This is a genomic window from Streptomyces sp. NBC_01381, assembly GCF_026340305.1.
Lineage (GTDB): Bacteria > Actinomycetota > Actinomycetes > Streptomycetales > Streptomycetaceae > Streptomyces.
The window spans coordinates 1250135-1480820 of the sequence record NZ_JAPEPI010000002.1 but is presented as its reverse complement, the minus strand read 5'-3'; the positions used below and the strand labels follow the sequence as shown (position 1 = coordinate 1480820).

Sequence of the window (230686 nt, the reverse complement as noted above, 5' to 3'; positions counted from 1 at the left end):
ACTGCACGCCCTTCAGGGCCAGCGGCACAAGGGCGATGATGATTAGCGCGTTGAAGATGACGGCCGACAGGATGGCCGACTCCGGAGAGGACAGGTTCATGATGTTGAGCTTGTCCAGGCCCGGATAGACCACGGCGAACATGGCCGGGATGATCGCGAAGTACTTCGCGACGTCGTTGGCGATCGAGAACGTCGTCAACGCACCCCGGGTGATCAGCAGTTGCTTGCCGATCTCCACGATCTCGATCAGCTTGGTGGGGTTGGAGTCCAGGTCCACCATGTTCCCGGCCTCCTTGGCGGCCGAGGTCCCGGTGTTCATCGCCACACCCACATCGGCCTGCGCGAGCGCGGGCGCGTCATTGGTGCCGTCACCGGTCATCGCGACGAGCTTGCCACCGGCCTGCTCGCGCTTGATCAGCGCCATCTTGTCCTCGGGCGTGGCTTCGGCGAGGAAGTCGTCCACGCCCGCCTCGTCCGCGATCGCCTTGGCGGTCAGCGGGTTGTCACCCGTGATCATGACCGTCTTGATGCCCATGCGCCGCAGCTCGTCGAACCGCTCCCGCATGCCCTCCTTGACGACATCCTTCAGGTGGATGACACCGAGGACCCGCGCCCCCTTCTCGTCCTTGGCGGCGACAAGGAGTGGCGTGCCACCGGCCTGCGAGATCGTGTCGGTCAGCTCCTGGGCGTCGTCGGAGACGGTGCCGCCGTTCTCGGTGACCCAGGCGACGACCGAACCGGTCGCGCCCTTGCGGACCTTGCGCCCGGCCCCGTTCTCGACGAGGTCCACACCGGACATCCGGGTCTGCGCGGTGAAGGCGACCCACTCGGCCCCCTCCAACTCACCCTGGTGCCGCTCGCGAAGCCCGTACTTCTCCTTCGCCAGTACGACGATGGAGCGGCCCTCGGGCGTCTCGTCGGCCAGCGACGAGAGCTGGGCGGCGTCCGCGAGCTCGGCGGCCGTGGTGCCGCGCACCGGCACGAACTCGGACGCCTGCCGGTTGCCCAGCGTGATGGTGCCGGTCTTGTCCAGGAGCAGCGTCGAGACGTCACCGGCGGCCTCGACCGCCCTGCCGGACATGGCAAGGACATTGCGCTGGACCAGACGGTCCATGCCGGCGATGCCGATCGCCGAGAGCAGCGCACCGATTGTCGTCGGAATGAGGCACACCAGGAGCGCGGCCAGCACGATCATGGACTGCTCGGCACCGGCGTACACGGCGAACGGCTGGAGCGTCACGACGGCGAGCAGGAAGACGATCGTGAGGGACGCGAGAAGGATGTTCAGCGCGATCTCGTTGGGCGTCTTCTGCCGGGCGGCGCCCTCGACCAGGTTGATCATGCGGTCGATGAACGTCTCGCCGGGCTTCGTCGTGATCTTGATGACGATGCGGTCCGAGAGCACCTTCGTGCCGCCCGTGACGGCGGACCGGTCACCGCCCGACTCCCGGATGACCGGGGCCGATTCACCGGTGATCGCCGACTCGTCGACGCTCGCGACTCCCTCGACGACGTCACCGTCGCCGGGGATCACATCGCCCGCCTCGCAGACCACCAGATCGCCGATGCGCAGCTCCGTGCCCGGCACCGACTCTTCGGTGCTGCCGTTGAGGCGGCGCGCGACGGTGTCGGTCTTGGCCTTGCGCAAGGTGTCGGCCTGCGCCTTGCCGCGGCCCTCGGCCACCGCCTCCGCCAGGTTGGCGAAGATCGTGGTCAGCCAGAGCCACACCGCGATCGCCCAGCCGAACCAGTCGCCCGGGTCCTTGACCGCGAGCACGGTGGTGATCACCGAGCCGATCAGGACGACGAACATGACGGGCGACTTGACCATCACCCGCGGGTCGAGCTTCTTCATCGCGTCCGGGAAGGACTTCAGCAGCTGCTTGGGGTCGAACAGACCCCCGCCGACCCGGCCGCCACCGTCCTTGTGCCCGCCGGGCAGGTCCTGGTGCGGTGCACGGGTGGGAGTAGCGGTGGACATGGAGCCGGGCTCCTCTTGCTTCTCTATGTCGGTGGTCATGACGCGAGCCCCTCGGCCAATGGCCCAAGGGCCAGTGCGGGGAAGTAGGTCAGACCGGTGATGATCATGATGGTGCCGACCAACAACCCGGTGAACAGCGGCTTTTCGGTACGCAGCGTGCCCGCCGTCTCCGGAACCGGCTTCTGCTCGGCCAGCGAACCCGCAAGCGCGAGCACGAACACCATCGGCAGGAACCGGCCGAGCAGCATCGCAAGCCCGATCGTGGTGTTGAACCAGTTGGTGTCCGCGCTCAGCCCCGCGAAGGCCGAACCGTTGTTGTTCGCCCCGGACGTGAACGCGTACAGAATCTCCGAGAAACCATGCGCCCCGGAATTCAGCATCGAGTCCTTCGGCGTCGGCAGCGCCATCGACACCGCCGTGAACCCGAGCACCAGAGCGGGCGTGATCAGGATGTAGCAGGCCGCCAGCTTGATCTCACGGGTGCCGATCTTCTTGCCCAGGTACTCCGGCGTACGACCGACCATCAGACCCGCGATGAACACCGCGATGATCGCCATGATCAGCATGCCGTAGAGACCAGAACCCGTACCACCGGGCGCGATCTCGCCCAACTGCATGCCCAGCAGATCCAGTCCGCCACCGAAACCTGTGTTCGACGAGTGGAAGGAGTTGACCGCGCCCGTCGAGGTCAGCGTCGTGGCCACCGAGAAGATCGCCGAACCACCGATCCCGAACCGCGTCTCCTTGCCCTCCAGGGCCCCGCCCGCGACATCGAACGCCGGGCCGCCGTGGTGGAATTCGGTCCACATCATCAACGCGGTGAAGCCGATCCAGATTGTCGCCATCGTGGCGAGAATCGCGTATCCCTGCTTCACACTGCCGACCATCTTGCCGAAGGTCCGCGTCAACGCGAAGGGGATCACCAGGATCAAGAACACCTCGAAGAGGTTCGAGAAGGCGTTGGGATTCTCAAAGGGATGGGCCGAGTTGGCGTTGAAGTAACCGCCACCGTTGGTGCCCAGCTCCTTGATGACCTCCTGCGAGGCCACCACCCCGCCGTTCCACTCCTGGCTGCCGCCCGTGAACTGCCCGACCTCATGAATGCCGGAGAAGTTCTGGATCGCGCCACAGGCCACCAGCACGATCGCGCCGATCACCGCGATCGGGATCAGAATGCGTACGACACCACGCACCAGGTCGGCCCAGAAGTTGCCCAACTCCCCCGTACGGGAACGGGCGAAGCCCCGCACCAGCGCGACGGCGACCGCAATGCCCACGGCGGCCGACACGAAGTTCTGCACCGCCAGACCACCGGTCTGCACGACGTGGCCCATGGCCTGTTCGCCTGAGTACGACTGCCAGTTGGTGTTCGCCACGAAAGAGGCGGCGGTGTTGAATGCCTGGTCCGGATCGATCGACTTGAAGCCCAGCGATCCAGGTAGCGAACCTTGCAGCCGCTGCAGCAGATAGAGGAAGAGCACGCCGACCGCGGAGAAGGCGAGCACTCCGCGCAGATACGCCGGCCAGCGCATCTCGGTGTCGGGATTGGCGCCGATGGCCTTGTAGATCCACTTCTCGCCACGAAGATGCTTCTTCGAGCCGTAGACCTTGGCCATGTAATCGCCGAGCGGACGGTATGCAAGGCCCAGCGCCACTATCAGCGCGAGCAGCTGGAGCACACCGGAAAGAACAGGGCTCATATCCGTACTCAGAACCTCTCCGGGAACACAAGAGCGAGAACGAGATAGCCCAGCAGAGCGACGGCCACGACAAGACCGACGATGTTCTCGGCAGTCACAGCTTCGCCACCCCCTTGGCGACAGAGGCCACCAGCGCGAACACCGCGATCGTGGTGACGACGAAGGCCACGTCGGCCATCGTGTGCTCCTAGGAGAGATTCGGGTTTCCTGACCTCTTGAGCAAACCCCCTCCCTGGCCGGATTCGACCGCCGTTGACGCCTCCCTTACGGCCCTTGGCACTCCATTGACGACTCTCTTACGGCTTCCTCCGCCACGCCCCTCCCGCCTGCGAAAACGCCGATGGGCCGCACCCCCGTGAAGGGGTGCGGCCCATCGGCTCGCAACTCATGACCGGCGCATCTCTGCGCCCCTCGGAGCGCCTCAGCGCACCTCGGTGATCTCAGGACCGCGCGCGAGCTGGCCCATGCCGCCCGAGAACCGCGAGCCCTCCTGCTGCTCCTGCTGAACGGTTCCCTCGGCGACCATCTGCGCGTCGTCCGGCAGCTTCAGGACGATCGGGTCACGGGGAGCCATCGGGCCCTCACCGCGCACCACGACCGTGTCCCGGAAGATCTGCTCGAGCAGCCCGGCCGCCTGCGGCTGCACCGCACCCTGGCCGGAGATGACTCCGCGCAGGAACCACCGCGGGCCGTCGACACCGATGAAGCGCACGACCTGCACCCCGCCCGTGCCGTCCGGCAGCTGCACCGGGACCTGCGCGCGCAGCTCCCAGCCGAGGGGGCCCTCGACCTCGTCGATCACGCCGCCCTGCTGGGTGATGCCCGAAGCGATCTCCTCGCGGACCTCGCCCCAGATGCCCTGCTTCTTGGGGGCGGCGAAGCCCTGCAGCTGGATGGCGCTGTCCTGGAGCACGACGGTCGCCGCGACGATCGCGTCACCCGCGACCTCCACCCGCAGCTCCATGCCCTCGACACCCGGTACGAAGAGGCCGCCCAGGTCCACCCTGCCCTCGCCGGGCTCACGGACCTCGGAGGCGTCCCAGGGTCCGTCGGGCCGCGGCTCGGGCTCGAGCCTCACACGCTCGGACTGCGGTTCCGCTGCGTCGCCGCTGTCGACGACCTGCTCGGCCTCGCCCGCCGCGTCCTCGGCGGCACTGTCCTTCTTGCGACGTCCGAACACGTCACTGTCCTTCCCGGTCAGATACGACCGATGCGTATCGATTCCCACCCGTTTTTTCACCCGAGCCGGCGCCCACGGCGGCATGGCCGCCGGTGGACCCGAAGCCCCCCTCGGCCCGCGCCGAGTCGGGAAGCTGTGCCACCTCCCGGAAGCGCACCTTCTCGACCTGCTGGACGACCAGTTGGGCAATCCGGTCGAAGCGCTCGAACCGCACACGCTCGCGCGGGTCGAGATTCACCACGATCACCTTGATCTCTCCACGGTACCCGGCATCCACCGTCCCTGGGGCATTCACCAGAGCGACACCGCAGCGGGCGGCGAGGCCGGAACGCGGGTGCACGAAGGCCGCGTACCCCTCGGGGAGCGCGATGGACACCCCGGTGGGCAGCACCACCCGCTCACCCGGGGCGAGTTCGCACGCCTCGGTGGTCCGTAGATCCGCCCCGGCGTCACCGGGCTGCGCGTACGCGGGCAGCGGCACTTCGGAGTCGACGCGACGGATCAGGACGTCGAGCTCCGGGCGGGGTGCGGGGGTCACGGGTTCACCTCGAAGGCGCGTACGCGGCGGATCTGGTCGGGGTCTTCCATGGCGGCCCGGATCTCCTCCGGGCGGCCGTTCTCGATGAAGTGGTCGACCTTGACCTCGATGAAGAGTGCGTCGGCGCGGACGGCCACGGGCCCGTCGGGGCCGCCGATCCGTCCGGTGGCCGTGGAGTAGATCTTCCGGCCGGCGACGGCGGTCACCTCGGCCTCAAGGAAGAGCACCGTGTCCACCGGAACGGGCCGTACGAAGTCGGTCTCAAGCCGTCCGGTCACCGCGATCACCCGGAGCAGCCAGTTCAGCGAGCCGAGCGTCTCGTCGAGCGCGGTGGCGAGGACGCCGCCGTGGGCGAGGCCCGGCGCGCCCTGGTGTGCCTGCCGGACCGTGAACTCGGCGGTGACGCGGACGCCTTCACCGGCACGTGCCGCCAGGTGCAGCCCGTGGGCCTGCCCTTCGCCGCAGCCGAAACAGTGTTCGTAATGGGCTCCGATGAGCTCACCGGGGGCGGGCGCGTCGGGGTGACGGACGGGCGCTATGGCGTCGGCCGGGGGCGTCAGAGCTGCTGAAGTACCACTCACAGCCGCAGACCTTACCCGCGAGTCCAGTGACTCAGCTCATCGTGCCAAGCTGGGGAACATGCAGCCTTACGAAGAACGCCTGACGGCTCCCCGTTCCTGGTGGCTTGTCTCGCTCCTGGTCGGCATCGCGATGGCCCTGATCATGCTCCCCTTCGGCACCCTGCCGCTGCTCGGCGGCCTGGTTGCAGGGACGGCGGTCGCCGCGGTCGTGACCAGTTCGTACGGCTCTCCCCGCATCCGCGTGATGGCCGACTCCCTGGTCGTCGGCGACGCGAAGATCCCGGTGTCCGCCCTGGGCGAGCCCCAGGTGCTCGACCCGGAAGAGGCGCGCGCCTGGCGCGGCCAGAAGGCCGACCCGCGCGCCTTCATGCTGCTGCGCGCCTACATCCCGACGGCGCTGCGCGTGGAGATCACGGACCCGCAGGACCCGACCCCGTACGTGTACGTGTCGACGAGGGACCCCGAGGGTCTTGCGGCGGCGCTGACGGCCGTACGGACTTCGTAACGGGCTTCGTAGGGGCGGCCTGAGGCCCTCGCGGGGGCCTCACGCGTCAGTACCCCAGCTCCTTGGGCAGCCCGTCCGGGTGCAGGGGGTCCAAAGGCCTCTCCGGCCTCTCCAGGGGCGGCAGCTCGGGCAGGGCGTCCCAGGGCACCTGCGACTTCCGCAGGTCCGCACGGACCCGCTCAGCCAGCTTCTTGGTGTCACGGCGGTTCATGACCGCCCCGACCGCGGCGCCCACCATGAAAGGCATCAGGTTCGGCAGGTTCCGCACCATGCGCTTCATGATCTGCTGGCGCAGTTCGCGCTTCATCTGACCGCCGAGGGCCGCGTTGATCGACGCGGGCTTCGCGACGTCGATGCCACGCTCCTCGGTCCACGCGGTGAGGTAGGCGGTGCTGCGCTGTTTCAGGTTCCCCGGCGGGCGCAAGCCGTAGACCTCGTGGAGTTCGGCGACGAGCTTGAGCTCGATGGCCGCCACGCCGGTGATCTCGGCGGCCAGCTCCGCGGGCATCGCGGGCGGCATGGGCAGCATCGCCGCAGCGCCGACTCCGGCCCCGACCGTGGAGGTCGCGTTGGCCGCGCCGGCGATGAGTTTGTCCGCGAGCTGCTCGGGGCCAAGGCCCGGGAACTGCTTGCGGAGGGTGCCCAGATCGCGGATCGGGATCCGCGGGGCGTTCTCCATGATCCGGTCGGCGAGATAGCCGATGCCGGCCTTGGCGCCGCGCCCGCTCTTGCGCACGCCCGCCATGACTCCGCCGGTGACGGCGGCAACGCGGCGGCCCTTGGACGTATCGGTCCTGGTCCTGGACGCCTTGTCGGCCGCCGCCTCGTCGTGTGCCACCTCGATGGCGTTCGTCGGTTCGAGCGAGGCCGTTCCTGTGGGGGAAGAGCCCCGCTCGTCGTCACGTACGCCGTCGAAGACGGCGATTCCTTCGTCCGCCCCGCGCTTGCGGAAGCGGCGCTTCCTGGGCGGGGTCGAGCCGGTCACGGCCGACCCTGCCCTAGTCGCAGTCGCGGCAGATCGGCTGGCCGTTCTTCTCCCTGGCCAGCTGGCTGCGGTGGTGCACCAGGAAGCAGCTCATGCAGGTGAACTCGTCCTGCTGCTTCGGGAGCACCCGAACGGCGAGCTCCTCGTTGGAAAGGTCCGCGCCGGGCAGCTCAAGGCCCTCTGCGGCCTCGAACTCGTCGACGTCGACCGCCGAGGTCGACTTGTCGTTACGCCGAGCCTTCAGCTCCTCGATGCTGTCCTCATTGACGTCATCGTCGGTCTTACGTGGGGTGTCGTAGTCCGTTGCCATGTCGCTCTCCCCCTCTGGGTGTCTGCGGTGTCTCAGCGCACGTAACGCGTGAGAGGCCGGACTTGTGCCCGACCTGAGGCGGAGATTTTGCCTCACATCAAGGTCTGTTACTCAATCGACACCCAACCGCACCCCTGAAGAGGCGATCGGTTTGGATGGCGATCGGGACCGTACACGGTCCGAATGTTGCACTTCACAGGCGCCACCCCGTGTACTTCCCGTGATCAAGACCCCCGAAAACCCGGATTTTCCCGGCTTTCCAACGACTTTCACGATCACGGAGAGTAGATGGCCGAAAATTCGCCCCTGTGATCGATCACACATGAAATCTCCAGGATCAGGTCCCGAAAATTCAGCGCAAAGCGAACATCGCGGCGCGTCCGCGGCAGCATCTCAGAGGGGCAGGGTGACTCGCATCACGAGCCCACCCCCCTCGCGCGGCTCCGCGATGATACGGCCCCCGTGGGCCCGCGCCACCGACCGGGCGATCGACAGGCCGAGTCCGACGCCCTTGTCGCTGCCCGTGCGCTCCGTCCGCAGCCGCCGGAACGGCTCGAAGAGGTTGTCGATCTCGTACGCCGGGACGACGGGTCCGGTGTTGGACACCACCAGGACCGCCTGACCGTGCTGGGCCTCCGTGGTGACCTCGACCCAGCCGTCCTCCTTCACGTTGTACCTGACGGCGTTCTGTACGAGGTTCAGGGCGATCCGCTCCAGGAGGACGCCGTTGCCCTGCACGATGGCCAGGCCCCGCTCCCCGCGGATCTCCACGCCCTTGGCGTCGGCCTCCGACCGCACCTGGTCGACGGCGCGGTTGGCGACCTCGGCGAGGTCCACCGGCTTGCGCTCCACGATCTGGTTGTCGCTGCGGGCGAGCAGCAGCAGGCCCTCCACGAGCTGCTCGCTGCGCTCGTTGGTGGCGAGCAGCGTCTTGCCGAGCTGATGGAGCTCCGGCGGCGCCGCCGGGTCGGAGAGCTGCACCTCCAGGAGCGTGCGGTTGATCGCCAGCGGTGTGCGCAGCTCGTGCGAGGCGTTGCCGACGAACCGCTGCTGGGCGGTGAAGGCCCGCTCCAGGCGGTCCAGCATCTCGTCGAAGGTGTCCGAGAGCTCCTTCAACTCGTCGTCGGGACCGTCCAGTTCGATGCGCCGGGACAGGTCCGTGCCTGCCACGCGGCGCGCGGTGCGCGTGATGCGGCCGAGCGGCGACAGGACGCGGCCCGCCATCGCGTACCCGAAGGCGAAGGCGATCACGGCGAGGCCGAGCAGGGCGAGCAGTGAACGGCTCAGGAGGTTGTCCAGGGCGCTCTGGCGCATCTGGTTGACGCACTCGTTCAGCGCGGAGTTGAGCTCGTCCGCGGGAATCCGGGACCCGGTCGGCAGGTTGTGGCAGGTCTTGCTGCTCACCGTGGACCCGCCCTCGATGGCGAACGGCAGGTCACTGCCCACGTTGAGCGCCTGCGCGGCGAGCAGATAGATGATCGAAAGCAGCAGGATGCCCGCGATGAGGAACATGCCGCCGTACAGGAGCGTGAGCCTTATGCGGATCGTGGGACGCAGCCACGGGAAGGGCACCTCGACCTTCCTGGGGTCCCAGGCGGGTTTCGGGGGCGCTGCCGGTGGCGCCGGGGTCGCGGCCACCGGGGATCAGATCCGGTAACCGGAGCCGGGCACCGTCACGATGACGGCGGGCTCGCCGAGCTTCCGGCGCAGCGTCATGACGGTCACCCGGACCACGTTCGTGAACGGGTCCGTGTTCTCGTCCCAGGCCTTCTCCAGGAGCTGCTCGGCGGAGACGACCGCTCCCTCGCTGCGCAGCAGCACTTCGAGGACCGCGAACTCCTTGGGCGCAAGCTGGATCTCCTTGCCGTCCCGGAAGATCTCGCGGCGGTTGGGGTCGAGCTTGATGCCGGCGCGCTCCAGGACGGGCGGCAGCGGCACGCTCGTACGCCGGCCGAGGGCACGCACGCGTGCCGTGAGCTCGCTGAACGCGAAGGGCTTGGGGAGATAGTCGTCGGCGCCGATCTCCAGGCCCTCGACACGGTCGCTGACGTCGCCCGACGCGGTGAGCATCAGGACGCGGGTCGGCATGCCGAGCTCGACGATCTTGCGGCAGACGTCGTCGCCGTGCACGAGCGGGAGGTCCCGGTCGAGCACCACGACGTCGTAGTCATTGACCCCGATGCGCTCCAGGGCAGCCGCTCCGTCGTACACGACGTCGACGGCCATGGCCTCCCGGCGCAGTCCGGTGGCCACCGCATCGGCGAGCAGCTGCTCGTCCTCGACGACGAGTACGCGCACGGCGCTGTCCTTCCTCTGTGCCCCTTCGGGCAGGTCTGTTCGTGAGTCTGTTCGTGGGGTGTGGCCTCTATCCTGCCCCTTTCGGTCATAAACCGGCTGTAAGGCGGTCTGTCGGCCCGGGAATGCGGGATTTTCTCCGCCGGTTAGGTTTCCGTGGAAGGGAGCCCGGGGAGGACGACCTCACACCCGCGATCACGCTTTGTATGTGGCACGCCACGAACTGCTGTCCCAGCGCGGCGAGAGACGTGATCGCCCCTTCTGAGGGCACACCCCCGTGCCATCGACCCACGACCCAGCCGAGGGGGCGCAACCATGGACGCATTCACCGCAGGACTCCTGCAGCGCATAAAGGCCACGGAGTCCGACCTCACGAAGGCCCGTGAGACGGGCGACGACTTCCTTGCCGAGGTCGAGCAGGCCGAGCTGGAGGACCTCCACCGGCTGGCCGCCGAGCACGGCGTGGAGGTCGGCGCGTTGCGCGCCTGATCCAGCCACGAACGCGGAAGGGCCCCGGCATCTGTGGACGAGATGCCGGGGCCCTTCCGTCTGTGTCGGTCGCTCCGCGCGTCAGTCGTGCCAGGCGCCGAGCTGCTCCAGGCGGGCCTGGAGGTCCTCGAAGAGGCCGGGCGGGGCGGCGATCGTCAGCTCGCCCGAGGGGACCTCTCCGGGGCGTCCACCGGTCAGCGCGCCTGCTTCCCGGGCGATGAGGTCACCGGCCGCGAGGTCCCAGGGGTTGAGGCCGCGCTCGTAGTACGCGTCCAGGCGGCCCATCGCCACGTCGCACAGGTCGATCGCGGCCGAGCCGCCCCGGCGGATGTCCCTGACCAGCGGGATGAGCTGGCGGGCCACCTCGGCCTGGTGGGCGCGGCGCTCGGCGACGTAGCCGAATCCGGTGCCGACCAGGGCCTGTCCGAACGGAGGTGCCGGGCGGGTGTGTGCGGGCTTGTCGTTGACGAAGGCGCCCTCCCCGAGGACCGCCCGGTAGGTCTCGCCGCGCATCGGCGCGTACACGACGCCGACGAGCGTCTCGCCGTCCTTGCGGGCCGCGATGGACACCGACCAGTCGGGGCGCCCGTACAGGTAGTTGACGGTGCCGTCGATCGGGTCGATCACCCACTGGACGCCGCTGCTGCCCTCGGAGCTCGCGCCCTCCTCGCCGAGCACGCCGTCGTCCGGCCTGCGCTCGGCGAAGAAGTCGGTGATCAGCTTCTCGGATGCGATGTCCATCTCGGTGACGACGTCGACCGCGCTGGACTTGGTGGCGGCGACGCCCAGGTCGTCCGGGCGGCCGTCGCGCAGGAAGGCTCCGGCGCGGTGCGCGGCCTCCAGGGCGACGCCGAGGAGTTCTGTTTTCAGGTCGGTCACGTCAAGGTCCTTACGCGTACGTGCTGTCGGCGCCCGCGGCCGCGGGCTTCGGGGCGCGCGCCGGGCAGCAGCCGACCGGGCAGAGGTTGTGGCTCGCGCCGAGGGATCCCAGCGCGCAGGGGGTGACGGCCTTGCCGCTCTCCGCCGCGGCCCGCTCAAGGACGAGCTCCCTGATCGCCCCGGCGAACCGCGGGTCGGCCCCCACGGTGGCCGAGCGGCGGACCGGCAGGCCCAGCTCGGCGGCCTTCGCGTCGGCCTCGGTGTCGAGGTCGTACAGGACCTCCATGTGGTCCGAGACGAAGCCGATCGGGACCATCACCACGGCGGGCGCCCCGGCGGCGTGCCGCTCCTCCAGGTGGTCGCAGATGTCGGGCTCCAGCCACGGGATGTGCGGGGCGCCGCTGCGCGACTGGTAGACGAGCTGCCAGGGGTGCTCGACGCCCGTCTCGTCGCGCACCGCGTCGGCGATGACCCTGGCCACGTCGAGATGCTCCTTGACGTACGCACCGCCGTCCCCGTGGTCCTCGACGCGCCCCGAGCTGTCGGCGGCCGCGGTCGGGATGGAGTGCGTCGTGAACGCGAGGTGCGCGCCCTCACGGACGTCGTCGGGGAGCTCGGCCAGGGACTTCAGGACGCCGTCGATCATGGGGCGGACGAAGCCGGGGTGGTTGAAGTAGTGCCGCAGCTTGTCGACGCGCGGCAGCTCAAGGCCCTCGGCCTCAAGGACGGCGAGGGACTCCGCCAGGTTCTCGCGGTACTGCCGGCAGCCCGAGTACGAGGCGTACGCGCTGGTCGCCAGGACCAGCACCCGGCGGTGGCCGTCCTGGACCAGCTCGCGCAGGGTGTCGGTCAGGTACGGCGCCCAGTTGCGGTTGCCCCAGTAGACCGGCAGGTCGAGGCCGTGCTCCACGAAGTCCTTGCGCAGGGCGTCGAGCAGGGCGCGGTTCTGGTCGTTGATCGGGCTGACCCCGCCGAACAGGAAGTAGTGCTGCCCCACCTCCTTGAGCCGCTCCTTGGGGATGCCGCGGCCCCGCGTCACGTTCTCCAGGAACGGGACGACGTCGTCCGGGCCTTCGGGGCCGCCGAACGAGAGCAGCAGCAGGGCGTCGTAGGGAGTGGGATCCAGCGCATCGGACATGTCTCCGATCCTGCCACCCGTCACCGACAGCCGGAAAACGGCCTCCGCCGACCGGAAAAACACCGTGCGGCCGGACCCGCCGCAGCCGTAAGCTGTATCGGCCACCTTTACGCCTTACCGGAGCCCTCCCGCACAGGAGCCGCCCCGTCGCCTCAGCGGAGTCCACGTGCCAAGCCCCTACCGCGCCATCTTCGCCGCCCCCGGCACCAAGGGGTTCTCCACGGCGGGCTTCCTCGGGCGGATGCCGCTGTCGATGATGGGCATCGGCATCGTGACGATGGTGTCGCAGCTCACCGGGCGGTACGGCCTCGCGGGCGCACTCTCGGCGACCGTCGCGCTGTCCGCCGCGGCGATCGGCCCGCAGATCTCCCGCCTCGTCGACCGGCACGGTCAGCGCCGGGTGCTTCGGCCCGCGACCCTGGTGTCCCTGGCCGCGGTCGCCGGGCTGCTGCTGGCCGCGAAGTTCGAGTTCCCGGACTGGACGCTCTTCGTCTTCGCCGCCCTCGTCGGCTGCGTGCCGAGCGTGGGCTCGATGATCAGGGCCCGCTGGGCGGCCATCTACCGGGACACCCCGCAGCTGCACACCGCGTACTCCTTCGAGTCCGTGGTGGACGAGGTCTGCTTCATCTTCGGGCCGATCATCTCGATCGGCCTCTCCACGGTGTGGTTCCCCGAGGCCGGGCCGCTGCTCGCCGGGGTCTTCCTCGCCGTCGGCGTCTTCTGGCTGACCGCCCAGCGGGCCACCGAGCCGGTGCCGCATCCGCGGGAGCATCACACCAAGGGCTCGGCGCTGCGCTCCGGAGGGCTGCAGGTCCTGGTCGCGACCTTCGTGGCGACGGGGGCGATCTTCGGGTCGATCGACGTGGTGACCGTCGCGTACGCCGAGGACCAGGGCCACAAGGCGGCGGCCAGCCTCGTGCTTGCGGTCTACGCCCTCGGCTCCTGCGTGGCCGGAGCGGCCTTCGGGCTCATGCACTTCAAGGGGGCTCCCGCCCCGAGGTGGCTGCTGGGTGTCTGCGCGATGGCCGTGAGTATGATCCCGCTTCAACTGGTCGGGAACCTTCCGTTTCTGGCCGTGGCGTTGTTCATCGCGGGCCTGTCCATCGCGCCGACCATGATCACGACGATGGCCCTCGTCGAACAGCACGTACCACGCGCGAAGCTGACCGAGGGCATGACCTGGGTGAGCACCGGACTCGCGGTCGGCATCGCGCTCGGCTCGTCCGCGGCCGGCTGGGTCATCGACGCCGCCGGTTCGGACGCCGGGTACGGGGTTCCCGGGATCTCCGGGGCCGTCGCGGTGGCGGTCGGGTTCCTGGGGTATCGCCGGCTGAAGAAGCCGGTTCCGCAACGGGGAGGGACCCATGAGCACGGGAACGGGCACGGGCAGCGGGAAGAGCACAGCGGCATGGCGTAACTGGGCGGGCAACGTCAGCGCACGGCCGGCCAGGGAGGTCACCCCCGCGTCGGTCGAGGAACTCGCCGCCGAAGTGCGCAGGGCCAAGGCGGACGGCCTCAAGGTGAAGCCGGTGGGCACCGGACACTCCTTCACGGCGGCCGCCGCGACCGACGGCGTCCTCGTACGCCCCGAACTCCTCACCGGCATCCGCAAGATCGACCGCGAGGCCGGCACCGTCACTGTGGAAGCGGGCACTCCGCTCAAGCGCCTGAACGAGGCCCTCGCCCGCGAGGGCCTCTCGCTCACGAACATGGGCGACATCATGTCGCAGACGGTCTCCGGAGCGACCAGCACCGGAACCCACGGCACGGGCCGCGAATCGGCGTCGATCTCCGCCCAGATCACGGCACTTGAGCTGGTCACGGCGGACGGCTCGGTCCTCACCTGCTCCGAGAAGGAGAATCCCGAGGTCTTCGCGGCGGCCAGGATCGGCCTCGGCGCGCTCGGTGTGATCAGCGCGATCACCTTCTCCGTAGAGCCCGTCTTCTTCCTCACCGCCCGTGAGGAGCCGATGACCTTCGACAGGGTCACCAGGGAGTTCGACGCGCTCTTCGCCGAGAACGAGCACTTCGAGTTCTACTGGTTCCCGCACACCGGCAACTGCACCACCAAGCGCAACAACCGCAGCGCGGGCCCGGCGGCGCCACCCGGCAAGGTGAGCGCCTTCATCGAGGACGAAGTCCTCTCCAACGGCCTCTTCCAGGTGGTCAATTCCCTCGGCAGGGCCGTCCCCGCGACCATCCCCGGCATCGCCAAGATCTCCAGCAAGGCGCTCTCCGCCCGTACATACACGGACATTCCCTACAAGGTCTTCACAAGTCCCCGCCGGGTGCGCTTCGTGGAGATGGAGTACGCCGTTCCGCGCGAGGCCCTCGTCGAGACGCTGCGCGAGCTGAAGACGATGGTCGAACGCTCCCGGCTGCGGATCAGCTTCCCCGTGGAGGTCCGCACGGCGCCCGCCGACGACATCGCGCTCTCCACCGCCTCGGGCCGGGAGACCGCGTACATCGCCGTCCACATGTACCGGGGCACGCCCTACCAGGCGTACTTCACCGCGGCCGAGCGCATCTTCACCGCGCATGAGGGCCGCCCGCACTGGGGCAAGATCCACACCCGCGACGCCGATTACTTCGCGCAGGCCTATCCGCGCTTCGGGGAGTTCACGGCCGTGCGCGACCGCCTGGATCCGGACCGTCTGTTCGGCAACGACTACCTGCGTCGCGTCCTGGGCGCCTGAAACCGCCCACTACGGATTGGGCGTCTCCCCCTGCTGCTGTGCGTCGCCTCCGTCCACGCTGCCGCCGGTCTGGGTCGGCGTCGGGGTCGGGGTGGGCGTCGGAGTGGGCGTCGGGTCCGTCTGCGAACCGTCGTCTCCGGAGTCGGTGCCCGAGTCCGTGCCCTTGCCCGGGTCCGGCTTCGATCCTGAGTCCGATCCGCTGTCCTTGCCGGGCGTCTGCGAGGCGCCGCCGTCCGGGTCCCGCGTGGCGCCGTCGCCCTTCTGCGAACCGTCGTCCGAACCCGTGGAAGCGCCGTCCGACGGCTGGTCAGAGGGATCGGTCGAGTGCGTGGAGGGCTTCTTCGGCGAGGTGTTGTTGCCCGTGACGCTGTTGGTGAGCGTGGTGCCGCTCCCCCCGCTGAAGTCCTCGCCGGAGACGAGTTCGTACGTGGTGATCCCCGCCATCGACACGCCGAAGACCAGCGCGGCCGCGACCAACGGCCGCTTCCAGCTCCGGACTTGCGTGCGATGGGTGGTGCCGTCGGTGAACTCGTCCGGCGGAAGCGGAGGTTCGGCCGGCTCGGCGGGTGGTGCCGTCTGACGCAGCACCCGTGTCGCGTCGTCCCGGGGCACCAGCTGCGTCGCGTCGACCGAGCCTAGGAGCTGGGTCCGCTCGGCGTCGGCGTCCGCCACGGGCAGTACCGTCGTGCGGTCGGCGTCCCCGGCGACGGGCAGCACGGTGGTCGCGTCCGCGTCGGCCGCTCTTCCCCACGTCGTGGTGACCGGCCCCGTGGCGGAAGCAACCCCCTTACCGGAAACGGCCCCCGTGAAGGCAGAAGCCCTGAAGGTGTCCGCGACCGGCGCCCCCGCGGCATCGGTCACCGGGACCTGCTGCGCCTTCGGCTTGGCCTGCACCGCGACGTCGCGTATCTGCTCGCCCGTGCGGGAGAAGAAGTGCTGGAAGACCGTGCCCCCACAGGTGGCGACCGCACTCACCACACCGGCGCCGAGGATCGTTCCGTACACACCGAAGCTCGACGCGAGCTTCGCCGCCACGACGGCGGCCACGGCACTTCCCGCGACCTGAGGCACGCTCAGATCGAGGCGCCGCTTCCCCTTCGCATCCTCGTCGGCTTCCGGCTTTTCACCCATCTGTGAACCTTGCCTACCTTTCTCGACTGACTGCACGAGAAAGGGACGTATGGGCGAAGTCGTTAGTTCCGTTTCTGGTGATTCCGTGAAGTGCGCCACTCGCGCGGCACCCCGCCCGGGTATCCAGAGGCGCCAACTCCCGTCCCCCGTGAGAAGTTCGGCGGCGCGGCGGACCACCCGCGTGGCCCGAATGGAGTACTGTTGCGAGCCCTGGGTCCGGTCTCCCACCTGGGTGCCCGGGGCCTTCCAGGACCGCCGGGAGGGGGCTCGCTGCACAGGGTGACCAAATTGGTCACTGAGAGTTGCGAAAAGGTAACCGTGCCATAACGGCGACCCCGGGCCCATGCCCGACACGCCGGGCAACTCGGCAAGGTTGTGGCAGGCTGCACCCGGGCAGGCCACACTCGACTAGCGGAAGCAGCGACGCACGTGACGTCGGCAGGCACCACCCGGGAGGTCCCGATGCCCGAACTGCGTGTCGTGGCCGTCAGCAACGACGGCACACGGCTGGTGCTGAAGGCTGCGGACAGCACGGAGTACACGCTTCCGATCGACGAGCGGCTGCGCGCCGCGGTGCGTGGCGACCGTCCGCGCCTCGGCCAGATCGAGATCGAGGTGGAGAGCCACCTCCGCCCCCGCGACATCCAGGCACGGATACGTGCCGGTGCCAGCGCGGAGGAAGTCGCCTCGCTCGCCGGAATCCCCGTCGATCGCGTCCGCCGCTTCGAAGGCCCCGTGCTCGCGGAGCGCGCCTTCATGGCGGAGCGGGCCCGGAAGACCCCCGTGCGCCGTCCCGGCGAGAACACCGGACCCCAGCTCGGCGAGGCCGTCTCGGAGCGGCTGCTGCTGCGCGGCGCGGACAAGGACACCGTCCAGTGGGACTCCTGGCGCCGCGACGACGGCACCTGGGAGGTCCTGCTCGTCTACCGCGTGGCGACCGAACCGCACTCCGCGAGCTGGACGTACGACCCGCCACGGCGCCTCGTACAGGCCGTCGACGACGAGGCCCGCTCGCTGATCGGCGAGACGGACGACATCGCCGCGCCCGAGCCCAGCTTCCCGTTCGTGCCGCGGATCGCCAGGCTGCCCCGGGACAGGCCGCTCGACCGGCCGATCGACCGCCCCATGGACCGTGCCCTGGACCGGCAGTTGGAGCGCCCGATGGTGCCCGGCCCGTCGCCGGAGCCGCCCGAGGAGAGCACAGCCACCGCCGCGACGGCATCCGTCTCCGAGGCGGAGCGCGACTCGCTCACCAGCCTCCTGGAGGCGGTGCCCAGCTTCCGCGGCGACATGGTCGTGCCGGAGCGCCCCGCACCCTCGACGACGGAGCTCCCGCCGGCGGCGGAGGAGCCCGAGCAGGAGCCGGAGGCCGAGGAGCCCCCGGCTGCGTCGGCGGGCGCCGGTTCGGCGTACGCGGACGTCCTGATGCCCCGCTCGGTGGCCAGCCACCGCGACCGTCTCGTCGGCTCCACGGACCGTCAGGCGGAGGCCGACGGCGTACGGCCCGGCCGTCGCGCGGCGGTGCCGTCCTGGGACGAGATCGTCTTCGGCACGCGCCGCAAGAAGCAGGAGTAGTTCTCGTAGCACGTCTCGTAGTACGTCGCTGGGGCCCCGCACCGTTCAAGTGCGGGGCCCCAGCGGCGTTCCGAGCCGCTACTGCGGGTCCGGGCCCTTGGCCACCGGACGGGACTCGTCCGACGACCACTCCGACCACGAACCGACGTACAGCGAGGCCGGGATGCCCGCCACCGCGAGCGCCAGCACCTCGTGCGCCCCGGAGACGCCCGAGCCGCAGTACACGCCCACCTCGGAAGTGCCGGACGCGCCCAGGGAGTTGAAGCGGTCCGCCAGTTCGGCGGCGGGCCTGAAGGTGCCGTCCGCCGTGACGTTCTCCGTGGTCGGCGCGGAGACGGCGCCCGGGATGTGGCCGCCCACGCGGTCGATCGGCTCGACGTCACCGCGGTAGCGCTCGGCCGCGCGGGCGTCCAGGAGGAGGCCGGAGCGGGCAAGCGCCGCCGCGGCGTCGGCGTCGAGGAGGTCCGTGGTGTTCGTGACGGGGGCGAAGGTTCCCTCGGCCGGGTGCTCATCGCCCGGCTCCAGCGGCCCGGCCCACGCGGCGAGCCCACCGTCAAGGACACGCACCGAGGGGTGACCCGTCCAGCGCAGCAGCCACCAGGCGCGTGCCGCGGCCCAGCCCTGCCCGCCGTCGTACACGACGACGTCGCGGTCCGCCGAGACCCCGGCCGCCCGCATCACCGCTCCGAAGTGCTCCACGTCCGGCAGCGGGTGCCGCCCCGCGGAGCCGGCCTTTCCCGCGAGATCGGCGTCGAGGTCGACGAAGACGGCGCCCGGGATGTGCCCTGCCCGGTACTCGGCCCGTCCGTCGAAGGCGGGGGCGCCCGCCGCCTTGGCCATGCTGAGCTGCCAGCGGATGTCGAGCAGCACTGGCGGGTTCTCGCCCGCCAAGTCGCTCGCGAGTTCGGATGCGGAGATGATGGCATTCATAGGCACCATCCTTGCGTACAGGGTGGCCGCATCGCCCCGGTCCGGCTACCCTGCTCCGCCGGACGACCGCCGAACACGCGGCGTACGGACCCGGGCACGCCGTGTGCAGTCGATCGACACCACCGAGCCATCACGCGTCAACGGAAGAGGGACGGCGAACCGGGCATTCTGCGTGCGGAGCCGCGGCATGACGGCGCGGCCGGGACGCGCGGCGACTCAGGTGGTGCGAGCATCTGCACGGGCGGGCACACGCGCGGCACAGGCACGCGCGGTCGACAGCGGAGCCGAGCGGCCACCACGACGGGCCGAGGAGAGAGTGACGATGACGGAGGCACGGGGGTCGACGGGTCAGCGTGACGGCGCGGGGGCCGTCCGCCGCGCGCCCGGCACACCCTGCTGGGTGAGCCTGATGGCGCACGACCTGGCCACGACCCAGGAGTTCTACGGAGCGTTGTTCGGCTGGGAGTTCCAGCCGGGGCCCGAGCAGCTCGGGCCCTATGTGCGGGCGCTGCTCAACGGCCACGAGGTCGCCGGGATCGGCCAGCTGCCGCCCGACCACCATCTGCCGATCGCCTGGACGCCGTATCTGGCGTCGGACGACGTGGACGCCACCGCCGAGTCGGTGCGGCACTGTTGCGGCACCATCGGCGTCGGCCCGCTGGACGCGGGCCCGGCCGGACGGCTCGCCATCGCCGTCGACCCGGCCGGTGCGGTGTTCGGGATCTGGCAGGCGGCCGAGCATCTGGGCGCCGCGATCGTCGGGGAGCCCGGCGCGCCCGCCTGGAACGAGCTGGTGACACCGGAGACGGCGGGTGTCGTCAAGTTCTACCAAGCCGTGTTCGGCCACGAGGAGGAGGCGGTCGTCTCGGCCGACTTCGACTATGTGACGCTCAAGGTCGACGACCAGGCCGTCGCCTCCGTGCACGGCGTGGGCCAGGCGTTGCCGCAGGACCGGGGCGCGCACTGGATGACGTACTTCGAAGTCGCCGATGTGGACGAGTCGGTGGACCGGGTCATCGAACTCGGCGGCCATGTCATCAACCCCGCACGGGTCGGCACCCATGGCCGGGTGGCGACGGTCGCCGACCCGGAGGGCGCGGTCTTCACCCTCGTACGTTCGGACCTGCGCCCGGAGTCCTGACTCAGCCGCCGGCTGCCGTGTCGACCGGAAGCACGTCCGGCGACAGGGCACCGGCGCGCGAGGTCGCCGCCGTCATCCGGCGCCTGTGGTGACGGCGGCAGAGCACCTCGTAACCCACCTCGTCCTCCGCCTGGTTGACGTCGCCGACGACGACCTGCGCGCCTTCGACGACCATCGCGCCGCCTATGGTGCGGGCGTTGTGCGTGGCACGCGCGCCGCACCAGCACAGCGCCTCGACCTGCAACACCTCGACACGGTCGGCGAGTTCGACCAGGCGCTGCGAGCCGGGGAAGAGCTTGGAGCGGAAGTCCGTGGTGATCCCGAAGGCGAAGACGTCGAGGCCCAGGTCGTCGACGACCCGGGCGAGCTGGTCGATCTGCTCGGGGGCGAGGAACTGCGCCTCGTCGGCGATCACATAGTCCGCGCGGCCGCCCTGCGAGAGATGGTCGACCAGATGGGCGTAGAAGTCGAAGTCGTCGGCGGCCTCGACCGCGTCCGTGACGAGCCCGAGCCGCGAGGAGAGCTTGCCCTCGCCCGCGCGGTCGTCACGAGTGAAGATCATCCCCTGCAGGCCGCGTGCCGAGCGGTTGTGCTCGATCTGCAGAGCCAGGGTGCTCTTTCCGCAGTCCATCGTTCCGGAGAAGAACACCAGCTCGGGCATGGGGAGTTGAGGCCTTTCGAGGCGTACGAAGTGTTGGGGCGGGGCGGGTCGTTCAGGAGCGTACTTCGAGCAGCGGGACGAGCTGCTCGACGGGGGTCATGGAGCCGTGCATGCCCACCAGGGCGGACTCCTTCGGCTCCCTCTCGGTGGCGATGATCGCCACGTCGTCGTGGGCCGCCGCGATGACGTCGCCGATGCGCCCGTACACCCGCTCGTCACAGACGCCGGGCGCGCCGAACCAGCCCGCCGCGATCGCCTCGTCGCGGCTCGCCACCCAGAACTGCTCGCCGAGCACCTCGCGCCAGACGGTCAGTACGTCGTTCTCGGCGCCCGGCACCGCGTACACATGGCGGGCTCGGCCCTCGCCGCCGAGGAGGGCCACGCCCGCGCGCAGCTCCCAGTCCTCGTCGAAGTCGATGCGGGACTGCTCGTCGAAGGGGATGTCGACCATGCCGTGGTCGGCGGTGACGTACAGGGCGCTGCGCGGCGGGAGTTGCTCGGCCAGGCGCTGGACCAGGCGGTCGACGTACATGAGCTGGCCGCGCCAGGCGTCGGAGTCGACACCGAAGCGGTGGCCCTTGCCGTCCACCTCCGCGTAGTACGTGTAGACCAAGGAGCGGTCACCGGCGGCCAGTTGCTCGGCGGCGAGGTCCATGCGGTCCTCTCCGGAGAGCCTGCCGCGGAAGCTGCCGCCGCTCAGGGCGATCTTGGTGAGCGGGGTGTTCTCGAAGGTGGGCGACGAGACCTGGGCGGTGTGCACGCCCGCCGCGTGGGCCTGCTGGAACACCGTGGGGTACGGCTGCCACTTGCGCGGGTCCGTCCAGGGGTACCAGCGAAGCTGGTTCATCAGCTCGCCGGTGGCGGGGTTGCGGGCGGTGTAGCCGGGCAGGCCGTGCGCGGCGGGCGGCAGGCCCGTGCCGACCGAGGCCAGGGACGTGGCGGTGGTCGCGGGGAACCCGGCGGTGATCGGGCGTCCCGTGCCACCACGGGAGGAGCTGATGAGCGAGGCCATGAAGGGGGCCTCTTCGGGGTGGGCGATGAGCTGCTGCCAGCCGAGGCCGTCGATCAGGAAGACGCAGTTCCGGTCGGCCGGGGCGAGCTCGCCGATGACGGGTGCGAAGCCCTCCACTCCCTGGTGGGCGACCAGTGTGGGCAGCAGATCGGCGAGCGAGCCCGCGCCGTACTCGGGCAGGGGCGCGGTGTCGAGGGCGAGCGGCTCTACGTCGTCCCAGGCGGGCAGGGACATCAGCGCGTGGTGTCCGCGGTCGCCTCGGACAGGGCCTGGGCGAAGGCCAGGGTCTGGCGCACGGCGTCCGGGCCGTCACCGGCCTCGCTGACCCGCAGGCTCAGGTCGTCGGCGGTCGAGCTGCCCGTGTAGCCGTGGTCCGCCTCGCAGTTGGGGTCGCCGCACGCGGCGGGCTCAAGATCGAGGCGCGAGACGGCGCCCCAGCCGATGGTGAGAACGACCTCACGGGGCAGCGACCCCGGCACGTACTTCTCCGGGTTGGCGACGACTCGGCTGACGACGACCGACGAGATCCGGCCGATTTTCACGGACTCCGTGGAGGTCGTCGCGTACGGCGTCGGGGACGTGCTGTCCGCCGCCTGCTCGTCCGTGTGGCTGACGATGAAGCGCGTACCGGTCAGGACGAGGACGGTCACATGCCGGCGCACTTCGTTCGCGTCGAACGTGGTCTCCTGGTGGACCAGGTACGACCCGATGGGCTCGCCGCCGATCGCGGCCTCCACCGCCTCGGCCACGAGGGCCGGGTAGTAGCCGCTGCGCTCGATCGCCGCGCGCAGCCCCTGGGTCGTCGTACCGGTCTTTGCCATGCCGTCCATCCTACGACCCGCCGGAGGGCGCACGGTGCCCCAGTGGCCGCGTCAGTACCCGGGAAGCGTGCGCGGGCCGAGGTCGCTGCGCACGGGTGGCGGTGCGAGCCGGACGGACGCGCCGAGCACGGAGAGGCCTCGCTGGGCGACGACCACGGGCTCCAGGGAGACGGCGACCACTTCGGGGTGATCGTCCACGAGCCGGGACACCCGCTGCAGGAGCTCCTCCAGGGCCGGTGTGTCCACGGGCGCCGAGCCGCGCCAGCCGAACAGGAGCGGGGCGGTCCGGATGGATCTGACCAGGGAGCCCGCGTCGCGGTCGGTGACCGGGATCAGGCGGTGCGCGGTGTCGCCGAGCAGCTCGGACGCGGCGCCGGCGAGTCCGAACGAGAGCACCGCTCCGGCCGCCGGGTCGATGACCGCGCGGACGACGGTGTCCACTCCGCGCGGCACCATGCCCTGGACGACCGGCCGCAGCTCGGCGGGCCTGCCGAAGGCGTCGGTCAATTCGCGGTACGCCCGGCGCAGTTGCTCCTCGTCCGCGAGGTCGAGCCGCACACCGCCGAGGTCGGCGCGGTGCCGCAGGTGCGGGGCTGTGGTCTTCAGGGCCACGGGGTAGCCGAGCGTGCGGGCGGCGGCCACGGCCGCGTCCGGATCCGGCGCGGGCAGCGCCTCGCGTACGGCGATGCCGTACCGCCCGAGCAGTTCATGGGCGTCGGCCGGGGCGAGGGTGGCACCGCGCGGGTCCTCGTCCTTGGCGAGCAGCTCGGCGATGCGGCCGGCGGCCCCACTCTCGTCGATGTCGTCGTACTCGTGCACTTTCCCCGGCTCGGCGGCCTCGCGCCGCCACTGCGCGTACTTGACGGCTTCGGCGAGGGCACGGACTGCGCGCTCGGCGGCGGGGTAGGCGGGGATGCGGTACTGCTCCGCGGGGGGCGCTTCGGTTGCCCCGCTTGTCCTGGTTGTCTCGGTTGTGGGCAGACGTTCCGCAGGGCGGAACGGGTGGGCACAACCGCCGCTGCCGGGTGCCGAAACAGCGGCGTCAGGGCGAGTCCTCGTAGCAGCGGCCAACGCCTCGGCGAGCCCGCCCAGCTCTACGTGGACCACGGCTACCGGCTTCGCGGGGCAACCGACAGTCGCAGCGCGCAGCGCAGTGGCCAGCTCCTCGCCCTCGGGCGACCCCGTGACCCCGTCCTCCCCCACCCAGGGAATCGCGGTGACGATCACGGCATCGCAGGACTCGTCCGACAAAGCCTCGGCAAGCGCGGCGCGGAAGTCCGCCGGGGTCGCCCCCGTGGTGAGATCCCGCGGAGGGAGCGGCCGCAGCCCGTCGGCGACACACGCGTCGTACGTAAGAAGTCCGAGGGATTCGGAGTTGCCGAGGATGGCGACCCGCGGCCCGGAGGGCAACGGCTGCCCCGCGAGCAGCAGCCCCGCGTCGACCATCTCCGTGACGGTGTCGACCCGGATCACGCCCGCCTGCCGCAGCAGCGCCGACACCGTGGCGTGCGGAAGCCGCGTCGCCTGCACCGCGTGCCCCGTGGGCGCGATCCCGCTGTGCCGGGCCCCCTGCACCACGACCAGCGGCTTCGCGGTCGCGGCGCGGCGCGCGAGGCGGGTGAACTTGCGCGGGTTGCCGATGGATTCGAGGTACATCAGGGCGACATCGGTGTCGGGGTCCTCGTACCAGTACTGAAGGACGTCGTTCCCGGACACGTCCGCGCGGTTCCCGGATCCGACGAACGTCGCGAGGCCGGCGCCTCGCCGGTGCAGCCCGGACAGCAGGGCGATGCCGATCGCGCCGGACTGGGTGAACAGGCCGATCCGGCCGCGCTCGGGGGGATGCGGAGCCAGCGAGGCGTTGAGCCGCACCTCCGGGGACGTGTTGATGACCCCGAAGGCGTTCGGGCCGAGGATGCGCATGCCGTACGACCGCGCCTGCCGCACCAGCCCCCGCTGCCGCTCACGCCCCTCGGCGCCGCTCTCCGCGTACCCGGCGGAGATCACGACGAGGCCGAGCACCCCGCGCTCACCGCAGTCGGCGACGGCCTGCGGCACCCGCTCGGCGGGCACGGTGACGACGGCGAGCTCGACGGGCTCGTCGATGTCAAGGACGGAGCGGTACGCGGGCACCCCGTCGACCTCGGTGCCCTCCTCGAAGGCGGTGTTCACCGCGTACAGGCGCCCCGTGAAGCCCGCGTCGCGCAGATTGCGCAGCACGCTGCGCCCCACGCCGCCGGGTGTGCGGCCGACGCCGATCACGGCGACCGAGCCCGGTGTCAGCAGCCGCTGCACGGACCGCGCCTCGGCGCGCTGCTCACGGGCGCGCTGCACGGCGAGCGAGCGGTCGGTCGGCTCCAGGTCGAATTCGAGGCGTACGACACCGTCCTCGAAGCTGCGCTTCTGCTGGTAGCCCGCATCCGTGAACACCTTGATCATCTTGGTGTTGGCGGGCAGCACCTCGGCGGCGAAGCGACGGATGCCGCGCTCCCTGGCGACGGCCGCGATGTGTTCGAGGAGAGTCGAGGCCACGCCCCGGCCCTGGTGGGCGTCCTGCACGAGGAAGGCGACCTCCGCCTCGTCGGCGGGCGCGCTCGCGGACATGCCGCGCTCGTCGATGCGGTCGAAGCGCACGGTGGCGATGAACTCGCCGCCCACCGTGGCCGCGAGGCCCACCCGGTCCACCTGGTCGTGATGGGTGAAGCGGTGCACGTCCTTGGCGGACAGCCGGGGGTAGGGGGCGAAGAAGCGGTAGTACTTCGACTCGTCCGAGACCTGTTCGTAGAAGCTGACCAGGCGGTCCGCGTCCTCGGCCGTGATGGGCCTGATCCGGGCGGTTCCCCCGTCACGGAGCACGACGTCGGCTTCCCAGTGGGAGGGGTATGCGTGCCGGTCCGACGGGGTCTGCATGGGGCCAGGGTACGACGTACGGTCGTTGGAGCACGGTCCCTCGGTCGGCGGAGCACTCACGACGGCATGAGAGACTGGTCTAGACAACTGTGAGACACCTGGAAGGGCAGCAACACATGGCTGAGCGCCGCGTCAACGTCGGCTGGGCCGAGGGCCTTCACGCCCGACCCGCCTCCATCTTCGTCCGCGCGGCCACGGCCGCCGGCGTCCCCGTGACGATCGCCAAGGTCGGCGGCAACCCGGTCAACGCCGCCTCCATGCTCGCGGTGCTCGGCCTGGGCGCGCAGGGCAACGAGGAGATCGTGCTCGCCTCCGACGCCGAGGGTGCGGACGCCGCCCTCGACCGTCTGGCGAAGCTGGTCGCCGACGGCCTCGAGGAACTCCCCGAGACCGTCTGACAGCGACTGTCGCACGCATACGCCGAAGGGCCCGCCCGGAACAGGGGGCGGGTCCTTCGGCATATTTGCGTCCGCTTCCCGAGCACCGCCGAACGCAACCGAATAAAGGCAGGGGATATCGCCGAATGCGGGCAGCAGAAATAGCCGCCTCGCAATCCCCCGTCGAATAGCACTTCTTTGTATACGGCGCCCCTGTTAATTCTGCAGGCTCACCGTGTTTACGACATGTTGCGAACCCCTCACGCGATCGCGTTCCCGCTCGCGCTCGCCCCGCGGCACGAACCGCAGCCGGTGCGCGGCCGTCGCCCGCTCCGTGTGCTGCGCGGTGAGCGCACGGGCCCGCTCCGCGTCGCCGCGCGCCACCGCGTCGACGATCGCCGCGTGCTCCGCCCAGGACTCCGCGGGGGCGGCCGGCGTCTCGACGACATACATCCAGGCGATCTTGTGCCGCAGCTGGGTGAGCAGCGCGGTGAGGCCGGGGCTGCCGGACGACTGGGCGAGCGTCTCGTGGAACCAGCCGCCCAGCGAGCGCAGATCCTCGCTCTGACCGCGCCTCGAACGCTCCTGGCCGAGCCTGACGAGGCCGCGCAGGACCTTCAGATGGGCCTCGGTGCGGCGCTGCGCGGCACGGGCCGCGGCGAGCGGTTCGAGGAGCATGCGGATCTCCAGGAGGTCGGCCGCCTCCTGCTCGGTCGGCTCGGCGACGCACGCGCCCGCGTGCCTGCGCGTGACGACGAACCCCTCGGCCTCCAGGGTGCGCAGCGCTTCGCGCACCGGGACGCGGGAGACTCCGTAGCGGCGCGCGAGCAGTTCCTCGGTGAGCCGGCCACCCCGTTCGTAGACACCGGAGACGATGTCGTCCCGGATGGCCGTGCATACCGAGTGCGCAGGAATGCGCATGACCTGACCTCCGCCTTAATCCCCGCGAAACGCGGTCGATTGACGCTCATTCAGTGACTCTATTGCAGAGCGTGTGAATTTCCGACGGCGGGTCGGAATCCATGGATATTTTTTGGCCAAAGGCGAGCCTGGAACGACGAAAGCCCCGGCTCTCTATGAGCCGGGGCTTTCGATGAATCAGATCAGACGTTGACGCCGTGCGACCGGAGGTAGGCGACCGGGTCGATGTCCGAGCCGTAGTCCGGACCGGTGCGGGCCTCGAAGTGGAGGTGCGGGCCGGTCGAGTTGCCGGTGGAGCCGGAGAGGCCTATCTGCTGGCCCGGGGTGACCGCCTGGCCGACGGTGACGCTGAGGGACGACATGTGGCCGTACTGCGTGTACGTGCCGTCGTTCATCTGGATGACCACGTTGTTGCCGTAGGCACCGCCCCAGCCGGCCTCGACGACGGTGCCGGAGCCGACCGCGTGGACCGTGGTGCCGGACGCGGCGTGGAAGTCGACGCCGGAGTGGCTGCCGGAGGACCACATGGCGCCGCCGGTCTGGTAGCCCGTGGAGATGGACGAGCCGGTGATCGGGGAGACGTAGCTGTTGAGGCGCTTGCGCTCGGCCTCGCGGGCGGCGCGCTCCTTGGCCTCGCGCTCCTTCTTGGCCTTCGCCTTCGCCTCGGCCTCGGCCTTGCGCTTGGCCTCGGCGGCCTTCTTCTTGGCGGCCTCTTCGGCCTTCTTGGCGGCAGCGGCGTCGTCGGCGGCCTGCTGCTGGGCGGCAGCCTGGGCGTCGATGCTGGCGGCGAGCGAGTCGCCGACGGAGATCGCCTGGGTCAGGCCCGTCTTCTCGACGGCGGCCTCATCGGCGGCGAGCGCCGGAGCGGCGAGGCCTCCGATGACACCGGTGGTGGTGAGGGCGGCGACGCCCGCCACGTTCGCGGTGGTACGCGTGAGGCGGCTCGGGCGACGGTGCTTCCCGGTGGCACGGGTGAACGCCATGAAGCGGCTGATCCTTTCCTTCCTTCTCGCCTACCGGGTTAGCTGACGGGTTCGGAGCAGGAAGGTCTCCTACGGGTTCCTCGCCTCGCGGCAAGGTGCCCGATTCACCCCAGGGGACATGTGGGTCCCCGGCTCCCCTGGCTCGCGCCGTACGGGGACTCGGCGATGACTGTCCGGTGCCGCGGACGCGGCGTACTGCATGACGAACAGCCGGACCAGACGCTAAGCGGGGCGTCTTTCCATCGCCAAACGGATCAGAGGTTTTGTAGCGCACGCCACAGGTCAGACACGTAACCTCCATAGCAATTCGGACATATGAGGACCCCAGCAGCCAATTCCCGCCACTGGGGTCCCGATATGTCCTGACTGTCCCTCAGCCCGTGACCGTCATTCAGCCCGTGACCACACTCACTTCACCGATGCCGAGGGCCTTGACGGGCTCCTCGATCTGCGCCGCGTCGCCGACGAGGATCGTCACGAGCCGGTCGCCCGGGAAGGCGTTCACGACGGCGGCGGTGGCCTCCACGGTGCCGGTCGCGGCCAACTGCCGGTACAGCTGCGCCTGGAAGTCGTCCGGCAGGTGCTGCTCGACCTGGTCGGCGAGGGTCGCCGCGACGGACGCCGCCATCTCGAACTTGAGCGGGGCCACACCCACCAGGTTCTGTACGGCGACATCGCGCTCGGCGTCCGTGAGGCCTTCGGCGGCCAGGGTGCGCAGCACCTTCCACAGGTCGTCGAGAGCCGGGCCCGTCGACTCCGTGTCCACGGAGCCGCTGATGGCGAGCATCGCGGCGCCCGTGCCGTCCGGTGCGGAGCGCAGGACCTGGGCGAACGCCCGTACGCCGTAGGTGTATCCCTTCTCCTCGCGCAGGACGCGGTCGAGGCGCGAGGTGAGGGTGCCGCCCAGGCAGTACGTGCCGAGCACCTGGGCGGGCCAGACGCGGTCGTGCCGGTCCGCGCCGATGCGGCCGATCAGAAGCTGCGTCTGGACGGCTCCGGGGCGGTCCACGATGACCACACGGCCGGTGTCGTCGGCGGTCACCGGGGGCACCGGACGCGGCTCGGCCGTGCCGCCCGTCCAGGCGCCGAGGGTGTCGGCGAGTACGGCGTCAAGGTCCGTGCCGGTCAGGTCGCCCACGACGACGGCGGTGGCCGTGGCGGGACGGACATGCTTCTCGTAGAAGGCGCGCACGGCCGCCGAGTCGATGGCCGCGACCGTCTCCTCGGTGCCCTGGCGGGGGCGCGACATCCGCGAGGTCGCCGGGAAGAGCTGCTTGGAGAGCTCCTTGGCAGCGCGGCGCGCCGGGTTGGCGCTCTCGTGCGGGATCTCGTCCAGGCGGTTGCTCACGAGGCGCTCGACCTCGCTGTCCGCGAAGGCGGGGGCCCGCAGGGCGTCGGCGACCAGGCCGAGCGCCTTCGGGAGCCGGGAGACCGGGACTTCGAGGGACACCCGCACACCGGGGTGGTCGGCGTGCGCGTCCAACGAGGCGCCGCAGCGGTCGAGTTCGGCGGCGAACTCCTCGGCGGAGTGCTTGTCGGTGCCTTCGTTGAAGGCCCTCGCCATGATCGTGGCGACACCGTCGAGGCCCGCGGGCTCGGCGTCGAGCGGCGCCTCCAGGTGGATCTCCACGGCGACGACCTGCTGGCCGGGGCGGTGGCAGCGCAGCACCGTGAGGCCGTTGTCCAGGGCCGAGCGCTCGGGCGCGGGGAAGGCCCACGGCCGTGCGGTGCCCGCCTGGGGCTGCGGGTGGAACTGCATCGTCGCGGCCTCGGTCACTGCGCCGCCTCCTCTTCGTCCTCGTCGGTGGCTTCGGCGGCTTCAGGTGCCGCGATGGGCTCGTACACGAGCACCGCGCGGTTGTCCGGGCGCAGGCGGGCCGCGGCGGCCGCCTGGACCTCCTCAGCGGTCACGTCGAGGACCCGCTGCACGGCGGTCAGGGCGAGCTGCGGGTCGCCGAACAGGACGGCGTACCGGCACAGTTCGTCCGCGCGTCCCGCGACCGTGCCGAGCCGGTCGAGCCACTCGCGCTCCAGCTGCGCCTGGGCGCGCTCCATCTCCTCGGCGGTGGGGCCCTCCTCCGCGAAGCGGGCGAGCTCCTCGTCGACGGCCGCCTCGATGACGGGGACCTCGACATCGCCGGACGTCTTCACGTCCAGCCAGCCCAGCGAGGGGGCACCGGCGAGGCGCAGCAGGCCGAACCCGGCTGCCACGGCCGTGCGGTCGCGGCGTACGAGCCGGTTGTAGAGCCGGGACGACTCGCCGCTGCCGAGGACCGTGAGCGCCAGGTCGGCCGCGTCGCACGCGCGCGTGCCGTCCTCCGGGAGGCGGTAGGCGGCCATCAGGGCGCGGGCCGGGACCTCTTCCTCGACGACCTCGCGCAGCTCCTTGCCGATGGTGTCGGGCAGCGCGCCGTCGCGGGGCGGCTGCTTGCCGTCGTGCGAGGGGATGGACCCGAAGTACTTCTCGACCCAGGCGAGCGTCTGCTCCGGGTCGATGTCGCCGACCACGGAGAGGACCGCGTTGTTGGGCGCGTAGTACGTACGGAAGAAGTTCCGCGCGTCCTCCAGCGTCGCCGCGTCCAGGTCGGCCATGGAGCCGATCGGGGTGTGGTGGTACGGGTGGCCCTCGGGGTACGAGAGAGCGGTCAGCTTCTCGAAGGCCGTGCCGTACGGGACGTTGTCGTAGCGCTGGCGGCGCTCGTTCTTGACGACGTCCCGCTGATTCTCCATCGACTCGTCGTCGAGCGTGGTGAGCAGGGAGCCCATCCGGTCGGCTTCCAGCCACAGGGCCAGCTCGAGCTGGTGCGTGGGCATCGTCTCGAAGTAGTTGGTGCGCTCGAAGCTGGTGGTGCCGTTCAGCGAACCGCCGGCTCCCTGCACCAGCTCGAAGTGACCGTTGCCGGGCACCTGCTTCGAGCCTTGGAACATGAGGTGCTCGAAGAGGTGCGCGAGGCCCGTACGGCCCTTGACCTCGTGGCGCGAGCCGACGTCGTACCAGAGGCAGACCGCGGCGACCGGGGTCAGGTGGTCCTCGGAGAGCACCACGCGCAGGCCGTTGGCCAGCCGGTGCTCGGTCGCTGTCAGGCCGCCTGAGCCGGCCTCGGCCGTGGCCGTGTGACCCATGGGCATGTACGTCCCTTCGATCGCGGAAAAGCTGGATGTTCAGCCAGTCCTGCCACTGTATGCAAGCGTGCCGACAACCTGTGAAGTTCCCGCTCCGCGCTCGGCGTAGTCGGGTCCGAAGTCCGGGTCGTGGTCGGCGTTGTCAGTGGGACAGTCCACAATGGTCGGCGTCAGATCCCGTTGATGCCCTGGCAGACACCGTGAAGGAGCCGCAGCAGCGATGGCCCGCCGCAGCACGAAGACCCCGCAGCCCGACGACTCGTTCGAGGAGAAGATCCTCGACATCGACGTCGTCGACGAGATGCAGGGCTCCTTCCTCGAGTACGCGTATTCGGTCATCTACTCGCGCGCCCTGCCGGACGCCCGCGACGGCATGAAGCCGGTGCACCGCCGGATCGTGTACCAGATGAACGAGATGGGCCTGCGCCCCGACCGCGGCTATGTGAAGTGTGCCCGTGTCGTCGGCGAGGTCATGGGTAAGTTGCACCCGCACGGCGACGCGTCGATCTACGACGCCCTGGTGCGCATGGCCCAGCCCTTCTCCATGCGGCTTCCGCTGGTGGACGGGCACGGCAACTTCGGTTCGCTGGGCAACGACGACCCGCCGGCCGCCATGCGGTACACCGAGTGCCGGATGGCCGACGCGACGTCCCTGATGACGGAGTCGATCGACGAGAACACGGTCGACTTCGAGCCAAACTACGACGGCCAGGAGATGGAGCCCGTCGCCCTCCCGGCGGCGTACCCGAACCTCCTGGTCAACGGCGCGTCAGGCATCGCGGTCGGCATGGCGACGAACATGCCGCCGCACAACCTGGGCGAGGTGATCGCGGCCGCCCGCCACCTGATCAGGCACCCGGGGGCCGACCTCGAGACGCTGATGAAGTTCGTGCCGGGCCCCGACCTGCCCACGGGCGGCCGGATCGTCGGACTTGGCGGCATCAAGGACGCGTACGCGTCGGGCCGTGGCACCTTCAAGATCCGCGCGACGGTCGCCGTGGAGAACGTGACAGCGCGCCGCAAGGGCCTGGTCGTCACCGAACTGCCCTTCACGGTGGGCCCCGAGAAGGTCATCTCCAAGATCAAGGACCTGGTCGGCTCGAAGAAGCTGCAGGGCATCGCGGACGTCAAGGACCTCACCGACCGCGCGCACGGTCTGCGTCTGGTCATCGAGATCAAGAACGGCTTCGTCCCCGAGGCCGTCCTGGAGCAGCTCTACAAGCTCACGCCGATGGAGGAGTCCTTCGGCATCAACAACGTGGCACTGGTCGACGGCCAGCCCCTCACGCTCGGCCTCAAGGAGCTCCTCGAGGTCTATCTCGACCACCGGTTCAACGTGGTGCGCCGCCGCAGCGAGTTCCGCCGCAGCAAGAAGCAGGCCCGACTGCACCTGGTGGAGGGGCTGCTCGTCGCCCTCCTGGACATCGACGAGGTCATCCGCCTCATCCGCTCCAGTGAGAACTCCGCGCAGGCCAAGGAGCGCCTGATGGAGCGCTTCTCGCTGAGCGACGTCCAGACGCAGTACATCCTGGACACGCCGCTGCGCCGCCTCACCAAGTTCGACCGCATCGAGCTGGAGTCCGAGCGCGACAAGCTCAAGGCCGAGATCGAGGAGCTGACCCGCATCCTGGAGTCGGACGCCGAGCTGCGCAAGCTGGTCTCCTCCGAACTGGCCGCCGTGGCCAAGAAGTTCGGCACGGACCGGCGCACGGTCCTCCTGGAGTCGGCGGGCACCCCCGCCCCCACGGTCTCGCTGCAGGTCGCGGACGACCCGTGCCGCGTGCTGCTCTCCTCGACCGGCCTGCTCGCCCGTACGGCCAATGGGGAGCCCTTCTCCGACGGCGACACCAAGCGCGTCAAGCACGACGTGATCGTCTCGGCCGTGCCGGCGACCGCGCGCGGCGAGGTGGGCGCGGTGACGTCCGGGGGACGGCTGCTGCGCCTCGCCGTGGTGGACCTCCCGCAGCTTCCCGAGACGGCTGCGGCACCCAACCTCTCCGGGGGCGCGCCGGTTTCGGAGCTGCTCTCCCTGGAGGCGGACGAGAAGCTGATCTGTCTGATGACCCTGGACGAGTCCTCGCCCGGCCTCGCACTCGGCACCGAACAGGGCGTGGTCAAGCGAGTGGTCCCGGACTATCCGTCCAACAAGGACGAGCTGGAGGTCATCACCCTCAAGGACGGTGACCGGATCGTCGGCGCGGCCGAGCTGCGCACGGGCGAGGAGGACCTCGTCTTCATCACGGACGACGCCCAACTGCTGCGCTACCAGGCCTCGCAGGTCCGTCCGCAGGGCCGCCCGGCGGGCGGCATGACGGGCATCAAGCTCGCGGAGGGCGTCAAGGTCATCTCCTTCGTGGCGGTGGATCCCGCCGTGGACGCCGTGGTCTTCACGGTGGCGGGCTCGCGCGGCACGCTCGACGACTCGGTGCAGACGACGGCCAAGGTGACGCCGTTCGACCAGTACCCCCGCAAGGGCCGGGCCACGGGTGGCGTACGCGTCCAGCGCTTCCTGAAGGGCGAGGACTGCCTGAGCTTCGCGTGGGCGGGCCCGACTCCGCCGCTCGCGGCCCAGCGCACCGGCCTGCCGGCCGAGCTGCCGGAGATCGACCCGCGCCGAGACGGCTCCGGGGTGTCGCTGGCGAAGCCGGTGGCGGCGGTGGCGGGCCCGGTGTAGTCAGGTCTGGTCTCTGGTCAGGTCAGTCGCCCTGCGGTTCCTGCACGTACCGCAGTACGCCCCACATGCTGTGCTCATCGGCACCGGCCTGTGGGGCGTACTCACGACACGCCTCAAGCTCCTTCTCCAGAGCGGGTACGTCGATGCCGGACCCGATGAGCACGAGCTGACTGAGCCGGACCTCACCCGCGGCCCACGGCTCGGGGTAGAAGCGCAGAAACCGCCCCACGGCGTGCACGGCGTACTTGTTGCGCGGGTCGGCGGCGCCGAAATCGACGTACCCCTTGATGCGGTAGAGCCCCTCCGGCCTGCTGTCCAGGAGAGCCATCAAGGGGCGGGGGGCCAGAGGCACTTCGGAGGTGAAGGCGAGGCTTTCGTAGCCCGCATGCAGGTGGTCATGGTGATCGTGGTGGCCGTCATCCTGCTGATGACTGTGCAGATCATCGAAGGACAGCTGCCCGACCCGCTCCCCCACGGGCCTGCGATCGAGGAGCAGCTCCACATCGACGCGCCCGTACGAGGCGGGGACCACGGCGGCGCGATCGGTGAAGCCCCGGACGACACCGAGAATCCGCTCCCGCTCCGCCTCGGGCACCCGGTCGGCCTTGTTGACCACGACAAGATCGGCGATCCCCAGATGCCGGTCGACTTCGGGATGCCGCTCCCTGGTGGAGTCGAACTCGGCGGCATCGACGACCTCGACGAGCCCCCCGTACACGATGTGCGGATTCTCGCTGGCGAGCACCATCTTCACCAGCTCCTGCGGCTCGGCGAGCCCGCTTGCCTCGATGACGATGACGTCGATTCGGGCGGACGGCTGAGCAAGCTTCTCCAGATAGACGTCAAGCTCACTGGCATCCACGGCACAGCAAAGACACCCGTTGCCGAGCGAGACGGTCGAGTCACCGAGCTGCCCGGCGACCGCCATGGCGTCGATCTCGATGGACCCGAAGTCGTTGACGATGGCCCCGATACGGCTCCCTCCGCTGCGGTGCAGCAGATGATTGAGCAGGGTCGTCTTGCCGGAGCCCAGGAAGCCGGTGAGGACGATGACCGGGATCTGCTGCTTGCTCACGTGCGACCTCTCGCATCCGTACGTTCATGTCGGCGTCCCGCACTCATCGGCGCCGGGCTCGGCAGCCAGGCCGCGCCGACAGCCGCGCCCGGCGCACATCGGCGCCCGCACCCGGCGCTCGGCGTCCGTACCGGCGCTCGCCGGCGTCCGCGCCCAGCGCCCGAATTCCGCACTCCGAATCGGTGCTCCGGATCCCGTACGACGAATGAAGACGGCCCCAGGATATGTGCGCGTAGAAGCGCCGCGAAGTGAACGATTGTTAGCGGCGCTCGCGGGGCACACATTGGGCACGGCGTCGGGACGCGCGGCCACCGCATCCTCCTGTGCGCCTCCTCTCCGCCTCCCTGCCGATCAGCGCCGCTCGGCACCCTGGGAGACGGCAAGCGCGCCGCCCACCGCTCGCCGGTCCGCTCCCTGTCGACCCGCACCCGACGACCGGCGGACGGTCGCCTGATTCGGGGGTTGACATGGCCACACAGATTTTTGGCATACGGGGACTGAGTTCCGCCACCGGGGCGGGACTCGCGTTCGCGGCGGGGGCCTTCGCCCTGCTCGCCGCGCAGCAGCGACGCTATGCGGAACTCCGCATACAGGTCGACCGCGCGGAGCGGGCCGACTGGCGCCGCACCATGATGGCGGAACAGCAGGAACTCCAGCTCTACCTGCTGCGCAAGGCGATCGACGATCCCGATCTGGCCGCCGTCTTCAGCATCGCGGAGGCGGATTCGCCCGCTCAGCAGCGGCAGTTCCTGTTCGCCAACGCGCTCTACACGAACGCCCTGCTGGCGTACCGCATCGGTGTCGTCAACTGGGAGGAACTGCACGGCCACCTTCGCGTGATGTGCGCCAATCCCATTTTCCGACAGTACTGGCACGCCACCCGTCACCAGCGGGCCAGCCTGAAGGACTCGTCCGACGAGGCCAAGGTGGGGCACATGACGGACGCCATCATCCATGACCTGGAGGAGTCCGAATCCGACGAGTGGTGGGTCATCGGGGAACCGCCATCCGAGGGTCAACCACCCGTTCCATAGGGCCAGTTGGATGAGGCGGGCGAGGATCCCGGGTATCAGGAGGCTACCCTTACCCCGCCCTTACCCTATTCAAACCTAAGGACCGGGATCCCCCTTGAAGATCGTGCGCCGCATCGGTGCGTCTCCACGCGAACGCGGAAGTCTCACCGGCGACACCTGCCCCGACATCTTCGAGCTCAGCGACGGCAACTTCGCCGTGATCGGGACAGAGGCCACAGCGGCGCTCGAGAACGAGCTGCCCGCGGACGCCGCACGTGCCGATCACGAACGCATTGTCATCGTCAGCAGGGAGACACTCGTCCGCGCAAAAGCGGACATCCCCAGCAAGTGAGACTGGGGCGAGGTGCCGAGATCGGCATTCGCCCCGGCCTCTCCGTCGAGGTCGGCACTCCGGTCACCCCGTTGAGACCCACCTCCGGAAAGCTCTCCACCTGCGAGGACGGGGGCCTCACCCTTCCCCCCCATTCACCAAAGTTGGGGTCCGGCGCGCGATCGCCGCCGGACCTCATATGTGCGTCAGGCCACCGGCACTACCGGCACCGGCTCCGGCGGAACAGGCCCCACATACCGCGCCGCAGGCCGAATGATCTTCGAGTCCTCCGCTTGCTCCAGGATGTTGGCCCCCCAGCCCACCACCCGCGCCGCCGCGAACGTCGGCGTGAACATCTCGCGAGGCAGGCCGCACAGCTCCATGACGACGCCCGCGTAGAACTCCACGTTCGTGTGCAGCTCACGTCCCGGCTTCAGCTCGGCGAGGATCGCCTCGACCTGGCGCTCGACCTCGACCGCGAACTCCACCATCGGCCCGCCGAATTGCCGCGCGATGCCCCGCAGCATGCGCGAGCGCGGGTCCTCGGTGCGGTAGACGGGGTGCCCGAAGCCCATGATGCGGTCCCCCGCGAGGACCCGCTCGCGGATCCAGCCGTCGATGCGGTCGGGGGTGCCGATCGCATCGAGGGTGTCGAGGGCCCGGCTCGGCGCCCCGCCGTGCAGCGGCCCGGACAGCGCGCCGACGGCTCCCACCAGGCAGGCCGCCACATCCGCGCCGGTCGATGTGATGACCCGGGCCGTGAAGGTTGACGCGTTGAAGCCGTGGTCAATGGTTGAGATCAAGTACTGCTCGATCGCCCGCGCGCGGTCCGGCTCCGGCTCCGAACCAGTCAGCATGTAGAGGTAGTTGGCGGCATAGGAGAGGTCTTCGCGCGGCTCGACGGGGTCGAGGCCCTGGCCAAGGCGGTACAGCGCGGTGAGCAGGGTCGGCACCACGGCGGACGCGGCCATGGCGTCCGCACGGCGCCGGTCACCGTCGATGTCGTACACCGGGCGGAAGCCCCGCGCCGCCCCGAAGAGCGAGAGCGCGGTGCGCAGCCCGGAGAGCGGCCCCGACAGGGCACTGGCGCTGGCTATGGCGGGCAGCGCGGCGCGCACCTCGTCGGGCAGGTGCCGCAGGGAAGCGGTCCGCGCGGCGAAGGCCGTCCGGTGCGCCGCGTCCGGCAGCTCGCCGTGGAACATCAGGTGCCATACGTCCTCGAAGCCGCGGGTCTGCGCGAGTTCGACGGCCGAGTACTGGCGGTAGTGGTAGAAGCCCTCGGATCCCCTGACGTCTCCGAGCCGGGTCTCGGTCACGACGACGCCGGCGAGTCCGCGGGGGACCTCCACGGGACCGGTGGGGGTGGTGGTGGAGCCATTGATCGGCATGTTCTTCCTCGACTTCCTCCCTGGACTTGATTCGACTGTCCATGCTTGACTTAGTAGCTGTCAATATTGATTGACTCAATGTCTGCTCGATGTGGATACGGTGTCGCCCATGACGGATCAGGAAGCCGCCCGCGAAGGCCGCCGGCTGAACACCCGGGAAGCCGCGGAGCTGCTCGGCGTGAAGCCAGAGACGGTGTACGCGTACGTGAGCCGCGGCCAGCTCAGCAGCCGTCGTGGCCCCGGCTCCCGGGGCAGCACCTTCGACGCCAAGGAGGTCGAGTCGCTGGCCCGCAAGAACCGCAGGGAGCCCGCCGCGGCCTCCGCGAGCAGCGAACTCTCCGTACGGACCCGCATCACGCTCATCGACAAGGACCGCTACTACTTCCGCGGCGTCGACGCGGTGGAGCTCGCCCTGGCGTACTCCTACGAAGAGGTCGCCGAGTGGCTCTGGACCGGCACCCTGCGCCCCGGGATCCGTTTCACGGCCCCCGAGGAGACCGCTCTCGCGGCGCGCCGAGCCGTCGACGCGCTGCCCGAGCACAGCGGCCCGACCGACCGCCTGCGGGTCGCCGCCATCTCGGCCGCGGCCGCGGACCCCCTCCGCTTCGACCTCTCCGAAGAAGCCGTCATCGGCACCGCGCGCACCCTCATCCCCACCCTCGTGACCGCGCTCCCACCGATCCCACGCACGTACCAGGACGAGGGCCCCCTGGCCCGCCGCCTCTGGGCACGCCTGACCGGCCGGAAGCCCGACGAAGCCACCCTGCGCGTCCTGGACACCGCACTCGCGCTCCTCGTCGACCACGACCTCGCCGCGTCGACGCTCGCCGTCCGCGTCGCCGCCTCCGCGCGCGCCCACCCGTACGCGGCCGTCTCGGCCGGCCTCGGCGTCCTGGAGGGCCCGCTGCACGGCGCCGCCAGCGGCCTCGCCCACCGCATGCTCCTCGACGTGCTCGACCGCGGCAGCGCGGCCCCTGTAGTGGCGGACGAACTCCGCGCCGGACGCCGCGTACCGGGGCTCGGCCACCGCCTCTATCCGGGCGACGACCCGCGCGCGGTGGCCCTGTTCGCCCTCCTGGAGGAGATCCCCAAGGCCGGTCCCGCCCTGGCGGCGGCCCGTGACGTGGTGGCCACCACCGCGCGCCACACGGACCTGCACGCCAATGTCGACCTCGCCCTCGCCGTCCTGACCGCGTCCTCCGGGATGCCCGCCGAGGCCGGCGAGACGATCTTCGCGGTGGCGCGCACGGCCGGCTGGATCGCCCATGCCCTGGAGGAGTACGGCGAGCGGCCGCTGCGCATGCGCCCCAGCGGGCAGTACGTCGGACTGCGGCCGCCCCAGCCGGTGCCCACGCCCCAGGACGGCTGAATCGCACTCGAGCAGCGCGGGTTAGGCTCCCCTCTGTGAGTACGTGCGCCACCGCTTCGCGGGATCTGGACGAGCCTCTCGCGGGTACCGCGGCCACCGCCAGGACCTGGCTGCTGCTTGAACAGCCGGGCCCCTGGGGCGCCAAAGCGCTCACATCCAGCCATCTGGACCCGGAGGTCGGCCGCGCCCTCGAGGCGGCCGCCGAGGGGACCGGCGTACGGGTCGCCCTCATCCGGCGCCCGGGGCGCCACGCCGACTGCCACGAGCCCGCCCGGCGCCGGGTGTACGTGGCCCACACCACGCCGGGCAACGCCTGGCTGCGCGGCCACGTCACCGACGAACCGGCACGATTGCTCGACCTCGACTTCACCGCACTGGGCGCGGGCGACCACGGCGGGTTCGGCACCCCGCACACGGGCGCCCCGCTGGCCCTGGTCTGCACGAACGGCAAACGCGACCGCTGCTGCGCGCTCCTCGGCAGGCCCCTCGCCGCCCAGCTCGCCGCCGCCGGTGAACAGGGCGTCTGGGAAGTCACTCATCTGGGTGGTCACCGCTTCTCCCCCACGCTGCTCGTCCTGCCGCACGGGTACGCGTACGGCCGGTCCGAGACGCACTCCGTCAAGGAGATCCTCGAAGCGGTGCGTACGGGACGCGTCGTCACCGAGGGATGCCGGGGCAGGTCCGCCTGGGACCGCCCCGGACAGGCCGCCGAGCTCGCGGTGCGCACCTCGACCGGCGAGGACGCCGTGGGCGCGCTGAGCGTGGCCAGGACGGACGGCTCGGCCCCGCGCTGGGAGGTGACCGTCGCCCACACCGACGGCCGTCGCTGGCGAGTGACCGTCGCCCAGGGCGCCTCGCTGCCGCCACGCCCCGAGAGCTGCGGCGCGGCGCCGGCGGCCCCGGCCCGGATGGACGTGGTGGCGGTGCGCGAGGTCGCGATGCACGGGGCCTGGGGCGAGATCCCCACCACAGTGACTTCGGAGTAGCCCACCCGTCGCCGTACCGTTCGTACACATGAGCCCGACCTCCCCTGCCCGACGACTCCGCCTAGGCCTGCCCCGGCGCGTCTTCTCGCAGGTCCTGCTGATGCAGTTGGCGATCGCCGCCGGGGTCGCCGTGCTGGCCACCGGGCTCTTCCTCGCACCGCTCAGCGATCAGCTGGACGACCAGGCGATGCGCCGCGCGCTCGCCATCGCGCAGACGACGGCGGCCCAGCCGCAGATCGCCGACGACCTGAGCTCCTCCAGGCCCACGGCCGACGGGCCCGTGCAGACGGAAGCGGAACGGATCCGGCGCGCAAGCGGCGCCGAGTACGTCGTGATCATGAACAAGGACGGGGTGCGCTGGTCCCACACCGACCGCGACGAGATCGGCAGGGTCGTCTCGACCGACCCCAGCGAAGCGCTCGCAGGCGACGAGGTCATGGAGATCGACAACGGCACCCTGGGCCGCTCGGCCCGCGGCAAGGTGCCGCTGCGGGACATCGACGGGAACATCGTGGGCGCCGTCTCCGTAGGCATCGAGTACGACAGTGTCCGCGCCCGGCTCATCCATGCGATCCCCGGCCTCTTCGCCTACGCGGGCGGCGCGCTCGCCGTGGGGGCGCTCGCCGCCTACCTGATCTCACGCCGAGTGCAGCGACAGACCCGTGACCTGGCCTTCTCCGATATTTCAGCGCTCCTCGCGGAACGCGAGGCCATGCTGCACAGCATCCGTGAGGGCGTGGTCGCCCTGGACCGCGCCGGCCGGATCCGCCTCCTGAACGACGAGGCCCAGCGCCTCCTCGGCCTCGGTCCCGAGGCCATCGGACAGCCCCTGGACACCGCGCTCGGCCCAGGGCGTACGACCGATGTGCTCGCCGGACGGGTCAGCGGCACCGACCTGCTGACCGTCCGCGGTCAGCGCGTACTGGTCGCCAACCGCATGCCCACGGACGACGGCGGCGCCGTGGCCACCCTGCGTGACCGCACCGAACTGGAGCAGCTGGGCCGTGAACTGGACTCCACCCGCGGCCTCATCGACGCGCTGCGCGCCCAGGACCACGAGCATGCCAACCGCATGCACACGCTGCTCGGCCTCCTGGAGCTCGAGATGTACGAGGAGGCGGCGGAGTTCGTCGGCGAGGTGGCCGGCGCGCACCGGGTGACCGCCGAGCAGATCACGGAGAAGATCGGCGATCCGCTGCTCGCCGCCCTCCTGGTGGGCAAGGCCACCGTCGCCGCCGAGCGCGGCGTCGTGCTCGCCGTCCCGCGCGACACCGCACTGCCCGACCGGCTGATCGACCCGGGCGGCCTCGTCACCACCGTCGGCAACCTCGTGGACAACGCGCTCGACGCCGCGGCGGGCACCCCGCACGCGCGCGTGGAGGTCGATGTCCGTTCCGAGGGACGTGCCGTCGTCCTCCAGGTGCGCGACACGGGCCCTGGCGTGCCCGCCGACCGACGCGAGACGATCTTCACTGAGGGGTGGTCCACCAAGGAGCCTCCGGCGCACGGCAAGCGCGGCATCGGGCTCGCTCTGGTGCGCAGGCTCGCCGAGCGCCAGGGCGGCAGCGTGCGGGCCGGCGCCTCGCCCGACGGGGGCGCCGAGTTCACCGTCGTCCTGCCCGAAGCGCTCGCCCAGGCCGAGCTGGCCCCCACGGAGGAGGCACGATGATCGAGGTGCTCGTCGTGGACGACGACGTCCGCGTCGCGGATGTCAACGCCGCCTACGTGGCGAAGGTCCCCGGCTTCCGTGTGGCCGCGAAGGCCCACAGTGCCGCCGAGGCGCTGCGGATCGTCGAGGAGCTCCCCATCGACCTGGTGCTGCTCGACCACTATCTGCCGGACGAGACGGGGCTCTCGGTCGTCCGTACGTTGCGCGAGCGCGGCCACCAGACCGACGTGATCATGGTGACGGCCGCACGCGATGTCGCCACGGTCCAGGCCGCGATGCGGCACGGTGCCCTGCAGTACCTGGTCAAGCCGTTCTCCTACGCGGGGCTTCGCGCCAAGCTCGAGGCGTACGCGACGCTGCGGCGCACCCTGGACGGCGGCGGCGAGGCCGAACAGGCCGAGGTCGACCGGATCTTCGGCGCCCTGTCGGCGACTCCCGCTCCGGAGCTGCCCAAAGGGCACTCCCCTACGACGGCCGAGCTGGTCCGCAGGGCGCTGATGGGCGCCGAAGGGCCGCTCTCCGCACAGGAGTTGGCCAACCGCACCCGGCTGAGCCGGCAGACGGCGCAGCGCTATCTGAAGCTCCTGGAGCGCTCGGGCCGCGTGCGGCTGAGTCTCAAGTACGGCGACACGGGCCGCCCGGAGCACCGCTATGAGTGGACGTCCAGCCACTCCTAGACGCACCGGGCCGCTACATGACTGCTACACCGCTCCCGCCCCGGTGAGCGACCGTACTTCCGTCTCCGCGTGCTTGGCCTCGTCCGCGGGCTCCGACGAGGTGACGGTGCCCAGCCATCCGGCGAGGAAGCCCAGCGGGATGGAGGCGAGCCCCGGGTTCTCCAGGGGGAAGTACTGGAAGTCCACCCCAGGGAAGAGCGAGTTCGGGCCGCCGGAGACGACGGGTGACAGCAGAACCAGCACCAGGGAGGGCAGCAGGCCCCCGTACACCGACCAGACGGCGCCCCGTGTGGTGAAGTTCCGCCAGAACAGCGAGTAGAGCAGCACAGGCAGATTGGCGGACGCGGCGACGGCGAAGGCCAGGCCAACCAGGAACGCCACATTGAGGTCACGCGCGAGCAGCCCCAGGCCGATCGCGACCACGCCGATCCCGGCCGCGGCGACCCGCGCCACCGCCACCTCGCTGCGCGGCTTGGCGTGCTTGCGCCGCAGCGACGCGTACAGATCGTGGGCCACGGACGCCGAGGAGGCGAGCGTGATCCCGGCGACCACGGCGAGGATCGTGGCGAAGGCGATGGCGGCGACCATCGCGAAGAGAACCGTTCCGCCTGTGGAATCCGCACCACCTCCCAGATCGAGCGCGAGCAGCGGAACCGCCGTGTTGCCCGCGGCGTTCGACCCGCGGACGGCATCGGAGCCCACGATCGCGGCGGCACCGAAGCCGAGCACGATCGTCATCAGGTAGAAGCTGCCGATGAGCCCGATGGACCAGACGACCGAGCGGCGCGCGGCCCGCGCGGTCGGCACCGTGTAGAAGCGGGACAGGATGTGTGGCAGCCCGGCCGTGCCGAGGACGAGCGCGAGGCCGAGGCTGATGAAGTCGAGGCGCGCGGTCCAGTCGCCGCCGTACTTCAGCCCGGGCGCGAGGAACTGGCTGCCGTGCCCGCTGCGATCGGCCGCCGTCCGCAGCAACTGGTCGAAGTCGCCGTGGAACCTCACAAGCACGAGCACGGTCAGTGCGATCGCGCCACACATCAGCAGGACCGCCTTGACGATCTGGATCCAGGTGGTGGCCCGCATCCCTCCCAACGACACATAGATGACCATGAGCGCGCCGACGCCGATCACCGTCCAGGCCTGCGCCGCCCCGCTCGTCCCGCCCAGCAGCAGCGCCACCAGTGAGCCGGCCCCCACCATCTGCGCCACCAGATAGAGAACGGACACGGTCACCGAGGAAGTTCCCGCGGCGATGCGCACGGGCCGCTCCCTCATCCGGGCGGCGACGACGTCGGCGAGCGTGAACCGACCGCAGTTGCGCACCAGTTCGGCCACGAGGAAGAGCACGACGAGCCACGCGACGAGGAACCCCACCGAGTACAGCAGCCCGTCGTAGCCGAACAGCGCGATCAGCCCGGAGATGCCGAGGAAGGAGGCGGCCGACATGTAGTCGCCCGCGATGGCGAAACCATTCTCCATGGGCGAGAAGAGCCGCCCGCCGGCATAGAACTCTTCCGCCGAGCCATGCCGGTTGCGGCTCACCCACGTCGTGATCGCGAGCGTGACGGACACGAACACGCCGAACAGCAGCAGCGCGAGTGTCTGATGATCGCCGGTCATCGCTCGCTCCCCCGGGCCCGCTCCTGTTCTCTTCGCTGGTCCTGCTCCCGCTTCTGCTCGAACACGGCCCAGCGCAGGTCCAGCGCCGGGCGATCCCTGCGCAGCCGGGCGTGCCGGGCATACGCCCAGGTCAGCAGGAAGGTCGTGAGGAACTGTCCGAGGCCCGCGAGCATCGCGACATTCACGGACCCCGTGACGGGCCGCGCCATGAGACCAGGAGCCGTCGTGGCCGTCACGACGTAGGCGACGTACCAGGTGAAGAAGACCGCCACGGCCGGGACGACGAACCGCCGGTACCGGCCCCGCACCTCCTGGAAGGCCGCGCTGTGCTGGACCTCCAGATAGATGTCGGCCGCGCTCGCGCTCCGGTCCGGCGCGGCCTGGGGCGGCACCACGGGGGCCGGCGCGCCCGTGCCGTCCAACTCGCCCCAGCCTGAGGCAAGCGCGTCGTACCAGGGATCTTTGAGATCACCGGTCCGTGCCTGCCCGGCGTCGCGCCCGTCGTGCTTCTCCACCGAACTCTCCTTGTCCGCAGCCTTGTTCGGCCGCGTGCCCAAGGATGGACAGATCGGGAAGATCCCTGACTCTTCTCTCCCTTCTCTTCACCCCATCAGGTGAAGGCTCATCAGCTCCGGAGGTGTCGTTCGCCGACCGGCCGAAGCCCCTACTCACGCGAGAGCGGCTCCCGGCGGCTTCGCCAGACCGTGCCGGTAGGCGTAACGCACGGCCTGCGCACGGTCCTTGATGCCTGTCTTGGCGAAGAGGTTGTTGATGTGCGTCTTCACCGTCGCCGTCGAGACGTGCATCTCACGGGCGATCTCCTGGTTCGTCATCCCCTCGGCGATCAGGACGAGCACTTCGGTCTCGCGCGTGGTGAGGCCGTCGGGCGGCTCCGGCGCGGCCGGGGGCTGCTCGGACTCGGCCAGCCGCTCGAGCAGCCGCCGCTGAATCTGCGGCGAGAGCCCCGCGTCCCCCGAGAGCACGTCCTCGACGGCCCGCACGATCTCGTCCCCGCCCGCGTCCTTGGTGAGATAGCCGCGCGCGCCCGCCCTCAGTGCGGGGAAGAGTGAATCGTCGTCGGCGTATGTGGTGAGCACGACCACCTGCGTTCCCGGGTACTCGGCACGGATGCGGCGGGTGGCCTCCGCACCGTCGACCCGGGGCATGCGCAGGTCCATCAGGACGACGTCCGGGGCCAGTTCGGCGACCAGCCGCACGGCCTCCTCGCCGTCGCCCCCGGAGCCCACGACCTCGATACCGGGCAGCAGCCCGAGCAGCATCACGATCCCCTCGCGCACCACGGTCTGATCGTCGACCACCACGACGCGCGCCGGCGCCTTGGCGCCGCTCTCCGCGGTCATGTGGGCACCTTCAGCGTCACGACGAAGCCCTCCTCGCCCGGCCCTGCCATCAGGGAGCCGCCCAGCAACTCGGCCCGCTCCCGCATCCCGAGCAGACCGTACCCGGCCCCGGAGGTGGCCAGTTCACCCGGCGGCGCGCCCGAATCGCGTATGTCCAGGGTCACTTCGCCCTCGCCGTAATCGAGCAGGACGGTCACCTTGGCGCCCGGCGCGTGCTTGCGCACATTCGTCACGGCCTCCTGCGCGACTCTGCGCACCGCCTGCGACGCCTCGGCGGGCAGGGCACGCCGCGCCCCCGTGACAGCCACCGATGCGCCGTCCGACGCGACCAGCTCGCGCAGGAAGTCCTCGACCGGCGTCAGCTCGCCCCGCAGCGCCGAGAGCGCCTGCCGGGTCTCCGCGAGCCCTTCGCGAGCCATGGACCGTGCCGCCACGACGCGGTCCAGTATCTGCTCGCGCGTCGCCTCCCCCTCGATCAGCAGACGTGCCGCCTCGAGGTGGACGAGTTGCGCCGAGAGGCTGTGCGCAAGGACGTCATGGATCTCCCGTGCGATGCGGGCCCGCTCGGCGAGCGCCGCCGTCTCGGCCTCCGCGACACGGGCGGCCCGCTCCTGGGCGAGCATCCGCTGCGTGCTCCCGCGCGCCTCGGCGTCGAGCCGCAGCGTGTACCCGGCGAGCGCGAGCCCGACGACGATCAGGCCGGTGACCAGCCAGTTGTCCGTGTTGTACACGGCGAAGGCACTCAGCGAGACAACGACACAGGCCACGCCCGCCGCCAGTGGCAACCGCTCCAGGGCCGCGACCGCCGTCCCGCACCACAGGACGAGCGCAAGGGCCCGCCAGTCGCCCAGCGCCGCCGCATACGCCGCCGCGATCAGCAGCACGAGCAGGACCAGCGACGGCCAGAGCCGGTGGTCGAACGACGTACGGAAGAAGGCCCAGCCGAGCCCGCCGCAGAGCACGACCAGCGCGACCCCGGCGACCAGACGCCAGCCTCTGTCCTGGTGGAACGCCTCCCACAGCAGAACGGCGAGGATCAGCACCCGCAGGACCCTGACGAACCACAGCCGGGCAAAGCTCAGCCCTTCCCGGGCGAGAGCTTCCCGGGACGGCCATTCCATCCACCGGTCCGAGTTCACACGGGGTCCTTCCGCATCGGCTCGTACGCCGCGTCCGCCACACCGTACGCGGGGCGGAGCAGGCCGGCCCGCTGCGCCAGGACGCCGCTGCGGACGAGGAGGGTGGCCGCGAGGGCGAGCATCAGCGCGGCAGTCCCCTGCCGCACCCCGAGCATCGCGCCGATGCCGAACAGACCGAGCCGCAGCGCGATCCCGACCCCCCAAACGACGGCGGTGGCCTTGGTCCCCTTGCTCCACACGACACCGTCCGCCGCTGTCCACACGTGTGTGGTGCGCGCCCAGCCGAAGCCCATGGCCAGGCCGACGAGCAGTTCCACGCCGAGCAGGGCGACGGACACCTCGCTGTGGTGCGGATCCAGCAGACCGGGCTCGCGCACGGCCAGGAAGACCAGCACGGCCGGTATCGCCCACCAGCGCCGGTCCGCGGTGACCGGCTGCGCCTTGAACTGACGCGCGATCACCAGGACGACGACGGCGCAGATCACCAGAGCGTTGGTGAGCCCGGACATGACGGCCTCCGTGGGTGCGAGGAAGAGCGGAGCCGATCCGGTGAGGATCGACGCCTTCGACGCTACGGAAAGGGCCTGGTCGAGGGATCGGAGCAGGGGTGGAACGTGGGTGGAGCCTGAGGCTCCACCCACGGGTGGAGTGCGCACCGCCGAGCGGAACGCGCGCACGTTCCGCGCCCGGTGCGATCGCCGCGAGCGCTACGCGTCGATGCGCGAGCGGTCCAGCGTCGCCGCGGAGCTCGTGATGAATTCCTTGCGGGGCGCCACGTCGTTGCCCATCAGCAGATCGAAGACCTGCTCCGAGGACTCCAGGTCGGAGATGTTGATGCGGCGCAGGGTGCGGTAGCGCGGGTCCATCGTGGTCTCGGCCAGCTGGTCGGCGTCCATCTCGCCCAGACCCTTGTACCGCTGGATGGAGTCCTTGTACCGGACGTTCTTGCGCTGCAGCTCCAGCAGCGTGTCCCGCAGCTCACGGTCCGAATACGTGTAGATGTACTTGTCCTGGCCCTTCTTGGGCTGGCTGAGCTCGATGCGGTGCAGCGGCGGCACCGCGGCGAACACCCGGCCCGCCTCGACCATGGGCCGCATATAGCGCTGGAACAGCGTCAGCAGCAGGATGCGGATGTGCGCGCCGTCGACATCGGCGTCGACGAGGAGAATGATCTTTCCGTAGCGCGCCGCGTCGATGTCGAAGGTCCGGCCGGACCCGGCTCCTATGACCTGGATGATCGCGCCGCACTCGGCGTTCTTCAGCATGTCCGTCACGGACGCCTTCTGAACGTTGAGGATCTTGCCGCGGATCGGCAGGAGCGCCTGGAACTCGGAGTTCCGCGCCAGCTTGGCGGTGCCGAGCGCGGAGTCGCCCTCGACGATGAAGAGCTCGCTGCGCTCCACGTCGTCGCTGCGGCAGTCGGCGAGCTTCGCGGGCAGCGAGGAGGACTCCAGGGCCGTCTTCCGGCGCTGGGCGTCCTTGTGCTGGCGGGCCGCGATGCGCGTACGGGCGGCCGCGACCGCCTTCTCCATGACGGAGCGCGCCTGGGCCTTCGCGTCACGCTTGGTGGACGTGAGGAACGCCTTGAGCTCCTTGGCGATGACGTTGGCGACGATGCGGTTGGCCGCCGAGGTGCCGAGCACCTCCTTGGTCTGGCCCTCGAACTGCGGCTCGGCGAGGCGGACCGTGACGACGGCCGTCAGGCCTTCGAGAGCGTCGTCCTTGACGATGTCGTCCTCGGCCACGCGCAGCACCTTCTGGGTGCGCAGCGCCTCGTTCATCGTCTTGGTGAGGGAGCGCTCGAAGCCGGTCACATGGGTGCCGCCCTTGGGGGTGGCGATGATGTTGACGAAGGACCGGAGCGTCGTGTCGTACCCGGTGCCCCAGCGCATCGCCACGTCCACACCGAGCTCACGGGTGACCTCGGTGGGCGTCATCTGGCCGTGGTCGTCGAGGACCGGCACGGTCTCCTTGAAGGTGCCCGAGCCGGAGAAGCGGAGGACGTCGCAGACGGCCTTGTCCTGCGCGAGGTACTCGCAGAACTCGCTGATGCCGCCGTCGAAGCGGAAGGATTCCTCGCCCTTGCTGCCGCCTTCCCCGAGGCCGTACTCGTCGCGTACGACGATGGTCAGGCCCGGCACCAGGAACGCGGTCTGGCGGGCGCGCTGGTGCAGCGTCTCCAGGCTGAGCTTGGCGTCCTTGAGGAAGATCTGGCGGTCCGCCCAGTAGCGCACACGGGTGCCGGTGCGGGTCTTGGGGATCTTCTTCGCCTTGCGCAGCTTGGCCGACGAGTCGAAGTCGGCGTCGGGCCCGGACTTGGCGAAGGCGCCGGGGACACCGCGCCGGAAGCTGATGGCGTGGGTGTGTCCCGCGCGGTCCACCTCCACGTCGAGGCGCGCGGAGAGGGCGTTCACCACGGAGGCGCCCACGCCGTGCAGACCGCCGGAGGCGGCGTACGAGCCACCGCCGAACTTTCCGCCCGCGTGGAGCTTCGTCATGACGACCTCGACTCCGGAGAGGCCGGTCTTGGGCTCGACATCCACCGGGATGCCTCGGCCGTTGTCCCGGACCTCTACGGAGGCGTCGTCGTGGAGGATGACTTCGATGTGGTCGCAGTAGCCGCCCAGGGCCTCGTCGACGGAGTTGTCGATGATCTCCCAGAGGCAGTGCATCAGGCCGCGGCTGTCCGTCGACCCGATGTACATGCCCGGACGCTTGCGAACGGCCTCGAGCCCCTCCAGGACGAGCAGGTGCCGCGCGGTGTAGTTGGAACCGTCCCGGTCTGCTCCGGTCAGCAACGCTGTGGACGGCACGGACGTCTCGGCGGTCACGCGGTTCGCTCCTCGCTGAATTTCAAGGGGGGCCCTTTTGGGTAAGGACCCGGCTTCGGTTGCCGGTCAGAGGGTACCGAGGCCTGGTAGAGCCGTTGTAACGCCACCCTCGTCTCAACTCAGACTAGTCCAGAGCCGCACGCTTGTTCGATCCCTCAATGGAGTGAAGCGCACGTCACGTTCCCTTCCAGGCATGAACCATTTAGGCTCCGGGCACGTCCTCATGAACAACCGGCAAGCCAGCCGGCGGACGACCGACCTGACAGACAGCGCGAAACCGTAAGACACGTAAGAGACGCAATACGGCACATTCGCCGCCAACCGGCAGCAGACAGCCGCCTCGGAAAAAACTTCGAGGAAAAGCCACGAGCGGGAACGTTTTCGGCCTGGTTGGATGTTGACCCTGGTACGACAGCTCGTCGAGCTAGAGAAGAGGCGACGTGACTACTGTTCTGACCCCCGCGAGCCCCCTGACGGCCGCTGATCGCTGCGACCGCTGCGGCGCCCAGGCATACCTGCGCGTCGTCCTGTTGAGCGGCGGTGAACTGCTCTTCTGCGCCCACCACGGCCGCAAGTTCGAGCCGGAACTCAAGAAGATCGCCGCTGAGATACAGGACGAGACGGAGCGGCTGACGGCCGTCCCGGAGACCCCCGACGAGGAACGCTGACACCTCGCACCCACGACGAGCCCTCCGGCGCACACCAGGCCGGCGATCGGGCGGCCGACCCTGCCAATCCCAGGGACGGCCGCCCGCTCTCGTTACGCGGACGCTCAGGCGCCTCCTCGGCGGCCCCTGTTGGCGCTCCGCACCCTCAGCGACGCAGACCCATCGCTCGGGCGACCTCCGAGACCCGCGTATAGACCCCGGGGCTCCCGGCCCGCCCGCAGCCACTGCCCCACGACACCAGGCCGATGAGCCTGCCCTGTGCGACCAGTGGACCGCCGCTGTCCCCCTGGCAGGCGTCACGCCCGCCGCCAGGTTCTCCCGCACACAGCATGGATCTGGACGTGTACGTTCCGTTCGCGCTGCCCGGATACGCCTGCTCACACAGGGAGTCGGACAGTACGCGCACCTGCGCGGAGCGCAACGTACGCGCGTAGTCGCCTGCACTCGTCGTGTCACCCCACCCGTAGACGGCCGCCCGCGTGCCGGGCTCGTACGCCGGATCCCCCGGCCCCGCCATGCGGATCGCGGAGCCCTCAGGTAGTGGTTGCGCCAGCCTCAGCACCGCCATGTCACCGGCGTTCGTGAAACTGTCGTAACGCGGATTCACCGATGCCTCAAGCACCGGAATCTCACGGCCCTCGGACGTGCCCAGATCCCCGCGGCCGGCGATCACCTTCAGGTCGCCCAACTCACGCAGCGGCACGCCGAGGACTTCCTCGCTCAGGCAGTGGGCCGCGGTGAGGACCGTAGAGCGCCCGACCACCACACCTCCGCAGAACTGTCCCGCACGCGTACCCCCGAACCGGTCACGACTGGACAGCGCCACCATCCACGGGCTGTCGGCCACATCGACCGGGCTGCCCCCGATGACCACGCTGTCGGCCGCCGCCGGGGCAGGGGCGGCCAGCGGCAGCGCCGCTGCGGCGGCGGCAAGGGCCAGTGCCGCCGTCAGGGTCGGGGCGAAAGGACGAGGCATGCGATCTCCTCACTCTGGGTTGTCATGTCACACCCACAGTGATCCAGCACGACACGCCCCGCATTCGCGCCGACGCGCGCCCGCACCGGGGCAAACAGAAGGCCCGAAACCTCTCATGGAGACTTCGGGCCTTCTTTGTGCAGCGCTGGTGACTAGTCGAGGTAGTCGCGCAGGACCTGCGAACGCGACGGGTGACGCAGCTTCGACATCGTCTTCGACTCGATCTGACGGATGCGCTCACGCGTCACTCCGTAGACCTTGCCGATCTCGTCGAGGGTCTTCGGCTGGCCGTCGGTGAGGCCGAAGCGCATGGAGACCACGCCCGCCTCACGCTCGGACAGGGTGTCGAGCACGGAGTGCAGCTGCTCCTGGAGGAGCGTGAAGCTGACCGCGTCGGCCGGAACGACCGCCTCGGAGTCCTCGATGAGGTCACCGAACTCGCTGTCGCCGTCCTCACCCAGGGGGGTGTGGAGGGAGATCGGCTCACGGCCGTACTTCTGGACCTCGATGACCTTCTCCGGGGTCATGTCGAGTTCCTTGGCCAACTCCTCCGGGGTGGGCTCGCGGCCCAGGTCCTGGAGCATCTGGCGCTGCACGCGCGCGAGCTTGTTGATGACCTCGACCATGTGCACCGGGATACGGATGGTGCGGGCCTGATCGGCCATGGCGCGGGTGATCGCCTGACGGATCCACCAGGTGGCGTACGTGGAGAACTTGTAGCCCTTGGTGTAGTCGAACTTCTCGACCGCGCGGATCAGACCGAGGTTGCCCTCCTGGATGAGGTCCAGGAAGAGCATGCCGCGGCCGGTGTAGCGCTTGGCCAGGGAGACCACCAGACGGAGGTTGGCCTCCAGGAGGTGGTTCTTGGCGCGGCGGCCGTCCTCGGCGATGATCTCCAGCTCGCGCTTGAGCTTCGGCGCGAGCTTGTCGGCGTTCGCCAGCTTGTCCTCGGCGAACAGGCCAGCCTCGATGCGCTTGGCGAGCTCGACCTCCTGCTCGGCGTTGAGCAGCGGGACCTTGCCGATCTGCTTCAGGTAGTCCTTGACGGGGTCGGCGGTGGCACCGGCCGCGGCAACCTGCTGGGCCGGGGCGTCGTCCTCGTCCTCGTCGGACAGCACGAAGCCCTGGGCACCCTCTTCCGCGGGCTCGCCCTCACCGGGCTTGCCCTTGGCGGGCGTCTCCTCGGTGGCCTCGTCGTCCAGGATCTCGTCGTCCTTGGACGCACTCTTCTTTGCCGTCGCCTTCTTGGCGACGGTCTTCTTGGCGACGGCCTTCTTTGCCGTCGTCTTCTTGGCAGCGACCTTCTTCGCGGGCGCGTCCTCAGCTGCGACATCTGCGGCCGACGCCTCGGGGGCGGCGGTCGCGGTGGCCTGCTTCGCCGTGGCTGTCTTGGCCGCGACGGTCTTGGTCGCGGTGCGCTTGGCCGGGCTCTTCGCTGCGACGCTCTTGCGGGGGCGCTTCGGCTCCGCGGCACTGACCATCAGCGTCACACCCTCTTCCTCGAGGATCTGGTTGAGGCTGCGCAGAACGTTCTTCCACTGAGTGGCCGGAATCTGGTCAGCTTCGAAGGCACGACGCACGTCATCGCCGGCGATCTGCCCATCAGCCTTTCCCCGCTCGATGAGCGCCATGACAGAGACGGATTCGGCGATCTCCGGCGGGAGCGTACGGGATGTGCTGGCCGACACGAACAACCTCTCGGAACGTTGGAAAACGGCTTCCGGCCCAGTCCATTGTGGACCAGGACCGACGACCGACGACTGGGGATGGGTCGACGGCGCAGGCGGGCCGGGGAGCTACACAGCGTCGCGGACGACGTCTGTATTCCCTCCTCGGCTATCACCTCTTAGGTCATCGCGCTGCCCCGAGGAGCGTTACGCCCAATCTACGTGGCCCGAGTCACACCCCGTAAGCGCTCAAAAGCGTCCAGGTACTGTCAAAGCTGACCAGAATCCATTCCTTGACCTGCTCCATGAGGGCATTGGCCGTCTCCACGAGGACAACAACACCGTCGCCGGACCCCACCGGATTCCCCGAGGAACCCGCAGAGGTCCGGCGACGGTGTCACGTCAACGGAGTGATGAGGTGAGGCCGCGGGGCGCATGCGCCGGCCGTACTGCCGCAGACCCGGGCAGTCAGTGCTCGCGCGGGGCGGGCACGACGCGCTCCACCTCCGGGTGGACGGTGAGCAGCTGCCGCATGGCGGCCTCGGCGCCCGGACCGTCGCCCGCCGCGAGGGCGTCGACGATGCGCGAGTGGTGGACCAGGGACGCCTCGGTGGGCCGATCACAGCCCGTGACCGGGCCGCCGGACACCTGGAGCGCGGCCGAGACGATGCCGGACAGGTGCTCCAGCATGCGGTTGCTGGCGAGCTGGATGAGCAGCGAGTGGAACTCGGCGTCGGCGCGGGAGAAGGTGATCGCGTCACCCTGGCTCAGCGAGTGGCCCATGATCTCCACCATGTCGGCGAGCCGCTGCTGCACCTCCTCACGGCCGTGCCCCGCGGCGAGCCGGGCGGCGAGGGGCTCGATCGTCCAGCGCAGCTCGCTGAGCTCACGCCGCTGGTCGTCGCGCTGCGGCCCGAACGCCCGCCACTCGATGATGTCCGGGTCGAGGAGGTTCCAGTCGCTGACGGGGCGCACGCGCGTGCCGACGTTGGGACGGGCGCTGACCAGACCCTTGGCCTCGAGCACGCGCAGCGACTCGCGGACGACGGTGCGGGAGACCTCGAAGCGCTGGCCGATCTCCTCGGGGACCAGCGGGCGGTCGGCGCCCAGATCCCCGGAGACGATCATCTGCCCGAGCTGCTGGACGAGTTGGCCGTGCAGCCCGCGGCCGCGGCTGCCGGCGGCGCGTCGGCCCACACGGCCGAGATCCTGGTCGGCGGCGTCCCACGAGGGCGCGACTACGCGGTCGGCACCGGGGGCCTCCGCGTAGGGGTAGCGGTCGAGTTCGCCCGGGCCGACGAGGCCGGAGTCTGCGGAGCGGGCGGCGGTCATCATGGTGTGCGCAAGGGTACTCACGGATCCTTTGTCGGCGCGGCCCCCAAGTCCCTTGAGGTCTTTGGTGAAAAGCACACGAAAGGGTGATCGCTCACCCCGTCGCAATTGACGCCTTATCGGAAAGAAATGGGCGTTCTCCGGGGAGTTGCGCGCAGCACGGGTAGGGAAGCGCCGGGCGGTCGTTATCGGACTCGGCTACGCATCGTCGTGAGCAGAAACGCGCAGAGCAGAGCGGTCAGCGACAACATCAGTGCACTGCCCACAGGTTGAGCGATCATCCGAACACCACCGGCCAGATACCGCTCGACGCCGAACGGCCACTGCACCAGAGCGAGATCACGCAGCCTTCCCGGCAGACCGGCCGCCGATCGCACAGATGGTCCCTCCAAGGCCTTTTGTACGAGGGGTACGACGACGATCGGCACCGCGACGACCGCGGCCAAGCCGGCGGCGGTCGACCGGAAGACTCCCCCGGCGAGAACGCCCGCCCAGGCGCACCCCACCACCAGGGCGACCCAACTCGCGCTCAGCGAGAGCCAGTCGGCGGGAACTTCCGTGAGCGCGTATCCGTATACCAAGTGGAGCACCGCGGCATCGGCGGCGACGACCAACAGACCCAGCAGAAGCGCGGTGCCCGCCGCGACGAGCAACTTGGCGCAGAGCAGCCCCAGGCGGCGCGGGACGGTGCCCCGGTCTGCGGCGAGGGCGGGGTGGCGGAACTCCTCGCCGAAGGCGAGAGCACCGAGCAGCCCGGCGCCAAGGGCCGCGGGCGGCAAGGGGAGTTCCTGCGGCCAGGCCGCCAGCAGACGCGACTGCGGCGTGTGGCCGCTCCTGGCGAGGAAGACGCAGACGATGGCGGAGACGGCGAGCACGGCAGCCGCGGCGAGGTAGCCGGTGCCGACACCGGCGGCGCGGCGCAGCTCGTAACGGAGGGGGCGCAGCGGGCCGCGCGACGGACGGACCGAGATGGGGGGCGGCAAAGGAGACATGGGGGCTTGCGATCGCGGAGCGGACGGGGCGAGCGCGGAATCGGTTGCTTGCGGGGCTTCAGCGGCAAGCGGGACGATGATCTTGGCCTTGGGTTCGGCCTCAGGCTGCGGCTCGGCCATTGCGGCCGGGGGCACGGCGGTCTGGGGTTGCGGGTCGGCCGCAGTGGCCTGGGGGGCAGCGGCCTCAGGCTGCGGGTCGGCCGCAGACGCCTGGGGGACAGCGCGATCAAACCGCGGATCGACCGCAGCCGCCCGCGGCCCCGCGGTCTCAAGCCGCGGGTCGGCCACTGCAGCCAGGGCGGCAGCGGTATCAGGCTCGGGTTCGACGGCAGCGGCCCGCGTCGCCGGGATCTCAGGCTCCGGGGCGGCCACTGCCGCTCGGGGGGCAGCGGCCTCGAGCCGGGGGTCGGCCACCCCGGTCGCCGTGATCTCAAGCCGCGGTTCGCCCGCTGCCGCCCGGGGCGCTGCCGCCAGCGGACTCTCGCCCGAGCGCCCGCTCTCGTCTCCGCCCTCGCCCTCCGATGCCGGCTGCCGATCCGCGTCCGCGCGGTCGATCGAATCCTCCGGCGCGGCGGATTCGATCGACCGCGCGGACTCAGAGGGTCCACCTTCGGTCCTGGACACCGCCGAAGGCCCCGCATCACCGATCTCGTCCGCGAGTTGGTGGACGAGGATGCCGTGCCGGAACGCCGTCTCCCCCACGTCGGCACAGTTGCTGCCGTACACCGAAAGCCTGTTGCCGTCCTCCTTCACCACCTCGATGGAGCGCTGCCCGGCGCGGGCTTCCTTGGACAGCAGCGCGCCCAGACGCGCCGCGTGCGGGCTGCGGACCGCGACCCTGGGGCGCAGCCGGGTGCGGGCGAAGTCCCCGACTTCCTGGTCGGCGACGAGGCGGCCCGCCTCCAGCGTGACGACCCGGTCGGCGGTCCGTGCGGCCTCCTTGGGGTCGTCCGTGGAGAACAGAACCGTTCCGCCCTGGGCGGCGTGCGCGCGCAGGATCCCGTGCAGCCACCCGCCCTCCCGGGCCGAGAGGCCGTCGGCGGGCCCGTCCAGGACGAGTGTGTGCGGGTCGGCGAGCAGCGCGCAGGCCAGCCCCAGACGACGGTCCATGCCACGCGAGAGCATGCCGAGCCGCTGGTCGCGGAGGCTGACGAGGCCGACGACTTCGAGTACGTCGTCCGCGCGCCGTACGGGCACTCCGGCGGCCGCGCAGAGCATGCGCAGCTGGCCGCGGACCGTGCGGGCCGGGTGCCCCGGGACCTCGCCCAGGAGGACGCCGACCTCGCGCGAGGGGTGGGTGATGCGGTGCAGCGGGCGGCCTCTGAAGTAGGTGACTCCACGGCCCTGTTGGAGTTCGAGCATGAGCCTCAGCGCCGTCGTCTTACCGGCGGCCCGCGCGCCGAGCAGCGCCGTGACACAGCCTGTTCGCGCCTCGAAGGACACGTCGTCGACGGCGGGCGGCAGCTCCTGGCGGGCGTTGCTTGTCAGTCCGATGGCCTGGATCATCGCTTCTCTCGCGGGACGTGAGACCGCTCGGCGGCCGGGGCTCGTCCGCCGGTTCGGGGACGGACGAACCCCGTGGGTACCACAGCAAGATAACGCGATATTTCTGGCATTTCGGGCAGGGCGTGGGCCAAGGGTGTCAACCGCTCGGCCCGGACCGGCACATGACCAGCGGGGTGACCTGCGACGCGGCCTCAGACCTCGGGACGCAGCATCGGCGGGTTGAGCAGCGTCGCGCCGCCCGCCCGGAAGAGCTGCGCGGGGCGGCCGCCCTGTCGAGTGGTGGTGCCGCCGGTGGGGACAAGGAACCCTGGCGTGCCGGTCACCTTGCGGTGGAAGTTGCGTGGATCGAGCACGACCCCCCACACCGCTTCATACACACGGCGCAGCTCGCCGACGGTGAACTCGGGCGGGCAGAAGGCCGTCGCCAGTGAGGAGTACTCGATCTTCGAGCGGGCTCGCTCCACGCCGTCCGCCAGGATCTGTGCGTGGTCGAAGGCGAGCGGTGCCGCCTGTTCGTCCTCGCGGCCGTATCCACCCTGATTGAGCAGTGCCTCGACCGGCGCCCAGCGCGCGCTGTGCGCGTCGCCGCCGGGCCGTGGAGCCGGCAGATCGGGGGCGAGCGCGAGATGGGCGACGCTGACGACCCGCATCCGCGGATCACGCTTGGGATCGCCGTAGGTGGCGAGCTGCTCCAGGTGTGCCCCGTTGGCCTGGACGGGAGTGTCCGGATCGTGTGCGCACAGCCCGGTCTCCTCGACCAGTTCCCGCGCCGCGGCCGCCGAGAGGTCCTCATCGGCACGTACGAATCCACCGGGAAGCGCCCAACGGCCTTGGAACGGCGGCTCACCGCGGCGGACCGCCAGCGCACAGAGCGCGTGACGCCGCACGGTCAGCACGACCAGGTCGACGGTGACAGCGAAGGGCGGGAAGGCCGACGGGTCGTAGGGCGACATGCCGCGATCATAGTCGTCTGCCTGACGATAAACACCTCTTCCAGCATTCGATCCCAGCCGGATTCGCCGAGGGCTTCTGTCGGGTCCGCGACGTACCGCATGTCCCCGTTCGGCGGCCCTACACCCCCAACTGCAGCCCGTCGCCCGCCTCCTCGACCATGGCGAGGCCCAGCCTGCTGACACGTACGGAGAACGGGGCACCCGCGACACGCAGCGCCGTCAGCTCCAGCTCCCCCAGCGGCGCGCTGCGGACCGGACGCAGTGTCACCGTGCCGGCTGGTGCGTCCGGCCGGATGCCGGCGAGTGCCGTGAGGAGCCGTACCCCGGAGGCCGCGGTGACGGCTGCCGGACGGCACGCGGCGGGGTGGGGCAGCGGGGCGCCGCCCTCGGTGCGCTGCTCCCCCGCGTACATCTCGGGAAGCCGGTGGTCGAAGGCCTCGGCGGCTGCCAGCACGCCCCGCAGCAGGGAACTCGCTTCCTTCTCGTAGCCCGCGGCGGCCAGGCCCCCGACGGCGACCGCCGACTCATGGACGCGAACAGCCCCGCCCCGATGGCCGAACGGGTTGTACGCGGCTTCCTTCGCGCCCAAGCTGCGCAGCCCCCAGCCGGAGTCCATGGCGGGCCCGCCCAGCAGCCTGGCGAGCTGTTCGGTCTGCACCTTGTCGAGGAGGCCGGGTGCGAGCCTGCCGGAACCGAGCAGACCCGTGTCGAGGAGATGGGCCGCGCTGCCGGTGAGGAGGGGCACGGGACGGCCGTCGGGCAGGCAGGCCGCGGCGGGCCTGCCACCCGTGCGGTCCGCCACCCAGAACTCCTCCCGGAAGGCCTCCCGCAGTCGCTCCGCCCACTGCCGCAGACCGGTGGCTCCCGAGCGGCCGTGCGCTTCGAGCAGGTCGGCGCCGAGCAGCGCGGCTCGATGGGCGTGCGCCTGGGTCTCGCAGCGCCTGGGACCGCCGGGATAGGGGTCCTGCAGGCATCCGCCCTCGCCGGCCGCGGTGAGCAGCCAGCGCAAGCAGCGCTCCGCCGCCGGCAGCATCTCCTCCGTCTCCTGCTCGGGCAGCCCCCAGCGCCAGGCCTCCGCCAGGAGCACCGGGAAGAGCAGCGTCGCCTCGACCCCCGTGCAGCCGGGCGGGAGATGCGGTCCCGCGTCCCGCAGCGGTCCCGGAATCAGGCCCGCCCGCCGTCCCGGTCCCGTCAGTTGACGGCGGGCGAGCGTACGCAGCGTCCCCGTGGCGATCCGCGTGCCCAGCGGCAACGCCATCCGGGCGGCCGCGAGCGCCTCCGCCGGGGCGAGACCACAGCGCCATGGCGCACCCGCCGCCAAGTGGACGTCGGCCGGGTGCTCGGGGTCGCGAAGCAGCAGGGCCTGCAGGTCCTGTACGGACCTGTCCAGCAGGAGTCGGGCCCTGGGGTCGTCGCCCGTGGCCCGTGCCGCGGCGAGGGAGCGCGCCGCACTGTGCCCCATCGCCCTGACCGGGCCCGCACCCTCCGGCCGTACGCGCAGCTCCACGCTCCGCGAGCCGCCCGGCGGCAGCTCCACCTCCCAGCGCAGCAGGCCGGCAGAGGCCAGTGCGTCCGTGGGGGCGGGATGCGCGGTGACCACGCAGTGCCCGGCCGGGGAGGACCACCGCATGCCGGAGTCGTGGACGCTGGCGGGCAGTTCGGGCCCGGAGCCGCCGGACGCGATCGCGCCGAGCTCCGCCAGGTCCGTGCCGAGCGCCACCTCGACGGGCAGCCTCAGGGGGCGGGTGGCCGCGCTGCGCAGGGTGATCCGTTCCGTGCCGTCGGCATGCCGGGTCCGCTCGACGACGACATCCGGATCCGGGGCGCCGTCGGCGGACCCACGCAGGGTCGCGACAAACCGTGCGCAGTCGGCCGAGACCATCCGGGCCTGCACGGCGACCGGCTCGCGCCCCGCCACCCGCACCTGGCAGCGGGAGAGCAGTCGGCGCCCCGCGCGGTAGAACCCTTCGAGTCCGCGGCCGGTCAACTGCCCTTGGTCTGTGGAGATCGCGAGCGCGGGCATGGCGACACAAATCAGCGCCGTATGGACGGGCGGCAGCTGGGCAGGGCGGCGCGGCACGGGAACCGGAGCCCGTGCGCCGGACAGGCGCGAGGAAGCAGACGCGGGCCGCTGGGGACCTTCTCTGCCGGACACAGAGGACGGGGCGGGCAGAGACATAGGGCGGCTTCTTCTGCGCTGGCTGCGCTACGGGGATGCGGAGGTCGTACCGCGGCGCGACCCTGGTACAGGTACCGCCACACAGGTGAACGGACCGGCCACGCCGCAAGTCACGCCCAGGGAACGGGAAGCCACTCGCCCGGCCCCGGTCCCCCGCGCGTGCCGCCCGCTCCGACGCCCGGCGCGCCCCTGCCGGCCGGTGCGTCTCCGGCCGGCTCACCTGTCGTTCCTCGCTCCGCGCCGGACGGTGCGGCGGCGGTTCTGCGGCCGCGTGCTCGGCCTGTCGGTGCCCCGTGGCCCACTGCCGCCCTGCGTACGTGCGGGTTGGCGGCGCCGGGGCGCGGCACCCTTCGGTTCCCCTGCGGAGCCCGAGGAGTCGGCGAGAACCGGCGGTTCGACCTGCGGCACGGGGGCGCTCCGATCGGTCCGGTCGGTCTGCTCCGCTCGGTCGGTCCGATCGCGGCGCAGACAGCGGCGGATCGGCTCCGGGTCGAGGTCTCCGGTGCAGACGTGGTGCAGGAGTTGCGCGAAGGCGTATCCGGGGTCCGCGGACAGCGCCATGTCCAGGGCTTCCTGTCCCTCCGTGGTGTCGCCGAGGGACCAGGCGACCCAGCCCGCGAGGGACAGCGGTGCGGCGGCGTGCTCACCGTAGGCGCCGACGCAGCGGCGGGCCAGTGCCCTCCAGAGACGCAGTGCGGGGACCCCGTCGTCGCCTTCCATCCACTGCGCCGCCTGATCGCGTGTCGTGCGGTCCTGGAGGCCGAGGATCAACGCCGCCGCCTCGTCGTGCGCGAGCAGTTCGTCGTCCTGGAGATCCGCCTCCAGCGCGCCCGTGACCGGTGGCGCAGCATCGAGGCGCGCCATGATCCGGCGGGCCAGGTCGAGCGTCTCCACGGCGACCTCGGCGTGCCCGCCCTCGTCGAGGATCCGGTGGACGATCGCCATGCCCGCCGCGTCGAGCGCCGCTTCCTGGTCCGCCGCTCCGGCGGTCTCCCAAGGGCTGAGCCGCGCCCGCATCTCCCGTGGCGTTGCGCCCACTTGGACACCGGCGTAGGCCGTGGCCGCGGCAAGGACCGACGTGCCGGGCCGGAGCAGCGGGACGCCCTCGGGAGGACAGCACTCCTGATTCGGACAGCAGTAGGTCCAATAGCGACCCGTCGAGATGCACACCACCTCGAACACGGGGACGTCGAGCCTGCCGCATGCGGTCCTGATCACCTGCGCCAGCGGACGCAGACGCTCCATGAGCTGCGGGCCGGACTCGGCGCCGGCGGGCTCGGCGCACAGAAAGGCGACAACGCCGTCGGGCCGGGCACCACGCCTCTCACAGCCGCCCACCAAGCACTGCGCGAGCTGCTCCGCGATGGGCGGCCAGTCCTCCGCGCGCTCGGGAATCCCGAGCCGCACGCGCCCGCCGAACCGCCCCCGCTCGCCGTGCAGAGCGATGAGGACGACGCTCTCCTCGGGCCGGAACCCGAGCAAGTACGGCAGGGCGTCCGCGAGTTCGGCCGGGGTGCGCAGGGTTACCAGGGTCTCATCGGCGGAGTCGGTCACGTCGTTTGATTCGTTGTGGTTCGTCATGTCCCGACTCTCCCGCGGATCGCAAGATTCCGGTTTGGCCTGTGGATAACTGCGATCAGGGGCACGCCAAGAGTTGTCCACAGCTCGGCGGACTCGTTCGCCTAATGTCAGACCCATCGGGTTGCATGGGGGCATGAGCAACGAAGATCTGCGCACGGCGGCCGATGCCGTACTCGCCCGCCTCGTCGGCGGCCCCTCGGCCGCGCCCGGCGAGGCACCACCCTCGGACGGGCCGCGCCTGCGCGAGGACCAGTGGCTCGCGATCGAGGCGCTGGTCGCCGACAAGCGCCGCGCCCTGGTCGTGCAGAGAACCGGCTGGGGAAAGTCCGCCGTGTACTTCGTCGCGACCGCGCTGCTGCGGGAGCGGGGCAGCGGGCCCACTGTGATCGTCTCGCCGTTGCTCGCGCTCATGCGCAATCAGGTGGAGTCCGCGGCCCGGGCCGGCATCCGGGCCCGCACGATCAACTCCTCCAACACGGAGGAGTGGGACACCATCCAGGCCGAGGTGGCCTCGGGCGACGTGGACGTGCTCCTGGTGAGCCCGGAGCGGCTGAACAACCCGGACTTCCGGGACCAGGTCCTGCCCAAGCTCGCCGCCGCGACCGGCCTGCTCGTGGTCGACGAGGCGCACTGCATCTCCGACTGGGGCCATGACTTCCGGCCCGACTACCGGCGGTTGCGCACCATGCTCGCCGACCTGCCGCCCGGCGTCCCCGTCCTCGCCACCACCGCGACGGCCAACGCGCGCGTGACGGCCGATGTGGCCGAGCAGCTGGGCACCGGAGGCACCTCGGACGCGCTCGTGCTGCGCGGCCCCCTCGACCGGGAGAGCCTGAGCCTGAGCGTGCTCCAACTTCCCAACGCCGCACACCGGTTGGCCTGGCTCGCCGACCACCTGGACGAGCTGCCCGGCTCCGGGATCATCTATACGCTCACGGTCGCCGCCGCCGAGGAGATCACCGCCTTCCTGCGACAGTGCGGGCACACCGTCGCCTCGTACACCGGAAAGACGGAGAACGCGGACCGCCAGCAGGCCGAGGAGGACCTGCTCGCGAACCGCGTGAAAGCCCTGGTCGCCACGTCCGCCCTCGGCATGGGCTTCGACAAGCCCGACCTCGGCTTCGTGGTCCACCTCGGCTCCCCCTCGTCCCCGATCGCCTACTACCAGCAGGTGGGCCGCGCGGGCCGCGGTGTCGATCACGCGGAGGTGCTGCTGCTTCCGGGCAAGGAGGACGAGGCGATCTGGAACTACTTCGCCTCGCTCGCCTTCCCGCCCGAGGAGCAGGTCCGGCGCACGCTTGACGTCCTTGCGCAGGCGGGCAGGCCGCTGTCGCTGCCCGCGCTGGAGCCCCTGGTCGAGCTGCGCCGGTCACGCCTCGAGACGATGCTCAAGGTCCTGGATGTGGACGGCGCGGTCCATCGCGTCAAGGGCGGCTGGATCTCCACCGGGATGCCGTGGGCGTACGACGCCGAGCGGTACGCCTGGGTCGCGAAGCAGCGGCAGACCGAACAGCAGGCGATGCGTGACTACGCCACGGCTCCCGGCTGCCGGATGGAGTTCCTGCGGCGACAGCTGGACGACGAGGCGGCGGCTCCCTGCGGCCGCTGCGACAACTGCGCGGGGGCGCGCTTCGGCGACGCCGTGTCCCCCGCGGCACTGGACACGGCGAAGGGCGAGCTGGTTCGCGCGGGCGTCGATGTGGAGCCCCGGAAGATGTGGCCCACGGGACTTGCCGCGGTGGGCGTCGACCTCAAGGGACGTATCCCCGCGGGGGAGCAGGCGGCCCAGGGCCGGGCCCTGGGGCGGCTTTCGGACATCGGCTGGGGCAACCGGCTGCGGCCGATGCTCGCGCCGACGGCCCCCGACGGACCGGTGCCCGACGATGTGGCGAAGGCCGTGGTCGGCGTGCTCGCCGACTGGGCCAAGGGGCCCGGCGGCTGGGCTTCGGGCAGTGCCGACGCCCAGCCGCGACCGGCGGGCGTGGTGACCATGACCTCGCACACCAGGCCTCAGCTCATCCAGTCGCTGGGTTCGCGGATCGCGGAGATCGGCCGCCTTCCGCTGCTCGGCTCGATCGAGTACGCCGTGGGGACCGACACCGCGCATGTGCCGCGGAGCAACAGCGCCCAGCGTCTGCGCGCCCTCGACGGGACACTGACGGTGCCTCCCGAGCTCGCAGCCGCCCTCCGGGAAGCCGACGGTCCCGTGCTGCTCGTCGACGATCTGACGGACAGCGGCTGGACGCTGGCCGTCGCCGCCCGGATGCTCCGCCGGGCCGGAGCCAAGGGGGTGTTGCCGCTGGTCCTCGCCGTGCAGGGCTGACGTACGCGTCAACGAGAGCACCCTGGGCAGGGATATAGACGGCGCATCGCCAGATACCGGTCGCCAGGCCCAATTGCTCGTTGCCGCAAGCCAGTACGACGGGAAGAATTGGCACCGCTCCCCGCGCGGCTCCCCGTGCCCCCGGTAGGGCTGTGCCGCGGTGCGCTCTCCCAGTCCGATCCCGCCCTCTGGGCGCGTAGCCGAAGGGAGGACCGTGACCTTCGGATTCGCTCCGTCCGCTGCGGCATCGATGTCGGAGTCTTCGACGTCGGCTGAGATGTCCGCCGATTCCGCCGGCCGACTGGCCCGGATGCTCGAGCCCGCGGAGTGGTCAGCCGCGGGAATCCCCCTGCTGCGCAATCCGCGTGAGGTCGTGAGCGGCCTGCACGCCCGACACCGTCCGACGCCCGCGACAGCCGTCGTCGCCGTCCTCGATCCGGAGGAACGGCTCCGGGCGAGCGCCTCCTTCACCCGGCGGGCGAGCGCTGCGGACGGCTGGGTGTTCCGCAACGCCCTGCTCGCGCAGTTGCGTCGGGTCATCCCGCACGACCTGCGGCGCCGCACCCCCGTGCGCACCGCCGTCCTGCTCTACTGCCGTGACGGTGAAGCGCGTTGGACACAGGAGGACGGCGCGTGGATGTGGGGGCTGCGGGACGCCTGCACGCTGCACGGGCTGCGGTGCGGCGCCTACATCACCCTGACCCGTGACGGCTGGCAGGTGCTCGGCGAGGGCCGCGGCGGCCGTCGGCCGAGTTCCGGTTCGCGCCCCGAGGTCTTCCCCGAGACCGAACCGCCACCCCCGCGCACCGGCGGGGCGGCATCGGACGTACTGCGCCGCGCTGCGGCACGCTGAGACGCCCTCCGCACCACCGCCACCAGGCCGGTCGCGACACGACCGACCGACGGGCATCGCCGTATGCATCGCGCGAGGCGCGACGCACACGGCGTCCGGTTCATCCGGCCGCGTCGCGGACGGCGGACGCCCGACCACAGGGGTCGGTCGTCAGACGCCCGCGCCCAGCATGGCGTTGATCCGCTGCGGGTCGCCGCAGACGATCAGCAGGGCACCGGCCCGGGCGAGGGCCGTCGGCAGCGCGCCGACCGCGGTCTCCTCGCTGCCGCCGTTGACGGCGACGACGACCACGGGACGGGACGCGGCACGCCCCAGGGCGGCGGCGTCGGCGTAGAAGACGTCGTCGCCCGCGTCGTGCTGGGCCCAGTAGGAGGCGTCGCCGAACGACAGCTCGTGGGTGGCCCACGGGTGCGGGTCGCCGGTGGTGATCACCAGGACCTCACCCGGAGCGCGCCCCGAGTCGAGCAGCAGGTCGACGGCTTCCTCGGCGGCGTCGAGCGCCCCCTCGGCCGAAGCGGGGATGAGCTGGATCTGCGGAACCGAAGCAGCGGCACCCGCCGGGGCGGAGGCAGCGGCGGACGGTCCGGAAGCAGCCGGGACGGAAGGCCCGGGCTTGACGGCCGGCTCGCGCGGCGTGCGCTGCGCCGGCGGCGTCGGCCGGGCGGGACCCGGTCGGCCGGGACGCGGCGGAGCCGCGGGACGCGGGCCGGGTACGGGGCGGGGGGTCGGCGTGGTGCGGCCACTGGCCGGGGTCACGCGGGGACCCTGGGCACTCTCGTGAATCTGAGGCTCCTCGGGAATGAGAGGCATGCGATGTTGTCTATCAAACGCCGATGCGAGTCGCGTCGGCGGGTGGCACATGAGTGCGAGTGAAGCTGCTGGAGACGTCAGAATTCGAAGCCGAGCTGGCCCTCGATTTCTGGAACGTTTCCTTCCGCCCAGCTGCGGGCCTTCTTGAGGTGCCGCCACTGGGGCAGCGCATCAAGATACGCCCACGACATCCGGTGGTACGGGGTGGGCCCCCGCTCCTCCAGTGCGGCCTTGTGCACCGGCGACGGATAGCCGGCGTTGGCCGCAAAACCGAAGTCTGCATGTTCGATACCCAGTTCGGCCATCATTTTGTCGCGCCGAACCTTGGCGATCACCGACGCGGCGGCGACGGCGACACAGGACTGGTCGCCCTTGATCACCGTACGAACCCGCCAGGGAGCCCCGAGGTAGTCGTGCTTCCCGTCGAGGATGACCGCTTCCGGCCGTACCGGCAGCCCCTCCAGGGCGCGCACGGCGGCGAGCCGCAGCGCGGCGGTCATCCCCAGTTCGTCGATCTCCTCGGGCGAGGAGTGCCCCAGGGCGTACGCCGTGACCCAGCTCTCCAGCTCGTCGGCGAGCGTGGTGCGCCGCTTGGGGCTGATCAGCTTGGAGTCGGTGAGTCCTTCGGGCGGCCTGCGCAGTCCCGTGACCGCCGCGCAGACGGTGACCGGGCCCGCCCACGCGCCGCGCCCGACTTCGTCGACTCCGGCAACGATCTTCGCTCCGGTCGTGGCGCGAAGGGAGCGCTCGACGGTGTGGGTGGGTGGTTCGTACGGCATGGCGTCATCAGCCTACGCCGCCGGATGCCGCCCGCGACACCCAGCCCTACCGACGCAACAGCGGAACCATGACCCGGTCGATCAGCTCGACGAATTCCTCGTCCCGCCATTCGCTCCCGCACACCTTGGAGCGGTACATCATCATCGCCGGGATGACATCGCAGACATAGGGGTCGACGACCTCGGCACGTACCTCTCCGCGCTCGGCTCCACGGCGTATGACCTGCTTGATCAGTCCCGCGCTCGGCTCGATGACGCCTTCGACGATCACGCCGTGAACGCGTTCGGCCGACGCGGCGTCGCACTCGTGAAGCACCGCTCGCAGCGCGAATCCGGGACGCGAGAACATCGCCTCGCGGATCTGCCTGCACAGCTGCAGGAGATCCTCCCGGACGCTCCCGCAGTCGGGCGGCGAGTCGAGGTGCGGCAGACCGGCCTGCAGCGCGTCCACGACAAGGTCTTCCTTGGAGGGCCAGCGGCGGTACACCGCGGCCTTGCCGGTCTGCGCACGGGCGGCCACACCCTCCATCGTCAGGCCGTTCCAGCCGACCGTACTGAGCTGCTCCAGCGCGGCATCGAGGATCGCCCGTTCGAGCACGGGGCCCCGGCGGCGCTGGGAGGACGGCTGAGCGGAAGCCGCCCTCCAGCGCGAAGTAACCATCAACATCTCTCCGTTGGACGTTCCAGGCAGTGTCAGTGAACGGTTGCGTTCGCTGATGGGGAGTCACTACCGTTTGACGCGACAGTGAACGGGATCGTTCACTAACGCACTTGTGGGGGACCCATAGTGACAACCTCTCAGTTAGACAAGGGCCCGGCGGCCGGCGCCGCCCGGCGTGGGGGCCGCCCCGGCATGGCCCTCACCATCATCGCGGCCTGCCAACTCATGGTGGTACTCGACGCGACGATTGTGAACATCGCGCTCCCGCACATTCAAGGCGCGCTCAAGTTCTCGACAACGGACCTCACTTGGGTCGTCAGCGCGTACACCCTCACTTTCGGCGGCATGCTGCTGCTCGGCGGCCGCGCCGGTGACATCCTCGGCCGGCGCAGGGTCTTCACGGCCGGCATCCTGATCTTCACTCTCGCCTCACTTCTGGGCGGATTCGCCCAGGAGCCCTGGCAGTTGCTGGCCGCGCGCGCCCTGCAGGGCGTCGGTGGCGCCATCGCATCGCCCACCTCACTGGCACTCGTCACCACGACGTTCCCCGAAGGCCCCGAGCGGAACCGGGCATTCGGTGTCTTCGCGGCCGTCTCGTCGGGTGGTGGCGCCGTCGGCATGCTGGCGGGCGGCATGCTCACGGAGTGGCTCGACTGGCGCTGGGTGCTGTTCGTGAACGTACCCATCGGTGTCCTGATCGCCGTCCTGACCCCGCTCTACATCAACGAGTCCGAGCGTCACCCGGGCCGTTTCGACTTCGCGGGCGCGGCCACGTCGACCCTCGGCATGGCCGCTCTGGTCTACGGATTCATCCGGGCTTCCGAGGAGGGCTGGAAGGACAGCATCACCATCGCGTCGTTCGGTACGGCGGTCGTGATGCTGTTGGCCTTCGTGTTCGTCGAGAGCCGGGCCAAGGAACCGATCACGCCGCTGAAGATGTTCTCCGACCGAAACCGCACGGGCACCTACGTGATCATGCTGAGCCTGGCGGCGGCGATGTTCGGCATGTTCTTCTTCATCGTGCTCTTCGTCCAGAACGTCCTGGACTACACGCCGATCCAGGCGGGTCTGGCCTTCCTGCCGGTCACGGTCGCGATCGTGGTGGGCGCGGGCCTTTCCCAGTGGCTGCTTCCGGTGCTCGGCCCCAAGCCGTTCATGGTGGTCGGCTCCGCCATCGTCGCCCTCGGGCTCGGCTGGCAGACCTTCATCACCCCGGACAGTTCGTACGTGGGCGGGGTCCTCGGCCCGATGATGCTGTTCGGCTTCGGCATGGGTCTGAACTTCGTGACCCTGACACTGACCGCTGTCTCCGGAGTCGCCCAACACGAGGCGGGCGCGGCTTCGGGGCTGCTCAACGCCACGCAGCAGGTGGGCGGTGCGCTCGGCCTCTCCATCCTGACCACGGTGTTCGGCACGGCGAGCCGGGAAGAGGGCAAGGAGCAGGCGGCGGACTTCATGGCGAACGCGTCGCCGGCGCAGAAGGCCGAATTCGCCAAGACCGGTGAGCTGCCGGCGCCTTGGGGACACGAAGTGCTGTCCCAGGGGATCTCGACGGCCTTCATTCCGGCGGTCGCCATGGCCGTGCTCGCCCTGGTCACCGCCGTGCTGGTGATCCGCGTACGCAAGAGCGACCTGGAGGCACTGTCCGGTACGGCCGAGGCCGCGGGTCCGGCGGGCGGTTGACGGGCAACGGATGCCGGGCCGCGAGGGGGCGGCCCGGCATCCGCCCGTGAACGACCGCTGCCGCGCCCCTCACGGACGGCACAGACGTCCCGCACGTCAGCGGTACGAGGTTTCCTGCCCGGCCTGCTCGCAGACCCGCCAATCGGCCTTCAGGGGCCCGTCGTCGAGGATCTGCCGGGCCCGCGACTCCCCCAGGCTCGTGGCGTACCAGGGAGAGCGCTCGGCCCCAAGGCCGTCCGCGATGCCCTCCAGGGCACAGGAGCGCATCGGCTCCGGAAGCTCGTCGACGGCGGGAGCGGCATCGGCCGACAGCCCGCGCGCGTACTCCAGGTCGAACTTCCCGGTCTCCTGGTAGCGCTGGACATTGCGCTCGGCGATGAGCCCGTCGGGCGAGAGCAGCCCGAACGCCAGCACACCGGCCGCGGCACTGGCGGCGACGGCCCGCGGCAGCCAACGGGTGCCCCACACTCCGGCCGCCATGATCAGCACGATCACGAGACCGAGCCAGAGCTCCATGCCCACGACCGAGACCCGCAGCCTGGTCAGGCCGTACGCGTCCACGTACATGTCCATGCGCCGCACCGCCGAGGCCACCACGACGAGCGTGAGGGCGCAGAGCGTGCCGAGGACCGCCCGTACGAGACTGCGGTCACCGGCCCCGTCGCGCGGCGCCCAGCGCAGGGCGACGACGATGACGGCCAGGGTGAGCAGCGTGGCGATCAGCAGCTGCCAGAAGCCCTGACGCGCGTACTGCGAGTAGGAGAGATCGGTCTTCTCCAGTACGGCGTCATAGCCGCCGAAGAGCACGGCCAGCTGCACCACGTTGAACACCGCGAACAGCAGGTTGAGCACGATCAGCGGGAGCGCCCACTCGACGCGGCTTCGCGCCCGGCCCGGGCCCACGACGAGCCGGTCCCAGCGCACCGGCGCGGCGGCGGTGTGCGCCACCGCGAGCGCCCCGACGACGCCGAGGACGAGCAGCAGCACGCGCCACGGTCCTCCGGAGAGGGACGCATCCGGGATCAGGTCACCCAGGAGCCCCGCGAAGGCCGCATCGGCCCCCGCGAACAGGGCGCCGAAGACGAGCAGCAGTACGGCGGTCACCGCGACCGCACGCAGTACGGGTCCACTACGGGAACCACCCGAGCGCTCCCGTAGACCGCGCCAGCCCCAGCGCACGCCGGTCAGGACACCGTCGAAGATGCCGAGCGGGGCCAGTAGTACGCCGATCCAGGTGCGGCAGCCGTGCAGGGCGAGCGAGCCGAGCGCCACGGCGGAGACGATCGCGAGGAACGAGGGCCATCCCGCGTCCCGCAGCGCGGGCACGACCAGCAGCGCGAGCCCGCCGATCGCCCAGGCCAGCGTCCAGGGGCGCGGGCCGCGATCGGCTCGCCGACCCGCGAAGTACGCGCCGAGCGCGGCCGGGACGGCGATGATCAGCAGATTGAGCGCGAGGCCGTCCCCCAGCAGCAGCATGCTCAGGAGGCCGGTGGCCAGCGCCGCGCCGAGTGTGGCCGTGCGGACCGGAGCGGGCGGTTCGGAGCGCAGATCGGCGAGCAGCGGCTCGCGCCGGGCCGCCGGGTAGGCCCAGCCGGGGTGAGGCTGCGGGGCTCGGGGGCTCTGCGCATGCCCGGTGCCACCGTCGTCCGCGGCCCTCGGTGCGGGCACGGCGTCTTCAGGGACGTCGCCTCTCGCTCCGCTGTCGGACGGATCATCCTGTGGCGTATCGAAACGCCTCAGGTCGGCCAGGTGATCGGCGGTGGCGCCACCACCTGCCGAGTCTCTGCGCGGATCCTCCTGGGGATCTCCCTCTTGATCTTCCGTACCTGAGGATTCAGGCATGGACGGTGACGGTGCATCGGACACGGGACCCCCTCCCGGCCGGTCCGCGCGCGCAGCAGACGGCACACCTAGGTGGCGGGGCTGCCGGCGACCGGCATCGCGTTGAGGCCGAACAAGCCAAGATCAACTTGTGGCCTGCCTTCAGCGTAGCGGCGCAGCCGATCACCACTGCCGGGCCGGTCACGCTGTGGCGCGACCGTGACACTGGTCCCGAAAGCCGCCTCTACGTAGAGCTCGTTTTCGTACGACAAAGCCCTCGAAAGCCCGGAAGTCAGCCCATCCTGACAGGCATCCAGCCGGGCAGCGCCTCGGTCCGCTCCAGCCACTCCTCGGGCGGCGACCCGCCCTCTCCGGAGGCGATGACTCCGCCCACGATGGCGCACGTCGTGTCCATGTCGCCGCCCACCTGGGCGGTCGCCCAGAAGGCCTCCTCATAGCGGCCGAGGCCACGCGCCGCCGACCACAGCGCGAACGGCACCGTGTCGTGGGCGGTCGTGCGGCGGCCACAGCCGAGGACCGCGGCGACCGTGGCCGCGTCCCCGTAGTCGAGCATGTCCCGCGCCCGGCGCAGCCCCGCGCCCACGGCGCTGCGCGGCACCAGGTCGATGACGCCGTCGAGCAGCGCCTTCGGCGCGGGCGGCCCCGCGGGATGGGCCATCAGCGCCGCTGCGGCGGCCACCGCCATGGCTCCCACGACGGCCTCGCGGTGCTGATGCGTGGGGTAGGCGGAGATCTCCGCCTGGTGCGTCGCCTGCTCCGGGTCGTCGGCGTACCAGGCGCCGAGCGGCGCGATCCGCATGGCCGCGCCGTTCCCCCAGGAGCCCTGCCCCTTGAACAGCGCGGAGGCCAGCTCACGCCAGTCCCCGCCCTCACGGACCTGCCTCAGGAGCCGGTTCACGGCCGGGCCGTACCCGCGGTCAAAATCGTGGTGCTCGGCGAAGGACAGGGCGAGCGCGTCCTGATCGACGCGGTCGTGCTCCATGAGGATGGCGAGAACGGAACAGGCCATCTCGGTGTCGTCGGTCCACTGCCAGGGGCTGGCGGGCGCTTCCCGGCGCTTGAGCAGCGGGTAGTTCGCGGGCACGAAGAACTGAGAGCCCAGCGCGTCCCCCACCGCCAGTCCACGCAGGCTGGCCAGAGCGCGGGCCAGGCGCCGGTCGGGAGAGGAGTCAGCGGTCATCGCCCTGCCACTCTAACCGGTGACGCCGTAGGGCTCAGGCTCGCGCCAGCGTTCGAATGGCTGGTTCAGGGTGTACTTGCCGTCCTCCCCGAGCAGCAGCGTCCGCATCTCGCCGTTCCCGGGGTTGGACAGTGACTCGAATTCCGCCACCGACCAGTGGAACCAGCGCATGCAGAACAGACGCATGGTCAGGCCGTGCGTGACGAGCAGGACGTTCGGCGGGTGGTCCGGGGCCTCGAAGCTCCGGTAGAGGCTCTCCAGGAACGCGCCCACCCGGTCGTACACATCCGCCCCCGACTCACCCTGCGCGAAGCGGTAGAAGAAGTGGCCGTACGCATCGCGGTACGCCTTCTGGAGCCGGACGTCGTCCCGGTCCTGCCAGTTCCCCCAGTCCTGCTCCCGCAGCCTCGGCTCCTCGCGCACGCGCACAAGTTCGGGGTCCAGGCGCAGCGCCCGGAAGGTGTCATGGGTGCGGCGGTACGGCGAGACGTACACACTCACCCGCTCGCGACCGACCGCTTCGCGCAGCTGTTCGCCGGTCTCGGCCGCCTGGTGCCACCCCTTCTCGGTGAGCGCGAGGGCGTGGTCGGGCTCACGCTCGTACACGGTGTCGTCGGCATTTCCCGCCGACTCGCCGTGCCGGACAAGGAAGATGCGCCGCGGGCGTGCCATACGGAAACCCTAGATCGGCCCTCCCCGGTCGGCTCAACCGGTCGGCCGGGCGGGCTCCATCCGGGCGTATGCGGCCTGCGGGGAGCCTCCACCGCGCACCTGCGGCGTCACACCGTCCACGACGGTTCAAGCTCCACGATGTCACCCGCGAGCGCCGCGACATCGGCGTCCGTCTGCGCGCGCAGGGAGAGGCGCTCCACCCGTTCCCTGCGGTACTTGCCGTGCTCGGCGGCCGACTGCCACATGGAGAGGATGAGGAACTCATGTCCGGGCGCCTCTCCGAAGAGCCCGCGCAGCATCCCGGGCGAGCCCGCCATCGCCGGGTTCCAGACCTTCTCCTGCATCAGCGCGAAGTGCTCCACGCGCGCCTCACGGACCCTGCAGTGCGCCACCCGCACCACGTCCGCGTCCGTGAAGCGCGGCTCGAACCCCGTCTTCACGTCGAAGCGGTGATCGAAGAGCTTGACCTGGATGTCCTTGAAGGTGCCCGCCTGCGCGGTGGCGAGCCGGTCGTGGGAGCGCGCCATGAAGGAGTCGTAGAAGGCCCGGCTCTCCCAGAAGGCGAAGATGTGGGCCACGCCCGGCCGTCCCCGGCTCCACCCCCCGCCCTGTCCCCGGAACCCCGGCTCCCCCAGAAGCCCCGCCCACTTTCGCTGTCCCCGCTCGAACCCCCGTCGGTCCACCACGGTGCAGCGAATCCACTTGACCAGCACCGCGCCATCGTACGGCGCGGAGCGTGGCCCGGGTCACGCTCCGGCGTAGTGCACCCGGATCAGCTCGGCGGAATCGTCGTCGGACAGTTCAATGCCGAACTCGCGATCGAGTACGTCGCTCAACTCGTCGACGGACACGTCACGTTCGTGCGTCGTGCCGTCGGGTCGCGTCACGGTGAGTCGATCGCCCACCAGCTTGCGGCGCGCGTCGGGGGCGGCCTTCTGGAGCACAGGGCGCCGGATGAACGACGACCGGGGGTGGGTCGATGTGTAGTGGTTCATGAGTACGTAGTCGGCGGTAATGCGCTCTTCCAGCGTGTATTCATAAAGGTCGAACCAGCCGTCCGGGTGCTCGGTCCGCAACACCCTTGCCCCGCCCGCCTCTTGGACGGTCCCGAACCGCCACGCTCCTTGTCGTACGTCCACGCCGACCTCGAGAGGGATGGGTTCGAGCAGCCCCTCGGCGCCGAACCCGACGTCACAGTGCCACTCCTGGCCGTCCGCCTCGACCTTCAGGAGCATGTGCGTGACCGCCCGACGGGAGGAGGCACCCGCCCTGGTCCGGGCGCCAAGTCCCGTGACAGTGAAGCCGATGCGCTCAAGGGCAGCCGCGAAAAGCAGGTTCTGCTCGTAGCAGTAGCCTCCCCGGCGCTGCCGCACCAACTTGTCCTGCAGGGCCGGGAGATCCAGCGGAACGGGCCGGCCGAGCATCACCTCCAGGTTCTCGAAGGGGATCGCCGCCACGTGCGCCCGATGCAGGGAACGCAGCGTTTCGAGGTCGGGCTTCGCCTCGCCCTCGTAGCCGATTCTGGCCAAGTAGGCGGTTATATCTAGTTCTTCCCAGTTCCATGTCATGAAGACAATGATCCACACAAGAACTTCGGTGATGTCAGTGATACGCCGTAGCGTGTCTGTTGGACATGCCTCGTGCATCAGCCACGACTACGAGGAGGGGGAAGTCTGGTGAGCAGTGTCAGCAAGGGGATCCAGAAGGTCGAGGTAGGGCTCAAGTGGGATCCGAGCCCGGTCGGCGCGCCGGCACACGATCTCGACATCATCGCCGCCACCTACTCCGCGGACGCTCCGTACGGCCGTCCCGTGTACCTGGTGCACTTCGGCAGCCGCTCCCCCGACGGGACGATCACGCTCAACAGGGACAGCAGGACGGGCCAGGGCTTCGGTTTCGACGAGGTGATGACCCTGGAGCTGGACCGGCTGGCTCCCACGTACGCGCGCGTGGTGGTGGGCGTGGCCATACAGCAGGACAAGGACCAGAAGGTGTTCGGCGACATCAAGAACACCGCGGTGCGCATCCGCGAGGGACACACGGACCTCGCGCAGAGCGACCTCACCGCCGTCTCCGGGTGCACGGCCTCGACGATCGCCGAGTTCACCAGGGACGAGTCGGGCGCCTGGTCGTTCCGCGAGATCATCCGGGGGTACGACGCCGACCCGACGTCGTTCGCCGCGCTGATGGGCAGCGAGTCCTGAGAACGCGGTGAGGGGGCAGCCGGAGCCCGTAGGCCCCGCCTGCCCCCTCACCGGGCTAGCTCAGCGGATCAGCTGCAACCGCTGGTCGAGCCGCAGCCCTCGCAGATGTAGCAGGATCCCGCGCGCTGCATCTTCGTCCCGCACGAGAAGCACAGCGGTGCGTCCGCCTGGATGCCCAGCTGCATCTCCACGAGCTCGGCGCTGGTGTGCGCCTGCTGCGGAGCGGGCTTCTCGGCCTCGGCCTTCGGCGCGGCGACCGCCTTCAGCGACTCGGTCTGCCGCGGCGCGGACTGGGCCAGGCCCTCGACGTCGACCTCGGACTCGTCGAGAGACGGCTCGTACGAACCGGTCTCCAGGTGACGCTGACGCTCCTCGGCCGAGTGGATGCCGAGCGCGGACCGGGTCTCGAAGGGCAGGAAGTCCAGCGCCAGGCGGCGGAAGATGTAGTCGACGATCGACTGCGCCATCCGCACGTCCGGGTCGTCCGTCATGCCGGCCGGCTCGAAGCGCATGTTCGTGAACTTCGAGACGTACGTCTCCAGCGGGACGCCGTACTGCAGACCGACCGAGACCGCGATCGAGAAGGCGTCCATCATGCCCGCGAGGGTCGAGCCCTGCTTGGACATCTTCAGGAAGACCTCGCCCAGACCGTCATCCGGGTAGGAGTTGGCGGTCATGTAGCCCTCGGCGCCACCCACGGTGAAGGAGGTGGTGATCCCCGGGCGGCCCTTGGGAAGGCGCTTGCGGACGGGGCGGTACTCGACCACCTTCTCGACCGCGGCACGGATCGTGTCCTCGGTCTTCTCGGTGATCTCCGCCTTCTCGTCGTCCTTCTTCTTGGCGGAGAGCGGCTGGCCGACCTTGCAGTTGTCGCGGTAGATCGCGAGCGCCTTGACGCCCAGCTTCCAGGCCTCGTAGTAGACCTCTTCGACGTCCTCGACGGTGGCCGTCTCCGGGAGGTTGACCGTCTTGGAGAGCGCACCGGAGATCCACGGCTGGATGGCCGCCATCATCCGGACGTGACCCATCGCGGAGATGGAACGCTCGCCCATGGCGCAGTCGAAGACCTCGTAGTGCTCGGTCTTCAGGCCGGGAGCGTCGATCACATTGCCGTGGTCGGCGATGTGGGCGACGATCGCCTCGATCTGCTCCTCCTGGTAGCCCAGGCGACGCAGGGCCTGCGGCACGGTGCCGTTGACGATCTGCATCGAGCCGCCGCCGACGAGCTTCTTGAACTTGACCAGGGCGAGGTCGGGCTCAAGGCCGGTGGTGTCGCAGGACATCGCGAGACCGATGGTGCCGGTCGGGGCGATGACCGAGGCCTGGGAGTTACGGAAACCGTTCTTCTCACCGAGGCGGACGACGTCCTGCCAGGCCTCCGTGGCGGCGGCCCAGATCGGGGTGTCCAGGTCGTCCATGCGGACGGCCGCGGCGTTGGCGTCGGCGTGCTGCTTCATGACGCGCTTGTGCGGCGTGGCGTTCTTGGCGTAGCCGTCGTACGGGCCCACGACCGCGGCGAGCTCGGCGGAGCGCTTGTACGACCTGCCCGTCATCAGCGAGGTGATGGCGCCGGCGAGGGCGCGGCCGCCCTCGGAGTCGTACGCATGACCGGTGGCCATCAGCAGGGCGCCGAGGTTGGCGTAGCCGATGCCCAGCTGGCGGAAGGCGCGGGTGTTCTCGCCGATCTTCTGCGTCGGGAAGTCCGCGAAGCAGATCGAGATGTCCATCGCGGTGATGACCAGCTCGACGACCTTGGCGAAGCGCTCGGCGTCGAAGGACTGGGTGCCCTTGCCGTCGTCCTTCAGGAACTTCATCAGGTTCAGCGAGGCGAGGTTGCAGGACGTGTTGTCCAGGTGCATGTACTCGCTGCACGGGTTCGAGCCGTTGATCCGGCCGGACTCCGGGCAGGTGTGCCAGGCGTTGATGGTGTCGTCGTACTGGATGCCGGGGTCGGCACAGGCCCAGGCGGCCTCGGCCATCTTGCGGAAGAGCGACTTGGCGTCGACCTCCTCGATGACGTCGCCCGTCATGCGGGACGTCAAGCCGAACTTCCCGCCCTCCTCGACCGCCTTCATGAACGTGTCGTTCACACGGACCGAGTTGTTGGCGTTCTGGTACTGGACGGACGTGATGTCGTCGCCGCCCAGGTCCATGTCGAAGCCCGCGTCACGCAGGGCGCGGATCTTCTCCTCTTCCTTCACCTTGGTCTCGATGAAGCCCTCGATGTCGGGGTGGTCGACGTCGAGGATGACCATCTTGGCCGCGCGACGCGTGGCGCCGCCCGACTTGATCGTTCCTGCGGATGCGTCGGCACCGCGCATGAAGGAGACCGGACCCGAGGCGTTGCCGCCCGAGGACAGGAGCTCCTTGGAGGAGCGGATGCGGGAGAGGTTCAGGCCGGCGCCGGAGCCGCCCTTGAAGATCATGCCCTCTTCCTTGTACCAGTCGAGAATCGACTCCATGGAGTCGTCGACGGCCAGGATGAAGCAGGCGGAGACCTGCTGCGGCTGGGGCGTACCGACGTTGAACCAGACCGGCGAGTTGAAGCTGAAGATCTGGTGCAGGAGCGCGTACGCCAGCTCGTGCTCGAAGATCTCGGCATCCGCGGGCGAGGCGAAGTAGTTGTAGTCCTCGCCGGCCTTGCGGTACGTCTTCACGATGCGGTCGATCAGCTGCTTGAGGCCGGTCTCGCGCTGCGGGGTGCCAACGGCCCCGCGGAAGTACTTGCTGGTGACGATGTTGACCGCGTTCACCGACCAGAAGTCGGGGAACTCGACGCCACGCTGCTCGAAATTGACCGAGCCGTCGCGCCAGTTGGTCATGACGACGTCTCGGCGCTCCCAGACCACCTCGTCGTACGGATGCACGCCGGGCGTCGTATGGATGCGCTCGATACGCAGACCCTTGCTGGCCTTGGATCCCTTGGCTCGGGAACCTCGTGCCGGGCCGCTCGTCGTCTCGGTCATGCCGCCTCCCTGTAACAGGCTAAAACGCCCTGAAGTGCCACGTTCTTCCCGTGGCACGGTGTGTGTCTTGTGCTGCGGATCCCGCAAAGGTCACCCGCAACAGGTCTGGTTCGCCGGCGTCGGCCGGCGGGCCGGTCAGTCCGCGGCGGTGGCGGGCACGGGGACTTCGACAGTCCCTCCGGGCCCGCAGTTCACGCCACGCTCCCCGCCGGCGTCCTGCGGCTCAACGTCGAGCCGCTGGTCCCTCAGCTCCCCGATGGCAGCCTCGAAGTCCTCAAGTGAATCGAAAGCTCGGTACACGGAGGCAAATCGCAGGTAGGCCACGAGGTCCAGCTCCTGCAGCGGACCGAGTATGGCCAGACCCACGTCATGGGTGGTCAGTTCGGCGCTGCCGGTGGCGCGCACCGCCTCTTCGACCCGCTGGCCGAGCTGCGCGAGGGCGTCCTCGGTCACCGGCCGCCCCTGGCACGCCTTGCGTACGCCGTTGATGACCTTGGTACGGCTGAAGGGCTCGGTCACGCCGGAGCGCTTGACCACCATCAGCGAACACGTCTCCACGGTCGTGAAACGACGGGAGCAGTCGGGACACTGACGGCGCCTGCGGATCGACGTGCCGTCGTCCGTGGTGCGGCTGTCGACTACGCGGCTGTCGGGGTGCCTGCAGAAGGGGCAGTGCATGAAACTCCCAACCCTCCTTCACGGCACGACTTATAGGCCTCAACGGGCCCATGAGGCCCTCGAAGCAGCCCCAAGCATAGGCGATGCCCGAGCCCCGGAAGGACCAGGGACCACAACTTCTGGGCTGCGGTGGCAATCCAACCACTAGATCTGGGGTTTGGCCGCAAATTCGGCACCATCGCGTGTCGCGCACGCACGACCGCTCGCCGGCAGCTGGGCGCGCCGCGCGCGCCGCACGAAGAGGGGGCCGGTGCCGGGTTGACGGGGCACCGAGTGGCAGTATGGGGACCCCGCTGAGGGAGTCACGACCCCGACGGTGAAGCGTACCGTAATGAACCGAAATGCCATTCGGCCCGAACGTTAGCCATACACCCAGACACATGATCACGGCAGGCAATCTGCGATTTTTCACTCGAACGTGTGTTTGGCGCAACCTTTCGAAAGCAACTACCGTTGGCTAACTAGGGAGAACATCTCGAGAGGGGCCGACCGACGTGACCACCACCGCAGACAGTGCCACCATCACTGCCCAGGACCGCTCACAGAGCCGACTCGAGCCGGTGCATGCCATGAATGACGCAGCCACGAACCAGGAGGGGCCCAAGCCCACACGCTCCCTGCCGGGCCGACCTCCAGGAATCCGCGCCGACAGCTCGGGACTCACCGACCGGCAGCGCCGTGTCATCGAGGTCATCAGGGACTCCGTGCAACGGCGTGGCTACCCCCCGTCGATGCGGGAGATCGGGCAGGCAGTCGGCCTCTCCAGCACCTCGTCGGTCGCCCATCAGCTGATGGCGCTGGAGCGCAAGGGCTTCCTGCGCCGCGATCCGCACCGTCCGCGCGCGTACGAGGTGCGGGGCTCGGACCAGCCGAGCAGCCAGCCCACCGACACGGCCGGCAAGCCCGCCGCGTCGTACGTCCCGCTCGTCGGCCGCATCGCGGCAGGCGGCCCGATCCTCGCCGAGGAGTCGGTCGAGGACGTCTTCCCGCTCCCCCGCCAGCTCGTCGGCGACGGCGAGCTCTTCGTCCTCAAGGTCGTCGGTGACTCGATGATCGAGGCCGCTATCTGTGACGGCGACTGGGTCACGGTCCGCCGCCAGCCGGTCGCGGAGAACGGCGACATCGTCGCCGCCATGCTCGACGGCGAGGCGACGGTCAAGCGCTTCAAGCGCGAGGACGGGCACGTGTGGCTGCTGCCTCACAACTCCGCGTACCAGCCGATCCCCGGTGACGAGGCCACGATCCTCGGCAAGGTGGTGGCGGTGCTGCGACGGGTGTGAGCCTGTGCCCCTGACCGGGCCCCGGGACCAACTGCGCCGGTTCCGGGGCCCTGCTGCGTCTGGGGGCGGTGAGGGAACTACGCCTCGTCAGAGTCTTCGGAGTCTCCGGAAGCGTCAGAGTCTCCGGGGGCGTCAGCCTTCGCCTTGGCCGCCGCGTCGATCGCGGCGAGCGAGCGGCGGGCCTGATTGCGGTCAGTCGTGTACCAGAAGTCGGGCAGCGAGGCCCGCAGATAGCTGCCGTAGCGCGCGGTGGCCAGACGGGGGTCCAGGACGGCGACCACGCCACGGTCCCCGGAGGCACGCACCAGCCGCCCCGCGCCCTGTGCCATGAGCAGTGCCGCGTGCGTCGCGGCGACCGCCATGAAGCCATTGCCGCCGCCGTCGTCCACCGCCTTCTGGCGGGCGCTCATCAGCGGGTCGTCGGGACGCGGGAACGGAATCTTGTCCATGACCACCAGCTGGCAGCTGGCACCCGGCACATCGACGCCCTGCCACAGCGACAGCGTGCCGAAGAGACACGTTTTCGTGTCCGCGGCGAAGTTCTTGATCAGCTCGCCCAGCGTCTCCTCGCCCTGCAGCAGGATGGGCATGTCGAGCCGGCCCCGCAGCTCCTCGGCGGCGTTCTGTGCCGCACGCATGGAGGAGAACAGGCCGAGCGTGCGACCGCCCGCCGCCTCGATCAGCTCGGCCAGCTCATCGATCATGTCGCTGCGCGTGCCCTCACGGCCCGGACGGGCCAGGTGCTGGGCGACGTACAGGATCCCCTGCTTGCGATAGTCGAAGGGCGAGCCGACGTCGAGGCCCTTCCAGGCCGGCGCGTCCTCGGACTGAGTGCCCTCGGGGGCCAGGCCCAGCGACGCCCCCACTCCGTTGAAGTCACCGCCGAGCTTGAGGGTGGCGGAGGTGAGCACCACGGAACGGTCGCTGAAGAGCTTCTCCCTCAGGAGGCCCGATACGGACATGGGTGCCACCCGGAGCGAGGCACCGAAGCGCTCATGCCGCTCGTACCAGACGACGTCGTACTCGGAACCGTTCGTGATGCGCTCCGCCACGTCGTGGATCGACTCGACGGCGGCGAGGGCCTGCTTGCGTACGGCGTCCTCGTCCTGGACGGACTTGTCCCGGGTGGAGCCGAGCGCCGAGATGACCGTGCGGGCAGCGTCCCGCAGGGCCATCAGTGCGTACCCGAGGTCTTCGGGGATCTCCTCGAGGCGGCCGGGCAGGGCCAGCTCCATCAGCCGCTCGAAGCCTTCGGAGGCGGTCTGGAGCTGGTCGGCGGCCTTCTCGTTGACCAGCTTGGCCGAGCGGCGCACCGCCCGGTTGACCTGGCCCGGAGTGAGCTCGCCGGTGGCCACGCCGGTGACGCGCGAGACGAGCTCATGCGCCTCGTCCACGATCAGCACTTCGTGCTGGGGGAGGACGGGGGCGCCCTCGATGGCGTCGATCGCCAGCAGGGCGTGGTTGGTGACGACGACCTCGGAGAGCTTGGCCCGCTCGCGCGCCGCCTCGGCGAAGCACTCCGCTCCGTAGGCACACTTCGTCGCTCCGAGGCACTCCCTGGAGGAGACGGAGACCTGGGACCAGGCGCGGTCGGAGACACCGGGAGTGAGGTCGTCCCGGTCGCCGGTCTCGGTCTCGTCCGCCCAGTCGCGCATCCGCAGGAGATCCTGGCCCAGCTTGCTGGTGGGGGCCGCGGCCTCGAACTGGTCGAAGAGACCGTCTTCCTCCTCCTGCGGCACGCCTTCATGGAGGCGGTGCAGGCACAGGTAGTTGGAACGGCCCTTCAGCATGGCGAACTGGGGCCGACGTCGCAGCAGCGGATGCAGCGCGTCCACCGTCCGCGGCAGATCACGCTCCACGAGCTGGCGCTGCAGCGCCAGGGTGGCCGTCGCGACCACCACCCGCTCCCCGTGCGCGAGCGCGGGCACCAGATAGCCGAGGGACTTGCCCGTGCCGGTGCCGGCCTGGACCAGCAGGTGGGAACCGTCGTCGATCGCCTCGGCGACGGTCTCGGCCATGGTGACCTGGCCAGGCCGCTCCGTGCCGCCGACAGCGGTGACGGCGGCGTGCAGGAGCTCGGGGAGGGAGGGCTTCGTCATAGCGCGTCCAGCCTACGGGGCCCCACTGACAACTCCACGATCACGGCTGACGGAGAGGGTTGGGCACGGTGCCGTGCACGGCGGCGTGCGGGCGCTGCGGGCGGTCCCGGTACCCGTCGAGGTGCAGCCGGTTCCGGTTGAGGCACAGCCGCTCGATGCGTGGGGTGAGCAGGTCGAACATCTCGTAGCGCTCCTTGAGCTCCGGCGCGCGTGCCTGGTGGCGCAGGATCTCCGCCCGGACCGCGGACCAGAAGGCGGACTCCGAGATCCCCAGCTGTTCCTGGCACAGCGGGGCGAGGTAGCGGAAGACGCCCACGAAGAGGCCGGAGTGGATGAACTGGGTGAGGAAGCCGGGGGGCTCGGTGAGCAGGACGTCGCGGACGTCGTCCGGCATCGACGCGTGCTCCGGCAGGGGCGTGGCACTGACGTTGACGTCGTCGACGAAGTCCTTCACCGCGAGCCGGACCGGTACGTCCTTGTCGTCGAAGACGACGATGGCGTTCTCCCCGTGAGGGGAGAACACGGTGCCGTACCGGTAGAGGAAGTGCAGGAGCGGCGGCAGCAGGGCGGCGAAGAGGCGCCGGAGCCAGATATCGGGGGGCAGCCCCGACCGGGCGACCAGCTCCGCGACGAAGGCTCTGCCGTGCGGGTCGGTGTGCAGCAGCGAGGCGAGTGTTCGTGCGCGCTCACCGGGAGCGAGGTGGCGGGTGATCGGTTCGCGCCAGATGGCGCCCAGGAGTTCCTTGTACTGGTACGGGACTTCGGGAAGTCCGTCGTACAGCGGGTGTTCCACGGTCACGGACGCGACCTCGCCGAGCAGGATGACCCGGCATTCGTCCCTCAGGAAGGGGTCGGCGTCGCGCAGGGAGTGCATCCAGGCGGTGACCGCGGGGGCGGCGAGGGTGCGCTCCGTGGGCAGGCCCCGCCACACCAGGGTGTTGAGCACCGACAGCGGGAGCTTGACGGTGTGGCGGTCGGGGCGGGACGTGTTCAGGAACGTACGAATGGACTGCTGGGGCAGCCGCACGTCGCCGTCGGTGGGGAGAGGCACGATCGCGCCCGCGGCGACCGAAGGGGCGAAGAGCGGCAGCACGACGTCGTTCCACTGCCATGGATGCACCGGCAGGTAGAGGTACTTCTGCGGGTCGAGGCCGCGCGCCCTGAGTATGTTGGCGAAGGACTCCCTTGTGGCCGCTGTGAGTTCACGGTCGTAGAGCCGCTCCGCCGTGTCCAGGCCGGCGACGCCTCGGTACGCGGCGAGATCGGTGTGGACCGCGATCCAGGGAAGCGGCCCGGCGTGGCGGGCCTCGGGCGCCCAGCGGGCTGCGTCACTCGCGGAGAAGCCGATACGGCCCTTGTTGAGGACGAGCCAGGGGTGGCCGGTCTGATGCCCTTCGAGTTCCGCGTAGCCGAGTTCGGCGAGCTGGGCCGCGGTGAGCGCCGTCCGGTCGAGCCGGGCGTCGGCGGCGAGCGTGACGGTCAGCTCGCGGATGAGGTGGCCGAGGGTCGCGCCGTCGATTCCGAGGGTCCGGCGGGTCTCCACGAGGAAGCGGAGAGGGTCGCCGAAGGGACGCGGCGGTCCGTCGCCTTCGGTCAGGGTCAGGCTGTCGGGATCGACGTGCCAACTGCCGTACGAGCCGCGGCGGGCACGGAAGGTGAGACGGGGGGCCAGGGCCGGTGGTCGGGCGTGGCCATCGTCCTCGGCCTGCGGCCCGTCCAGGCGGAGGCTGTAGCTGTCCGCGTCGCCGGGGCCAGGGCCGGGATCGGGGTCGCGGTCGGCGGGGATGGGGCCAGGGACGGCGGGGACGGGCTCGATGATCTCCTCATACGCGAACTCGCCGATCATTTTGGCGAGCAGGCGGCGGCCGCCCCGCATCCACCGGTCCGGGGTCAGTTCGGGTGGGTCGTAGAGGGCGGAGGGCTCGCGGGACGCCGGAGGGACGGCCGTCGGAGGAAGGGGCGTCGGCGGGAGGGACGGATTCGGCACGGGGACTCCTCGAGGAGGGAACCGGATCAGGTCGGGCGGTGTACTAAGAGTGAACGGGTCAGAGCACAGCGCGCAGGGCCCGGTCACGGACCATGAGCGCCGCTCTCTTGTCGGGGAGATCCACCTCGGCGGCGAAGCGGAAGCCGGCGCTCAGAAAGGCTGAGACGGAGGGGGTGTTGCGCAGGTCTGGTTCCGCGATGACGCGTGCACACGAGGCGCGATGGTCGAGCACAAGATCGGCGACGGCCCTCAGCAGGATGGTGCCGAGCCCTCGGCCGCGGTCGGCGACACCGCCGATGAGGAGGTGAACACCGGTGTCGTGCGGGCGGGCCGGATAGTGACGGGCCAGGGCGTCGAGGTCCGCGCGATAGACCTCCCAGTAGCTCATCGGCGTGCCCTCCAGGACGCCGAGACAGGGGACGCTGCGTCCGTCGCCGTCCAGTTGGCGGCGCAGATGGGCCTCCGTGACGGCATCGGAGCCGGCCAGCTCCCAGAACGCCGCCACGGCGGGGTCGTTCATCCACCGGCTGATGAGAGGGAGATCGCGTTCGATGCGTACGGGGACGAGTTGAAAGACACCGGCGTCGGTGGTCGCGGGGCCCCAGTCACCGACACCGTCGAGCAGGTCGTCGACCGGCGACGCGGACGGGCGCGTCGGGGCGCGGTCCGCCGTGCGCGCATCGCCCCCGATGCGTCCGGAGGGTGCGCCGTCCTCACCGCTCGCGGCGAGCAGCGCGATGAGCTCGTCCGGGAGGCGCAGGTCCAGGGTGTCTTGGCCGTCGGCCCGGTCGGCGGTGACCGACTCGATGGCGGAGCCGGTGGCGCAGTCGGTCGCGGAATCCGTTCCGGCGTCGGTGCTCGCGTCGGTGGGAGGCACGGCGTCGCTCCTCTCAGAAAGGGTGGGGCATGTTCCTCAGGAATGCAGGGGGTTGGCGATGGTGACGTAGACGGACTGGGTGTCGACCGGGCCCACGAGCTCGTCGAGACCGCGCAGCCGGGTCAGCAGGTTGGCCTTGCAGCGCAGTACGGGTGAGTCGAGGAGCAGGGCGGGCAGTGGGGTGCGCAGCGGGTCGCTTCCGGAGGCGGCCTCGCCGAGAAAGCGGCGGAACGCGGCGAGCAACAGGCCCTCGTCGGCGAGTCGTTGGGCGCCGAGGGCTCCGATGAGGCCGAGGACGTTGTTGATGCCGAGGTAGTAGGCGAAGCGCTCGTCCGCCACCTCGTCGGAGACGAACGTGTCGCTGTGCTCACCGATGCCGGGGAGCCGCTGGTCGAGCTCGGTGCGGCGGGACTCGCGGAAGTAGTAGCCCTGGTTGTCACGGTATCGGCCGCCCACGGGCCAGCCGTCCGAGTCGAGCAGCAGGAGCGTGTTCTGCTGGTGGGCCTCCAGGGCGACACCGGCCTCGCTGTCCAGCCAGAGCACGGGGCGTACGACGTTCTCCAGGTAGCGCAGGAACCACTCCGTGGCGACGGCTCCTCGGGGGCGGCCCGTCCGTCCGGCGAGGCGGGTGACGAGCTCGCCGAGCCGGGAGCGCATCGGGGGGCGCTCCTGCCCGGTGGCGTGCGGCGACGGCCTGGGCGATACGAGGCCGGCGATGCAGGTGGCGTCGTCGCCGGGGCCGAAGGGGTTGTGCCGGATCATGACGTCGAGCCCGGTGACGGGCGTGCCGTCGGAGTCGGTCACGGCGAGCCACGCCGGGTCGCGGATGACGTCGAAGCCGGGGTGGACCGCCTGCCACTGCTCGGAGAGGCCGCTGCGCAGCAGCCGGTGGACCTCGACGCCGCGGTGGAGTTCCTTGCGGAGGTTCTCACGACGGGAGTTGGTGATGCGCAGGCCGAGCGAGAGCTTCAGCATGGCGGCGGCGCCGGAGCGGTAGAGGGTGCGCACGGAGGAGGTGGGGTACCACGGTGCGCCGTGCGGTCCGAGGTCCTGGAGCAGTCCGGCTTCCAGGAGTGCGGCGGTCGCGGGGCGGTGGCTGAGCTCACGCATCTGCCACGGGTGCAGGGGCAGGGCGGCGCGGCCGTCCGGCAGCGGCAGGTCCGGGCCCGCGAGGCGGGCGGTGAGCTGTTCGGCGGGGAGGGTGCGGCCGCGCTCCGTCCAGGCCGAGTCCGCGGCGAGCACGGAGGGGTCGACAGCTAGCCAGTGGAGGGCGAAGGCGCCGCGCAACTCGGGTGAGTAGAGCCGGGATTCGGTGTCGGAGAGTCCCTCGCGGCTCTTCGGGGTGGGGTGCAGCGGGTGGCCGAGGAGCAGGGACTGTTCGGCTGCGAGGAAGCGGTCGGGCTCGTCGCCGGGGTTGTTGCGGCGTTCCGCGATGAAGGTGGCGGTGCGCCGTACGGAGTCGGCGACACGGCCCACGAGGTCTCCGCCGCTGGTGCCGCTGACGTCGCCGGGGTCCCGTACATCGCCGGTGCCGGGACCGGGGCCGGGGAGTGCCTCCTCGCCCGGGGCGGCGTCCTCGGTGTGGCTGGTCTCACGGCCCAGGAGGGCGGCAACGGTGACGGCGTCGGCCGGGGGCGCGCTCTGAGGACCGTCTTCCAGGTACGGGAGGCCGAAGCGGTGCCAGCCTGTCGCCGACCAGTAGTGCACGGGGACAAGGAGTGCCGTGCCGCTGGCTTCGAGGGGAATGCGCAGCGCTCCGTGCTCAGGGGCGGGGAGGTCGTTCTCGCGGACCCAGCAGCGCAAGAGGTTCTCGATGGCCGCGATCTGCGCCGCCGTGTGCGGATCGGGGTGCTCCAGCAGGTCGGCGGTCGCACCGCGCAGGTGCTCGGCCTCCCGGCCGCTCTTCTGCCGGGGGACCGTGCTGTGCTCTGCCACCAGCGAATTTTGCGTGCCGCACGCTCCTGGGGCGTGGGGGCGGGGCTGGCCTTCGGATGCGGGGGTGGCGTTCAAGAGGGCTTCCTTGTGGGGTCGTTCGGGCTCCGTGGGGACGGGCTGGAGCTGTGCTGTTGTCTCGTGGCCGGCCGAGGGCGCTCCGCGTCGGACGTGGTCATCCGTGGTGCGAGCGCGCCGCCGCGGTCAGCGCGTCGGCGAGGCGGTCGAGGATCGCGGCCGCCTGTTCGTCGGTGATGGTGAGAGGAGGGAGGAGTCGTACGACGCTGGAGTGCCGTCCGCCCAGTTCGACGATGAGGCCGCGGCGCAGGCATTCCCGCTGTACGGAGGCGGCCAGTTCGGGTGCCGGGGGCAGCGGCCGCGCCGAGCGGTCCATCGCCGCCTCCGGCCCGGGGTCCGCCCCGGCGACCGAGCCCGCAGCCGCCATCGCGTCCGCCTCGGCCTCCCCGCCAGGTCGCTCTCCGGCGGGCCGGTGGGCGGTCGGCGCGGCCGTCGGGGCATCGGTCGGCGTACCGGTCGGGTCCACCAGTTCGACGCCGATCATCAGGCCTCGGCCGCGGACGTCGCCGACGCAGGGGTGTTCGTCGGCCAGGGACCGCAGTTGGGTGAGCATGCGGGTGCCGAGGGTGGCGGCACGTTCGGCGAGGTGGTTCTCGCGGACGTACGCCAAGGTGGCCGCGCCGGCCGCCATGGCGAGCTGGTTACCGCGGAAGGTTCCCGCGTGGGCGCCGGGCGGCCAGACGTCGAGGTCGTCGCGGTAGATCACGACGGCCAGCGGCAGGCTGCCGCCGATGGCCTTGGACAGCACCATCACGTCGGGGACGATGCCGCTGCGTTCGACGGCCCAGAAGGTGCCGGTGCGCCCGACGCCCGTCTGGACCTCGTCCGCGATGAGCGGGATGGAGCGTGCGGCGGTGATCTCGCGCATCCGGCGCAGCCAGCCGTCGGGGGCGGGGATCACTCCGCCCTCGCCCTGCACCGGCTCGAGGATCATCCCGGCCGGTGCCGGCACACCCGACTTGGTGTCGTCGAGGAGGCTCTCGGTCCAGCGGGCCGCGAGGTCGGCCCCGCGTGCCCCGCCGATCCCGAACGGGCAGCGGTAGTCCTGCGGATAGGGCAGCCGCGCGACCCGTACGTCCGATGCACCGCCGGATGCTTCGAGCGCCCCCGCCGTCATGCCGTGGTAGGCGCCGGTGAAGGCGAGCATGCCGCCGCGTCCGGTCGCCAGCCGCACGAGTTTGAGGGCGGCCTCCACCGCGTCCGTGCCGGCGGGGCCACAGAACTGGATGCGCGCACGGTCCGCGAGCCCGCGGGGCAGCGTGCGGAACAGCTCCGTGGTGAAGGCGTCCTTGACCGGTGTGGCCAGGTCGAGGACGTGCAGGGGCGCCCCCGAGTCGAGGACCTTCCTGATCGCCTCGAGCACCACCGGATGGTTGTGACCGAGGGCCAGCGTCCCCGCTCCCGAGAGGCAGTCGAGATAGCGCTGTCCGTCGGCACCCTCGATCGTGAGACCGCGTGCCCGTACGGGCACGATCGGCAGGGCGCGCGCATAGGTGCGCGCCGCCGACTCGCGCGCCGACTGGCGTCGCAGGATCCCCTCGTGTGCGGCGGAGTGCGCCTCGGAACGCCCTACGGACGGTGCCGCGGAAACCGCCGCGGGCGCAGGCTCGGTCACGGCCACGACTGTTGGTCCTCCCGCTGGGAATGCGCACGTCCCACTCGGTCTGGGCTTGTGCGCCGACGAGTTGGCAGGGGAGTTGAACGCAGGCCGCGAGTCCCCCGTACGTACCAACGACGGGGGATGCGGGGGATCACGGGTAATCGGAAGATCCTTGCCGTGACGGAACCGTTGCCGTTCCGTCGGCAGTCCCCTACGGCACCGGCATAGTCTGAGGTGCCGTTCACCGGCAACAGGATGTTCAGCGCCGGGTCATACGGCGCAGAACGCGCCAAATGACGCACGGTGTCCGGCATGTGGAACCATTTCGAAGCCCAGGGGGAATCTCTCTATGCGACCCATACGCCCGCTCAACACCGCTCGTCGTGGGAGGAGCGCGCGCAGCAGAACCTCCCCTGTGGCGGCCGCTGTCGCGATCGGCGCGGCGCTGGTTCTCACCGCGACGGCCTGTGGCCCGAGCGAGGACAACGCGGGTGACGATCCGTCCGCGTCCCAGCCCTCCGACGGCGGCAACGACGGCGGCGACGGCAAGGTCCAGATCCCGGACGACGTCCAGGACCGGCTCAAGGAGCACGGCATCGACCTGGACAAGTGGAAGGACGGGGCCTGGAAGAACTGGGACAAGGACGACTGGCTGCGCGAGGCCGGCGACTACGTCAACCCGATCATCGACGGCCTGTGGGACCCGGACCGGATGCGGGACGCCGACAAGAACCCGGACCGGGGCGTCGACGACAACGACATCTCCGGCGACCAGGGCGTGACCGACCCGACGCCCGAGCCGGTGGACGCGGCGGCCGTGAAGACCCCGTACCACGACGCGGTTCCCGAGTCGGGCAAGCTCTTCTTCGACGGCCCCGAGGGCTCGATGGTCTGCTCCGCCACCGTCATCAAGGACCCCGCCCACCCGGGCAAGTCCAACATGGTGTGGACCGCGGGCCACTGTGTGCACGCCGGTGCGAAGGGCGGCTGGTACCGCAACATCGCCTTCGTGCCCTCGTACAACAACACGGGCAAGTCGGTCGAGGAGCTGCAGAACGCCCCCAAGGAAGAGGTCGCTCCGTACGGCGTCTGGTGGGGTGACTGGGCGCAGACCTCCGACCAGTGGATCGAGCAGGGCGGCCCGACGGGCGGCACGGGTGCGCCGTACGACTTCGCGGTCATCCACGTGACGCCCGAGAAGGGCAAGGAGGGCCAGTCCCTCGAGGAGCAGGTCGGTTCGGCGCTTCCGGTGGACTTCAACGCCCCGGCGGTGCCCCAGATCGACAAGATGACGGCGACCGGCTACCCGGCCGCTCCGCCGTTCGACGGCCAGAAGGCGTTCCAGTGCGCCGACAAGCCGGGACGGCTCTCGATCAGCAAGCCCGACCCGACGATGTACCGCATCGGCTGCACGATGACCGGCGGTTCCTCCGGCGGCGGCTGGGTCGCCGCGGGCTCGGACGGCAAGCCGGCCCTGGTGTCCAACACCTCCATCGGTCCGGTGACGGCAGGCTGGCTGGCCGGTCCGCGCCTGGGCAAGGAGGCCAAGGGCATCTACAGCGCGGTCAGCAAGAAGTTCGCCGGCCAGTAGTCGCGCGAAGGACGCCCGGCCGACGACCGCGGGTCGTCAGCCGCGCGTCCCAGGTCGCCTGGCGTACACGGGCCGGCGTCGGCGACGGGGTTGCCGGAAACCTTCACGACCCCGCCTGCGTTCGTCCTCAATCGCCCAGGCATAGTGGGGTGTTGCGTCGGCGTGGGGCTCCCGGAGCAGCCACGCCCGCATGTGACACGTACATGGCAATTACACGCTCTATTCGGGGGTTTACACCAGCATGCGTTCCACTCGTGCGCCCTTCGCGCGCAGTCGCGGGCGGCGTCTCGCACTCGCCGCGACCGGGCTCGCCGCGACTCTGGCGCTCACCGCCACGGCCTGCGGCCCCAGCGACGACAAGGCCAGCGACAAGGCCGACTCCGGCGCCTCGCAGGGCGCCGACAAGGGTTCCGACACCGGCTCCGAGGCCCAGCTGCCCGGCGACATCGCCGACCGGCTCAAGGAGCACGGCATCGACCCGGACAAGTGGAAGGACGGGGCCTGGAAGAACTGGGCCAAGGAGGACTGGCTGCGCGAGGCCAAGGACTTCGTCAACCCGGTCATCGACGGGCTGTGGAAGCCCGAGCGCATGACGAAGGCCAAGGACCCGAACAAGACGATCGCCGCGAAGGACGCCGCAGCCGACCAGGGCACGACGGACCCCGAGCCGTCGCCGGTCAAGGCCAAGCGCGAGAAGACGCCGTACCACGAGAACGCCGCCCCGGTCGGCAAGATCTTCTTCGACTCCCCCGAGGGCTCGATGGTCTGCTCCGGCACCGTCGTGAAGGACCCCCGTAACCCGGGCAAGTCCAACCTCGTGTGGACCGCGGGCCACTGCGTGCACGCCGGTTCCGCCGGTGGCTGGTACCGCAACATCACCTTCGTGCCCGCGTACAACGACCTGGGCAAGTCCGAGGCCGAGCTGCAGAACGCCGCGCCACAGGAGATCGCCCCCTACGGCCAGTACTGGGCCGACTGGGTCTCGACGTCCGCCGAGTGGATCGACGAGGGTGCCGCTTCGGGCGGTGCCGGTGCGCCGTACGACTACGCCGTGATGCACGTGAAGCCGGAGCAGGGCTCCAAGTCCCTGGAGGAGACGGTCGGTGCCGCGCTGGACGTCGACTTCACGACTCCGTCGGCGCCGAGCGTGAGCTCGATGGGCGCCTGGGGCTACCCCGCCGCCCCGCCGTACGACGGCCAGATCATGCACAAGTGCATCGACAAGCCGGGCCGTCTCTCGCTGACCTCCGCCCAGCCGACGATGTACCGCATCGGCTGCACCATGACCGGCGGTTCGTCCGGTGGCGGTTGGTTCCGGATGGTGGGCGACAAGATGAAGCTGGTCTCGAACACCTCGATCGGCCCGGCCGAGAACACCTGGCTCGCCGGACCGCAGCTGGGCAAGGGTGCCCAGCAGGTCTACGACATGATGAGCAAGAAGTACGGCTCCAAGTAGCCGCACCTCGCACGTCGAACCTGACACGGCGAAGGCCCGCCCCCTACGAAAGGGGGCGGGCCTTCGCCGTGTCAGCCGATGCGTGAACTACGCCTGCCGGAGCCCGCGTTCAGCTCGCGACCGGAACGTACGGCGTGAGATCCGCCGCCAGTTCCTCGTGCACCCGCGCCTTGAGCAGCGTGCCATCGGCGGTGTGCTCCTCGGAGAGCACCTCGCCCTCGGCGTGCGCCCGCGAGATGAGCTGGCCCTGCGTGTACGGCACGAGGGCCTCGATCTCGACCTCGGGCCGCGGCAGTTCGTCGTCGATCAGCGCGAGCAGCTCGGCGATGCCGGCGCCCGTACGCGCGGACACCGCGATCGCGTGCTTCTCGTTGCGCAGCAGCCGCTGGAGCACCAGCGGATCGGCCGCGTCCGCCTTGTTGACGATCACGATCTCGGGTACGTCGGTCGCACCCACATCGCGGATCACCTCGCGCACGGCGGCCAGCTGCTCCTCCGGCACCGGGTGCGAACCGTCCACCACGTGCAGGATCAGGTCGGACTCGCCGACCTCCTCCATCGTGGAGCGGAACGCCTCGACGAGGTGGTGCGGCAGATGCCGGACGAACCCGACGGTGTCGGCCAGGGTGTAGATCCGGCCGGTCGGCGTCTCGGCCCGGCGCACGGTCGGGTCGAGGGTGGCGAACAGCGCGTTCTCCACCAGGACTCCCGCGCCCGTGAGTCGGTTGAGCAGGGAGGACTTGCCCGCGTTCGTGTAACCGGCGATGGCGACCGAAGGCACCTTGTTGCGCTTGCGCTCCTGGCGCTTGATGTCGCGGCCCGTCTTCATCTCCGCGATCTCCCGGCGCATCTTCGCCATCTTCTCGCGGATCCGACGGCGGTCCGTCTCGATCTTGGTCTCACCGGGACCACGGGTCGCCATGCCGCCGCCACCGCTGGATCCGCCGCCGCCCATCTGACGGGAGAGCGACTGACCCCAGCCGCGCAGGCGGGGAAGCATGTACTGCATCTGGGCAAGGGCGACCTGCGCCTTGCCCTCTCGGGACTTGGCGTGCTGCGCGAAGATGTCGAGGATCAGGGCGGTCCTGTCGACCACCTTGACCTTGACGACGTCTTCGAGGTGGATCAGCTGGCCGGGGCTCAGCTCACCGTCACACACCACGGTGTCGGCCCCGGTCTCGAGGACGATGTCACGCAGCTCCTGGGCCTTGCCCGATCCGATGTACGTCGCCGGGTCGGGCTTGTCACGGCGCTGGATGACTCCGTCGAGCACGAGCGCGCCCGCGGTCTCCGCGAGGGCGGCGAGCTCGGCGACCGAGTTCTCCGCGTCCTGCACGGTGCCCGAGGTCCACACGCCGACGAGCACCACACGCTCCAGGCGGAGCTGTCGGTACTCGACCTCGGTGACGTCCTCGAGCTCGGTGGAGAGGCCCGCGACACGGCGCAGAGCCGCGCGCTCGGAGCGGTCGAGCTGCTCGCCGTCCCGCTCTCCGTCGATCTCGTGGCTCCAGGCGACGTCCTCTTCCATCAGGGCATCGGCCCGAAGACCTTCGGGGTAGTTCTGCGCGAGGCTCTGCGCGTCCTGGGAAGGGGAAGAAGAGGAGGTCATTGGATCCTTACGTCGATGGGATTCCGTCATAGTCGTCAACGCTCGGGGCCGTCCCGGGATTCCCCGGGCCGACCCGCGTCGACCCTGAGATTCCCCCGAAGGGTTCTCCCGAACGGGCCGCGACGCCGACCAGAAGATGGTTGCACGGAACGGCCCGTCTCGTCACATGGGTTATTTCCCGGCGGGAGCGGCCTTACGCCAGTCCGGATGCCCGGGCATCGGCGGCGTCTTCGCGCCGTACAGCCAGGCGTCGAGGAATCCGCCCAGGTCGCGCCCCGCGCTCTCGGAGGCGAGGCGCACGAAGTCCGCGGTGGCCGCGTTCCCGTCCCGGTAGGTGCGCACCCACTCCCGCTCAAGGCGGTCGAAGGCGTCCTTCCCGATCTCCTGCCGGAGCGCGTAGAGGACCAGGGCGCTGCCGTCGTACACGACAGGGCGGAAGATGCTGATCTTCTGCCCCGGCGCGGGCTTCTTCGGAGCCGCGGGCGGCCCGCCGGCCGCACGCCAGACGTCCGACTGCCGGTAGGCCTCCTGCATCCGCTTCTTGAGCGACGCCCCCGGCTTCCCCGACTTCTCCTCGGCGAAGAGTGCCTCGTACCAGGTGGCGTGGCCTTCGTTGAGCCACAGATCGGACCAGGACCGCGGGCTCACGCTGTCGCCGAACCACTGGTGCGCCAGCTCATGCACCATGATCGAGTCCACGTACCACTCGGGGAACTCGGGCCGTGTGAACAGGTCTCTCTCGAAGAGAGAGAGTGTCTGCGTCTCCAGTTCGAAGCCGGTCCGCGCCCCGGCGATCAGCACGCCGTACGTCTCGAAGGGGTAGCGGCCGACCTTCTCCTCCATCCAGCCGATCTGGTCCGGCGTCTTCTCCAGCCAGCGCTCCAACTTCTGGCGGTCCTTGGTGGGCACCACATCGCGTACGGGGAGACCGTGCGGCCCGGAGCGGTGCACTACGGAGGAGCGGCCGATGGACACCTGGGCCAGTTCGGTCGCCATCGGGTGGTGGGATCGGTAGGCCCAGGTGGTGCTGCCCGCGTTCCGCGTCTGCCCCATGGGGAGGCCGTTCGCGACGGCGGTGAGTCCCTTGGGGGCCGTCACATGGAACGTGAAGCGCGCCTTGTCCGCGGGGTGGTCGTTGCACGGGAAGACCAGGTGCCCGACATCGGCCTGATTGGCCATGGCGAGCCCGTCCTCCGTGCGCACCCAGCCGCCTTCCTGGTTCTTCCCGGGTGTGGGATCGCTGGTGTGGCGGATGGTGATCCGCATCCAGTCGCCCTGGCCGAGCGGCCGCTGCGGCGTCACGACCAGGTCCTCACCGGTGGAGGCGAAGCGGGCGGGTGCGCCGTTGAGGGCGACGGAGCGGACCTTGCCGTGCGCGAAGTCGAGATTGACCCGCTCCAGTGGGGACGTCACGCGGGCGTCGATCACCGTCATGGCTTCGAGCGGCTTCTTGTTGTCGCCGCGATAGTCGAAGGAGATGTCGTACGAAGCGACGTCGTACCCGGGGTTCCCCAGGTGCGGGAAGAGCGGGTCGCCGATGCCGAGTGGAGTGGCCGGTGACGGCGCGCTCGCGGCGAGCAGGGTGGCGGAGGTGACCGCGGCAAGGAGCGCGGTCGCGATGCGGAGGGTCTTCGGCCGTGCGGCCTTGACCCGGGGGGTGAGCAGCATGAACCACCGCTATCAGCGCGGGGCTTCGACACCGGTGTCGGCGCGCGCCATGCCACCCGAACGAGTCTCGGATGCCTCCCCGGCGGCCGTCGGGCAGACGCCGATTGGCGTCTGCCGCCCGCTACGAAGTGGCCGCCGCCGGATGCTGCGCACGGCTCACGTCGTATACGCCGGGCACCGCGCGCATCGCCCGCATCAGGCCGGGCAGGCCTGCCGCGTCCGGGAGTTGCAGCGTGTACGTGTGGCGCACACGCTGCTGGCTCGGCGGCTCGACGGTCGCCGACATGATCTCGACGCCCTCCAGGGCGATGGCTTCGGTGAGGTCGGCCAGCAGATGCGCCCGCCCGAACGACTCGGCGGTCAGCGTCACCCGGCACCCCGCGCTGTCCCCCCAGCGCACTCCGACCTCCGCGCGCCCCACTTCCTTCATGCGCGCGACCGCGGGGCACTCGACGCGGTGCACGGTCACGACGCCGCCGCGCACGGCGAAGGCGGTCACCTCGTCGGGCGGTACGGGCGTACAGCAGCCCGCGAGGCGGACGCTCGCGCCCTCCCGGTCCACGACGGCGTTCGCCGCGGCGGGGCGGGGGAAGTCGGCGGGCTGCTGCGGGGGCGCGGGCGCCGGCTGCTCTGGCGGAGCGGCCTGAGAGGTGGGCGCGGGGTGACTGGTGAGCCAGCGCCGGATGGCGATCCGGGCGGCCGGGGTGCGGGCGTGGTCGAGCCACTCCCGTGAGGGCCCGGACGCCACGTCCTGCCCCATGAGCAGCTGCACCGTGTCACCGTCCCGCAGGACCGTGCTGAGCGTCGCCAGGCGGCCGTTGACGCGCGCGCCGATACAGGCGTGGGCGTCCTCGCCGTACTGGGCGTAGGCGGCGTCCACACACGTCGCGCCCGCCGGCAGTCCGAGCGTGCCGCCGTCGGGGCGGAAGACGGCGATCTCCCGGTCCTGGGCGAGGTCCTCGCGCAGCGTGGACCAGAACGTGTCCGGGTCGGGGGCCGCCTGCTGCCAGTCGAGGAGCCGGGAGAGCCAGCCGGGCCGGGTCGGGTCGGCGCGCTCACCGTCGTCCACGGCGTCACCGGAAGCGGAGTCGGACTGCTCCTCCGAAGGAGGAGCGTAGGGATTGCGCAGGGCGACGACGCCCGCTTCGGCCACGTTGTGCATCTGGTGCGTACGGATGAGGACTTCGGCGACCTCGCCGTCGGGGCGGGCCACGGCGGTGTGCAGTGACTGGTACAGGTTGAACTTCGGTACGGCGATGAAGTCCTTGAACTCCGAGACGACCGGCGTGAAGCATGTGTGCAGCTCGCCGAGGACGCCGTAGCAGTCCGCGTCCTCGTTCACCAGCACCAGGAGCCGCCCGAAGTCCGCCGCGCGCAGCTCGCCGCGCTTGCGGTGCACACGGTGGACGGAGACGAAGTGCCGTGGCCTGATGAGGACTTCGGCGGTGATGCCGGCCTCGCGCAGCACTCCTCGTACGTCGTCGGCCGTCTCCTCCAGCGGGTCGCCCTCCCGCTCGGCGTCGGCCGCGATCAGTGACTTGACCTGCTCGTACTCCTCCGGGTGGAGGATCGCGAAGACGAGGTCTTCCAGCTCGGTCTTGAGCGCCTGTACGCCGAGCCGTTCGGCGAGCGGAATCAGCACGTCCCGGGTCACCTTGGCGATCCGCGCCTGTTTCTCGGGGCGCATGACGCCGAGCGTGCGCATGTTGTGCAGACGGTCGGCGAGCTTGATCGACATCACGCGTACGTCGTTGCCGGTGGCGACGAGCATCTTGCGGAAGGTCTCCGGCTCGGCGGCCGCTCCGTAGTCGACCTTCTCGAGCTTGGTGACGCCGTCGACCAGATAGCAGACGTCGTCGCCGAACTCCGTACGCACCTGATCGAGCGTCACATCCGTGTCCTCGACGGTGTCGTGGAGCAGCGACGCGGTCAAAGTCGTGATTTCCGCGCCCAGTTGGGCGAGGATCAGCGTCACTGCGAGCGGATGTGTGATGTACGGCTCACCGCTTTTGCGCATCTGGCCGCGGTGGGAGGACTCGGCGAGGACCCACGCGCGGCGCAGCGGCTCCAGGTCCGCGTCCGGGTAGTGGGCGCGATGGGCTTCCGCCACATGGCCGATCGCGTCCGGAAGCCGGTCACGCGTGGCCCCTCCCATGAGGGCCGCCCGGCCGAGCCTGCGCAGGTCAAGCCGCGGGCGACCGCGCCTGCGCTGTGCTCCGGGCGTCACGGGACCAGGCATCGCAGGGTTTGTGGCCTCCGCACTCATGGGCACCTCCGGCTGCTCCGACCGGCGGTGAGCGGACGACAGCATGGTCCGTCCGGGCCGGTGCTTGATGCTACCGAGCCCATCACGCGCCGCTGACCGCCTCTCGCCGAGCGTGAAACGGATCACCCATTCGAGCGACAGTTCACGGGATTACTGTTTCGAGCCAGTCCGCGTCGATGTCGCCTTCGGCGACGATCACTGCGGGGCCGGTCATCTCGATCTCGCCGTCGGGGCGCTCGGTGATCACCAGGCGCCCGCCGGGCAGGTCTACGGTGTACGTCACCGGCGTGCCGGTGGCCGACGGGTCCACGCCGTCCCTGCGGGCGGCGGCCACGGCCACGGCGCACGCGCCCGTGCCGCACGAGCGGGTCTCGCCCGCGCCGCGCTCGTGGACGCGCATGGCGACGTGGTTCGGGCCTCGGTCGACCACGAACTCGACGTTCACGCCGCCCGGGTACGCGGACGCCGGGCTGAAGGGCGGCGGGGCGAGCAGGGCGCCCGCCTCGTCGAGGTCGTCCACGAAGGCCACGGCGTGCGGATTGCCCATGTTCACGTTGCGCGCCGGCCAGAGGTGGTCGGCCACGTCCAGGTCGCGCTCGGGCCAGTGGTGGCCGGCCACGGAGACGGTGACGTCCCCTTCGGGGAGGATCGCCTTGCCCATGCCCACGGTGATGTCCCCGCCGGCCTCGGCCTTGGCGATGTGCACGGTCTTCACGCCGCCACGGGTCGCGACGGCCAGATCACCCTCGCCGGCATGTCCCGCGCGCTGCAGGTAGCGGGCGAAGACGCGCACTCCGTTGCCGCACATCTCGGCGATCGAACCGTCGCCGTTGCGGTAGTCCATGAACCACTCGGCCCGGTCCGCCAGATGCTGTGCCTCGGGGTGCGCCGCGGACCGCACGACGTGCAGCAGACCGTCGCCCCCGATGCCCGCGCGGCGGTCGCACAGGGCGGCGACGGCGGCCGGGGACAGCTCGATGGCGTTGTCGGGGTCGGGGACGATCACGAAGTCGTTCTCGGTCCCATGCCCCTTGAGGAAAGCGATCCGCGTGCTCATTCCTCGATCGTACGGGGTGGCTACGACACTCTGCCCCGGCGGTCGCCGGATAGGCCCTGACCTCGTACGACGCCGTCAGCGAAGGCGCGCGACCCGCCATACGGCGAGGACCGCGGCGGCCAGGAACACCAGGGCGTACGCGGAGACGACGCGCCAGTCGGGGCGCTTACCGGAACCACGCTCGGGCAGCCCCGGCCAGGTGTGCCCGACGCGGCGCGCGGCCATCATTCCCCAGCCCGCCGCGCAGCAGCTGATCAGGAGTCCGAGCATCGCGACGACGGCACCGCCGTCACCGAACTCGAAGGCCAGCGGGAAGGCGAACATCAGCGAGCCCGCCGCGGCGAGGACGACGATCGGCGCGAGCTGCCAGATGCGCAGCCGACGCTGCGGGCGGAGTTCGACCTCGACCTCGGCGGCGGCCATCTCGTCCGCGCCGGGCCCGTCATCGGTGACGCCGTCAAGCGCCGCGTCGGGCCCGTCGGGGGTCAGCTCGCCGCCGTCATGTGCGGTGTCACGAGGGCCGGCCTCCATCGCCATCCGCCCTCCCACTCCGGACTCCACTGGTCGATCGATGGTCGATGATGGCACGGCGCCAGGGGCCGGGATGACCGCCGGAGCGTCCCGATGCCATCACGTGATCAGGCTGTGACCGCTCGTTCGACCAACGTCAGTGCCTGTGCCGGGAGTTCCCCCCGATCGGCCACCGCACCGCTGAGCCAGTGCACGCGCGGATCGCGGCGGAACCACGAGTCCTGGCGGCGCGCGAAGCGCTTGGTGGCGCGCACGGTCTCGGCGCGCGCTTCGTCATCGGTGCACTCCCCCGCGAGCGCCGCGAGCACCTGCTGATACCCGAGCGCACGCGACGCAGTACGCCCCTCGCGCAGACCCACGGCCTCCAGGGCACGCACCTCGTCGACGAGGCCGGCCTCCCACATGCGGTCCACGCGCGTGGCGATCCGTTCGTCGAGTTCGGGGCGGGCGACATCCACGCCGATCTGGACGGTGTCGTAGACGGATTCGTGGCTGGGGAGGTTGGCGGTGAAGGGCTTGCCGGTGATCTCGATGACCTCGAGGGCGCGGACGATCCGGCGGCCGTTGCTGGGCAGGATGGCCTGCGCCGCTCCGGGGTCGGCGGCGGCGAGGCGGGCGTGCAGCTCTCCGGAGCCGCGCAGCTCCAGTTCCTCCTCCAGGCGGACCCTTACGGCGGGGTCGGTGCCGGGGAACTCGAGTTGGTCGACGGCTCCCCTGACGTAGAGCCCGGAGCCGCCGACCAGGATCGGCCAGCGCCCCGCGGCGAGGAGACGGTCGATCTCGGCGCGGGCCAGCTTCTGGTACTCGGCGACACTCGCCGCCTCCGTGACGTCCCAGATGTCGAGGAGGTGGTGCGGCACTCCGTCGCGCTCTTCGAGCGTCAGCTTTGCGGTCCCGATGTCCATCCCTCTGTAGAGCTGCATGGAGTCGGCGTTGACGACTTCGCCGCCGAGACGCTGGGCGAGAAATACGCCCAGATCGGACTTTCCTGCCGCGGTCGGACCGACAACGGCGATGACCCGCGGGGCGGGAGCTGCGCTACTCACCGCCCCAGTCTCGCAAACCTCTCGGCCACTTCCCGAACGAGTTACGTGACGCCCCTGGTCCGGGGTCGTTGCCTGTTGCGAGGTTCCGGCCGCCGGTTTCGAGGACCGGTGACCCGGGTGGCGCAACAGGGCGCACCGGGCGGCACGGCATTTCGCCCACACGAGTAACGTATGGAGTAGTTATGGGTGTTTTTTCACGGTTCCGCAGGAAGTCCAAGGATTCGGAAGAGGCGTCGACAACTGAGGCGGCGGCCGACACCCTGACGGCCGATCCGGCCGCGGCCGAGGAGACTTCCGAGGCCGGGACCGGGGCGGAGGCCAAGGACCAGGCCGAGGAACAGGCCGACGACAAGGCCGAAGGCAAGGTCGACGACAAGGCCACCTCCGCCGCCACGGACGACACCGAGCCCGAAGCCGAGGCGCAGGCCGAGAGCGCGGATGCGGCCGCCGCCGAGGGTGTGGAGATCCCGAAGCAGCAGTCCGCGGGCGAGGCCGCCGACAGCGAGGCCGGCGAAGGCGCCCGCAAGTAGCTCGCCCAGTGAGGGAAGGTAACGATGGGCTTCCTGGACAAACTGAAGGACAAGCTCGCCCCGGCCAAGGACAAGGTCTCAGGACTCGCGCAACAGCACGGGGACAAGATCGACCACGGTCTCGACAAGGCCGCGAAGGTGGTCGACGCCAAGACCAAGGGCAAGTACAGCGACAAGATCCAGACGGGCACGGGCAAGGCGAAGCACGCCGTGGACCGCCTCGCCGGGACGTCCGGCGGCGGCAAGGACGCGGGCGATGGCAAGCACGCGGGCGGTGGCGGCACCACCCCTCCGACGCCACCGCCGACCTCCTGAAGGACACGTCACGGGCCGCATCACCCGCCCGGCACCACCGGCCGAGCCATCGACCGACCCGCACCGGCGGACGGCCGCGGAGCGCCATCAGCTCCGCGGCCGTCGCCGTGCCGTCCACGGCTGCTTCGGCCGACCGCAGCGGGCCGCCGCTACGACCAGGCGGCCACCATGTACCCCACGCCGTACGGCGCGTCCTCGTAGAGCAGCTCGCCGCTCAGGCCCGCGCCCTCGGCCGCGCCCGCGAGCACCTGCCACGGCGCCCGGCCCGCCGCCTTCAGTTCGTACGCCAGCTGCTCGTCCAGGCCCTTGAGCGCCTCGACGTCCGCGGCACCCAGCGCACGCGCGACCTCCGCGTCGAATCCGGCCGCCCGCTCGTCCAGATACCCCGGCGCCTTCAGCGTGCGGCACGCGCTGGCGTCGCCCATCACCAGCAGCGCCACCCGGTCCGCCCGCGTCGCGATGTCCCCTCCGACTTGAATACACCGCTCGGCCCCGAGAGGTTCCCCCACGCCGAGACCGTCCAGCGGGGCGGCCGACCATTGCGTGCGTCCGAGCAGCCAGCCGGCGACGGCGAGCGCGGGCGGAAGCGCACGCTCTGCCGCGCCGTCAGCGGCTTCGCCGGCGGAGGCGCCCAGCCGTACGCCAAGGTCCACTCCGAAGCCGCGGAAGGACCCACGGGCCCCCTGCGGATGCCACCCTCGCCCGCTCTGTTCGGCGGGTCCGACCACGACGAGCCGGTCGGGCCGTGCGGCGGCGAGCACCCCGATGGCGTCCGTGCACGCGGCGCGCGCGGCGTCCAGTTCGGGGGCGGCGCCCGCGGCGACCTCGGGCACGAGCAGGGGCGGGCAGGGGCAGACGGCTGCGGCGACAAGCATGATCCGCAGCGTAACGCGCACTAGTAGGCGATCGGGCCCGAGTCCCACTCCAGCTCGGAGACCTGGAAGCGGTAGGGGAAGGAACCGCCGGACATGCCGTCGCCGATCACCAGCCAGCCGTCACTGACGCGGTAGCGCCGTACCCGTACGGGATTCCGCGGGTGCTTGGGGCGGTACAGGCGCACGAACTCGCCGAACTGCTCCCACGCCTGCGCGCGCGTACCGTCCACCGTGGCCATCAGTTCGAACTGATGCCAAGCGCCCGGCCCTGGAGGGTTCTGCATCAGCAGAGCCCAGCGCGCCGTGGCATCCCCGTCCCCCGTCATCGCCGTCTCTCCCCGGTCAGTCGCAGCCGCAGCCGCTGCCGGAGGCCACGGGCAGCGGCTCCGGAGCGCCGATCTTCGGCAGCCCCAGCATCACGCCCGCGGGCTTGGCCGCCGCCTCCGTGTTGCGCTTCTCCCACGCGTCGCCCGCGCCCGTGCGCCGCACGCCGAGCACGGCGCCCTCGGCGAGCAGGTGGTGGGGCGCCGCGTAGGTGATCTCGACGGTCACCACGTCGCCGGGGCGCACCTCGGTGTCCGGCTTGGTGAAGTGGACCAGGCGGTTGTCGGGGGCGCGCCCGGAGAGGCGGTGCGTGGCGCCGTCCTTGCGGCCCTCGCCCTCGGCGACCATCAGCTCCAGGGTCCTGCCGACCTGCTTCTTGTTCTCCTCCCAGGAGATCTCCTCCTGGAGGGCGACCAGACGCTCGTAACGCGACTGGACGACCTCCTTGGGGATCTGCCCCTCCATGGTCGCCGCCGGCGTACCGGGGCGCTTGGAGTACTGGAAGGTGAAGGCGTTGGCGAAGCGGGCCTCGCGGACGACGTGCATAGTCTGCTCGAAGTCCTCCTCGGTCTCCCCGGGGAAGCCGATGATGATGTCGGTGGAGATCGCGGCGTCCGGCATGGCGGCGCGGACCTTCTCGATGATCCCCAGGAAGCGGTCCTGGCGGTACGAGCGGCGCATCGCCTTCAGGACGGGGTCCGAGCCGGACTGCAGCGGCATGTGCAGCTGCGGCATCACGTTCGGCGTCTCGGCCATCGCGGCGATCACGTCGTCCGTGAAGTCGCGCGGGTGCGGGGAAGTGAAGCGCACGCGCTCCAGGCCCTCGATCTTGCCGCAGGCGCGCAGCAGCTTGCTGAAGGCCTCGCGGTCACCGATGTCCGAGCCGTACGCGTTCACGTTCTGCCCGAGCAGGGTGATCTCCGAGACACCCTCGCCGACCAGGGTCTCGATCTCGGCGAGGATGTCGCCGGTCCTGCGGTCCTTCTCCTTGCCGCGCAGGGCGGGCACGATGCAGAAGGTGCAGGTGTTGTTGCAGCCCACGGAGATGGAGACCCACGCCGCGTACGCGCTCTCGCGGCGCGTGGGCAGCGTCGAGGGGAACGCCTCCAGGGACTCGGCGATCTCGACCTGTGCCTCCTCCTGGACGCGGGCGCGCTCCAGGAGCACCGGCAGCTTGCCGATGTTGTGCGTTCCGAAGACGACGTCGACCCACGGGGCCTTCTTGACGATCGTGTCGCGGTCCTTCTGGGCGAGGCAGCCGCCGACGGCGATCTGCATGCCGGGCCGCTTGGTCTTCATCGGCGCCAGGCGGCCGAGGTTGCCGTAGAGACGGTTGTCGGCGTTCTCACGGACGGCGCATGTGTTGAAGACGACCACGTCGGCGTCGCCGTCCGAGCCTTCGGGCGCGCGTTCGTAGCCAGCGCCCTCAAGGAGACCGGAGAGGCGCTCCGAATCGTGGACGTTCATCTGGCACCCGTAAGTGCGTACCTCGTATGTTCCCTTGACGCCCACTGGCCCGCTCCGGTCGCTGCTGCTCATGTGACAAGGGTAGGCGGTACCTCGGACACTCCCCGACGCCGGAGTCGTTCAGCGGGAGCGGGCCCGCGGCGGCCGGTCACTTCTTCTCCTGGAAGGTCACAGGACGGTCGTCCCGCAGCTCGCCGAAGAGCTTCTTCGCCTTCGCCTCGTCCCACTTCACGGCGCTGCCCTTGGAGGTGGGGAAGCCGAGACTCGCCACCGGTACGTTGATCTGCCTGCCCGCGCCGCCCGCGACCCCCTGCATCGCCTGGAACATTGCAGTGAGGTCCTGCAGGCTCAGGTCCTTGTCGACGATGAGGGTGTCAAGGCCCGCACCCATGGTCGAGTAGAGCTTGGCCGGATTGAACACGGTGCCCGGTGCGGCGGCCTGCTCCGCGAGCGCGGACAGGAACTTCTGCTGGTTCCTTGACCGCCCCAGGTCGCCCTCCGACTCCTGATGGCGCTGGCGGACGAACGCGAGGGCCTCGGTGCCGTCCAGGGTCTGGCAGCCCTTCTTCAGGTCCGCGCCCGAGCTCTTGTCCTTGATGGCCTTGTCGAGGCACATCTCGACGCCGCCGACCGAGTCGACGACGTTCACGAAGCCGGCAAAGCCGATCTCCGCATAGTGGTCGATCTTCAGCCCGGTGTTGAACTCGACGGTCCGCACAAGCAGTTCCGGGCCGCCCTCCGAGAAGGCCGCGTTCAGCTTATTCTTCTCGGCTGCGGGGCGTTTCCCCGTCTCCGGGCGGGTGAACGGCGGAACGGTGACCCAGGAGTCACGCGGCAGGCTCATCATCGTGCTCCCGTTGCGGCCGGTGTGCAGCAGGATCATCGAGTCGGTGCGGCGACCCTCGGCCGAGCCGGTGTGCAGGTCCTTCTTGTCCTTGCCGGAGAGGCCGTCGCGGCTGTCGGAGCCCACGATGAGGTAGTTCGTGCCCTCGCCGCCCGACGGCCGGTCCTCGACCTTGCCGAGGTCGACGTCGCGCTCGAGCTTGCCGTCCGCCCAGACATACGTGGACACGGATGTGACCAGCGCCACGGCCACCAGGACAAGCAGCGTCCGCATGATCCGGCGGGGCCAGCTGCGGCGGATCCCGGAGCGTCGCCGACCGCGGCCGGGGCCGTCGTCCGCCGCGTCGCCCTCGTCGTCCCGCTCGTCGTCGACTTCGGAGGCGACGCCGTAATCGATGCCGGAGTCGACGCTGTAGTCACCACGCCCTCCGTAGGGGATGGACTGCGGCGGTACACGCGGAGCGATATCGGTGGTGACGTATCCAGCCGTCCCGTAGTCGTGGTCGTACTCGTACGCGGAAACGCCGTACTCCGTAGTCCCCTGCTGCGCCAGAACCGTGCCCGTGAGCGGCTCCGACTCGGCGCTCTCCGCCCGCGTACGACGTCGCTTTCCCCGCTCGCCCCTGCTCATCCGGGCAACACCTCCTTGCGCTCGCGTCCTCTGGGCAACTGATCGGCGGCCGAGCCCGAGCGCTGCATGCGCTGCCACTTGAGCCGGTTGCCGAGCAGCGCGGTGACCACGGACTGGATGGTCACCAGATACATGAGCTGTCGGTAGACGAAGAGCTGGAACGGCATCGACCACAGCGTCCGCAGCCGTTCCCCGTCCAGCCGCAGGGCGTATCCGGCGACGACCATCTGGACGAGGAGGAAGCCCACCCACACGCCGATCGCCTGCGCGGAGTCGATGAACAGCAGTCCGTAGACCGCGAAGACGTCGACGATCGGCGCGAGCAGCGGCAGCAGGATCTGGAAGAGGGCGAGATAGCTGAGACCGCGGCGCGCGAAGCGCCCGGACGGGCCCACCTCGAACACGGCTCGGCGGTGCTTCCACATGGCCTGGAGGGTGCCGTAGCACCAGCGGTAGCGCTGCCTCCACAGCTGGCCCAGCTTGGTGGGGACCTCGGTCCAGGCGACCGCGGACTCCTCGTACACGACCCGCCAGCCGGCCCGCCACAGCGCCATCGTGAGATCGGTGTCCTCGGCGAGGGTGTCCTCGCTGACGCCGCCGACACCCATCAGCGCGTCCCGGCGGAAGGCACCGATGGCCCCCGGAACCGTCGGCATGCACTCGAGGACCTCGAACATACGGCGGTCGAGGTTGAACCCGAAGACGTACTCCAGGTGCTGCCACCTGCCGAGCAGGCCACGCCGGTTGCCGACCTTGGTGTTGCCGCTGACCGCGCCGACGGCCGCGTGGGCGAGCGGCTGGATGAGCCGGTGAATGGCGTCCGGCTCGAAGACCGTGTCGGCGTCGACCATGACTACGTAGTCGTATCTCGTATGGGCCAGACCGGTGTTGAGGGCGGCCGCCTTGCCCGCGTTGGCCTGTCGCACCACCGTCACGCGGGGATCACGTATGCGCTCGGCGATCTCCGCCGTGCTGTCCGTGGACCCGTCGTCGATCACGACGATCTGCAGGTGACGGTGGGTGGAGGCCAGCAGCGACCTGACGGTGGACTCGATGCCGGCTTCCTCGTTGTACGCGGGCACCAGCACCGTCACCGGCCCGTTGACCTCCCGTAGCCGGGGCGCACCGGGGCGGAAGCGGTCCAGCCGCCGGATATGGGCGCGGGCGAAGACCACAAGCATCAGCAGCCGCAGCATCGCGAGGCTGCCCGCGATCCCGAGCACCCAGGTCATGGCGTTCACGAAGACATGCCCCGCGGCCTGAACCCAGACCAGGCCCTTGCCCTGCTGGCGGTCGAGGGAGAACACCGGTGCGTTCGCCGGCGGCTGCGCGAGCCCGGCGGTCACGGTGGTGAACTTCTCGATCTTCCGGTTGCCGAGCAGCTTCTCGGTCTCCTGGTACGCGGTGCTCGTGTGGCTGAACTGGCGGACCACGCCCTGCTCCGGCTTCCGGAACGGCCGGTCGGCGGCCACCAGGAGGTAGCCGTCCGCGGCGGCACGTCGCGCCGCGGTCCACTCGCCGCCGCACAGCGTGTCGGCCTGCGTGGTGTGCGGCAGCCGCAGCAGCCGGGTGTCGACGCCCGCGGTGCCCGCGAGCACGGTCTGCGTGAGCGACAGCTCGATCCCGGCCCGCCGCGCCGACACGGAGCCCAGGTCGGCACCGGTGTAGGTGTACGAGCCGATCTCGTGGCCCGCGGCGTGGATCTGGCGCACCAGATCGGGGTGCCGGGCGGCCTGGGCGCCGGAGAGGAAGAAGGTCGCGTGCGCGTCGTGCTCGCGCAGGAGCCCGAGCAGCCGCGGGGTCCACACCGGGTCGGGCCCGCCGTCGTAGGTGAGCGCGACGGTGCGGGCGGGCATGGCGGAGGTCTCCACCTTGTCGCCGGTGATGCTCAGCACCGGATCGCCGTCGTCCGCCGCCTTCGGGACGGGTGACGTACAGGCCGTCCGCGTCTGCGCCGCGGAGACCTGGTGGGTGGTCCAGCCCTCGAAGACCAGCGCGGCGGCGACCGCGGAGAGGACGATGACCATCAGCACCCAGTGAACACGCGGGTCACGGCGCTGCGCGTGCCGGCTCACGTAAAGATGCCTCCACTCGTCGCCGTGACAGCCACACCCGTGGCCGGGGCCGGTTCGACCGCTCCGGGTGCCGCACCGGCGTGCTGCCGCAGGACGCCCGTCAGGGCGGTGGCCAGCAGCAGCAGATACCCCGCGCAGGCACAGGCGACCAGCACGGCCGCGTACCGCAGGAGCCGTCTGCGCCTGCCGGAACCGTCGACGAATATCTGGCGATTCCGCTGTTCTCGTCTTCTGCTGCCGGTGTTGCTCGCCCTAACCATGGCGGGCGAGTGTAGCCACAGTCGCAGGTGTGTCTAAAAAGTGAACTCTCGCTCGATCGAGCCCAAAAACTCCGCCTTATCTGCTCGATTTACTTACGCCTCTGTCTGTGTCATGGGCGGTACGGGGACACCCGCTCCACATCCGTCAAGTGAGGTTTGTCCGGGTATCGCGATGTGACGGACGACTCCCGAGCGGGACGCTCGGGAGTCGCCCGGTGGCCGGTGTGAGTTCGCCCCTGGTCACCGGAGCGAATCGACTGGCAGGATCGCGCGCATGCTCAAGGCACTCCCCCACATCAGCCGACGGCGCGCGCTCCAGGGTGCGGCCGCCGCCCTCGTGGTCTTCGGTCTTCTGATGTGGTGGCTCGTCCCGACGGGCGACGACTCCCCTGGTGGCCGGATGACGTTCAGTACGGGCGTGAAGAACGCCGTGTACGAGCGGTACGGCAAGCTGCTGCGGACCGCCGTGGCGCAGGACATGCCCAAGGTGGACGTGGAGCTGCTGAACAGCCAGGGGTCGCAGGAGAACGTCGAGCGCGTGGCCACGGGGAAGGCCGATTTCACCATCGCGGCCGCCGACGCGGTCGAGAAGTACCGCCTGGAGGGCGGTGCGGGCGCGGACCGGCTGCGGGGCTGTGCGCGGCTGTACGACGACTACGTCCAGCTCGTCGTCCGGCGCTCGTCGGACATCGAGGAGGCGGCGGACCTGCGGGACAAGCGGGTGGCCGTGGGGCAGCCGCGCTCGGGTGTGAGGCTGATAGCGGACCGGGTGCTCAAGGCCGCCGACCTCGATCCCGAGAAGGACCTGACGGCGGTGGACGCCGGCATCGACAAGGCGCCCGCTCTTCTTAAGAAGGGCGACATCGACGCCTTCTTCTGGTCGGGCGGACTGCCCACCAGTTCGGTTCTTGAGCTGTCCGAAGAGTTCGACATCCGCCTCGTCAAACTCGGCGACCTGGTGGAGGAGCTGCACAAGCAGGGCGGTGCGTCGCGCTACTACCGAGCCGCCGTGATGCCCGCCGATGCCTATCCCAACGCGCAGCAGAACGCTGCCGTGCCGACCCTGGCCGTGGCGAACCTCCTGGTCACCACCGACCGCGCCGACCCGGAACTGACCGAGGGCCTGACCCGGACCGTGATCGACAGCCGTGACCACATCGGCGACCAGGTGCACGCGGCCCAGCTGGTGGACCTGCGGACGGCCCTCTACACGGACCCGCTCGACCTGCACGACGGCGCGCGCCGCTACTACCGGTCGGTCAAGCCGTGACGTACGACCGGTCGGTCAAGCCCTGACGGTCACGCCGTGGGCGCCCGGCTCGCTGCGTGGGACGCCGACGGTCACCCGCAGCCCGTGCGGCTCATGGCTCTCATAGGCGATGGAGCCGCCGCCCGCCGCCAGCAGGGCCCGCGAGATGGAGAGGCCGAGGCCCGAACCCTTCACGTTCTGGTGGCGGTTGCTGCGCCAGAAGCGGTCGCCGATGCGGGCGAGTTCGTCCTCGGTGAGGCCGGGTCCGCCGTCCGTGATCACTATCGTCGTCATCGCGCCGCTCCCGGAGACCTCCACCCGCACCTCCTCGCCCTCTGGCGTGAACTTCAGGGCGTTGTCGATCACCGCGTCCAGGGCGCTGGACAACGCGACGGGATCGGCCCAACCGGTGGTGGCCGGGCACTCCCCGGTAAGCCGGACCTCGCGCTCCTCGGCGAGCGGCCGCCAGGCCCCGACCCGCTCGGCCGCGAGCTCGCCGATGTCGGTGAGGCTCAGGTCGGCGTCGGCGTGCTCGGCGAGCGCCAGGCCGAGCAGGTCGTCGAGGACCTGGGCGAGGCGCTTGCCCTCGGTGCGCACAGAGGCGATCTCCTCGTTCCCCTCGGGCAGTTCGAGGGCGAGCAGCTCGATGCGCAGCAGCAGGGCGGAGAGCGGGTTGCGCAGTTGGTGCGAGGCGTCGGCGACAAAGGCGCGCTGCTGCTCCAGCACGTCCTGAACGTTGTCCGCCATCTCGTTGAACGACCGCGCCAGGCGCCTGAGTTCCGGCGGCCCGCCCGCGGCCGCGACCCGCGACTTCAGGCTCCCGGTCGCGATGTCGTGCGTGGTCGCGTCCAGGACCCGCACCGGGCGCAGGACCCAGCCGGTGAGCCGCAGTGCGGCGCCCACGGCCAGCAGCATCGCCGCCGACTCGCCTGCGCCGATGAGCAGCCATCCCTGCAGGGTCTTCGAACGCATGTGACCCGTGGGCGAGTCGGTGACGACGACGGCGATGACGTCACCGTCCCTGATCACCGGAGAGGCGACGACGAGCCGTCCGCGCTGCCAGGGCCACACCTGGCGCGGATCGTGGCTGCCGCGGGACCTGAGTGCCTCCTCGAAGGCCTCCCGTTCGTGCCCGCGCGGGGGCAGGAACCAGTTGCCGGGCGCGTGCGCCATGGGCTGGCCGTCCCGGAAGAAGACGCCCGCCCTTATCCCGTACACCTCGTGGTAGTAGTCGAGTTCGGTCTGGAGGGTTTCGCGCCGTTCGTCCTTGTCGCGCACCCGCGAGCCGGTGGGACGTTTCGTGACGAACTGCGCGAGCGCCGCAAATCTCGCCGTGTCGTCGATCCGGTCGACGACCACCTTCTGCTGCTGCGCCGCGGCGACGCTCACCGCGAGCGGGAAGCCCAGCGCGAGCAGCACTCCCGCCATGAGGACGATGAGCAGCGGCAGAAGGCGAGTGCGCACCTGACCTCGCTACGCGCTACGCGGCCGGCGCGACGAGGCGGTAGCCCACGCCCCGTACGGTCTCGATCAGGGCCGGCATGTGCAGCTTGGAACGCAGGGACGCCACATGCACCTCAAGGGTGCGCCCCGTCCCCTCCCAACTGGTGCGCCACACCTCGCTGATGATCTGCTCCCGGCGGAACACCACACCGGGCCGCTGCGCGAGGAGCGCCAGCAAGTCGAACTCCTTGCGGGTCAGTTGGACGGTCGAACCGTCCACGCTGACCTGACGGGTGGGCAGTTCGATGCGTACGGGACCGAGGCGCAGTTCGCTGTCCGCGGGGCCCGCGGCGGCGCCGGACGGGGGGCGCCGAATGACCGCGTGGATACGGGCGATCAGCTCCCCGGTGTCGTACGGCTTCACTACGTAGTCATCGGCCCCGAGATTGAGGCCGTGGATCCGGGAGCGTACGTCGGCACGGGCCGTCACCATGATCACGGGCGTCGAACCGCGCTTGCGGATCTTGCCGCAGACCTCGTAGCCGTCCTGGTCGGGCAGCCCCAGATCGAGCAGTACGACTCCGAAGGGCGCCGCTTCGCCGGGCAGCAGGGCCTGCAGGGCCTCCTCGCCGCTGCGTGCGTGCACGACGTCGAAGCCGTGCCGGGCCAGGACCGCGGACAGGGCTGCGGCCACGTGATTGTCGTCCTCTACGAGGAGCAGTCTCATGCGGGCCCCCTCCGGTTCATCGGTCGTTTCGTTCGCGCTTGCCGATGGCCGGTACGCGCGCGTGCGTACGCACCAAGGCATCCACGCCGATAGATAAGGACCGCGTCAAGGGGGTTCGGGTTACGGGCACGTTCCGTTATGCAGCCGGTACGCGCACGGGGCGTCCCCTTCACGCGGAGTGTCCGGTTGCGGCCGGATCGTTATGCTCAATTTCCCCTCAGATGTAATGACGCTGGTCGCACCGGGTTATTACTGTCCTCCCAACCGAGGAGGATGGAGCAACAAGCCGTGACCGAAGTATCGGTGACCAAGGACGCCATACCGCCCGGGGCGGACGACCTGGTCGTGCTGAAGAACGTCAACAAGCACTTCGGCGCTCTGCACGTCCTCCAGGACATCGACCTGACCATCACCCGCGGTGAGGTCGTCGTCGTGATCGGCCCCTCCGGGTCGGGCAAGTCGACACTGTGCCGCGCCATCAATCGCCTGGAGACGGTCGAATCGGGAGACATCTCGATCGACGGCAAGCCGCTGCCCCAGGAGGGCAAGGAGCTCGCCCGTCTCCGTGCGGACGTGGGCATGGTCTTCCAGTCCTTCAACCTTTTCGCGCACAAGACCGTGCTCGAGAACGTGATGCTGGGCCAGATCAAGGTGCGCAAGACGTCCAAGGCGGAAGCTGAGACAAAGGCACGCGGTCTCCTGGACCGCGTGGGTGTCGCCTCGCAGGCCGACAAGTACCCGGCGCAGCTCTCCGGTGGCCAGCAGCAACGCGTCGCGATCGCACGCGCGTTGGCGATGGACCCGAAGGTGATGCTCTTCGACGAGCCCACATCGGCGCTCGACCCGGAGATGATCAACGAGGTCCTCGAGGTCATGCAGCAGCTCGCCCGTGACGGCATGACCATGGTCGTGGTCACCCACGAGATGGGCTTCGCCCGGTCCGCGGCCAACCGCGTCGTCTTCATGGCGGACGGCCGGATCGTCGAAGAGGCCGTGCCGGACCAGTTCTTCAGCAACCCGCGCAGCGACCGGGCCAAGGACTTCCTGTCGAAGATCCTTCACCACTGACGCGCTGGACGCATCACGCGTCGAGCTCTCTGCGTCTCAATCTCTCCTGCCGACACAAAGGATGTTCACCATGAAGGCTCGCAAGGTCACCGCGGCAGCCGCCGTCGTACTCGCGCTCTCCGTCTCCGCCACGGCTTGTGGCTCGGACGACAAGGACGACAAGGGTTCCGGTGGTGGCAAGAAGATCACCATCGGCATCAAGTTCGACCAGCCGGGTATCGGTCAGAAGACCCCGGACGGCAACTACGAAGGCTTCGACGTCGACGTCGCGACGTACGTCGCCAAGGAGCTCGGCTACAAGGCCGACGACATCGAGTGGAAAGAAGCCAAGAGCGCCGAGCGCGAGAACATGATCTCGCGTGGTGACGTCGACTTCATCGCGGCTTCCTACTCGATCAACGACGAGCGCAAGGAGAAGGTCGACTTCGCCGGCCCCTACCTGCTCGCCCACCAGGACATCCTGGTCCGCGCCGACGACAAGTCCATCAAGTCGCCGAAGGATCTGAACAACAAGAAGCTGTGTTCCGTGACCGGCTCGACGTCGGCGCAGAACATCAAGAAGGACTTGGCCCCCAAGGCCCAGCTGCAGGAGTACGGCGGCTACTCGGAGTGCCTGACTGGCGTCGAGAACAAGGCCATTGACGCGCTGACGACGGACGACTCCATCCTCGCGGGCTACGCCGCGCAGAAGGAGTTCCAGGGCAAGTTCAAGCTTGCCGGCTTCAAGATGACCAATGAGAACTACGGCATCGGCCTAAAGAAGGGCGACGCCGACCTCAAGAAGAAGGTCGACGCCGCGCTGACCAAGATGGTCAAGGACGGTTCCTGGGAGAAGGCCGTGAAGGCCAACTTCGGTCCGGCGAACTACAAGTACGAGCCCGCCCCGAAGATCGGCGACATCAAGAAGTGAAGCAGGGCTTGATTGGCGCGCTGTCCGTCAGGACGGCGCGCCATGCCCTCCCCACACGCGGAAGCGCGGGAGATCGTGTTCGACTTTCTTGAAGATTACGACTTGCTGGCGGCCTTCTGGGTGACGGTGAAGCTCACCGCGCTCTCCGCCGTCGGATCCCTCATATGGGGAACAATGCTGGCCGGTATGCGAGTCAGCCCGGTGCCGCTCATGCGAGGTTTCGGTACCGCGTACGTGAACGTGGTACGAAATATCCCACTGACGGTCATCATCGTCTTCACATCCCTGGGGCTCTTCCAGACCCTAAGTATCAACATGGGTGCGGAAGACTTCGAGACGATCAACTTCCGGCTCGCTGTGCTGGGATTGACCCTCTACACATCAGCGTTCGTCTGTGAGGCGCTGCGGTCCGGAATCAACACCGTGCCCGTCGGCCAGGCCGAGGCAGCACGTGCGCTCGGCCTCAGCTTCACTCAGGTGCTGGGTCTCATCATCCTTCCGCAGGCATTCCGCGCGGTCGTGGCGCCGCTGGCGAACGTGCTGATCGCCCTGACCAAGAACACGACGGTCGCCGCGGCGATCGGTGTATCCGAAGCCGCACTCCTGATGAAGGAGATGATCGAGAACGAAGCTCAACTGCTTCTGATCGCAGCCATCTTCGCGTTCGGATTCATGTGCCTCACCCTTCCCACCGGTCTACTCCTCGGCTGGGTGAGCAAGAAGGTGGCGGTGAAGCGATGACTTCCGTTCTGTACGACGCTCCGGGCCCTCGCGCCAAGCGGCGGAACATCCTGTATTCGATCGTGTTCCTGGCCGCATTCGTTGCCGTTGCCTATTGGGTGTACGCCAAGCTGGATGAGAAGCACCAGCTCGACTGGGTGAAATGGAAGCCCTTCTTCACAGACACCCGCGCCTGGGAAACGTACATCTGGCCGGGGCTTGAGAACACCCTCACAGCAGCGTCATTCGCCATGCTGATCGCTCTCCCCTTGGGTGCCGTCTTCGGCATTTCGAGGCTTTCCGACCACAGCTGGGTGCGGCTACCGGCCGGCACCGTCGTGGAGCTCTTCCGCGCGATCCCGGTGCTGATCCTGATGCTGTTCGCCGATGCGGCGTACTCCGAGTTCACCGACGTCAGCTCGGACGACCGTCCGCTCTATGCCGTCGTCACCGGCCTGGTGCTCTACAACGCATCAGTTCTGGCGGAGATTGTGCGAGCGGGCATTCTGTCCCTGCCCAAGGGGCAGTCCGAGGCCGCGATGGCGATCGGCCTGCGCAAGGGACAGACGATGCGGTCCGTCCTGCTCCCGCAGTCGGTCACTGCGATGCTGCCGGCGATCGTCAGCCAGCTGGTGGTCATCGTGAAGGACACCGCGCTCGGCGGCGCGATGCTCACTTTCTCGGAACTGTTGGCATCAGTCCGGCCGATGAGTGCCGCCTACGGCGCGAACACCATCGCGAGCTTCACCGTCGTCGCGGTGATCTTCGTGGCCATCAACTTCGCGCTCACGACTTTCGCAGGCTGGCTCGAGAAGCGACTGCGCCGGGCCAAGAAGAGCACCGGGGCCGTAGTGGGCCCCGGTGCGCTCGACGACCTGGAGACGATCGGCCCCAAGAAGATCCAGGGCGACGCCGGAGACGCCGGCGGCGGCCTCTAGCGACCACCGATCCTACGGACACACATCACGGAGGCAGCGGCGTTCACGCCGCTGCCTCCGTGATGTGTGTGGTCGCCGCGCTCAGCGTGGACGTATTTCCTTACTCTGGTAGTCCCCGGACGGGTAGATCTTGATACCCAGAGTGACCTCCGAGCGCTTACTGCCCATCACAGTCAGCCATGCCGTCTTGTTGCATCCCCTGACCGTCTGCTCGTCCGTGTCGGGGCCACCGGAACCGGGGTACCTGACCGCAGCCCGAGCCCTCCACTCCTTACAGCCCTTGTACGTAACGCGAATACTGTGCTTTCGAGTATTCCTCAGGCTGGTACTGATGTATTGCTTATCCTTGTATTTCCAGGTGTGACCACCACCCAGAATATCAACGCTACCCTTTACTGTGCCACGATATATTTCCGTCGGCCCGTCCGCGTGCGCAGGGACAGATGTCGCGCCGAGGCACATGAGCAGAGATACGCTGGAAGCCGCCAAGCCACGGCGCACGGCAACCTTCGAGTAACGCACTGATTTCCCTCCGAGTGGATTCACCAGATCAGATTCACTGCATAAATCTGATCAAAAAAGAAGAACTATCTCCGGCAGTCAGGCAGGGAAGTTTCCCCATTTCCATGCCCAGTCATCATCGAAGTCCGCCTGCACATACCTAATGTGAGCAGTGGCCTGCAGACGCTTGCAGTTCGCCTTCGTGGGAAGCTTCTTGGTGGGGGTCTTGATTGGCGTCCTGCCAATAACGCTACCGCCCTGAATCTTCACCACCTGCCGTCCATCACACCAGACAGCTGCCCCCAGAGCGAGAACATGGCGGCCACGGCTGCACCCCGAAGGGGACTTGAAGTAGATCTTGGGGTGACGCCCGGGATAGCTGATCTTGATTTCCGGAGAGCCACATCTTCCGGTGGCACTCACCCCTCCACGCTCCTGCGCCGCTGCAGGAGCAGTTACCCCCACCGCCGATGGCATGAAAACCAATGCAGCCGCACCAGCAAGGGCAGCGACGCCACGCCTACCCCAAGGCGACGCCATTGTTCGACGGACTTTCTTTCCACCGGCATCCATCCGCATCTGCAAACTCACCTCACTGATCGAATTGGGGACCTTCCCCTTCCCTCTGAGAATTACCGTATATCTGCAAATTGCGAATCCGGCACCCCCCATTTGGGGGTCCCAGGAGTCTCCGCCCCCACACTGGGGGCGCCTGCCTCAGCGCAGCAACCGACACCACCACGCCCACCTCGACACCAATCCCGCCGCAATCCGATCATGACGGCTTTTCAGGGCAAAACGACGCTCGAGGCGGTCGGGCAGCTCCGCACCTCCCTCAATAGAAGCTCAAATTGCTGCGCCATCACCGTGAGTAGCTTGACGACCACAGGTCAACCTCGGCAATGTTGCCGCCAAGCCTTCGCTCTGACCAAGCAATGGCGACACTTCGGAATCTCGGGGAGCCGGGGGTTTAATGATGATCCAGGTAGCGATTATCAGTAATAACGAGTTCTTTCGGGCCAGCTTGGCCGCAATTCTGTCCTCTCAATGCGACGTTCACATCGCAGCACAGGGGGGACTCAGCCAGTCGCTGCCAATACGAGGATCTGCACGCGCAGATATCATCGTGACCGGCACCGTAACTGCGGGCGAGTCCTTTGAAGTCATCGAACGCACCAAGCGACTCAAAGATCCACCCAAGATTCTCGTGATCACCCAACTAATACACAAGAGCGAGGTTCGAAAACTGCTCACCCTGGGTGCGTTCGGAATCCTGCTCCAAGAGACCGCAGCTCGACATCTCGCCTGGGCCGTGGACGCCATACACAAGGGCAGTCGCGCCCTCTCGCCCGAAATCGCAGACCACGTATTCAACGAGTACTCAAAACCGAATCACTTCTCCAATAGCACCAGAGAGGCTCGCGAGAAGCTCGGGCAGCTCAGCACTCGAGAGCGTCAGGTGCTGGAACTCGTCGCACAGGCGCTACCCAACAAACAAGTGGCGACTCTCCTCGGAATAAGCTCCGAGACAGTGAAAGGGCATGTTCGATCTATCTGCATGAAACTTGACGCAGCGAGTCGGCTCCACGCCGCCCGAATCGCTTGGCAAGCCTCTGCAGCCGCGTAATTCGGTCCAGGAGGGTCGTCGACCATATGCCGCGGGGAGCGAGCCTGACCGAAGACGGCGTAGTACCGCCGCTCCACCGTTTGAGCCGTCCCCGCACAACGTCGTCACTTGACGCAAGCACCGGCAATGGGTTGCATACGTTCTGTGATCGTGCACCGGGCTCCAACTGCCAGTTCTTGTACGTACGTCCAGCGCTCCCGGGCCCGCGTGACGGGAGAGTGCGCGCCGTGGACCCGGTGATCGTTGTCGGCGCGGGGCCCGTGGGGCTCACGCTCGCCCTGGCTCTCGCGCGTCACTCCGTACCCACCGTCGTGCTCGACGAAGGGCCCGGCAAGGACGAGCAGCGGCCCGCGCGGACCGTCGTCCTGCGGGATGACACCGCGGCCCTCATGGAGCGGCTCGCCGGTCACTCGTTCGGTGACATGGAGACGGGCGCGCGGTGGGCGGGCTGGCGTTCGCTGCGCCGCAAGCAGCTGATGCGGGAGCTCACGTTCAGTGATCAGACGCCGCCCCCGCTGCATGTGCCGCAGCATGTGCTGACCGGCGCCCTGCGCGCCGCCATCGCCGATGAGCGGCTTGTCAAGATCGCGGTCGAGAGCAAGCTCGACTCCCTGGAGCAGGATGCGAGCGGGCTGACCGCCCACACCCGCGGGCCCAAGGACACCTGGTGGCGCGGCAGTTACCTGGTGGGCTGCGACGGACCGCGCTCGACGGTGCGCAAGCTGCTCGACATCCGCTTTCCCGGACGCACGGCCGTCGAGCGACACGCCGTGGCGGCGCTGCGCACGGAACTTCCCAGGCCCAGTGAAGCGTTGTTGCATCGGATGCCTCCGTGGCGCGGCGGAGGCGCCGAGGTGACGGGCCGTCCGCTCGCCGGCGGGGTGTGGCGGCTCGACTGGCTGCTGCCGCCGCGCGGCGATCTGGTGACTCCGGACGCGCTCGTGGCGCGCGTCCGGGAGACCCTCGCGGGGTGGTGCGGGGGATCCACGCCGCCGTACGAACTGCTCGACACAGGTGTGCACACCGTCCACCACCGACTCGCCCGCCGGTGGCGGGTCGGCCGTGCCTTCCTCGCCGGGGACGCCGCGCACCTCCTCGGCGCGCTCGGTACGCAAGGGCTCGACGAAGGGCTGCGGGACGCGGACAACCTCGCCTGGAAGCTGGCGCTCGCCTGGCATCACGGCGCGCGCGAATCCCTGCTCGACAGCTATCAGGCCGAGCGGCGCGCCAGTGTCGCCGCCCGGCTACGCGCCGCCGACCAGTCGCTGCCGATACTGCGGGGCGGCGGAGGGCTGCGTTCGTACGTGCCGGGGACGGCGCGTGGGCACGACACGCTCCTCACGGACGGCCATGTGGGGCGCGGCCCGCTCGGCGCGCCCGGGTCGTACGCGGAATCGCCCCTGGCGCCCGCGCCGTCCGAGTCCGAGGTGGCGGTCGGCACCGAGCCGGGTGCCCCGGTCGCCGATGTACGGGTGACCGCGCCCGACGGGTCCTTCGTGCAGCTGCGGGACCGGCTCGGCCTCGGGCAGCTGCTCGTGGTCCTGGTCGCGCCGGGCACGGTGGTGTGGGAGCGGCGACACTGGGTGACGGCCGGGATCATGCCCCGGCTCGCCGCCGCGGTGACCGCGCTGCCGCACCCCGCGGAGCTGCTCGTCGCGGAGAGCTACCCGGGGGCCGCCGCGCACTCGGTGCTGCTCATCCGCCCCGACGGCCACCTGGTCACCGCGCTGAGCGGGGTACGCCCCGCCGAGCTGTACTCGGCGGCCGAGGCGGCGCTCGGCGGAGTGCTTCCAAAGCAGCGGGCGCGCGAAACGGACACTACGGAGAAGGCGGAAAAGACGCGGAGCAAGGCCGCGGCGAGCCGGCCGACCACACAGTGAGCCAGAGTTGACCGGCACGCAGCGTCATGGTCTACTCCGAAACGTGACCGACACCGATCTGCGCCTGTGGCGGAGGGTCCATATGGACCTCGTCCGCTATGCGGGCTGCGTGTGTCGTCCGTCCTGCTGAATTCGCCTTTCTCCCCCGCGCACCCCTCTTCTCTTGCTCTTGCGTTCTTGGGTGCGCGCCTCCGCGAACTTCCAGGACGGATACCCGTGTCTGCCTCTGTCTCCGCCACGCACGCGCCCGCGCCGGCGTCCACGCCCACCGCTGCCGAACTGCTCGATTTCGTACGTCGTAGCGCCGCCGACCCCGAACTCATCGCCTCCTTGCCGCTCGACCCCGAAGGCCGCACCTGGGTCCGCCTCGAAGGTCCCGGCGGCAGCGAGGCCTGGCTGATCGGCTGGCCGCCGGGCACCGGAACCGGCTGGCACGACCACGCCGAATCGGTCGGCGCCTTCCTCACCGCGGAGGGCACCCTCAAGGAGAACTCGCTCGCCGCGCGGCTGCCCACCGACGGCTGGAAGACCCTGGAGCTGACCGAAGGGGTGGACCGCGAACGGGAGTTGGCGGCGGGCAAGGGCAGGGCCTTCGGCCGGAATCACGTACACGAGGTCCTGAACGAGTCCACCACCGAGCACGCCGTCTCCGTGCACGCCTACTACCCGCCGCTGCCGCGCATCCGCCGCTACAGCCGCACCGGGCCTGTGCTCCGCCTGGAGTCGGTGGAGCGTCCGGAGGACTGGCAGTGAGCGGGCGTTCCGTGGATCGCAGCGGCGAGCAGCAGACCGTGGGCGAATCTCCCGTAGGCATCGACGAGTTGCTGGAGCGTGTACGGCTCGGCCTCGACCGGGTCACTCCTCAGCAGGCACGCGACACGGCTGCCGCCGGGGGACTTCTCGTCGACATCCGGTACGCGGCCCTGCGTGAGCGCGACGGGCTGATCCCCGGCGCCCTTGTCGTAGAACGCAATGAGCTGGAATGGCGGCTTGACCCGCAGGGCAGCCACCGCGACCCGCAGGCCGTCGGGCACGGCCTGCGGGTCGTCGTGGTCTGCAACGAGGGTTACGCGTCGAGCCTGGCGGCCGTCTCCTTGCGGCAGTTGGGGCTGCGGCACGCCACCGATCTCATCGGCGGGTTCCAGGCGTGGAAGGCGGCCGGGCTTCCCGTCCAGCGGTGACGCTCACTCCTTGGCCGTGGCCACCGTCACGGGACGCGGCCTCAGGGCGGCGCGGCCGGGGAGTGCGGTCGCGGTGAGGGCGAGCAGTGCCCCGAGGGCCACCACGGAGACGTACACCAAGGGTGCGACCGAGGGCGCCGCGCTGCCCGTCATGCCGACGCTGAAGGCCGTCAGGACGGCGAGCGCGATACCGCTGCCGAGGGCCGTGCCGATGAGCAGTACGGACAGTGCTTCGGTGCGCAGCATGCGCAGGACCTGGCGGCGGCTAGCGCCGGCGAGGCGCAGCATCGCGAACTCGCGGACGCGTTCGGAGACCGACATGGCCAGGGTGTTGACCACGGCGATCGCGGTGAAGGCCAGGATCAGGCCCATGGCGAGGTAGTTCACCTCGGCGTTCGCCTGCTGGCGTTCGGCCTGGAGGTTGTCGGCCTCGGCCGGTGCGAGGACCCGCACGCCCGGGAACTTCTGGACGTCTGCCGCGAGTTGTTCCTGTGTACGGTCGCTCTTGATCAGGACCGTGGCAGCGAGCGGGTTGTCGACGTGGCGGGCGACCAGGTCGTGCGCCATGGTCAGATCGCCGAACCCGAGCCCGCGCGCGTACACGGCACCGACCTTGAGCTCGGTCTTCTTGCCGTCGCCGAGCGTGAGCTTCAGGGTGCTTCCGGGCTTCAAGTCGAGCTGGTCCGCGGCCAGTTCGCTGACGGCGACGCTGTCCTTGCCGAAACCCTTCAGGGTTCCGGCGGTGACGTCCGGGTCCCAGGTGCGGGTGAGACCGGCCGTGCTGACGCCCTGCGCCGGGTACTTGTCGAGGCCTACGCGCACGGTGGTGCGGACGACTTCGGTGGCGGCCTCGACGCCTTCGGTCGTACGCAGCTTCTGCGCGGCCTGGGCCGGGACGCCGGGCCCCTGTGCCGCAAGGACCCAGTCGGCGCGGATGCCCTCGCGGGCCTGCGCGCGGGCCGCGTCGCCGAGGGTGGGTTGGACGAACAGGACGGTGCAGGTCATGCCGGTGAGGAGGGCGAGCGGGGTGACGGCGGCGGCCATCCGGGCGGCGTTGCCCCGGAGGTTGGCGTGCGCGAGGCGGCCACCGGGACCGGAGAGCCGCAGCGGGCCGCGGATCAGGGCGGCCGCCGCCTTGACCAGGAGCGGGCCGAGGAGCGCGATGGCGGAGGAGAGGACCACAACGGCCAGGAACGTCACGGGAGTCGACGCGGGCTCGGTGCGCAGAACGCTGAGCAGGGCGACCAGTACGACGCCTCCGGCGAGGAGCACGAGCCCCGCGACGACGCGGCTCCACGGGAGCCCGGAGCGCTCGACGCGTGCTTCGGCGAGGGCCTGCGCCGGGCGGATCTTGGCGATGCGGCGGGCTGAGACGCGGGCGGCTGCCCAGGCCCCGAGGAGCGTCGCGGCCATGGCCGCCATGGGCGGGAAGAAGCTCACGGAGCGCTCCAGCGTGGCGGGGATCGCGCCCAGGTCCACGAACCGGCCGTGCAGCCAGCCGCCGAGCGGGATTCCGGCGAGCGAGCCGAGGATGCCTGCGGCCGCGCCGACGATCAGGGCCTCGCGGCCGAGGAACCGCCGGATCTGCTTGGGGGTGGCGGCGATGGCGCGGAGCAGGGCGAGTTCGCGGTGGCGCTGCTGCACGGAGAGGGCGAAGGTGCCGACGACCACGAGGATGGCGACGAGGAGGGACGTGCCGCCCATCGCGCCGCCCATGCTGACCAGCTTGACGCGGGCGCTCGCCGCGTCGAGGAACTCGACGGGACCGCGGTCGCCTCCGACGCTGACCTGCGCCTTCGTGCCGTTGAGCGCGTGGGTGACCGCCGCCTTGAGGTCTCCCGTGTCGGTCCCCTTGGCGGGTACGACGCCGAAGGCGGTGACCTGTCCCGGGTGGGCGGCGAGCCGCTCGGCCTCGCCGGTGGAGAAGAAGAGCGACGTCTGGTGGGCGAGCGCGCCCTGGGCGGGGGCCGCGACTCCGGTGATCCGGTAGGTGCGCGGCGCCTGTGTCGACTGGACGGTGAGCCGGTCTCCCGGCTCGAGGCGGGCGCGGTCGGCGAGGTCGCGGTCGATGACGAGGTCGCCGGCGGCACGGGGGGCCCTGCCCTCGACGAGACGGAAGGGAGTGAGCGCGGCCGATCGCCAGGCGTGACCGTACGCGGGCTTGTCGGAGAGGTCGCCGGACGTGCGCGTCAACGGCTCGGCGAGGAACGTGAGTTCGGGAACGACCTCGTGGACACCGGGAGTGCCCCGAAGCTTGCGCTCGATGCCGTCCGGCAGCCAGGCCCGTTCGGTGATCGGCTTGGCCTTGTGCTTGACCTTGGTCTTGCCCTTCTTGTGCTTGACCGTGGTCTGGTGGACGTTCTGGTCGGCGGAGACGATGACGGGGGCCGCGGCATAGCGCTCGGTCCGGACGGTGCCCCGCAGGCCCGTCTCCAGGAGGGTGCCGCAGGCCGTGATGAGCGCGGCGGCGCACATCAGCGCGAGGAAGGCGCCGAGGAATCCGCCCTTGCGGGCGCGGACGGTCTGCAGTGCGTAGCGCAGCATCATGGTGTGGCCTCGGGTTCGGTGGCGTCGGGTGTGGCGGGTGTGCCGGGTGCATCGGGTGCGGAGGGGTGGGCGGGCTCGTCCGGGAGTTCGGGTGCCGGGAAGGCCAGGAGCCGGGTGAGTACGGTGCGCGCGTCGGCCGGCGTTTCGGCGGCGGGGCGCTTGTAGCGGTTGAGCAGGGCGATGTACTCCTCGAAGAACTCGCGGAGTTCGGGCAGAGTCAGCCGGATCGTGCCGCGCGAGTACGGGAACGCGTCGGCCCACTCGCCGAGTTCGGGGCCGCCGTCCCGCTGCAACTGCTCGAAGAGCTCCAGGTCGGCGGCGTACGAGAAGTGGTTCAACTCGTCCATGACGAGCCGCGTCTCGACGTTCTGCCTGCTGCGCGGCGGAAAGCGTCGGTCGCCGGGTACCGCGCGCCACCAGCGCTCACGGCCGTGCCCCGCGCCCCCAGTCTCCTCGACGAAGCCGTAGCGGGCGAGTTCACGCAGGTGGTAACTGGTGGCCCCGGTGTTCAGGCCGAGGTCCCTGGCGAGGGTCGCGGAGGTGGCGGGACCGTGCACGGTGAGGTGCTGCAACATCTGCTGCCGCCGGGGCTGCGCGAGCGCCTTGAGCACACGGAGATCGCGGAGCTCTTCGGGGGCGTGGTGCGCTGCCGCGCGCTGGGGGGCTGCTTGGGGCTCGCCTTCGGTGGCTGCGTCGAGTTCGGCCTCGTCTCCGGGGACCGCGTCAGCCCCGTCCTCCGGTACAGCCTCGGTCCCGCCACGCAGGGCCGCGCCCGTCTCGTCGTCCGATGCGGGCTCCGCCCCACCTTCCGGCGCGGAGCCGGTCGTGCCGGGTTGCTTTGCCATGCGTACACAGTTTCCTGTGCACAGGGAACTGTGCAGTGCGGTGGACCGGCGTCTTCAGCGGGGGGTTAACCCCACCCCCCAGGAGCAGTAGGCGAGTTGAGGGCAGGTACGAGAAAGGGCCGGGCCGCGGTTCGCACCGCGCTGCCCGGCCCTGACCTGAGCCCCACCCCCGCGAGGGCCCTGGTCGCTCAACCCCCGTCGTACCCGAGGTCTTCCCCGTCCTCGCCCTCTTCCTCCAGGGCCTGCCGGACGATCCTCAGCGCGAGGCCTTCCGAGTAGCCCTTGCGGGCGAGCATGCCCGCGAGCCTGCGCAGCCGCTTGTCGCGGTCGAGGCCTCGCGTGGCGCGGAGCTTGCGGGCGACCAGCTCGCGTGCGGTCGCCTCCTCCTGCTCCGAGTCGAGCTGTCCGACGGCCTCCTCGATCAGCGTGGCGTCCACGCCCTTCGTCCGCAGCTCCTGCGCGAGCGCCCGCCGGGCCAGGCCCCGGCCGTGGTGCCGGGACTCCACCCACGCGCCCGCGAAGGCACCGTCGTTGATCAGCCCGACCTCTTCGAAACGGGTCAGCACTTCGTCCGCCACGTCCTCGGGGATCTCCCGCTTGCGCAGGGCGTCCGCGAGCTGCTTGCGCGTACGCGGAGTTCCGGTGAGCAGGCGCAGACAGATCGCCCGCGCCCGCTCAGCCGGATCCCCCGTCGGCGACTCCCCCTTCTCGGCCCTCGACGAGGAAGGGGTGCCGCTGTCCTGTTGGCCGTCGCCCCGGCTGTCACCCCGGCCGTCACCGAAGCCGCCTCGCCGACGACGGCCGCCGCTCCTGCCGCCGCCGCGCGAGCCGGTGCCCGCACCACTCTGGTCGGCGCCGTCCTGATCCGCACCGTCCGCGAAGCCCTGGCCCGCGGGGGCGGTGTGGTACTCGGGGACGGTGTGCTCCGCCCAGTCGGTTCGCCGCGTCACGGATCAGCTCTTGGCCGCTGCGGCCTTGGGCTTGGTTGCCTTCGCCGCCGGTGCGGGCACCGTCTTGGCGGCGTCCTCGGCCGCGCCCGCCGCGTCCTTGCCCGGCTCCGCGGCCGGCTCCTCCGGCTTCGGCTTCACGCCGACGCCCAGCTTCTCCTTGATCTTCTTCTCGATCTCGTTGGCGAGATCGGGGTTGTCCTTCAGGAAGTTACGGGCGTTCTCCTTGCCCTGGCCGAGCTGGTCGCCCTCGTACGTGTACCAGGCACCCGCCTTGCGGACGAAGCCGTGCTCCACGCCCATGTCGATCAGGCCGCCCTCGCGGCTGATGCCCTGGCCGTAGAGGATGTCGAACTCGGCCTGCTTGAAGGGCGGCGCGACCTTGTTCTTGACGACCTTGACGCGGGTGCGGTTGCCGACCGCGTCGGTGCCGTCCTTGAGGGTCTCGATGCGGCGGATGTCGAGCCGCACGGAGGCGTAGAACTTCAGCGCGCGGCCACCGGTCGTGGTCTCCGGGGAGCCGAACATCACGCCGATCTTCTCGCGGAGCTGGTTGATGAAGATCGCGGTGGTCTTGGACTGGTTGAGCGCGCTGGTGATCTTCCGGAGGGCCTGGCTCATCAGGCGGGCCTGCAGACCCACGTGCGAGTCGCCCATCTCGCCCTCGATTTCCGCGCGCGGCACCAGGGCCGCGACGGAGTCGATGACGATCAGGTCGAGGGCGCCGGAGCGGACCAGCATGTCGACGATCTCCAGAGCCTGCTCGCCGTTGTCCGGCTGGGACAGGATCAGGTTGTCGATGTCGACGCCCAGCTTCTTCGCGTACTCGGGGTCGAGTGCGTGCTCGGCGTCCACGAAGGCGACGGCGCCGCCCGCGCGCTGGGCGTTGGCCACGGCGTGCAGCGTCAGCGTCGTCTTACCGGAGGACTCCGGTCCGTACACCTCCACCACACGGCCGCGCGGGATGCCGCCGACGCCGAGCGCGACGTCGAGCGCGGTCGACCCGGTGGGGATCACCTCGATGGGGTCGTTCGGCCGCTCGCCCATGCGCATGACCGCGCCCTTGCCGAACTGCCGTTCAATCTGTGCGAGCGCGGCGTCCAGCGCCTTCTCGCGGTCGGTTCCTGCCATGGGTTCCACCCGATTTGCTTGTGTCGATCGCTTCACGTCAATGACGCTAGCGCCTGCCACTGACAATCCGCCCCGACGGCCGTCCAGCCTGTGGATAACTCGAGGCGATCGCCCCGCCGAAACCGGCCGGAGCTCCGGGCATCCCCCCGCGAAATCCCCGGGAAAACGCCGCCAGACACCCCATAAGAATGGATGTTCGAATTTGGTGTCAAGCGCACCACGCGGCACCACCGAGAGTCTCCTGTGCCGCCGAAGTGCCACCGAAGTGCCGGCGAAGTGCCATCGAAGACTCCGCGGCGCACCATCGAATCTCGGGTGCACGTTCCCTGCCGCGCTACATGTGCCGGACGACCTCATAGATCGTCTGGGAGACGGGTGCCGGGTGCGGAGCGTCGTTCCAGCCGATCTCCTCGGCCCGTTTCTCGATCGCCTTTCGTGCGGCGTGGGCTGCGTCTTCGTCCTCGAAGAAGGCGACAGACAGCCCGTTGCCCGTGGCGGGGTCGACGAGGTGGTACGCGCCATGGACGCCGGGCACGGCGGCGGTGGCATCCAGCACCCAGTCCCGGTCGTCAGTCGGCATCGGCTCCCACACGGCCACCCTCGCGATCATCGCTGCCTCCTTCTCGTCGGTCTGAGCCTCCAGAATGAAGCAGCTTTCGGTGACAGCGCTCGGCCTTCGCAGGCCCCGCGGCTACTCCCCCGGGCGTACGGCCACGACCTTCGGCCGGACGACGACCGGCGGGCCGCTCCGCACCAGGCTTGACCTCATGGAAAGCCGTACGGGGACGTCTCCCCTGCCCGCCCTGTGGCGCTCGGCGCGCCCGGCCGAACGCGTCAGCCATCTGACCGGCGCCGTCCTGATCCTCTCGGGCCTCGTTCACCTGCTGGTCTTCGCCGTCGACGGCGGCCCCTGGGAGGGGCCCGTCTCCTGGCGCAAGCCCGTCACCTTCGGGCTCTCCTTCGGCCTGACCCTGATCGCCGTCGCCTGGGTGACGTCGTATCTGCGGATGGGAGCCCGTACCCGGACCGCGCTACTCGTCCTCTTCGCCGCGGACTGCGTCCTGGAGGTCGGCGGGATCACGCTTCAGGCGTGGCGCAAGGTGCCGTCGCATCTCAACATGGAGACCGGCTTCGACTCCGCGGTGTCCATGTCCCTCGCGGTGGGCGGCGGCATCCTCGTCGTCCTGCTGTCGGCGTTCGCGATCGCTTCCTTCAGGCACCGCCCCACCGGGCCCACGGGCATGGATCTCGCGCTTCGGGCCGGCTTCGCCGTCCTGCTCGTCGCCCTCGCGTCGGGCGCCGCGATGATCGCGCGCGGGGTGTTCCTGACCCGGACCGGCCACCAGGAGTCGGCGTACCACTCCACGGCGGCGCTCAAGCCGCTGCACGGGGTGAGCCTGCACGCCGTCCTGGTCCTGCCCGCCCTGGCCTGGCTGATGTCCCGCACCTCCTGGAGCGAGCGGACACGGCAGCGGGTGATGACGGCGGCCGTCGCCTGCTACGGGGCGGCCGTTCTCGCCTCCGGGGTCTGGGCGGCCTTCACCTACTGACGCTCGCCCTTCGCCTGCTGACGCTCGTCCGGACCCGCCTGCGGGCCCGGCACCGCCTCCGCCTCCTCTTCCGCCTCCGACGCCGCCCCCGGCTCGTTCGGCCCGCGCAGGGCACGCCGCATGCGCGCCAGGAGAGGCGCTCCGCCCCTGCGCCGGTGTCCGTGGACGCGCGGGTCGTCCGTGACGTCGTACCGCTTCACGTACGCCCCCAGGAAGGCCTGCAGCGTCGCGACCGCCGGAATGGAGATCAGCGCGCCGACCGCGCCGAGGAGCGCCGTGCCCGCGATGACCGACCCGAAGGCGACCGCCGGGTGGATGTCCACGCTCTTGGCGGTGAGCTTGGGCTGCAGTACGTAGTTCTCGAACTGCTGGTAGACCACTACGAAGACCAGCACCCACAGCGCGTACCAGGGATCGACCGTGAAGGCGATCAGCATCGGCAGGGCGCCCGCCAGATACGTGCCGATGGTGGGGATGAACTGCGAGACCAGGCCCACCCACACCGCGAGCACGGGCGCGTACGGCACGCCCAGGGACTGCAGCAGGATGTAGTGCGCGACTCCGGAGATCAGCGCCATCAGGCCGCGTGAGTAGAGATAGCCGCCGGTCTTGTCGACCGCGATCTCCCAGGCGCGCAGCACTTCGGCCTGCTTGGCCGGCGGCAGCACGGAGCACAGCGCGCGGCGCAGCCGGGGCCCGTCGGCCGCGAAGTAGAACGAGAACAGCATGACCGTCAGGAGCTGGAAGAGGCCTCCGAGGACCTGCGCCGACACGTCCAGGACGCCGCTGGCGCTGTTCTGCACGTACTTCTGGAGCCAGTCGGAGTGGACCAGGCTGTCCTGGATCTCGACGCGTGACAGGTCCGTGTGGAACGTCTGGTTGATCCAGCTGATGACCTTGTCGAGGTAGTCGGGGAAGTCCTCGACCATGTCCACGATCTGGCCCGCGAGCATCGAACCCATGAGCGTGATGAAGCCCGCGCCCGCGATCAGGACGCCGAGGAAGACCAGGAAGGTGGCGAAGCCCCTGCGCAGCCCCCGCGCGGCCATCCAGCTCACCGCGGGCTCGACCGCGAGCGCCAGGAAGAACGCGATCAGGACGTTGATCAGCAGCCCGGTCAGCTGGTGGAAGGCCCAACTGCCCAGCTGGAAACAGGCGAAGAGCGCGAGGGCGAGCACCATGGCACGCGGCAGCCAGCGCGGCATGCTGGCGCCTCGCCCTACCCGGGCCCCGTTCGGGGGCTGTGCGGGCGGCGTCGTGCCGAGCGGAGCTACGTCCTGGGCGACCTGCGCGGTCTCGTCTGTCGATGCCACGGTGCAAGTCTCGCCCACGCCGCCGACAATCAGCCGCCGCCCCCATGTCTTCGCGCTTCCGTGCGCCCGTGACGGCTGCCGGAGGGCGGTGAAGTGTCCCGCGTCAGCGCTTTTCGGCCGGTACGTCCATCGCCCCGCACACCGCGCGCCAGATGTCCTTGGCCTCCCAGCCCGCGTCCAGCGCCTGATGGACGGTGCGCCCGCCGAGCTCCGCCATCACATGATCACGCGCGAAGGAGTCGGCGTACCCCGCCCCGAAGTGGTCGGCCATCCGCTCCCAGAACACCGTCAACCGCATGACCCCAGTATCGCGCCCTAGAGAGTGCAGCCGAACGGAGGGGGCTTCCCGAAGGCCCTTTCCCGCCTACGGTCTGTGCATGGCCGAAACCGGAGCTTCCCCGCATGCCGCGCCCTCACCGGTCGCACGCGCCGAGCACTTCGTCTGGCTCACCGCGCGCGTACTGGAGCAGCGGCGGTTCGCCTACCACTTCCTGAGCGGCTCGGGCGGCGCCGAACCGTCCGCCGACGCGGTCGAGACCGCCCTGGCCGCCTACGGCAACGAGGACGGCGGGTACGGCCACGCGCTCGAGCCCGATCTGCGCGGCCCCGTCAGCCAGCCACTCCACACCGGGCACGCGCTGCGCGTCCTCGACTCGATCCGGCGCTGCGGCGGACAGCGCGTGGAGCGCGTGTGCCGCTATCTGACCTCGGTCTCCGCGCCGGACGGCGCCCTTCCGGCGGTCCATCCCAGCCAACGCGGCTATCCGTGCGCCCCGTTCGTGCCGATCGTGGACGACCCGCCGAGCGAGCTCCTCGCCACCGGCCCGGTGGTGGGTCTGCTGCACCGCAACGAGGTGTGGCACGCCTGGCTGTTCCGGGCGACCGACTTCTGCTGGGCCGCCGTCGATTCGCTCGAGAAGTCACATCCGTACGAGATCCAGGCGGCCGTCGCCTTCCTCGACGGGGCACCGGACCGCCCGCGCGCGGAGGCGGCCGCGGACCGTCTCGGCAGGCTCGCCCGGGAGCAGCTCCTCGTGGCGCTCGACCCCGGACGCCTTGACGCGTACCCGGTCGCTCCGGGCTACGCACCCGGTGAGCACCACTTCGCGTACGACTACGCGAAGGCGCCCGAGTCGCTCGCGCGCGCGTGGTTCACCGACGAGGAGATGGCGCTCTCCTTGGACCACCTGGAGCAGGAGCAGCAGGACGACGGCGGCTGGCCCATCCGCTGGCGGCAGTGGGCGCCGGGCACCGCCCTGGAGGCACGCCCCATGGTCACCATCGAGGCGCTGCGCACGCTACGGGCGTACGGACGGTCCATCGGCTGACGGGACGCTCTCGGCCTCCCGGAGCAGCAGCGCCGCGATGGCCAGGGCCGTGCCGCGCGGTGCCGACAGGTCGATGCCGGTCCGTTCGCCGATCTTCGCGAGCCGGTTGTCGACGGTGTTGGGGTGCAGGCCGAGGGCGGCGGCGGTGGCCCTGCGCTCCTGCTGATGGGCGAGGTGGACCCGCAGCGTCTCCAGGAGCTCGGGGCGGTCGGCGACCGGGTCGAGCAGTGCGGAGATTAGGTGGCTGCTTTCGTTGCGGCGCGAGAGGTGGTACTCGAGCAGGACGTCGTCCATGCGGTGCAGTCCCGGGGGCATCCCGCACGCGCGCGTGATGCGCAGTATCTCCGTCGCGGTACGGGCCGCGACGGTCACGGCTTCGGGCCCCGCCGCGTCCACGGCGGCCACCCGCACCGGAAGCTCGCAGGCCTTGCTCAGGCGGCGCGGCAGATCTTCCGGGGGACGGCACTCCTTGGGGACGATGACCCGGCCGCCGTCGGCGTCGAGGAGCGCGAGCACCTCCGTCTCGAAGGCGCGGTCCAGGGCCGTCTGCACGCGCCGCAGCCGCCGCCGTACCGCCACGGGACCCTCTGTGGGCGCTCCGTCGAGGCCGACCGCGAGGACCAGGACGGGCCCCGCGAGGCGCAGCTGGTCGAGGAGCCCATGGCCGGGCGGGACCATCCCGTCGAGCAGGCCGCGGACCAGGGAGCTGCGCTGGGCGCGCTGCTCGGCCTCCAGGGCCGAGCGTTCGTCCAGGTAGGTCTCGGCCACGGTCCCGACGATGGCCGGGTGCGACTGCAGGAGTACGTCCACGAGTTCGACCAGGGCGGCCTCCTCGCCGGGCCGCGCCACGTCGCGCAGCGCCTGCCACAGGACGTAGACGCCCAGGGCGTGCGTACGCAGCAGCAGGTGCAGCGGCATGCCCTCCTCGGCGCGCTGCGCGGCCCGCTCCCGGAAGACCCGGTGGCTGCCGGGCCGGTCATTGATGCGGCGCAGGAAGAGGCGCACTCCGTGGCGGGCGGTGGCGGCTATCTCCAGGTCCTTCACGTCGTCCGGGAGCTCGGCGTAGCCCGGCAGCTCCTCGAACGACTCGCGGGCCATCCGGCGCGCCAGTTCGTTGACCCGGGGCTCGCATCGCGCCGCGAGGGACCGGGCTTCGGAGGACAGCGCCACGGTGTCTCCTCTCCAGGGCCGCCGTTGTGACGCGTCACATTACCCACGGGATCTTTGAACCGTCCCGACGGCCTTGGTGGTCAGCCGGTCAGCGCCCGCAGCCCCGCCGTGACGGCCACGGCCGCCGCGATGACGACGAGGAACGGCGCGCGCAGCAGCAGCGCCACGGCCGCCGCGGCGAGCCCTGCCGCCTTGGCGTCCAGGACCAGCACCCGGCCATCGGCAAAGGCCTGCTGGGCCGTGAGCGCCGCCAGCAGGGCCACGGGCAGCAGGGCGGCCATGCGCCTGACCATCGGCCGCTCCAGGGCACCTGAGGGCACGAGCAGCCCCGCGAGCTTGACGAGGTAGCAGCCGACGAAGGTCACGCCGATGGCGATCCAGATGTTCAACGGTCCGCCCTCCGCTCGTCGTCACCAACCGGGCGGCTGTCACGGGCCTTGCGTCCCTCTACGTAGAGGACGGCCGGGACTGCGAGAGCGGCCACCAGAACAGGAACGCCCGCGGGCAGCACGGGCAGCAGTCCGAGCCCAAGGACGACCGCCACAGCTGCGACGGCGCGCTCCGTCGTCGTGCGCAGCATCGGCGCGAGCAGCGCCAGGAAGACCGCGGGTCCCGCGGCGTCGAGGCCCCACGCGTCGGTGTCGCCGATGGCTTCGGCACCGAGGGAGCCGAGGAGCGTGGTGAGGTTCCAGAGCACGTAGAGGCTGAGCCCCGTCACGGTGAAGCCGATCCGGGCCGCGCGCCGCGTCGGCTGTGCCAGGGAGACGGCGGTGGTCTCGTCGATCACCCAGTGGGCGGCGAAGGGCCGCACCGCGCGCGGGAGGGCGAGCAGCTGCGAAAGGCGCAGTCCGTAGAAGGCGTTGCGCACGCCCAGGAAGAAGGCCCCCGCGGCGGCCGTGAAGGGGTTCCCGCCGCCCGCGAGCGCACCGACCAGCGCGAACTGCGAGGCCCCGGTGAAGACCAGCAGGCTGAGCGCGCAGGTCTGCAGCACGGTGAGGCCGCTGCCGGCCGAGGTGACTCCGAAGGCGAAGCCGGAGAGTCCGACGGCGACACCGACACCGAGGGCGTCGCGGACGACGGCGGAATCGGGCTTCTCCGGTGCCGGTTCGCCCGCTCCCGCACCGGCTGGTTCATCTGCTGGTCCCTTGGCGCGGATGTCCGCGGGGGTTATCTGTTCTGCCACGTCCCGGACGCTACGGGGAGGGTCGATTCCGGGTCTTGTACGTTCTTGCGCTCCCGCCGGTACGCCCCCGGCGGCACCCCGACGATCCGGGTGAAGTGCCGGTTGAGGTGCGGCTGGTCGGTGAATCCCACCGCGACGGCCGCTTCGGCGGGCGCCGTTCCCGAGTCCAGGAGGGCGCGGGCTCGCCTGACGCGCGCGTCCGTGAGCCACGCGTGCGGCGGCATGCCGTACGTGTCGCGGAAGGCCCGCAGCAGCGCGAACGGGCTGGCCCCGAGGTCGGCGGCGAGCCGCTCCAGGCTCGGCGGGTCGACCAGACACTCCTCCAGGACAGCACGCGCGCGTGCCGCCGTCCTGGCCCCCGCCGTCCGCACGGCGCGCTGCGGCAGGCGGCCGCCGTTCAGCCGCAGCAGCCGCGTCACCGCCACCCGCAGCAGGGTGTCGGCGGCGAGCGCGTTGCCCTCCTCCGCCGCGCGCAGCACGCGGTGCACGAGGGCTACGGCGTACGGATCGTCGAGCACCGGGCGGATGAAGCCGGGCGCGCCCCGGATGGCCGTCGTCTCCCCGGCGATCTCGGCGACCAGCTCCGGCGAGGGATAGACCGCGCCGTACCGCCAGCCCTCGGGCACACCGGCCCGGCCCGTGTGCATGGTGTCCGGATTGATCAGGGCGAGCGTTCCCGGCCCCGCGTGCTGGTCGGCGCCGCCGTGGTGGAAGACGTCGACGCCCTCGGCGATCGCGGCGATCACGAAGTGCTCGTGGGTGTGCCGCACGAAGGTCTTGCGGACATAGCGGGCCCGCAGCAGATCGACACCGGGCAGCTCCGCGTACCGCCAGTGCCGCGCCTGCTCCGCCGAAGCTGCCATGTCTCCCATTCTGCGACAGCAGCGCAAGCCCTTTTGCAGACCCTTTTCCGCAGGTCGGCGCCGTTGTCAGTGGCGGGGTGCACGATGGGGTCATGGTCAGGTCCGCATCCGGTGCCCACAGCGCCCTCGATGAGTTCTCCCCCGCGACCCGCGGCTGGTTCACGGGGGCCTTCTCCGCGCCCACGTCCGCGCAGGCCGGGGCGTGGCGGGCCATCGGGGAGGGCTCGGACGTGCTGGTGGTCGCGCCGACCGGCTCCGGCAAGACGCTGGCCGCGTTCCTCGCCGCCCTCGACCAGCTGGCATCGACCCCGCCGCCCGCCGACCCGAAGAAGCGCTGCCGCGTGCTGTACGTGTCACCGCTGAAGGCCCTCGCGGTCGACGTGGAGCGCAATCTGCGCAGCCCGCTGACCGGCATCCGGCAGGAGTCGGTGCGCCTGGGCCTGCCCGAGCCCGAGGTGCGGGTCGGCATCCGCTCGGGCGACACCCCGCCCGCCGAGCGCCGCGCGCTGTCCACGCGCCCGCCGGACATCCTGATCACCACGCCCGAGTCGCTCTTCCTGATGCTCACATCCGCCGCGCGGGACGCGCTGACGGGCATCGAGACGGTGATCCTGGACGAGGTGCACGCGGTCGCGGGCACCAAGCGCGGGGCACACCTCGCGCTCTCCCTGGAGCGGCTGGACGAGCTGCTGCCCAGGCCCGCCCGCCGCATCGGCCTGTCGGCGACGGTCCGCCCGGTGGACGAGGTGGCGCGCTATCTGTCCCCGCAGCGCAGGGTGGAGATCGTCCAGCCGCCGTCCGGCAAGGAGTTCGACCTCTCCGTGGTCGTACCGGTCGAGGATCTCGGGGAGTTGGGCGGTTCCCCGGTCGCCGACTCGGACCAGGCCGCCGAGCGGCCCTCGATCTGGCCCCATGTCGAGGAGCGCATCACCGACCTCGTCCAGGCGCACCGCTCGACGATCGTCTTCGCCAACTCCCGCCGCCTCGCGGAGCGCCTGTGCAACCGGCTCAACGAAATCGCGTACGAACGCGCGACGGGCGAGCCGCTCCCCGAGGACCACTCCCCCGCCGAGGTGATGGCCGAGTCGGGTGCCGCCAAGGGCGCCCCTCCGGTCCTCGCCCGCGCCCACCACGGTTCGGTGTCCAAGGAACAGCGCGCCCAGGTCGAGGAGGACCTGAAGGCGGGCCGGCTTCCGGCCGTCGTCGCCACGTCCAGCCTGGAACTCGGCATCGACATGGGCGCGGTCGACCTGGTGGTCCAGGTCGAGTCGCCGCCCTCCGTCGCCTCCGGACTGCAGCGCGTCGGCCGTGCCGGACACCAGGTGGGCGCGGTCTCCACCGGCGTCGTCTTCCCCAAGTACCGGGGTGACCTGGTGCAGGCCGCCGTGGTCACGGAGCGGATGCGGACCGGCTCCATCGAGTCGCTGCGCATCCCGGCCAACCCGCTGGACGTCCTGGCGCAGCAGCTGGTCGCGACGGTCGCCCTGGACACCTGGCAGGTCGACGACCTGCTGGCCCTGGTCCGCCGCGCGGCCTCTTTCGCCTCCCTCCCTGAGTCGGCGTTCACCGCCGTCCTGGACATGCTCGCGGGCCGCTATCCATCGGACGCCTTCGCCGAGTTGCGTCCGCGCGTGGTGTGGGACCGCGTCGCGGGCACGGTCACCGGACGGCCGGGCGCGCAGCGCCTCGCGGTCACCTCCGGGGGCACGATTCCCGACCGCGGCCTCTTCGGGGTCTTCCTCGCCGGCGCCGACCCGAAGAAGGGCGGCGGCCGGGTCGGCGAGCTGGACGAGGAGATGGTCTACGAATCGCGTATCGGCGACGTGTTCACGCTCGGCACGAGCTCCTGGCGTATCGAGGACATCACCCGCGACCGCGTCCTGGTCTCCCCCGCGCCCGGCGTCCCCGGCCGGCTCCCCTTCTGGAAGGGCGACCAGCTGGGCCGCCCGCTCGAACTGGGCCGTGCGGTGGGCGCGTTCCTCCGGGAGGTCGGCTCGCTGTCGCGCGAGGACGCGCGCGTGCGGCTGCTGGCCGCGGGGCTCGACGACTGGGCGGCCGACAACGTCCAGACGTACCTGGCCGAGCAGCGTGAGGCCTGCGGCCACATCCCGGACGACCGCACGATCGTGGTCGAGCGGTTCCGGGACGAGCTGGGCGACTGGCGGGTGGTCGTGCACTCCCCGTTCGGCGCGCAGGTGCACGCGCCCTGGGCGCTCGCCCTCGGCTCCCGGCTCAGCGAGCGGTACGGCATGGACGCCCAGGTGATGCACGCGGACGACGGCATCGTCCTGCGCCTGCCGGACGCCGATCTGATGGGCCTCGACCTGCTCGACCAGGAGCCCACGGGCGGACATCTGGAGTACGACGCCGAGCAGGCACCCGTAGGAGCCGGTGACGTCGCCTTCGACAAGGGCGAGGTCAATCAACTCGTCACCGACCAGGTGGGCGGATCGGCCCTGTTCGCCTCCCGCTTCCGCGAGTGCGCCGCCCGCGCCCTGCTGCTGCCCCGCCGCAGCCCCGGCAAGCGCACCCCCCTGTGGCAGCAGCGCCAGCGCGCCGCGCAACTGCTCCAGGTGGCCAGTGAGTTCGGGTCGTTCCCGATCGTCCTCGAAGCGGTCAGGGAGTGCCTCCAGGACGTCTTCGACGTACCGGGCCTCACGGAACTGATGGGCGACATCGAGTCCCGCAAGGTCCGGCTCGTCGAGGTCACGACACCTGAGCCGTCACCCTTCGCGCGCTCGCTGCTGTTCGGGTACGTGGCTCAGTTCCTGTACGAGGGCGACTCACCGCTCGCCGAGCGGCGCGCTGCGGCCCTGTCCCTGGACTCGCGCCTCCTTGCCGAACTGCTCGGCCAGGCCGAGCTGCGGGAGCTGCTCGACGCGGAGGTGCTTGCCGAGCTTGAGCAGGAGCTCCAGTGGCGCACGGAGGACCGCCGCGTCAAGGACGCCGAAGGCGTCGCCGATCTGCTGCGCCTCCTCGGACCGCTCACCGCCGCCGAGTTGGCCGAACGCGGGGCCGAGCCGGAGTGGGCCGATGAGCTGGCATCGGCCCGCCGCGCGATCCGCGTCCGGATCGCCGGGGCCGACCACTGGGCGGCGATCGAGGACGCGGGCCGGCTGCGCGACGCGCTCGGCACTGCGCTGCCGGTCGGCGTCCCCGAGGCGTTCACCGAGCCCGTCAAGGACCCCCTGGGCGACCTCATCGCCCGGTACGCACGCACGCACGGCCCCTTCACCTCGGCGACGGCCGCGGCCCGGTTCGGCCTCGGCGCGGCGGTCACGGAGGGAGCCCTGCAGCGGCTCGCCGCCAACGGACGTGTCGTACAAGGAGAGTTCCATCCGGCGGGCATCGGCCAGGAATGGTGCGACGCGACCGTCCTGCGCCGACTGCGCCGCCGCTCCCTGGCCGCTCTGCGGCATGAGCTGGAGCCGGTGCCGCCGTCCGCGCTCGCCCAGTTCCTGCCCCAGTGGCAGCACTTGAGCGGTCACGGACTGCGCGGCGTCGACGGCCTGGTGCGTGCCGTCGAGCAGTTGCAGGGGGCGACGGTGCCCGCGTCCGCGCTCGAAAAGCTCGTCCTGCCCTCCCGGGTCGCGGGGTACGGACCGGCCATGCTCGACGAACTCACCGCCGCCGGAGAGGTGGTGTGGGCCGGGGCGGGCGCGCTGCCCGGCAAGGACGGCTGGGTCTCCCTGTATCTCGCCGACGCCGCACCCCTGCTCCTGCCGCCGCCGCACCCCCTGGAGCTCACCGCGCTCCACGAGTCCGTCCTGAACACCCTCTCCGGGGGCTACGGCCTCTTCTTCCGGCAGATCGCCGACCAGGTCCGCGCCACCACCCACCCCGACGTCCTCGATCCCCAACTGGCCGACACGATCTGGGACCTGGCCTGGTCCGGGCGGCTCACGAACGACACGCTCGCCCCGATGCGCGCGCTCCTCGGCTCGGGCCGCACGGCCGGTTCCACGGCCCACCGGGCCAAGCGCACGATCCCGCGCGGGCGCTACGGCACGCTGACGGCCGCCGCCCGCCCCGCGTCCCGCACGGGTCCGCCGACCGTGGCGGGCCGCTGGTCGCTGCTCCCCGCCCGCGAACCGGACCCCACCCTGCGCGCCCACGCCCTGGCCCGCACCCTCCTGGACCGGCACGGGGTGGTGACCCGCGGCGCGGTAGCGGCCGAAGGCGTCGAGGGCGGCTTCTCGGCGACGTACCGCGTTCTGTCGGCCTTCGAGGACAGCGGGCAGGCACGGCGCGGCTATGTCGTCGAAGGGCTGGGCGCCGCGCAGTTCGCGATGGACGGCGCGGTGGACCGGCTGCGCGCCACGGCCAACGCCCGCGACCGCGCGGACAGTTCATCCTCCTCCATGGGGTACGCCCCGCGCGCCTCCGAATCCCAGGCCGTCGTCCTCGCCGCCGCCGACCCGGCGAACGCCTACGGGGCGGCGCTGCCCTGGCCCGAGCCCCCCAGCGACGCGGGCCACAAGCCCGGCCGCAAGGCGGGCTCCCTCGTAGTCCTGGTCGACGGCGAGCTGACCCTGTACATGGAGCGGGGCGGCAAGACCCTGCTTGCCTGGCCCTCGGCCCCGGACGACACGCCCCCCACCGAGGACCCCCGCCTGCGCCCGGCAGCGGAGGCGCTCGCCGGCGCGGCCAAGGCGGGCTCACTGGGCACGGTCACGGTAGAGCGCATCAACGGAGCCGCCGCCCTGACCTCCCCCTTCGCCCCCCTCCTGGAAGGAGCCGGCTTCCACGCCACCCCACGCGGCCTCCGCCTGCGCGCCTAGCGGTGCCGTGCAGCAGGCCCGCGCAACCGCCGCGGCCCCGGCGCCACGACACCCCCCATGCCACCCTTGACCCATGCCCGAAGGAGACTCCGTCCACCAGGCGGCCCGGCGACTGCACACCGCCCTCGCCGGGCACACCGTCACGCGCTCCGACCTTCGCGTGCCGAAGCTCGCGACCGTCGACCTCACCGGGCGCACCGTCCTGGACGTGACCCCGCGCGGCAAGCACCTCCTGACCCGCTTCGAAGGCGGCCTGACCCTGCACTCGCACCTCCGTATGGACGGCTCCTGGCGGGTGTACGCACCCGGCGAGCGCTGGAGCGGCGGCCCAGGCCACCAGATCCGGGCCATCATCGGCACCGCCGACCGCACAGCCGTCGGCTACCGCCTGCCCGTACTCGAACTGCTCCGCACCGCCGACGAGCACAAGGCAGTGGGCCACCTCGGCCCCGACCTCCTGGGCCCCGACTGGGACGCCGACCAGGCCCTGCGCAACCTCCTCGCCGCACCCGAGCGCGCCCTCGGCGAGGCCCTGCTCGACCAGCGCAATCTCGCGGGCATCGGCAACATCTACAAGAGCGAGCTCTGCTTCCTCATCGGCGCCACCCCCTGGCTGCCCATCGGCGAGCTCCCCGCCGACAAGGCGTCCCGCCTCCCCGCCCTCGCCAAGAAGCTCCTGGAAGCCAACCGCGAGCGCCCGGCCCGCACCACCACCGGCCGCACCCGTACGGACCAGCGCCTGTACGTCTATGGCCGCGCCCCGCGCCCCTGCCTCCGCTGTGGCACCCCCGTCCGCACGGCCGACCAGGGCGACGGCTCCCGCAGCCGCCCCACCTACTGGTGCCCCACCTGCCAGCCGGGCCCGACCCCCTGACGCCCACGCCCTGCGCCCCGAAGAACCCACACCCACCACCCAGTTGACGCTCCGTCAGATCCAGTCGTACCGTCCCGTCATGCCCCTCACGGCGTACGACCTCACCGGACGCACCACATTCGTCACGGGCGCGGCCAGCGGCATCGGCCGGGCCTCGGCCGTCCTCCTCGCCGAGGCGGGCGCCACCGTCCACTGCGCCGACCGCGACGAGCAGGGGCTCCACGAGACGGCCACGCTCATCAAGACGGCGGGCGGCACGGCACACATCCATCCGCTGGACGTGGCCGACCGGGCCCAGGTCGACCAGGCCGTCGCGACCGCGGCCGCGACCGCCGCCACCGGCCGCCTGGACGTGATGGCCGCCATCGCCGGGATCATGCACAGCAGCCCGGTCCTCGAGACCCGTGACGAGGACCTCGACCGGGTCCTGAACATCAACTTCAAGGGCGTCCTGTACGCGTGCCAGGCGGCAGCCCGCACCATGATCGCCACAAAACCCAAACCCCAAGCCCAACCCCAAGCCCAACCCCAAGCCCAACCCCAAGCGACCGGCACCCGCACCCAACCCCCCACCGGCAGCATCATCACCATGGCCTCGGGCGCCGTGGACACCGGCGGCCCCGGACTCCTCTGCTACGGCGCGGCGAAAGCAGCCGTAGTGCAGCTCACCAAGACCCTCGCCACCGAAGTGGGCCCGCACGGCATCCGCGTCAACGCCGTCGCACCGGGCTGGATCCGCACCCCCATGACGCATCGCCACGACACCGAGGCGCAAGCGCACACCGAGGGGATCATGGTCCGCATGTCCCCGCTGGGCCGCGTCGGCGAACCGGAGGACATCGCACACGCCGTACTGCATCTGGCATCCGACGCGTCCGCCTTCACGACGGGCCAGATCCTCCGCCCGAACGGCGGCGTCGCCATGCCTTGGTAGCGCCGCCGGCAGCGGCTCGGGCAGCGGCTCGGGCAGCGGCCCTGGCCGCACGCCCCCCGGGCCACCGCAGCGCACCAACCGGCCGCCGCACCTGCCCCTGCCCCCTGGCCGCCCCGCCCCCTCCGGACCGGGAGACGGCGCCCACAGTCCGGGACTTCGGCACACAGTGCACCGGCAGCAGGCTCAACCCCCACCCGCCGGCCGCGACCGCCCCCTCCAAGGCCCCCGCATCAGGCGCGAAGGCCAGCCGCAGCACGCCCCACCACCAGAGCGCCCCCAGGGCCAGGGCCGGCGTCCACCGCACGACCTTCCCTGCCACGGCCACCACCTCCGCCCAAGGCCCGAAGCCCGGTCGACGCTAGACCCCCTGCGTCACCCGCCGGGAGGGCGCACCACAGCGCACACGGGGCACGACGTCCCCCAAGTGCCTCTCACCCGTCAGTGCCCGACTCACCCGTTCTCCGCCTGGAACATCCAGTGATGCTTCTCAAGATCCGCCGTGATCCCGATGAAGATGTCCTGGCTCACCGGATCCGCATCCCCCGTCGCCTCGACCCGCTCCCGCATCCGCGTGATCACCGCACCGAGCGCGTCCACGAGCGTCCCCACCGCGTCCGCGTCCTTGACCCAGCCTTCGGCGACCGCACCGATCCCACTGCTCCGCGCCACCGTCGAGGCCCGCCCGTCGGGCGGGACACCCAGCGTGGAGGCCCGCTCGGCCACCGTGTCGGAGTGCAGCCGCGCCGTGTCCACGACCTCGTCGAGCTGCAGATGGACGGAGCGGAAGCGCGGCCCGACCACGTTCCAATGGATCTGTTTGGCCACCAGGGAGAGATCGACCAGGTCCACCAGCGCGCCCTGCAGGGCGTCCGAGACCGTCTTCAGGTCCGCATCGGACAGAGGGCTCTTCACGACGTACATCCGGCCTCCAGGGCTCGTACACCCCCCGAATTCAAAAATCCCCACCAACCATGGCACAAGTGCACCAATCGGGGCATCTTAGGAATCGGGCACCCCAGGAATCGCACCACCTCAGGACAGACGAAAGGCCCGGAGGACAGACGAAAACCCCGACCGGTAATCCGGCCGGGGCTTCGACACATCGGAGCGCTCAAGTGGCGTGCACAGTCGACGCCGCATCACGCAGCGACGACGTCCACCGCCTCCGCAGGCGCCTTGATCGTCACCCGTTCCGGCGGCACACCGCTCACCGAGACGGAATTGAGCATGGGTCGAACCGGTGCGCGCACCGGTTCCGTAGCCGCTGCCGACGCAGCCAGTTCCGCGAGAGAGAGCTCATCGCTCACCTCGCGCATGAGCTCGGACATCCGTACGTCAAGCGCGTCGCAGATCGCGGAAAGCAGCTCGGAGGATGCCTCCTTCTGCCCCCGCTCCACCTCGGAGAGATAGCCGAGCGAGACTCGGGCGGACGAGGAGACTTCGCGCAGAGTACGGCCCTGGCGCTGGCGCTGCCGACGCAGCACGTCACCCAGCAGGCGACGGAGCAGAATCATCGGTGGCTCCCTCCTCGGACCGCGTAGCCGCATCCTTCACGCCCCACCGTACCGCCTTGCGCGGCGGCCGTGCGGGGAGCGATGTCGTGTTCACTCAGGGCTGCAAACATCAATTCCCCCCGTTCTGTTCCGTATCCTGTGCCCGCCCATTCCCGGCACGTTCGCCGGAAAGCCGCTCGACGAGCAGCGTGAGCACGCTCCGTACACTCTCCATACGGATGTCCGAACGCTCACCGTTCAACCGCAGAGCGGTCACTTTCCCCTCAGAGCGAAGCCCGGAACCCGGCCCGTGGACGGCCACGAACACCGTTCCGACCGGCTGTCCGTCCTGCGGATCAGGACCGGCGACGCCCGTCGTGGCGATCCCCCAGTCCGCCCCGAGCACCTCGCGCACACCGGCCGCCATCTGCAGCGCAACCTCGGCGTCCACGGCCCCGCGCTCGGCGAGCAGGCTGTCGTCGACCCCGAGCACTTTGTGCTTCAGTTCGGTCGCGTACGCCGTCACGGACCCCCGGAAGACCCGCGAGGCCCCCGGCACCGCCGTCACCTCGGCGGCCACCAGACCGCCGGTCAGCGACTCGGCGACGGCGAGCGTCTCACCCCGCGCCGCCAGCAGGCCCAGCGCCTCGGCGGCCCGGTCGGCAGCGCACGCCCCGTCGGCAGCGGACGTCCGCCCGGCGGCCGACGTCACGACGCCGACTCCCGAGCCTCCCCGGCGGCGGCCCCGTCGGCCGCTGCGGCCGCTTCCCGCGCCTCGGCCAGGCCCTGGCGCCGCAGCACGACGGCCTGCCGCACATAGTCGAGCCCGGTCACCACGGTCAGCACGACGGCGAGCGCCATCACCCAGAACCGCAGCGTCGCAAGCGGCCCGGTCAGCGGAAGGACGTACATCCCGACCGCCGTGCCCTGGGCGAGGGTCTTCATCTTGCCGCCGCGGCTCGCCGGAATGACCCCGAAGCGGATCACCCAGAAGCGCAGCAGCGTGATCCCGAGCTCGCGCCCGAGAATCACTCCCGTCACCCACCAGGGCAGATCACCGAGGTAGGAGAGGCAGATCAGCGCGGCGCCCATGATCGCCTTGTCGGCGATCGGGTCGGCGATCTTCCCGAAGTCCGTGACCAGGTTGTACGTACGCGCCAGGTGCCCGTCGAACAGGTCGGTGATCATGGCGACGGCGAAGGCCGCCCAGGCCCACGCGCGCCAGGCCTGGTCGTATCCGCCGTCGGCGAGCAGCAGCATCACGAAACCCGGCACGAGCAGCAGCCGGATCACGGTCAGCAGGTTGGCGACGTTCCACACGCTGGCCTGGTTGACGGCCGCAGCGCCCAGCTTCCCGCCGCGCACCGGCTTGGCGCCCTGCGCGCCGGAGCCGCCCGCCGCGGATGCCGGGACTCCGGTCATCTGCCGGCCTCCTCGAGACACTCAGCCACCAAGTCCACGCCCTCCGTGCCGACCACCTTTGCCACGACCATACGGCCGACCTCGAGGGCATCCCCACCCATGGCGCCCGTGAAGCGGATCTGGCCGTCCGTCTCGGGCGCCTGGTGCGCGGCGCGGCCGATGGCGCCGTCCTCCTCGTCCACGGCCTCGACGAGCACCTCAAGGGTCTCTCCGAGGCGCTCGTCGGCGCGCTGCGAGGTCAGTTCCTCGGCGAGCCGCGAGATGTGCGCGAGCCGCTCGTCGACGACGTCCTGATCCAGCTTGTGCTCGTACGTCGCCGCTTCGGTGCCCTCCTCGTCGGAGTACCCGAAGACGCCGATGGCGTCGAGGCGCGCACCCGTGAGGAACCGCTCGAGCTCGGCCACGTCGGCGTCGCTCTCGCCGGGGAAGCCCACGATGAAGTTGGACCGGACGCCGGCCTGCGGCGCCTTCGTCCGAATGGTGTCCAGGAGCTCCAGGAAGCGGTCGGTGTCCCCGAAGCGCCGCATCGCGCGCAGCACATCGGGCGCCGAGTGCTGGAAGGACAGGTCGAAGTAGGGCGCGACCTTCTCCGTGGACGTCAGTACGTCGATGAGTCCGGGCCGCATCTCGGCCGGCTGCAGGTAGCTGACCCGTACGCGCTCGATGCCGTCGACGGCGGCCAGCTCCGGAAGCAGCGTCTCCAGGAGACGGATGTCACCCAGGTCCTTGCCGTACGAGGTGTTGTTCTCGGAGACGAGCATCACCTCCTTGACGCCCTGCTCGGCCAGCCAGCGCGTCTCGCCGAGCACGTCCGACGGGCGCCGCGAGATGAAGGAGCCACGGAAGGACGGGATGGCGCAGAAGGAGCACCGCCGGTCGCAGCCGGAGGCCAGCTTCACGGAGGCGACGGGGTTGGTGCCCAGGCGGCGGCGCAGCGGAGCACGCGGCCCCGAGGCGGGCGCCAGGCCGTCGGGGAGGTCCACGGGCGCGTGCCCGGGCAGCGCGACGTCCGAGCCGGCCTCCTGCCGCTCCGCGGGGCTGATCGGCAGCAGCTTGCGCCGGTCGCGCGGGGTGTGGGCCTCGACGCTGCCGCCGTTCAGGATGGTCTGCAGCCGGGAGGAGATGTCGGTGTAGTCGTCGAAGCCGAGGACACCGTCGGCTTCGGGGAGGGCTTCGGCCAGCTCCTTGCCGTACCGCTCGGCCATGCAGCCGACGGCCACGACGGCCTGAGTCTTGCCATGACCCTTGAGGTCATTGGCTTCCAGAAGGGCGTCGACGGAGTCCTTCTTGGCGGCTTCGACGAATCCACAGGTGTTGACTACGGCGACGTCCGCGTCTTCGGCGGCCTCGACGAGTTGCCAGCCGTCCGCCTCCAAGCGGCCTGCGAGCTCCTCCGAGTCCACCTCGTTACGGGCGCAGCCAAGAGTGACAAGGGCGACGGTGCGGCGTTCGGGCATGGTCTCAAGACTACTTCGTCCATGCCCGAGCCCCCGCCGCGAGGGTTAGCCGACCTCGGGATCGCCCTTGGTGTACGTGAGCCGCTCCACCTGACCGGGCTCGAACTCGTTCTCGATCGCCTTGCCGTTCACGTACAGCGCGATCGCGCCGGCGTCGCCGAGGACGAGATCGATCTTCTGCTGGTCCTGGAAGCTCTTCGACTCGCCCTGTTCGAGGACGCCGTCGAAGAGCGTCCGGCCGTTGTGGTCCTTGGCCGAGATCCAGCTGCGGCCGTCGGGCGCGCTGACCTTGACCGTGACCTTGTCCTTGGGGGCGCCGGCGATGGCGCTGTCGGACGGGTCGGGCTTGGGGTCGGCGGGCTTGTCGGGCGCGGGCTTCGTGGCGGGCTTGCTGGTCGCGGGCGTGGAGCCCTCGGCGACCTGCGTCTTGGAGCCATCCCCGTCGTCGCCGCCGCTGAACGCGGTGAACCCGACGAAGCCGATCACGGCGACGATGGCGGCGACCATGGCCGCCGTCCAGTTCGGCCTGCGCGGCTCCGACCGGATCCGTTCGGCCTCGAAGAGCGGCGCAGCCGGGGTGGGCGCAGGCGGCCGCCCGCCGTGCGCCTCGTCGTACTGGGCGAGCAGGAGGGCGGGATCGAGCCCCACGGCGCGCGCGAGGGTCCGGATGTGACCGCGGGCGTACACGTCGCCGCCACACCGGGAGAAGTCGTCCTCTTCGATCGCGTGCACGATCGGGACGCGCACCCGCGTGGAGGAACTGATCTCGTCGACGGTCAGCCCCGCCTCGATGCGCGCCTGCTGCAGCGCACGCCCGATCGAGGGGCGGTCGTCCAACGGGATCTCAGCTGCCGGGTGGTCGTCTGCGGGTCGGTCGTCTGAAGGGCGGTCGTCTTCAGGGGAGTTGCCGATGGACACGGGGGCGCCTTTCGAGCGTGTAGCCACCTGCCGGAGACTCAGTCTAGGGGGGTTCGGAAAGGGTGGGGCAACCGGGCGACGGACTTTGTACGCCATCGGAATGGCCGGACATCCTGATGCGGGGACACAATGCTCCTGCTCCCCTCAACTTGACGTATGCGGAGGGGAAACGGTTGCCTGCCGTTCCCTTACGGGTGAGCCTCCCCCCGGATCACCGCGAGCACGCCGTCCAGCTCATCGGGTTTCACAAGAACGTCACGTGCCTTGGAGCCCTCGCTGGGGCCGACGATGCCGCGGGATTCCATGAGGTCCATGAGCCGTCCGGCCTTGGCGAAACCGACGCGCAGCTTGCGCTGGAGCATCGATGTGGACCCGAACTGGGTGGAAACCACCAGCTCAGCGGCCTGGCACAGCAGATCGAGGTCATCGCCGATGTCCTCGTCGATCTCCTTCTTCTGCTTGGTGCCGACGGTGACGTCGTCCCGGAAGACCGGCGCCATCTGGTCCTTGCAGTGCTGGACCACCGCGTGGATCTCGTCCTCGGTGACGAAGGCGCCCTGCATACGGGTGGGCTTGTTCGCGCCCATCGGCAGGAACAGACCGTCACCCTTTCCGATGAGCTTCTCCGCACCCGGCTGGTCGAGGATGACCCGGCTGTCGGCGAGCGACGAGGTCGCGAAGGCGAGCCGCGAGGGCACGTTCGCCTTGATCAGACCGGTCACGACGTCCACGGAGGGCCGCTGCGTGGCGAGCACCAGGTGGATGCCGGCCGCGCGCGCGAGCTGCGTGATGCGCACGATCGAGTCCTCGACGTCGCGCGGCGCGACCATCATCAGGTCCGCGAGCTCGTCGACGATCACCAGCAGATACGGATAGGTCTTGAGCTCCCGCTCACTGCCCTCGGGCGTCTTGAGCTTGCCATCGCGCACGGCCTGGTTGAAGTCGTCGATGTGCCGGTAGCCGAACGCCGCCAGGTCGTCGTAGCGCAGGTCCATCTCGCGTACGACCCACTGGAGCGCCTCGGCGGCCCGCTTGGGGTTGGTGATGATCGGCGTGATCAGGTGCGGAATGCCCTCGTACGCGGTGAGCTCGACGCGCTTGGGGTCGACGAGGACCATCCGTACGTCCTCGGGCGTCGCTCTTATCATGATCGAAGTGATCAGGCAGTTGATGCAGGACGACTTTCCGGAGCCGGTGGCTCCGGCGACCAGGATGTGCGGCATCTTCGCCATGTTGGCCATGACGTAGCCACCCTCGACGTCCTTGCCGAGCGCGACCAGCATGGGGTGATCGTCCTCGGCCGCGTCCGCGAGGCGCAGCACGTCGCCGACGTTGACCATCTCGCGGTCGGTGTTCGGGATCTCGATGCCGACCGCGGACTTGCCGGGGATCGGCGAGATGATCCGGACGTCCGGGGACGCGACGGCGTACGCGATGTTCTTGGCCAGTGCCGTGATCTTCTCGACCTTCACGGCGGGGCCCAGCTCGATCTCGTACCGCGTGACCGTCGGGCCGCGCGTGAAGCCGGTGACGGCGGCGTCGACCTTGAACTCCGTGAAGACGTTCGACAGCGAGTCGACGACCGCGTCGTTGGCGGCGCTGCGGGACTTGCCGGGGCCACCGCGCTCGAGGAGGTCGAGCGAGGGCAGCGCGTACGTGATGTCGCCGGCGAGCTGCAGCTGCTCGGCGCGCGGCGGCAGGTCCCGCGGCGCTTCCGGGGCGGCCTTGGTGAGGTCCGGCACGGCGGAGTCGGCGGGCCGCTCGGCCTTCCTGCGCAGCGCGCCGGGCGGCGGGCTGTCCGTCGCCCGCGCGGTCGGCACGGGCGCCGTGGACTCCCGCGCCTCGCGCTCTTGGCGGTCGCCGGAGACACCCTGCGTCAGGTCGGCGACCAGCGGCGACGGCGGCATGCCGTGCAGGACCGCGCCGTCCAGGGCGGCGGCAGCGGCGGCCGCCACGTCCACCGCGTCCATCGGCCGGTCGAGCGCCGGCTGCACCGACGCACGGCGCGGCCTGCGCCGCTTGGAGAGCGCCGCCTGCTCGGCCTGGTCGGGGTCGTAGGGCTCGGTGGCTCCGGCCCTCCTGCGCGAGCGCGCGGGCAGCGCCTCGCGCCACTGGTCGTCGTACCGCTCGTCGTCGTCGGAGAACTCGCTGTCGGCCGCCTCGGGCTCCGCCTGGACGATGCCGAGCTTGGTGCCGAGCAGCCGCAGCCGCTGCGGAATCGCGTTGACCGGCGTCGCCGTGACCACGAGCAGTCCGAAGACGGTCAGCAGGGCGAGCAGCGGTACGGCGAGGACCTCGCCCATCGTGAAGGTCAGCGGAGCGGACGCGCCCCAGCCGATGAGCCCGCCCGCGTCCCTTATGGCCTGCATGCCGTCGTCACGGGAGGGCGCCCCGCAGGCGATGTGCACCTGGCCGAGGACGCCGATGACGAGCGCGGACAGGCCGATCACGATGCGGCCGTTGGCGTCGGGCTTCTCGGGGTGCCGGATGAGGCGTACGCCGATGACCGCGAGCAGTATCGGAAGCAGCAGATCGAGGCGGCCGAACGCGCCGGTCACCAGCATCTCGACGAGGTCGCCCACGGGCCCGCGCAGATTCGACCACGTCCCGGCGGCGACGATCAGCGCGATGCCGAGCAGCAGCAGCGCGAGGCCGTCCTTGCGGTGCGCCGGGTCGAGCCCCTTGGCTCCGCGCCCTATGCCACGGAACATCGCGCCGACACTGTGCGCGAGGCCCAGCCAGAGAGCGCGTACGAGCCGGTAGACGCCGCCCGTGGGGTTGGGCGCCGGCTTGGGTGCGGGCTTCTTCGCGGCGGCTTTCTTGGCGGGCGCCTTCTTCGCCGGGGCCTTCTTGGCGGGCGGCTTCTTGGCAGCGGCCTTCTTCGCCGGAGCCTTGGTGGGCGCGGCCGCCTTCTTCGCGGGCGTCTTCTTGGCTGCGGACGGACGTGAGGCCATGGGTGTGAGGTTACCGGTGGAGACCACTGCGGACACGTGTGCCTACTGCTTCACCCGTTTGTGTCGCCCTTGTGAGGGCGCTGAACTGACGGGTGCTCACCGCGTCCGGACGGGCTCGGCAGCGGCTCAGCTCTGCGAGGAGACCGAAGTCGCGCCGCTGCCCGTGCCCGGCTCCAAGGCGTCAAGAGCCCGCCGCAGGCCGGTGAGTTTGCGTTCGAGATGGGCCGCGGTGGCGACGGCGGCGGCATCCGCCGAGTCGTCGTCCAGCTGTTTGGAGAGCGCTTCCGCCTGCTCCTCGACGGCCGCGAGGCGCGCGGACAGCTCGGCGAGGAGCCCGGCCGGCTCCTTGGCTTCACCCGCCACGGACTTGCCGCCGCCTTCGAGCTGGAGGCGCAGCAGGGCTGCCTGCTCCCGCAGTTGGCAGTTCTTCATGTACAGCTCGACGAAGACCGAGACCTTCGCGCGCAGCACCCACGGGTCGAACGGCTTGGAGATGTAGTCCACCGCGCCCGCGGCATAGCCACGGAACGTGTGATGCGGCCCGTGGTTGATGGCGGTGAGGAAGATGATCGGGATGTCCCGGGTCCGTTCTCGCCGCTTGATGTGCGCGGCGGTTTCGAACCCGTCCATGCCCGGCATCTGGACGTCCAGCAGAATGACCGCGAAGTCGTCCGTGAGTAGTGCTTTGAGCGCTTCCTCCCCGGACGATGCCCGCACCAGTGTCTGATCGAGCGCAGAGAGGATGGCCTCCAGCGCCAGCAGATTCTCCGGCCGGTCATCGACCAGGAGGATCTTGGCCTTCTGCACCATGGCCCGCCCTCCTCGCCCCGGCGGTACACCGGGCGCCGCCCCAGGGGACGACTCCCTTACGCCGTCCGTCCTTGTGCCGGTCATGGTAGCCGCACCCCGCCTGTCGCCACACCCTGTCACCGCGATGTCACCGTGCACGTAGCAGAAACGCGGTGGGAGACCAGAAGGTTCCCCGAATACCGTGGTTCTACACGGCTTCGGCCACACTCTGTCAGCAACTCCGCGTAATGAAGACCCTTCTCGGTCACTCCCCGCGCATCCACTGCTCCATCACCGAGAGCAGATGATCCGGGTCGACCGGCTTCGTAACGTAATCGGAAGCGCCGGAGTCGATGGCTTTCTCCCGGTCGCCCTTCATCGCCTTGGCGGTGAGCGCGATGATCGGGAGTCCGGCGAACTGCGGCATCCTGCGGATCGCCGTCGTCGTCGCGTACCCGTCCATCTCCGGCATCATGATGTCCATCAGCACGACCGTCACATCGTCGTGCTGTTCCAGGACTTCGATGCCCTCACGGCCGTTCTCCGCGTACAGCACCGCGAGCCCGTGCTGTTCCAGGACGCTGGTGAGCGCGAACACATTGCGGATGTCGTCGTCGACGATGAGCACCTTCTCGCCGCCGAAGTGGTGGCCGGGACGCGCATCGGGCGTCTCCTGTCCGGCCGCCCACTGCTCCTGCGAGCGCTGCTCCGGTGAGTCCGCCCCCGCCTGGCCGGGCAGCGCGGGCGGCTGCTCGGTGGAGGCTGACGCGGAGCGCCTGCGGCGCCTGAAGAGCGTGCCGGGCGCGGGCGTCGCGTCGAGCCGCCGCGGGGCCGCCTCGCCCCCTTCCGGGGACTGCTCGGCCGTGGACGAGCCCTCCTCCAGGGCGGGCCGTCCCGCCGATCCCGGCAGTGGTGACAGCTGTGCGTAGCCCTGGGGCGGCAGTTCGCTCGGGTGCAGCGGCAAATAGAGCGTGAACGTGGAGCCGCGGCCCGGCTCGCTCGCCGCGTGGATCTCACCGCCGAGCAGCCGCGCGATCTCCCGGCTGATGGAGAGCCCGAGGCCCGTACCGCCGTACTTCCGGCTGGTCGTGCCGTCGGCCTGCTTGAACGCCTCGAAGATCACCCGCATCTTGCTTGCGGCGATGCCGATGCCGGTGTCACTCACCGAGAAGGCGATCAGGTCCGCGTCCGCGTCGCGCAGCGAACCGGCCTCCAAGAGCTGTTCGCGGATGGCGTTGGGCACATCGGCGTTCGCGTGCCGGATCACCAGCTCGACCGCTCCGGAGTCGGTGAACTTCACCGCGTTGGACAGGAGGTTGCGCAGCACCTGAAGGAGCCGCTGTTCGTCCGTGTGCAGCGTCGCCGGCAGCTCCGGAGACACCCGTACGGAGAAATCGAGCCCCTTCTCTGCGGTCAGCGGCCGGAAAGTGGCCTCTACGTAGTCAACGAGTTGGACGAGTGCGATGCGCGTCGGGGAGACGTCCATCTTGCCCGCCTCGACCTTGGAGAGGTCGAGGATGTCGTTGATGAGCTGAAGGAGGTCCGAGCCCGCCCCGTGGATGGTCTCGGCGAACTCCACCTGCTTGGGGGTGAGGTTCGCGTCGGCGTTGTCGGCGAGCAACTTGGCCAGGATCAGCAGGGAGTTGAGCGGCGTACGCAGCTCGTGCGACATGTTCGCCAGGAACTCGGACTTGTAACGCATCGAGACCGCGAGCTGCTCGGCGCGCTCCTCCAGGACCTGCCTGGCCTCTTCGATCTCGGTGTTCTTGACCTCGATGTCGCGGTTCTGCTGGGCGAGCAGCTCGGCCTTCTCCTCCAGTTCGGCGTTGGAGTCCTGAAGTGCCTTCTGCCGGTTCTCCAGTTCGGCCGAGCGCTCCCGCAGCTGCTCCGTCAGTTCCTGCGACTGCTTGAGCAGCACCTCGGTCTTCGTATTGACGCTGATGGTGTTGACGCTCGTCGCGATCATCTCGGCGATCTGGCTGAGGAAGTCCTTCTGGATCTGCGTGAAGGGCTGGAAGGCGGCCAGCTCGATCACGCCGAGCACGGTCCCTTCGAAGAGCACCGGAAGCACGATCACCTGGGCGGGCGGCGCCTCCCCGAGGCCGGACGCGATCCGCAGATAGCCGGACGGCGCGTTCTCCACCAGGATCGTGCGCCGCTCCTGCGCGGCCGTGCCGATCAGCGTCTCGCCGGGCCGGAAGGACGTGGGCATGGAGCCCATGGAGTAGCCGTAACTGCCCATCATGCGCAGTTCGTACGCGTCTCCCTGCTCGGCCCCTGGCTCCGCACTGTCGTCCGTGGGCAGCGCCAGGAAGAAGGCGCCGTGCTGCGCGGAGACGACCGGCGTCAGCTCGCTCATGATCAGCGAGGCGACGTCCTCCAGGTCGCGGCGGCCCTGCATCAGGCCGGAGATCCGCGCCAAGTTGCCCTTGAGCCAGTCCTGTTCCTTGTTGGCGAGGGTGGTGTCGCGCAGGTTGGCGATCATGGAGTTGATGTTGTCCTGCAGGACCTGGATCTCGCCCGCCGCGTCCACGTCGATCTTCAGGTTCAGATCGCCGCGGGTCACCGCAGTGGCGACCTCGGCGATGGCGCGCACCTGACGGGTCAGGTTCCCGGCCATCTCGTTCACCGATTCGGTGAGGTCGCGCCACGTGCCGTCGACGTCCCGCACCCGGGCCTGACCGCCCAACTGCCCTTCCGTGCCCACCTCGCGGGCCACCCGCGTGACCTGCTCGGCGAACGACGACAGCTGGTCGACCATCGTGTTGATGGTGGTCTTCAGCTCGAGGATCTCGCCGCGGGCGTCGATGTCGATCTTCTTGGTGAGATCACCCTTGGCGATGGCCGTCGTGACCATCGCGATGTTGCGGACCTGGCCGGTGAGGTTGGAGGCCATGCCGTTCACGGACTCCGTCAAGTCCTTCCACGTACCGGAGACTCCGGGAACGCGGGCCTGGCCGCCGAGGATGCCGTCCGTGCCCACCTCGCGGGCCACGCGGGTCACCTCGTCCGCGAACGAACTCAGCGTCTTCACCATCGTGTTGACGGTGTCGGCGAGCTGCGCGACCTCGCCGCGCGCCTCGACGGTGACCTTCTTGGTGAGGTCTCCGTTGGCGACCGCCGCCGCGACCTGGGAGATGTTCCGCACCTGGCCGGTCAGGTTGTTGGCCATCAGGTTGACGTTGTCGCTCAGGTCCTTCCAGGTACCGGTGACGCCCGGAACCCTCGCCTGGCCGCCCAGGTTGCCCTCGGTGCCCACCTCGCGGGCCACGCGGTTCACCTGCTCCGCGAAGTTGGAGAGCTGGTCGACCATCGTGTTCACGGTGGTGACGAGTTCGAGGATCTCGCCCTTCGCGTCGACGGTGATCTTCTTGGAGAGGTCGCCCATGGCGACGGCCGTGGTGACCTCGGCGATGTTGCGGACCTGAAGGGTCAGGTTGTTCGCCATGCCGTTCACGGACTGCGTGAGGTCCTTCCAGGTGCCGGAGACACCCTGCACCTCGGCCTGGCCGCCCAGGATGCCGTCCGTGCCCACCTCGCGGGCCACCCGCGTCACTTGCTCGGCGAAGGCGGAGAGCTGGTCCACCATCGTGTTGAGGGTGTTCTTCAGCTCCAGGATCTCGCCGCGCGCGTCCACGTCGATCTTCTGCGACAGGTCACCGCGGGCCACCGCGGTGGCGACCTGGGCGATGTTGCGCACCTGGGCGGTGAGGTTGCCGGCCATGCCGTTCACGGAATCGGTCAGATCGCGCCAGACTCCTGCCACACCGGGCACCTGCGCCTGGCCGCCGAGGCGACCCTCCGTGCCCACCTCGCGGGCCACCCGCGTCACCTGGTCGGCGAAGGCGGAGAGCTGGTCGACCATCGTGTTGATGGTGTTCTTCAGCTCCAGGATCTCGCCGCGCGCGTCCACGTCGATCTTCTGCGACAGGTCGCCACGGGCCACCGCAGTCGTGACCTGGGCGATCTGGCGTACCTGCGAAGTCAGGTTCCCCGCCATGAAGTTGACGGAGTCGGTCAGTTCCTTCCAGGTGCCGCTGACGCCGTCCACGCGGGCCTGACCGCCGAGGCGGCCCTCCGTGCCCACGTCGCGCGCCATGCGCGTGACCTGGTCGGCGAAGGACGACAGCTGGTCCACCATCGTGTTGACGGTGTTCTTCAACTGAAGCATCTCGCCGGAGACGTCGACGGTGACCTTCTGCGACAGATCACCGTTGGCGACCGCCGTCGTCACCTGCGCGATGTTGCGGACCTGGCCCGTGAGGTTGCGGAAGGCCGTGTTGACCGAGTCCGTCAGGTCCTTCCACGTACCGGCCGCACCCTGCACCTGTGCCTGGCCACCGAGCTCACCCTCGACGCCGATCTCCCGCGCCACACGCGTCACTTCGGAACCGAAGGCGGAGAGCTGGTCCACCATCGTGTTCACGGTGTTCTTCAGCTCGAGCATCTCGCCCGCGACATCGACGGTGACCTTCTGCGACAGATCACCATTGGCGACCGCCGTCGTCACCTGCGCGATGTCCCGCACCTGCGTGGTGAGGTTCCGGAAGACCGTGTTCACCGAGTCGGTGAGGTCCTTCCACGTCCCCGCCGCGCCCGGCACATTCGCCTGACCGCCCAGCTGCCCCTCGGCGCCGACCTCGTTGGCCACGCGCGTGACCTCGTCCGCGAACGTCCGCAGCGTCTCGGTCATCTGGTTGATCGTCTCGGCGAGCTGGGCCACCTCGCCGCGCGCGCTCACCGTCACCTTCTGGGACAGATCGCCGCTCGCGACGGCCGTCGTGACCTGGGCGATCCCGCGCACCTGGGCGGTGAGATTGCCGGCCATGAGATTCACCGAGTCGGTGAGGTCCTTCCACACTCCCGCCACACCGGGCACCTGCGCCTGGCCGCCGAGCTCGCCCTCCGTGCCCACCTCACGCGCGACGCGGGTCACCTCGGAGGAGAACGACGAGAGCTGGTCCACCATCGTGTTGACGGTGTTTTTCAGCTCAAGCATCTCGCCGGCGACGTGAACCGTGACCTTCCGGGACAAGTCACCCTTGGCCACGGCCGTCGTCACGAGAGCAATGTCACGCACCTGCGCGGTCAGCCGGTACGCCATGGTGTTCACCGAATCCGTGAGGTCCTTCCACGAACCGGACATTCCACGCACTCGGGCCTGGCCGCCCAGCTTGCCCTCGGTACCCACCTCGCTGGCCACCCGCGTGACCTCGTCGGTGAACGTCGACAGCTGGTCGACCAGGTTGTTGACCGTGCGGCCGACCTTCAGGAACTCCCCGCGCAGCGGATGGCCGTTCCCCTCGTCCGCCGGCGCCCGCAGCTCCATGCGCTGCTCCAGGTCGCCGTCCGCGACCGCGGAGAGCACACGCCCGACCTCGGACACGGGGCGTACGAGATCGTCGACCAGCGCGTTCGACGCGTCGATCGCCGCGGCCCAGGAACCCTCGCTCGCCCCGCTCTCCAGGCGTTCCGTGAGCTTTCCCTCACGTCCGACCATGCGCCGCACACGGGAGATCTCACCGGTCAGATGCAGATTGCGGTCGGCCACTTCATTGAAGACGGCAGCGATCTCGGACATGACGTCATCGCCGGAGACCGTGAGCCGCTTCCGGAAGTTTCCGTCCCGCATCGCCACGAGCGCCGCGAGCAGTCTGTTCAAAGCTGCTGCGTCCACTGCCGTAGTTGCCCCATTGCGCGGTTTGCGCTGTTTACTCAGGGACTGTCCGTCTTTCGCGCGCGTCTCACTGCCCCGCGTCGCTGCGCCAGACTCCACTGTGTCCCTCCCGCAAGGGTCGACCGTCGTGCTCGGGTTACCTGGGCTGTCTCCAAGAAGCCTGCCCAGTGTTTCACCATGGCTGAACCAGGCCATAACAGTTCGGCAGCTTCGCACACCGTCCGCACACCCTCCGGGCGGAAACACTGACGACCGGCATCAGCATGGACGGCGAAGGTAAGTAACCTGGCATTCGGCTGTCCAACCACTCCGGTCCTGCCCGGCCTGGGTGGTGGCACACGTAACAAGCGGGCATCGGAGGGGCGGCCGCACCATGGTGGGAGATCTGGGCGTCGATACTCGTACGAGGAGTTCTGTGATCACGGCGCGCGCGGCTGCGACTTTCGACCCCGTCGGGCGGTCCGTCGCGACGGCCCGCTCCTTCGTCCGCGACACCCTCCAGGGCTGGGGGTTCACGGACATCGTCGACGACGCGGTCGTCCTCACCAGCGAGCTGGTCACCAACGCCGTGGTGCACGCGGGCACCGCCGCGGACGTCCTGTGCCTGCGCACCGAGGACGCCGTACGCATCGAGGTCTCCGACCACTATCCGGAACGGGAGATCCCGCTCCAGCAGTCCGCCGTGAACATGGGCAACCCCGACCGCGAGGGCGGCCGCGGCCTCCAGCTGTGCGCGGCGCTCGCCACCCGCTGGGGCGTCGACTACACCCCCACGCAGAAGCAGGTCTGGTTCCAACTCGACCTCCCCGACCGCTCGGTGGGCACCCGCGCGGCGGGCCCCGCCCTCCCCGCCGAGATGCTCCCGCTCACCGACGGCAGAGTCCGCGTCGCCGTCGTCCAGATCGACCGCGTGGGCGCGATCTCGGCCTGGAACGAAGACGCCGAAGAGCTCTTCGGGTACGTCGCCGAACAGGTCACCGGCAAGCCGCTCACCGACTTCGCCGCCTGGCCGCACACCCCGGGCACCAGCACCGGCATCGTGGAGGCCCTCCAACTCTCGCGCTGGGAAGGCAGTTACGGCATCCGCGGCTCCGACGGCCGCGTCACCCCCGTCTACGCCTCGCACCTGCGCGTCCGCGACACCGACGGCGAACCCTCCACGGTCTGCCTGCTCGTCCGCGACGACGAGCGCGCGGTCCTGCAGACCCCGCTGCGCGGCCCCGCCCCCGAGCCGGGCACGCTCACCGAGCCGCACACCGCCGACCCCTTCGAGGTCTTCATCGGCTCCCCGGCGCCGGACGACCTCGACGGCCTCCTCCAGCGCACCGTCGAGCGCGCCCGCGACATGCTCGACGGCGACGCCGCCTTCCTGCTCCTCGCCACGGACGACGAGACGGAACTGGAGGTGCGCGCCTCCACAGGCCTGCCATCCGCCCGCCAGCGCTTCGCCCGCGTCCCCGTGGAGGCGGGCCCCGGCCGCTACGGCTCCGCCCGCATGCCGGCCGTACACGAAGATCTGACAGTCGTCCCCGGCGCCGTCCCGCTCCTCAGCGGCACGGGCATGCGCTCCGTCGTCACGGTCCCGCTGAAGGTCGAGGGGCGCCTCACGGGCTCCCTCGGGGTCGCCGCCGAGTCCCCCGACCGCTACTCGAACGAAGAGGCGCTGCGCCTCCAGTTCGCCGCCGACCGCATCGCGCTTGCCGTCGAGTCCGCGCGCCTCGGCGAGCTCGAACGCCTGCGCCGCGGCTCGCTCTCCTTCCTCGTCGAGGCCTCCGACCTCCTCGCCGGCACCCTGGACCGCGACCAGACCCTGGCGCTCATGGCCCAGATGACGGTCCCGACCCTCGCGACCTGGTGCGCCGTCTACACGATCGCCGACCAGTCGTCCGAGCCCTATCTCTCGTACGTCCTCCATGAGGACGAGGAGCGCATCGACGGCCTGAAGGCGCTCCTCTCCAAGATCGCCCCGCCCGACCCCGTGCCGACCCCGGGCGCCCGCGTCTGGGCCGCCCCCTCGGAAGCGGCCCACCAGGCGGCCCTGCGCACGTCCATGCGCAGCCTCGGCCTCGGCGAGCCCCTCAGCCTGGGCTCGGGCATCGGCACGACCCTCTCCACGGCGTCGGCGGTCGGCGGCGAGACCGTGGTCCTCCCCCTGGTCGCCCGCAACCGCGTCATCGGCATGCTCACGCTCGGTAAGCCCTCCGACGAACACTTCCGCCAAGAGATCCTGGAATTGGCCGAAGATCTCTCCCGCCGAGCGGCCCTGGCCCTGGACAACGCCCGCCTGTACTCGGAGCGCATGGCCATCAGCCAGTCCCTCCAGCGCAGCCTCCTGCCGCCGGGGCTCCCCCAGGTGCCGGGCGTCGAGGTCGAGGTCATCTACCGCGCCGCGGGCGAGGGCAACGAGGTCGGCGGAGACTTCTACGACCTCTTCCCGATCCGCGACGGCGCGTACGGCTTCGCGATCGGCGACGTCTGCGGCACGGGCCCGGAGGCGGCAGCCGTCACGGGCCTGGCCCGGCACGCCCTGCGCCTGCTCGCCCGCGAAGGCTTCGGCGGCCCCGCGGTCCTGGAGCGCCTGAACGCCGCGATCCTCGACGAGGGCGCCCGCAGCCGCTTCCTCACCCTCCTCTACGGGGAGTTGTGGCCGCAGGAGGACGGCTCGGCCGTCCTGAAGATCGTCTGCGCCGGCCACCCGCTCCCGCTCCGCCTGCGCCAGGACGGCACGGTCGAGCCGTACGCGGAGCCGCAGCCGCTGCTCGGCGTCATGGACGACCTGGAGCTCTACGAACAGACGATGACGCTCGACCCGGGCGATGTCCTGCTCTGCGTGACGGACGGCGTCACCGAACGCCGCGAGGGCACCCGCATGCTGGGGGACGACGGCCTGGCGGACGTCCTCACGACGTGCACGGGTCTGACAGCGGGCGCTGTGGCGGCCCGCATCATGCGCGCGGTGGAACGCTTCGCGACGGACGCCCCGTCGGACGACATGGCAATCCTCGCGATGCGGGTACCGGGCCTCCACAAGGACTGATCCACAAGCACGGAAGCGGGTCCCCGCTCCCCCCGACAACGAAAAAGGTCCCCGCCCAACTGGGCGGGGACCTTCTCTAATTGCTCTCTGAGCCCCCAAGCGGAATCGAACCGCTGACCTTCTCCTTACCATGGAGACGCTCTACCGACTGAGCTATAGGGGCCTGCTGCGCTTCGCGGTTTCCCGCTCGGCAACGGAATAGATCATACCTGAATCCAGGGGCCCGCCGAACCGCCCATTCCTCTGGACCGCCGACACAGGTACTGCCACCCTGCGCCTATGCCGACCCGACGTGGTAAGTCCATGCGGTACGCCATTCCCGCGACGCTCATCGCGCTGCTTCTGCCGCTCGGGGCCTGCGGATCCGACGACGAAGGATCCGACAAGCCCGACAACGCGAAGCCCACCAAGAAGAAGCCCGCCCCGAAAACCCCGCGCCCGGGCGACCAGAAGGTCGCCCTCTCCTGCAAGGGACAGAAGCGCGTCTACAGCGTGCACGCCCCACCCGGCTACACCACGGGCAAGCAACTCCCCCTGATCATCGCCATGCACCCCTATCCGGGCACGGGCGACTCGGCGGCCCAGATCACCGACCTCAGCAAGAAGGCCGACAAGGAGAACTTCCTCGTCGCCTACCCCGACGGCCTGAACCAAGGCTTCAACGCACTGGTCTGCTGCGGCACTGAGGACGACGTCGGCTTCCTTCGTACGATGACAAAGAGGCTGGTCGGCACCTGGAAAGCCGACCCGGAACGCATCTACGCGACGGGAATCTCCAACGGCGGAGACATGGCGTACAAACTCGCCGTCGAACTCCCCGACACCTTCGCCGCCATAGCCCCGGTCAGCGGCGGCTACATCGGCCCGGACACGGCCCAGGAGTCGTACGTCCCCAAGACACCCGTCTCGCTCGTGACGTTCATCGGCGGCCTGGACCCGCACTACGCGGACTTCGACGAGGGCATCAAGGCCTGGCAGAAACGCCTCTCCTGCAAGGCGCCGCCGCCCCAGAAGCTCAAGAAAAACATCACGAAGACCTCGGCGAAATGCCGCGACGGCTCCACCACCGTCACCTACCGTCTCCCGGACATGGCCCATCAATGGCCGGGCGGCGCCGGCACAATGGCCGACCCTGAGGCGGGCATCAGCGCGACGGACCTGATGTGGGAGTTCTTCAAGACCCAGGTCCGCGACTAGAAGGCCGGCTGAAGAAGCCCACCCAACGCATTGCACGCGGACACGACACGCTGCAGATCCCGCCGGGACATCGACGCGTCGACGGGCAGCGCCAGCGTCTCGTCCGCGGCCCGCTCCGTCTCCGGAAGCGCCACATCCCGCCGGAACTCCGGCATCCGGTGCACCGGAATCTTCACGGGCACCCGACAGTCAACTCCCTTCGCCCGTACGGCGCGTGCGAACGCGTCACGGTCGGGCCGACCGTTGCCGGGCACGCGCACGACGTACTGCTGATAGCTGTGCGCGGCACCGCCGTCCGGAGTCACCACCCCGCTCAGTCGCCCACTGAGATAGGCGGCATGCGCCCGCCGCTGGGCGAGCTCGTCGTACGGCGCGTCCAACTCGCCCTGCTCGAGCACCAGAAGCCCGTGACGCTGGCCAACATCCCGCATCCGCCCGACATCGGCCTGGTTCCCAAAGCGGTGTACGACGATGACAGCGGCCGTACGTGCGGTCATGGCAGCGGCGACCGCGTCGGCATCGAGGCAGTACGTCGACTGCTCTATGTCGGCGAAGACGGGCATGGCACCGGCGTGCACCACTGCCTCAGCGACCTCGGCGTTCCCGTACGCCGGCACGATGACCTCGTCACCGTGCCCGATGCCTGCGGCTCGCAACATTCCAACTGTCCCCATACCTCGGGATGTTGGTCGCACAACGTGAACGGCAAGTAACGCAAAACAAAAAAGAGCTGGTCCCTGAACCGAAGTTCAGGGACCAGCTCTTCTAATAATAGTTCGGCGGCGTCCTACTCTCCCACAGGGTCCCCCCTGCAGTACCATCGGCGCTGTGAGGCTTAGCTTCCGGGTTCGGAATGTAACCGGGCGTTTCCCTCACGCTATGACCACCGAAACACTATGAAACTGTCAACCGCACCACACCCGGTGGCCCCGGGCATGGGGTTGTTCGTGGTTTCAGAACCAACACAGTGGACGCGAGCAACTGAGGACAAGCCCTCGGCCTATTAGTACCAGTCACCTCCACCCGTTACCGGGCTTCCAGATCTGGCCTATCAACCCAGTCGTCTACTGGGAGCCTTAACCCCTCAAAGGGGGTGGGAATACTCATCTCGAAGCAGGCTTCCCGCTTAGATGCTTTCAGCGGTTATCCTTTCCGAACGTAGCCAACCAGCCATGCCCTTGGCAGGACAACTGGCACACCAGAGGTTCGTCCGTCCCGGTCCTCTCGTACTAGGGACAGCCCTTCTCAATATTCCTACGCGCACAGAGGATAGGGACCGAACTGTCTCACGACGTTCTAAACCCAGCTCGCGTACCGCTTTAATGGGCGAACAGCCCAACCCTTGGGACCGACTCCAGCCCCAGGATGCGACGAGCCGACATCGAGGTGCCAAACCATCCCGTCGATATGGACTCTTGGGGAAGATCAGCCTGTTATCCCCGGGGTACCTTTTATCCGTTGAGCGACGGCGCTTCCACAAGCCACCGCCGGATCACTAGTCCCGACTTTCGTCCCTGCTCGACCCGTCGGTCTCACAGTCAAGCTCCCTTGTGCACTTACACTCAACACCTGATTACCAACCAGGCTGAGGGAACCTTTGGGCGCCTCCGTTACTCTTTGGGAGGCAACCGCCCCAGTTAAACTACCCATCAGACACTGTCCCTGATCCGGATCACGGACCGAGGTTAGACATCCAGCACGACCAGAGTGGTATTTCAACGGCGACTCCACGAACACTGGCGTGCCCGCTTCAAAGTCTCCCACCTATCCTACACAAGCCGAACCGAACACCAATATCAAACTGTAGTAAAGGTCCCGGGGTCTTTCCGTCCTTCTGCGCGAAACGAGCATCTTTACTCGTAGTGCAATTTCACCGGGCCTATGGTTGAGACAGTCGAGAAGTCGTTACGCCATTCGTGCAGGTCGGAACTTACCCGACAAGGAATTTCGCTACCTTAGGATGGTTATAGTTACCACCGCCGTTTACTGGCGCTTAAGTTCTCAGCTTCGCCCGACCGAAGTCGGACTAACCGGTCCCCTTAACGTTCCAGCACCGGGCAGGCGTCAGTCCGTATACATCGCCTTACGGCTTCGCACGGACCTGTGTTTTTAGTAAACAGTCGCTTCTCGCTGGTCTCTGCGGCCACCCCCAGCTCACGGAGTAAATCCGATCACCGGTGATGGCCCCCCTTCTCCCGAAGTTACGGGGGCATTTTGCCGAGTTCCTTAACCATAGTTCACCCGAACGCCTCGGTATTCTCTACCTGACCACCTGAGTCGGTTTAGGGTACGGGCCGCCATGAAACTCGCTAGAGGCTTTTCTCGACAGCATAGGATCATCCACTTCACCACAATCGGCTCGGCATCAGGTCTCACCCTCATGTCATCCGGATTTACCTAGATGACGGGCTACACCCTTACCCCGGGACAACCACCGCCCGGGCTGGACTACCTTCCTGCGTCACCCCATCACTCACCTACTACAAGTCTGGTCCGTCGGCTCCACCACTTCCCTTTGCCCGAAGGCTCCAGGACGGCTTCACGGACTTAGCATCGCCTGATTCAATGTTTGACGCTTCACAGCGGGTACCGGAATATCAACCGGTTATCCATCGACTACGCCTGTCGGCCTCGCCTTAGGTCCCGACTTACCCTGGGCAGATCAGCTTGACCCAGGAACCCTTAGTCAATCGGCGCACACGTTTCTCACGTATGTATCGCTACTCATGCCTGCATTCTCACTCGTGAACCGTCCACCACTAGCTTCCGCTGCAGCTTCACCCGGCACACGACGCTCCCCTACCCATCCCAGCCCCCGTTGGGGGTATCTGCTGGAATGACACGACTTCGGCGGTACGCTTGAGCCCCGCTACATTGTCGGCGCGGAATCACTTGACCAGTGAGCTATTACGCACTCTTTCAAGGGTGGCTGCTTCTAAGCCAACCTCCTGGTTGTCTCTGCGACTCCACATCCTTTCCCACTTAGCGTACGCTTAGGGGCCTTAGTCGATGCTCTGGGCTGTTTCCCTCTCGACCATGGAGCTTATCCCCCACAGTCTCACTGCCGTGCTCTCACTTACCGGCATTCGGAGTTTGGCTAAGGTCAGTAACCCGGTAGGGCCCATCGCCTATCCAGTGCTCTACCTCCGGCAAGAAACACACGACGCTGCACCTAAATGCATTTCGGGGAGAACCAGCTATCACGGAGTTTGATTGGCCTTTCACCCCTAACCACAGGTCATCCCCCAGGTTTTCAACCCTGGTGGGTTCGGTCCTCCACGACCTCTTACAGCCGCTTCAACCTGCCCATGGCTAGATCACTCCGCTTCGGGTCTTGAGCGCGCTACTGAATCGCCCTATTCGGACTCGCTTTCGCTACGGCTTCCCCACACGGGTTAACCTCGCAACGCACCGCAAACTCGCAGGCTCATTCTTCAAAAGGCACGCAGTCACGACGCATTGAGTAAACTCAATGCGCGACGCTCCCACGGCTTGTAGGCACACGGTTTCAGGTACTATTTCACTCCGCTCCCGCGGTACTTTTCACCATTCCCTCACGGTACTATCCGCTATCGGTCACCAGGGAATATTTAGGCTTAACGGGTGGTCCCGCCAGATTCACACGGGATTTCTCGGGCCCCGTGCTACTTGGGTGTCTCTCAAACGAGCCGCTGATGTTTCGACTACGGGGGTCTTACCCTCTACGCCGGACCTTTCGCATGTCCTTCGCCTACATCAACGGTTTCTGACTCGTCTCACAGCCGGCAGACTGTGAAAGAGAGATCCCACAACCCCGCACACGCAACCCCTGCCGGGTATCACACGTATACGGTTTGGCCTCATCCAGTTTCGCTCGCCACTACTCCCGGAATCACGGTTGTTTTCTCTTCCTGCGGGTACTGAGATGTTTCACTTCCCCGCGTTCCCTCCACACTGCCTATGTGTTCAGCAGCGGGTGACAGCCCATGACGACTGCCGGGTTTCCCCATTCGGAAACCCCCGGATCAAAGCCTGGTTGACGACTCCCCGGGGACTATCGTGGCCTCCCACGTCCTTCATCGGTTCCTGGTGCCAAGGCATCCACCGTGCGCCCTTAAAAACTTGGCCACAGATGCTCGCGTCCACTGTGCAGTTCTCAAACAACGACCAACCACCCATCACCCCGAACCAGAAGCTCGAGTGCACTGGGGTCGGCATCGAAGGCAGCCGAAAACCCGGCCGTACCTTCAGATACCCAACAGCGTGCCCGACCCGATCCATCAACATTCACGTTCCACGCCGAAGCAGTACTAGTGAAGCCAACCGACCGTGCCGAGTAGTCAACGTTCCACCCATGAGCTAACCAGCATCGAGACATTCGCTGATGTACTGGCTCTTGGACCACCAAGCAAGCCTGGCAGTCTAGATGCTCCTTAGAAAGGAGGTGATCCAGCCGCACCTTCCGGTACGGCTACCTTGTTACGACTTCGTCCCAATCGCCAGTCCCACCTTCGACAGCTCCCTCCCACAAGGGGTTGGGCCACCGGCTTCGGGTGTTACCGACTTTCGTGACGTGACGGGCGGTGTGTACAAGGCCCGGGAACGTATTCACCGCAGCAATGCTGATCTGCGATTACTAGCAACTCCGACTTCATGGGGTCGAGTTGCAGACCCCAATCCGAACTGAGACAGGCTTTTTGAGATTCGCTCCGCCTCGCGGCTTCGCAGCTCATTGTACCTGCCATTGTAGCACGTGTGCAGCCCAAGACATAAGGGGCATGATGACTTGACGTCGTCCCCACCTTCCTCCGAGTTGACCCCGGCAGTCTCCTGTGAGTCCCCATCACCCCGAAGGGCATGCTGGCAACACAGAACAAGGGTTGCGCTCGTTGCGGGACTTAACCCAACATCTCACGACACGAGCTGACGACAGCCATGCACCACCTGTATACCGACCACAAGGGGGGCACCATCTCTGATGCTTTCCGGTATATGTCAAGCCTTGGTAAGGTTCTTCGCGTTGCGTCGAATTAAGCCACATGCTCCGCTGCTTGTGCGGGCCCCCGTCAATTCCTTTGAGTTTTAGCCTTGCGGCCGTACTCCCCAGGCGGGGAACTTAATGCGTTAGCTGCGGCACCGACGACGTGGAATGTCGCCAACACCTAGTTCCCACCGTTTACGGCGTGGACTACCAGGGTATCTAATCCTGTTCGCTCCCCACGCTTTCGCTCCTCAGCGTCAGTAATGGCCCAGAGATCCGCCTTCGCCACCGGTGTTCCTCCTGATATCTGCGCATTTCACCGCTACACCAGGAATTCCGATCTCCCCTACCACACTCTAGCCTGCCCGTATCGACTGCAGACCCGGGGTTAAGCCCCGGGCTTTCACAACCGACGTGACAAGCCGCCTACGAGCTCTTTACGCCCAATAATTCCGGACAACGCTTGCGCCCTACGTATTACCGCGGCTGCTGGCACGTAGTTAGCCGGCGCTTCTTCTGCAGGTACCGTCACTTTCGCTTCTTCCCTGCTGAAAGAGGTTTACAACCCGAAGGCCGTCATCCCTCACGCGGCGTCGCTGCATCAGGCTTTCGCCCATTGTGCAATATTCCCCACTGCTGCCTCCCGTAGGAGTCTGGGCCGTGTCTCAGTCCCAGTGTGGCCGGTCGCCCTCTCAGGCCGGCTACCCGTCGTCGCCTTGGTGAGCTTCTACCTCACCAACAAGCTGATAGGCCGCGGGCTCATCCTGCACCGCCGGAGCTTTCAATCCCCTCCCATGCGAGAGGGGATGTCATCCGGTATTAGACCCCGTTTCCAGGGCTTGTCCCAGAGTGCAGGGCAGATTGCCCACGTGTTACTCACCCGTTCGCCACTAATCCACCCCGAAGGGCTTCATCGTTCGACTTGCATGTGTTAAGCACGCCGCCAGCGTTCGTCCTGAGCCAGGATCAAACTCTCCGTGAATGTTTACCCGTAATCGGGTGCGCATCCGCGTTGAGCGGAACAAAGGGGAGGAATAATCCCCTCGTTCACAGCGTCCTCGCTGATGTTGCCACCCCAAGGGGTGGACTTTTCAAAGGAACCGCGTCCGACCATGACGGCCGAGACGGGGTTGTCAATCTGGCGTTGACTTTTGGCACGCTGTTGAGTTCTCAAGGAACGGACGCTTCCTTTGTACTCACCCTCTCGGGCTTTCCTCCGGGCGCTTCCCTTCGGTGTTTCTGTTCTTCGTTCTTGCGTTTCCGACTCTATCAGACTCTTTCGTGTCCGATTTCCTCGGCGCCTTTCAGGTTTCCGCTCCGGCCTCTCGGCCTTTCGCGTTTCCCTTTCCGGCGGTTCCGACTTTATCAGAGATTCTGAGTCGGAATTTCCCGCCCCTTCGGTATTGCTTCCAGCGCGTGAGCGCCGGGGGCTTCCCGTTCAGGCGGAGACGTAAACGTACTGGAGCGGGGCGCCCCGATGCAAATCGAGGCGCCCCGCTCCGGAGTTCACGCTGTGTCAGGTCAGACCTCGACCACCACGGGCAAGATCATCGGGCGTCGGCGGTAGTTGTCCGAGACCCACTTGCCCAGCGTGCGGCGGATGAGTTGCTGCAGCTGGTGGGGCTCCACGACGCCGTCCTGGGCCGACTTCTCGAGGACCTCCTGGACCCTCGGAATGACCGCGGTGAACGCCGAGTCGTCGATGCCGGAGCCGCGGGCCTGGACGTGCGGGCCCCCGGTGATCTTGCCGGTGCTGGAGTCCACCACCACGAAGACCGAGATGATGCCCTCGTCCCCGAGAATCCTGCGGTCCTTGAGGGAGGACTCGGTTACGTCGCCGACGGAGAGGCCGTCCACGTAGACGTAACCCGCCTGGACCTTGCCGACGATCTTCGCCTTGCCCTCGACGAGGTCGACGACCACACCGTCCTCGGCGATCACGATGCGGTCGTGCGGGACGCCGGTGAGGGCGCCCAGCTCGGCGTTGGCCCGCAGGTGGCGCCATTCGCCGTGCACCGGCATCAGGTTCTTGGGCTTGCAGATGTTGTAGAAGTACAGCAGCTCGCCGGCCGAGGCGTGGCCGGAGACGTGCACCTTCGCGTTGCCCTTGTGGACGACGTTGGCGCCCCAGCGGGTCAGGCCGTTGATCACGCGGTAGACCGCGTTCTCGTTGCCCGGGATGAGCGACGACGCCAGGATCACCGTGTCGCCCTGGACGATGCGGATCTGGTGGTCGCGGTTGGCCATCCGGGAGAGGGCCGCCATCGGCTCGCCCTGCGAGCCCGTGCAGACGAGCACGACCTCGTTGTCCGGGAGGTCGTCCAGCGTCTTGACGTCCACCACCAGGCCCGGCGGGACCTTCAGGTAGCCGAGGTCCCGGGCGATGCCCATGTTGCGGACCATCGAGCGGCCGACGAAGGCGACCCTGCGGCCGTACTCGTGGGCCGCGTCCAGGATCTGCTGGATGCGGTGCACATGGCTGGCGAAGCTCGCGACGATGATCCGCTTCTGGGCGCCGGCGAAGACACCCCGGATCACGTTCGAGATGTCGCGCTCCGGCGGGACGAAGCCCGGGACCTCGGCGTTCGTCGAGTCGGAGAGGAGAAGGTCGATGCCCTCCTCGCTCAGCCGCGCGAACGCGTGCAGGTCGGTGAGGCGGCCGTCCATCGGCAGCTGGTCCATCTTGAAGTCGCCGGTGGCGACGACCATGCCCGCGGGGGTGCGGACGGCGACGGCCAGGGCGTCAGGGATGGAGTGGTTGACCGCGATGAATTCGCAGTCGAACGGGCCGAGGCGCTCGCGGTCACCCTCGGCGACCTCCAGCGTGTACGGACGGATGCGGTGCTCCTGGAGCTTCGCCTCGATGAGCGCGAGGGTCAGCTTGGAGCCGATCAGCGGGATGTCCGGCTTCTCGCGGAGGAGATACGGGACACCGCCGATGTGGTCCTCGTGGCCGTGCGTGAGCACGATGCCGTCGATGTCGTCGAGGCGGTCCCTGATGGACGTGAAGTCCGGCAGGATCAGGTCGATTCCGGGCTGCTCCTCCTCGGGGAAGAGCACTCCGCAGTCGACGATCAGCAGGCGACCGTTGTACTCGAAGACGGTCATGTTGCGGCCGATCTCACCGAGGCCGCCGAGCGGCGTGACCCGCAGGCCGCCCTTCGGGAGCTTCGGCGGGGCGCCGAGTTCAGGATGCGGATGACTCAAAAGACTCTCCTCACCACGCGCGCCACGTACCTCCAAGGCACGTGGCGCGCATGACGTTCGTGCAGTAGCAGTTGTTTGGTGTGAGTGCAGGAGCTGTGTCCTGCGGTGTTTCGCGTATTCAGTTGTGAAGTCTGTGGTTTAGAGCTGTACCCCGCCGGCGGCGAGATCGATCTTGAGCTGGGCCGTCTCGTCGGGGGACAGCTCGACGAGGGGCAGCCGCAGCGGGCCCGCGGGGCGGCCCTGCAGGGTGAGCGCCGCCTTGGTGGTGATCACGCCCTGCGTACGGAACATGCCCGTGAAGACCGGGAGCAGCTTCTGGTGGATCTCGGTGGCCTTCTGCACGTCACCCGTGGAGTACGCGTCGATCATGGCGCGCAGTTCCGGGGTGACGACGTGGCTGACGACGGAGACGAAACCGCAGGCGCCGACGGAGAGCAGCGGGAGGTTGAGCATGTCGTCGCCGGAGTACCAGGCGAGGCCGGAGCGGGCGATGGCCCAGCTGGCGCGGCCGAGGTCGCCCTTGGCGTCCTTGTTCGCGACGATCCGGGGGTGCTCGGCGAGGCGGACGATCGTCTCGGTGTTGATCGGTACGCCGCTGCGTCCGGGGATGTCGTAGAGCATGACCGGCAGCTCGGTGCTGTCCGCGATCGCGGTGAAGTGCCGGAGCAGGCCCTCCTGCGGGGGCTTGTTGTAGTACGGCGTGACCGTGAGGAGGCCGTCCGCGCCGACCCGCTCGGCGTCACGGGCGAGCTCGATGCTGTGACGCGTGTCGTTCGTGCCGACGCCCGCGACGACGTGGGCGCGGTCTCCGACTGCCTCCACTACGGCTCGTACGAGCTCGGCTTTCTCCGCGTTGCTGGTGGTGGGGGACTCGCCGGTGGTCCCGTTGATGACGAGGCCGTCATTGCCTGCGTCCACCAGGTGGACGGCGAGCCGCTGCGCGCCGTCGAGGTCGAGTGCGCCGTCCGCCGTAAAGGGCGTGACCATGGCGGTGAGGACCCTCCCGAAGGGGGTCTGCGGAGTGGAGGTCGGAGCCATGGGTAACACGCTACTCGCTGCTCAGCGCGTGGTCCCCCCTCGGGGGATGTGTGCGGACCTGACAAGTGAGGAGCCCGGCACTGCCTGCTCGGGGGTTCAAGCAGTGCCGGGTCCGTTTGATCAGGCTAGATGAACTTCTCGAAATGCCGCAATACGGACACCTCGCTCGGCTCACCCGTACATCAGTGCCTTACGGAGCCACACGCCCGTTCTTGTTGAAGGCCGCGTGGGTGAGCGGCATCAGCCGGGCCCACTGCTCCTCCATCTTCTCGCCGACCATCTCGATCTCCCGCTGCGGGAAGGACGGGACCTTGGCGAGCTCGTGCTGCGTGCGCAGGCCGAGGAAGTGCATCAGGGAACGGGCGTTGCACGTCGCGTACATCGACGAGAACAGGCCGACCGGCAGGACCGCGCGGGCGACTTCGCGGGCGACACCCGCGGCGAGCATCTGCTGATACGCCTCGTACGCCTGGCGGTAGGAGTCCTCCATGACGCGGCCCGTGAGCTCCTGCTGGGCCTGGGTGCCCTCGACGAAGACGTACTTGCCCGGGCGGCCCTCCTGGACCAGCTTGCGGGAGGCGTCCGGGACGTAGAACGTCGGCTGGAGCTCCCTGTAGCGACCCGACTCTTCGTTGTACGACCAGCCCACGCGGTGCCGCATGAACTCGCGGAAGACGAAGATCGGGGCACTGATGAAGAACGTCATCGAGTTGTGCTCGAAGGGGCTGCCGTGGCGGTCCCGCATCAGGTAGTTGATCAGGCCCTTGGAGCGCTCCGGGTCCTTCTGGAGCTCCTCGAGGGACTGCTCGCCGGCGGTCGAGACACGTGCGGCCCACAGGACGTCGGAGTCGGTCGCGGCGTGCTTCACCAGCTCGACGGTGACCTCGCTGCGGAAGTTGGGCTTGAGGTCTTCGGTGGGGGTCTCGCTCACTGGCGGGGTCCTTCCATGTGCATCACTCGGGCGGCGCCCACTCTATGGCCCGGCACTGACAATCGGTCCCTCCGTGACCCGCTACGACATTCTTCGACCAATTTGCCGAAACAGGGCACCTTTTGAGCGATTCGAGCGTCTGTCTAGTCAACAGAGTTCCGTTCGAGTCTCGTGAGGAGAAGCGCACCCCATGTTCCGTCGGCGCGAGCCCGTTCCGTTCGCCTTCATCGCCGAAGCCGGCAAGTTCCGCAGCAATGTCACTCCCCCGCCTCCTGAGCGCGCCACGGCCAGTCAGATCGTGGGCCGCACTCTGGTCGGGCTGGTCGTCGTCGCAGGTCTCGTGGGTTCCATGCTGTTCGGCATGCCCGCCCTGTCGCCCGATCAGTCACCCGCGCAGAACCAGCAGTCGGAAGCCTCCGACGGCCGCTGACGGGGGCGGCGACCCCTGACTCATCCGGACCCCCAAGGGTGGCTGGCGACAGCGGGGCTCGGTAGCCTCACCGGGCACAGCCCATGCGTGGATTGAGTGAGGATCAGTCGTGCCCCTGCCCTTCCTGACGGCGGACCGCGCCTTTGACGAGGCAGCGGAAGACGCCGCCCTGCCGTTCGACGATCGCGACCACTGGCGGCGTCCCTACCGGCCAGGACCGTGGCGGGTGGGGGCCGCGGCGCTGCTTCTGCTGCTCGCCTCGTACGTCCTGGTCGCCGCCGTGATCATCGCGTTCGCCGACTCCCTCGCGGGGGCGGCAGTCTGTGCGGGGCTCGCGGCGGCCATCATCGCGAGCGCGCTGCGGCTGCTGCGCATGGGCACGTGGGTGAGCGCGCACGGGCTGCGCCGCGTGGCCTTCCTGACGACGCAGACCGTGCCGTGGGAGCAGGTCGTGACGGTGCGTACGACGCAGCAGCCCGTGCGGTGGATGGGGCTGCCCCGCACCGTGCAGGGGCAGGCACTCGTTCTCGTACGCCGTGATCAGCAGACCGACGGGCAGGCGCCGTTGCTCACCGACCGCAACGCCGACTTCCTCGCCCGGCACGAGGCCTTCGACCGGGCGGCCGACTCCATCGAGGTGTGGGCCGACGAGTACCGCCGCACCGCCTGAGAGCTAGACGCTGACGGGCCTGCCCGCGTGGAGGGCGATCGCGCGCTGCATCGCCTTGCGTGCCCGCGGGGTGTCCCTGGCGTCGTGGTACGCCACCGCGAGGCGGAACCAGCAGCGCCAGTCGTCCGGTGAGTCCTCGGTCTCGGCCTTGCGCCTGGCGAAGACCTCGTCGGCCGAGTCGCGGTCGATGCGACCGCCCGGGGTGCGCTTCAACTCGTCGGCGGGGAGGCCGCCTTCGGCCTCAAGGTCGGCGGCCAGACAGTTGGCGCGCTGGACGAACTGAGTGTTCTTCCAGAGGAACCAGACGCCGATGACCGGCAGGATCAGGACCGCGACACCGAAGGTGACGGTGAGCGCGGTGCCGTGCTTTATCAGGAGCACGCCACGGCTGCCGACCAGGACGAAATAGACGACCAGGACGGCAGCCGTGACGGCGTAAGTGATCTTTGCTCGCATGACGGTCAGTTCAACTCGGTTCAGCTCGCGTCAGTTCAGGTCAAGGAAGTGTTCCAGGCCGAACGTGAGGCCCGGAGTGTTCACCACACGGCGTACGCCGAGCAGGATGCCCGGCATGAAGCTGCTGTGGTGCAGCGAGTCGTGCCGGATGGTGAGGGTCTCGCCCTCGCCGCCGAGCAGGACCTCCTGGTGGGCCAGGAGGCCGCGCAGCCGCACGGAGTGCACCGGAACGCCGTCGACGTCCGCGCCGCGGGCACCGTCGAGCGCCGTCACCGTGGCATCCGGCTGCGGGGCGCTGCCCGCCTCCGCGCGCGCCGCCGCGATGAGCTGGGCGGTGCGCTGGGCCGTGCCGCTGGGGGCGTCGGCCTTGTTCGGGTGGTGCAGCTCGACGACCTCGACGGACTCGAAGTACGGCGCGGCGATCTGCGCGAACTTCATGGTGAGGACCGCGCCGATGGAGAAGTTCGGTGCGATCAGGACGCCCGTCTCGGGGGATGCGGCCAGCCACGTGTTCAGCTGCGCGAGGCGGTCGTCGTTCCAGCCCGTCGTACCGACCACGGAGTGCATTCCATGGCGTACGCAGAACTCGAGGTTGCCCATCACCGCGTCGGGGTGGGTCAGTTCGACCACGGCCTGGGCGCCGGTCTCCACCAGCGTCTCCAACTGGTCGCCGCGGCCGAGTGCCGCGACCAGTTCCAGGTCCTCGGCGGCTTCGACGGCTCGCACGGCCTCGGAGCCGATCCGGCCCTTGGCCCCGATGACCGCCACGCGCAACTTGCTCATGTGCCTGATTCCTTAAGGGAGTTAAGGGGGTTAGGAGACCGCTTCGTGCAGGCGGGCGGCCTGCTTGTCCTTCAGCGGGCCGATGGCCGACAGCGACGGGCGGTGGCCCAGGACGTCGCGGGCGACCTCACGGACCTCGTCCGGGGTGACCGCCGCGATCTTGGCCAGCATGTCGTCGACCGACATCTGCTCGCCCCAGCACAGCTCGCTCTTGCCGATGCGGTTCATCAGCGCGCCGGTGTCCTCGAGACCGAGGACGGTGGAGCCCGCGAGCTGGCCGATCGCGCGGCCGATCTCGTCGTCGCTCAGGCCGTTCTGGGCGACCTGGTCGAGTTCGTCGCGGCAGATCTTCAGTACGTCGTGCACCTGGCTCGGGCGGCAGCCCGCGTACACGCCGAAGAGGCCGGTGTCGGCGAAGCCCGACGTGTACGAGTACACGCTGTACGCAAGGCCGCGCTTCTCCCTGACCTCCTGGAAGAGGCGGGACGACATGCCGCCGCCGAGCGCGGTGTTCAGGACCCCGAGGGCCCAGCGGCGCTCGTCGGTGCGGGCCAGGCCCGGCATGCCGAGGATGACGTGGGCCTGCTCGGTCTTGCGGTTGATGACCTCGACGCGGCCCGCCGTGCGCAGCGCGCGGGAGCCCTGGCGCGGGATGACCGGCGTCGCGTCGGTGCGGTGGAGGGCGCCCGCCTTGTCGAAGGCGGCGCGGACCTGGCGTACGACCTTGTTGTGGTCGACGTTGCCCGCGGCGGCGACCACCAGACGCGTGGGGTCGTAGTGCTTCTTGTAGAAGCGGCGGATCCGGTCGGCAGTGAGGGCGTTGATCGTCTCCTCGGTGCCGAGGACCGGGCGGCCGAGGGGGGTGTCGCCGAGCATCGTGTGCGCGAACAGGTCGTGCACACAGTCGCCCGGGTCGTCCTCGGTCATCGCGATCTCTTCGAGGATGACGCCGCGCTCGGCGTCGACGTCCTCCTGGAGGATCAGGGAGCCCGTCAGCATGTCGCAGACGACGTCGATGGCCAGCGGCAGGTCGGTGTCGAGCACGCGCGCGTAGTAGCACGTGTACTCCTTCGCCGTGAAGGCGTTCATCTCGCCGCCGACCGCGTCGAGCGCGGCCGAGATGTCGAGCGCGCTGCGCTTCTTGGTGCCCTTGAAGAGCAGGTGCTCCAAGTAGTGCGTGGCGCCGTTCAGGGACGGCGTCTCGTCGCGGGAGCCGACGTTCGCCCAGATCCCGAAGGTCGCCGAGCGTACGGATGGCAGGGTCTCGGTGACGACGCGGAGGCCGCCCGGAAGCGTCGTACGGCGGACCGTGCCGATGCCGTCCTTGCCCTTGAGGAGGGTTTGGGTACGGGCGACGGCCCGCCCCTCCGAAGAGGGGCGGGCCGTCGTCGTGGTGCTACGCGACGTCACTTGTCGGTGTCGTCCTTCTGGTCGTCGCCCTCTTCGCCCTCGATGACGGGGATGAGGGAGAGCTTGCCGCGGGAGTCGATCTCGGCGATCTCGACCTGGACCTTATGGCCCACACCGAGGACGTCCTCGACGTTCTCCACGCGCTTGCCGCCGGCGAGCTTGCGGATCTGCGAGATGTGCAGCAGACCGTCCTTGCCCGGGAGCAGGGACACGAACGCACCGAAGGTGGTCGTCTTGACGACCGTGCCCAGGTAGCGCTCGCCGACCTCCGGCATGGTCGGGTTGGCGATGCCGTTGATCGTGGCGCGGGCGGCCTCGGCGGCCGGTCCGTCGGCGGCACCGATGTAGATGGTGCCGTCGTCCTCGATCGTGATGTCGGCGCCGGTGTCCTCCTGGATCTGGTTGATCATCTTGCCCTTCGGGCCGATGACCTCACCGATCTTGTCCACCGGGATCTTGACGGTGATGATGCGCGGCGCGTTCGGGGACATCTCGTCCGGAACGTCGATCGCCTCGTTCATCACGTCGAGGATGTGCAGACGCGCGTCACGGGCCTGCTTCAGCGCGGCGGCCAGGACCGAGGCGGGGATGCCGTCGAGCTTGGTGTCGAGCTGCAGCGCGGTGACGAACTGCTTCGTACCGGCGACCTTGAAGTCCATGTCACCGAACGCGTCCTCCGCACCGAGGATGTCGGTGAGGGCCACGTAGTGCGTCTGGCCGTCGATCTCCTGGGAGATCAGACCCATGGCGATACCGGCGACGGCGGCCTTCAGCGGGACACCGGCGTTCAGCAGCGACATCGTGGAGGCACAGACCGAACCCATGGACGTCGAGCCATTCGACCCGAGGGCCTCGGAGACCTGACGGATCGCGTACGGGAACTCCTCGCGCGACGGCAGGACCGGCACGATCGCGCGCTCGGCGAGCGCGCCGTGGCCGATCTCGCGGCGCTTGGGCGAACCGACACGGCCCGTCTCGCCGACCGAGTAGGGCGGGAAGTTGTAGTTGTGCATGTAGCGCTTGCGCGTCACCGGGGAAAGGGTGTCGAGCTGCTGCTCCATGCGGAGCATGTTGAGGGTGGTGACGCCCAGGATCTGGGTCTCGCCACGCTCGAACAGCGCCGAACCGTGCACGCGCGGGATGGCCTCGACCTCGGCGGCGAGCGTACGGATGTCCGTGACGCCACGGCCGTCGATGCGGACCTTGTCCTTGATGACGCGCTCGCGGACCAGCTTCTTGGTCAGCGCGCGGTAGGCACCGGAGATCTCCTTCTCGCGGCCCTCGAACTGCGGGAGCAGCTTCTCGGCGGCGATCTCCTTGATGCGGTCCAGCTCGGCCTCGCGCTCCTGCTTGCCGGCGATGGTCAGCGCCTGGGAGAGCTCCGACTTCACGGCGGCGGTGAGCGCCTCCAGGACGTCGTCCTCGTAGTCCAGGAAGACCGGGAACTCGCCGGTGGGCTTGGCGGCCTTGGCGGCGAGGTCCGACTGGGCCTTGCACAGGACCTTGATGAAGGGCTTCGCGGCCTCGAGACCGGCGGCCACGACCTCTTCGGTCGGCGCCTCGGCGCCGCCCTTGACGAGCTCGATGGTCTTCTCGGTGGCCTCGGCCTCGACCATCATGATCGCGACGTCGCCGTCCTCGAGGACGCGACCGGCGACGACCATGTCGAAGACGGCGTCCTCGAGCTCGGTGTGCGTCGGGAACGCGACCCACTGGCCCTTGATCAGCGCGACACGGGTGCCGCCGATCGGGCCGGAGAAGGGCAGGCCGGCCAGCTGCGTGGAGCAGGAGGCGGCGTTGATCGCGACCACGTCGTACAGGTGGTCGGGGTTGAGCGCCATGATCGTCTCGACGATCTGGATCTCGTTGCGCAGGCCCTTCTTGAAGGAAGGACGCAGCGGGCGGTCGATCAGGCGGCAGGTCAGGATCGCGTCCTCGGAGGGGCGACCCTCACGACGGAAGAACGAACCGGGGATCTTGCCGGCGGCGTACTGCCGCTCCTCGACGTCCACCGTGAGGGGGAAGAAGTCGAGCTGGTCCTTGGGCCGCTTGGAAGCGGTGGTGGCCGACAGCACCATGGTGTCGTCGTCCAGGTACGCAACGGCGGAGCCGGCGGCCTGCTTGGCCAGGCGGCCCGTCTCGAAGCGGATGGTGCGGGTGCCGAAAGTGCCGTTGTCGATAACAGCCTCGGCGTAGTGGGTCTCGTTCTCCACTAGCGTTTTCTCCTCGTCTTCGTCCCTTGGCCCGTGTGGCACGGGGACGGTGGCGGAGAAGCGCCCTTCTGGTGCGGGCCGGTCTTCGATCGAAGCACCCGGGCGGTACGCGATTGCTCGATGATCGAGTTTTCGCTGTACCCCGGGGGCCACTACCGAGGACCGGCGGCGGCGTTCCTCGAGGTGCGCTTCTCCTCGTTCGTGTGACGTCGTCTCGTCGCTCCGTGCGACGCCGTTACGTCTTTGAACCGTGCAGTCCGATTCTGCCCAGTCCGGTATGGGTGTGCGTATGACGTTGTGCGACCAGACTACAAAGGGCCGGTGACACTTCGCACGTAGAGCATGCGTACATCACGTACGGCACGCTTGCATACAGCAAAGGGAGCGGCCCCCTCTTGCGTGGGGAACCGCTCCCTTCACGATGTCTTACTTCGCGCCCGCCGCACCGCGACGGATGCCCAGACGGTCCACCAGCGCACGGAAGCGCTGGATGTCCTTCTTGGCCAGGTACTGCAGCAGACGGCGGCGCTGACCGACCAGGATCAGCAGACCACGACGGGAGTGGTGGTCGTGCTTGTGGGTCTTGAGGTGCTCGGTCAGGTCCGAGATGCGGCGGGAGAGCATGGCGACCTGGACCTCGGGGGAGCCGGTGTCGCCCTCCTTCTGGCCGAACTCGGTCATGATCTGCTTCTTCGTAGCGGCGTCGAGCGACACGCTTACTCCTCGTAGTCTTTACGTGGCCACCGAGTGCCCCTGGTCTAAGTCTCAGGGGAGCTTCCGTTACTCGGGAGGCGAGGTCCGCTGGGCGCTGCCTCCAGGTCCTCGGTCAGGGTCTTGGTCAGACTCTTGATCGAGGGGGTCCGGGGGCGCGTACACATACGGCCGTTACACAGGGTACCAGCCGACGTGCGGGGGCTGACCCGGGGGTGGGTTCACCTACCGGTCATCGCCCGAGCCGTCGCGTAGACATCGAAGACGGCCAGGGCCAGCGGGACCAGCGTCAGCAGGACGAAGCCCTCGGCGATCTCCGTGAAGCGGCCCCAGAAGGGAGTGACTCTCCGGCGCGATGTGATCAGTCCTACGGCGGTCACCAGTGCGGAAGCGGCCGCGATCGCCGCAATCAGCCAGAGTGTACGGACATTGAGAGCCGCACTGTCGCCGAGCAGGGCGTCACGCATCAGCTCGCGCGGCGGGTTGAGGCAGAGGCCGAGTCCGAGCAGCACCAGTGCCCCCAGGCCTGCGGCCAGCGTGGCGGCTACCTGGGCGGTGTAGCGGAAGAGCTGGGCGCGCATCAGCATCGCGACGCCGGTGGCGAAGGCAAGCAGCTGCCCCCATACGTCGTCGGAGAAGCCGAGTACCGCCGCGGCCCCGATGGACACCAGGGAGCAGCCGCCCACCAGGCCGACCAGCAGTTCGTGACCGCGGCGGGCCTGGGCGGCGATGCGTTCGGCGTCGATCGGTTGCTGCGGCTCGGGCTCCGCGCCGTACTCGCTGCGCGCGGCGTGCGGGGACTCGAAACCGATGGGGAGCCGGGCGAACCGCATGGAAAGACCCGGCAGGAAGGCCAGAGCCCCCACAGCCAGCGGGGCGCAGAGCGCCGCGGTTTCGATCGGGTCCAGGTTGCTGAGCGTCGCGATGAACACCGTGAGCAGGCCGACGGCGGAGGCGAAGACGAAGGCGACGAACGGGCCGTCCCCGCGCGGCGACACCAGAGTGAGGATCACCGAGGCGATGAGCACGGCTGTGCAGGCAAGCAGGAACTGGAGCCTGCCGATGCCCTGGCCCTCGGTCAGGGGCAGCAACCCGGAGCCGGCCACAGCTACGTTCGGCAGAGCGCCGAGGCCGAGTGCAACGGCCGAGGCCCGGTCGTCGTAGATCCGCGCACGTACGCAGGCGAGGGTGAGCAGCAGCAGACCCGCGACGGCGGCAAGGATGCCCGGAAGGCTGTGCATGTCGTGGCGGGGCTCTGCCGTCCAGGCCACGAAGGCGATGAGGGCGGGCAGGACAGCGCCGCCGATGAGCCCCGCCGCCCGCGTCAGGTCGCCGTTCCACAGCGTGCGATCCCGCATCACCGCGGAGGCGACGGCCTCGGACACATCGTCGAAGACGGCGGGCGGCAGCGATTCCGAGAACGGACGCAGGGTGAGGAGTTCACCGTCGAGGATGCGCTGCGCCGCGAAGGAGCGGGCGCTGTCGAGCACGGCGCCGTCACGGCGTACGAGGTGGTAGCCGACGGGGGCGCCTTCGGCGGGGCTCTGCCGGGAGAGACGCAGGATCTCCGGATAGATGTCGGCGACCGGGATGTCGTCGGGCAGCGCCACGTCGATCCGGCTGTCGGGCGCGACGATGGTGACCCGGCAGAAGCCGAATCCCGTGCCGGTCCCGGACGGGGGTCCCGAAGGGGTTCCCTGGCCGGGTCGGCCCGATCCGGTGGCCGTCGCGGAGGCCGTCATGCTCACCTTGCTGCTCCCCCTCGGTGCTGGTGGTCCTGATGGCGGTGTCATCAGTGGTGCTGCTGTCGTGCGCTCGGCGTGTCCGCCGACTGTGCCGCATCGCACGGTGCGTCGCGGCGCAATCAGCCCCGGCTGGCTGGTTCTTGGGGGCGGCCCTCACCACATGCCGCTAAATGCCCCGATTCATCGGCCAGTTGCCCGAACCCTCTTCGGCCGGATTAGCAAGTGCTCACGCGCACATTCGGCACCCTACCGCCGACCGGTCACCACCTGTATCAGTAGGATCACACAGCGGCCTGCGTCCGCCTGAAACGGGGCGGCGGACGGAACACATCGGCCCTGTAGGGGAATTGGTGCGTAGTGAGCCACATCGTCGTGAAGCGCCCACCTCGGGCTCTGCCGTCCCAGGTGCCCACCGAAGAGGTCATGCTGCAGCCGCCGCCCGAGCTGCCGCGTGGGCAGCAAGAGGGCGCGATGATGCAGCTCCTACCCATGCTGGGCATGGGCGGCTCCGTGGTGTTCTTCTTCATGCCGAGTTCGCATCCGTTCATGAAGATCATGGGCATGGTGATGGTCGCGTCGACGGTGGCCATGTCCGTCGCGATGTTGATCCGCTACCGCCGGGGGACGCAGGGCCAGTTGGCCGACATGCGTCGCGACTACCTCCGGTACCTCAAGCAGACCCGGCGGCAAGCTCTGGACACCGCGAAGGCCCAGCGCGACGCGCAGTACTACCTCCACCCGTCTCCCGAGCAGCTGTGGGCCCTGGTTGCCGAAGGCAGCCGGGTCTGGGAACGCCGGACAGGGGACGAGGACTTCGGGCAGGTGCGGGTCGGGCTCGGCCCGCAGGCGCTCGCCACGCCGCTTGTCCCGCCGCAGACCGCTGCGGTGGACGAGCTGGAGCCGCTCACCGCGGGCGCGATGCAGCGCTTCCTCGCTACCCACAGCACGCTGGAGGACCTGCCGATGGCGGTGTCCCTGCGGGCCTTTTACCACGTGACGGTCAGCGGTGACCCCGGCACGGTTCGGGCAGCCGCCCGCGCGCTGACCTGCTCTCTCGCTTCGCTGCACTCCCCCCAGGACCTGATGATCGCGGTTGCGGCGGGGCAGACGGCCGCTCCGGAGTGGGAGTGGTCCAAGTGGCTCCCGCACTGCCAGACGCAGGGCGCCGCGGACGGTGCGGGCAGTCGGCGAATGATCACCGGCGACCCGGTGGAGCTCGAGGCCATGCTCTCCACCCGGCTGCAGGGACGCCCCCGGTTCCACCCCGGCGGGGCTCATGTGCCGGACGAGCCCCACATCGTCGTCGTACTCGATGGTCTGTCGCTGCCTCCCATGTCGGTCCTCGCCTCCTCCGAAGGGCTGCAAGGCGTGACGGTCGTGGAGGTTGTCCCAGGAGAACTGAGCAGCGGACGCGGCGGGTTGTCCGTCGTCGTGCAACCGAGGTCGCTGCGCATCGAATCCGGACACGGCATGGTGTACGAGGGCACGCCCGACCTCCTCTCCTACGAAGGCGCCGAGGCGCTGGCCCGACAGCTGGCCCCACTGCGGGTGGCATCGGGCGGGGACGACGACGAACCGCTCCTGGCCAATCTCGAGTTCACCGACCTGCTGAGCCTGGGTGACGCGAACTCGGTCGACACCGCCCGGACATGGCGCCCACGCGCTCAGGCGGAGCGGTTGCGTGTGCCGATCGGTGTCGGCGAAGACGGCCGTCCCGTGATGCTGGACCTCAAAGAAGCGGCACAGGAGGGCATGGGCCCGCACGGGCTGTGCGTGGGAGCCACGGGTTCCGGCAAGTCGGAGCTGCTGCGAACTCTGGTCCTGGGGCTCGCCGTCACCCACTCCTCCGAGAGCCTGAACTTCGTCCTTGCCGACTTCAAGGGCGGTGCGACCTTCGCGGGCATGGCGCAGATGCCGCATGTCGCCGCCGTGATCACCAACCTGGCGGACGACCTGACGCTGGTCGACCGCATGGGCGATTCCATCCGCGGCGAGCTCAACCGGCGCCAGGAGCTGCTGCGCGACGCGGGCAACTACGCGAACATCCACGACTACGAGAAGGCCCGCGCGGCCGGCGCCCCGCTCCAGCCGATCCCGTCCCTCGTCCTGGTCATCGACGAGTTCAGTGAACTGCTCACCTCCAAGCCGGACTTCATCGAGATGTTCGTGCAGATCGGCCGTATCGGCCGCTCGCTCGGCGTGCATCTGCTGCTGGCTTCGCAGCGCCTGGAGGAGGGGCGACTGCGTGGCCTGGAGACCTATCTCTCCTACCGGGTCGGTCTGCGCACGTTCTCTGCCGCGGAGTCGCGGGCAGCGCTCGGTGTGCCGGACGCGTACCAGCTGCCGAACGTCCCCGGCTCCGGCTACCTGAAGTTCGGCACGGACGAGATGGTGCGCTTCAAGGCGGCGTATGTATCCGGGGTGTACCGCTCGGGCTCCGCGCAGGCCGCGGCGCTGGGCGGCCCACTGCCCGTCGATCGCCGTCCGGTGCTGTTCACGGCGGCTGAGGTCCCCGTCCGCTATGCCGCCGCGCCGGCGGTTCCGGAGCCGCGCACACAGTCGGCGACGGACCCGGACGACGCGCTGGCCGACACCGTTCTCGACGTCATCGTGCGCCGTCTGGAGGCTCAGGGCCCGGCGGCCCATCAGGTGTGGCTGCCGCCGCTGGACAGTCCACCGTCCCTGGACTCGCTCCTTCCGGGGCTCTCGGCCGTGCCGGGGCGTGGGCTCACACAACCCGGTTACGAGGGAGCGGGGCGGCTCGTCGTCCCGCTCGGCCTGGTCGACAAGCCGTACGAGCAGCGCCGTGACGCACTGTGGTGCGATTTCTCGGGCGCGGCCGGCCACATGCAGATCGTCGGTGGACCGCAGTCCGGAAAGTCGACGCTGCTGCGCTCGCTGATGGCATCCTTCGCCCTCACCCACACTCCGTACGAAGTGCAGCTCTATGGGCTGGACTTCGGCGGCGGCGGCATGGCGTCCGTGGCCGGGCTCCCCCACGTCGGTGGGGTCGCCTCGCGTCTCGACCCCGAGCGGGTGCGGCGCACGGTCGCCGAGGTGTACGGCGTGATGACCCGCCGCGAGGAGTACTTCCGGACGTCCGGCATCCCGTCGATCGCCGACTTCCGGGCGCGCAGGGCTCGCGGTGACATCACGGTGGCCGACCAGCCGTGGGGCGACGTTTTCCTGATCATCGACGGGTGGGGCAACTTCCGCTCGGAATACGAGGGGTTGGAGCCGGCGGTCCTGGACATCGCGGCGCGCGGCCTGGGCTACGGCGTCCACCTGGTCCTCACCGCATCGAGGTCGATGGAGGTCCGCGCGAACCTCAAGGATCACCTCATGAACCGTCTCGAACTGCGACTCGGCGACACGATGGACTCCGAGATCGACCGCAAGGTGGCGGCCAACGTCCCGGCCGGGGTGCCGGGCCGTGGCCAGTCCCCGCAGAAGCAGCACTTCATGGCTGCTGTCCCGCGCATCGACGGCTTGTCGTCCGACACGGACCTCGCTGAGGCCACGTCCACCCTGACCGCCGAGGTGTCCCGCCACTGGACGGAGCCGGGCGCACCGGAAGTCCGCCTGCTGCCGAGGGAGCTGCCCTCCGAACAGCTCCCGCCGGGCAACGTCTTCCCGAAGCGGGGTGTGTCCTTCGCCCTCGACGAGGCCAACCTCGAACCGGTCTTCGTGGACTTCGAGCAGGACCCGTTCTTCCTCGTCTTCGGCGAGAGCGAGTCGGGCAAGTCGAACCTGCTGCGGCTGCTGATCACCCGCCTCACGGAGCGCTACAGCGGCGACGACTGCAAACTCTTCGTGGTCGACAACCGCCGCTCCCTCCTCGACGTGACCCCGACCTCGCACCTGGCGGAGTACATCCCCATGTCCAACGCCATGGACCACCACATGACGGCCCTGGCCGACCTGATGCAACGCCGTACGCCGACGGCCGACGTCACCGCTCAGCAGCTCCGGGAGCGCAGTTGGTGGCGGGGTCCGACAGTGTACGTGATCGTCGACGACTACGACCTGGTGTCCACTTCCAGCGGCAACCCACTGGGCCAGCTCACCGAACTGCTCCCCTTCGCCCGCGACGTGGGTGTCCGCTTCATCATCGCTCGGTCGACGGCGGGCGCGGGGCGGGCGTCGTACGAACCCTTCATGCAGCGAATGAAGGAGCTGGGCGCGCAGGGTGTGGTGCTCGCCGGGGATCCGGGCGAGGGCGACATTCTGGGTGGGGTGCGGCCTCGGCCGATGCCGGTGGGGCGGGGGACCTTTGTCTCCAGGAGGCAGGGGAAGCCGTTGGTGCAGACCGGGTTGGTGGCTGGGGAGTTCTGAGTTGCACTGCGTGATCCAGACCATGCGAGGATTTCGAGCATGATCGATTACGAGGAAAGGACACGACCGGGACCCGGCCGACGGTCCCGCCTCGCGGACCTGGCCGACATGACCGTGCCTGCGGCTGCCGTACCCGATGTACAGGACGACAGCACGCGAATTCGCCGGGAATTCGCCGTCCTGCTCGGTGAGTTCCGGCGCTCCGCCGTCCTGTTGCCGCTAGGTGGGGACGCGTCTCCACTCACCGCGGACTTCAACGGCATCAGATGGCTCTACGCCTTCTCGAACGAGGAAGCGCTGGCACGGTTCGCGGTCATGCGCGGGGACGCGGCCCGCCACTGGGAGTACCAACGACTTCTGGGCGCTCGCCTCTTGGACGGGCTGATCCCGGCGCTGGGCGTGCCATGCGGCGTGGCCCTGGACGTGGGAAGCGAAGGCGACGAGGTGCTGCTCCCGCCGGTGCGGGGGATCGTCCCTGACGCGGTGGCGGTCGACGCCGACGAACACGGGGAGGACGGACAGTGAGTGACGACGCGTCTGATCTGGCGACAGGCGGCCTGGACCTGATCGCCCAGGGGATCAACCTGACCCTGGAAGAGCTCAAAGAGCTCGGACCGATCGGTGCGGCCAGCGCTGGTCGCGGCTTTGAGGACATCGCTTTGACGGGCCTTGAGCTGGGGCACGGCGGCCTGACGTCCACCTTCAACTCGTTCTGCGAGCGATGGGAGTGGGGGGTGCGGGCCCTGTTCAAGGAAGGGAACGACTTCGCACAGGGAGTGGGCCTCACAGCCGGGACGATGCACGAGACCGAGCAGTACGTGGGCGGGTCCTTCAAGGTCTTGGCGAACTCCGTGAGCGGCAACCCGTACGCGACCGAGGACGAGGTCACCCAGATGGGCTGGGGCGAACTGGCCGAGAACCATGCCTTGGCCGACCCGGACTACAGCAAGGAATCGTTCGAGAAGGCGGGGGAGAACATCAAGCAGGGATACCAGGACGCCGGCCGGGATGCGCTGACCTCGACCTTGCTCGGACCTGAGGCCTCCCAACGAGCCGCCGGTATGAACGACGAGCAGTACGAAGCCCTGCTGGACGAGGGCTTCGGCCCCTCGCCCGAGGAGCGTGCACAGGCTGAGGCCCAGCAAGGGACGCAGCAGGGCGGAGACGCGGGCTGATGGGGTTCGGTGGTCTCGGTGATGTCGTCAACTCAGGTCTGGGAAAGCTGGAGGACGGCTGGGACACGACGAAGAAGGCTGTCGGTGAAGGCGTCGAATGGGGCTCCGACAAACTCGCTGACGGTCTCGATCACATCGGTGCGGACCGTGCCGCGGAAATGGTTCACGCTGTCGGTGGCGGCGTCGCCTCCTCTCTGGGCGCGGAGGTCGACGAACGGCAGCTCGGCGAGACCGAGCAGGCCAATGAACTCGTCCACGGCAACCCCGGGACGATCCGGAAGAGCGCGAAACACCTGAAGGACTTCCGCAAGGCCTTCGACAAGGTCGGCCAGGGCATGCGCAGGCTGGACTCCTCCCACTGGAAGGGCGAGGCAGCCGCCACCTTCCGGGAGAGGTTCGCCATGCACCCGGTCAAGTGGCTACACGCGGCGGACGCCTGCGGAAGCGCCGGTGAGGCCCTGGAGAAGTACGCGGAAACGGTCAAGTGGGCACAAGGCCGGGCGCAGGACGCGATCGACTTGTACAAGAAGAGTCGGCAGGCATCCGAGTCAGCAGTCGAGGCGTACAACAAACGAGCCGATGCGTATAACGCCGCGATCAAGGCCCACAAGGATCCGGGCCCTCGGCCCGAGCCGTTCAAGGACCCGGGCAAGGCCGACCTCGAACTGGCCCGCGAGATCCTCGCCGAGGCCCGTCGTCAGCGCAACGAGGCGGGCCAGTCGGCGGAGTCCATGGTCAAGGCCGCTCTGGCGCATGCTCCCGCCGAACCGCCGCCGCTGGACCGGCTGCAGTCCAATTCCCTCGACGGCCTCAAGACGATCAACACGGAAGTCCAGCACACCGTGGGCGGCGCGCTGAAGGGGACGGGAGGGCTGATCAATTTCGTACGCGGCCTGGCCCCGATCGATCCGTACAACATCACGCACCCTGCCGCCTATATGCAGAACGTGAACATGACCCTGGCCGGGCTCGCGTCCACGGCGACGCACCCCGACCGGGCGGCGAAAGACGCATACGAGAACTTCAAGAAGGACCCCGCCGAGTTCGGGGGCAGGATGCTGCCGGAGCTGGCCGGCGCCAAGGGCGCCGGTTTCGCACGCGGAGCGGCCCGGGCCGGTGTCGAGCAAGGAGTGAAGGGCGCCGCGAGAGACGCAGCGGAGTCGGGCGCACGGCGGGGAGCGCGTGAGGCTGTCGGCGAGGATCCCGCGGGGCCTTCACGCCGTGAGGGGGTTGAGAGCCGCGGAACCGACCCGATCGACCTCGCGACCGGCAAGATGTATCTGCCCCAGACGGACGTGGCACTGCCCGGTGCCCTGCCTCTGGTCTTCAAGCGCAGGGTGGAGTCCGGCTACCGGCTGGGGCACTGGTTTGGCCCCTCTTGGTCGTCGACGATCGACCAGCGCCTCGAAATCGACGTCGAGGGCGTCGTCTTCGTCACCGAGGACGGCTTGCTGCTCGCCTACCCTCACCCAGCGCCCGGCCTGCCGACCCTGCCGAGCCACGGTCCGCGCTGGCCGCTGGACCGCGAGGAAGACGGCTACACGATCACCGATCCGTCCACGTTGCGGAAGTGGCACTTCGCCGACCGCGGCGACGACTTGGCGGTCCTGGAGCAGATCGACGACCGCAACGGCAACTGGCTGACGTTCGAGTACGACGCCGAAGGCGCACCACGCTCCTTGGCGCACAGCGGCGGCTACCACCTGAAACTCACCACTGAAAACGGTCGCGTCACCGCCCTCCACCTGGCGGGTGCGGCCGCCGACGGCACGGATCAGGAGCTGGTCCGCTACCGGTATGCCGACGGCCACCTGACCGAGGTCCTCAACTCCTCCGGCATGCCGCTCCGCTTCACGTACGACGGCTCGGGCCGGGTCACTTCGTGGACGGACACCAACGACCGCAGCTACACGTACACGTACGACGACCAGGACAGGTGCGTCGCCGAGGGCGGCTCCGAAGGCCATATGAGCCTGCGCCTCACCTATGACACGACGGACCCCGAGACCGGGCTCAGGGTCACGACGACCACCACCGGCGAGGGCCACACCCGTCGCTTCCTGATCAATGACGCCTGGCAGGTGGTCGCCGACATCAACCCGCTCGGCGCGGTCACCCGCTACGAACGCGACCACTACAACCGGCTGCTCTCCCGCACCGACCCATTGGGCCGCACCACGTCCCTCAGCTACGACACGGCAGGCAACCTGCTCACCGCCGTACGCCCGGACGGACGCGAGGCGAGTTCCGAGTACAACGAACTCGGGCTGCCTTTGAAGGTGGTGAATCCGGACGGCACGATCTGGCGCCAGACCTACGACGAGCGCGGCAACCGCACGGCGGTGACCAGCCCTTCGGGCCAGACCACGCACTTCACGTACGACGAAGCAGGCCACCACACCGCGGTCACCGACCCACTGGGCAACGTGACAACGGTCCGGTGCGACCGGGCCGGGCTCCCCCTCGAGATCACCGACCCGTTGGGCTCAGTGACCCGCTACGAGCGTGATGCCTTCGGCAGACCCGTCACGATCACGGACGCGATGGGCGCCACGACACGCCTCGAATGGACCGTCGAGGGGCAGCTGGCACGGCGTACGTCGGCGGACGGAGCCGTCGAGTCATGGACGTACGACGGTGAGGGCAACTGCACCACGCACACCGACGCGATGGGTGCCGTGTCCCGCTACGAGTACACCTACTTCGACACGCTGTCCGCCCGCACGGGCCCGGACGGTGTGCGCTACGAGTTCGCCCACGACCACGAGCTGCGCCTCACCGAGGTGGCCAACCCGCAGGGTCTGACGTGGACTTACGCATACGACCCGGCCGGCCGCCTGATATCGGAAACAGACTTCGACGACCGCACGCTCACGTACGTTCACGACAGCGCCGGACAGCTGACGTCCCGCACGAACGCCGTCGGACAGACCATCTCCTTCGAGCGCAACGCACTCGGCCAGGTCACACGCAAGGACGCAGACGGCCAGGTCACCACGTTCGTCCACGACCTGACCGACCAGCTAGCCCAGGCGACGGGCCCTGGCACCACGCTGGTTCTGCTGCGCGACCGCTACGGCAGGCTCAGATCCGAGACGGTCAACGACCGCAAGGTCACGTACACATACGACGAACTGGGCCGCCGCACTGGTCGCACGACACCCTCGGGTGCCACCAGCTCGTGGACGTACGACGAAGCGGGACGCCGTACCCAACTGGTCACGTCCGGCCGGACCATCGACTTCTCCTACGACGCGGCAGGCCGCGAACTCGCCCGCCACATCGGTGAATCCATCACGCTGGACCACACCTTCGACGAGCTCGGTCGCCTCACGGGCCAATCGGTCACCACCACCACCAGCGGCCGATCTATCCAGCATCGCGCCTACACCTACCGCGCCGACGGCAACCTCATAGCCATCGACGACCAGCTCTCCGGCGACCGCCGCTTCGACCTGGACGCGGCGGGCCGGGTGACGGCGGTCCACGCGGCGAACTGGACGGAGACGTACGCCTACGACGCGGCGGGCAACCAGACGGAGGCGGCCTGGCCTGCCGAGCATCCGGGGCAGGAGGCGACGGGGTCGCGGGCGTACGTCGGCACGCGGATCACGCGAGCGGGTGGCGTCCGCTACGAGCACGATGAACTCGGCCGCATCACCCTCCGCCAGAAGACCCGCCTGTCCCGCAAGCCGGATACGTGGCGCTACACGTGGGATGCGGAGGACCGCCTGACGTCGGTGCTCACGCCTGACGGCACGCGATGGCGCTACGCCAATGACCCGCTGGGCCGGCGTACGGCGAAGCTGCGCCTGGCGTCTGACGGCGAGACGGTCGTGGAGCGGGTCGATTTCACCTGGGACGGCACGACGCTGTGCGAACAGACCACTAGATCAACGGAGTTGTCGAACCCAGTCACCCTCACCTGGGACTACCGGGGTCTCCGCCCGATCATGCAGACCGAGCGCATCACGGCAACGGATGCGCCCCAGGACGAGATAGACGCCCGCTTCTTCGCCATCGTGACCGATCTTGTCGGCACTCCCACCGAGCTGCTCGACGAAACGGGGGAAATAGCCTGGCGTACCCGCACCACCCTGTGGGGCACCACCACGTGGGCGACCGGCAGCACGACATACACCCCCCTCCGCTTCCCAGGCCAATACTTCGACGCGGAGACAGGCCTGCACTACAACTATTTCCGGCACTACGATCCAGAAATCGGGCGGTATCTCACCGCCGACCCACTCGGCCTCGCACCGGCTCTCAATCCCAATAGCTACGTCCAGAACCCGACTTCCGCCATCGACCCCCTGGGGCTGGCACCTACCGGGTGCCCTGACGAAGAGCATCTGTTCCGGGGCACTACGCGGGACTTCAACGCCAGCAGCGGGGCTCAGGATGTCGGCTTCACTCCCACATCCACAGATCCAGGCGTGGCCACGGCCTTCGCCAGGCACTCAGAAAAATTTGGGGATGCCGTAGTCCAACTAATCCCACACAGTGCAATCGACGGAGTTCCTACTGCACCGGGATACATTCGGGCTGAAGCAGAGGTAGCAGTGGGGCTTCCCGCATCCGAACTGGCAAGCCGCGCCAGCATTCAGCTGCCGGCAGATGCCGCGCGGGACATTCTTGCCGGCATGGATATACACGTACCGAAGATCAACAGCTATGAGGGAATCAGCGATGCCCTAGAATGGGACATCCCTAAACTTACAAAGGAACAAGTGTCCCGTTTCGTTTCGGAGGCCTACAAACATGGCTGATTTTGAGAACAGCAGACTTCAGATTGTTTCTGTCGAAAGCAGAGGACCATCGGAAGCCACTTGCATAGTTCGATGCGTAGGAGGCACCGCACGCACCGGGCAGATCTTCGGTGTTGAATCCGCGGCCGACATAGCTGCATCAAACTCCCACCACGTCGTGCTGAACTGGATTGACCGCTATGGTCGACGCGTGGATTTCTTCGACCCACCACACGGCGCAAAAGTTGCCCTGTCCGGAGAGGGAGCGTCGGCACTTAGCAAGGGAGTAATCATCGCCTCGTTCGACGACTGAGTCAAAATGCAGCCGATAACAGAATGGCCGCGACCATTTCGCGTATGGCAATACACCGTCAGCTATTCGCAGCTACTCCTACGCAGCATAAACATCGACGGAGCGAACACTAGAATCGATGTCCTGTTCTCCAATATCGAAATGATGCATCTGATGCCCAGGATGGACTACTTGTCCATCAGTGAGGCATCATTCACCGAGGCCCAGTCACTGATCCCAACACTCAAACCCCCTACACATGGCCGCATCTATTTCCTCAATTCAGGAGATTCGTACGTCTACGCAACTCACTGCGAATGGCATGAGGAAGAGGGCGGTCCGGCTGACCCTTCCCATTTTGGGCCGCTGCCAGGAACGAATTAACCCCACGTGCTCAGGTTGGCTCGTGCGTCACATGGTGCTCCAACGGCTCCGGGCCAGCCTCAGGCCCAGGCACGCAAGCAAGTCGCGGCAGTGCGAACCGGCCCGTTTCGGAGCGCGGTCATCGTCCCCAAGCAGGGTGAACGGACAGTCATTCGCACGTCAGAAAGGGGCCGCCCGACCATGGCCGAGCCACAGGGCAAGAGCGTCGAGGCACCGCACGGGGACGTCAAGGCCCGCAAGGAGCGAGAGCTAAGGTTTCGTTCCCTTACGACGAGGGAGAAGCCTTGATCCGAGGCCCCGGAGGAGGTGCGGAAGTCAGCGTTAACGGAGGGCGATGGATCAGCACAGATTGAGGGAGCTCATCACCGCAGCAGCGGGCGAGGACAGGTGTCCTCGGGATCTCCTTGGCGCGATGCAAAACATTGTCTCCATTGAAACCGGAGAGGTCTCACGGAACAGCCTGATCCACACGTACCGTCGCAGACTTGCGAGAACCGCGGATGGATCCCCCCTACAGACGGAAACCGCAGCGCTTGTGTCCTTCCTCGAAAGTTACTCCGGAGACACGCTCAACATGGTCAGCGTGAAGCTGGAAGGGGGCGGGTACCAGATGTTTCTCACCGACCCTTACCTAGCAAAAATCCTCTACTGGATGCGAATGTTCTCACGATAGACGAAGGGCGGGACCGCTACATCTACGACGACGCACTCGACCGCTTGATTGCCCCCTTCCGCACATACGTCATTCGTGAAGCGTCACTGAGTCGAGATTCATTCAAAGCACTATTTCAGATCGCACACCAAGCGCTCGAGCTGCCAGAAATACAGCTGCGAGAACTCGGATGCACTTCTTCAGATGTCTCCATTCTGATTGACACAGTGACGAAAGTGCGACTTTTCGTCGACCGAGTAACGACGGTACACTTCACCGTCGATCGAGACCTTAAATCCTCTGATGATCCCGTCGTTACAGACGTCAATTCGAGGGGAATCATTAGCGTCAACCTTGCAGAGCACACCAGCACTGTCTGGCTAACCTTGCTGAAATTCACTACCACTTCGGCAATGAGCCCCCGCGAAATATTCCTCCGAACCGGCTACCGACAAGAAGAGCTGTCTGAGGCCGTATCGGCTTTCTCTGGTCTCACACATCCTTGACAGCCTGGGAGGGGGAACGGCATCAAGCCAAGCACGCGGCGCACAGGCCACGCCATTGTGGAGCGAGCGTTGCAGGGCTCCAAGTAGGCTGAGCCAACCGTTCGTTGGCACGTCAGGAAGGGGCCGAGTCATCATGGCCGAGGCAGGGGACCAGGAGTCGGAGCAGGGCGTCAAGGCGCGCAAGGAGCGGGAGAAGGACGAGCTCTACGCCCTCGACATCTCCGACGTCGAGTGGCACAGCGCGCCGGGCACCGAGGCGCACGAGGAGCGCGTCGAGATCGCGTACCTGCCCGAGGGCGCCGTGGCGATGCGGTCATCCCTGGAGCCGGAGACGGTGCTGCGGTATACGGAGGCGGAGTGGCGCGCTTTTGTACTGGGCGCACGGGACGGAGAGTTCGACCTGGAGCCTTCGCCTCGGAATGGTGGGGTTTCGGCGGAGTAGGGCACACCGGCCCGGTGATATTGCCGTCCGCGATCAGTGCGCGTGAGGATTCCGCGCATGATTCGGAGGGGGAAGACGTGCCGTCGGGGCCGGCGGCGGCACCGATTCGGCGTTCGCAGCTGGCTGATACGGCGGAGATGACGGCGCCCGTGGCACACGTCGTCCTGGGCACCCTCCGACTCACATCCCTGGGTCAGATCACGGGGCGGCCGTGACGCCACGGTCGCCCCGTGGAGCTCCTAGGGAACAGACGCTGACGCGATGGCGAAGGTGCACCAGACCTGCTTCTCGTCGAAACCGGTACTGTGCCAGCCCCACCGGCGCGAAAGCGCGTCGACCAGATGAAGCCCGCGCCCCTGCTCACTAAGCGGATTACCGTCCCCTGCCAACTCGGGGATCTGGTCCGGCCGATGGTCCATGACGAGCACGCGCAGCACGGGCGGGGCGTACTGCCGGGACGCTCCCAGAATCAGCTCAAGTCCCGCGAGCCCGCCCCCATGACGTACGGCATTCGTGCACAGCTCCGCGACGGCCAGCTCGACCGAGTCGGCCAACTCCAGGAGCTGCCAACGCTGTTGAACCCACACGCGGGCGCGGTGGCGGGCTTCAGCGACGGGACGGAGCGGGTCGAGGACGGAGGCGTCCCAGCCGACGCGGGTGGGGGTGGCGTCGAAGGGGGTGGGGGTGCCGGTGTGCGGGGCCGGTGCGTCCATAGTTCACCTCTGGAGGGGAGTTGGCGGTGGCCTGCGTCACACCATAGACCTCGACTTCCAACCCGTGAGACCACTTTCACTTTAACGAGTTGAATTTACGTATCTCGTAGACGCGTGAACGGTCGATGGGCACACTGAGCGCGAGCGAGGAGAGGGCACATGGCACCACGGCAGGCACCGACCATCCGGCAACGACGCTTCGGCGCCGAGCTCAGACGGCTGCGAGAGGCCGCAGGGCTGCCTGCCCCACGAGCCGCCGAACTTCTCGGCACTGACCGCACGACCATCTCCAACACGGAAGCCGGGCGCTTCGGCATCAGCGAACAGCGCCTGCGTCGGCTGGCCAGCATCTACGAGTGTGACGACCCAACCCTGGTCGATGCCTTGGCCGCCATGACGGGCGGGAGATGTTCTGGCTGGTGGGACGAGTACCGCGGCAAGGTACCGCCCGACTTCCTCGACGTGGCCGAACTGGAGCACCACGCCACGTCGCTCCGCACCCTCCAGACAGCCCACCTCCCTGGCATGTTCCAGGTCGAGGACCACGCCCGCGCCCTCTTCGACCTGTTCATCCCGGCGCTCCCACGCCTAGAGGTCGAACTCCGCATCGCCCAACGCCTAAGTCGCCACACCGTAATCACCAAAGATCCGGCAGTGGACTACGAGGGCCTGATTCACGAAGCGGCACTACGCATGCAGATCGGCGGCGCCCACGTCGCCAAGGCCCAACTCAACCGCCTCCTGGAAGAGAGCGAGCGCGAGAACGTGACGCTCCTGGTCATCCCGTTCAGCGTCGGCGGGTTCCCGATGGCCGGCGACTCCGTACTGTACGCGGCGGCCGACAGCCCACACCTGGACACTGTGCAGGTGGACGCGCCGACTGGAGCGGTCTTCTTCGACTCCCCCACACAACTGGCCAACTTCCGCAGACGCCTGGACGCGGTCGAACAACTGGCGTTGAATCCCAAGCAGTCGAGGGACGTCATCCTCGAAATCGCCAGAGATCTATAAGAGGACCCGTTTTGCCTGAGTTGAAGTGGCTGAAGTCGACGTACTCCGAGGCCTCCGGCAACAACTGCGTCGAGGTGGCCAGGAACGGACATCTCGTCGTCGTCCGTGACTCCAAGGACGTGGAGCGGCCGTGGGCGACGGTGGGGCACGAGGCGTGGAGGCGGTTCACCGGGGCGCTGGCACAGTCGTCGTACTAGGGGAACCCGTCCCGGGAGACGGCCCCACCGCAACAGAACGAGGTGGGCACCTCCCGCGCGTGCCCACCCCAACGTTCTGCGCTACTTCTCAGGCTCACTGGAAGTAGCTGGCGCCCTTCAGGTCACCACCCCGGTAGTCACCGCCGGCCTGGCCGACCTTCTGGCCGATTTCGACGAGAGCCCGGTGGATGGCCTCGACGTTGTTGTCCCACTCCTTCTGCTTCAGGACGTACGCCTCGTGGGCCTTGCCCTCCCAGCCCTCGGCCACCTTCGCCACCGCCCGCTTGATGTCCGCGAGGTCGGCTTCCAACTGCTTTGCCTGGTTGCCGAGTTCGGTAGTGATGGCGTCAAGGCCGCCGTACTTTACCGCCATCTCGCCGTAGTGAACGTTCGCCATGCCTACCCCGTCTCTCTGCGGTTGCGGGGGACTCGCCCTCCGCGGGATTCAGTGCTTCAGTAGCTGTTGATGGCCGAGTGCTTGCCGCCGTACTGCACGTCGATGCTGTCCATCGTCGACCGGACCTGGTCCTCGAGTCCGTCCGTGAGCTTCTCGTTGCCGCTGATGCCTTCCAGGAAGTCCACCAGGATTCGCCCGATCGCCTGCATGCGCTCGTTGAGCTCAGTCTGCTTCTTGTCGAATGCATGAGCGCCGACGCCTCGCCAGTTCACCTCCATCGTGTCGAGGGTGCCCTGGAGGCGCTTGAGCTGCTGCTGGACCGATTCGTACTTTCCCACGATCTCTTTCTTCAGCAGCGCCACTTGCTCGTTGTTCAACTTCTGGCCGTCAGCCACGGCTGGGCTCCCTTCGTGAACCTATGCTGGTATGTGTCGGGGTGATGCTGCGGCGCGTTCAGGCTCTGCGCCGAGCACGCATCACTGCGAAGGCGCTGCCGCCGATCACTGCAGCTGCGGCGAGGATGCCTAGCACCAGCCATGGCTGGCTATTTCCTTCATCCGACGACTTCGCAGCTACGGCGGCCTTGTCGCCGGAAGTGCCCTTCTTCGAGGGCTGTGGAGAAGCGGCGGGCGGCGCAGAGGCAGAAGGAGTTGTCCCCCCGCCGCCGGAACCAACGACCGCCGTCTTCTTATTGGTGATGGGGTCGATGTCCGCGGGGCCGGGCTTCCCCTCGCCCTTGACGACATTACGGGCGGGACGAATCAGCCCGTAGCCGAGATAGTCGCTGGGCTTGTCCTTCGGCCAGTCACGGCCTGCAGTGTCGATGAGGACGCGGAGAACCTGGTTCGACGTCCAGTTGGGGTGCTTGGACCAGATCAGTGCGGCGGAGGCCGAGGCGATGGCTGTGGCCGTGCTGGTGCCACCTCCGTTGTCGCAGTACGAGCGGAACGTCTCATCGCACCACTTGGGGAGGTTCAGGCCTGGCGCCGCCAGATCCACATACTCGCCAAACTCTGAGTACTTCGCGACCTTGCCAGACTTGTCGGCGGCGGATACGCCAGTGACGGACGGATATGCGGCGGGGTATCCGATGAAGTTCTTCTTCTCTCCATCATTTCCGACGCCAGCGAACATCAACTTGCCTTTCGAGGCGGCATACTTCACGGCCTCTTCCTGATCTGGATACGCGAAGTCGGAACCAAATGACATGCTGATAATCCGGGCATCACTGTCGGCCGCGGCCCGAATTGCTTCGGCGCTTCGGCTTCCCCTCTTGGTGAACTTGCCACCCAGACCTGTGCGGAAGGACACGATCTCGGCTCCGGGCGCCAAGCCCTTGATCCCGGCACCTCGGCCGGACCCCACGATGAACTCCGCCATCGTGGTTCCATGTCCGTCGTAGTCATCCGTCGAGGCTCCAGACATGCCTGTCACGTCCTTGCCCGGATGTACGCGGCCTTTGAGCGACGGCGTCTCCGAAACGCCAGTATCGACGACTGCAATCTTGATGCCCTCGCCCGTACTGACGTCCCACAGGTCATTAGCGCCCATGGCTTCCAGGTGCCATAGCTCCGACTGGATGTCGTCCGCCGTCGCACTCGGTGCGAGCCCTAGTGCCATGAGGGCCAGCACACCCAATACCGAGCCCACGGAGGCGATGCGTCTCCCTGCACCGCCCTCAAACGACGCAACCCACCCGCCGCGTCGACTGGCCTCTGACCTCATGCCCTGCACGTCCTTGCTCACGATTGGTCGATCACCTACGGCACGTGCCGTACGTTGCCTGGCAGATATGTTTCCTCGTCGTCGACCAGGTAGTCGGGCCTCTGCACGCCCTCGCCGTCAACTTCCGGGCGTTGTGGTGTGCCCGCAGGACCACGCACCAGGCCAGAACCGCCGGCTGTGAATCCGTTCCTGCGGCCCGTGGCGGTAGCCGTCCGCGCCTTGGGAGTACCGACCACGCCGTCGGGATTACTGACAAGCCGGCGAGGCACCTGCCCGCTACCAGCTGTGCCACTAGGTGCCGCTCCAACGACTCCGCGTTGGCCTCCGGCCCCATTCGTTGCCCTTGAACCAACAGAGCCTTCGGTCCCGATCACCGGGCCGCGCGGCAACCTGGAGCCCGACGAACCCGGCACGGGGCCAGGAGCGGGCCGCCCCCCGACGACGCCATTGCCGTGCCCCGCACCAGTATCTGGGAGGCTAGGACGCGGGCCCGGCATGGTGGGGCGTGGTGTTCCTCCAGTGACACCACGCCCTATTGGCGGCTGCCCAGTGCCCGTCGGGCCACTGACGGTTCTCCCTTGGGCCGTCGGACCTGTACGCCCGTTCGGGCTCGACGGGCCACGTCCAGGGTTTGCGGTTGGTCCCACTGGGCCTGTCGTGCCCGTTCGGCCCTGGCTCGGCAGTGAGGTCTTCGGTCCAATTCCAGGAACTGGGGGACGCGCAACAGGGGCACCCTTCGCAGGGATACGCGGACCAGTTCCCATGGGAGGAACAGGCTCTCCAGCACCACCCGTTGGACCTGGTGTCGAAGGTGGCGAACTGAGTGCCGGACTTACTGTCTGCGGCGGCAGAGTATCCACGCTGTCAATCTCCGTGCCGACAGGCCGATCCGGCGAAACGGCCGAGTCCGGCAAGGCGATCGGGCCAGCTTCGCCATTGTGGGACGGCAAGGGTCCGTTCGGACGCGGGTCACTTCCCGTCGCGGTGGCGGTAGGACGGTCAGGCATGACCTGACCACTACCGGCGGCTACTGCGGAGTTTGCTGCACCCTGCTCCGTGCCGGGAGTGATGCCTGACTCCCCCTTCGGCACCCCGACGTCCGGCATAGCCGAAAACGTGGGAGGCTCCTGCCCAGCCATCGAGTGCTGCGACACCTGGTAGAACGACGACAACCGATTCATCTGGTTGATCGCCTCTTGACGATGATTCTCCGCCTTGGCCGCGGCATCGTACTCCGCATTGCCATCGACCCTCTTGGGGGTGGGAATGTCCTCCACCATCTTTGGGTCCGCACGCTGGTCACGGGGCGGCATGGAGCTGCGGACAGACGCCAACCCCGCGCCGGCCGAAGCGATTTGAACGCTGGCCGTGTCGGCGAAGTCGGAGAGCTGATGCGTGTCCTTCACGAGGTTCTTGCCCCACTTGCGGAACGCCTCCCCCGATGCCCCTTCCCAGTCGACTCGATCGATGTGCTCGCCGAGCTCCTTGGCGGCGGCGGCAATCGCGTCGCGCGCCTTCTTGAGCGCCTCCCCGGCGCTCTCCAAGTCGGCAGGGTTCGCTTGCTCGACCAAGTCGATCATGTCGTTGAGGCGGTGTCCCTCGAAGCCCACTACGACCACCCCGCGTCAGACTTGTCACTGCCGTGGCCACCTCGCGCGTCAGGCTCGCCGCCCCGCTCACGCCCATCCGGCAGCTGCTCGCGGCGGACCTCCGTCTGGATCGCCCAGAAGCGCTGCCGCAGATCCTCGTCAAGGTTGTCGAAGCCGACGTCCGCGCCATGTACCGCGATGCTCATGGCGTCGATCTGGTCACCGAGCATCTTGGAGAGCGAGGTCAGCCGCTCGTGAACCTGGTCGTACTGCGAGTACAGGCTGTCGGCCGCGGGGAACGCACTGCCCCCACCGCTGAAGGCACCCCGGGTGAGCTTGTACCCCCCGACCTCGCTCGAACCACCCGCCGAACCCTCGAACTCCGTGAGCAGTGTGTTGATGCGCCGGCGAAACGTCTTCAGTGCCTCTAGGCCACGCTTGAGGTCCGCGTCCGATGACGGCGCCGCACCCCCGCGCCCACCTGTAGCAAGCACGATGCTCCCTCCCCCGTTACCCGCCTGCCCGACCGATTCACGATCGCGGTGGCTAGGTGGTCACTTATCGCGCCCGCGTCACTCTAGTCACACTCAGCGTCACATCCAACTGAGCTTTGCATTAGGGCAGTTGTAAATCGGCCCGAGGAAAGATCAACAATGAGTGCCAAACCCGCCCACAAGCCGCGACTCGGTACCGGTACGTGCCCATACCAGCCAACAGGCACCGCCGACCAGTTGCACAACACTGCGTGAGAACAGGCACGTTGTTAAGTTGAGCCAGTGCGCCGCCATCCGTCCGGGTGGCCGAGCTCACGGGGGAAGGATGCACCTATGGCGTGGGATGAGTGGGAACAGCTGAAGTCTCAGGCGGCGGAGCGTCAGCCGGCACAGATGCAGTTAAACCAGACAGATCCAGGGATGGGTGGCGGCCCTACCGCCGATCCTGGCTCCTACGGTGACCTTCAGGTCAGCGAAGCCGGGCTGGCGAAGATCGGTGAGCACGCACACGGCCTGTTCGACCGCCTCTGGGATGAGGCCCGATTGGCAGTGCCGAGTACCGAAAAGGCCGCAGGGAACCTATCGACACAGGGCTTCGCGCTAGGCGGAGCCCTGCAGCACGTGTCCACCCGCTGGGACGAGCAACTCAAGTCTCTACGAGACGCCTGCGGGCACATCTCCAACCACATGCGGGTCACCAAGAAGTTGCATGCGGGCGACGAGGACTACATCCACCGCCAGATGAGCAGCATCGACACTCTCGACGCGGGCTTCAACGAGCGAGTCGGCAAGCCCGGTGAGCCGAACCCGGTGTACGGAGAACCGAGCAAGAAGAAGGACAACTGATGGACCTCGAAGCGCTCCGTTCCGCCAACTTCTCACTCCTCGACGACGCCATCTCTGACTGGACGAAGATGGTCGACAACCTCGACCGTATGGAGGAGGCGGCCGGTAAAGGGCTCAAGACCGCGGCCAACAAGGCTAACTGGGCTGGAGTGAACGCCACCGTTTCCAAGGAGTTCATTGGCAAGACGGCCGAGGAGTTCAGTGACGCTCACCTTCAGGCCAAGTCCATCCGCGACATCCTCAGAGACACTCGAGATGAGCTCAAGGACTACCAACGCAAGCTGCGGACAGCCATCAAGAACGGCCTGGACAAGAACCTGAAGGTCACCACGTCCGGCAGTGGATTTACCGTCAGGGCGGACAGCCACCCCGACAGCGCTGCGAAGGGGACGACGGCCCCCGAGCCCAGCGAGGGCGACGTCACTGCCTTGCGTGACGAGATCCAGGAGCTCCTGAACAAGGCCACCGAGAGTGACAGCACAGCCAGTACGGCCCTGCGGGCAATCGCAGATCAGAGCGCGGTCGGCTTCTCCGGGGTTGACTACAGCGACAGGGATGAAGCAGCCGACGCCATCAAGAAGGCCGATGAACTCTCCAAGTTGGCCAAGAAGGCCCCGGAAGACCTCAGCACGGCTGAATTCGACAGGTTGAACGCCGGCTTCAAGAGGTTCGCGGACGACGAGCTATTCTCACAGCGGTTCGCCACCAATCTTGGAGCGAAGGGGACGCTGGAGTTCTGGGCCGGCATCAACACCCCGGACGCAAACCCAGAATTGAACTACGCGAGACATGAGAAGTTCGACGACCTCCAGAAGAACCTCAGCCTCACCCTTGCCACCGCCACCCAAAGCGATGCAATTGGCATGACGGAATGGACTAATAGGATCATCGAAATGGGTGACCGGCGTATCGGCGGAGGGCCCATGGGGTTCCAAGTAATGAGCAATCTTATGCGTTGGGGCGACTACGACGATCAGTTCATGACACGCTACGGAACTGAGCTGATCAGGACAGAGAAGGGGCTCACCGGGAACGGCGGTAATAGTCGTCCGGCTTGGCAGCACACGGGAGGGGACCCACTACTTAACCGCACAGAGAGCGACAGCGGGTGGGACCCCATGACAGGATTCATGAAGGGGCTATCAAACAGCCCCGCTGCGGCAACAGATTTCTTTAGTGATAAGTTCATCTCGAAAGAAGAAGAAGGCAACCCGTTCGAGCGCGAAAATATTGACGGCAAGAAAGAAGCTGCATCACTTTCGAATTTCCAGTACCTCTTCGAAGAGAGGGAATGGCCCAAGGAATTCGATTCTAGTGGCGAAGAAAGTGACACCGGGCGCAACAACCTGGCGTTGGCACTGGAGGCTGCCACCACTGGGCATCCCGCAGGCGAGATCCCCACAGTGAACACGCCTGCTCATAATCAAGAGCAAGCCAAGCTAATGGAGAGCATCGTCGCTTCCGTCGGGGAGGACAGCAAGCGTCTTACGGATCACGGGTTCATGTCAGACAGCATGGGGCAGATCGCCGCAGAGTATCTACCAGATATCAATAGGTCCATTACAGACGTCAGCGAAAACAATGAGAGCATCCCAAAGCTCTTCCCTATTTCCGGTACCGCAGCCACCTTGGAGCATGCTGATGTCACGCGCTTCTTGGTCAGCGTGGGACAGAACCCTGAGGGGAACGCAAGTATCGAGATCGGCCAGAAGAATTACATGGCCAACCTCATGGATTATCACCTGAACCCAGACCTTCCTGGAGATCGGCAGTACCTTCATTCTTCCGAGGAATCCATCAGAGAGATTGCTCGCAGATCCGCCGAGGTCGGGGGAACACTCGCCATTGGTCGGCAGGAGGCTATTCTGGGGCCGGCAGGATCCGCAGGAAGTGATTTTGATGACTCCGTAAGCCAGAAGAAAAACTTCTGGTCAGGCGCTGTTGGCACTGGAATCGGCGTCGGCGTCGGTGTCTCCTTCGTCGCCTCACCTGTTGCGGGGGCCGCTGTAGGCGGCGCCGCAGGAACCGTAAGCAGCATGGTTCTTGAGCAGCTCTTCAAAGATGCGGAGTCAGACAGCCTGTCGAAGGCCGGGGGAGAAGCGGCCATCCTATGGGAAGACAGCAAGGACAAAAATACTGAATTGAGTCGGATTGCGGCAGTCGAGGCTGCCAAGGCACACGGCGGAAAGTACGCTGACCAAGTCGAAGGATGGGCGCAATCAGGAACGGCAGATGGATTCAACGATGCATCCACTTCAGGTCGACACATGGCAGACGATCTCACAACGGAGATTCAGCCGTAATATGCTGCCAGCACACACCAGCCCGCTCTGCCGGCTCTCACTTCACTGGAATCCTCATTGAAGAACACCAAAATCAACACTCAAGCTATGTCCGCGATCATCTTGTCATCAATCATCGGCCTGACAACAGTCGGGTGCTCAGAGTCAAGAACTGAATACACCGCACCCAGCGCACTCTGCGGTACCAAAATCCCAGCGACTCTACTTAAACCTGTCCTGCCTGCGGGGAAGAGCATATCCGCGCACCCCACCACTACGGACTGGAATAAGCGATGCCGCCTTCAGGTCGACGGTAAGCCAGCGTTCTCGGCCACTGTGGAATGGTGGGAGGGCAAGACCCTGTTGGCACGGGTTGCGACCGACGCAATCGGCGTCGATCCCGGAGACAGTGAAACTGTAGATCATCGCTACATCTACTCTAGGAGTGGCGCGGTCGGACTCGTGAACTGCCCCAACCAGCGTCAACTAAAGGAAAGGCTGTTCGTGTCGGTAAGAGTCGTACAGGAGTCCGCAACTGCGACTCAGATGAAGAAGCTCATCACTGCTTACAGCACATCGGTAGCCGCATCCGATGATTGCGAAGGCTGGGAGGAAAGAAAGTAAGGGGAACGCCTTCCCTTACAGCATCGCCTATTCAGCTTCCGAGTCCGAAGCTGGGTCAAGCACGCCGGGATCCTCCAACCCGCCGCCCCCGACGCCTTCCATCCCTCACAGCCACCCCCACCCCACCAAGCACCGCCACCACAACCGCGGCCCCCACCGCCACATACGTGGCAATCCGAGCCGTACGCTCCTCCGCCGTCTCACGGAGGTGGAGTTCAGCGGGAGTTGGGGCCTTCGCGCGAGTGATGCCTTCCTCGGCCGTCGGGGACTCGATCGGGTGGTCGTCTTCTGTCAGGGCTCGGACCGGGTCCACCACTCCCCAGCCGACCCGGATGTCGTGGCCTGCCACCGAGCGTTCCGCTGTTTGTTTGATCTGGGCGGTGATCTGGCGGGACGTCCAGTCGCTGTGCTTGGACTTGATCAGGGCCGCCACACCCGCGACGTACGGGGCTGCGAAGCTTGTGCCGTTGTCCGAGCAGTGGCCGCCGCCGGGGACGGTGGAGATCATGTCCACGCCCGGGGCAGCTACCCCCACGAACTCGCCCGACTGGGAGAACGGGGCCCGTTCGTTGTTGCGGTCCGATGCCGCTACCGCCAATACGCCCTCGTAGGAAGCCGGGTAGGTCGGCTTGACGTTGCCGCCCAGGCCGTCGTTTCCGGCCGATGCCACGATTACCTTCTCGTCGGCCAGCGCCCTGTCCACTGCCTGTTTCAGGACCGGGGTCGGCTTCACGGCGTTGGCCGTGTCCTGGGAGATGTTGATGACGTCCGCGCCCGCGGCGACCGCGTGGTTGATGGCCGCCGCAAGCGTCTCCGCAGTGCCGTGGCCCTCCGCGTCGTTCTGCTGGATGGGGATCAGCGTCGCGTCCGGGGCCAGACCCACGAAGCCGGTGCCCTTGGCCGGGTGGGCCGCAATGATGCCCGCCACGCGCGTGCCGTGGCCGACGGAGTCCGTCGTGCCGTTCTCGTTGCCTCGCTTGAGCTTGTTGCCGTTGTCGTCCTTGATGTTCTTGGGGAGCAGGTTGCGGCCCTTTGACACGTCCACAGCGCTCTTGAGCTGTGGGTTCTTGACGTCCACCCCTGTGTCGATCACCGCCACCCGTACACCCTTTCCGGTGGACTGGCGCCACAACTCGTCCAGGAGGACCCGTTGCAGTGCCCAGGGGCGGCCCTCGTATTTCTTGGACGGGAACGTGCACTGGTTGCTGGCCGCGGTCGCGGTGGGCGCGGCGAGCACCGTTGTCGTCGCGATCGCCGTCAGGGTCGCCGCCATAGCTGCTGCGGCGTGCGGCCAGCGCTGTGCGTACGTCATCGTCAGACCCCCTATGGCCTAGGAGCCCTGCGGCTGACGTGCCGCCGAGGTCGAGAGGCGCGGGCCCGTGGGGAGGAACTTGGACCAGGGGGCCGGTACTGGAGTCACGTCCGTATTCGCGTAGCCCAGGCGAGTCTGGGCCTGTCGCGCCTCTGCCTGCTGCTGCTTGCGCTGCTTGGCCGTGGTGCCGATGCCCGCGTCGTCCGTCGCGCCGTCGCTGTTGGACTGCATCGCGTAGCGCAGGCCCGTGTCCGTGGCCAGGAAGACACCGCCCGCCTTTGTCTCCGAGCCCGTGAACTGGCGGTAGAGCAGCCCCGATCCGGCCGTCACGTACGCGCTGGACGAGCCCGTGGGCAACGTGGCCGGGAAGTCCGTTCCCGCCCATGTGCTGAGCGTGGTGCCACCGTTGTCGCCATCCACATTGCGCAGGACATTGCAGACGGTGTTGCGGCTCCCTGCGTCTTCGGATGCTTCGTTGGCGGGCACCGGCGCCTCGGTCGGCCACGTGTTCTGAGAGCCGAATTCCCCGGGGCCAGGTTCGAAGGCGCCGGTGCTCAGGCCGCGGGCGCGGCCGTCCTGGCCCACCTTGACCAAGGCAGGGCTACTGCGGAGCAGTGTCGCGGTGAAGTCGGAGACCGCAGTGACCCGTCCGGGCTCGACTACGTAGTGCTGCATCCCAGCCCCGTCGGATGCCTTGAGGATCATGCCGACCCGGTTCGCCTCCCGGTCCTGGAGACCCTCGACGTTGGCGGCAGCTCCGGGAACTCCCTCCACCTTCGGGAAGGTGATTGGGTCTCCAGGGTGCAGCGTCTCGAGCCACTGCCTGGAGACCCGCTGCGGTTGACGGCCGGAGTCCACGATGGTGCGCAGCAGGACATTGAGGTGCTTCTTTTCCGCGATCCGGTACGCGGTGCCCCGCGCATCGACCACGTACCGGACCTTGTCAGGGCCGACCACGTACAACAGCTCACCGCCGCGCAGCCGTTCGCTGCCCTCGGTCTTGTTCTGCTCGCGCTCTGCCAGGATGAACGCGGCCTTCTGGATGGCTTTGCCGCCCTCTACCGGGCGCTCGCACACGGCCCAGCGCTTGGCGGCGCCGGCCTCGGACTCCGAGGGCAGGCGGTCGGGGGCGTACGGAATGCCGATGGTGGCGCCGTGGGGGATCTTGCCCTTGTCGAGGACCGACTCGTCGACATTGATGATGTCGCCCTTGTCGGAGTCGAGCAGGAGTTTCGCCGAGGCCATGTTGAGCACCGGGTGCAGCTGGCTCTTGCCATTCGTCTTCAGGATCACGTACCGCGTCGTGGACTCGCTCGCGATGATCACGTGTTCCTTCGGCTCGTCCCAGCCGGGCTTGGCCGCCGGTTTGAACATGCCCCAGGCGCCGAAGACGGCCAGGACGATCACTCCGACGATGATGCCGGGGACTACTCCGCGCAGCGGGCGTGGTGCGCCTTCCTCCGACCCCGAAGGCGACGGCTGGATGAAGGACGCGAGCGTGCGGCGCTTCGCGAAGGTGTAGGCGTTGAGTTCGTCCCGCCGTGATGCCATGAGTGTCTGCTTCTCCCCCGTGCAGCGCCGGGGGCATGCGACCCCCACCCTCCGATGTCAGACCCGGCCCCTACTATGCCTGTTGAGTAATCACGCATGTGAGGTGGGTAAGGTTCGCGGGCACTCCTGGGGTGCATGTTCCGTGACCACCAGGGTGATTCTGGAGACTTACGGGGGGTTGGACTGATGGCTTCCGCAGCGCGGACCGGGGCTCGGGGACCGTCAGGGTCCGGGGCTCAGGGGCAGGTAGCGCCCGTTGGGACGGGTGCGTCGCCGCGCCAAGGGGCTGTCACGTTCCATCTTCGGGCGCGTTCTGCGCAGTTCGGATCGTTTCGCTTGCAACGACTTGTGCTGATCGAGGTGGCCGCAGCCCTTCTGCTGGCCGCCTGGGTGGTGGATCCGCTGGCCCTCGTGCCGACCGCTGTCGTCGCGGTGGTGCTGGTGCTGCTCGCCGTCATGCGTCGTCGTGGGCGCGCTTGGCACGAATGGCTGGGCACCGTTCAGGCGTTGCGGGCACGCAAGCGCCGGGCGGCGAATGCTCCAATACCGCCGGGTACGGAACCTGCGTTCGCCCCGGCCGTCGAGTGCGACCCGGCCTTGCGCACGTATGCCTACGGAGACCGGGACCGGCGGCAGGTCGGGATGGTCGGAGACGGGACGTTCGTGACCGCCGTGCTCCAAGTCGAGTCGGACGCAACCGCGTTGCGGGCCGAGCGCGGGAGGCAGCCACTGCCGGTGGGGCTCGTACGGGACGCCCTGGAGGTGGACGGGATCCGGCTCGAGTCGGCGCAGATTGTGCAGCACACTCAGCCGGCGCCCGCGTTGCATCTCCCTCAGCAGTCCGTAGCCGTCAGCAACTACGCGCCCCTTCAGGCCCAGACCGGAGCACCCGCCGTACGGATTACATGGGTTGCCCTGAAACTGGATCCTGAGCTCTGCCCCGAAGCCGTGGCGGCGCGTGGAGGCGGGTTCGTGGGGGCTCAGAAGTGCGTGGTGCGGGCCATGGACCAGCTGGCAAGTCGGCTCACGGGGGCCGGTTTCCGGGCTACAGCGCTGACCGAGGAACAGTTGGCTGCCGCCATCGCCACTTCGGCCGGCGCCAATCCGCTGGTCACAGCGGAGGCCGGGCGGACCGAGTTGCCGGAGCGCAGGACAGAGGAGTCCGCACGCGCGTGGCGCTGCGACAACCGCCGTCACACCACCTACTGGGTCCGGCGCTGGCCACAGTTGGGGAACGCGGGCGGCCCGTCGCTGCCGCAGCTCGTCGCGCTGCTCACCGCCGTCCCGACGCTGGCCACGACGTTCAGCCTCACCCTGCGCCACGGCGAGCGACAGGAAGTGTCGCTGTGCGGGCATGTGCGGGTGACCGGCCGCAGCGATGCCGAACTCGAAACCGCTCGGCGGGCGTTGGAGCAAGGAGCCTGGCAGGTCGGTACAGGACTGGTCCGCCTCGATCGCGAGCAGCTGCCCGGGATGCTTGCCACTCTGCCGCTCGGGGGGACCCGCTGATGACCGTCACGAATCCGACCACGCCGGCCGTTCCGTCCGCTCCCGGCGATGCGTTTCGCACGGCACTGCGCAGTGGGTTCGGGCTGCTCGGGCCACGCCACCGTCGCCACGCGCTCTCCGCCGAGCAAGTGGACGCGCTGGCATTGCCCATCGGTGACGACGGCGTCGTGATCGGCGTGGACGCACAGGGTCAACCCTCCGTTCTCGGCGTCAACCGGCCTACGCCGTACGACGTGCTGCTGATCGGAGGGCTGTGGACGGCGCAGGTCATCGCGTTGCGGGCGGCCGCGACGGGGGCCCGGGTGGCCGTTGAGACCGGACGGGCCGCGGCTTGGGCCCAGCTCGTGGAAGCCCTCGGCGTCGGACCGAGCGGGATGTCGGTGCATGACGTGGGGCGGGTGCCCCCGCAAGGTGCATCGGCGGGGAGCCCGGTCCTTGTAGTGCGGGACTGCGGGATGCGGCCGCCCCGGGGTCGGGTGGTCTCCGGGCCCTGGCAATCGGTCCTGACGCTGCTGCCCTACCTGAGTCCGGTCGCGCCTCGGCTGATACGACAGGCCCGGCTTGTCGGAGTACAGCGGGTTTCACCGGATGAGGCGGCTCAGATCGGACGGTTCGTGGGGCTGCCGCGCGGCGATGTCGACGCATTGCCGACGCTTGCTGATGGATTGACGTTGTGGTGTGCCGATCGTGACCGGCAGTACGTGATGACGCAGGCCACAGATGCCGAGACCGGATTGTTGGGTACGGCGCGGAGGATGGATTGAGCGAGGGGGCGGTATCGGTTGACCAAGCGAATTAGCAGCCATTTGATGCTTGTTGGTTGATTTGTCCGTCACCGTTTCGGATACGGGGATCACTCCCGTGGGGAGCGTGACGGAAAGGACAGCATTCGTGGGGTGGGCTGCCCTGCCGTGCTGGTGCTTATGGTGATTAGGCTGGGACAGGGCGCGACTCAAGAACCCGCGAGCGGGTCGTTCGCGTCTCTCACGGGGAGAGCCACGGCGGATCGGACGACAGGAACGGTCGCCCCCCACCACGGCACGAGGGTGCTCGACCACACCAGGAGGCATTGTGAACAGCGATCGGGACGAGATCCGCGGGGGCTGGGACTCACCCGTCGATGATCAGTCCGACGCGGAGTCCGCTGCCGAGACGACGGGCGAGTTCACCATCGACTACGCCCCGCCCGCCTGGTATACGCAGAATGCGTCCGGCAGCGCGGGGGAGACTCCGTCGGCGCCGTCGGCCGCTGCTGAGCCTCCGGCTGCTTCCGCTCCGGCGACTGCTTCCGCCCCGCCGGCCGCTTCCACTCCGTCGGCTGCTCCGGTTCCGCCCGTCGGGCCGCCTGTTGCTGTGCCGAAGCTGCCTGTGGGGAGCGGGTTCCAGGCGCAGCCGGCTGCACCTTCTTCTGAAGGTGTTTCGCCCTCGGGGGGTGCCGCCGACTGGAGTGGTGCCGTTGCCGGTGTGGCCTCTTCCGTGCATGTGACTGGGGTCGTTCCGAAGCCTGAGCCCGAGACTGCGCCTGAGCCTGTGGCCCCGGCCGAGGATGAGTCCGTTTCCGAGGACCTTGGCAGTGGCGATCTTGAGAGTGGCGCCACCATGCGGTTCTCTGCTGTCGCCCTGAAGCGGGAGATCGAGGAGCGGGCCGCCGCCGCGGAGGCGGATGAGGCCCCCGCCGCGTCCGCTGACGTGACCTCCGAGGACGTTGAGGTTGAGGGGGATGCGGGTGACGTAGGTGATGGCGGCGACCTTGAGGGGCAGGAGGAGGCTCCTGCGGAGGAGACGCCCTCCGAGGATGAGTCTTCTTCTGAGGGTGAGTCCTCTTCTGTCGTCGAGCCCGTTGCGGATCTCGGTGACCGTGGTGGCGATGAGGACAGCGATGAGGACCCGGTGTCCGAATCTGTTCCAGCCTCCCTTGACCTTGATGTTGATGGGGCCGGCGACAGTGACGATTCCGGTGCCCTCGTAGGTGTCGGGGGGCTCGATGACGTTGACGGGCTCGACGGCTCCGCCGAGATCAACGATGCCGTTCCGGAGGATGCCGGTCCGCAGGATGCCGCTCCTGAGGGCACCGCCCCTCAGGACGCCGTGCCCGCCGCACCCGTCGACGACGTCCAGGACTCGGTGCCGCCCTCCTGGACTCCCCCGCCCGCCCCGCACGGTGGGCTGCCGCCGCTGCCGCCCGCCTTCCAGCCTGCCGCGCCTACTTCCGCGCCCCAGTGGCCGGTTCCCGCGCAGGCCGAGTCGCCCGCTCCCGAGCCGGTGCAGCCGCAGGTTCCGCAGCAGGCCGCGCCGGCCCCCGCGCCTGTTCAGCCGCAGGCTCCGCAGCCCGCGCCGCACGCTTGGCCCGCGCCCACCGGGCCCGTGGCTCCCGTGCCGACCGCGCACGCTCCGGCCGCCGATGCTCCTGTGCCGCCGAGTGGGTATGGGTTCCCGCAGGCCGGTGCGCCAGTTCCTGCTCCGGGTCCTGCTCCGGGTCCTGCTCCGGGTCCTGCTCCTGCTCCTACTCCTGCTCCGGTTTCGCAGGCGCCTGCTCCGGCTCCCGCGCCCGCACCTGCCGCCGATGCACCCGTGCCGCCTGCCGGGTACGGCTTCCCGCAAGCGGCGGCCCAGGCCCCGGCCCCCGCGCCTGCCCCGGCTCCCGCGCCCGTCGCCCCTGCTCAGCAGGGCAGTTACGGATTCCCGCAGCAGGGCGCTCCCGTTCCGCCGAGCGGCTACGGGTTCCCGCAGCAGGGTGCCCCCGTTCCCGCCGCCAACCCCAACTCCCCTGCCCCACAGGGAAGTTACGGGTTCCCGCAGCCGCCCGCGCCGCAGGCACAGCAGCCGCTGCCGCCCGCCGGCGCACAGCCGCAGCCGCAGCCCGCCGCCCCGGCCAACCCGAACCCCACCCCCAACCTGCCCGCACCGCAGGCAGCGGCTCAGCCCCCGGCCCCCGTACAGCCGCAGGCACAGCAGCCCCTTCCGGCCCAGCAGCAGTCCCAGGCCCCGCAGCCCGGCCAGCAGCAGCCGCAGCCGCCCATCGACCCCCGTACCGGTGCCGCCTGGCCGCAGGCCGTGCAGCACGATCAGCGGGAGCGCACCAACCCCGGCGCGCCCCTCGGGTACACGGCCGCCGTCGAGCTCTCCTCCGACCGGCTGCTGCGCAACACCAAGCCGAAGGCGAAGAGCAGCCGGCCCGCGTCCGGCGGTTCGCGGTTCAAGCTCGGCGGCAAGAAGGAAGAGGCCGAGCGGCAGCGGAAGTTGGAGCTGATCCGGACCCCGGTGCTGTCCTGCTACCGCATCGCCGTCATCAGCCTCAAGGGCGGCGTCGGCAAGACGACCACCACCACCGCGCTGGGTTCCACGCTCGCCACCGAGCGGCAGGACAAGATCCTCGCGATCGACGCCAACCCCGACGCCGGTACGCTCGGGCGCCGCGTCCGGCGCGAGACCGGGGCCACCATCCGTGACCTCGTCCAGGCGATCCCGTACCTCAACTCGTACATGGACATCCGGCGGTTCACCTCGCAGGCCGCGTCCGGGCTCGAGATCATCGCCAATGACGTCGACCCGGCCGTGTCCACCACCTTCAACGACGAGGACTATCGGCGCGCCATCGACGTACTGGGGAAGCAGTACCCGATCATCCTGACCGACTCGGGCACCGGGCTGCTCTACAGCGCCATGCGGGGAGTTCTCGACCTCGCCGACCAGCTCATCATCATCTCGACTCCGTCCGTGGACGGGGCCAGCAGCGCGTCCACGACGCTGGACTGGCTGTCGGCCCATGGGTACGCCGATCTGGTGTCGCGGTCCCTCACCGTCATCTCCGGAGTGCGCGAGACCGGAAAGATGATCAAGGTCGATGACATCGTGTCGCACTTCGAGACGCGGTGCCGGGGCGTTGTCGTCATTCCGTTCGACGAGCATCTCGCCGCCGGCGCCGAGGTCGATCTCGACATGATGCGGCCGAAGGTGCGGGAGGCGTACTTCAATCTCTCGGCGATGGTGGCCGAGGACTTTGTGCGGGCTCAGCAGCAGCAGGGGCTGTGGACCTCGGACGGGAATCCGCCGCCGACCGTGGCTCCGCCGATGCCAGGGCAGGGGCAGGGTCAGGGGGGTTACCCCGTGCCGGGGCAGCAGGCTTATGGGGGGCAGGCTCCTCAGCCGCAGCAGCCGTACGCTCCGCAACAGCCTCAGCCGCAGCCGCAGCAGCAGCCGGTGCAGCCTCAGCCGCCGGCGCAACAGCAGCCGTACCCGCAGCCGGGCGCCCCGCAGGGGTGGCAGAACGCGGCTCCGCCGCAGGGGCCGGGGCAGCCGTACCAGGCTCAGCCTCAGCCGGGCCAGCTGCCTCCCGCCCAGCCTCAGGGCGGGCAGGCGCCGCAGCCGCAGCCGCAGCCGGGTCAGCCGTACCAGCCCGGGGCCCCGTTCCAGCCGGGCCAGCCCGTGCCGCCTGGCGGCCTGCCGGGTGGCCAGCCTCAGGCCCCAGACGCGCCGCAGCCTCCCCAGCAGTAGCCTCACCCGACCCAACTGGGCCCGCACCGTTCCTCGGTGCGGGCCCTCCCCGTTTTCCCAGCCGCCTCGTTGATCGCTCCCCCGGCAGTTGGGGCTGTGCCCACCCGTTCCGCCCTGCGGAACGCCTGCCCACAGCGAGGGAGACCGCGCGCACCCCCGCCCCGCGGAACGCCTGCCTGCAGCAGCGGGCGGCAGCAGTACGGCAGCGGGGCGACTCGCCCGGGTGGGCGGGGAGAGATGGCGGTGCCGCAGACGCCCCCAGGACCACCGCCCCACCCCGACGCGGACCCCACCCCCCACCTGCCCCTCCCCCCACCGTCACCCCCCGACCAGCCACGCTTCACAGGTCTTGACCAATGCGGATGAAATCCGGGTCAACTCGTTATTTCCGCAGGCCACATGGGGTTCACCTGCCGTTGACTGACGCAGACTGGCGCTGGTAGACACACACATCAACCAGCTGGCGTTACTTGATCAACTAGCCATCCCTGTGCGAGCGATGACGCGAGGTCACCGACCCATGGACACACAAGATCAGCACGGCAGAGTACGGTCCCACACCCCGGCGAAGGCGCCACCACGGAGCACGAGCCGCACCCGCGACCCCCGCAGGGCCCGCATCCTCCTTGCCTCCGCAGCCGCCGCCTTCACCCTCACCGCAGGCCTCGCGACGCCGCTCAACCCGGCGCCCCAGCAGGCCGAGGCCAAGGCCGACGGCGGGAAGAAGGTCCTCACCGTCGCCGTGGCGCAGAGCGTCGACTCGCTCAGCCCCTTCCTCGCGCAGCGGCTGCTCAGCACCAGCATCCACCGCCTCACGTACGAGTACCTGACGAACTACGACGCGAAGAACAACAAGGCGATCGACGGCTTCGCCACCGACTGGAAGCCCTCCGCCGACAAGCTGACCTGGACGTACACCATCCGGGACGACTCCAAGTGGTCGGACGGCAAGAAGGCGACCGCCGAGGACGCCGCGTGGACGTTCAACAAGGTGATGTCCAAGGAGGGCACCGCCACCTCGAACTCCAACTTCGTCACCAACTTCAAGAAGGTGACCGCGCCCAGCCCCACCAAGCTGGTCATCGAGCTGAAGGAGCCGCAGGCCACGATGGCCGCGCTCGACGTACCGATCGTTCCCAAGCACGTCTGGGAGAAGGTCGACGACATCTCGAAGTTCAACAACGACAAGGACTTCCCCGTCGTCGGCAACGGCCCGTTCATCCTGACGGACTACAAGGTCGACCAGTACGTGAAGCTCAAGGCCAACAAGGACTTCTGGCGCGGCGCGCCCAAGTTCGACGAGCTGGTCTTCAAGACGTACAAGGACCAGGACGCGGCCGTCTCCGCCCTCAGGAAGGGCGAGGTTTCGTTCGTCGCCGGACAGCCCGCGCTCACTCCCGCGCAGGCCGCCTCCCTCAAGAAGGAAGAGAACGTCAAGGTCAACGAGGGGCCCGGACGTCGCTTCTTCGCCATCGCCACCAATCCGGGCGCCAAGACCCTGGACGGCAAGAAGTTCGGCAACGGCCATCCGGCCCTCCTCGACCAGAAGGTCCGTCAGGCGCTCTTCCTCTCCGTCGACCGCAAGGCGCTCGTCGACAAGGTGTTCCAGGGGCAGGCCGTCGAGGGCGCGGGCTACATTCCGCCGCGTTTCTCCGACTACGCCTGGAAGCCCTCGGCCGACCAGGAACTGACGTACGACCCGAAGAAGGCGGCCCAGCTCCTCGACGACGCGGGCTACAAGAAGAACGGCGACGGCAAGCGCGTCGGCAAGGACGGCAAGCCGCTCGACCTGCGCATCCTCTGTCACGCCACGGACCCGAACGACAAGGCCGTGGGCAAGTATCTGAAGGAGTGGTGGGGGGATCTCGGCATCGGGCTCAAGGTCGACTGTCTCGACGACGTCTCCGTGCCCTGGTACGCGGGTGAGTACGACCTCGCTTTCGACGGCTGGTCCGTCAACCCCGACCCGGACTTCGTGCTCGGCATCCACACCTGTGCCGCGCTCCCGAAGAAGGCCAAGGAGAGCGCCGCCACCGACAACTTCATCTGCAACAAGAAGTACGACGACCTCTACGCGAAGCAGCTGGCCGACTACGACCCGGCCAAGCGCGCCGAGACCGTCAAGGAAATGCAGTCCTGGCTCTACGACTCCGGGTACATGAACGTGCTCGCGTACCCGAACGCCGTCGAGGCCTACCGCACGGACCAGATCAAGTCCATCACCACCATGCCGACGGCCGCGGGCAACATCTACGGCCAGGACGGATATTGGAGCTGGTGGTCCGCCGTCCCCGCGGATGGGAAGAGTTCCTCCAAGGATGGAAGCTCGACCGGTGTCATCATCGGTATCGCCGCCGCCGCGGTGGTGCTCGTCGGCGGTGGAGTCCTGTTCGCCCTGCGCCGCCGTTCGACCGCAGAGGACCGCGAGTAACGCATGACCGCTGACAGCAATCCCGCACTGCTCGACACCGAGGGCGCCGCGGCGACCGACGATCCGGCACCCGCCGGGCCGTCGGCCCGCGGCCCCCGGGCCCGCAACACCCGCGCCTATCTCCAGTACGTGGCGGGCAAGCTGGGCGGCGCCGCCGTCTCGCTGTTCGCCGTCCTCGTCACCAGCTTCTTCCTGTTCCGTCTCATCCCGGGCGACCCGGTGAAGCAGATGACGGGCGGAAAGCGCGTGTCGGCCGAGCAACTGGCCGCGATGCGCAAGGAGTTCGGCCTCGACCAGCCGGTCATGACGCAGTTCTTCGACTACTGCGGCAACGCGCTGACGGGCGACTTCGGCACCTCGTACCAGTTCCACGCCCCGGTGATCGACAAGATCACCGACGCGCTGCCCGCGACGCTCCTGCTCACCGGCACCGCGTTCCTCCTCTACACCCTCATCGGCGTCTGGCTCGGCACCCGCACGGCCTGGCGCAACGGCGGGCTCGGAGACCGCGTGCACACCGGCCTCGCGCTCACCCTCTACTCCGTGCCGTCCTTCTGGCTCGGGCTCCTTCTCATCATCACCTTCTCGGTGGGCGCGGGCCCCATTCCGGGGCTCTTCCCGACCGGCGGGATGGAATCGGGCGGCGAGACCGGCATCGCGTACGTCATCGATGTCGCGCACCACATGGTGCTTCCCGTCGTCACGCTCGTCGCCGTCGGCTACGCGCAGACGCTCCTCGTGATGCGCTCCTCGCTGCTCGACGAAATGGGCAGCGACTATCTGACGACGGCCCGTGCCAAGGGGCTTCGGGACGATCTCGTACGCCGTCGGCACGCCGTCCCGAACGCGATGCTGCCCACGGTCACGCTGATGTTCGTGAACCTCGGCACGGTGGTGGCGGGCGCGATCCTCGTCGAGACCGTCTTCTCCTGGCCGGGGCTCGGCGGGCTCTTCTACTCCGCGCTGAGCGTGCCCGACCTGCCGCTCGTCCAGGGTCTGTTCTTCGTGTTCGCCGCCGCGGTGATCCTCATGAACACCCTGGCCGACGTGATCTATCCGCTGCTCGACCCCAGGGTGGGCCGATGACGACCGATGCAACGAAGACCGACGTCCCTGTCGCCAAGAGCCCGCGGGCGCTCGCGTGGACCCGCAGACGCCACTCCGCCGCCCGCTTCTGGCGCGAGTACCGCACCCACCGGGCCGGTCTTTTCGGCCTGGCCGCACTCGTCGTGTTCGCGCTCGTCGCCGTCTTCGCGCCGCTGCTCGTCGGCTCGGACGCGCAGAGCGTGACCGACGCGCCGGGCAAACCCATGGAGTCGCCGAGCGGCGAATTCCCCCTGGGCACCGACCAGTTCGGGCGCGATCTGCTCGGGCTTCTGGTGTGGGGCGCGCGGATCTCGCTCACCGTCGGGCTGCTCGCCGCCGTGCTCTCGGTGGCCATCGGCACGATCGTGGGGATCACCGCGGGGCACTTCAAGGGCTGGTACGCCACCGTGATCATGCGCGTCACGGACTGGTTCCTGGTGATGCCGACGCTGGTGCTCGCCATCGCGCTCGCCTCGGTGATGTCCAAGTCCATCTGGACGATCATCCTGGCGATCGGCGTGACGACCTGGCCGACGACCGCGCGTCTGGTCCGCGCCCAGACCCTGGCCGTGGAGTCGCGCCCGTACATCGAACGCGCCCAGGCGCTCGGCGGCGGCCACGGCCATGTCATGGGCCGGCACGTGCTGCCCAACGTCATGCCGCTCGTCCTCGCGCAGACCACCCTCGTCATCTCCAACGCGATCCTCACCGAGGCCACCCTGGCCTTCCTCGGCCTCGGCGATCCGACGGTCGTCTCCTGGGGCGGCCTGCTCCAGGACGCGCGCGAGGCGGGCGCGGTCAGCGCGGGCGACTGGTGGTATCTGGCCCCGCCCGGCCTGGCCATCGCCGTCGTGGCGCTGGCGTTCACGCTGTGCGGGCGCGCCGTGGAGTCCGTGCTCAACCCCAGGCTGGGGGTCTCCCGTTGAGTGGATCGAACAAGGTGACGGAGACCAACGTGGCAGAGACCAAGGTGGCGGATCAGCGCCTCCTCGACGTAAGAAATCTCGAAGTGACGTACGCGTCCGGGGCCGCCGCCGTGCGCGGTGTGAACCTCACGGTCGACGCGGGCCAGAAGCTCGGCGTCGCGGGCGAGTCCGGATGCGGCAAGTCCACGCTCGCGCTCGCCCTGCTGCGGCTGCTGCCCGCGGGGACGAAGGTGACCGGCGAGGTGCTGCTCGACGGCGAGGACGTCCTCACCATGAAGTGGGGCCAGGTTCGCGCGGTCCGCTGGGCGGGCGCATCGGTCGTCTTCCAGGGCGCGATGCACTCCCTCAACGCCGTGCACCGCATCGGCGACCAGATCGCCGAGCCGATCCTGCTGCACAAGAAGGCGACCCCGGCGGGCGCGAAGAAGAAGGCCGGGGAGCTGCTCGAGCACGTGGGTCTGCCGGCCGCCCGCGCGGACGCCTATCCGCACGAGTTGTCGGGCGGCCAGCGGCAGCGCGTGATGATCGCGATGGCGCTCGCCTGCGACCCTCGGCTGATCATCGCCGACGAGCCGACGACGGCCCTCGATGTGATGATCCAGGCTCAGATCCTGCGCCTGATCGAGCAGTTGGTGGCCGAGCAGGACCTCGGCCTGATCATGATCAGCCATGACCTCGCGGTGCTCTCCGACACCTGCGACCGGCTCGCGGTGATGTACGCGGGCCGCGTCGTCGAGGAGGGCCCGGCCTCCGAGGTCTACGAGAACGCCCAGCACCCGTACGGAAAGGCCCTCTCGGCGGCCTTCCCGCGCATCGGCGACACGGCGTCGCGCTTCGCGCCGCGCGGCCTGCCCGGCGACCCGCCGGACCCGTCGTCGCTCCCCACGGGCTGTACGTTCCACCCGCGCTGCGCGGTCGCCCTGGACTCCTGCGACACGGAGGACCAGGTGCTGCGGGACGCGGGTCCCCGGCACCGGGCGGCCTGCGTACACGCGGGTTCCCAGCTCCCGGCGCAGCCGACATCGGCGCCGGCGACGGCGGAGCGTACACCGTGACCGAGACCGGGACCCCCAGCACCGAGGAGCGGCGCAGCATGACCACGGACGAGCCCCTCCTTTCGGCGGGCGATCTGCACATCACGTTCCCCGGCCGCCGCGGCGCGCCGCCCGCGCGCGCGGTGGACGGCGTGGACCTCGCCATCAAGCCCGCCGAGATCGTCGCCCTGGTCGGCGAGTCGGGCTGCGGCAAGACGACGCTGGCCCGCTCGCTGCTCGGCCTGGTGGCGCCGACCTCCGGAAAGGTGACGTTCGGCGGCAAGCCGCTGGACTACTCGGGCCGCGCGCTCAAGGCGTACCGCAAGCGCGTCCAGCTGGTGCTCCAGGATCCCAGCGGCTCCCTGAATCCCCGCCACACCGTGTACGAGGCGGTCGCCGAGGGGCTGCGCATCCACAAGTACGGGGGTGACGAGCAGGCGGCGGTCGCCGACGCGCTCTCGCGGGCCGGTCTGCGCCCGCCGGAGCGGTTCTTCCTGCGCTACCCGCACGAGCTGTCGGGCGGTCAGCGCCAGCGCGTCGTCATCGCGGGCGCGCTGGTCCTGGAGCCCGAACTGATCGTCGCGGACGAGCCGGTGGCCTCGCTCGACGCCTCCGTACGCGGCGAGATCCTGGCCCTGCTGCTGCGGCTGCGCGACGAACTCGGGCTCTCCGCCCTGGTGGTGACGCACGACCTGGGCCTCGCCTGGAACATCGCGGACCGCGTGGCGGTGATGTATCTGGGCCGGATCGTCGAGACGGGCACGGTGGAGGAGGTCCTGACCTCGCCCCAACACCCGTACACCCAGGCTCTGTTGTCGGTCCTCCCGGAGGCGCCCGGCGATCCGGTGGTCCTCACGGGCGAGCCGCCGGACCCGTCCCGCATCCCGGGCGGCTGCCGGTTCCACGCCCGCTGCCAGGTGCTTGCCTCTGGCGAGGCAGAGCGGGCGGGTGTCGCGGACCGCTGCCGGACGGAGGATCTGCCGGTGCTGTCCGGCGCCGGCGAGACGCAGGTGGCGTGCCATTGGGCGACGGCCGACGTCAGCGCGTCCGGGGTCTGACCGGGGGTTGTACGCCTTGCGGGCGGGGCGGAGCGACGCCCCGAGGCGGCGGATCGTTACCTCTTCCACGTACGGGTGATCCGGGGCCTATCGGGCGTGAGCGCTGGGGAGTCACAGAGTGCTCCGGTCCAATGACGGACCGTGAGCAACTCCAACTCCACCGAAGTGAAGGAGATTTCCATGCGCCGTTCCGCCGCCGTCATCCTCGGGGCCTTCGCGCTGATGGGGGCCCTCGCCGTGCCCGCCAGTGCCGTCCCGGACCCGGTCGGGACCGTCGACTGCGTGGCGCAGTCGGCCGGCGACGTCACCTCGCTCGTCGATCCGGCCAGCCCCGGCGTCCCCTCCGAGGTGCCGGGCACGGCGTGCCTCGCCCCGTGACCTGAACACCCCCACATCGCGACGTACTTGCGCGGCCGCCCGGGAACCCGCGCAAGTACGGTGCGACCACGAGCAGTTCACCCCGTCAGTCCCACCTGTATCCGTCCCCGAAGTTGAGGGTGTGCTCGAGCACGTCCTCCAACGGGTCATCGATCTGGCCGGTGTTGATCAGCGCGACCCTGGGCGCGTTGTGCGAATTCGCGTGCGTCTCATCGGCGTGCGCCGCGCCGGAGCACAGGACGGATGGCACCGCCGCCATCGCCGCGACCAGCACCCAACGGGACGTTGTCTGCACCCAACTGCCGTTCACTGCAGCCTCCTTGGACCGTGCATGCGCGGGCCGCCGGTCGCGGCCCGCTCGCCGTGCGTAACCCCGGGCACGACCAAGAAGTCACTGACGATCATACGAACGGGTCGTCGGACGCCGGGGAAACCGGAAGAATACGGAAGAAAGCAGAGACCTCATGCGTCATCGCCGCGTCCTGACCTTCACGCTGCTCGCAGCCCTCGCCCTGTCCGTCACCGCGATCACCGCTCCGGCCTCGGCGGCACAGCGCACGGCGAACCCCGCCCCGCCGCTGCCGCCCGTCGAGTCGCTGATCACCGAAGGAGTCACCGTCGAAGGCCCGCTGGTCAACAGCGTCGCCCTTCCGCACGTCCTGTAGGCGCGCAGGGCCGGGGGCGGGAGCCCCGCTTTCGGCCCTCTACTCCGGGAGGCCGTTGCCGGAATCAGCGGCTTCGATGAGCTCGCGGGATTTCTTCACGTCGTCCGCGATGGCGACGAGCAGCTCGTCGATCGAGTCGAACTTCGCCTGCCCGCGCACGAAGGCGAGGAAGTCGACGGCCACGTGCAGGCCGTACAGGTCGAGTCCGATGCGGTCGATCGCGTACGCCTCGACCGTCCGCTCGGTCCCGTCGAACTGCGGGTTCGTGCCCACGGAGATCGCGGCGGGCATCGCCTCGCCCTGCGCGTCCAGCCACCCGGCGTAGACGCCGTCCGCGGGGATGGCGGTGTGCGGCAGCGTCTCCACGTTGGCGGTGGGGAAGCCCAGTTCGCGGCCGCGCTGCGCGCCCCGCACGACGACGCCCTCGACGCGGTGCGGGCGGCCGAGGATCTCCGCCGCGCCCGCCACATCGCCCTCGGCGACCAGACGCCGGGTGAGCGTGGAGGAGAAGGGCTCGCCACCGCCCGCGTCGCCGCTCACGAACAGGTCGATGACATCGACTTCGTAGTCGTACGTCGCGCCGAGCTCGGTCAGGAAGGCGACATTGCCCGCGGCCTTGTGGCCGAAGCGGAAGTTGGGGCCCTCGACGACCACGCGCGCGTGCAGCTTGTCGACGAGCACCTTGACGACGAAGTCGGCGGGCGACAGCTTCGAGAACTCCGTGGTGAACGGCAGGATGAGGACCGCGTCCACACCCAGCTCGGCCATGAGTTCGGCGCGCCGGTGGTGCGGGGCAAGCAGCGGCGGGTGGCTGCCCGGACGCACGACCTCGCTGGGGTGCGGGTCGAAGGTGACGACGACGGCGGGCACGCCGAGCTCACGCGCTCGTTCGACCGCACGGCCGATGATCAGCTGGTGCCCGCGGTGTACGCCGTCGTAGGAACCGATGGTGACGACGCTGCGCCCCCAGTCCTGGGGGATGTCCTCCAAGCCACGCCAGCGCTGCACTGTCTTTGCTCCTCGCCGAACCCGTGTACGTGTGTGTACGTCCCATTGCCCATTGCGCAGGTCTAAGACTGCCATGCCCGCGCGATCCGGATCGCATCGGATGGGGTGGCGGACCTCACGCCGGTACGCGCGCCCCGGCGACGTTCTCGATCATGCGGCGGGCGCTCGGGCCGACGAGGGCGGCCCACTCCTGCGGGGCGTCGCACATCCACCGGGCGACGGCCGCGGCGAAGCCGGGGACGGAACGGGCCAGCTCGACCAGGCGGCGGTCGAAGCAGGTCGCGCCGTCCGGGGTGCGGACGAGCAGCTCGCCCGTGCGGTGCACAAGAGCGCGGAGCCGGCTCTCGTCGCCGCCGGCCGCGACCGCGCACAGCACGGCGTCCAGGACTTCGGGCTCCCGCTCCCGGTCGAGCAGCACGTCGAGCAGTTCGCCGCGCAGGGCCCGCGATGCGTCGGTGCCGGGGGCAGCGACGGCGGCGGCGAGGGCGGCGCGCACGGCGGGCGGACGGCTGTTCAGGAGCCCCGCCACGAGCGGCAGCAGGACGGCGCGGACGCCCGGCCCCTGCTCAAGACGCCGATCAAGGTAGCCCGCCACGTGCCCCGCAAGATCCGGGCGCAGCTCCAGGACATCGCTTACGAGATCGGCCACCCGCCGCGCGAGCCCGGGCGCCGTCACGTCGGCCAGGCTGCGCAGGACGTCCCCGGGCGCGGGACCGGGACCGTACAACCGCTTCCGGAAGGCGGCGATGACGGGCTCGGGGTGGGTGTCGAAGGCGGCGACGAGCGCGCTCGCGGGCAGCTGCGGATCCCCGGCGGTGAAACGCCGCAGGGCGGGCGCCAGATGGCGGGTGCGGGTCTGCGGGTCGCGGATGAGGAGGGCGAGCGCGGCGCCGTGCAGGGTGTCGTCGTAGGGGCGGGCCAGCAGGGCGAATGCCGCGTACCGCAGGAGCTCGCGGTCGGCATCGGTGGTGGCGTGCGGGGCGGCGCGCAGGCCGTAGGCGACGGCGGCGACACGGCGGGCAGGCCGCTCGTCGTGGACCCAGCGGTCGACGGCCCGGCAGATGGCGGAGGGCTCCTCCTCGGCGAGCACCGCGAGGAGTTCGTCGGCGCGGGGGTGCGCGGAGTCGACGAGGGCTTCGGTGAGGTCGTCGATGGCGCGGTGCCGGTGGGTGTGGAGCAGGGCCTGGGCGGCGGAGGCGACGGTCGCCTGCGGGGTCGCCGCGAGCGGGCGTTCGTCGGTGAACCAGCGGGTCAGGTGGGGCTGCGCCTTGGCGGGGTTGCGCGCGAGGAGCTCGGCGACGGCGTCGAGGCAGCGGCTGCCCTGCGGGGGGCCGGGCGGGGGGTCGTGGATCACCGCGTCCCGCAGGAGGTCGAAGCGGTCGCCCTCCGGGAGGGGGAGGGCGAGCCAGAACTCGGCGTCGTACCTCCCCTGCCGGGCCAGCTCGGCGAGCAGGGCTCGGTAGGGCCCCGCGTCAGGCACCCTGGCTAGCGTCTCGCTCAGCAGGTGACTTGCCCACCACCCCGGTGCATCGGTGCCCGGCAGCGGGGGCTGTGCCCACCCTTCCCCAAGCTCTCGGCTTCGCTCGAGCAGGGGAGACCCCACTCGCCCTGCGGGACGATTGCCCACAGCCGAGGGCGAAGCTGCCACGGTTGTGGGCAGGCATGCACCAGGCAGTACAGAGCCCTCCCCGAACCGGGCCAACTCCCTTAGTCGAGGCTCCAGTTCGGCAGGGTCCAGCTGCAGCAGGGCCTGGATGACCGGGCCGATCCGGTGGCGGGGGACCGGCAAGGACGCCGCCCCAGCCCGCGGCGCAGCCGCCCCGTACCGATGGACCAACGACCACAACGCCCCGTCCACATCCAGATGCATCCCCTGGATCCAGTCCGCGACCTCCTCGTGTGCGAAGCGGTATCCGTCCCCCGCAGGGGTCAGCAACCCCTCCGTGAGGACCGCGGAGGCCCACCCCGTCCCCCACGGGAACACCTCCTCGAACGAGGCCCGGTCCAACTCCCCCTGCCCCGGCCCCAGACACCGCCGCGCCGCCTCGTGCACCTGCCCCGACACCTTCGCCGCGAGCCGCCGCACCGCCCCGCCCCGCAGCCCCTGCGGAGCAGCGAGCCGCACCGCGACCCGCAGGCACAGCAGGTCCAGATAGGCGGCGAAGATCTCCTCGCGCCCTGGCCGCCCCGGCGGCGGCGCGTCCGGCAGTGCGGCGCGCACCTCGGACAGGAGCCGCAGCGCCAGCGGATGGCGGGCGTCGGCGGCGGCCAGCGCGCCCTCCGGGATGCCGTACCGCGCCCGGGCGAGCCGCGCCTGCCGCTCGGGCAGATCCCCGAGGCACACACACTCCTGCAGCAGCTCGGCAGGAAAGTGCTCCCCCGCCTGCTCCCAGTACTCCGCGCGGCAGGCCACGACGAGCCGCGCCCCCGTGTCCCGCAGCCACTCGGCCGTACCGCCGCTCCACTCCGCGAGACGGTGCGCGAGCACCGGCGGCATCTCCTCGGGCCCGTCGAGCAGCAGCAGCAACGGCCGCCCCTGGTCCCGCACGAGCCGCGCGACCCGCCCCGCCGAGATGTCCCCGAGGCCGTCGCCCGCCCCGGCGAGGAGATCCTCCGAGGCCTCGACGATGCGCCCGGCCCGCTCCAGCGCCCGCTCCACCGCGTCGCCCACGCCCGTGTCCGCGCCCTGCAGGTCCGCACCGCGCAGCCACAGCGTGGGGGCCGGCTCGGCGCCCCGGGCCCGGCGCGCGGCGAGGGCCGCGAGTTCGGTGGTCCGGCCGGTGCCGGGGTCGCCGACCAGGCCGAGCACCTGTGCGGGGCCGTCGGTGAACTCCGCCAACTCCCCTGCCGTATCCGGGCGTTCGACCGGTTCGAGGACGGCGGCGCGCGGCCCGTCGGAGCCCAGCGACGTCGCCGTCAGATGCAGCGCGCCGGCCAGGTTGAGATCCCGGCCGTACGCCGGAACGGTCGCCGCGTTGCGCACGAGGAGATCGGCGAGCGGTCCCCCGGGTTCGCCGGCCGCCGCGTCCCGCAGCGGCACGGCGATCCCCGCCGAGGTGTGCTCGCCGTGCAGCGCGGTCCCCAGGACGGCGAGCACGGCTCCGGACGAGGCGTCGACGACCGGGCCGCCCGCCGCCCCGCCGCCGAGCCGCAGCGCGTCCGCGCCGTCGGTGCCGATGGCGAGCTCCAGCGCGGCGTCGACCAGATGGAAGCGGTCCGTGGCGGTGTAGGTCACCGTCGCCGCGCCGAGGATGCGTGCCTCGCGCCAGCCGCGCGCGGCGATCCGCACATAGCTGCCGACCGGAACGGCCTCGCGCACGGTGACGGGCAGCGGGCGCAGCCCGAGCCCCTCCGTGCGGACGAGGGCGAGATCGACCTCCGGCAGGTGCACCACGGCGTCGGCGGTCACCACGCACACGCGCTCCCCCGCGGCGTGCAGCACGAGCCGTGCGAGTCCGTCGACCGCTTCGTGGCTGGTGATCACCGTGCCCTGGTCGTCGGCGGCGAATCCGGTCCCGCGCGGCCGCCCCGCCAGGTCGCATATCCGCACCAGGGTCCTGTCGAGGGCCTCCGGGTCCATCTGTCCCGTCATGCCCGAACCTCCCTGCCACGCGCCCCGTCCTTCCGACGGTAGGTCGGCGGTGATCAGCGGGACAGAACGCGCGGCGAACGCGCCCCCTTCCGCCCCCTCGGTTCACTCCGAGCGCCTGCCTGATGGGGTGAATCGGCGAGGAGCGGTGGATACACCTTAGGGGTGGGGGGAAGCGTGGAGCGGCGGGCGACTGCCCGCCGCTCCACGATGAAGCTGCCAAGCCCGAGAGGGCCTCAGGCGAAGACGGCCAGGCTCTTGGCCTTGCCCTTCAGCTCCTCGGCCAGGACCAGGAACCGGCCCTCCGGATCGAACACGGCGACGGGGCCCACACCGGCGTACTCACCGGGCATCTCGATCCGCACGCCGTTGAGCAGCAGCTTCGACCGCTTCTCGTCGACGTCCCAGCGCGGGAACGCGGCAGCGGCCGCGTCCGCCACCGGCATCACCGTCAGCTCCTCCTGGAGCTGGTCGATGGTCTTCGCCGAGTCGAGCTTGTACGGCCCGACGCGGGTGCGCCGCAGCGCCGTCAGATGGCCGCCGACCCCGAGGCCCGCGCCGAGGTCGCGGGCCAGGGCACGGATGTACGTCCCGGACGAGCAGACCACCGACACGACCAGGTCGAGTACGGGGGTGCCGTCTTCGGCGACGGCGTCCCTGACGTCGTACACGGTGAACGAGGAGATCTTCACGGGCCTTGCCGGGATCTCGAAGTCCTCGCCCTTGCGGGCCCGCGCGTACGACCGCTTGCCGTCGATCTTGATGGCGCTGACCTTCGACGGCACCTGCATGATGTCGCCGGACAGCTTGGCGATCCCCGCGTCGATGGCGTCCCGCCTGATCCGCGAGGCGTCGGCGGACGAGGTGATCTCCCCCTCGGCGTCGTCCGTGACCGTGTTCTGGCCGAGCCGGATCGTGCCGAGGTACTCCTTCTCCGTCAGCGCGAGATGGCCCAGGAGCTTGGTGGCCCGCTCGACGCCGAGGACCAGGACACCCGTCGCCATCGGGTCGAGGGTGCCCGCGTGGCCGACGCGGCGGGTCTTGGCGATCCCGCGCATCTTGGCGACCACGTCATGCGAAGTGAAGCCGGACGGCTTGTCGACGATGACAAGGCCGTCCGGCGTCTTGTTGCTGGTGTTGCTCATGAAGAGGCGTCGCCGTCCTCGTCGTCCTCGGGCTTGCGGTACGGGTCCGCGTCGCCGGCGAACTCGGCGCCCGCGGACACCTCGCGCACCTTCTCGTCCGAGAGCCGGGCCTTGTCGAGGAGGTCCTCGATGGCCTTGGCGTTGTCCGGCAGTGCGTCCGCCACGAAGGCGAGGCTCGGGGTGAACTTCACGCCCGCCGCCGCGCCGACCGCCGAACGGAGGACGCCCTTGGCGCTCTCCAGGCCCGCCGCGGCCGCCGCGCGGTCCTCGTCGTCTCCGTAGACCGTGTAGAAGACGGTCGCCTCCCGCAGGTCACCCGTGACCCGGGTGTCCGTGATGGTCACATGCGTACCGAGCCGCGGGTCCTTGATCCCGCGCTGCAGCTTCTGGGCAACCACCTCTCGGATGAGGTCCGCCAGCCTTTTCGCGCGCGCGTTGTCGGCCACTGCTCCGTCTCCTTCTTCGCCTTGCTGTGCAATCAGTCTTCGTCGCTGTGGAGCCTGCGTCGAACGGAGAGCAGCTCCACCTCCGGACGGGCGGCGACCAGGCGCTCGCACCGGTCCAGTACGTCGGTGAGGTGCCCCGTCTCCCCGGAGACGATCGCCAGGCCGATCTCGGCCCTGCGATGGAGGTCCTGGTTCCCGGTCTCCGCCGCACTCACCGCGTACTTGCGCTGGAGTTCGGCGACGATCGGGCGGACGACGGAGCGCTTCTCCTTCAGCGAGCGAACGTCGCCGAGGAGCAGATCGAAGGACAGTGTCCCCACATACATGAATGTCCGGATGTCCCGCCGGTTCGGGTTCGTGCCCCGCCAACCGCTTGGCAGGGACACAGGAACCGTACACGGAACGGCCGGGGCCGATCGACGGGATTTACCTCCCCTCGACCGGCCCCGGTTCGAGCTGCGTCGATCAGCCGCGAGGCTTCTCGCGCATCTCGTACGTCGCGATGACGTCGTCGATCTTGATGTCGTTGAAGTTGCCGAGGTTGATACCGCCCTCGAACCCTTCGCGGATCTCGGTGACGTCGTCCTTGAAGCGGCGCAGACCGGAGATGTTGAGGCTCTCCGCGATGACCTTGCCGTCGCGGATGAGGCGCGCCTTGGTGTTGCGCTTGACCTCGCCCGACCGGACAAGAACACCGGCGATGTTGCCCAGCTTGGACGAGCGGAAGACCTCGCGGATCTCCGCCGTGCCGAGCTCGACCTCTTCGTACTCCGGCTTGAGCATGCCCTTGAGGGCCGCTTCGATCTCTTCGATCGCCTGGTAGATGACCGAGTAGTACCGGACGTCCACGCCTTCGCGCTCGGCCATCTGCGCGGCACGACCGGCCGCACGGACGTTGAAGCCGATCACGATCGCGTCGGAGCCGGTCGCCAGGTCGATGTCCGACTCGGTGACCGCACCCACGCCGCGGTGCAGGACGCGGATGTCGACCTCTTCGCCGACGTCGAGCTGGAGCAGCGAGGACTCGAGAGCCTCCACCGAACCGGACGCGTCGCCCTTGATGATGAGGTTGAGTTCCTGCACCAGACCGGCCTTGAGGGCCTCGTCCAGGTTCTCCAGGGAGAACCGCACACCCTTGCGGGCGAAGCGGACGTTGCGCTCACGGGCGGCACGCTTCTCGGCGATCTGACGGGCCGTACGGTCCTCGTCGACGACCAGGAAGTTGTCGCCGGCACCCGGGACGTTGGTGAGACCGAGGACGAGGACCGGGGTCGAGGGACCCGCCTCTTCCACGTTCTCGCCCTTGTCGTCGAGCATCGCGCGGACTCGGCCGTACGCGTCGCCGACCACCATGGTGTCGCCGACCCGCAGGGTGCCTCGCTGGACGAGGACGGTCGCGACGGCGCCGCGGCCCTTGTCCAGGTGGGACTCGATCGCAATACCCTGCGCGTCCTGCTCCGGGTTGGCCCGCAGGTCGAGCGAGGCGTCCGCGGTCAGGACCACGGCCTCCAGCAGGCTCTCAATGTTGAGGCCCTGCTTGGCGGAGATGTCGACGAACATCGTGTCGCCGCCGTACTCCTCGGCCACCAGACCGAACTCGGTGAGCTGACCGCGCACCTTGGTCGGGTCGGCACCCTCGACGTCGATCTTGTTGACCGCGACCACGATCGGCACGTCGGCCGCCTTGGCGTGGTTCAGCGCCTCGATCGTCTGCGGCATCACACCGTCGTTGGCCGCGACCACGAGGATCGCGATGTCGGTGGACTTCGCACCACGGGCACGCATGGCGGTGAACGCCTCGTGACCGGGGGTGTCGATGAAGGTGATCCTGCGGTCCTCGCCGTTGACCTCGGCGCCGACCTGGTACGCACCGATGTGCTGCGTAATACCGCCGGCCTCGCCCGCAATGACGTTCGTCTTGCGGATCGCGTCCAGAAGTCGGGTCTTACCGTGGTCGACGTGACCCATGACGGTCACGACCGGCGGACGCGCGACGAGGAACTCCTCGCCACCCTCGTCCTCGCCGAACTCGATGTCGAAGGACTCGAGCAGCTCGCGGTCCTCCTCCTCCGGGCTGACGATCTCCAGGACGAAGTTCATCTCGTCCGCGAGGAGCTTCAGCGTCTCGTCCGGGACGGACTGCGTGGCAGTGACCATCTCGCCGAGGTTCATCATCACGCCGACGAGCGACGCCGGGTTGGCGTTGATCTTCTCGGCGAAGTCGGTCAGCGAGGCACCACGGGACAGGCGGACCGCCTGGCCGTTGCCGCGCGGCAGCATGACGCCGCCGACCGACGGAGCCTGCATCGACTCGTACTCCTGGCGCCTCTGCCGCTTCGACTTGCGACCGCGACGCGCGGGACCGCCGGGACGACCGAAGGCACCCTGCGTGCCACCACGGCCACCCGGACCACCGGGACGGCCACCGAAGCCGGGACGGCCACCGCCGCCACCGGGACGACCGGCGAAGCCACCGCCGCCACCGCCGCCGCCGGGACCACCGGGACGACCGGCGAAGCCACCGCCGCCGCCACCACCGGGACGACCGGCGAAGCCGCCGCCGCCACCGGGACGACCGCCGCCGCCACCGCCGGGACGACCGCCACCGCCGGGACCACGGCCACCGCCGGGGCCACCACCGGGACGCGGACCCGCAGCGGGACGCTGCGGCATCATGCCGGGGTTCGGACGGTTACCACCGGCGCCGGGCGCACCGCCGCCGGGGCGCGGAGCGCCACCCTGCGGGCGGGGCATGCCGCCGGGGCTGGGGCGAGCGCCGCCCTGACCCTGCGGACGGGGAGCACCCTGGCCGCCCTGGCCCTGCGGACGCGGGGCGCCGCCGGGACCACCGGGGCCACCCTGGCCGCCGGGGCGCGGGGCGCCGCCCGGACGGGGCGCCTGCGGGCGCGCCATGCCGGTGGAGCCACCAGAGGTGAAGGGGTTGTTGCCGGGGCGCGGTCCTGCCGGACGGCCACCGGGGCGCGGGGCGCCACCCTGGCCGCCGGGACGCGGAGCGCCACCCTGACGGTCGCCGCGGTCGCCACGACCGCCCTGACCCTGACCGCCCTGGCCGGGGGCCGGACGGCCACCGGGCTTCGGGGCACCCGGGCGGGCGCCCGGACGGGGACCGGCCGGCGCCGAGGAGGCGGCCGGGGCAGCGGGAGCGGCCGGCGGAGCGGTGAACTCCGGGGCGGCCGGCGCTGCCGGGGTGACCGGGGTGACCGGAGCCGCGGGGGCTGCCGGAGCCGGCTTGGGCGTCGGCGGCTTGGGGCCGGGACGCGGGCCGGGAGCCGCAGGCGATGCGGCGGGCTTCTCGGCCGCGGCGGCGGGCTTGGGCGCCGGCGGCTTGGGCGCGGCCGGACCCGGACGGGCGGCCTGCGCGGGGGACGGTGCCGACGGCGTCGCCGGCTTGGGGGCGGCCTGCTTGCGCGGCGCTCCCGGCTTGGCGGCGGCGGGCTTGCCGTTGCCACCCTGCTGCAATGCGTCAGTCAATTTGCGTACTACGGGCGCCTCGATCGTCGAGGACGCCGAACGTACGAATTCACCGAGTTCTTGGAGCTTGGCCATGACGACCTTGCTCTCTACGCCGAACTCCTTGGCGAGCTCGTATACCCGGACCTTAGCCACTTCGCTCCTTTTAGGTCCGGGTTACGCCGGACCGTCGCTACTTCATGGGCGTACTCATCGCGTGCTCATCGAGTGCTCATCGCAATCTCGACCTACTTCCAACTCGCGGAATACCAGGGCCGCGCGGGGTTCCGCGCGACCTTCCTTACGGTGTTGCCTGCTGGGCAACTGACTCGACGACTCGGCGCAACTCCGCCGTGTCGAGCGGACCCGGTCCTCGAAAGGCCCTCGGGAACGCCCGGCGGCGGACCGCCAGGTCGAGACAGACCGGGACGGGGTGTACATAGGCACCCCGGCCGGGCAGCGTACCGCTTGGATCAGGGACGCAGGCGCCCCTTTTCGCCACGATGCGCAGCAGATCGCTCTTGGCCGCTCGCTCCCGGCACCCCACACAGGTGCGTTCAGGGCATGCGCGGGCTTGCGTCCGGCCAGACACGATTAAGTCTACCTCCCCGTACCGACCTCACCCCTTTGGGGCAAAAATCGAACGGTTGTTGTCTTGATCAGATCTCGGTGGGCGCTCGGTCAGGAGTCGGCCGAGTCCTGGGGCTGCTCGGTGTCCGGGCGGATGTCGATCCGCCAGCCGGTGAGCCGCGCGGCGAGGCGGGCGTTCTGGCCCTCCTTGCCGATCGCGAGCGACAGCTGGTAGTCGGGCACCGTCACCCGCGCGGAACGGGCCGCGAGGTCGACGATCTCCACCTTGCTGACCCGCGCCGGGGACAGCGCGTGGGCGACCATCTCGCCGGGGTCGTCCGACCAGTCGACGATGTCGATCTTCTCGCCGTTCAGCTCGGCCATGACGTTGCGCACGCGCTGGCCCATCGGGCCGATGCAGGCGCCCTTGGCGTTGAGCCCGGAGCGGGTGGACCGGACCGCGATCTTCGTGCGGTGGCCGGCCTCGCGGGCGATGGCCGAGATCTCGACGGAACCGTCGGCGATCTCCGGCACCTCGAGCGCGAAGAGCTTCTTGACGAGGCTCGGGTGCGTACGGGACAGCGTCACGGAGGGGCCGCGGACACCCTTGGCCACCCGGACGACGTACGAACGAAGGCGCATCCCGTGCGGGTACTCCTCGCCGGGCACCTGCTCCTGCACCGGCAGGATGGCTTCCAGCTTGCCGATGTCGACCAGGACGTTCTTCGGGTCGCGGCCCTGCTGGACGACGCCCGTGACGATGTCGCCCTCGCGTCCGGCGTACTCACCGAGCGTCGCGTCGTCCTCGGCGTCGCGCAGCCGCTGCAGGATGACCTGCTTGGCGGTCGTCGCGGCGATACGGCCGAAGTCGGACGGGGTGTCGTCGAACTCCTTGGGCTCCTGGCCCTCTTCGAGGTCCGCCGGGTCCTCCGTCGCCCACACCGTCACATGGCCGCTGTCGCGGTCCAGCTTCACGCGGGCGCGACGGAAGCTGCCGTCGGTGCGGTGGTAGGCGATGAGGAGGGCCGACTCGATCGCCTCGACCAGCAGGTCGAAGGAGATCTCCTTCTCCCGGACCAGACCCCGCAGGGCACTCATGTCGATGTCCACGGCTACGCCTCCTCTTCCTTCTTGTCCTTGCGGTTGAACTCGACCTCGACGCGCGCCTTGGCGATCGCGTCGAAGGTGAGCCTGCGGGCGGTGGGCTTGCGCCCCTTCACGCCCGGTACTTCCAGATCCACGCCCTCGTCGTCCACCTCGAGGATGCGGGCGATCAGCTCGCCGCCCTCCGTCAGCTGGAACTTCACCAGGCGGCCGACGGCACGCAGATAGTGGCGGTGCTCCGTCAGCGGGCGCTCGGCGCCCGGGGAGCCGACTTCGAGGGTGTACTCCCCCTCGCCCATCGCGTCGCTCTCGTCGAGCTTCTCGGAGAGTTCGCGGCTGACATCGGCGATCTGATCCAGGTCCACGCCGTCGTCGGAGTCGATGACGACACGCAGCACCCGCTTGCGTCCGACCGAGGCCACTTCGATCTCTTCGAGATCCAGTTCCTTCGAGCTGACGAGCGGTTCCAGCAGTTCTCGCAGCCTCTCGCTCTGGGTGGTGCTCATCCGGGTGACTCCTCGGCCGCGTGTGCTGTTGTGGGATCGTCGCGTGTCAGGTCAAAGGGTATCCGGTCCCGAAGGGTGTTGCCGCCCGCCGGTGGCCGCCGTCGGCCCGTCGTCGTCCGGCCGTCGCCCGGTTGTCGCACCGTCGTCCGACCGGCGCCGAGCCGCTCGCGAGTACGAAGCCGGGCCGAAGGTACGGTGATCACCAGGTTGACGGCGGCATCGAACTCCCCGGCCCCGTCACCCGCCCCGCCTCTGCCCGCTTCCGCCGCTTTCGCCACTCCCCCTCCCGCCCCTTCACCTTCCCCTGCTGACTGCCCGCCTTGCTGGCCTTCCTTCCGAGGACGTCTGCTGTGCCGTCGTATCCCATCCCCTCGCGCCACCGTTCAGGGCCGCGCCGGAGGAGTCTGCTGACCGGGGCCGCCGGAGCGGCCGGAGCCGTGCTGCTCTCGGGCTGCTCGGACTCCACCTCCACGGAGGACGCGGACGAGCGTCCTTCCGCCGCCGGGCGGCTGCGCGCGCGTGGCGCCCGGGACAGCGGTGAGCTTCTGGGGCGGTACGACGCCGTCCTCGCCGCCCATCCCGCGCTGGCCGCACGGCTCGATCCGCTGCGGGCGGAGGTGAAGCGGCACCAGGCGGCGTTCGCCGAGGGGCAGACCGCTCCACCGTCCCCGTCGGCTTCGACGCCTTCCGCGCCCGCTCCCTCCCCGTCCGTGCCCGGGGACGAGAAGGCCGCCGTACGCGATCTGGCGAAGGCCGAGCGGGAGTTGGCGGGGCAGCGGGCGAGCGCCCTGCTCGACGCGCCCGCCGAGCTCGCCAGGCTCCTCGCGTCGGTGGCGGCGGCCGGCGCGGCACATGCGTATCTGCTGACGGAGGACGCCAAGTGAGCGATTCCAAGGACGAGTTGAAAGCGGTGCAGGCCGCTCTCGGTGCCGAGCACGCCGCCGTGTACGGCTACGGGGTCGTCGGCGGCCGGATCGGCGAGGACCGCAGGGGGGAGGCGCGCACGGCGTACGACGCGCATCGCGCACGCCGCGACGAGCTGCAGCGCGCCGTACGCGATCTGGGCGGCGAGCCCGAGCCGTCGGCGGCCGCCTACAAGCTGCCGTTCGCGGTGCCGGACTCGGCGGCCGCCGTGCGGCTGGCAACGGAGCTGGAGGAGCGCGTCGCGGGGGTCTACTCCGATCTCGTACGCGCCTCCACCGGCGCCCGGCGTGGCAGCGCCGCCGAGGCGCTGCGGGAGGCGGCGGTCCGTGCGGCGCGCTGGCGGGGCGGGAGCGTAACCTTCCCTGGTCTCGCCGAGCGGTCCGCCACGTCCGGCTCTTCGGCACCTCAGGCATGACCCGCTCGTCGCCCGCTCATGACCCGCTCAGGAAGGAAACAACTCGCGCATGGCTTTCGAACCGCCGCAGCGTCTGATCACCGCACTCGGTGAGACGGCGCAGGACGGCGACGACTGGCTGGAGAAGCTGCCCCAGGCGGTGGAACAGGCCGTCGCGCTACGCGAGTTGACCGTCGAGCGGGTCCATGTGCCCGGCGGGCGCAGCAGCCTCGTCGTCCTGGTGCGGCTCGCGGACGGCACGCCCGCCGTCCTGAAGCTGGTGCCGCCGCGGTCGCGGCCGCAGAGCGAGCGGGTGGCCCTTGCGCACTGGGCCGGGCTCGGTGCCGTACGGCTCCTGGACCCGTCCGCCACGGACGGCGCGCTGCTCCTCGAACGGCTGCACCGCGACGTGTCGGTACGTTCGCTGCCCGAGGCCAAGGCGCTCCTCGAAGCGGCGGGCACGCTGCGCCGCCTGTGGGTGGATCCGCCGCCGGACCACCGCTGCGAGACGGTCGCCGAGCGGACCGGGCGGCAGGCCGATGCGATGCGGGCATCGGCGTCCGCCGACAGGGAGGTCGCGCCGCTGGTGGACGCGGCGCTGGCCGCGCGGGAGGAGCTGCTTGCCGGGGCGCCGGATGTGCGGTTGCTGCACGGCACCTTCCGGCAGAGCAAGGTGCTTCAGGGTGACCGGGTGCCGTGGCTGGCGGTGGGGCCCGACCCGGTCGTCGGTGAGCCCGCCTTCGACCTGGCACGTCTCGTACGCGACCGCGTCGAGGACCTGATCGCGTCCCCCTCCGGGGCCTCGATCACCCGTCGCCGGGTGAAGAAGCTGGCGGAGTCCCTGGACGTCGACCAGGAGCGGCTGCGGGGCTGGACGCTGTTCCGCGCCGTGGAGTCGGGCGTACGGGCACGCCGCGTCGGCCGCGAACAGGACGCGGAGCTGCTGCTGGAGTTCGCCGGCTGGCTCTGACAGGTGGGGCGCGGAGCCTGCGGACCGTATGTGGCTGGTCGCTCCCCCAAGTTCTCGACTTCGCTCGAACAGGGGGGACCCCCTTCGCGGCGGAGCCGCATGTGTCACAGACCCGCGCCCCTTCGGGCCGCTAGGCCGTGAGGCGCGCGATCGCCTCGGCCACCGTCAGTTCCTCGCGCTCCCCCGTCCGGCGGTCCTTCAGCTCCACGACGCCCTCGGCGGAGCGGCGGCCCGCGACGAGGATGGTCGGGACGCCGATCAGCTCCGCGTCGGTGAACTTCACGCCCGGCGAGACGCCCGCCCGATCGTCGACCAGGACACGGACGCCCGCGGCGTTCAGCTGCTCGGAGACGTCGAGCGCGAGCTCCGTCTGGAGCGCCTTGCCCGCGGCCACCACGTGGACGTCGGCGGGGGCGATCTCCTTGGGCCAGCACAGACCCTTGTCGTCCGCGGTCTGCTCGGCGAGCGCCGCCACAGCGCGCGAGACACCGATGCCGTACGAGCCCATCGTCACGCGCACCGGCTTGCCCTGCTGGCCGAGCACGTCCAGCTGGAAGGCGTCGGCGAACTTGCGGCCCAGCTGGAAGATGTGGCCGATCTCGATGGCGCGGTCCAGCTTCAGGCCGGTGCCGCACTTGGGGCAGGGGTCGCCCTCCTGGACGACCACGACGTCCAGGTAGTCGTCGACCTCGAAGTCACGGCCGGCGACGACGTTCTTCGCATGCGTGTTGATCTTGTTCGCGCCGGTGATCCAGGCCGTGCCCGCCGCCACCCGCGGGTCGGCGATGTAGCGGACCTTCTCCAGGCCCTGAGGGCCGACGTATCCGCGTACGAGATCGTCGCGGCCCACGAAGTCCTCGGCCGTCACGAGCTCCACGACGGCGGGCGCGAGGTGCTCGCCGAGCTTGTCCAGGTCGACCTCGCGGTCGCCGGGGACGCCCACGGCGACAATCTCGCCGTCGACCTTGACCAGGAGGTTCTTCAGGGTCGCGGACGCGGGCACGCCGAGGTGCGCGGCGAGCGTCTCGATCGTCGGGGTGTCGGGGGTGTCCAGGTCCTCGACGGGCCCGTGCGCCGACGCGTCGACGGCCTCCGTCGCGACGAAGGACACGGCCTCCGTGTTGGCCGCGTAGTCGCACGCGGGGCAGTCCACGAACGTGTCCTCACCGGCCGGCGCCGGCGCCAGGAACTCCTCGGAGGCCGAGCCGCCCATCGCGCCGGAGACGGCGGAGACGATGCGGTGGTCGAGGCCGAGGCGCTCGAAGATCTTGATGTACGCGGCGCGGTGCAGGGCGTACGACTCGGCGAGGCCCTCGTCCGTGGTGTCGAAGGAGTACGAGTCCTTCATCTGGAACTCGCGGCCGCGCAGCACACCGGCGCGGGGGCGGGCCTCGTCGCGGTACTTGGTCTGGATCTGGTAGAGGATCACCGGCAGGTCCTTGTAGGACGAGCACTGGTCCTTGACGATCTGGGTGAAGATCTCCTCGTGCGTGGGGCCGAGGAGGTAGTCCGCGCCCTTGCGGTCCTTCAGGCGGAAGAGCAGGTCGCCGTACTCGTCGTAGCGGCCCGTCGCGTCGTACGACTCCTTGGGAAGGAGCGCCGGCAGGAGGACTTCCTGGGCGCCGATGGCGTCCATCTCCTCGCGCACGACGTGGGTGATGTTCTCCAGGACCTTCTTGCCGAGGGGCAGCCAGGACCAGATGCCGGCGGCGGTGCGGCGGACGTATCCGGCCCGGACGAGCAGCTTGTGGTTGAGCGTCTCGGCGTCCGCCGGGTCGTCGCGCAGTGTCTTGATCATCAATCGGGACATGCGCTGGACCTGGGCCATGGTGAACTCCTGCGTGGAAAGAATGATGTGCAGGAGGTTAGCCGGGGGCCGGGCGCGTGCGGAAATCGGTTAGGCGCCGGGCCGCCTGAGCGGCAGGGGCGCACCCATCACCGCGTATGGCTTCGGGGCGCTGGGGAACAGGACGTTGCGGGCCAGGTCCGTGTAGCCAAGGGAGCGGTAGAGGCCGCGCGCCGGGCTCTCGATGTCGATCGCGGAGAGGATCGAGCGGGGCTGCGCGGCGCTGTCGGTGATGGTGGTGATGAGCGTGCGGCCGACGCCGCGGTTCTGGTGGCCCGGCTGCACATGGAGCTCGGTGATCACGAAGGAGTCGTCGAGCCAGCCGTCCAGGTCCCGGGCCCGCAGATACGGCTCGACGACCGTGGACCACCAGTGGGAGCGGTCGTTGGGCATGCCGTAGACGAAGCCGATGAGCCGGCCCTCGGGCGTACGGGCGCCGAGTGCGCGGGCGCCGGGGTAGGTGATGTGCCGCAGCACGATCTGCCGCCGCACGGCCACTTCGTCGTCGCTGAGCCCGAACGCGTGGGCCTGCACGCGCAGCGCGTCGTCCACGTGCGTGGCGAGGTCCAGGGGCCCGATCACGACGTCGTCGTCAGTCATGCGCCGAACTTTAACTCGCGGACGCGGCCATGCGAGAGGCGCTAGAACAGGACGCTCATGAACGCCCCGACCTCCTGGAACCCCACGCGCCGGTACGCCGCCCTTGCCGCGGTGTTGAAGTCGTTGACGTAGAGGCTGACGACCGGGGCCACGTC

Annotated in this window: 183 protein-coding genes, 1 tRNA gene, 3 rRNA genes and 1 riboswitch (2 of these 188 cut by a window edge); of the genes, 66 read left to right on the top strand and 121 right to left on the bottom strand. The window is 69.4% G+C overall.

Annotated elements, in window-relative coordinates:
* From kdpB to OG453_RS28345, 6 genes are all read right to left on the bottom strand, one after another.
* Positions 1–2020, bottom strand: partial view of a potassium-transporting ATPase subunit KdpB gene (gene kdpB / locus OG453_RS28370; protein ID WP_266871358.1) — the 5' portion only. Its footprint begins 128 nt before the window's first position; 2020 of the gene's 2148 nt are visible here — the first part of the coding sequence; it begins with the start codon at positions 2018–2020; its stop codon lies off the left edge, out of view.
* Positions 2017–3681, bottom strand: a complete 1665-nt coding sequence (gene kdpA, locus OG453_RS28365; RefSeq protein ID WP_266871357.1) for a potassium-transporting ATPase subunit KdpA — start codon at positions 3679–3681, stop codon at positions 2017–2019. The genes kdpB and kdpA overlap by 4 nt, the downstream gene beginning before the upstream one ends.
* 8 nt (positions 3682–3689) lie before the next feature.
* Entirely contained in the window at positions 3690–3779 is a 90-nt protein-coding gene (gene kdpF, locus OG453_RS28360) for a K(+)-transporting ATPase subunit F (protein WP_033264828.1), read from the bottom strand.
* Positions 3780–4102: 323 nt separating this feature from the next.
* Positions 4103–4861, bottom strand: coding sequence for a DUF3710 domain-containing protein (locus OG453_RS28355; protein WP_266871356.1), 759 nt, complete (start codon positions 4859–4861; stop codon positions 4103–4105).
* Between the two features lies 1 nt (position 4862).
* Positions 4863–5399: a dUTP diphosphatase gene (gene dut, locus OG453_RS28350; RefSeq protein WP_266871355.1), complete on the bottom strand. Its 537-nt coding sequence runs from the start codon at positions 5397–5399 to the stop codon at positions 4863–4865.
* Complete coding sequence (locus tag OG453_RS28345; protein ID WP_266871354.1) at positions 5396–5980, bottom strand: PaaI family thioesterase; 585 nt, start codon at positions 5978–5980, stop codon at positions 5396–5398. Before OG453_RS28345 ends, dut begins: the two co-directional genes overlap by 4 nt.
* 58 nt (positions 5981–6038) lie before the next feature.
* On the opposite strand from OG453_RS28345, the gene OG453_RS28340 reads away from it, so the two are divergent.
* The gene (locus tag OG453_RS28340) at positions 6039–6485 is read left to right on the top strand and encodes a DUF3093 domain-containing protein (RefSeq protein ID WP_266871353.1); all 447 of its coding nucleotides are present in this window, start codon (positions 6039–6041) and stop codon (positions 6483–6485) included.
* Between the two features lie 46 nt (positions 6486–6531).
* On the opposite strand, the gene OG453_RS28335 is transcribed toward OG453_RS28340, so the two are convergent.
* The 4 genes from OG453_RS28335 to OG453_RS28320 form a co-directional block, all read right to left on the bottom strand.
* Positions 6532–7470 carry a hypothetical protein gene (locus tag OG453_RS28335; protein ID WP_266871352.1) on the bottom strand — a complete coding sequence of 313 codons (939 nt, stop codon included), beginning with the start codon at positions 7468–7470 and terminating at the stop codon, positions 6532–6534.
* Positions 7471–7483: 13 nt separating this feature from the next.
* Positions 7484–7780 carry a DUF4193 domain-containing protein gene (locus tag OG453_RS28330; protein WP_055544889.1) on the bottom strand — a complete coding sequence of 99 codons (297 nt, stop codon included), beginning with the start codon at positions 7778–7780 and terminating at the stop codon, positions 7484–7486.
* A gap of 393 nt (positions 7781–8173) precedes the next feature.
* Positions 8174–9418: a HAMP domain-containing sensor histidine kinase gene (locus tag OG453_RS28325; RefSeq protein WP_266871350.1), complete on the bottom strand. Its 1245-nt coding sequence runs from the start codon at positions 9416–9418 to the stop codon at positions 8174–8176.
* A gap of 6 nt (positions 9419–9424) precedes the next feature.
* Positions 9425–10078 (bottom strand): response regulator transcription factor, encoded by a 654-nt coding sequence (locus OG453_RS28320; protein ID WP_135331070.1) that lies wholly within the window; start codon positions 10076–10078, stop codon positions 9425–9427.
* 312 nt (positions 10079–10390) lie between these two features.
* On the opposite strand from OG453_RS28320, the gene OG453_RS28315 reads away from it, so the two are divergent.
* On the top strand, positions 10391–10564 hold the full coding sequence (locus tag OG453_RS28315) for a hypothetical protein (protein ID WP_167828776.1): 174 nt from the start codon (positions 10391–10393) through the stop codon (positions 10562–10564).
* Between the two features lie 81 nt (positions 10565–10645).
* Here OG453_RS28315 and OG453_RS28310 read toward each other — a convergent pair whose 3' ends face one another.
* Positions 10646–11443, bottom strand: coding sequence for an inositol monophosphatase family protein (locus OG453_RS28310; protein ID WP_266871349.1), 798 nt, complete (start codon positions 11441–11443; stop codon positions 10646–10648).
* 10 nt (positions 11444–11453) lie between these two features.
* Positions 11454–12581: a ferrochelatase gene (locus OG453_RS28305; protein ID WP_266871348.1), complete on the bottom strand. Its 1128-nt coding sequence runs from the start codon at positions 12579–12581 to the stop codon at positions 11454–11456.
* 166 nt (positions 12582–12747) lie between these two features.
* Here OG453_RS28305 and OG453_RS28300 point away from each other — a divergent pair, with 166 nt between their 5' ends.
* Together OG453_RS28300 and OG453_RS28295 are read left to right on the top strand one after the other, a co-directional pair.
* On the top strand, positions 12748–13998 hold the full coding sequence (locus tag OG453_RS28300; protein ID WP_266871347.1) for an MFS transporter: 1251 nt from the start codon (positions 12748–12750) through the stop codon (positions 13996–13998).
* Positions 13946–15277, top strand: coding sequence for a D-arabinono-1,4-lactone oxidase (locus OG453_RS28295; protein ID WP_266871345.1), 1332 nt, complete (start codon positions 13946–13948; stop codon positions 15275–15277). Before OG453_RS28300 ends, OG453_RS28295 begins: the two co-directional genes overlap by 53 nt.
* Before the next feature lie 9 nt (positions 15278–15286).
* Here the strand turns inward: OG453_RS28295 and OG453_RS28290 are convergent, their stop codons facing one another.
* Complete coding sequence (locus OG453_RS28290) at positions 15287–16408, bottom strand: hypothetical protein (protein ID WP_266871344.1); 1122 nt, start codon at positions 16406–16408, stop codon at positions 15287–15289.
* 462 nt (positions 16409–16870) lie between these two features.
* Here OG453_RS28290 and sepH point away from each other — a divergent pair, with 462 nt between their 5' ends.
* Positions 16871–17983 (top strand): septation protein SepH, encoded by a 1113-nt coding sequence (gene sepH, locus OG453_RS28285; RefSeq protein WP_266871343.1) that lies wholly within the window; start codon positions 16871–16873, stop codon positions 17981–17983.
* 78 nt (positions 17984–18061) lie between these two features.
* Here the strand turns inward: sepH and OG453_RS28280 are convergent, their stop codons facing one another.
* Positions 18062–18913 (bottom strand): sulfurtransferase, encoded by an 852-nt coding sequence (locus tag OG453_RS28280; RefSeq protein WP_266871342.1) that lies wholly within the window; start codon positions 18911–18913, stop codon positions 18062–18064.
* Positions 18914–19235: 322 nt separating this feature from the next.
* Here OG453_RS28280 and OG453_RS28275 point away from each other — a divergent pair, with 322 nt between their 5' ends.
* Complete coding sequence (locus OG453_RS28275) at positions 19236–20054, top strand: VOC family protein (RefSeq protein WP_266871341.1); 819 nt, start codon at positions 19236–19238, stop codon at positions 20052–20054.
* A 1-nt stretch (position 20055) separates the two neighbouring features.
* Here OG453_RS28275 and OG453_RS28270 read toward each other — a convergent pair whose 3' ends face one another.
* From OG453_RS28270 to OG453_RS28255, 4 genes are read right to left on the bottom strand one after another with little or no spacing between them, the layout of a single operon-like run.
* Entirely contained in the window at positions 20056–20715 is a 660-nt protein-coding gene (locus OG453_RS28270) for a thymidine kinase (protein ID WP_266871340.1), read from the bottom strand.
* Between the two features lie 52 nt (positions 20716–20767).
* Positions 20768–21961, bottom strand: a complete 1194-nt coding sequence (locus OG453_RS28265; RefSeq protein ID WP_266871339.1) for an alkaline phosphatase family protein — start codon at positions 21959–21961, stop codon at positions 20768–20770.
* On the bottom strand, positions 21961–22557 hold the full coding sequence (locus OG453_RS28260; RefSeq protein ID WP_135331050.1) for a DUF5998 family protein: 597 nt from the start codon (positions 22555–22557) through the stop codon (positions 21961–21963). Before OG453_RS28260 ends, OG453_RS28265 begins: the two co-directional genes overlap by 1 nt.
* 42 nt (positions 22558–22599) lie before the next feature.
* Positions 22600–25458 (bottom strand): bifunctional GNAT family N-acetyltransferase/acetate--CoA ligase family protein, encoded by a 2859-nt coding sequence (locus OG453_RS28255; protein WP_266871338.1) that lies wholly within the window; start codon positions 25456–25458, stop codon positions 22600–22602.
* 116 nt (positions 25459–25574) lie between these two features.
* Here OG453_RS28255 and OG453_RS28250 point away from each other — a divergent pair, with 116 nt between their 5' ends.
* Positions 25575–25856, top strand: a complete 282-nt coding sequence (locus tag OG453_RS28250) for an HPr family phosphocarrier protein (RefSeq protein ID WP_266871337.1) — start codon at positions 25575–25577, stop codon at positions 25854–25856.
* Between the two features lie 195 nt (positions 25857–26051).
* Here OG453_RS28250 and OG453_RS28245 read toward each other — a convergent pair whose 3' ends face one another.
* The 4 genes from OG453_RS28245 to OG453_RS28230 form a co-directional block, all read right to left on the bottom strand.
* Complete coding sequence (locus OG453_RS28245) at positions 26052–26756, bottom strand: GntR family transcriptional regulator (protein WP_266871336.1); 705 nt, start codon at positions 26754–26756, stop codon at positions 26052–26054.
* 182 nt (positions 26757–26938) lie between these two features.
* Entirely contained in the window at positions 26939–27739 is an 801-nt protein-coding gene (locus tag OG453_RS28240) for a M23 family metallopeptidase (RefSeq protein ID WP_266871335.1), read from the bottom strand.
* 12 nt (positions 27740–27751) lie between these two features.
* Positions 27752–27914, bottom strand: a riboswitch (cyclic di-AMP (ydaO/yuaA leader).
* Between the two features lie 216 nt (positions 27915–28130).
* On the bottom strand, positions 28131–29516 hold the full coding sequence (locus OG453_RS28235) for a pitrilysin family protein (protein ID WP_266871334.1): 1386 nt from the start codon (positions 29514–29516) through the stop codon (positions 28131–28133).
* A complete protein-coding gene (locus OG453_RS28230) occupies positions 29513–30868 on the bottom strand; it encodes a pitrilysin family protein (RefSeq protein ID WP_266871333.1) in 1356 nt (451 codons plus the stop codon). Before OG453_RS28230 ends, OG453_RS28235 begins: the two co-directional genes overlap by 4 nt.
* 214 nt (positions 30869–31082) lie before the next feature.
* Between OG453_RS28230 and OG453_RS28225 the strand changes: the two genes are divergently transcribed.
* Positions 31083–33536, top strand: a complete 2454-nt coding sequence (locus tag OG453_RS28225) for a DNA topoisomerase (ATP-hydrolyzing) subunit A (protein ID WP_266871332.1) — start codon at positions 31083–31085, stop codon at positions 33534–33536.
* 22 nt (positions 33537–33558) lie between these two features.
* Here OG453_RS28225 and OG453_RS28220 read toward each other — a convergent pair whose 3' ends face one another.
* Positions 33559–34611 (bottom strand): GTP-binding protein, encoded by a 1053-nt coding sequence (locus OG453_RS28220; protein WP_266871331.1) that lies wholly within the window; start codon positions 34609–34611, stop codon positions 33559–33561.
* A gap of 467 nt (positions 34612–35078) precedes the next feature.
* Here OG453_RS28220 and OG453_RS28215 point away from each other — a divergent pair, with 467 nt between their 5' ends.
* Positions 35079–35645, top strand: coding sequence for a DUF6082 family protein (locus OG453_RS28215; protein ID WP_266871329.1), 567 nt, complete (start codon positions 35079–35081; stop codon positions 35643–35645).
* A gap of 94 nt (positions 35646–35739) precedes the next feature.
* Positions 35740–35976 (top strand): hypothetical protein, encoded by a 237-nt coding sequence (locus OG453_RS28210; protein WP_266871328.1) that lies wholly within the window; start codon positions 35740–35742, stop codon positions 35974–35976.
* Between the two features lie 185 nt (positions 35977–36161).
* Here OG453_RS28210 and OG453_RS28205 read toward each other — a convergent pair whose 3' ends face one another.
* Positions 36162–37343 carry a citrate synthase/methylcitrate synthase gene (locus OG453_RS28205; protein WP_266871327.1) on the bottom strand — a complete coding sequence of 394 codons (1182 nt, stop codon included), beginning with the start codon at positions 37341–37343 and terminating at the stop codon, positions 36162–36164.
* 109 nt (positions 37344–37452) lie between these two features.
* Between OG453_RS28205 and OG453_RS28200 the strand changes: the two genes are divergently transcribed.
* Genes OG453_RS28200 through OG453_RS28185 form a run of 4 tightly spaced genes read left to right on the top strand, consistent with a single transcriptional unit; the run spans position 37453 to position 42044 of the window.
* Positions 37453–38712 carry a citrate synthase family protein gene (locus OG453_RS28200; protein WP_266871326.1) on the top strand — a complete coding sequence of 420 codons (1260 nt, stop codon included), beginning with the start codon at positions 37453–37455 and terminating at the stop codon, positions 38710–38712.
* Between the two features lie 35 nt (positions 38713–38747).
* On the top strand, positions 38748–39698 hold the full coding sequence (locus tag OG453_RS28195; protein ID WP_266871325.1) for a sucrase ferredoxin: 951 nt from the start codon (positions 38748–38750) through the stop codon (positions 39696–39698).
* 28 nt (positions 39699–39726) lie between these two features.
* Positions 39727–41367, top strand: a complete 1641-nt coding sequence (locus tag OG453_RS28190; RefSeq protein ID WP_266871324.1) for a sensor histidine kinase — start codon at positions 39727–39729, stop codon at positions 41365–41367.
* Positions 41364–42044 carry a response regulator gene (locus OG453_RS28185; RefSeq protein WP_266871323.1) on the top strand — a complete coding sequence of 227 codons (681 nt, stop codon included), beginning with the start codon at positions 41364–41366 and terminating at the stop codon, positions 42042–42044. Before OG453_RS28190 ends, OG453_RS28185 begins: the two co-directional genes overlap by 4 nt.
* A 24-nt stretch (positions 42045–42068) precedes the next feature.
* On the opposite strand, the gene OG453_RS28180 is transcribed toward OG453_RS28185, so the two are convergent.
* The 6 genes from OG453_RS28180 to OG453_RS28155 all read right to left on the bottom strand — a co-directional run bounded on the left by OG453_RS28180 (position 42069) and on the right by OG453_RS28155 (position 48992).
* Entirely contained in the window at positions 42069–43661 is a 1593-nt protein-coding gene (locus OG453_RS28180) for a cation acetate symporter (protein WP_266871321.1), read from the bottom strand.
* On the bottom strand, positions 43658–44176 hold the full coding sequence (locus OG453_RS28175; RefSeq protein WP_266871320.1) for a DUF485 domain-containing protein: 519 nt from the start codon (positions 44174–44176) through the stop codon (positions 43658–43660). The genes OG453_RS28180 and OG453_RS28175 overlap by 4 nt, the downstream gene beginning before the upstream one ends.
* A gap of 153 nt (positions 44177–44329) precedes the next feature.
* Entirely contained in the window at positions 44330–45022 is a 693-nt protein-coding gene (locus OG453_RS28170) for a response regulator transcription factor (RefSeq protein ID WP_266871319.1), read from the bottom strand.
* Positions 45019–46143: a sensor histidine kinase gene (locus tag OG453_RS28165; RefSeq protein WP_266873158.1), complete on the bottom strand. Its 1125-nt coding sequence runs from the start codon at positions 46141–46143 to the stop codon at positions 45019–45021. Before OG453_RS28165 ends, OG453_RS28170 begins: the two co-directional genes overlap by 4 nt.
* A gap of 14 nt (positions 46144–46157) precedes the next feature.
* Positions 46158–46670 (bottom strand): DUF1453 domain-containing protein, encoded by a 513-nt coding sequence (locus tag OG453_RS28160; protein WP_266873157.1) that lies wholly within the window; start codon positions 46668–46670, stop codon positions 46158–46160.
* Between the two features lie 198 nt (positions 46671–46868).
* Positions 46869–48992 carry a type IIA DNA topoisomerase subunit B gene (locus tag OG453_RS28155; protein ID WP_266871318.1) on the bottom strand — a complete coding sequence of 708 codons (2124 nt, stop codon included), beginning with the start codon at positions 48990–48992 and terminating at the stop codon, positions 46869–46871.
* A 440-nt stretch (positions 48993–49432) separates the two neighbouring features.
* On the opposite strand from OG453_RS28155, the gene OG453_RS28150 reads away from it, so the two are divergent.
* Entirely contained in the window at positions 49433–49660 is a 228-nt protein-coding gene (locus OG453_RS28150; protein ID WP_135330770.1) for a hypothetical protein, read from the top strand.
* Positions 49661–49805: 145 nt separating this feature from the next.
* On the opposite strand, the gene OG453_RS28145 is transcribed toward OG453_RS28150, so the two are convergent.
* The 7 genes from OG453_RS28145 to OG453_RS28115 form a co-directional block, all read right to left on the bottom strand.
* On the bottom strand, positions 49806–50636 hold the full coding sequence (locus OG453_RS28145; protein WP_266871317.1) for a serine protease: 831 nt from the start codon (positions 50634–50636) through the stop codon (positions 49806–49808).
* Between the two features lie 152 nt (positions 50637–50788).
* Positions 50789–52330, bottom strand: coding sequence for an RNA polymerase sigma factor (locus OG453_RS28140; RefSeq protein WP_266871316.1), 1542 nt, complete (start codon positions 52328–52330; stop codon positions 50789–50791).
* Positions 52331–52771: 441 nt separating this feature from the next.
* Positions 52772–53659 (bottom strand): FadR/GntR family transcriptional regulator, encoded by an 888-nt coding sequence (locus OG453_RS28135; RefSeq protein ID WP_266871315.1) that lies wholly within the window; start codon positions 53657–53659, stop codon positions 52772–52774.
* Between the two features lie 161 nt (positions 53660–53820).
* Positions 53821–56133 (bottom strand): ATP-binding cassette domain-containing protein, encoded by a 2313-nt coding sequence (locus tag OG453_RS28130; RefSeq protein WP_266871313.1) that lies wholly within the window; start codon positions 56131–56133, stop codon positions 53821–53823.
* Between the two features lie 191 nt (positions 56134–56324).
* Complete coding sequence (locus tag OG453_RS28125) at positions 56325–57086, bottom strand: NUDIX domain-containing protein (RefSeq protein ID WP_266871312.1); 762 nt, start codon at positions 57084–57086, stop codon at positions 56325–56327.
* Between the two features lie 118 nt (positions 57087–57204).
* Entirely contained in the window at positions 57205–59109 is a 1905-nt protein-coding gene (locus tag OG453_RS28120) for a glycogen debranching N-terminal domain-containing protein (protein WP_266871311.1), read from the bottom strand.
* A 372-nt stretch (positions 59110–59481) separates the two neighbouring features.
* Positions 59482–60846, bottom strand: a complete 1365-nt coding sequence (locus tag OG453_RS28115) for a DUF4192 domain-containing protein (protein WP_266871310.1) — start codon at positions 60844–60846, stop codon at positions 59482–59484.
* 133 nt (positions 60847–60979) lie between these two features.
* Between OG453_RS28115 and OG453_RS28110 the strand changes: the two genes are divergently transcribed.
* Positions 60980–63169, top strand: coding sequence for a RecQ family ATP-dependent DNA helicase (locus OG453_RS28110; protein WP_266871309.1), 2190 nt, complete (start codon positions 60980–60982; stop codon positions 63167–63169).
* A 214-nt stretch (positions 63170–63383) separates the two neighbouring features.
* Positions 63384–64022 (top strand): hypothetical protein, encoded by a 639-nt coding sequence (locus OG453_RS28105; RefSeq protein ID WP_266871308.1) that lies wholly within the window; start codon positions 63384–63386, stop codon positions 64020–64022.
* A gap of 150 nt (positions 64023–64172) precedes the next feature.
* Here OG453_RS28105 and OG453_RS28100 read toward each other — a convergent pair whose 3' ends face one another.
* From OG453_RS28100 to OG453_RS28090, 3 genes are all read right to left on the bottom strand, one after another.
* Positions 64173–64832 carry a hypothetical protein gene (locus OG453_RS28100; RefSeq protein WP_266871307.1) on the bottom strand — a complete coding sequence of 220 codons (660 nt, stop codon included), beginning with the start codon at positions 64830–64832 and terminating at the stop codon, positions 64173–64175.
* 77 nt (positions 64833–64909) lie between these two features.
* Positions 64910–65611 (bottom strand): ribonuclease HII, encoded by a 702-nt coding sequence (locus OG453_RS28095; protein WP_266871305.1) that lies wholly within the window; start codon positions 65609–65611, stop codon positions 64910–64912.
* Between the two features lie 46 nt (positions 65612–65657).
* A complete protein-coding gene (locus OG453_RS28090) occupies positions 65658–66272 on the bottom strand; it encodes a TetR/AcrR family transcriptional regulator (protein WP_266871304.1) in 615 nt (204 codons plus the stop codon).
* A 126-nt stretch (positions 66273–66398) separates the two neighbouring features.
* On the opposite strand from OG453_RS28090, the gene OG453_RS28085 reads away from it, so the two are divergent.
* Positions 66399–67955, top strand: coding sequence for an MFS transporter (locus tag OG453_RS28085; RefSeq protein WP_266871303.1), 1557 nt, complete (start codon positions 66399–66401; stop codon positions 67953–67955).
* Positions 67956–68051: 96 nt separating this feature from the next.
* Here OG453_RS28085 and OG453_RS28080 read toward each other — a convergent pair whose 3' ends face one another.
* The 5 genes from OG453_RS28080 to OG453_RS28060 all read right to left on the bottom strand — a co-directional run bounded on the left by OG453_RS28080 (position 68052) and on the right by OG453_RS28060 (position 73217).
* A complete protein-coding gene (locus tag OG453_RS28080; protein WP_266871302.1) occupies positions 68052–69797 on the bottom strand; it encodes a DUF4153 domain-containing protein in 1746 nt (581 codons plus the stop codon).
* Positions 69798–70068: 271 nt separating this feature from the next.
* A complete protein-coding gene (locus OG453_RS28075) occupies positions 70069–70977 on the bottom strand; it encodes an ADP-ribosylglycohydrolase family protein (protein ID WP_266871301.1) in 909 nt (302 codons plus the stop codon).
* 12 nt (positions 70978–70989) lie between these two features.
* A complete protein-coding gene (locus OG453_RS28070) occupies positions 70990–71649 on the bottom strand; it encodes a histidine phosphatase family protein (RefSeq protein ID WP_266871300.1) in 660 nt (219 codons plus the stop codon).
* Positions 71650–71756: 107 nt separating this feature from the next.
* A complete protein-coding gene (locus OG453_RS28065) occupies positions 71757–72362 on the bottom strand; it encodes a YdbC family protein (RefSeq protein ID WP_266871299.1) in 606 nt (201 codons plus the stop codon).
* A 33-nt stretch (positions 72363–72395) separates the two neighbouring features.
* Positions 72396–73217: an arylamine N-acetyltransferase gene (locus tag OG453_RS28060; protein ID WP_266871298.1), complete on the bottom strand. Its 822-nt coding sequence runs from the start codon at positions 73215–73217 to the stop codon at positions 72396–72398.
* A 108-nt stretch (positions 73218–73325) separates the two neighbouring features.
* Between OG453_RS28060 and OG453_RS28055 the strand changes: the two genes are divergently transcribed.
* Positions 73326–73853: a TerD family protein gene (locus OG453_RS28055; RefSeq protein ID WP_266871296.1), complete on the top strand. Its 528-nt coding sequence runs from the start codon at positions 73326–73328 to the stop codon at positions 73851–73853.
* 68 nt (positions 73854–73921) lie between these two features.
* Here OG453_RS28055 and OG453_RS28050 read toward each other — a convergent pair whose 3' ends face one another.
* Both OG453_RS28050 and nrdR read right to left on the bottom strand, forming a co-directional pair.
* A complete protein-coding gene (locus OG453_RS28050) occupies positions 73922–76819 on the bottom strand; it encodes a vitamin B12-dependent ribonucleotide reductase (protein WP_266871295.1) in 2898 nt (965 codons plus the stop codon).
* A gap of 135 nt (positions 76820–76954) precedes the next feature.
* On the bottom strand, positions 76955–77497 hold the full coding sequence (gene nrdR / locus OG453_RS28045) for a transcriptional regulator NrdR (protein WP_266871294.1): 543 nt from the start codon (positions 77495–77497) through the stop codon (positions 76955–76957).
* A gap of 494 nt (positions 77498–77991) precedes the next feature.
* Between nrdR and lexA the strand changes: the two genes are divergently transcribed.
* Positions 77992–78777 (top strand): transcriptional repressor LexA, encoded by a 786-nt coding sequence (gene lexA / locus OG453_RS28040; protein WP_135333994.1) that lies wholly within the window; start codon positions 77992–77994, stop codon positions 78775–78777.
* 77 nt (positions 78778–78854) lie between these two features.
* Here lexA and OG453_RS28035 read toward each other — a convergent pair whose 3' ends face one another.
* The 5 genes from OG453_RS28035 to OG453_RS28015 all read right to left on the bottom strand — a co-directional run bounded on the left by OG453_RS28035 (position 78855) and on the right by OG453_RS28015 (position 87284).
* A complete protein-coding gene (locus OG453_RS28035) occupies positions 78855–80876 on the bottom strand; it encodes an ATP-dependent DNA helicase (RefSeq protein WP_266871293.1) in 2022 nt (673 codons plus the stop codon).
* Between the two features lie 40 nt (positions 80877–80916).
* A complete protein-coding gene (locus OG453_RS28030) occupies positions 80917–82863 on the bottom strand; it encodes an IucA/IucC family siderophore biosynthesis protein (protein ID WP_266871292.1) in 1947 nt (648 codons plus the stop codon).
* Positions 82864–82921: 58 nt separating this feature from the next.
* Positions 82922–83740, bottom strand: coding sequence for a GNAT family N-acetyltransferase (locus OG453_RS28025; RefSeq protein ID WP_266871291.1), 819 nt, complete (start codon positions 83738–83740; stop codon positions 82922–82924).
* A gap of 36 nt (positions 83741–83776) precedes the next feature.
* Positions 83777–85621 (bottom strand): IucA/IucC family siderophore biosynthesis protein, encoded by a 1845-nt coding sequence (locus OG453_RS28020; protein ID WP_266873156.1) that lies wholly within the window; start codon positions 85619–85621, stop codon positions 83777–83779.
* A 226-nt stretch (positions 85622–85847) separates the two neighbouring features.
* Positions 85848–87284, bottom strand: a complete 1437-nt coding sequence (locus OG453_RS28015) for a diaminobutyrate--2-oxoglutarate transaminase family protein (RefSeq protein ID WP_266873155.1) — start codon at positions 87282–87284, stop codon at positions 85848–85850.
* A gap of 415 nt (positions 87285–87699) precedes the next feature.
* Here OG453_RS28015 and OG453_RS28010 point away from each other — a divergent pair, with 415 nt between their 5' ends.
* Together OG453_RS28010 and OG453_RS28005 are read left to right on the top strand one after the other, a co-directional pair.
* A complete protein-coding gene (locus tag OG453_RS28010; RefSeq protein WP_266871290.1) occupies positions 87700–88941 on the top strand; it encodes a serine protease in 1242 nt (413 codons plus the stop codon).
* A gap of 241 nt (positions 88942–89182) precedes the next feature.
* Positions 89183–90397: a serine protease gene (locus tag OG453_RS28005; protein WP_266871289.1), complete on the top strand. Its 1215-nt coding sequence runs from the start codon at positions 89183–89185 to the stop codon at positions 90395–90397.
* A 109-nt stretch (positions 90398–90506) separates the two neighbouring features.
* On the opposite strand, the gene hflX is transcribed toward OG453_RS28005, so the two are convergent.
* The 6 genes from hflX to miaA form a co-directional block, all read right to left on the bottom strand.
* Positions 90507–92006 carry a GTPase HflX gene (gene hflX / locus OG453_RS28000; protein ID WP_266871287.1) on the bottom strand — a complete coding sequence of 500 codons (1500 nt, stop codon included), beginning with the start codon at positions 92004–92006 and terminating at the stop codon, positions 90507–90509.
* A gap of 171 nt (positions 92007–92177) precedes the next feature.
* Positions 92178–93674 carry a M1 family metallopeptidase gene (locus OG453_RS27995; protein ID WP_266871286.1) on the bottom strand — a complete coding sequence of 499 codons (1497 nt, stop codon included), beginning with the start codon at positions 93672–93674 and terminating at the stop codon, positions 92178–92180.
* Between the two features lie 121 nt (positions 93675–93795).
* Positions 93796–95940, bottom strand: a complete 2145-nt coding sequence (locus tag OG453_RS27990) for a bifunctional (p)ppGpp synthetase/guanosine-3',5'-bis(diphosphate) 3'-pyrophosphohydrolase (protein WP_266871285.1) — start codon at positions 95938–95940, stop codon at positions 93796–93798.
* 142 nt (positions 95941–96082) lie between these two features.
* A complete protein-coding gene (gene dapF / locus OG453_RS27985; RefSeq protein ID WP_266871284.1) occupies positions 96083–96997 on the bottom strand; it encodes a diaminopimelate epimerase in 915 nt (304 codons plus the stop codon).
* Positions 96998–97072: 75 nt separating this feature from the next.
* Positions 97073–97534: a hypothetical protein gene (locus OG453_RS27980; protein ID WP_266871283.1), complete on the bottom strand. Its 462-nt coding sequence runs from the start codon at positions 97532–97534 to the stop codon at positions 97073–97075.
* 101 nt (positions 97535–97635) lie between these two features.
* Entirely contained in the window at positions 97636–98574 is a 939-nt protein-coding gene (gene miaA / locus OG453_RS27975) for a tRNA (adenosine(37)-N6)-dimethylallyltransferase MiaA (RefSeq protein ID WP_266871282.1), read from the bottom strand.
* A 182-nt stretch (positions 98575–98756) separates the two neighbouring features.
* Here miaA and OG453_RS27970 point away from each other — a divergent pair, with 182 nt between their 5' ends.
* Both OG453_RS27970 and OG453_RS27965 read left to right on the top strand, forming a co-directional pair.
* The gene (locus tag OG453_RS27970) at positions 98757–99104 is read left to right on the top strand and encodes a hypothetical protein (RefSeq protein WP_266871281.1); all 348 of its coding nucleotides are present in this window, start codon (positions 98757–98759) and stop codon (positions 99102–99104) included.
* Between the two features lie 24 nt (positions 99105–99128).
* Positions 99129–99419 carry an antitoxin gene (locus OG453_RS27965; RefSeq protein WP_266871280.1) on the top strand — a complete coding sequence of 97 codons (291 nt, stop codon included), beginning with the start codon at positions 99129–99131 and terminating at the stop codon, positions 99417–99419.
* A 149-nt stretch (positions 99420–99568) separates the two neighbouring features.
* On the opposite strand, the gene OG453_RS27960 is transcribed toward OG453_RS27965, so the two are convergent.
* From OG453_RS27960 to OG453_RS27935, 6 genes are all read right to left on the bottom strand, one after another.
* Positions 99569–100294, bottom strand: a complete 726-nt coding sequence (locus OG453_RS27960) for a class III extradiol dioxygenase subunit B-like domain-containing protein (RefSeq protein ID WP_266871278.1) — start codon at positions 100292–100294, stop codon at positions 99569–99571.
* 20 nt (positions 100295–100314) lie between these two features.
* Positions 100315–100620 (bottom strand): hypothetical protein, encoded by a 306-nt coding sequence (locus OG453_RS27955; protein WP_266871277.1) that lies wholly within the window; start codon positions 100618–100620, stop codon positions 100315–100317.
* Positions 100621–100636: 16 nt separating this feature from the next.
* Positions 100637–102157 carry a tRNA (N6-isopentenyl adenosine(37)-C2)-methylthiotransferase MiaB gene (miaB, locus tag OG453_RS27950; RefSeq protein ID WP_266871276.1) on the bottom strand — a complete coding sequence of 507 codons (1521 nt, stop codon included), beginning with the start codon at positions 102155–102157 and terminating at the stop codon, positions 100637–100639.
* 76 nt (positions 102158–102233) lie between these two features.
* On the bottom strand, positions 102234–103559 hold the full coding sequence (locus tag OG453_RS27945; RefSeq protein ID WP_266871275.1) for an LCP family protein: 1326 nt from the start codon (positions 103557–103559) through the stop codon (positions 102234–102236).
* Positions 103556–105586, bottom strand: coding sequence for a bifunctional polysaccharide deacetylase/glycosyltransferase family 2 protein (locus OG453_RS27940; RefSeq protein ID WP_266873154.1), 2031 nt, complete (start codon positions 105584–105586; stop codon positions 103556–103558). The genes OG453_RS27945 and OG453_RS27940 overlap by 4 nt, the downstream gene beginning before the upstream one ends.
* A 44-nt stretch (positions 105587–105630) precedes the next feature.
* Entirely contained in the window at positions 105631–105894 is a 264-nt protein-coding gene (locus OG453_RS27935; protein WP_266871274.1) for a hypothetical protein, read from the bottom strand.
* A gap of 274 nt (positions 105895–106168) precedes the next feature.
* Between OG453_RS27935 and OG453_RS27930 the strand changes: the two genes are divergently transcribed.
* Positions 106169–107164, top strand: coding sequence for a TAXI family TRAP transporter solute-binding subunit (locus OG453_RS27930; protein WP_266871273.1), 996 nt, complete (start codon positions 106169–106171; stop codon positions 107162–107164).
* Between the two features lie 15 nt (positions 107165–107179).
* Here the strand turns inward: OG453_RS27930 and OG453_RS27925 are convergent, their stop codons facing one another.
* Together OG453_RS27925 and OG453_RS27920 are read right to left on the bottom strand one after the other, a co-directional pair.
* Positions 107180–108607: a HAMP domain-containing sensor histidine kinase gene (locus OG453_RS27925; protein ID WP_266871272.1), complete on the bottom strand. Its 1428-nt coding sequence runs from the start codon at positions 108605–108607 to the stop codon at positions 107180–107182.
* Between the two features lie 16 nt (positions 108608–108623).
* On the bottom strand, positions 108624–109313 hold the full coding sequence (locus OG453_RS27920) for a response regulator transcription factor (protein WP_266871271.1): 690 nt from the start codon (positions 109311–109313) through the stop codon (positions 108624–108626).
* Positions 109314–109601: 288 nt separating this feature from the next.
* Between OG453_RS27920 and OG453_RS27915 the strand changes: the two genes are divergently transcribed.
* The 9 genes from OG453_RS27915 to OG453_RS27880 all read left to right on the top strand — a co-directional run bounded on the left by OG453_RS27915 (position 109602) and on the right by OG453_RS27880 (position 118138).
* Complete coding sequence (locus tag OG453_RS27915) at positions 109602–110381, top strand: amino acid ABC transporter ATP-binding protein (protein WP_160507590.1); 780 nt, start codon at positions 109602–109604, stop codon at positions 110379–110381.
* 70 nt (positions 110382–110451) lie between these two features.
* On the top strand, positions 110452–111291 hold the full coding sequence (locus OG453_RS27910) for a glutamate ABC transporter substrate-binding protein (RefSeq protein WP_266871269.1): 840 nt from the start codon (positions 110452–110454) through the stop codon (positions 111289–111291).
* Positions 111292–111366: 75 nt separating this feature from the next.
* On the top strand, positions 111367–112032 hold the full coding sequence (locus tag OG453_RS27905) for an amino acid ABC transporter permease (RefSeq protein WP_323178716.1): 666 nt from the start codon (positions 111367–111369) through the stop codon (positions 112030–112032).
* Positions 112029–112949 carry an amino acid ABC transporter permease gene (locus OG453_RS27900; protein ID WP_266871267.1) on the top strand — a complete coding sequence of 307 codons (921 nt, stop codon included), beginning with the start codon at positions 112029–112031 and terminating at the stop codon, positions 112947–112949. The genes OG453_RS27905 and OG453_RS27900 overlap by 4 nt, the downstream gene beginning before the upstream one ends.
* A gap of 1474 nt (positions 112950–114423) precedes the next feature.
* On the top strand, positions 114424–115077 hold the full coding sequence (locus OG453_RS27895) for a response regulator transcription factor (RefSeq protein WP_266871266.1): 654 nt from the start codon (positions 114424–114426) through the stop codon (positions 115075–115077).
* Between the two features lie 227 nt (positions 115078–115304).
* The gene (locus tag OG453_RS27890; RefSeq protein ID WP_266871265.1) at positions 115305–116957 is read left to right on the top strand and encodes an FAD-dependent monooxygenase; all 1653 of its coding nucleotides are present in this window, start codon (positions 115305–115307) and stop codon (positions 116955–116957) included.
* 82 nt (positions 116958–117039) lie between these two features.
* Positions 117040–117087 carry a hypothetical protein gene (locus OG453_RS45375; RefSeq protein WP_309506048.1) on the top strand — a complete coding sequence of 16 codons (48 nt, stop codon included), beginning with the start codon at positions 117040–117042 and terminating at the stop codon, positions 117085–117087.
* An 86-nt stretch (positions 117088–117173) separates the two neighbouring features.
* The gene (locus tag OG453_RS27885) at positions 117174–117710 is read left to right on the top strand and encodes a cysteine dioxygenase (RefSeq protein ID WP_266871264.1); all 537 of its coding nucleotides are present in this window, start codon (positions 117174–117176) and stop codon (positions 117708–117710) included.
* Complete coding sequence (locus tag OG453_RS27880; RefSeq protein WP_266871263.1) at positions 117707–118138, top strand: rhodanese-like domain-containing protein; 432 nt, start codon at positions 117707–117709, stop codon at positions 118136–118138. The genes OG453_RS27885 and OG453_RS27880 overlap by 4 nt, the downstream gene beginning before the upstream one ends.
* 3 nt (positions 118139–118141) lie before the next feature.
* Here OG453_RS27880 and OG453_RS27875 read toward each other — a convergent pair whose 3' ends face one another.
* The 5 genes from OG453_RS27875 to OG453_RS27855 all read right to left on the bottom strand — a co-directional run bounded on the left by OG453_RS27875 (position 118142) and on the right by OG453_RS27855 (position 124218).
* Positions 118142–120685 carry an FtsX-like permease family protein gene (locus OG453_RS27875; protein WP_266871261.1) on the bottom strand — a complete coding sequence of 848 codons (2544 nt, stop codon included), beginning with the start codon at positions 120683–120685 and terminating at the stop codon, positions 118142–118144.
* Entirely contained in the window at positions 120682–121530 is an 849-nt protein-coding gene (locus tag OG453_RS27870) for a helix-turn-helix transcriptional regulator (protein ID WP_266871260.1), read from the bottom strand. Before OG453_RS27870 ends, OG453_RS27875 begins: the two co-directional genes overlap by 4 nt.
* Positions 121531–121718: 188 nt before the next feature.
* Complete coding sequence (gene recX / locus OG453_RS27865; RefSeq protein WP_266871259.1) at positions 121719–122480, bottom strand: recombination regulator RecX; 762 nt, start codon at positions 122478–122480, stop codon at positions 121719–121721.
* A gap of 3 nt (positions 122481–122483) precedes the next feature.
* Complete coding sequence (gene recA, locus OG453_RS27860) at positions 122484–123608, bottom strand: recombinase RecA (protein ID WP_266871258.1); 1125 nt, start codon at positions 123606–123608, stop codon at positions 122484–122486.
* 334 nt (positions 123609–123942) lie between these two features.
* Positions 123943–124218, bottom strand: coding sequence for a hypothetical protein (locus tag OG453_RS27855; protein ID WP_266871257.1), 276 nt, complete (start codon positions 124216–124218; stop codon positions 123943–123945).
* Between the two features lie 157 nt (positions 124219–124375).
* On the opposite strand from OG453_RS27855, the gene OG453_RS27850 reads away from it, so the two are divergent.
* The gene (locus OG453_RS27850; RefSeq protein WP_266873153.1) at positions 124376–125158 is read left to right on the top strand and encodes a hypothetical protein; all 783 of its coding nucleotides are present in this window, start codon (positions 124376–124378) and stop codon (positions 125156–125158) included.
* Here the strand turns inward: OG453_RS27850 and OG453_RS27845 are convergent.
* Together OG453_RS27845 and OG453_RS27840 are read right to left on the bottom strand one after the other, a co-directional pair.
* Positions 125152–126363 (bottom strand): AI-2E family transporter, encoded by a 1212-nt coding sequence (locus OG453_RS27845; protein WP_266873152.1) that lies wholly within the window; start codon positions 126361–126363, stop codon positions 125152–125154. The genes OG453_RS27850 and OG453_RS27845 overlap by 7 nt on opposite strands.
* Positions 126364–126574: 211 nt before the next feature.
* On the bottom strand, positions 126575–126769 hold the full coding sequence (locus OG453_RS27840; RefSeq protein WP_266871256.1) for a DUF3046 domain-containing protein: 195 nt from the start codon (positions 126767–126769) through the stop codon (positions 126575–126577).
* A gap of 79 nt (positions 126770–126848) precedes the next feature.
* Between OG453_RS27840 and OG453_RS27835 the strand changes: the two genes are divergently transcribed.
* Positions 126849–127799, top strand: coding sequence for a hypothetical protein (locus tag OG453_RS27835; protein ID WP_266871255.1), 951 nt, complete (start codon positions 126849–126851; stop codon positions 127797–127799).
* Here the strand turns inward: OG453_RS27835 and OG453_RS27830 are convergent.
* The 4 genes from OG453_RS27830 to OG453_RS27815 form a co-directional block, all read right to left on the bottom strand.
* A complete protein-coding gene (locus tag OG453_RS27830) occupies positions 127770–128969 on the bottom strand; it encodes a CdaR family transcriptional regulator (RefSeq protein ID WP_266871254.1) in 1200 nt (399 codons plus the stop codon). The two genes, OG453_RS27835 and OG453_RS27830, sit on opposite strands and share 30 nt — an antisense overlap.
* 80 nt (positions 128970–129049) lie before the next feature.
* Positions 129050–129358: an AzlD domain-containing protein gene (locus OG453_RS27825; protein ID WP_266871253.1), complete on the bottom strand. Its 309-nt coding sequence runs from the start codon at positions 129356–129358 to the stop codon at positions 129050–129052.
* Positions 129355–130152 (bottom strand): AzlC family ABC transporter permease, encoded by a 798-nt coding sequence (locus tag OG453_RS27820; RefSeq protein ID WP_323178674.1) that lies wholly within the window; start codon positions 130150–130152, stop codon positions 129355–129357. The genes OG453_RS27825 and OG453_RS27820 overlap by 4 nt, the downstream gene beginning before the upstream one ends.
* Positions 130137–131015: an AraC family transcriptional regulator gene (locus OG453_RS27815; protein ID WP_266871252.1), complete on the bottom strand. Its 879-nt coding sequence runs from the start codon at positions 131013–131015 to the stop codon at positions 130137–130139. The genes OG453_RS27820 and OG453_RS27815 overlap by 16 nt, the downstream gene beginning before the upstream one ends.
* A gap of 92 nt (positions 131016–131107) precedes the next feature.
* Here OG453_RS27815 and OG453_RS27810 point away from each other — a divergent pair, with 92 nt between their 5' ends.
* The 3 genes from OG453_RS27810 (at position 131108) to OG453_RS27800 (ending at position 137604) form a co-directional block, all read left to right on the top strand.
* Positions 131108–135796 (top strand): ATP-dependent helicase, encoded by a 4689-nt coding sequence (locus OG453_RS27810; protein ID WP_266871251.1) that lies wholly within the window; start codon positions 131108–131110, stop codon positions 135794–135796.
* Between the two features lie 73 nt (positions 135797–135869).
* The gene (locus OG453_RS27805; protein ID WP_266871250.1) at positions 135870–136670 is read left to right on the top strand and encodes an Fpg/Nei family DNA glycosylase; all 801 of its coding nucleotides are present in this window, start codon (positions 135870–135872) and stop codon (positions 136668–136670) included.
* A 79-nt stretch (positions 136671–136749) separates the two neighbouring features.
* A complete protein-coding gene (locus OG453_RS27800; RefSeq protein WP_266871249.1) occupies positions 136750–137604 on the top strand; it encodes an SDR family NAD(P)-dependent oxidoreductase in 855 nt (284 codons plus the stop codon).
* Here the strand turns inward: OG453_RS27800 and OG453_RS27795 are convergent.
* The 10 genes from OG453_RS27795 to OG453_RS27750 all read right to left on the bottom strand — a co-directional run bounded on the left by OG453_RS27795 (position 137552) and on the right by OG453_RS27750 (position 152413).
* On the bottom strand, positions 137552–137923 hold the full coding sequence (locus OG453_RS27795; protein ID WP_266871248.1) for a hypothetical protein: 372 nt from the start codon (positions 137921–137923) through the stop codon (positions 137552–137554). The two genes, OG453_RS27800 and OG453_RS27795, sit on opposite strands and share 53 nt — an antisense overlap.
* A gap of 131 nt (positions 137924–138054) precedes the next feature.
* On the bottom strand, positions 138055–138525 hold the full coding sequence (locus tag OG453_RS27790) for a Dps family protein (RefSeq protein ID WP_266871247.1): 471 nt from the start codon (positions 138523–138525) through the stop codon (positions 138055–138057).
* Positions 138526–138743: 218 nt separating this feature from the next.
* Positions 138744–139118 (bottom strand): helix-turn-helix domain-containing protein, encoded by a 375-nt coding sequence (locus OG453_RS27785; protein WP_160507571.1) that lies wholly within the window; start codon positions 139116–139118, stop codon positions 138744–138746.
* A 109-nt stretch (positions 139119–139227) separates the two neighbouring features.
* Positions 139228–139740 (bottom strand): CinA family protein, encoded by a 513-nt coding sequence (locus tag OG453_RS27780; RefSeq protein ID WP_266873150.1) that lies wholly within the window; start codon positions 139738–139740, stop codon positions 139228–139230.
* A 65-nt stretch (positions 139741–139805) separates the two neighbouring features.
* Positions 139806–140519, bottom strand: a complete 714-nt coding sequence (pgsA, locus tag OG453_RS27775) for a CDP-diacylglycerol--glycerol-3-phosphate 3-phosphatidyltransferase (protein WP_266871246.1) — start codon at positions 140517–140519, stop codon at positions 139806–139808.
* On the bottom strand, positions 140516–141976 hold the full coding sequence (gene rimO / locus OG453_RS27770; RefSeq protein WP_266871245.1) for a 30S ribosomal protein S12 methylthiotransferase RimO: 1461 nt from the start codon (positions 141974–141976) through the stop codon (positions 140516–140518). Before rimO ends, pgsA begins: the two co-directional genes overlap by 4 nt.
* Before the next feature lie 45 nt (positions 141977–142021).
* A complete protein-coding gene (locus OG453_RS27765; RefSeq protein WP_266871244.1) occupies positions 142022–142894 on the bottom strand; it encodes a helix-turn-helix domain-containing protein in 873 nt (290 codons plus the stop codon).
* 188 nt (positions 142895–143082) lie between these two features.
* Complete coding sequence (locus OG453_RS27760; RefSeq protein WP_266871243.1) at positions 143083–145848, bottom strand: DNA translocase FtsK; 2766 nt, start codon at positions 145846–145848, stop codon at positions 143083–143085.
* A 126-nt stretch (positions 145849–145974) separates the two neighbouring features.
* A complete protein-coding gene (locus OG453_RS27755; RefSeq protein WP_266871241.1) occupies positions 145975–146658 on the bottom strand; it encodes a two-component system response regulator in 684 nt (227 codons plus the stop codon).
* A 244-nt stretch (positions 146659–146902) separates the two neighbouring features.
* On the bottom strand, positions 146903–152413 hold the full coding sequence (locus OG453_RS27750) for a HAMP domain-containing protein (protein ID WP_266871240.1): 5511 nt from the start codon (positions 152411–152413) through the stop codon (positions 146903–146905).
* A 274-nt stretch (positions 152414–152687) separates the two neighbouring features.
* Between OG453_RS27750 and OG453_RS27745 the strand changes: the two genes are divergently transcribed.
* Positions 152688–155351, top strand: coding sequence for a SpoIIE family protein phosphatase (locus tag OG453_RS27745; protein ID WP_266871239.1), 2664 nt, complete (start codon positions 152688–152690; stop codon positions 155349–155351).
* Between the two features lie 90 nt (positions 155352–155441).
* Here the strand turns inward: OG453_RS27745 and OG453_RS27740 are convergent.
* A tRNA-Thr gene (locus tag OG453_RS27740) sits at positions 155442–155514 on the bottom strand.
* 116 nt (positions 155515–155630) lie between these two features.
* On the opposite strand from OG453_RS27740, the gene OG453_RS27735 reads away from it, so the two are divergent.
* Complete coding sequence (locus OG453_RS27735) at positions 155631–156548, top strand: PHB depolymerase family esterase (RefSeq protein WP_266871238.1); 918 nt, start codon at positions 155631–155633, stop codon at positions 156546–156548.
* Here the strand turns inward: OG453_RS27735 and OG453_RS27730 are convergent.
* The 7 genes from OG453_RS27730 to thyX form a co-directional block, all read right to left on the bottom strand.
* Positions 156545–157207, bottom strand: a complete 663-nt coding sequence (locus tag OG453_RS27730) for a DegT/DnrJ/EryC1/StrS family aminotransferase (RefSeq protein WP_266871237.1) — start codon at positions 157205–157207, stop codon at positions 156545–156547. The genes OG453_RS27735 and OG453_RS27730 overlap by 4 nt on opposite strands.
* Positions 157208–157322: 115 nt before the next feature.
* Positions 157323–157439, bottom strand: a 5S ribosomal RNA gene (rrf, locus tag OG453_RS27725).
* A gap of 92 nt (positions 157440–157531) precedes the next feature.
* Positions 157532–160655, bottom strand: a 23S ribosomal RNA gene (locus OG453_RS27720).
* A 309-nt stretch (positions 160656–160964) separates the two neighbouring features.
* Positions 160965–162490: ribosomal RNA gene (locus OG453_RS27715) — 16S ribosomal RNA — on the bottom strand.
* The 16S, 23S and 5S rRNA genes sit together here, the layout of an rRNA operon.
* A 539-nt stretch (positions 162491–163029) precedes the next feature.
* Positions 163030–164715, bottom strand: a complete 1686-nt coding sequence (locus tag OG453_RS27710; protein ID WP_266871236.1) for a ribonuclease J — start codon at positions 164713–164715, stop codon at positions 163030–163032.
* Positions 164716–164853: 138 nt separating this feature from the next.
* Positions 164854–165753, bottom strand: coding sequence for a 4-hydroxy-tetrahydrodipicolinate synthase (gene dapA, locus OG453_RS27705; RefSeq protein WP_266871235.1), 900 nt, complete (start codon positions 165751–165753; stop codon positions 164854–164856).
* 190 nt (positions 165754–165943) lie between these two features.
* Positions 165944–166684, bottom strand: a complete 741-nt coding sequence (gene thyX / locus OG453_RS27700) for an FAD-dependent thymidylate synthase (RefSeq protein WP_266871234.1) — start codon at positions 166682–166684, stop codon at positions 165944–165946.
* 190 nt (positions 166685–166874) lie between these two features.
* Between thyX and OG453_RS27695 the strand changes: the two genes are divergently transcribed.
* Together OG453_RS27695 and OG453_RS27690 are read left to right on the top strand one after the other, a co-directional pair.
* Complete coding sequence (locus tag OG453_RS27695) at positions 166875–167114, top strand: hypothetical protein (protein ID WP_266871233.1); 240 nt, start codon at positions 166875–166877, stop codon at positions 167112–167114.
* Between the two features lie 109 nt (positions 167115–167223).
* A complete protein-coding gene (locus OG453_RS27690) occupies positions 167224–167784 on the top strand; it encodes a PH domain-containing protein (RefSeq protein WP_266871232.1) in 561 nt (186 codons plus the stop codon).
* A 3-nt stretch (positions 167785–167787) separates the two neighbouring features.
* On the opposite strand, the gene OG453_RS27685 is transcribed toward OG453_RS27690, so the two are convergent.
* From OG453_RS27685 to eccD, 6 genes are all read right to left on the bottom strand, one after another.
* A complete protein-coding gene (locus tag OG453_RS27685; protein WP_266871231.1) occupies positions 167788–168240 on the bottom strand; it encodes a tetratricopeptide repeat protein in 453 nt (150 codons plus the stop codon).
* A gap of 30 nt (positions 168241–168270) precedes the next feature.
* The gene (gene dapB, locus OG453_RS27680; RefSeq protein ID WP_266871230.1) at positions 168271–169023 is read right to left on the bottom strand and encodes a 4-hydroxy-tetrahydrodipicolinate reductase; all 753 of its coding nucleotides are present in this window, start codon (positions 169021–169023) and stop codon (positions 168271–168273) included.
* A 30-nt stretch (positions 169024–169053) separates the two neighbouring features.
* Positions 169054–170433, bottom strand: coding sequence for a pitrilysin family protein (locus OG453_RS27675; protein WP_266871229.1), 1380 nt, complete (start codon positions 170431–170433; stop codon positions 169054–169056).
* Positions 170430–172646, bottom strand: a complete 2217-nt coding sequence (locus tag OG453_RS27670; RefSeq protein WP_266871227.1) for a polyribonucleotide nucleotidyltransferase — start codon at positions 172644–172646, stop codon at positions 170430–170432. Before OG453_RS27670 ends, OG453_RS27675 begins: the two co-directional genes overlap by 4 nt.
* Positions 172647–173072: 426 nt before the next feature.
* Positions 173073–173360, bottom strand: a complete 288-nt coding sequence (rpsO, locus tag OG453_RS27665) for a 30S ribosomal protein S15 (RefSeq protein WP_007385095.1) — start codon at positions 173358–173360, stop codon at positions 173073–173075.
* A gap of 218 nt (positions 173361–173578) precedes the next feature.
* Positions 173579–175105, bottom strand: a complete 1527-nt coding sequence (gene eccD / locus OG453_RS27660) for a type VII secretion integral membrane protein EccD (RefSeq protein WP_266871226.1) — start codon at positions 175103–175105, stop codon at positions 173579–173581.
* Between the two features lie 354 nt (positions 175106–175459).
* On the opposite strand from eccD, the gene eccCa reads away from it, so the two are divergent.
* The 6 genes from eccCa (at position 175460) to OG453_RS27630 (ending at position 187636) form a co-directional block, all read left to right on the top strand.
* Positions 175460–179437: a type VII secretion protein EccCa gene (gene eccCa, locus OG453_RS27655; protein ID WP_266871225.1), complete on the top strand. Its 3978-nt coding sequence runs from the start codon at positions 175460–175462 to the stop codon at positions 179435–179437.
* 39 nt (positions 179438–179476) lie between these two features.
* Positions 179477–179962 carry a hypothetical protein gene (locus tag OG453_RS27650; RefSeq protein ID WP_266871224.1) on the top strand — a complete coding sequence of 162 codons (486 nt, stop codon included), beginning with the start codon at positions 179477–179479 and terminating at the stop codon, positions 179960–179962.
* A complete protein-coding gene (locus tag OG453_RS27645) occupies positions 179959–180612 on the top strand; it encodes a hypothetical protein (RefSeq protein WP_266871223.1) in 654 nt (217 codons plus the stop codon). Before OG453_RS27650 ends, OG453_RS27645 begins: the two co-directional genes overlap by 4 nt.
* Entirely contained in the window at positions 180612–185381 is a 4770-nt protein-coding gene (locus OG453_RS27640) for a putative T7SS-secreted protein (protein WP_266871222.1), read from the top strand. Before OG453_RS27645 ends, OG453_RS27640 begins: the two co-directional genes overlap by 1 nt.
* A 989-nt stretch (positions 185382–186370) precedes the next feature.
* Positions 186371–186709 (top strand): hypothetical protein, encoded by a 339-nt coding sequence (locus OG453_RS27635; protein WP_266871220.1) that lies wholly within the window; start codon positions 186371–186373, stop codon positions 186707–186709.
* Positions 186710–187327: 618 nt separating this feature from the next.
* Positions 187328–187636, top strand: a complete 309-nt coding sequence (locus OG453_RS27630; protein WP_266871219.1) for a DUF397 domain-containing protein — start codon at positions 187328–187330, stop codon at positions 187634–187636.
* Between the two features lie 239 nt (positions 187637–187875).
* Here the strand turns inward: OG453_RS27630 and OG453_RS27625 are convergent, their stop codons facing one another.
* Positions 187876–188349 (bottom strand): ATP-binding protein, encoded by a 474-nt coding sequence (locus tag OG453_RS27625; protein WP_266871218.1) that lies wholly within the window; start codon positions 188347–188349, stop codon positions 187876–187878.
* Positions 188350–188508: 159 nt separating this feature from the next.
* On the opposite strand from OG453_RS27625, the gene OG453_RS27620 reads away from it, so the two are divergent.
* Positions 188509–189360 carry a helix-turn-helix transcriptional regulator gene (locus OG453_RS27620; protein ID WP_266871217.1) on the top strand — a complete coding sequence of 284 codons (852 nt, stop codon included), beginning with the start codon at positions 188509–188511 and terminating at the stop codon, positions 189358–189360.
* An 11-nt stretch (positions 189361–189371) separates the two neighbouring features.
* The gene (locus OG453_RS27615) at positions 189372–189557 is read left to right on the top strand and encodes a DUF397 domain-containing protein (protein WP_266871216.1); all 186 of its coding nucleotides are present in this window, start codon (positions 189372–189374) and stop codon (positions 189555–189557) included.
* A gap of 94 nt (positions 189558–189651) precedes the next feature.
* On the opposite strand, the gene OG453_RS27610 is transcribed toward OG453_RS27615, so the two are convergent.
* From OG453_RS27610 to OG453_RS27595, 4 genes are all read right to left on the bottom strand, one after another.
* The gene (locus OG453_RS27610) at positions 189652–189954 is read right to left on the bottom strand and encodes a WXG100 family type VII secretion target (RefSeq protein ID WP_266871215.1); all 303 of its coding nucleotides are present in this window, start codon (positions 189952–189954) and stop codon (positions 189652–189654) included.
* 56 nt (positions 189955–190010) lie between these two features.
* The gene (locus OG453_RS27605; RefSeq protein WP_266871214.1) at positions 190011–190349 is read right to left on the bottom strand and encodes a WXG100 family type VII secretion target; all 339 of its coding nucleotides are present in this window, start codon (positions 190347–190349) and stop codon (positions 190011–190013) included.
* A gap of 58 nt (positions 190350–190407) precedes the next feature.
* Positions 190408–191700: a S8 family serine peptidase gene (locus tag OG453_RS27600; RefSeq protein ID WP_266871213.1), complete on the bottom strand. Its 1293-nt coding sequence runs from the start codon at positions 191698–191700 to the stop codon at positions 190408–190410.
* A 1588-nt stretch (positions 191701–193288) separates the two neighbouring features.
* A complete protein-coding gene (locus OG453_RS27595; protein WP_266871212.1) occupies positions 193289–193762 on the bottom strand; it encodes a hypothetical protein in 474 nt (157 codons plus the stop codon).
* Between the two features lie 333 nt (positions 193763–194095).
* Here OG453_RS27595 and OG453_RS27590 point away from each other — a divergent pair, with 333 nt between their 5' ends.
* Together OG453_RS27590 and OG453_RS27585 are read left to right on the top strand one after the other, a co-directional pair.
* Positions 194096–194608, top strand: a complete 513-nt coding sequence (locus tag OG453_RS27590; RefSeq protein WP_266871211.1) for a hypothetical protein — start codon at positions 194096–194098, stop codon at positions 194606–194608.
* Positions 194608–196911, top strand: coding sequence for a hypothetical protein (locus OG453_RS27585; RefSeq protein ID WP_266871210.1), 2304 nt, complete (start codon positions 194608–194610; stop codon positions 196909–196911). Before OG453_RS27590 ends, OG453_RS27585 begins: the two co-directional genes overlap by 1 nt.
* 658 nt (positions 196912–197569) lie before the next feature.
* On the opposite strand, the gene mycP is transcribed toward OG453_RS27585, so the two are convergent.
* Together mycP and eccB are read right to left on the bottom strand one after the other, a co-directional pair.
* Positions 197570–198826 carry a type VII secretion-associated serine protease mycosin gene (gene mycP, locus OG453_RS27580; RefSeq protein ID WP_266871209.1) on the bottom strand — a complete coding sequence of 419 codons (1257 nt, stop codon included), beginning with the start codon at positions 198824–198826 and terminating at the stop codon, positions 197570–197572.
* A gap of 18 nt (positions 198827–198844) precedes the next feature.
* A complete protein-coding gene (gene eccB, locus OG453_RS27575; RefSeq protein ID WP_266871208.1) occupies positions 198845–200377 on the bottom strand; it encodes a type VII secretion protein EccB in 1533 nt (510 codons plus the stop codon).
* A gap of 186 nt (positions 200378–200563) precedes the next feature.
* Here eccB and eccE point away from each other — a divergent pair, with 186 nt between their 5' ends.
* From eccE to OG453_RS27530, 9 genes are all read left to right on the top strand, one after another.
* Entirely contained in the window at positions 200564–201886 is a 1323-nt protein-coding gene (gene eccE / locus OG453_RS27570) for a type VII secretion protein EccE (protein WP_266871207.1), read from the top strand.
* Positions 201886–202650, top strand: coding sequence for a hypothetical protein (locus OG453_RS27565; RefSeq protein ID WP_266871206.1), 765 nt, complete (start codon positions 201886–201888; stop codon positions 202648–202650). The genes eccE and OG453_RS27565 overlap by 1 nt, the downstream gene beginning before the upstream one ends.
* Before the next feature lie 307 nt (positions 202651–202957).
* Positions 202958–206380 (top strand): SCO5717 family growth-regulating ATPase, encoded by a 3423-nt coding sequence (locus tag OG453_RS27560; RefSeq protein ID WP_266871205.1) that lies wholly within the window; start codon positions 202958–202960, stop codon positions 206378–206380.
* 520 nt (positions 206381–206900) lie between these two features.
* On the top strand, positions 206901–208811 hold the full coding sequence (locus OG453_RS27555) for an ABC transporter substrate-binding protein (protein WP_266871204.1): 1911 nt from the start codon (positions 206901–206903) through the stop codon (positions 208809–208811).
* 3 nt (positions 208812–208814) lie between these two features.
* Complete coding sequence (locus tag OG453_RS27550) at positions 208815–209897, top strand: ABC transporter permease (RefSeq protein ID WP_266871203.1); 1083 nt, start codon at positions 208815–208817, stop codon at positions 209895–209897.
* Positions 209894–210823, top strand: coding sequence for an ABC transporter permease (locus OG453_RS27545; protein ID WP_266871202.1), 930 nt, complete (start codon positions 209894–209896; stop codon positions 210821–210823). Before OG453_RS27550 ends, OG453_RS27545 begins: the two co-directional genes overlap by 4 nt.
* Positions 210824–210852: 29 nt before the next feature.
* Positions 210853–211878 (top strand): ABC transporter ATP-binding protein, encoded by a 1026-nt coding sequence (locus tag OG453_RS27540; RefSeq protein ID WP_266871201.1) that lies wholly within the window; start codon positions 210853–210855, stop codon positions 211876–211878.
* 38 nt (positions 211879–211916) lie between these two features.
* Positions 211917–212915, top strand: coding sequence for an ABC transporter ATP-binding protein (locus OG453_RS27535; RefSeq protein WP_266873149.1), 999 nt, complete (start codon positions 211917–211919; stop codon positions 212913–212915).
* 180 nt (positions 212916–213095) lie between these two features.
* Complete coding sequence (locus OG453_RS27530) at positions 213096–213293, top strand: hypothetical protein (protein ID WP_266871200.1); 198 nt, start codon at positions 213096–213098, stop codon at positions 213291–213293.
* 85 nt (positions 213294–213378) lie between these two features.
* On the opposite strand, the gene OG453_RS27525 is transcribed toward OG453_RS27530, so the two are convergent.
* The gene (locus OG453_RS27525; RefSeq protein WP_266873281.1) at positions 213379–213603 is read right to left on the bottom strand and encodes a hypothetical protein; all 225 of its coding nucleotides are present in this window, start codon (positions 213601–213603) and stop codon (positions 213379–213381) included.
* Between the two features lie 154 nt (positions 213604–213757).
* On the opposite strand from OG453_RS27525, the gene OG453_RS27520 reads away from it, so the two are divergent.
* Positions 213758–213958 (top strand): hypothetical protein, encoded by a 201-nt coding sequence (locus OG453_RS27520; protein WP_266871199.1) that lies wholly within the window; start codon positions 213758–213760, stop codon positions 213956–213958.
* Between the two features lie 39 nt (positions 213959–213997).
* Here OG453_RS27520 and OG453_RS27515 read toward each other — a convergent pair whose 3' ends face one another.
* The 9 genes from OG453_RS27515 to rimP all read right to left on the bottom strand — a co-directional run bounded on the left by OG453_RS27515 (position 213998) and on the right by rimP (position 225797).
* Positions 213998–214966, bottom strand: a complete 969-nt coding sequence (locus OG453_RS27515; protein WP_266871198.1) for a bifunctional riboflavin kinase/FAD synthetase — start codon at positions 214964–214966, stop codon at positions 213998–214000.
* A gap of 115 nt (positions 214967–215081) precedes the next feature.
* Positions 215082–218558 carry a trypsin-like peptidase domain-containing protein gene (locus tag OG453_RS27510; protein WP_266871197.1) on the bottom strand — a complete coding sequence of 1159 codons (3477 nt, stop codon included), beginning with the start codon at positions 218556–218558 and terminating at the stop codon, positions 215082–215084.
* Positions 218559–218791: 233 nt separating this feature from the next.
* Positions 218792–219700: a tRNA pseudouridine(55) synthase TruB gene (gene truB / locus OG453_RS27505; protein WP_266871195.1), complete on the bottom strand. Its 909-nt coding sequence runs from the start codon at positions 219698–219700 to the stop codon at positions 218792–218794.
* The gene (gene rbfA / locus OG453_RS27500) at positions 219697–220146 is read right to left on the bottom strand and encodes a 30S ribosome-binding factor RbfA (protein WP_266871194.1); all 450 of its coding nucleotides are present in this window, start codon (positions 220144–220146) and stop codon (positions 219697–219699) included. The genes truB and rbfA overlap by 4 nt, the downstream gene beginning before the upstream one ends.
* A gap of 32 nt (positions 220147–220178) precedes the next feature.
* Complete coding sequence (locus tag OG453_RS27495; RefSeq protein ID WP_135330982.1) at positions 220179–220472, bottom strand: DUF503 domain-containing protein; 294 nt, start codon at positions 220470–220472, stop codon at positions 220179–220181.
* Between the two features lie 139 nt (positions 220473–220611).
* The gene (gene infB / locus OG453_RS27490; RefSeq protein WP_266871193.1) at positions 220612–223773 is read right to left on the bottom strand and encodes a translation initiation factor IF-2; all 3162 of its coding nucleotides are present in this window, start codon (positions 223771–223773) and stop codon (positions 220612–220614) included.
* A gap of 145 nt (positions 223774–223918) precedes the next feature.
* Entirely contained in the window at positions 223919–224209 is a 291-nt protein-coding gene (locus tag OG453_RS27485; protein ID WP_266871192.1) for a YlxR family protein, read from the bottom strand.
* 89 nt (positions 224210–224298) lie between these two features.
* A complete protein-coding gene (gene nusA, locus OG453_RS27480) occupies positions 224299–225297 on the bottom strand; it encodes a transcription termination factor NusA (protein WP_135330985.1) in 999 nt (332 codons plus the stop codon).
* A 2-nt stretch (positions 225298–225299) separates the two neighbouring features.
* Positions 225300–225797 (bottom strand): ribosome maturation factor RimP, encoded by a 498-nt coding sequence (gene rimP / locus OG453_RS27475; RefSeq protein ID WP_266871191.1) that lies wholly within the window; start codon positions 225795–225797, stop codon positions 225300–225302.
* A 350-nt stretch (positions 225798–226147) separates the two neighbouring features.
* Between rimP and OG453_RS27470 the strand changes: the two genes are divergently transcribed.
* The 3 genes from OG453_RS27470 to OG453_RS27460 are packed head-to-tail and all read left to right on the top strand — an operon-like array spanning position 226148 to position 228085.
* Positions 226148–226681, top strand: coding sequence for a hypothetical protein (locus OG453_RS27470; RefSeq protein WP_266871190.1), 534 nt, complete (start codon positions 226148–226150; stop codon positions 226679–226681).
* Positions 226678–227136, top strand: coding sequence for a ferritin-like domain-containing protein (locus tag OG453_RS27465; RefSeq protein ID WP_266871189.1), 459 nt, complete (start codon positions 226678–226680; stop codon positions 227134–227136). Before OG453_RS27470 ends, OG453_RS27465 begins: the two co-directional genes overlap by 4 nt.
* Before the next feature lie 49 nt (positions 227137–227185).
* Complete coding sequence (locus OG453_RS27460; protein ID WP_266871188.1) at positions 227186–228085, top strand: aminoglycoside phosphotransferase family protein; 900 nt, start codon at positions 227186–227188, stop codon at positions 228083–228085.
* Between the two features lie 130 nt (positions 228086–228215).
* On the opposite strand, the gene OG453_RS27455 is transcribed toward OG453_RS27460, so the two are convergent.
* The 3 genes from OG453_RS27455 to OG453_RS27445 form a co-directional block, all read right to left on the bottom strand.
* Complete coding sequence (locus tag OG453_RS27455) at positions 228216–229913, bottom strand: proline--tRNA ligase (protein WP_266871187.1); 1698 nt, start codon at positions 229911–229913, stop codon at positions 228216–228218.
* 69 nt (positions 229914–229982) lie between these two features.
* Positions 229983–230531: a GNAT family N-acetyltransferase gene (locus tag OG453_RS27450; protein WP_266871186.1), complete on the bottom strand. Its 549-nt coding sequence runs from the start codon at positions 230529–230531 to the stop codon at positions 229983–229985.
* Positions 230532–230572: 41 nt separating this feature from the next.
* A protein-coding gene (locus OG453_RS27445) for a GNAT family N-acetyltransferase (RefSeq protein ID WP_266871185.1) crosses the window boundary here: on the bottom strand, positions 230573–230686 show its end. The gene runs 735 nt beyond the window's last position; the window shows 114 of its 849 coding nt (coding positions 736–849); the start codon falls outside the window, past its right edge — the gene reads right to left on this strand; its stop codon occupies positions 230573–230575.

What these genes read in the sequence shown, in the direction of transcription:
- OG453_RS27815 (WP_266871252.1), bottom strand. Translation starts at nt 131,015, where the DNA reads ATGGCAGCTTCGGCGGAGCAGGCGCGGCACTGGCGGTACGCGGAGCTG.
- OG453_RS27755 (WP_266871241.1), bottom strand. Translation starts at nt 146,658, where the DNA reads ATGGTGCAGAAGGCCAAGATCCTCCTGGTCGATGACCGGCCGGAGAAT.
- OG453_RS28180 (WP_266871321.1), bottom strand. Translation starts at nt 43,661, where the DNA reads ATGACCGGCGATCATCAGACACTCGCGCTGCTGCTGTTCGGCGTGTTC.
- OG453_RS28270 (WP_266871340.1), bottom strand. Translation starts at nt 20,715, where the DNA reads ATGCCCGAGCTGGTGTTCTTCTCCGGAACGATGGACTGCGGAAAGAGC.
- mycP (WP_266871209.1), bottom strand. Translation starts at nt 198,826, where the DNA reads ATGACGTACGCACAGCGCTGGCCGCACGCCGCAGCAGCTATGGCGGCG.
- miaB (WP_266871276.1), bottom strand. Translation starts at nt 102,157, where the DNA reads ATGAGCAGCAGCGACCGGAGCGGGCCAGTGGGCGTCAAGGGAACATAC.
- OG453_RS27980 (WP_266871283.1), bottom strand. Translation starts at nt 97,534, where the DNA reads ATGGCGATGGAGGCCGGCCCTCGTGACACCGCACATGACGGCGGCGAG.
- OG453_RS28305 (WP_266871348.1), bottom strand. Translation starts at nt 12,581, where the DNA reads ATGTCCGATGCGCTGGATCCCACTCCCTACGACGCCCTGCTGCTGCTC.
- OG453_RS28340 (WP_266871353.1), top strand. Translation starts at nt 6,039, where the DNA reads ATGCAGCCTTACGAAGAACGCCTGACGGCTCCCCGTTCCTGGTGGCTT.
- OG453_RS28190 (WP_266871324.1), top strand. Translation starts at nt 39,727, where the DNA reads ATGAGCCCGACCTCCCCTGCCCGACGACTCCGCCTAGGCCTGCCCCGG.
- OG453_RS27460 (WP_266871188.1), top strand. Translation starts at nt 227,186, where the DNA reads ATGGCTTTCGAACCGCCGCAGCGTCTGATCACCGCACTCGGTGAGACG.
- eccB (WP_266871208.1), bottom strand. Translation starts at nt 200,377, where the DNA reads ATGGCATCACGGCGGGACGAACTCAACGCCTACACCTTCGCGAAGCGC.
- nrdR (WP_266871294.1), bottom strand. Translation starts at nt 77,497, where the DNA reads ATGCACTGCCCCTTCTGCAGGCACCCCGACAGCCGCGTAGTCGACAGC.
- OG453_RS28095 (WP_266871305.1), bottom strand. Translation starts at nt 65,611, where the DNA reads ATGCCGTACGAACCACCCACCCACACCGTCGAGCGCTCCCTTCGCGCC.
- OG453_RS28205 (WP_266871327.1), bottom strand. Translation starts at nt 37,343, where the DNA reads ATGCCGATCAATGGCTCCACCACCACCCCCACCGGTCCCGTGGAGGTC.
- OG453_RS28245 (WP_266871336.1), bottom strand. Translation starts at nt 26,756, where the DNA reads ATGCGCATTCCTGCGCACTCGGTATGCACGGCCATCCGGGACGACATC.
- OG453_RS27870 (WP_266871260.1), bottom strand. Translation starts at nt 121,530, where the DNA reads ATGGCAAAGCAACCCGGCACGACCGGCTCCGCGCCGGAAGGTGGGGCG.
- OG453_RS28185 (WP_266871323.1), top strand. Translation starts at nt 41,364, where the DNA reads ATGATCGAGGTGCTCGTCGTGGACGACGACGTCCGCGTCGCGGATGTC.
- rimP (WP_266871191.1), bottom strand. Translation starts at nt 225,797, where the DNA reads ATGAGCACCACCCAGAGCGAGAGGCTGCGAGAACTGCTGGAACCGCTC.
- OG453_RS27610 (WP_266871215.1), bottom strand. Translation starts at nt 189,954, where the DNA reads ATGGCGAACGTTCACTACGGCGAGATGGCGGTAAAGTACGGCGGCCTT.
- OG453_RS28260 (WP_135331050.1), bottom strand. Translation starts at nt 22,557, where the DNA reads ATGGACGGCATGGCAAAGACCGGTACGACGACCCAGGGGCTGCGCGCG.
- OG453_RS28265 (WP_266871339.1), bottom strand. Translation starts at nt 21,961, where the DNA reads ATGTCCCTGCCCGCCTGGGACGACGTAGAGCCGCTCGCCCTCGACACC.
- OG453_RS28050 (WP_266871295.1), bottom strand. Translation starts at nt 76,819, where the DNA reads ATGACCGAGACGACGAGCGGCCCGGCACGAGGTTCCCGAGCCAAGGGA.
- eccE (WP_266871207.1), top strand. Translation starts at nt 200,564, where the DNA reads ATGGCTTCCGCAGCGCGGACCGGGGCTCGGGGACCGTCAGGGTCCGGG.
- OG453_RS27790 (WP_266871247.1), bottom strand. Translation starts at nt 138,525, where the DNA reads ATGTACGTCGTGAAGAGCCCTCTGTCCGATGCGGACCTGAAGACGGTC.
- OG453_RS27585 (WP_266871210.1), top strand. Translation starts at nt 194,608, where the DNA reads ATGGACCTCGAAGCGCTCCGTTCCGCCAACTTCTCACTCCTCGACGAC.
- OG453_RS27995 (WP_266871286.1), bottom strand. Translation starts at nt 93,674, where the DNA reads ATGCTGCTCACCCCCCGGGTCAAGGCCGCACGGCCGAAGACCCTCCGC.
- OG453_RS27760 (WP_266871243.1), bottom strand. Translation starts at nt 145,848, where the DNA reads ATGGCCTCACGTCCGTCCGCAGCCAAGAAGACGCCCGCGAAGAAGGCG.
- OG453_RS27810 (WP_266871251.1), top strand. Translation starts at nt 131,108, where the DNA reads ATGGTCAGGTCCGCATCCGGTGCCCACAGCGCCCTCGATGAGTTCTCC.
- rimO (WP_266871245.1), bottom strand. Translation starts at nt 141,976, where the DNA reads ATGCCCGAACGCCGCACCGTCGCCCTTGTCACTCTTGGCTGCGCCCGT.
- OG453_RS28075 (WP_266871301.1), bottom strand. Translation starts at nt 70,977, where the DNA reads ATGACCGCTGACTCCTCTCCCGACCGGCGCCTGGCCCGCGCTCTGGCC.
- OG453_RS27550 (WP_266871203.1), top strand. Translation starts at nt 208,815, where the DNA reads ATGACCGCTGACAGCAATCCCGCACTGCTCGACACCGAGGGCGCCGCG.
- OG453_RS27495 (WP_135330982.1), bottom strand. Translation starts at nt 220,472, where the DNA reads ATGTATGTGGGGACACTGTCCTTCGATCTGCTCCTCGGCGACGTTCGC.
- OG453_RS28160 (WP_266873157.1), bottom strand. Translation starts at nt 46,670, where the DNA reads ATGTCCGGGCTCACCAACGCTCTGGTGATCTGCGCCGTCGTCGTCCTG.
- hflX (WP_266871287.1), bottom strand. Translation starts at nt 92,006, where the DNA reads ATGACCTCCTCTTCTTCCCCTTCCCAGGACGCGCAGAGCCTCGCGCAG.
- OG453_RS27945 (WP_266871275.1), bottom strand. Translation starts at nt 103,559, where the DNA reads ATGAGCAGGGGCGAGCGGGGAAAGCGACGTCGTACGCGGGCGGAGAGC.
- OG453_RS28215 (WP_266871329.1), top strand. Translation starts at nt 35,079, where the DNA reads ATGGCCACACAGATTTTTGGCATACGGGGACTGAGTTCCGCCACCGGG.
- OG453_RS28280 (WP_266871342.1), bottom strand. Translation starts at nt 18,913, where the DNA reads ATGAATGCCATCATCTCCGCATCCGAACTCGCGAGCGACTTGGCGGGC.
- OG453_RS28255 (WP_266871338.1), bottom strand. Translation starts at nt 25,458, where the DNA reads ATGCAGACCCCGTCGGACCGGCACGCATACCCCTCCCACTGGGAAGCC.
- OG453_RS28230 (WP_266871333.1), bottom strand. Translation starts at nt 30,868, where the DNA reads ATGCCCATGGGTCACACGGCCACGGCCGAGGCCGGCTCAGGCGGCCTG.
- OG453_RS28200 (WP_266871326.1), top strand. Translation starts at nt 37,453, where the DNA reads ATGACGGATCAGGAAGCCGCCCGCGAAGGCCGCCGGCTGAACACCCGG.
- OG453_RS27935 (WP_266871274.1), bottom strand. Translation starts at nt 105,894, where the DNA reads ATGGTTAGGGCGAGCAACACCGGCAGCAGAAGACGAGAACAGCGGAAT.
- OG453_RS28125 (WP_266871312.1), bottom strand. Translation starts at nt 57,086, where the DNA reads ATGTCGCCCTACGACCCGTCGGCCTTCCCGCCCTTCGCTGTCACCGTC.
- OG453_RS27940 (WP_266873154.1), bottom strand. Translation starts at nt 105,586, where the DNA reads ATGGTCATCGTCCTCTCCGCGGTCGCCGCCGCGCTGGTCTTCGAGGGC.
- OG453_RS28120 (WP_266871311.1), bottom strand. Translation starts at nt 59,109, where the DNA reads ATGCCCGCGCTCGCGATCTCCACAGACCAAGGGCAGTTGACCGGCCGC.
- OG453_RS28170 (WP_266871319.1), bottom strand. Translation starts at nt 45,022, where the DNA reads ATGACCGCGGAGAGCGGCGCCAAGGCGCCGGCGCGCGTCGTGGTGGTC.
- pgsA (WP_266871246.1), bottom strand. Translation starts at nt 140,519, where the DNA reads ATGACCGGAGTCCCGGCATCCGCGGCGGGCGGCTCCGGCGCGCAGGGC.
- OG453_RS27735 (WP_266871238.1), top strand. Translation starts at nt 155,631, where the DNA reads ATGCCGACCCGACGTGGTAAGTCCATGCGGTACGCCATTCCCGCGACG.
- OG453_RS27635 (WP_266871220.1), top strand. Translation starts at nt 186,371, where the DNA reads ATGGATCAGCACAGATTGAGGGAGCTCATCACCGCAGCAGCGGGCGAG.
- OG453_RS28240 (WP_266871335.1), bottom strand. Translation starts at nt 27,739, where the DNA reads ATGGCGTTCACCCGTGCCACCGGGAAGCACCGTCGCCCGAGCCGCCTC.
- OG453_RS28080 (WP_266871302.1), bottom strand. Translation starts at nt 69,797, where the DNA reads ATGCCTGAATCCTCAGGTACGGAAGATCAAGAGGGAGATCCCCAGGAG.
- OG453_RS28035 (WP_266871293.1), bottom strand. Translation starts at nt 80,876, where the DNA reads ATGACGAAGCCCTCCCTCCCCGAGCTCCTGCACGCCGCCGTCACCGCT.
- OG453_RS28250 (WP_266871337.1), top strand. Translation starts at nt 25,575, where the DNA reads ATGGCTGAGCGCCGCGTCAACGTCGGCTGGGCCGAGGGCCTTCACGCC.
- kdpA (WP_266871357.1), bottom strand. Translation starts at nt 3,681, where the DNA reads ATGAGCCCTGTTCTTTCCGGTGTGCTCCAGCTGCTCGCGCTGATAGTG.
- OG453_RS27745 (WP_266871239.1), top strand. Translation starts at nt 152,688, where the DNA reads ATGGTGGGAGATCTGGGCGTCGATACTCGTACGAGGAGTTCTGTGATC.
- OG453_RS28330 (WP_055544889.1), bottom strand. Translation starts at nt 7,780, where the DNA reads ATGGCAACGGACTACGACACCCCACGTAAGACCGACGATGACGTCAAT.
- OG453_RS27965 (WP_266871280.1), top strand. Translation starts at nt 99,129, where the DNA reads ATGGGCTTCCTGGACAAACTGAAGGACAAGCTCGCCCCGGCCAAGGAC.
- dapF (WP_266871284.1), bottom strand. Translation starts at nt 96,997, where the DNA reads ATGAGCACGCGGATCGCTTTCCTCAAGGGGCATGGGACCGAGAACGAC.
- OG453_RS27970 (WP_266871281.1), top strand. Translation starts at nt 98,757, where the DNA reads ATGGGTGTTTTTTCACGGTTCCGCAGGAAGTCCAAGGATTCGGAAGAG.
- OG453_RS27620 (WP_266871217.1), top strand. Translation starts at nt 188,509, where the DNA reads ATGGCACCACGGCAGGCACCGACCATCCGGCAACGACGCTTCGGCGCC.
- OG453_RS27840 (WP_266871256.1), bottom strand. Translation starts at nt 126,769, where the DNA reads ATGCGGTTGACGGTGTTCTGGGAGCGGATGGCCGACCACTTCGGGGCG.
- dapA (WP_266871235.1), bottom strand. Translation starts at nt 165,753, where the DNA reads ATGGCTCCGACCTCCACTCCGCAGACCCCCTTCGGGAGGGTCCTCACC.
- OG453_RS27730 (WP_266871237.1), bottom strand. Translation starts at nt 157,207, where the DNA reads ATGTTGCGAGCCGCAGGCATCGGGCACGGTGACGAGGTCATCGTGCCG.
- OG453_RS27695 (WP_266871233.1), top strand. Translation starts at nt 166,875, where the DNA reads ATGTTCCGTCGGCGCGAGCCCGTTCCGTTCGCCTTCATCGCCGAAGCC.
- OG453_RS28225 (WP_266871332.1), top strand. Translation starts at nt 31,083, where the DNA reads ATGGCCCGCCGCAGCACGAAGACCCCGCAGCCCGACGACTCGTTCGAG.
- OG453_RS28090 (WP_266871304.1), bottom strand. Translation starts at nt 66,272, where the DNA reads ATGGTTACTTCGCGCTGGAGGGCGGCTTCCGCTCAGCCGTCCTCCCAG.
- OG453_RS27630 (WP_266871219.1), top strand. Translation starts at nt 187,328, where the DNA reads ATGGCCGAGGCAGGGGACCAGGAGTCGGAGCAGGGCGTCAAGGCGCGC.
- OG453_RS28145 (WP_266871317.1), bottom strand. Translation starts at nt 50,636, where the DNA reads ATGCCTCGTCCTTTCGCCCCGACCCTGACGGCGGCACTGGCCCTTGCC.
- truB (WP_266871195.1), bottom strand. Translation starts at nt 219,700, where the DNA reads ATGAGCAACACCAGCAACAAGACGCCGGACGGCCTTGTCATCGTCGAC.
- OG453_RS27530 (WP_266871200.1), top strand. Translation starts at nt 213,096, where the DNA reads ATGCGCCGTTCCGCCGCCGTCATCCTCGGGGCCTTCGCGCTGATGGGG.
- OG453_RS27895 (WP_266871266.1), top strand. Translation starts at nt 114,424, where the DNA reads ATGATGATCCAGGTAGCGATTATCAGTAATAACGAGTTCTTTCGGGCC.
- OG453_RS27850 (WP_266873153.1), top strand. Translation starts at nt 124,376, where the DNA reads ATGGAAAGCCGTACGGGGACGTCTCCCCTGCCCGCCCTGTGGCGCTCG.
- OG453_RS27875 (WP_266871261.1), bottom strand. Translation starts at nt 120,685, where the DNA reads ATGATGCTGCGCTACGCACTGCAGACCGTCCGCGCCCGCAAGGGCGGA.
- OG453_RS28110 (WP_266871309.1), top strand. Translation starts at nt 60,980, where the DNA reads ATGAGCAACGAAGATCTGCGCACGGCGGCCGATGCCGTACTCGCCCGC.
- OG453_RS28275 (WP_266871341.1), top strand. Translation starts at nt 19,236, where the DNA reads ATGACGGAGGCACGGGGGTCGACGGGTCAGCGTGACGGCGCGGGGGCC.
- dapB (WP_266871230.1), bottom strand. Translation starts at nt 169,023, where the DNA reads ATGAGCAAGTTGCGCGTGGCGGTCATCGGGGCCAAGGGCCGGATCGGC.
- OG453_RS27955 (WP_266871277.1), bottom strand. Translation starts at nt 100,620, where the DNA reads ATGACGGGGGACGGGGATGCCACGGCGCGCTGGGCTCTGCTGATGCAG.
- OG453_RS27960 (WP_266871278.1), bottom strand. Translation starts at nt 100,294, where the DNA reads ATGCTTGTCGCCGCAGCCGTCTGCCCCTGCCCGCCCCTGCTCGTGCCC.
- OG453_RS27920 (WP_266871271.1), bottom strand. Translation starts at nt 109,313, where the DNA reads ATGAGACTGCTCCTCGTAGAGGACGACAATCACGTGGCCGCAGCCCTG.
- OG453_RS28070 (WP_266871300.1), bottom strand. Translation starts at nt 71,649, where the DNA reads ATGGCACGCCCGCGGCGCATCTTCCTTGTCCGGCACGGCGAGTCGGCG.
- OG453_RS27900 (WP_266871267.1), top strand. Translation starts at nt 112,029, where the DNA reads ATGACTTCCGTTCTGTACGACGCTCCGGGCCCTCGCGCCAAGCGGCGG.
- OG453_RS28100 (WP_266871307.1), bottom strand. Translation starts at nt 64,832, where the DNA reads ATGCCTCTCATTCCCGAGGAGCCTCAGATTCACGAGAGTGCCCAGGGT.
- OG453_RS27450 (WP_266871186.1), bottom strand. Translation starts at nt 230,531, where the DNA reads ATGACTGACGACGACGTCGTGATCGGGCCCCTGGACCTCGCCACGCAC.
- OG453_RS27930 (WP_266871273.1), top strand. Translation starts at nt 106,169, where the DNA reads ATGCTCAAGGCACTCCCCCACATCAGCCGACGGCGCGCGCTCCAGGGT.
- OG453_RS27685 (WP_266871231.1), bottom strand. Translation starts at nt 168,240, where the DNA reads ATGCGAGCAAAGATCACTTACGCCGTCACGGCTGCCGTCCTGGTCGTC.
- OG453_RS28165 (WP_266873158.1), bottom strand. Translation starts at nt 46,143, where the DNA reads ATGGAATGGCCGTCCCGGGAAGCTCTCGCCCGGGAAGGGCTGAGCTTT.
- OG453_RS27650 (WP_266871224.1), top strand. Translation starts at nt 179,477, where the DNA reads ATGATCGATTACGAGGAAAGGACACGACCGGGACCCGGCCGACGGTCC.
- OG453_RS27800 (WP_266871249.1), top strand. Translation starts at nt 136,750, where the DNA reads ATGCCCCTCACGGCGTACGACCTCACCGGACGCACCACATTCGTCACG.
- OG453_RS27510 (WP_266871197.1), bottom strand. Translation starts at nt 218,558, where the DNA reads ATGACGGGACAGATGGACCCGGAGGCCCTCGACAGGACCCTGGTGCGG.
- OG453_RS28295 (WP_266871345.1), top strand. Translation starts at nt 13,946, where the DNA reads ATGAGCACGGGAACGGGCACGGGCAGCGGGAAGAGCACAGCGGCATGG.
- OG453_RS27455 (WP_266871187.1), bottom strand. Translation starts at nt 229,913, where the DNA reads ATGGCCCAGGTCCAGCGCATGTCCCGATTGATGATCAAGACACTGCGC.
- recA (WP_266871258.1), bottom strand. Translation starts at nt 123,608, where the DNA reads ATGGCAGGAACCGACCGCGAGAAGGCGCTGGACGCCGCGCTCGCACAG.
- OG453_RS27545 (WP_266871202.1), top strand. Translation starts at nt 209,894, where the DNA reads ATGACGACCGATGCAACGAAGACCGACGTCCCTGTCGCCAAGAGCCCG.
- OG453_RS27855 (WP_266871257.1), bottom strand. Translation starts at nt 124,218, where the DNA reads ATGATCGCGAGGGTGGCCGTGTGGGAGCCGATGCCGACTGACGACCGG.
- OG453_RS27845 (WP_266873152.1), bottom strand. Translation starts at nt 126,363, where the DNA reads ATGCCGCGCTGGCTGCCGCGTGCCATGGTGCTCGCCCTCGCGCTCTTC.
- OG453_RS28315 (WP_167828776.1), top strand. Translation starts at nt 10,391, where the DNA reads ATGGACGCATTCACCGCAGGACTCCTGCAGCGCATAAAGGCCACGGAG.
- OG453_RS27910 (WP_266871269.1), top strand. Translation starts at nt 110,452, where the DNA reads ATGAAGGCTCGCAAGGTCACCGCGGCAGCCGCCGTCGTACTCGCGCTC.
- OG453_RS27835 (WP_266871255.1), top strand. Translation starts at nt 126,849, where the DNA reads ATGGCCGAAACCGGAGCTTCCCCGCATGCCGCGCCCTCACCGGTCGCA.
- OG453_RS28115 (WP_266871310.1), bottom strand. Translation starts at nt 60,846, where the DNA reads ATGACGAACCACAACGAATCAAACGACGTGACCGACTCCGCCGATGAG.
- OG453_RS27640 (WP_266871222.1), top strand. Translation starts at nt 180,612, where the DNA reads ATGGGGTTCGGTGGTCTCGGTGATGTCGTCAACTCAGGTCTGGGAAAG.
- OG453_RS27785 (WP_160507571.1), bottom strand. Translation starts at nt 139,118, where the DNA reads ATGATTCTGCTCCGTCGCCTGCTGGGTGACGTGCTGCGTCGGCAGCGC.
- OG453_RS27555 (WP_266871204.1), top strand. Translation starts at nt 206,901, where the DNA reads ATGGACACACAAGATCAGCACGGCAGAGTACGGTCCCACACCCCGGCG.
- OG453_RS28060 (WP_266871298.1), bottom strand. Translation starts at nt 73,217, where the DNA reads ATGACATGGAACTGGGAAGAACTAGATATAACCGCCTACTTGGCCAGA.
- OG453_RS27990 (WP_266871285.1), bottom strand. Translation starts at nt 95,940, where the DNA reads ATGAGTGCGGAGGCCACAAACCCTGCGATGCCTGGTCCCGTGACGCCC.
- OG453_RS28290 (WP_266871344.1), bottom strand. Translation starts at nt 16,408, where the DNA reads ATGGGTGAAAAGCCGGAAGCCGACGAGGATGCGAAGGGGAAGCGGCGC.
- OG453_RS28005 (WP_266871289.1), top strand. Translation starts at nt 89,183, where the DNA reads ATGCGTTCCACTCGTGCGCCCTTCGCGCGCAGTCGCGGGCGGCGTCTC.
- OG453_RS28130 (WP_266871313.1), bottom strand. Translation starts at nt 56,133, where the DNA reads ATGATCCAGGCCATCGGACTGACAAGCAACGCCCGCCAGGAGCTGCCG.
- OG453_RS27805 (WP_266871250.1), top strand. Translation starts at nt 135,870, where the DNA reads ATGCCCGAAGGAGACTCCGTCCACCAGGCGGCCCGGCGACTGCACACC.
- OG453_RS27520 (WP_266871199.1), top strand. Translation starts at nt 213,758, where the DNA reads ATGCGTCATCGCCGCGTCCTGACCTTCACGCTGCTCGCAGCCCTCGCC.
- OG453_RS27535 (WP_266873149.1), top strand. Translation starts at nt 211,917, where the DNA reads ATGACCACGGACGAGCCCCTCCTTTCGGCGGGCGATCTGCACATCACG.
- OG453_RS27590 (WP_266871211.1), top strand. Translation starts at nt 194,096, where the DNA reads ATGGCGTGGGATGAGTGGGAACAGCTGAAGTCTCAGGCGGCGGAGCGT.
- sepH (WP_266871343.1), top strand. Translation starts at nt 16,871, where the DNA reads ATGCCCGAACTGCGTGTCGTGGCCGTCAGCAACGACGGCACACGGCTG.
- OG453_RS28010 (WP_266871290.1), top strand. Translation starts at nt 87,700, where the DNA reads ATGCGACCCATACGCCCGCTCAACACCGCTCGTCGTGGGAGGAGCGCG.
- OG453_RS27565 (WP_266871206.1), top strand. Translation starts at nt 201,886, where the DNA reads ATGACCGTCACGAATCCGACCACGCCGGCCGTTCCGTCCGCTCCCGGC.
- OG453_RS27625 (WP_266871218.1), bottom strand. Translation starts at nt 188,349, where the DNA reads ATGGACGCACCGGCCCCGCACACCGGCACCCCCACCCCCTTCGACGCC.